The sequence below is a fragment of the Lysobacter enzymogenes genome, from assembly GCF_023617245.1.
GTDB lineage: Bacteria > Pseudomonadota > Gammaproteobacteria > Xanthomonadales > Xanthomonadaceae > Lysobacter > Lysobacter yananisis.
In genome coordinates this window covers 3,534,331-3,765,016 of record NZ_CP067396.1, presented here as the reverse complement: position 1 = coordinate 3,765,016, position 230,686 = coordinate 3,534,331, and the positions used below count along the sequence as shown (strand labels likewise).

The window sequence follows — 230,686 nt, the reverse complement described above, 5'->3', positions numbered from 1 at the left end:
GGAATATATCCAGCTAAGATGATTGGGAATGAGTTCTTGAAATTCATAGAGCTGTCTGCGCAGGTTAGGTGTGCGCAAACTGTCAGATTTATGGATGATTTCTATCTGTTTGATGATTCTGAGTCTGTATTGTTTCAGGATTTTATTAAGATTCAGCAGTTGCTGGGTGGGTTCTCGCTGAATGTAAATCCATCAAAAACGGGGCTGGATAACATGGGGGCTGATGTTTCTGGCGCTGTTTCCGAGATTAAGAAAAGTTTGATGGAGGTTGTTGAAATTGAAGAGTACTTGGATACGCCATCCGGAGTGGAAGTGGTGTCGGGACTTGTGGAGGTGGAGCGAAACCTCTCGGGCGATCAGGTTGAAACTTTGTTGACTTTTCTAAAAGATGATTCGTTAGAGGAGTCGGATGCGGATTTAATTTTGAGTATTTTGCGGGCTCATAGTGACAGTGTTGTTGCTTATCTCCCCTCTTTGCTGTCTAAGTTTCCGAATATATATAAGCATATTTATGCTATTAGTGGGCAGATCGGAGACAAGGAGGCGCTTGCGCGGATAATATTAGATTTCCTTGGGGGCGAAAGAAATTTGCTGGAATACCAGTTGTTCTGGCTTGGTGTAATTGTCGAGGAGAATCTAGAGGGTACGGCTATTTTTGGCGACGTGCTCAGCAGGTTGTTTGAGTTGACTGCTGATCATAAAGTGGCGAGGGCGAAAATCCTGGAGATTCCTGTTCAAAAATTTGGCTTTAAGGAGATTAGGGCGGAATATTTGAAGACCGGATCTTCGGATTGGCTCTCTTGGGCTTCTGCCGTGGGGTCGAGAACCCTTAAGCCGGCTGAGAGAAACTATGTCCTGGATTATTTCTCGAAGTGCTCTCGTTTGAATTACATAATCGCTTCGGCTGTGAAAAATGTTGCTGTTTAATAATGAATATAAATGAAGGTGGTTGCTTGGGGTAGTCCTTTCTGGTTGGTTGTGGATTTGTGAGAGTTTTGGCTCGTGTGGGTAGATATTCTAATTTTGAATACTTTTTATCTGGTTGTAGTGTTGCTCCAAGCTGAAATGGAGCAGGAATGAAATGAAAAATGGACACCGCCCGTCGGTCACCAAGCCCCATGCCTACCTAATACCCTCAGCCGCCTACGAGGCCCTAGCCGAGATCCGTGATCACCTTCGTATGCTCGCTCAGCTCACTGAGCCCCAAGCCGAGGCCGGGCCCGACGTGATCTATTTGTCGGCGCGAGCGCTGGCCCGCTGCTTCGACCGCTTCGCCGACGACTTGGATCAGGTCGCCGAGGTTATCGAACCAACTGGACCGTAGAGGGGCTGGGTCTTCGTTCTACTCTGATTGATACACGGCCTTACAGCGGGCGCGCAGCCACCGGCAGCGCTTTCGCCGTACGCGAGGCTATCGTGCTGCGCGCATGCGCCCTCTGTGATCCGCCGCGAACATACCGCGGATATGCACTCTCTGCACACGCAAACCGCATGTGCCTTTCCGCACACGTTTTAACCCAAGAAATCCCCGACCCCGCAACGCGGCGCTCACCGACTCCCCATCGCGCGCCCCCTCCACGACGATGCCGCTCGCCGTCAAACCGACGAGCGTCCAAATCGAAACGGAGATTCGCGATGAGTCAAAACCTGATCACCCTCGATGTCAGCGACGAGCAGCTCGCTGCGGCCCACGAAGCCTTGTCCCAGTTGGAGTCGGTGCTGTCCGGGCTGGTCTCGCTGTCGCCGGACGATCGCCGTCGGCTTGCCAAGATGGGCCCGAAGTCCGAGACGTTCTGCCGGCAGGCGGTGCGGGTGTTGGAGCAGAACCCGCAGGTGGTGCCGCCCAGCGTGGATTTGGCCGGGGCGTTGCTGGACCTGCGCACGCTCGACCGCCTGAGCCCGCTGCTCGACCGCCTGCAGCGCTTGGCCGAGCGCGGCGACGATACGGAGTTGGCGCTGGGCGCCGACATCATGGCGTTCTCGCTGGAGGCGTATGGGCTGCTCAAGGTGGCCGGTAAGAATCAAGGCCTGGACGGGCTGCGCAAGGAAATGTCGGCGCGCTGGGCGCGGGGCCGCCGGGAGTCGGCGACGCCGCCGGCGTGAGCCGGTATGTCGGGCGGCTAGGTCTGGGGCTTCGTGGTGTTTCTGCCGCCTTCGGGCGGCATTTTTTTGCCCAGCGGGCCCATGGCGCCGGTCGAGTGGCCGAACCGGTGGGGGCGGGTGGGGGAGGGGGAATGTTTGCTGCGGCGGGCTCTGCCGACCGAGCAAATTGCTTTATCGATAGAGCAATTTGCTCGGGCAGCCGAGCGAAAAGCTTGCCCGATGCCGCGGCATGCTCGGTCGCCCGAGCAGACGGCTTCATGGAGGCAGCATCGGGCTCGGTGGTTCAGGCAAAAGACTTTGCGGGCCAGGAACTTTGCTCGGTCGTCCGAGGGCGCAGCTCGGAGCAAGCGCTTTCGAGCTCCATGACGCGAGCAATCTGCTCGGCTGGGCGAGCATTCTGCCTGGCCCCGAGCGCATCGGGCCGGGCCGGCGGGCAAGTGGGTGGGAGTAGGGCGCGGCCAGAACCGCTGGGAGTCTTGGGCGCTTTTACGATGCCCGTTTAGTCGGTGAGATCCGGGGCCGGTGGCCTGGCTTTGCGCGTTGTCTCGTTTCTCTGAAGACGCGGCACGCGGTGGCACAGGGATTGCGTAATTGCCCTGGCAGGCCGATTCCTCGGTGCTAGCGTCGGCCGGCGCGATCAGCGCGCGAACCCGATAGGACAAAGGACTATGTCGAAGCGAGACATCCACGTCGTACCCCATATCGACGGCTGGGCCGTGAAGCGCGAAGGCGCCGAGCGGGCCAGTTCTGTGCACGAGCGCAAGGCCGATGCCGAAGAGGCCGGGCGCGATCTGGCCCGCAAGGACGAGGTCGAACTCGTCATCCATGGGCGCGATGGGAAGATTCAGGACAGCGATAGCTACGGGAACGATCCGCATCCGCCGAACGATCAGAAGCGCTGAGAATAGACAAGGGTGAGGGCGCTGCGGCGCCCTCGCTGTTTTATCGCGAGGCGAACGCCTCGGAACGGCCTGGGAGGGCTTGCATGTTCGCGACGTACTTGAAGGAGCTGGGTTCGTTCCTGTTGGTGCCGATGGCGATGATCATCGCCGGTCTTTACCTCACCAAGGGCGTTTACGGCCTGCACCGCTCGCGCAGTCAAGACCGCAAGGACTTCCTCGATCTTTGGGCCAAGGCCGACAAGGCCGACAGCTTGTGGGTGCAGGTTGCGGTGCGGCATCTGTTCGGCGAGAACCTGCCGGTGCCGTTGATTCGGCATTTGATCGCCCAGCCGCAGGCGACGCGCGCTTTGTCCGATGTGGCCTTCGCCTGGCGCTTGATCGATTTGGATGAGGCGACGGGTGAGTTGTTCTGGCGCTACCGCCGGCACTATTCGCCGCGTGTCCGCTTATGGGAGCGGCGCTTTTGGCTCGGGGGCTACTTCTTGATGGCGGCAGGGGCGTTGTTGTCGGTGTGGGTCGGGGTGAAGGTGGATGCGAAATCCACTGTCGGCGTAATGAGTTGGCTGTACGCGTTGCTTTTCGGAGTGGCGGCGTATGGCTCGCTGATGCGGGGCGAGCGATTGTCTGACGCGGATGTCGGTGTGCCGCGATGGACGAAGCAAATGCGATGGCGCGGCGGTAGCTGGAATTCGCCTGCGACGGGGGCGGCACGTCGCCAGGGGCGGAAGCGTCGCGCGGGTTGAGGGCTTGGAGATCACGCTTCGTCGGCCGAGCCTGGATCGCTCATTGGCCAACACGCTATCCGGCTGCCGACTGTAGGAGCGGCGCAAGCCGCGACCGCGGCAAGGCAACTGCGGCGGGGCTTTCGTCGCGAGCGGTTGCGGCGCGGTCGCGGCTTGCGCCGCTCCTACAGGGGCTTCGGGGCGGTGCGTCTTTGCTTGCAGTGCGCGGCAGTGGCGGCAAATAAAAAGCGCCCCGGTTTCCCGGGGCGCTCGGCGTTTCGTGGGTCTGTCCGCTTACGGGCTGGTCTTCAACGTCAACGAATACGCCGACAAGATCGAATTGATCGGCGTGAAGTAGCTGTTGCCGCCCCCCGTGCGCCCCTGCTTGCCCTTGCAGCTGCCGCTGCCGCCCGACAGCACGCCCTGCGCCTGGCCGGCGCTGGTGATGTACGAGCCGCCCGAGTCGCCGCCTTCGGCGCAGGCGGTGGTCTGGGTCAGGCCGGTCACGGTGCCGTCGGGTTGGTTGTTGTCGTCGACGTAGGACACGGTGACGTTCTTGGTGCGGATCGCGCCGCAGCGCCAGCCGCTGGTGCGGCCGGAGCGGCACAGGGCGGCGCCGACGGCGCCTTCGGTGCTGCCGCGCACGGCCACGTCGCCGTTGCCGTAGCCGTAGACGCTGGCGAGCAGGGTGTGGTTGCTGTCGACCTGCACCCAGCCGCGGTCGGGGCCGGTCTGGTTGCCGTCGGGCATGCTCGAGGCGGCGAACGCGCCCAGGCGAGCGCCCGGGGTCCATTGCGAGTCTTCGTTGTAGACCACTTCGCCGGTGTCGCCGCAGTGGCCCGCGGTGGCGAAGCCCGGGGTGGTGCCCTTGGTCACCGAGAAGCCGACCGAGCAGGCGTACAGGTAGCCGTCGCCCGGGTTGCGCAGGTAGCCGCGGCCGCCCTGGATGTTGTTGAGGCGGCGCGGGGCTTCGGCGAGGGTCTCGAAGCGCACGGCGGTGCTGTCGAGTCCGCTGAGGGCGACGAAGTCGACCGCGGCGTCTTCGCTGCCCGGAGCCACGCCGACGACGACGCTGTTGCTCGGCAGGTCGACGGCCCAGCTGTACACGCCCTTGGGCGCCTTGCCATTGCGCGCCAACTGGCTGTCGAGCTGGCCCTTGGCGGCGTTGAGCGCGGCCAGGCTGTGGCGCGCTTGGCGGGTTTCGACCCCGGCGGCAGCCTTGGCGGCCTTGCTCGAGGTGGTGGCGGCGACGAAGCCGAAGGAGCCGTCGGCCTTACGCTCCAGCCAGGCGCCGGCGAAGTTGCGGCCGAGTTGTTTTTCGACGGTCTTTTCCTGCGCGGCGGCGAGGCGCTCGGCCTTGAGGTACTGGGCCAGTTCGTTGCCGGACAGGCCGAGGTCGCGCTGCATGGCGGTCTTGAGGCCGGCGGGCAGGTCGTCGGCGGCGAGGGCGGCGCCGGAGGCGGTCAGGGCGACTGCAGCGGCGAGGACCGAAAGACGGATCTTGCGCATTCCGAAAGCTCCTTGAATAGGAAAGGGAACTGCAATGCGGCAGGCCGGGACGCGTCAGTCGGGTTGGCGTTCGATCGGCTGGCTGGGGGAGCGTTCTGGCTTGCCGTACTGGATAGAACGGCGGTGGATCGGGAGCCCCCTACCTGTGATGACCATGGTTTTTATGTCGATTTGAGACGGGAATAACAATTTTGATGTGTCGAAAGTTGGCTCCGCGGTGTGAGGCGGCGTCCCAGAAGCCTCCGAGGTGTGCCGGTGGCGTGGGAGGGGCGGGGGGCGGCATGGGGGCGCGGTCGCGGCTGAAGCGGGCCACCGCTTCCCAGGTGTTGCTTCCGTAATCTCCGTCGGGCTGGAGGGATCTGCCCCTTGCGTCCGCGGCCCCGACAAGCTGCAGGTTTTCCTGCAATGCTTTCACCGACAAGTTGGCGTCAGTTGCTCATTGCGGCACGCAACTTGGTCGTATCGACGTAGCCTGCGTCGGCCAGCCAAGTTGCGCCTGCCTGATAACGCCCGATGTAACCAGCGCCGTTGGTGATGGCCAGGTCGCCGCCATTGCTTTCTGTGAGCACGGTCGACGCGACAAGTCGCCGTGTTCCGTAGTCGCTGAGTCCTTCGATATCGCCTTGCGCGTACTGATTGGCTGTCAGCACGGCTCGTTCCTGTCTGCGTGTCCCTGCCACGACCTTGCTCCTTGCGTTTCGTTACTTGATCTGAATGCAGTTCATTGCAGCGATAGCCTCCGATGGCCGAGTGCGAGCCAAATCGAACACGGTGAAACCACCGGTGTACTTTCCGCCGTCCTGCTGGCTTGCTTGGATGAACACTTGGCGCTTGTCCGCAAGGACGGCTTCGAAGAACGCGCCATCTCCCGCGCCCTCTTGGTAGTCCGGAGCGGGGCATTTGGCCGCGATGATCGAAACGTTGGAGGCGCCGAACTGATTCTTGAGGATTTCAAGATAGTCGTCCGAATAGAGCGGTTTGCTGATCGAGACGGATTCGACGCCGCTTAGCGAGCCGCTGATGCTGATCGTCGATTCGCCCTCATTTTTCTTGGCGGTGGCGTATTCCGTTCCAGGCCTTCCATTGGGGATGTCTTTGATCGAGAAGCCCTTGAGCAGGATTCTTCCGCTGCGGGAGTAACGGCCTTTGATGGTTTCCTGAGGTGTAGGGTCGGTCCAGTTCACTTCGGACAGCGAGGAATACGCACCCCAGTCGCCGCCTTTTTCGCTGGCGAACAAGGCGGCTACGGCTTGCATGTCGCTCGTCGTAGCCTGAGCAATCTGTTCGGTACGGACAGGGGCGCTCAATGGCGGCTTGTCCGTTCCGACGGCATTCTCTTGCTGGCAAGCGGACAGCCCAAGCGCAGCAATGGCGGTCGCAGCGGTCAGATGTTTCAGTCTCACGTTGTCTGTCTCTTGGGGAAGCGGTTCGTCGATCGAGTGTTTTCGAGAGGCGGGCACGCTCGGCTTTCGCTTCTCTTGCCAGGAGAGTCCCCCGGGGAGCAGCGGACCAAGCTCGCTGCGCACTGCGTCATTGATGATTGCGAGGTCGCGATGCAATGAATCAGCGTACGCATTTCGAATCAGAGCGAAGCCAGGATGCGGGTGTAGGGGCGTGTCGGGCATGTGACGGTCCATGTCGAAAGCTTGCGAAGCGCTGTGAACCTATTGAAGCAGCAGCATCGGGCGCGTGAGCTGTTGAGCACAGCATCCAGACGGACTTTCGCTCGGTCAACAGGTAGAGGCAAGAGGATGGGCATTGCAGCGTGCAGTTTGCTGATTTAAGGCTTGGTTCGTGGTAATTCCGTAAGTAAAAAAAGCGCCCCGAGTGACCGGGGCGCTTTTCTTGTGCAGTTGTCGAGATCGAATTACGGATTGGTCTTCAACGTCAACCCATACGCACTCAAAATCGGCTTGATCGGCGTGTAGTAGCTATTGCCGCCCCCCGGATTGCCCTGGCTGCCCGAGCAGCTGCCGCTACCACCCGACAGCACGCCCTGGGCCTGGCCGACGCTGGTGATGAACGAGCCGCCCGAGTCGCCGCCTTCGGCGCACGCGCTGGTGCGGGTCAGGCCGGTGACGGTGCCGTCGGGGTTGCCGTTGTCGTCGACGTAGGAGACGGTCATGTTCTTGGTGCGGATGGCGCCGCAGTGCCAGCCGGAGGTGCGGCCGGAGCGGCACAGCGCGGCGCCGACGGCGGCTTCGGTGCTGCCCTTCACGGTGACGTCGCCGCTGCCGTAGCCGTAGACGCTGGCCGACAGGGTGTGGTTGCTGTCGACCTTCACCCAGCCGCGGTCCGGGCCGGTGCCGGTGCCGCTGGGCATCGACGAGGCGGCGAAGGTGCCGACGCGCACGCCCGGGTTCCACTGGCCGTTTTCCTGATAGACGATTTCGCCGACGTCGCCGCAGTGGCCGGCGGTGGCGTAGCCGAGGGTGCTGCCCTTGGTGACCGGGAAGCCGACCGAGCAGGCGTACAGGTAGCCGTCGCCCGGGTTGCGCAGCATGCCGCGGCCGCCCTGGATGGCGATGCGGCGCTGCGGCGCTTCGTTCATGGTCTCGAAGCGGACGACGCTGGCGTCGAGGCCGCTGCGGGCGACGAAGTCTTCGCCGGTGGCCTGCGCGCCCGGGGCGACGCCGACGACGACGCTGTTGCTCGGCAGGTCGACCGACCAGCTGTACACGCCCTTCGGCACCTTGGCGCTGCGCGCGAGCAGGTTGTCGAGCTGGCCCTTGGCGGTGTCGAGCGCCTTCAGGCTGTGACGCGCCTGGCGGGTCTCGATGCCGGTCAGGGTCTTGGCCTTGCTGACCGAGGTGCTGGCGGCGACGAAGCCGAACGAACCGTCGGCCTTGCGCTCCAGCCACGCGCCGGCGTAGTTGTCGCCGAGCTGCTTGGCCAGGCCCTTTTCTTGTTCGGTGGCGAGGCGTTCGGTGGTGAGGTACTGAGCCAGTTGCTTGTCGGTCAGGCCGAGATCGCGCTTCATCGCGCTCTTCAGCGCGGGAGCGAGGTCGTCGGCGGCGAGCGCCGAACCCGATACGACCATGGCGGCGGCGACGGCGAGGACCGACATACTGAACTTGCGCATATCCGATAACTCCTCAAACGGGAAGGGAAGGATGCGAACAGTGATCGCGGCAGGCCTGGTTGAGGTCTTTGGCTCGCGCTTGCATTCGGTGCGCGAAGTCGTGCCGCACTGTTTAGAACGGCACCCGGACAAAGCGCCCCTACCCATGAATTGAGACGTTTTCGTGGATTTTGGATATCCGCGAAATGGCAGGTGTGCACATGAAAAGAATGAACATCAAGCGCGAAAAGTGATGCGCATCGGGAGTCCTTCGACGCGTTGCTGCGAGGTCGCGTTGTGGGCTTAGCGCAAGCTGAAGCCGTGGGAAAAAACGTGATGCCTGCAATGCGCACGGGCGCCGCAGGTAGTGAAACGCAAAGGCCCGCCGATGTCCCGGCGGGCCTGTTTGCGCAGTCTGGCGGATGCGGCGCGCGTGCTTAGATCTTGACCTGGATCGTCTGCGTCCAGACCACGCCGACCGGGGCGCTCTGGTTGTTGTAGGTGTAGTCCTTGCCGCCGACGTTGACGCTGAACGCCGCCGGGCCGCCCCAGTTGATGCCGATCAGGGTCAGGTCGTAGCTGCCGGCCGGCAGGATCGAGTTGAGCTTCACCTGGTAGGCCACCGGATCGAAGTAGCCGGAGGTGATGTGGCAGATCTCCGAGGTGCCGGCGCCGGTGGTGGCGATGACGTACAGCTCGTTGTCGCACTTGGTGATGTTGACCGAGGTGGTCATGGGCTTCCTTTGTATGGGCGTGGTGACGGGACGATGCGGCGGCCGCGGTGCGCGGCCGTTACTCGCGTTGCGCGCGGCGGCGGTGTGGCTGGCCGCGCTGCATCGGCAGTATTCGCATCGTCCGCGCTGTGCGTGGGCTCAGTTCGGGCTCAGCGGGGTATCAGTTCGCGGACGCGTCGCGTGCGCGCGCTCACGACGCGGCGCGAAGCAGGCGCGCCACCGGCACGCCGAAGCAGCGGGCCAGTTCGTGGGCGATGCGGAAGCGCACCGCGCGGCCGGATTCGGCGCGTTTTATCGTAGCGATGGAGACGCGGATGTTGCGGCGCCAGCAATCGTCGGCAAGATCTTGCTGACTCAGCAAACGGTCTTGCCGTAGCCGTCGCAGTTCGGCGACGTCGAGCACGACCTGGCCGCGCGCCGCGGGGGCGGGCGCAGGCGCGGCGCCGGGCGTTTCGTCGTCCTCGGCCGTCGCGACGGTGTCGGCGATGGCGATGCTGCACTCGGAACTGCGGCTGCGGTCGGGCTCGATCGGCGATTCCATGACGGGCGATCCTCGGAGTGGATATTGCGCTGGGCACCGCAATCGCTAACGCGATTGCACCGCCGATCCGGCCGCGTTGCGGCGGATCGCGGTGCAAGGGCGGCGATGCGGCGACCGGCCCGGCGCGGCTGCGCGGCGCCGCTCGCAAACCCACCGATGCGAAGGCGAAGCCGGATGCGAAGACGGCCGCGCGATCCGCGCAGCGCGGCAGCGACAGGTTGCGCGGATGCGCGCCGATGCGCAGCGCGCGGCGGATTCGCCGGAAGGATCGTGCGCGGGCCGATGCGGTGAAGCGGCGGTGGTCCGCCGGGCAGGGCCGCGCGCGGCAAGGTCAATGACGGTGAGCGACCGTGATCGCTCGGCGCGGGGGCGGCTGCGACCGGGCCCGCGCGAACCGCGGGCGAAGGAATCGCTCCTTCGCCCGCGGACGAATCACAGCGTGCCCAACTGCGCGATCGCCGCGCGCAGGTTCGGCAGCGGACCGATGTTGCCGCCGCCGCCGGCCTGCGGCGTGCCGGTGTTCTTGAGCAGGTCGCGCATCTGCCGCGGGGTCAGGGTGATGCCGCGCTGCTTGGCGATGCCCGACAGCGCGACCACCGCCGCGGCGACGATCGGCGAGGCGCTGGAGGTGCCGGAGAAGGTCTTGGTGTAGTAGGCGTTGACGCCGCCGTTGTAGAGGTTGCCGTAGCCGGTGGTGGTGACGCAGCGGCCCCAGGCCTGGACGTTGACGCGCGAGCCGTAGCTGGAGAACGGTTGCTTGGCGCGCTCGGCGACGCTGTCGCTGCACCAGATGATCGAACGCGGCCCGCCGGCGCCGACGATGATCGCGCCGGAGTCGGCGCGGCCGCCGGGGAACGGCGAGCCGAAGCAGGCGGTGTTGTCGAGGTTCATGTTGCCGTTGCCGCCGGCCTGGACCACGTGGATGCCCTTGTTGGTCGCTGTGATGATGGCGGCATGCACCGACGGAATCCATTCGGTCGGCACGTAGCCGTTGCACGCGCTCGGGCCGGCGGCCTGCTGCTCGATCAGGATCACATCGCCCGCGCGCAGCGCGTTGGCGGCGGTGAGGATGGCGTTGGCCGGGTCGTAGCCGCGCTCGGTGTTCATCGCGTTGGTGACGTGCGCGCTGGCGCCGTCGACCAGGCCGGTGACGCCGATGCCGTTGTTGTCGGCTACCAGTTGGCCCATCACCGCGGTGCCGTGGTTGTTGTCGTTGAACGGATCGCTGGGCGTGCCGTTGTTGATGCGCGCGCCGGCCAGGCGCAGCTTGGACAGGTCTTCGTGGTTGGTGTTCCAGCTGTATTCGACATCGAGCACGCGGATGCCGGCGCCGTTGCCGCCGGCCACGGTGCGGGCGTAATCGCTGTCGATGCCGCTCTGCGCCGCCGGCAGCTTGTAGGTCTGGAAGTCGTGGTACGCGGGCGAGGCCGGCGGTGCGACCGGCAGCGGCGCGGCGTAGGCGGTTTCGACGATGCTCATGGCGTTGAGTTCGTCGATGACGCGGGCGATGTCCTGGCCGGGCTTGACCCGCAGGCGGAACCATTGGCTCAGGTCGGGTTGCGAGTCCGCGGTCTGCGCGCTCTTGGCCAGCGCTTGCAGCGTGGCGGCGTCGGCGCGGAACAGCGGCTCCAGCGCGGCGACCGGGCCGGCGCCGCCGGTGAGGCCTTCCAGCGCGGCCAGGCGGCCGAACTTGGCCGAGCTCAGGCGGCTGCCGTGCAGGCTGACGCGGCTGTCGTCGACGAATTTGACTTCGATGAATTCGCGCGAGTCGTAGCGGCCGAGCTGGGTCTTGATCGGCTTGGGCAGCAGCACCTGCGGCGCGGTCGGGTTCGACGGCGAGGCGGCCGCGGCGACGGCGGGGATCGCGGCGAGCGCCAGGCACGGCAGCAGGGCGCGGAGCAGGAGCGTGGGACGGGAGTGGGCGATGGAACGCATGAGAGGGTCCTGGGAAGGGAAGTGGCGTCCTGCGAAGCGGCGCGCTGAACGGGCTTCGCGGCGATGGGAGCGATGGGGCCGGCGCAACGGCCCGGGCCGAGAGTAGGCAGGCGCCGGCGGGCCCGGATGGCGGCCCATCACGGTTTCGCCGATGCGTGCGGCGGCGGTGTTTTTGTTGCGGAAACCTGGATCGCGCACACGCCTTGGCTGCGCCGTCGCTGCCTCGGCGCGTTCGCCGGCGCGGGGAAACATGGCAAGGTGGGTGGCTTTCCGGCGTCGGCGCTCGCGCTTTCGCGGCTCACGTCGGCCGCTGCCGGGCCTGAGTGCGCGAAGTGCGTCAGCCGAAGCCCGCGGCCGACGCCGCGGCGGTCACAAGCCGTCGGGCCTGCGCGACAGCCACGCGGCGAAGCGCGTCTTCATCCGCGCGGCCTGTTCGGGCGAGGCGAGAAAGTGATCGGCGCCGCCGTCGTAGGGCGCGAACGCGCCGCCGCCGGCGGGATCGAAGAACAGCGTGGAACCGGTGCCTTGCTCGGCGATGCCGGCCAGCAGCGGATCGAACGCGCCGCTGCGCCAGCGCACGGGCGCGGCGAACACCTGGATTGCGTCGTCGCCGCGGCCGTGGCCGAGCACGTGCACGGGCCGCGCTGCGCGCAGTTGCACGGCTTCGTCGTCGCGCAAGCGGGTGTCCGCGCCGAAGCGGGCGACGAACAGCAGGCAGTCGCGGTCCTCGCCAAGGACGTGCGCGGCGGTGGCGTTGTAGCGTTGCAGTGCTTGCGCCAGTTGCTGCGGCGTATCCGGATAGCGCTGGGCGTCGGCCAGGCTGTGGGTGCGCACCCAGCGCTCGGGCAGGGCGCGGCGGCAGAGGAAGCCCACCGGCGGGACGTCCGGGTAGGCGCGTTGCCAGCGTTCGAGGAGGTCGACGGGCGTCATGCCGGTGCCGCGCTCGTGTTGCGGCGGCGCTCGCCGTCGGTCGCGGGATTCTCGACAGCGCCCGGCGCAGCGTCAACCGCGTGGCGGGCAGGACTTATGGGACGGGACCGGCACCGGGCCGTGGCTATAGTGGCCGCACCATCCACGCCGCTGCATGAGGGAAGTGCCGTGTCCAAGTCCCGCCTGCCGTTCCTCGCTTTGTTCGTCCTGTCGGCCGCGACCACCGCCACCGCCGGCGGCTTGCACGGCATCCAGCCCGGCGATCTCAACCGCCAGGGCAATGCCTGCAACGATTTCTTCGACTACGCCAACGGCGCCTGGCGCCAGCAGAACCCGATTCCGGATTACATGGACCGCTGGAGCCGGCGCTGGCAGGCCGGCGAGCTCAACAAGGAGCGGGTGCGCGACATCCTGGGCGAACTGTCGGCGCGGCAGGACTGGGCCAAGGGCAGCGCCGGGCAGCTGGCCGGCGATTTCTACGCCGCATGCATGGACGAGTCGCGGGTGAACGCGCTCGGCGCCAAGCCGGTGCGGCCGTGGCTGGACGAGATCGGTGCGCTCAAGGATCGCGCGGGCGTCCAGCGCGAGATCGGCAAGCTGCACGATGCCGGCATCGCCGCGCCGTTCGCGCTGTCGGCCGGCGAAGACCTGCGCGAGCCGTCCAAGACCATCGCCCATATCTACGCCAGCGGGCTGGGCATGCCCGACCGCGACTACTACCTCAAGCCCGAGCCGCGCTTCGTCGAGGCGCGCGCCAAGTACCTCGCGCACGTGGCGAAGATGTTCGAACTGGCCGGCACGCCGGCCGAACAGGCCCAGCGCGACGCGCAGACCGTGTTCGACTTCGAGAAGCGCCTGGCCGAGGCCTCGCTCGACAACGTGCAACTGCGCGACCCCAAGCTGCAGGACAACCCGACCCCGTTCGCCGGCCTGGCCAAGCTCGCGCCGGGCTTCGACTGGGGCCGCTATTTCGACGCCGCGCAGCTGCCGCGCGATGCGGTCAACGTGACCCAGCCCAAGTTCCTGCGCCAGTTCGAGAAAGAACTGGCGACCGCGCCGGTGGCGCAGTGGAAGGCCTATCTGCAATGGCACGTGCTCAACGCCGCCGCCGATTCGCTGTCGCAGCCGTTCGTGGAGGAGAACTTCGCCTTCAACGGCAAGTTCCTCACCGGCGCGACCGAGATGAAGCCGCGCTGGAAGCGCTGCGCCGAGCTCACCGACGCCCAGCTCGGCGAAGCGCTGGGGCAGAAATACGTGGAGAAATACTTCCCGCCCGAAGCCAAGGCGCGCATGCAGGAGATGGTCAAGAACATCCTCGCGGCGATGGACGACACCATCCGCGAGCTGGACTGGATGGACGCGGCGACCAAGCAAAAGGCGCTGGAGAAGCGCTCCACCTTCGTCGCCAAGCTCGGCTATCCGGACAAGTTCAAGGATTACCAGGGCGTGGCGGTGTCGCGCGAGTCGGCCTGGGCCAATCTGGTGGCGACTTCGCGCTGGAACGTCGCCGACAACCGCGGCCAGGTCGGCAAACCGACCGACCGCAGCCGTTGGGGCATGACCCCGCCGACTTCGAACGCCTACTACAACCCGCTGCAGAACGAGATCGTGTTCCCGGCCGGCATCCTGCAGCCGCCGGCGTTCGACGTGAACGCGACCGACGCGGTCAACTACGGCGCCATCGGCGTGATCATCGGCCATGAGATCAGCCACGGCTTCGACGACCAGGGCGCGCAGTTCGACGCCCAGGGCCGCCTGGCGAACTGGTGGACGCCGGCCGACGGCAAGCAGTTCGCGGCCAAGGGCCAGTGCGTGGTCGACCAGTTCGAGGGCTATTTCATCGAGCCGGGCGTGCACCATAACGGCAAGCTGGTGCTGGGCGAATCCATCGGCGATCTGGCCGGCGCCAAGATCGCGTACCGCGCCTATCTGAAGTCGCGCGAGGGCAAGGGGCCGGAGCCGACCCTGGACGGCTTCACCCCGGAGCAGCAGTTCTTCATCGCCTGGGGCCAGTTCCGCGGCGACGAGACCCGGCTGGAGACCCAGCGCACGATGATCCAGGGCGACCCGCATCCGATCGCCAAGTACCGCGTCAACGGCCCGCTGTCGAACCTGCCGGCGTTCCAGCAGGCGTTCCAGTGCAAGGCCGGCGATGCGATGGTGCGGGCGGAGGAGCAGCGCTGCGAGGTGTGGTGAGCCGAGCGGATTCGTGGTCCGGCGCTTGGGCCGGCCGGGCCCCGCTTCGGAGGGGCCGCGCGAGAGCGGCCGATGCGCGGAATCTCTCGTATGATGCCGGCGGGGATTTCGTGAGTTTGTTCTTGTGGGCGGCGCGCCGACGAATGCCATCGTCGGTCGCGCTTGAGCCCGCGCGCGTCCCCCGAATGGCCTGGTTTTAGGCCGGCTCTAGTGAAACCAAGGACGACGATGAAGATCACTCCGAACGCACTCAGTCTCAATCAGCTTTTCAGCTCGATGAACGAGCAGTTCGTCATTCCTGCGTACCAGCGGCGTTATTCGTGGCGCGAACGCCAGATCGACGAACTCATCGAAGACATCTACCTGACCGAAAACGTCGATACGCATTTGCTGGGCAGCATCGTGTGCCTGACCGGGCAGCATACGGCGGGGGTGAATCAGCTCGAACTGGTGGACGGACAACAGCGCCTGACCACGATCACGATCCTGCTGGAATGCATCAGGCAGCGGGTGCAGCAAGAAGACGATGCCGACCTTGTGGCGGAACTGTCGCGCATGCTGACCGCGAAGGCGTTGGGCAAGGAGCCGATGCGCAAGGTGCAGCTGGACTCGCTGGATGCGGAGGAGTTCGAGCGGCTGCTGAAGGCCGCGGGGGCTGCGGAGGACGAGGGCTTTCGCAACAGGCAGTTGGTCAACGCATTCAAGTTCGTTCGTGGCTGGTTGGCGACGTTGACCGCCGACGAGGTCGCGGGCTTTCTGTACAAGCTGCAGAACCAGGCGCTGATCATTCGTCTGGACGTGGGCGAGGCTAAGGATGCGTTCAAGCTGTTCGAAACGATCAACAACCGCGGGCTGAAGCTGAGCCCGACCGACATCATCAAGAACTTCGTGCTCGGCAATGCGGCGAGATTCGGCGCGGCCGAGCTCCAGGAGGCGCGCGGCAGCTGGGCCAAGTTGGTGTCGCATCTGGACGGCGCGGATTCGGACGCGTTCTTTCGCTATTTCCTGATCGTGCAGTTGAAGCAGAGAGTGACCAAATCCGAGGTGGTCGGCGAGTTCAAATGGTTGTTCATGAATGAAGTGTTCGAGGCGGAAAAGCTGCCGGACCGGCATTTGTATTCCGACGACGAAGACGAGGACTCCGACGAAGGCGGTGCGGCCGCGAACGCCGACGGCAAGAGCGAGATCATCGAGCGCGAACACGCGGCCAGCATCAGTTTCAGCGACTTCTTGCTGCGCCTGGTCGGTTGCGCCAAGGCCTATGGCGAGATCGTGCGGACGCATACGGGCGACAAGCGCATCGACCGCCATCTGCGCAACCTGAAGATGATCAAGGCCGCCCAGACCCACGGATTGTTGATGCATTTGCGGGTGGGCGGAATCGATGCGAAGCGCTTCGTGGAGGTGCTCAAGCTTACCGAGAGCTTCGTGCTGCGCCGGCACGTGTACAAGGAGCGCGCCAACGAAACCGAGGCGCTGTTCGCCAAGTTGTGCTCGATCGATCCGAAGGATCCCCTGGGCGATATCCGCGAAGCCTATCGCGACGCATGCCCGGCCGACGACCGGTTTCGCGACGACTTCGCCGCGGCCACGTACACGTCCAACATCATCGATCGGGCGCGCTATTGCCTGGAGCGTATCGAGATGGACAGGCACGGCCAGCACGAGGAAATGCATGTGTTGGGGGCCGATGCGGTCGAGGTCGAGCACATCATTCCGCAGAAGATATCCAGCAAGAGCGCGAAGAAGGAATTCGGCGACTGGGTCGAGTATCTGGGCGAGCGGGCGGAGGCGAAGCATCCGAAGTACGTCTCCCGCATCGGAAACCTGACGATTTTCGCCGGCGTTTTGAACATCACCGCGTCGAACAATCCGTTCATCAAAAGCGGGCGGCGTACAAGGCTTCGTCCATCAAGCTGACCCAGGAACTGGGCGCCATGAGTTCGTTCAAGTTCTCCCATGTGGAAGCGCGTTCGGCGGAGTTGGCCAAGATCGCGGTGAAACTGTGGCCTGTGCCGTAGTGGTCCGGGCGGGTCGGGGATAAAGGCCGGCCCGTTCCCGGGGTGTTCCCGCGGCCGATCAGAGCGCGAGCAGCAGCGCGGTCGCGATCGGACGTGTTCCAGGCCGGGCGAAAACGCGAACGCGTCGGTCGCGCAAGCCGCTCCCGTCCCCGTTAAAGTTCGCAGGATGGGTGATTGCAGGCACGACGTTCGCCTTTTGTGAACGCTGCAGGCGACTCGGTTGGACCGCACCTTAACTGCGCAGACCGCAACGTGGGATATCCGACGCGCACCGCGCCGGCCCGCTACGGGAGGACCCAGCGATGGGCACGCACTCCGACGACCGCAAGGACGACCGCACGAGCGCGGCTTCGCCGCAGAACGGCAAGCCGCCGCACGGCCAGGGGCATCAGCCCTTGCCCGGGGAAGATCCGCCGAAAGGCGAGGGCGTGAAGCGCAAGCACGTGCAGAACGCGGATCTGCCGCCGGGCGTGGGGCATCAGCCGCTGCCGGGCGAGGATCCGCCGGGCGAGGGGAAGGATTGAAGCGGGCAGACAGGCCGGGATGATCGCCGTGGGTGCGTTTGGGAGGATCAGGCATCGCGCCGGTTGCCCGGATCTCGTCGTTTCAAACTTCAGCGCGCCGCCGTTGCTTGCGCAGGTTGCTCGGTAGTGCGCGCAGGCGCCTGCTGCGACTGTGCCTGTTCGGCCACGATATGCCCCTGCGCCGCGGCCAACTTAAGGTCCGATTGCGCGACCGGGGTCTGCATGGCATCGGCGACGTCGACCACGGCCCGCTTGTGCGATGGGTCGTCGAGGCGGCCTTCGACGGCGAACAGGTTCTGGCCGTCCTTGCTCAGCACCACGTGATCGATGCGGTTCAAAGCGTTGGATGCGTATGAGTAGTTTTGCGCGGTGGGATAGCGGTCGCGGCTGTCCTTGCACTCGGCAAGCAGCGCGTGGCCGAGCCGGTCCAGGCTCGCTTCATCGATGGGCCGGCCCGCGGCCTGCAGCGCCTTGCGGCTGCCGTCCTTGATCTGCTCCAGCATCGTGCGGTCTGCGGCATCCGGAGGGTGCGCCGGTGGCGAGTCGGGCCGGGTTTGCCTAGCGGCGGGCTCGGCTAGTTCGGGGCGCTGGCGGATCAACTGCTGGTAATCGCGCAGATAGGCGTCGCGGTGGGTGACGGCGCCGTTGCGGTCGAGGTCCGGCGGCGGGTTGCCTAAAGAGAATCGCGTATCCGGCACGCGGGCGGCGATGCGCGCAACGATCGCCTCCTCGCTTTGCTCGCCCGAGCGCCACTGCTTGTACATCGGCGCCAGTTCGATGCCGTTGAGGTAGCCGATGGAGTTGAACGGGAAATCTTTCTCGAACGCGGGATCGTTCTCCAGGTCCTTGAAGATCGGGAAAGCGGTGAAGATGGCCCGCGCTTCCAACTGTGCGCGATAGCCGACGTAGTCGTCGGCGGAGCCGCCTTTGAACAGCACGTTGCCGGTGTTGTAGCGATCGTGGCCGATCTCGTGGGCGAGGGTGCCGAAGAGGTGGCGTTGGGCGTATTCGGAGGCCCCGGGTTCCCTCAAACCATTCCACTGCGATTCGTCGACGACGATCGCTGGAGTCGTGGACGGCCTGTAGTACGGAAGGCCGGCGTTGTCGACTGGTTCGAATTTACCCCTGCGTTCGAAGAACTCGACGAAGGCCGTCGTGGCGTTCGGAGAAGCGGCTACCCAGTCCTGTATTCGTTGCGGCATCAACTGGAACTGGGAGTGGTCTGTCAATGACCCAGAGCGATTCTGTCCTTGGCCCGGGCTCATGTGATTCCTTAATCGGCGGGGTAGATATGCACCGCAGTGACGCAGCGATAGGTTACCGGGGTGGTGTTTATCCGCACGAACATGCCGTTGACGGTGACGTCGTATATCTGTCCGCGATCGACGCCGTGCGCGTCTTGGTAGACCGGGTCGAGTTCCGCACCCAGGATGCCGGCAGCCCAGGTCGGGGACACGCAAGTGGTTTCGGCGACGCCTATATCGATCTGTTTCGCTGAATGGCTGATCGAGGCGAAGCTCAGGGTCCGGTTATCGGATAACCGTCGCGGTCCCTTGCCGTACCGGCTGTTCGCCGGCAGGGGTTTGAGGTCGAACACTGCGGCGAGCCCCGCTGCGATCTGGTCCCAACCCTTCTCGCCTTGTTTCGCCCAATGCAGGATTTTTTCGAAAGTCGGTGGACGCGATGGCTGCGCAGGAAGCGCGGCGCTGGAGGACGTGGGGTCGTTCGGCTTGACGGCATGGGAGGCGCTGCAGGCCTGAAGCGCCATCGCCAAGCCCAGAACGAGTACGCGAGGTGACGGACGAAGTTTCAATCGGACGGCTCCCGTGCTCACGTCGTGGCCATGCTAGCAGACGGGTCGGGCGGCAATGGTGGCGCGGAATGATCGCGGGTATATCGACCTCAGTTGAGCGCCTATGTTGTGCCAACGAGTTTGATATGCGACTCGCGCTTGCGCTTTATGCTTTGCTCACCCGGTTTTCACGGCCGGCGCCTGCGGGTGAAGGTCGAATGCCCGGGCGATCAAACCAGGAGAGCGTTATGAAGTTCAAGTTCCATGCCGTCGCCCTGACCCTGTTGCTTCCCATCGCCGCCACCGCCGCCACCATCACCGTCAGCGGCCACGGCCAAAGCTACGATCCCGGCATCGCGATGGCGGACGCGCGCGCCGATGCGGCGAGCAAGTGCGCGGCGCAAGGCGGGACGCCGGTGAAGGAGGTCTACAGCCATGTCACCCGCGCCAATCTGTGGCTGGCCGATTCGATCTGGAGTTGCGAAGTGCCGTGAGCGGCCCTCGGGCCGGCGACGCAGCGGTTCGCTGACGACGCGCAGACGCTTGGCGTCGCTGTCTCGCAGGCAGCGGCGCCGTCCGTGCGCGTGCGGTCAGCGCTTCACGGCGAGCACGCCATCCAGCGCCAGCTCCGCCTTGAACCCGGACTTCTCCAGCCGCTTGGCGACTTCGCGCGGTACGTCGCGGCCGGTGGTCAGTTTGTTCGGGCTGCCGGTGTAGTGGAACAGCCGGCCGCCGCGGCGCAGCACGCGCGCGAGTTGGTCGTAGAAGGCCTGCGAGTACAACTCGCCGGCGATGCCGAAGCGCGGCGGGTCGTGCAGCAGGGCGTCGAATCCGGCCGCGGGCAGGGCGGCGATCGCTTGCGATACGTCGGCTTGGGTCAGTTGCAGGCGTCCGCCGCTGTCGGCCGCGTCCGGATCGGGCGACCACGGGTTGAGGGTGCGCAGCCACAGCACGCTGGCGTTCTTCTCGAACGATTCGATGCGCGCGGCGCCGGCTTCGAGGCAGCAGGCGGCGAAATAGCCCAGGCCGCCGCAGGTGTCGAGCACGGTCTTGCCGCGCGCTTCGATCAGCCCGACCTTGCGGCGGGCGTCGTCGATCGGCGAGGTCTTGGCGGTCGGCAGCATCTTGATGCCGTCGATTTCGAACGTCGGCGCGCCCCATTGCGTCGGCACCAACTTGATCAGCGAGCCGGCGAAGCGCGAGACCGCGGCGTAGTCCTCGCCGTCCCAGTAGTAGACGGTGCGGTCCTTGAGCGCGTCCGGGTAGCGGTAGCGCTGGCCGCGCCACTCCCAGCCGTCGGCCGCCAACCGCGCTTCGCCCTGGCTGCGGCCCAGGTCGAGCGAACCGCTCCAACTCGCCAGGCCGGCGTCGCGCGCGGCGCGCAGGGCCTCGGCGTCGGGACGGGTGAGCAAGGGGCCTGAGTAATGCGGCACGGGGCGGGTCCGGGGCGGGGGAGGCGGAAGCATAAAGGGGATGAGGGTGCATGGGGCGCGCGTCGCGGCTCGCCGCGCCGGTGCGGGCGATGAGCGCGAGCGCGCACTGCGTCGCTTCGCGGTTGCGATGGGTTTTGCGATTTCATGCATCTGAACCGTTTCGGCCCGCGCGCCGCGGCGCGCGGGGTAGGGAGTCGCCGGAGCGGACGCGTTTGCGTTTGTGTCCCGCGCATTTCGCACGTTCCCCCGGACCGGCGCCGGGACGCCCGGCCCGCCCACCCGCCTCCAGGAAGACGCTCACTCATGATCCGCAAGAATCTGCTTTCGCTGGCCCTGCTCGCCGGTCTGTCGGGTTTGGCCTTCGCCGCGGCCGCCGATGAAATGGGCGCCGAGCCGGTCACCGCCGCGCCGCTGGCCAAGGCCTTCGGCGCCGTCGATTTCGCCACCTCCGGCAAGGCCGGCACGGTGCGCAGCGTCGATCTCGGCTTGCCGAGCCAGGCCAGCGTCACCGCGCTGGGCCAGTTGCGCATCGAGCAAGGCCGCCACGGCCAGCCGCTGCAGGTCGGCCTGGCCCGCAACGTCGGCCGCAGCCGCATCGACCTGGGCGGCTTGAACTGGGAAACCCTTCCCGACGGTTCGCGCGGCGCGCGCTTCAGCCTGACCTCGACCCACGCGGTGGCGCTGCGCGCCGGCCTGCAACTGCGCGCGACCGGCAAGGCCGATGCGGGCGCGGTGACGCTGCGCTTCGCCGGCAACGACGGCCGGGTGTTCGCCGAGGACGGCCGCGCCTTCGCCCAGGCCGGCACCGGCTGGTCGCCGGTCGTGGCCGGCGACACCCTCACCGTGGAAATCGTGCTGGCGCCGGGCCAGCGCGCGGACGACTTCAGCCTCAAGGTGCCGCAGCTCTCGCACCTGGACGTGGATCCGGCCGCCAGCTCGCGCGACCTGGCCAAGGCCACCGGCGTCGGCGCCAGCCAGGCCTGCGAACAGGACATCGTCTGCCGGGTCAATCCGTCGGCCGGCTTCCTCGCCGCGAGCAAGGCGGTGGCGCGCATGGTCTACACCAGCGGCGGCAGCTCCTATCTGTGCAGCGGCACCTTGCTCAACAACAGCAACTCGCCCAAGCGCCAGCTGTTCTGGACCGCCGCGCACTGCATCAGCACCCAGGCCGAGGCCGACAGCCTGCAGACCTACTGGTTCTTCGACGCCACCGCCTGCAACAACGACACCGCCAGCGCTTCGGCGGTGACCCTGTCCGGCGGCGCCTACCTGCGCCACGCCAACACCACTCGCGATACCGCGCTGCTGGAGCTCAAGAGCGCGCCGCCGGCCGGCGCCTACTACGCCGCCTGGAACAGCGCCGCGCTGACCGCGACCGGGGCGTCGATCGAGGGCATCCACCATCCGGCCGGCGACCTCAAGAAGTACTCGCTGGGTTCGGTCACCAGCCTGTCGACCTCGCTCGACGGCCGCAGCCCGCTGACCCAGGTCAAGTGGAGCGCCGGCGTCACCGAAGGCGGTTCGTCGGGCTCGGGTCTGTTCACCGTCGCCGGCAACGGCGATTACCAGTTGCGCGGCGGTCTGTACGGCGGTTACTCGGCGTGCAAGAAGAAGGGCCAGCTGGGACCGAACCAACCCGATGCGTATTCGCGCCTCGACGGCGTGTGGTCGAGCGTGTCCTCGTACTTCTCGCCGTAAGGTCCGCGGCGCGATCCAACCCTGCGTGAAGTTGCGCCGCGCGTCCCGGACGGTACGCGCGGCGCTTTTTTTCGTGCTCGCGGGTGGCGCTTGGCGTCGTCGTCGTTGGCATCGTCGGCGCCCGGCCCAGGCCGCGCTCAGCCGCGCGCGGCGCCGAATACCTCCTCGATGCGCCGGGCGATATGCGCGCCATGGGTGGCCAGGGCGAAGTGGCCGGCATCGAGCAGCTCCACCTGCGCGTCGGGATTGTCGCGGCGATAGGCCTGCGCGCCCGGCGGGATGAAGAACGGATCGTGCCGGCCCCAAACCACCAGCGTCGGCACCCGGCGCTCGCGGAAGAACTGCTGGAATTGCGGATACAGGGTCAGGTTGTTGGCGTAGTCCAGGGTCAGGTCGAGCTGGATGTCGGCATTGCCGGGGCGCTGCATCAGCAGGTAATCCAGGTGATAGGCCTCCGGCGCGACCAGGGTCGGATCGGGCTCGCCGTTCTCGTACTGCCAGCGCGTGGCCTCCAGCGACAGGAACTGGCGCAGCGCTTCGCGATTGTCCGCGCTCGGGTCGGCCCAGTAGCGGCGCATCGGGTCCCAGGCCTCGCCGAGGCCTTCCAGGTAGGCGTTGCCGTTCTGCGAGATCAGCCCGCTCACGCGCTCGGGCTTGGCCAAGGCCAGGCGCAGGCCGGCCGGTGCGCCGTAATCGAACACGTACAGCGTGTAGCGCTGCAGGTCGAGCGCATCGACGAAGGCTTCCAGGGTGCGGCCGAGATGATCGAAGTCGTAGACGTAGCCGCGCGCGTCGGGGACCTCGGTGAAGCCGAAGCCCGGCAGGTCGGGGGCGACGAGATGGAAGCGGCCGGCGAGCCGCTGGATCAGCTCGCGGAACATCAGCGAACTGGTCGGGAAGCCGTGCAAAAGCAACAGAGTCGGGGCGTTCGGATCGCCGGCCTCGCGGTAGAAGACGCGCAGGCCGTCGGCTTCGACGTAACGGTGGTGGACCGGGAACAGGGACGAGGACATGGGGAGGTTTCCTGGAAAGTTGTAACCCTAATTCGAATTGAATGCGGGTTACAAAAGGCTAGCCATGCCCGATGTAACTTGTCAAATATTATTTTTAAGGTTACATTGCCGGCTCACAGGACTACGCCCGATGACGACGCCGACCCCCACCGACTGGCCCCCGCTGATCGCCGGCCAGCCCGCGCTCGACCTGCTCAACACGCTGACCCTCGAGGGCGGCGCCTTGGTCGAGCACCTGACCGACGATGCCGCCGCGGCCGCGTGGCTGAGCCGCGCGAGCGGCCACGCCCAGGCGCCGCAGCCGCATCTGGCCGAGCGCGCGCGCGCGCTGCGCGAGGCGATCCGCGCGGCGGTGGAAGCGCGCAAGCAGGAACAGCCGGTCGCGCTGGCGCCGCTCAACGCGCTGCTCGCGCACATGCACAGCCACTGGGTGCTGGAGCCGGGCGAGGACGGCGCCGCGGCGCGCCGCGCGGCCGTCGGCGATCCCGCCTGGCGCGCGCTGGCGCCGCTCGGCGAGGCCGCGGCGCAACTGCTGGCCGAACTCGACTTCGCCCTGGTGCGCCAGTGCGAACACAGCGACTGCGTGCTGTGGTTCCACGACACCACCAAATCGCACCGGCGCCGCTGGTGCGCCATGGCGTTGTGCGGGAACCGGCATAAGGTCAGCGAGTTCCGCAAGCGGCGCGGCGGGTGAGCGGCGAAGCGCCGAGTGCGTGCATGCGCGGGCGCGGCGATAGATAGGTTTTGCGAAGATTCCTCCACGACGTCATTCCCGCGAAGGCGGGAATCCGGAGACTCTGGAGTGGTGCCGCGGTGACGCCCTGGATGCCCGCGTTCGCGGGCATGACGGTGGGTGGGTTTCGCGATGACTCCCGCACGCCGCAGAGCGCAGCCGACGCCGCCGGCCCAAGTGCTCGCAATTCAGCCGAAAGTGCCGACCGCGCGCGCCGGCTTTGCCGGGCAGGGCCGTCGGCCCGCCCAAACCAACGGCCCACGACACCGCCCCGCGCCGTGCGCTAGTCTCGGCGGTTTCCATCGGGGACCGCACCGCCATGAATCTCTCCCGCCTGAGCCTGAGCCTGGCGCTCGCCGCCGCGCTGGCCGCGCCGTCCGCCTTCGCCGCCGGTGCCGCCGCGCCCGCCGCCAAGTCCGCGGCGGCCAAGGCCGCTGCCGCCAAGCCCGCGGCCGGCAAGCCCGTGCTCGGCGATTTCGGCGTCGACCTCACCGCGCGCGATACCGGCGTCAAGCCGGGCGACGACTTCAACCGCTACGTCAACGGCCATTGGCTGGCGACCTACCAGTTGAAGGACTACGAGACCTCCTACGGTTCGTTCAACAAGCTGCGCGACGATTCCGAAGCCGACGTGCATGCGATCATCGACGAACTGGTCAAGCGCAAGGACCTGGCGCCGGGCAGCGAGAAGCAGAAGCTGCGCGATTACTACGCCAGCTACATGGACCGCGCCGCGCGCGACGCCGCCGGCATCGCGCCGCTGCAGCCGGTGCTGGACAAGATCGCCAAGATCGATTCCACCGGCGCCTTGATCGCCGCGTTCGGCGATGTCGATCTCGACGGCACCAACGCGCCGCTGCGCTTCGGCGTCGACCTCGACCGCAAGGACCCGGACCGCTACCTGGTCGGCCTGCGCGTCGGCGGCCTGGGTCTGCCGGACCGCGATTACTACCTCAACCCGGACGCGCGCTTCGTCGGCATCCGCACCGCGTACCTGGCCCACATCGAGCGCATGCTCGGTTTCGCCGGGATCAAGGACGCCAAGGCGCGCGCGCAGGCGATCCTGGACCTGGAGACCGCGCTGGCCAAGCCGCAGTGGGAGCGCGCGCAACTGCGCAACCGCGACAAGACCTACAACGTCTCCAGCTTCGCCGAACTGGCCAAGCAGTACCCGGGCTACGACTGGGCCGCGCAGCTCAAGGCGCAGGGCATGCCGGCGATCGACAAGGTCAACGTCGCCACGCCGAGCGCGGTGCAGCCGGTGATCGAGGCCGTCGCCAAGACCCCGCTGCCGGTGTGGCGCGATTACCTGGCCTTTCACGCCGTGCGCAACAACGCTGCGCTGCTGAGCCGCGAAATCGACGACGCGGCCTTCGCCTTCAACGGCACCGTGCTGAGCGGCCAGAAGGCGCAGCGCGACGACTGGAAGCGCGCGGTCGCCACGGTCACCGGCAGCGACGCGCTCGGCGATGCGATGGGCAAGTTGTACGTGGAGCGCCACTTCTCGCCGCAGGCCAAGGCGGCCATGCAGCAGCTGGTGGAGAACCTGCGCAAGGCGCTGCGCGCCAACATCGAGAAGATCGACTGGATGGGCGCGGACACCAAGACCGAGGCCTACCGCAAGCTCGACAGCTTCCGGCCCAAGGTCGGCTATCCGGACAAGTGGCGCGACTACTCCAGCGTGAGCATCGTGCCGGGCGACCTGATGGCGAACACCTTGCAGATGCGTCGTTACCAGCGCGCCGACCAGGTGCGCCGGATCGGCACCCGCACCGATCGCGACGAGTGGTTCATGACTCCGCAGACGGTCAACGCCTACTACAACTCGACCTTCAACGAGATCGTGTTCCCGGCCGGCATCCTGCAGGCGCCGTTCTTCGACCTCAACGCCGACGCGGCGGTGAACTACGGCGGCATCGGCGCGGTGATCGGCCACGAGATGGGCCACGGCTTCGACGACCAGGGCAGCAAGTCGGACTTCGCCGGCATCCAGCGCAACTGGTGGACCGACCAGGACCGCAGCCGCTTCGAGCAGCGCACCAAGGCGCTGGGCGCGCAGTACGACGCGTTCTGCCCGCTGCCGGGCCAGTGCGTCAACGGCCAGCTGACCATGGGCGAGAACATCGGCGACCTCGGCGGCGTGTCGATGGCCTACACCGCCTACCAGCTGAGCCTGGGCGGCAAGCCGGCGGCGAAGATCGACGGCTATACCGGCGACCAGCGCTTCTTCCTGTCGTGGGGCCAGATCTGGAAGGGCAAGTACCGCGACGAAGCGCTGCTCAACCAGATCAAGACCAACCCGCATTCGCCGTCGCAGTACCGCGCCAACGGGCCGCTGCGCAATTTCGACCCGTGGTACCAGGCGTTCGAGGTGAAGCCGGGCGACGCGATGTACATCGCGCCGGAGCAGCGCGTGCGGATCTGGTGATGCGCTTGGGATGAGGCGCGCCGTTGCGGGCGCGCCGATGGATTGAAACGCACGGCCCGCGGTTGCGGCCGTGGCGAGCGAAAGGCGGGTGCGGCGGCCGATGCGGTCGCCGGCCCGCCTTTTTTTGCGGTCGCCTTGCTTGGTGGCGGTTGCGTCGCGGTTGTGGTGGCGCGGTCGCGGCTCGCGCCGCTCCTACATGGGCTGCCTGTAGGAGCGGCGCGAGCCGCGACCGCGAAAACGCAAGCGCCGCGCCGCTAAACTCGCGCGATGGTTTACCTCGGCCTGTTCCTGATCGCCTTCATCGCGGCCACGCTGCTGCCCGCGCAGTCGGAAGCCGCGCTGGCCGCGGCGATCGTCGAGGGCTATGCGCCGTGGTTGCTGGTCGCCGTCGCCACCGTCGGCAACGTGCTCGGCTCCGCCGTGAACTGGTGGCTCGGCCGCGAGTTGAACCGTTTCGGCGATCGCCGCTGGTTTCCGGTCAAGCCCGCGCAGCTGGCGCGGGCGCGCGGCTGGTACGGCCGTTATGGCCGCTGGAGCCTGCTGCTGAGCTGGGTGCCGGTGATCGGCGATCCGCTGACCCTGGTCGCGGGCGTGATGCGCGAGCCGTTGCGGACGTTCGTGCCGCTGGTGGCGTTCGCCAAGCTGGCGCGTTATCTGGTCGTGGCGGCGGTCGCTCTGCGCTGGGTGTGAGCGATCGCGCCGCGGCGCAGCGTCGCCGGTTGCGTGGCGGCATCCTCGCGACCCGCGGCGCCTGCCGTCATTGCGCGACGCGGCAGCTGACGTCCAGCGACACCGAGGCGCCGCCGGCCAACTCGCCCAGGGTCACGCCCGCGCCCATCAGGTCGGCCACGGCGACCGTGGCGGCGGGACAGGCGGCGCCGGCGCACGCCACCGGATCGGCGCACGCCAGCCCGGCCAGTGCGGCGTCGCGGACGATCGCGCCGGTCGCCGCATCGGGCCCGTGGTTGCTGACCTGGATGCGGTAGGTGGAGACGGTGCCCGCGAGCACGTTGTCGTCGGGCTGGTCGCCGGGACCTTGCGCTGGCGTGTTGGTCACGGCGATCGCCAGGTCCGAAGTGTTGGCCCGGGTGTTGGTGAAGGTGCAGCTCAGATCGTCTTCGTCGGCGAGCGCGAGCGCGAACGAGGCGCCGTCGCCGCGCGGCGCTTGGCCGCCGGCGCGCGCGTTGGTGCAGGCGTAGGCGCTGCGGTAGCGGCCGAGATCGGTTCCCGGCGCGCTGGCGGCCGCGGTCTCGCTGAGCACATACGTCCCGCCGCCGTTCGCCGCGACCAGCAGCGCGGGCGGCGAGGTCACCTGCGCGCCGCTGCCGGTGGTGGTCGCGCTGACCGTGCCGGCCGGCGCCGGCGGCGCGATGCTCAGCGCGAATTGGTCGCCGTCGCCGGCGCGGCCGCTGGGCGCGAAGGCCTTGTTCAAGCGGATGCGCGCGGCGGGCAGGGCGGTCACCGAGATTTCGTCGTGCAGGGCGATGCGAGTGATCGCGGAGCCGCGGCTGGAATCCGAATCGGGCCGGTACAAGCCCCACTTGGGATAGCCGAAGGCGCCGGTGGCGGTGGGGTCCAGGGTGACGATGCCGGCGACGGCGGCCCTGCGGGTGAAGCCGCTTTCGCCGGGCAGGCGCAGGTCGGCGGTGAAGTAGCCGGTCGGGGTATCGGCCCACAGCACGTCGAAGCGAAGATCGATCCAGGCGTTGTCGTAGGGACGTATGTCGTTGATCAGGACCGACTGGGTGTTGGCGTAGCGCAGCACCAACTGGTTGCGCCTGACGCCGACGAACATGTCGGCCCCTCCCTGGGTGTGCTTGAACTGCCAGACGATGTCGACCGACGCGATGCGGCCCGCCGTGTAGTCTTCCCAGTCCTTCAGCATCACGCTGAAGGCGTAGCGGCGATGGTCGCCGCTGCGGTATCTCGCCGGCAGCGTTCTCAATGCGGCGCTCTCGCTGCGCGGTTTGCCTTCGGAGACGTAGGCCGGATCGTCGAGCACGACCTTGTGGGCGATGGCGTAGCGGCCCGCGCGCGCGGTTTCGCTGACGAAGATGGCATCGGCCGCGCTGGCGTCGCTGGTGTTGAGGTCGGGAATGCCCGAGTCGATCGTCCCGGTCTCGTAATCGACCCGGAGCAGTGGCGTTTGCGCATGCGCGCTCGCGCAGGCGAGAGCGAGTGCGAACATCAGCGCGGCGACGACGCGGCGCGACGCGCTGCGTGCTGGCGTCGGCGGGGAGGCGGAAAGGGGATTCGACATGGCTCGGCTTCGCTCCGCAGGGACGGTGTGCGGCGGGCGCCATGCCGCTCGCGGTGCGCAGCTTAGCAAACCGGCCTGGCCGGACGAGCGCGGAAAACGCCGGGTTTTCGCGCGGTTTCCCGTTCCGCTGCGGCCTGTCTGCCGCGAGCGCAGGCGATAGGCATATCGAAAGCACATCGAGGCGTCGATGCCGCATGCGAATCGCGCTCGCCGGCGGCCTCCGGCTGCGCGGCCCCCACGCGGCCGGGCGCAGCGAACGATGCTAAAATCGTGCCCTTCGCTGCAACCACGAGCCGCCGTCATGAGCACCGCCACCGCCTTCTATCCCATCGGCACGCCCGGCCAGGCCTGGGGACCCGCGGAGGTCGCCGAATGGCGTTCGCGCCAGATCCGCCATCGCAGCTACTTCGATGAAGTGGCGAGCGTCATCGAGCGCCTCGGCGAACGCTACGAGAAGATCCAGTACGGCGAGCTCGACTACGGCGCCGACGGCCGCTTCCCGCTGTTCGCGCTGAAGAGCCGCAACTGGGACGAGTCGTTGCCGACGATGCTGGTCACCGGCGGCGTGCACGGGTACGAGACCAGCGGCGTGCACGGCGCGCTGCTGTTCCTGGACCAGGACGCGGGCGCCTATGCCGGCCGCATCAACCTGCTGGTGGCGCCGTGCGTGAGCCCATGGGCCTACGAGCGCATCCATCGCTGGAACCCGGACGCGATCGATCCGAACCGTTCGTTCCGCGACGACAGCCCGGCCGGCGAATCGGCCGCGCTGTGGGCGCTGGCGGCGCCGCTGCGCGCGAGCGCGCTGATGCACATCGATCTGCACGAAACCACCGACAGCGACGAATCCGAGTTCCGCCCGGCGTTGGCCGCGCGCGACGGCAAGCCCTACGAGCCCGGCGAAATTCCCGACGGCTTCTATCTGGTCGGCGACAGCGAAGATCCGCAGCCGCGGTTCCAGCAGGCGATCATCGCCGAAGTCGAAAAGGTCACCCACATCGCCCCGGCCGACGCGCGCGGCGAGATCATCGGTTCGCCGGTGGTCGCGCGCGGCGTCATCGACTATCCGGTGCGTAAGCTCGGCCTGTGCGCCGGCATCACCGACGCGCGTTATCGCACCACCACCGAGGTCTATCCCGACAGCCCGCGCGCCACGCCGGAGCAGTGCAACCAGGCGCAGGCGGCGGCGGTGCGCGCGGCGATCGACTTCGCCCTGGCGCAGGGCTGAGCGGCGATGAAGGCGCGCGCGTTGGTCGCGGCTTTGGCCTTGTCGGCGCTATCGATGTTGTTCGGCGCGGCCGGTTGCGCGCGCGCGCCGGACGGGACCGTCGATCCGTTGGCGGGCGCGCAGCCGGTGCGCGGCGACGTCGCCTTCTACCTGGTCGCCGAGGACGGCGCGGCCGACGCCAGGACGCTGCCGGTGCTGCGGCCGTTTCCCGGCCAGGAACCGCGCGTGGCGTTGAAGCCGATGCCGGCGATCGCGCGCGGCCAGATCGCCCAGGTCGCGCTGAGCACCGACGAAAACGGCCAGGCCTCGCTGGACCTGCGCTTGAACGAAGAAGGCGCGCGGCGCCTGGCCCAGATCACCCGCGACAACCTCGGCAAGCGCATGGCCGTGGTGGTCGGCGCGACGGCGGTCAGCGTGGCGACCATCCAGGGCGAGATTCCTGGCGGCCGCCTGCGCATCGGCGGGCTGGCGCAGGGCGATGCGCAGGCGCTGCATCGCGAGTTGACCGTGGCGAAGTGACCGGGCGCGCGGCGCTCAGTCCGCGGCGGCCGAAGTATCGACCGCCGCGACCCACTCCTCCAGCCATCGCGAATGCTCCAGGCCGTCGCCGAACCGCGGCTCGGCGTCCTCGCGGCGGCTCAGTTGCAGCGGCCAATGGCGATAATCCACCGCCTCGGCGATCGCGGCGAGTTCGTCGAGGTCCAGGTCGTCCTCGTACAGCGCGTCGAACAAACGCGCCCACAGGCCTTGCTCGGTGCGCGCCAGGCATTCGGGCGCGTCCGGCGCCTCGATGCTGAAACGCAGGAATTCCAGGCCATCGCGCCGTTCGCGCACGCCGAGCGCCCACGAATGCCAATCCCACAACGGGATCAGTTCCGCCGCATCGGGGACGCCGGCACCGCGATAGACGTAGAACGGATCGCCCGAACGGCACCGCCATAGCGCGGGATGCGGCAGGCGGCCCGCGGCCATCGCCAGCAGGGCCGGCGACAGCGGCAGGGCATGCAGGCGCGGCAGGCGCTCGGATTCGGCGACGACGGGCATGACGGCGCACGCGGGGATGGTGGCCGACTATAGACCGGCGGCTTTGGCGGGCGCCACGCGATCCGCGGCGTATTCACGAAGCGCCGGGCGCACCGGTAGCGGGCGCCGCCGTGGCGCGTCGCTGCGGTACGGCTGGCGGCTGCCATCGCCGGCCCGATATGATCCCGGCCGGACGAGGGCGGTCGCTGCCGCGCATACCGTGCGCGCAGGACGGGCGGCACCGATCCGACAGGATTTCAGGGGGAACACGGATGCGTTGGCTGAGTTGGAAGCTTTGGACCGGCGCGGGCTCGGCCGCGCTGGTGGCGACGCTGATCGTGACGGCATGGCGACAGGGGCCTGCGGCGGCGCAGCCGGTCGAACCGGCCGCGGCGGCGCCGGCTGTACAGGGTCCGGTCGGCGGCGCGCCGGCGTTCGCGTCCGCTTCGCCGGCGGCGCGCGCCGCGCCGTGGCCGGCCGCCGCGGCCGACAGCGGCGACGCCTATGCGCTGACCGAAGGTCCGCGTTACCGCCCGACCATCGCCGATCCGGCCCTCGGGTACATGGGTTACCAGCTCTTCGGCACGGTCCTAGCGGGCGACGTCACCGGCGACGGCCGCGACGATCTGGTCGCGACGACCGAGGACGGCACGATCCAGGTGTTCGTGCAGCAGCCCCAGGGCGGGCTCGCGTTCCCGCCGCAGATATGGGCCTTCCCCAACGGCGGCCGCCTTCAGCAGAGCTCGGCGATGCTGGTCGATCTCAACGGCGACGGCGCGCTCGACATCGTCAGCCAGCCGCCGTCCTTGCCGCAGATTCCGCCGCCGTCGGCGCTGAATCTGTTGCTGTCCGACGGCCGCGGCGGACTGGCGTTGCGGCAGGTGCCCGTGCCGCCGTCGGGTTCCGGCGAGACCGGGATCGGCTATGCCATGGACGTGGACCAGGATGGCCATGAGGACATCGTCGGAGCGGTCCATCGTCCCGGCGCGCCCGCCGATTGCGGACGCCCGGCCGGGGAGCTTTGCCGCTGGCTGCGCACGCTGTACGGCGACGGCCGCGGCGGCTTTCGCGAGAGCACCTTCGTGCCGCTGGGGCTGCCGCTGACCTCGGTGGTGGCCACGCTCGATTTCGACGGCGACGGCCGCCGCGACTTGATTTATCGCCCGCACGACGGGATGACGGTCGGTTCCAGCCGTTTGGCGTGGCGCCGGCAGCTGCCGCAGGGCGGGCTCGGCGCGGAAGCGGTGCTGGGCGCGTTCCCGCCCTGGCCGTCGATGACGGTGGCGCTGGGCGACTTCAACGGCGACCGCCGGCTCGACATCGCCACCGGCAGCCGCCAGGCCGGAACCTCGACCGTGGCGCTGCGCCTGGCCGACGGCAGCTTCGCCGCGCCGCAGCCGTATCCGGCGTTCGTGGTGGGATCGGAATTGCAGGTCGCCGATTTCGACGGCGACGGACGCACCGACGTGGTTTCGGTGCAGCATCCCGACAGCGTCGGCGAAGACGAGGACGTGCTGGCCTACCAGTTGCAGCGCAACGGCGGGTTGAGCGCGCCGCAATGGAATGGCGCCTCGCACGGCCTCACCCAGATCCGCGGCGCGGGCGTTCTGGCGCATGGGGATTTCAACGGCGACGGCTGCCGCGACGTGGCGGTGGGCGCCAATTACGAAGGGCTGATGGTCTATTACGGCAGCGGCTGCATGCAGGCCTCGATGAGTTCGCAGGATTGCCGGATCGAGCAGAGCGCGCCGCTGGCGGCCGCGGCGCCGGCGGCGCTGGCGAGCCCGATGCCGGCGGCGAGCCGTCCGGCCGGCCGCGCCGCGGCGCTGGCCGCGCCCGCCGGGCGCAGCGGTCACGCGCCGGCGCGCGCGCCCTGGCGCGCGCTCGCGCGACAGCGCGAACGCTGAGCCCGGCCGCAGCGAACTCAAGGAGAAACGAACGATGCGCGGATTGAGTTGGAAACTGTGGCTCGGTGCCGGCCCGCTGGCCGTGGCGAGCCTGTTGCTGTGGTGGCGCGCGCCGGACACGGCTGCGCCGCCGGCGCCGCGGGCAGAGGCCCCGGCGGACGCCGCATCCGCGGCCATCGGCGGCGCGCCGCGTCCGGCGAGCGCCGCGACGCCGGCGAACGCGCCGCTCGGCGGCGGCGCCGCGACGCAGTCCGGCGGCTACGCCCTGACCGAAGGGGCGCGTTACCGCCCGGCGGTCGCCGAGGGCGGCATCGGCTACCAGGGCTATCAGATCTTCGGCCAGGCGGTGGCCGGCGACGTCGACGGCGACGGCCGCGACGACGTGGTGGTGGCCGCCGCGGACAACAGCGTGCAGGTGTTCCTGCAGCAGCCGCAGGGCGGGTTGCCGTCGTCGCCGCAGGTCTGGCGTTTCCCGCACGACGGGCTCTACCGGCAGATGAAGCTGCAGCTGATCGATCTCAACGCCGACGGCGCCCTGGACATCCTCGCCTCGCGCGATCGCTCCGAGAGCACCGGCCTGGCCGCAGGGCTCAACGTGCTGCTGTCCGACGGCCACGGCGGCCTGAGCCTGCGCCAATGGGTCGGCGACGCCATGCTCGGCAGCACGATGGACGTCGACCAGGACGGGCTCGACGACCTCGTCACCATCGTCAACCGCGGCAGCGTGGCGGGCGACTGCGCCGACGTCGCCGACCTCTCCGGCGCGTACTGCACGCGCCTGCGCGTGCGCTACAGCGACGGCCAGGGCGGCATCCGCGAAACCGCCGAACTGCCGCTGGGCAAGCCGGTGGCGCAGGTGGTGGACGCGGTGGATTTCGACGGCGACGGCCGCCGCGATTTCGTCTACACCGACGCGGATGCCCCGTACGGCATGCGTCGGGCGATGTGGCGGCGGCAGTTGCCGCAAGGAGGCCTCGGCGAGGCCACGCTGCTCGGCTCGTGGCCGGCGTTCATACCGCCGGAGGCGACCGTCGGCGACTTCAACGGCGACGGCCGCCCGGACATCGCCACGGGCGGTTATCTCGACGGTTCGGCCAACGTGTACCTGCAACTGGCGGGCGGCGGCCTGTCCGCGGCGCAGCCGTATACCGCGCGATCGGCGAAGTCGCAGTTGCTGGCCGCCGATTTCGACGGCGACGGCCGCACCGACCTAGTCTCGGTGCAACGGGCGTCCGACGATCCGGAGCCCCAGGCCGTGCTGGCCTATCACCTGCAGCGCGACGGTGCGCTGTCCCCAGCGCAATGGAACGGCACCTCGCACGGGCCGACCCAGATCGGCGGACACCGCAACGAACTCGCGCACGGCGACTTCAACGGCGACGGCTGCCGCGACGTGGTGGTCGCGGCGGACTACGAGGGCGTGATGTTCTATTACGGCAGCGGCTGCGCCCAAGCCGCGATGAGCTCGGACGACTGCCGCATCGAGCAGACCTCGATGGCGCCGGCCGCGGCGTTGGCGTCGATGGCCGCGGCGGCCTCGGCGCCGGTCACGCCGCTGCCGCCGGTGCGGGTGCAGGCCCCGCCGCTGTGGTCCAAGCCGCAGGCCCGCGCGCAGCTGCGCGTGCCGGTGCGGATGCAGGGCGCGAGCCAGGCCCAGGCCCGCGGGCGGGTGACCTCGCGCCCCAAGCGCGTGTTCATCGCGCCGACGCGCACCCATTGGCGGATGCTGCGCAAACTGCGCAACCGCTGAGCGCGCGGTCGCGGCCGAATGCGCGGCGCGGCGTGTTGGCCGCGACGACGGTCGATCGCCCGCCGCGCGCCGGCTTTGCCGCGGCGCGTCTGGCGGCGGCCGTCCGCGGGCCGATATGATGCCGGCCGGCGGGACGGCCGGCGTTGCGATACCCACCGAATCGGGTGGGCAGGGGGCAGCCGGCGACGATCCCGCCCGATTCCTCAGGGGGAACACGGATGCATGGGCTGACTTGGAAGTGGTGGATCGGCGTGGGTTTCGGCGCGCTGGTCGCGGCGACGATCGAGATCGGGTCGTGGGCGCGCGGGCCGGCGGCGCTGGCGGTCGCGCCGCCGCGCGAAGCGCAGGCGCATGAGGCGGTCGCGATAGGCGCCGCTCCGGCGCCCGCGCGCAGCCAACCGACATCGACGCCGGCCGGGATAGGCAGCCAGGGCGCGGGCGCCTCGGCCAGCGGCGGCTACGCGTTGACCGAAGCCGCGCGCTATCGGCCGAACCTGCCCGGCAGCGCCACCCGCTACAGCGATTTCAGTGCGGTCGCGGTCGGCGACGTCAACGGCGACGGCCGCGCCGACGTGGTCGCCACGACCATGGATCACAGCCTGCAGGTGTTCCTGCAGCAGGCGCAGGGCGGGCTGGGTTTCCCGCCGCTGGTGTGGCGCTATCCGAACAGCCTGTCGCGGCCGACGCGCCTGTTGCTGGTCGATCTCAACGGCGACGGTGCGCTGGACATGGTCACCCAGCGCTGGGCGGCGGGGCAGGGCGGCAATACGCAGGACGAGGCCAATGCGCTGCTGTCCGACGGCCGCGGCGGCTTCAAGCCGCCGCAGCCGTTCCAGCCCGACAGCGGCGTGGACGGCTGGAGCGGGGTCGACGTGGATCACGACGGCCACCAGGACATCGTCGGGATCGACATGAGTCCGACCGCGCAATGCTCGGTTCCGCCGCAGGACGGATGCTGGCGCTTGCGCACGCTGTACGGCGACGGCCGCGGCGGGATCCGCGAAGTCGGCACGACGCCGTTGCCGCGGACCAACCCCCGCATCGAGAGCGTGCGCGACTACGACGGCGACGGCCGCAGCGACATCGTCTACACCGAGACCGCCTACGCGAGCGCCGCGATCCGCCTGCTGTGGATGCGGCACCTGCCGCAGGGCGGGTTCGCCGCGCCGGCGCTGCTGATCGACGCGATCCCGCTCGGGCCGACCAAGGAGCTGGCGCTCGGCGATTTCAACGGCGACCGCCGGCTGGACCTGGCCATCGTCAGCGCCCAGCAGGAGTACTCGGTGGTGTATTCGCAGCAGGCCGGCGGCGGCTTCGCCGCGGCGCAGCCGGTGCCTGCGCTGGAGCTGCCGAAGTCGCGCATGCTGGTGGACGACTTCGACGGCGACGGGCGCAGCGACCTGGTCGCGATCCGCCAGATCGATGCGTTCAACGATCCTTCGCTGGTCGCGCTGGGCTACAACCTGCAGCGCGACGGCGCCCTGTCCGCCACGCAATGGAACGGCAGCTCGCGCACGCTGCCGCAGTTCTCGTCGCCTTTGCGCCAGATCGATCACGGCGATTTCAACGGCGACGGTTGCCTCGACGTGGTCGCGGCGGCATCCGATCAAGGGCTGGCGTTCTTCTACGGCAGCGGCTGCGCGCAGGCGCAGGTCAGCTCGCTGGACTGCCGGATCGAGCAGAGCGCGCCTTGGGCCGCGGCGTTGCCGGGCATGGGCCGGTTCGCGGCGGCGGCCTCGCCGGTGGCCGCGGCACGGGTCGCTCCGGCGCAGGCCGGGCCGGCGCCGGCGGCGAACCGGCGCGCCCCGGCCGCGAGCCTGGGCACGTCCGCGCACGCGCTGCGTTTGCAGCAGCGTTAGCCCGGGCGCGGCGCCGTGTCGAAACCGACGCCGCAGGTTCGTCGTCATGGCAAGGGTCGGCCAGCCGGCCGGCCCATCGCCGCAACGACGGAGTCGCCCATGCGCTTTCTTTCCCTGATCCGAATCGACGAAACCACCGCCCGCCCGCCGAGCGAACAACTGCTGGCCGACATGGGCCGGCTGATGGAGCAGATGACCCGCGAGGGCGTGCTGATCCAGACCGCCGGCCTGCAGCCCAGCGCCCAGGGCGCGCGCCTGCGCCTGCGCGGCGGCCGCATCGCCGCCACCGACGGGCCGTTCGCCGAGAGCAAGGAAGTGATCGGCGGCTACGCCCTGTTGGAGGCCGCCGACCTCGACGAGGCGCTGGCCCACACCCGCCGCTTCCTGGCCGTGCACGGCGAGGGCTGGGACATCGAATGCGAAGTGCGGCCGCTGATGGCCGACGGCGCCTGCGGCTGATCCGCCCGGATCGGCAAAGAATCCCTGTAGGAGCGGCGCGAGCCGCGACCGCGACACTTCGCTTGCGATGAAAGCATCGCCGCGGTCGCGTTGTCGCGGCCGCGGCTTGCGCCGTCCCACAGGGCAAGTCGCGACATTCTGCGTGCGGACGCGGCGATGCTAGGCTTTCGCGCCGGCCGCTGCGGCCGGTTCCTTTCGCGATACGGAGATCCCGCACGATGAAGCGTCTCGTTCCCCTGGCCTGGCTGGCCTGCGCCCTGTTGCCCCTGGCCGCGTTCGCGGCCGACGACGCCGCGTTGGAGAAGGGCCTGACCGACGCGATGCGCTACGACCGCGCCAAGGGCGAGCGCGCCGCGCCGTCCGGCCCGGCGTTGCAGGCCTACATCCAGGCCGGCTACCTCGAACTCAAGCCCAGCGTGCGCGCCGACTACACCGATTACCGCCTGCTCAAGAAGCCGGCGCCGTTCATGGGCCAGACGTTGGTGATGGTGGAAGAGGAATACATGACCCAGTACATCGGCTGCTGCGTCGACGAAGGCGTCAGCGCGGTGGTGCGGGTCGCCGGCAGCACCGCGGCGATGGAGACGTTCGCCAAGGCCAACGCCTGCTCGTTCGAGCCCAAGTACGATCCCGCCGAAGCGCTGACCGCGAACCGCCTGGGCATCGGCCTGCCGCCGGGCAAGTACGCCAAGCTCAGCTGCCACGAGCGCGACGTCGATCGCTGAGCGATAGCCGGCAACCCTTGGTAGGAGCGGCGCGAGCCGCGACCGCGACAACGCAGCTACGTCGATGATTTCATCGTAGTTGCGTTGTCGCGGTCGCGGCTCGCGCCGCTCCTGCAGGGGCTTCGGCAACGATGCTCGGGTGCCGCAGATCCGCAGTGTGCCGCGGACGCGCGGCGCGTCCGCGCTCAGCGATTGACCGCCGGCCCGTTGACTCCGACGTAGCCGTTCGCGCAACCGGTGGTGCAGGTGGTCGCGAGCATGTTGTAGACGATGCGTCCGGCGTTGGTCTTGGAGCGGAAGTGGCCGACGCCGCTGCTGGTGTCGCCGCCGCCGATGTTGTACGGACTGCCGTCGCTCCAGTCCCAGTCGTAGGCGTAGGCGGCCGAGCCGAAGCCGATGTCGACCTGCGCCTTGAGGTTGCTTGCGGACGCGAACAGCGCGCTGTCGGCGCAGCCGGCCGAGTAGCTGGTGGTGAAGCACTGGATCTGGTCGTAGCGCCCGGCGGTGATGGTGTAGAAGGCGATGGACGAATACATCGCCGGCATCGCGCGCAGGCTGTTGCTGCCGCTGCCGGTCCAGCGGTTGTAGCCGTAGAAGGCCACGCCGGTGCTCGGATACAGGCCGAAGGTGTAGTAGTCGTACGGGAACACGTACGCCTCGGCGTTGCAGGTCGGCGCGTACGGCGACTGGTAGCCGGTGCTCAGGCAGGTCTGCAGTCCGCGCAGGCCGCCGCCGATGTTGACGAAGCGGCGCACGCTGGCCTGGTAGCCATGGTAGCGCAGCATCGCCAGCGCCATCGACGAGCCCAGCGAATGGGCGACGATGTCGACCTGGCCACGGCCGGTGTAGAGCTTCACCTTGTCGATGAAAGTCTTGAGGATCTGGTACTTGGCCGGCTGGTGGTAGTTGTACTGCGGCGCGCCGCGCTCGTCGGCGTCGAGGTAGGTGATGCCGAACAGTTCGCAGTCGTTATAGCCGCGCGCCTTGAGTTCGTCGTAGACCGACAGGGCCGGCGTCGCGTAACCCGACACCGCGGCCGGCGGCATGTCGAAGCTGATCGCGCTGTCGCCGTTGCCGGCGATGAACACCACCGGCGTGCGCGTGGCGACGCAGTCGCCGCCGCCGAAGCCGCCGCTGCCGACGCCCGGGTTGAAGCCGCCGGCGTATTGGCTGGCCGCGCCCTGGCAGGTGTAGCCGTTGTTGGCGCCGCAATCGAGCGCGTGCGCGGCGCCCGGCGCGAGCGCGGCGAGGCCGCCGGCGGCGGCCAGGGCCAGGCTCGCGGCGCTGGCGCCGATCCAGTTCAGTGTGCTGCGGAACATGCGCGTTTCCCTCCCCGGGGTGTGTGCGCGGCCGCGGCGGAGTCCGGGCCGGTCCGAACATCGCCGCCGATGCTGGACCCGCTCGGCGGGCTTGGGTATTGCACCAAAGGGCGGGGTGGCCGGGGCGCCCTCGCGCGTCCGCGCCGCGGCGGCAAATGCGCGGGCCGTCGCCGGCGCGCCGGCGGGGTAAGGCCAGCGTGCGCGAACGTTACGCGTGGCCCACGCGGGCCTGCATCGGCGCCTTGCGCATCGCCACTTTCCGGCCTTGGCGCCGTCCTCGATGCAGCGACCGAACTCGCCTTCGCGGAATTTCGGCGACATGTGCTCATCGATCGCCCGCTGGGCGATCGCGTCGGTCACCCGGCCGTCCATGCCCGCGCCGGTGTGGATGCGCACGCGGCCCAAGGCGTACCCTGTCGGCGGACGGACACGGAGCGGCGCAATGGCTACGAAGACGATGACGGCGGTGGCGTGCGCGGTGTTGGCGCTGACCGGCGCGGCGACGGCGGCGCAGGCGGCTGCGGCAGCGGCCGCCAAACCGGACCAGCCCGCGCCGCAGACCGCGGCGACGGCCTACGATCCCGCGTTGGCCGCGCGTACCGGCGCCGATGCGCAGGGCATGCGCAAGTACGTGCTGGTGATCCTCAAGACCGGACCGAATCCGATGCCCGACGGCGAACAGCGCAAGGCGATGTTCGCCGGCCACTTCGCCAACATGGAGCGGCTGGCCAAGGCCGGGAAGCTGGCCCTGGCCGGCCCCTTCGGCAAGGACCCCGACGGCTGGCGCGGCCTGTTCGTGCTGGCGGTGGACGACGTCGAGCAGGCGCGCGCGCTGGTCGCCAGCGATCCGGCGGTGGCGCACGGCGAGTTCGTCGCCGAGTACCACCGCTGGTACGGCTCCGCCGCGACGATGCTGATTCCGGAGTTGCACGAGAAGCTGCAGGCGCCCGCGGCGCCGGCCAAGTAGCCGCAAAGCTGCCGCCTGCCACGGCGTCGACCGGGCGCCGCCGCGGCGCGGGCATGCGTGTGGGTGGACGTGCGGGCGTGCCTGCGGCGAGCGCGGCCGACCGGGCCGCGCCGATGCATTCCAACGTTCGCGAAGCGACCCTTTGCCACGCGTCGCGGCGACCTCGCGCGCGCCGTTCGCGCAGTCGCAGTCGTTCTGCGTCGCGCGCGTCGCCGATCGGCAAGGTTTCGATGCGATGCGCATCTAGGATCGGTAAGAAAGCGGATCGATTGTTTCGATCGGAGCATTAGGCCGCGTCGATGACGATGCGCAAGCGGTACGTTCCGCACGGGTATCGAGCATGCGGGGCAGCCGCCGCGGCATGTATCGATTCGTGCATCGCAGCGCCGAGCCGGACGTTCGGACGAATTTCGTTCGTTTCCCGTTATGCGCGCCTCAAGGCGTTGTCTGCGTTGATCGGATTGTCGCGGCGCCGACGGCGACGCCTGAGATTCGAGTGGATCTTCTATGCGTTCGTAGCTGCCGAACGCTCACCGTTTTCGCAGGCCGTCGGTGCTGGGCGCCGCGTCGGCGAGAGCTTGCGCATCGAGCGCGCACGAAGCCGCGATTGCGACTTTGGTCGCGCCCCGCCGCGACGTTTTCCTGTGCTGGAATCCATCGCGCCCGATCGCGCCACTGTCGCCCGGGCACACACGCCGGCCTCGCCGGCTTCCGCATCCGTCACCTGCAATGGAGTAAAACCAATGCGCATTTCCCTCCGCACCGCCGTGTTCTCCGCGCTCGCCGCCGCTTCGCTGATCAGCGGCGCCGCCGTCGCCCAGGGCGGCGTGCGCTACACCGAGACCATCACCCTGTACCCGGACGAGAACGACGGCGACGGCAAGCTGTATGCCGCGCTGGCCGCGAAGTGCGAGGCGCAGGGCCTGAGCCCGAGCGGCTTCGTCGTCACCTCGCGCGTCCACGACGGTTACGGTTTGGTGTGGTGGCACACCGGCGAGATCACCTGCGTCGGCAACTGATGCGGGCGCGGCCGCCGGCGTGTCCGGCGGCCGCTTCGAACATGGCCGGCGGCGGCTCAGCGCTGTCGCGGCGCAGGCCTCGCGGCGGTCCGCGGTTGCGCATCCGCCGCCAACGGCCGCACGTACGTCAGCAGGCTGGTCAGCAGCTTGCCCGGCTCCTCCCACTGCATCATGTGCGAGGAGCGTTCGAACCAGACGCCGCGCTTGTACGGCGCCCGCACCCGCGCGAGCCAGGCCGCGGTCGGCTGCGACGGCGTGGTGTAGTCGTGGCGGCCCATGAACATCACCACCGGGATCGGGAATTCGCGCACGCCGCTCATGTCCACGGCGAGGAACTCCGGCAGGATCCGGCCGAGCGTGAACACATTGCCCGCGTCCACCGCGGCGCGTTCGCAATCGTCCACATAGTCCGGCGATAGCCGCGCGGCGCGATAGAAGTACGGCGATTCGTCGCGGTAGGCGGTCAGGCCGCCGTAGTGCTGCGACCACTTGCGCGCGGTGATGATGCGTTCGCGGGTCACCGGCTGGTCGCCGGGGTAGGGCGCGATGGTCTTCATCTCTTCGACCGCGGCGGTGTTGCCGCGGGCCAGCGCCTGCTGCATCCCGTAGTCGAAGCTGAGCTTCTCGTTCTCCATCACCTTGATCGCCTGGCCGATGCCGACATAGGCGTAGAACAGGTCCGGCCGCTTGAGCGCGGCTTGCATGCCGACGATGGTCCCCCAGCTGTGGCCGGCCAGCACGATCTTGCGCTTGCCGTAGCGCTGGCGCAGGTACTGCGCGACCTCGATGGCGTCGTCGACATAGGTCGCGATGTGGATGGTGTCGGCGTAGCCCTGCGGGTCCTGCAGCGTGTAGGTCTTGCCGGCGCCGCGCTGGTCGTAATTGACCACGGTGAAGTATTCCTCCAGCGGGCGCTGGAACTGCCACAGCGTCGGGATCAGCGGCGAGGCCGGGCCGCCGTGGACGAACAGCAGGATCGGGTTGTCGCGGTCCTGGCCGCGCACGTTGATCCATTGGCGGATGCCGCCGATCGATGCGGCATAGGCTTCCTGGATGCCGCCGGGCGCGTTGATGCGGTCGAGGTCCTCGATCACCGCGCGGGCGTCGGCGTACTCGGCGGTGTCCTGGCACTCGGCGGCGCCGGCGGGCGCGGCGCCGGCGGCGAGCAGCAGGGCGAGCAGGGCGGGAATGCGGGGCATGGCGTCGGTCCTGGCCGGGAGTCGTTATCTGAGATACCGGCGGCGCGGCGACGGTTGCACCGCGACGGCCGACGTCGCAGCGGCTACCGCCTGTAGGAGCGGCGCGAGCCGCGACCGCGACAATGCAATTGCATCGCAGCCTTCGCGATAGCTGCGTGGCCGCGGTCGCGGCTCGCGCCGCTCCTGCAGGGCTTATGGATGGATCGCGGGCGATACGCCCCCGCCTGTCCGTCGCCGCCGCAGGCCCGCGTTGTACTTCTTTGTCGCCGCGCCGCCGTCGCACTTCCGCGCCGCGCCCCCAGGAATCGACAGCGAAGGATTGCCTATGCACGAATCCGTCTTGCGCGCGGGCCCGGCCCGCGCCTGAAACGCGCTGGCGCAGGCTCGCGCCCGCCACCTTCGATCGCTTCGCGCTTCCCGTCTCGCGGGCCGCGCGCGGATGGCTGCGGCCGTGCGCGCGGCCTCCGGGGCCGGCGCGCCCGTCCCGCGGCGCGCCGGCTGTATCCGTGTGGTCCCACTCACTCAAGGAGCTGAACATGAATCGCCGCACTTTGCGTACCGCCCCGATCCGCTATGCGTTCGCCGCCGTGCTCGCCGCCGCCATGCCCGCGGCCCTGGCCGCGCCGCTGGATTGCGCCAACTACACCTCGGCCGTGACCCCCGCGCCGTACAACACCTGGACCGCGGTCGACGCCTACTGCCCGTCCGACCGCAGCGCCACCGGCGGCGGCTACTTCTTCCACGAGGGCAGCCTGGGCGTCCCCAACATCTGGGTCATGCACATCCCGCTGAGCAACGGCTGGCGCACCTGGGTCGACAACCAGAACGCCGGCCCGCGCAACGTGCAGACCTATGTGCGTTGCTGCAAGACGATCTGAACCGGCGCCCGGCGCGCCAACGAAAAAGGCGGCCGCGCGGCCGCCTTTTTCTTGGTCCGCGCGCCGCGCTCAGGGCAGCTTGGTGCCCTGATCGGCCACCGCCAGCCACTTGAAGCCGTCGTGGGTGTAGGTGACCCCGGTCAGCGCGCGCTGGCGATAGCCCACGCGCGGAATCTCATAGACGGTTTCGTAGAGGATGTAGGCCGAGCGGCAGCCGTCGACCACGCGATAGCGCTCGGTCCAGCTCCACTTGGCCTCGCGGTCGCGGAAATGGCTGGCCAGCGCGGTCATGACCGCGTCGATGCCGGTGCGCACCGCGCCGCTGTCGAACACGGTCACCGCGCGTTCGTCGTGGCCGGCGCGGAAGGTCTCGGCGTCGTAGTCGCGGAAGGATTCCATGTCCACGCGCTGGGCCACCTCGAACTGGCGCGCGCACAGGCGGTGCAGGATGTTCTGCGCCGCCAGCGCGGGCGAGGCGTTGGCGGCATCGACGTTGTCGGCCGGGCCGGCGGCCGCGGCGCTGCCGGCGGCGCCGAGCAGGGCGGCGCAGGCGAGGACGAGGGTGGTACGCAAGACGGTGCGGTGCGGGACGGACATGGCGCGCTCCTGATCGCGGCGGATGGTGGACACACGCTAGCGGCGCGTCCGCGCCGGCGTTGTCCCGCGATCGCGGCGCCGTGTGCCCGCGCCCGGCATTGCGCGGCTTGCGCAGTCGCGGGCAGGCGAATGCGCAAGCGCGGTCAAGCCGGCCCCGGCGACGCCGGCAGCGACGGGCGCGACGGCGATCACAACCCGCGCGCGAGGTGACAGCCTCCACTGGTGCCGCATGACACCGACCGCTGCAATGCGCGCACGCGGCCGCAGCGCCGCCGTCGGGGCCGCGGGCGGAGCAGGGGAGCGCTCGCCATCGCGCGTCCCCGGCCCTCGCCGCGGCGCCGCGCGCCGCCACGCACCACAGCAGGGGAATCGCGTCTTGAACATCTCATTGCATCGTCTGACCGTGCCGGGTCCGGCCTGGCTGGCCGCGCTCGCCGTCGCCGCCGCGCTGGCCGCGCCCTCGACCGCAGCGGCCGCCGCGCCGGTGCCGACGCCCGCGCGCATCGGCGCGCCGGGCCAGGCCCACGCCGGCTTGTTGTGGCCGGCCGATCCGACCGCGCGCTATTGCGAACCCGGCGCGCTCGCGTCCGGACCGGCGCAGGCACCGGATCAGGCATTCGTGGTCCCGGCCGGCGACAACAGCGATTTCGACTTCGCCCGCGACGGCACGTTCTGGTTCGCGCCGGGCGAGCACACCCTCGGCGACCATATCTACGACCAGATCATCGCCCGTCCCGGCAACCGCTACATCGGCGCGCCCGGCGCGATCCTGGACGGCAAGAACAAGAACCTCTACGCCTTCACCGGCGACGTCGCCGACGTCCAGATCCGCCACCTGACCATCCGCAACTTCGGCCGCGGCCGCGACAACTTCGACCAGGGCGTGGTCAACCACGACGCCGGCGCGAACTGGATCGTCGAGGACAACGCCATCGTCGACAACGACGGCGCCGGCGTGTTCCTCGGCAGCGGCAACCGGGTGCGGCGCAACTGCCTGAAGAACAACGGCCAATACGGTTTCAGCATGTACCGCCCGCCGCTGCAGAGCCTGCCGCCGGGCGCGCAGAACCCGGTGCCGGGCCGCTCGGCCATCGTCGACATCGTGCTCGAGGACAACGAGATCGCCGGCAACAACACCGACGACTGGGAAAGCTCGATGCGTTGCGGCTGCACCGGCGGCGGCAAGTTCTGGGACGTGCGCGGCGCGGTGGTGCGCGGCAACTACGTCCACCACAACCGCGGCACCGGCCTGTGGGCCGACACCAACAACATCGATTTCCTGTTCGAGAACAACTTCGTCCGCGACAACGACGGCGTCGGCCTGTGGTACGAGATCAGCTACAACGCCACCATCCGCGCCAACACCTTCATCAACAACGGCTGGGTGTCCGGCAACGCCGACCGCGGCTCGCCGGCGCCGGCGATCTACCTGTCCGAATCCGGCGGCGACGCGCGCCTGCCGTCGGCGGTCAGCGGCTCGGACAAGCTGCTGATCCACGACAACTACTTCGAGAACAACTTCTCCGGCGTGTCGATCTACGAGAACGCCAACCGCTTCTGCAACTCCAACGGCAACACCAGTTCGGTGTACTGCACCCCGTTCGTGCATCCGGCGCTGATCGCGCGGCCGGACCCGCAGCACCCCAGCGTCTATCCGGCGCCGGTCAGCGACCAGCACCCGTGCTACACCGGCATCGGCAGCGACGCCGCGCTGCAGCGCGATTGCCGCTGGCGCGCGCAGAACATCGAAGTGACCGGCAACGAGTTCTACTTCGATCCGGCCGTGGTGCCGTGCGGACTGTCGAGCTATTGCGGCGCGCAGGCGCTCTACGCCACCGGCGTGGACAACATCGCCTGGTCGCCGTACACGGTGAAGCAGGTGCAGGACGACGTGATGTTCCACAACGGCAACCGCTTCGCCAACAACCACTACTACGGCCCCTGGCGCTTCGCCAAGCGCTACGGCGAGGCGATCGGCTTCAGCGCCTGGCAGGCCGCGCCGTACCTGCAGGACGCCGGCAGCACCACCGACGGCGCGCCGTTCAACCTGATCGACGCGCCGACCGCGACCCTGGAAGAATCCATCGGCCTGTGGACGCCGTGGTACGGCAGCGCGGTGCAGCGCGCCGATGTCGGCCATTCCGGCGCGCACAGCCTGCAAGTGGTCGCCGAAGGCGGCTACTGGGGCGCGACCGTGGCCAACCATCCCGGTTACCTCGCCGACAACGGCGCCAAGCGCGTGAGCTTCTGGGTGCGCCACGTCGCCGGCACCGCGCCGCTGCCGGCCAATGCGCGCTTGCGCCTGCGCTGGCTCAAGGAGGACCGCACGCCGGCCACCGGCGATGAAGACACCTCTTTCAGCGATGTGTTCTTGAACGCGGGCAGCGACGAGTGGACCGCGGTGTCGGCGCTGGTGCAGCCGCCGGCGCTGACCGCGAGCGTGTGGGTGCAGCTGATCGGCTCGACCGATTCCAGCGGGCACGAGAACGCGAGCTTCCTGCTCGACGACCTCGTGCTGGAGGACGCGCCGCACTGAGCTTTCCCGGTCCTGTCGCCGACAGGCCAGCGGCCGCGCCACGCGCGGCCGCTTTTTTTTGCGCGCGTGGTTGCGGTCGCGGCCGCGGGCGTGTCCGCGGGCGTGTCCGCCGCCGCGGCCGTTTGGCGTACTTAGAAATGCCGCGCGGACAGCAAGCCCTCGCTGTTCCGCGAAATCCGTCACAAAGGACGTGATGCATCGCGCGCCGCCCGCCGGATTGCGGGGACGGCCGGCGCGCGTCACCGCCTTCAGCCGACCGGACGGAACGATTCCATGAACGCGAGCCTTGCCGCAGCAACCACGCTGCCCGACGCCGGCGCTTACGCCGGCAACCCGACCCTCGATACCGATCTCACCCTGGCGCTGGCGATCGCATCGCGCGCCGCGTACGACTACTACCAGAATCCCGATCAACCGGTGACCGCGCCGCCCGGCTACGTCATGGTCGACCACTGGACCGGCTGGGACGCGCTGCTGCTCAGCGGCTCGATCGAATCCTTCGGCGTGGTGTTCCAGTCCTCGGCGCAACCGGATACCTGCATCTTCGCCTTCCGCGGCACCGATTCGGATCTCGACGCCTGGGAGGACGTGCACTTCATTCCCACCACGTTCGTCCCGACCGCGGGCAGCGTCAGCCCGACGCCGTGGGTGTCGTCGGGGTTCTACGGCATCTACGACACCCAGGGCGAGGGCATGACCGCATCGATGCGCGCGCAGTTGTTCGCGCTGCTGCACAAATACCAGCCGACCCAGCTCTACGTCACCGGCCACAGCCTCGGCGCGGCGCTGAGCCAGCTGTTCTCGCTGGATGTGGCGGTCAGCCGGCCGATGGGCGAGCGGCCGTTTTCCGCGTCCAACCTCAATTTCGCCAGCCCGATGGTCGGCCTGGACAGCTGGGGCAGCGCGTACGCGAGCCAGATCGACGCCAGCCTCAGCATCCGCGTGTACAACTATTGGGACTACGTGCCGTCGCTGCCGCCGTCGACGTTCGACTATTGCGCGGTCGGTACCGGCTTCCGCACGTCGTTCTATGTCGACAAGGAGTGGTTCCCGCACCTGCTGGCGCGGCATGCGCTGTCGAACCTGACCGTGGTGCTGGACAACGCCTTGCCGCTGACGCCGCAGCAATGGCAGGGCAGTTTCCCCGATCAGGTCGCGGGCGAGACCTCGTGGACGATGGTGAGCACGTATCCGCCGGCCGGCGCCGACGTGCGCTGGGCCGATCAGGCGCAGACGCTGATGAAGGCGGAGGCGGCCGCGGCGGTGAAGGCGGGTTGAGCGTTCGGCGGTGCGCCGCGAGCGCAGCGCAACGCGTCGGGGCTGAAGGCCCTGCCACGACAGCGCGCGCTTGCCCAGGTTTTTGTGCGAGCGCCTTCATCCGACGCCGGGGCTTTTGTGGGAGGGCCTTCAGGCCCGACGCCTTCCGCTCGCATCGCCGCGCCGCCGCCCGCCGCAAACCTTCACCCAGGCATCAATCCACCCACCCGTATAGTGGCCGCCGTTTTCCGCCACCCAGGTATTCGCCATGAGCCTCCGCGCCGCCTCCGTCCTCCTGCCGCTGGCGCTGCTCGCGCTGGCCGCCTGCAGCACGCCCTCCGAACCGGTCGCGACCAAATCCGACCCGATGCCGGCCGCCGAAGCCAAGGGCGTGGGTATGGCCAATCCGGCCTCGGTGAACTGCCAGAAGCTCGGCGGCCGGCTGGAGATCCGCACCGGCAAGGACGGCGGCCAGTACGGCCTGTGCCACCTGCCCGACGGCCGCGTCTGCGAGGAATGGGCGCTGATGCGCGACAACAAGTGCGAGAAGCCGGCGGAGTGAGTGCGTACGCGGCCGGACGAACTTCGTCCGGCCGCGGGTTCTAGTTCCCGGGTCTCGACCTCTCGCCGGCGTTGCGCGCGGCGGGCGCGGGCGCCGCGCCGGGTCGAAGCCGCCGGTCGCGAGCGCCGTCGCGCCGGCGCTCAGTCGCGTCCCAACGCCGCGCGCAGGCCGGCGATTTCCAGCTTCAGCGCCTCGTTCTCTTCACTCAGTTCAGCCACGCGCTTGCGCAGCGCCTGCAGTTCCTCACTCTCGTCCGCGTTCGCGACGAACCGCGCCGGCGCCGCCTCTTCCTCGACCTCCACCTGCGGCTTGGCCTCGCGCGGCTTGCGCTTGGATTCGCGCACGCGCTTGGCGGCCTGCTTGAGTTCGGCGCCGCCGGCCAGGGCCGCGGCGCGCTGTTCGTCTTCCGGCAAGGTCGCGACCGCGGCGGCGGCGTTGATCGAGATCGCGCCGGACTTGACCGCGGCCACCACTTCCGGCGCGGCCTGCTTGTGGATGGTCTCGATCATGCCGACCTGGCTGTTGCTCAGGCGCGCGGCCTTGGCCAGCGCCTGGCGGCTGTCCAGCGCCGGCGCCTGGAACGCGGCGTCGTCGGCCCACGGCGGCGCATCGCCGGCCGCGTCCGCGTCCGCCGCCGGCGCGGCGGCGGCCTCGGCTTCGGCCGCACGCTCGGCTTCGGCGCGCGCGCGCCGTTCGCTCAGGATTTCGCGCTTGCGCAGCGCCAGCACGCCGCGCTGGAAGTCCGAGACGCTGCGCCGGCCCAGGTGCTGGTCGATCATCCACAGGTGGACGTCGTCGAGGGTCTTGAAGCGCTTGTTCTGCACGGTCTGGAACGGCAGGCCGTGCTGCTTGCAGATGCCGTAGCGGTTGTGGCCGTCGACCAGCACATCGCCCCACAGGATCAGCGCGTCGCGGCAGCCTTCGGCGAGCAGACTGGCTTCCAGCGCCTCGTGCTCGTCCGGAGTCAGCGGGTCGATGTAGGCCTTGAGCGATTCGTTGATGACGATATCCATGCGGCGTGCGGCGTTCGGAACGGTGGGGGCGGGCATTGTAGGCAGTCGCGGCCGCCGCGTCAGGCCGGCCGGCGCGGCGCGCGCGGACCGGCGCGCGGGCCGGGGACGCGAGACGGCCCGCGGATCGGCGATACTGGCGCGGCCGCGAGTCCGCGGCGCCACGCCGAGGGGACGGATGCGGCAAAGTGCGATCGCAGCGATGGCCTGCTTCGCGTTGGCCTGGCCGGCGCTGGGCGCCGCCGGCGCGCACGGCATCAGCCTCGGCGCGGGCGAGGTGCCCAAGGGCTGGGCGGCGATCGCCGCGCCCGAGGACGCCGCGCAATGGCAGTGCGCGATCGACGCGCTGCGTCCCTGGCAGGTGTCGGCCGACGACGGCGAGCGCGTGCGCATCGCGCCGCCGCAGCCGGCGCCGCCGTTGCAGGTGGCGCTGGCCGACGGGGTGATGCGCGCCGCCGGCGACGGCCGGATCGAATGGACGCCGCGCCAGGGCGCGGCGGCGAAGGCCGGCTTCGTGCTCAGCAACGCCGACCTGCGGCCCAAGGCCGCGACCGAGTTCGGCGGCGACGTGTTCCTGGCCGAGGGCCGCAGCCACGACGGCCGCCATGAGGGCGCGATCGTGCGCTTCGAGCGGCGCGACGCGCAGCGCTGGCGGATCCATCGCGCGCTCGAACTCGACGCGACGCCGGCCGCGGCGGCGCGCAGCGGCGAGCGCGACTGGGTGGTGTTGACCCAGACCGGCTTGGTCGCCATCGACCTGGCCGCGCAGCGGCAGCGGCCGCTGCACCGCAATCCGCGCTGGGCGCGGCTGCAGCCGCAGTCGCTGCAGGCCTCCGGCGCGGGTTGGCTGATCGGCACCGCGCACGGTCTGATCCGGCTGCAGCCGTTCGGCGAGCATTACAGCGAACAGTGGCTAGTGCCGGAGAATTGCCGGCGCCTGGCCGCGCCGCAGTGCGGGTGCCGGCCGCAGCGGCTGGAGCGCTAGCGAAGACGACTTCACGATGCAGGCAGGCAACGGACGATGACGGCGACGACATGGATGCTGGCGGCTGCGGCCGCCGCGGTGGTGGCGACCGGCGGCGACGCGCCGCCGTCGGGCTGGGTGGCGATCGACCCGCCGCGCTCCGAAGCGGCATTGCGCTGCGCCAACTATTCGCAGCAGGAATGGTCGGTGCGGCGCGCGGCCGACGGCACGCCGGAGTTGGTCCAGGTCCGCCATGAGCATCGCTACCTGACGGTGCGGGAGCTGTTCGACGACGGCGCCTTGCTCGGTTACAACCGCGGCGAGTTCGGCGGCTGGATTGAATGGCTGCCGCGCGACGGCGGCGCGCGCTTCGAGCAGACGCAGGTCGATCCGGTCGCGGCGACGCGCTACCGCGGCGAGGCGGTGATCGCCGAGGGTCTCGCCCACTTGGACGCCAACCGCGGCTCGGTCCTGCGCTTCGAGCGCCGCGACGGACGCAGCTGGCGCATCCACCGCCTCGCCGAGCTTGACGCCGCGCCGGTGGCGGCGGTGCGGCGCGGCGACAAGGAATGGGTGCTGCTGTTGGTCGACGGGGTGGCGTCGGTGCAACTGGACAGCGGCCAGGTCCGGCGCCTGCATCGCTCGCGCGATTGGCTGGGCAGCTATGTCGGCTCGATCCAGCCGCTCGGCGACGGCTGGCTGATCGGCGGGCGACGCGGGGCGATCCGGCTGGAAGCGACGGCCGACGGCGGTTATCGCGAACGCTGGTGGACGCCGGCGCGATGCGCGGTGCTGGAGCCCGTGTGCAGTTGCGCCGATTCGATTCCTTGAGCGCGGACGGCGGGACGTCGGCTTGGCGATCGCCTCAGCCGACGCGCCGATAGCGCGAGACCCAGTTGGTTTCCCAACTCGCGCCGCCGTCGGCCGAATACGCCTGTTCCCATTGCACGCGGTCGGCGCCGATCCCGGTCCACAGCCCGCGCACCTTGACCGTCGCGCCGCGCAGTTGGCTCTCGCCGAAGAACCGGCCTTCGCCGTCGGCGAAGCCGCCGATCATCGGCGGGCCGATGCGCTGCGGGTTGCGCGTGTCCAGCCACCAGTCGGCCCAACTGCGCGTGGCCGGGTCGAAGCTGCGCAGGGCCAGGCCGCGATAGGGCAGGCCGGGTCGGTTCACCACGCTTTCGTCGAACTGGGCGAGGCCGCCGAACAGCGACTGGGTCTGGCAGCGGCCGTCGAATTCTTCCCAGTCGCGGCTGTCCATCAGCCGTTCGCGCAGGCGGCGGTAGCGCACCTGCCAGGTGCCGAGGAAGAAATCGAAGGCGCGCGCGGGATCGGCGGCGTCGGCGGAGTCGGAGACCGCGGGCGCGGCGGCCGTGGCCGCGGCGGGCAGCGCGGCCGCGACGGCGGCGAGCAACGGCGCGCGCAGCAGCAGGCGGCGGGACGGGTCGTGGGTGTCGGGCATGCGCGGTCCTGTCGGTGTGTGCGGATCGGCGGCTTGCCGATGCGCGGCTCGTCGGTGTGCGGCTCGTCGAAGCGCGGCTCGTCGGAGCGCGGCTCTTCAGAACGTGGCTCTTCAGCGTTTAGCTCAGCCCGCGCTTTCGCCCAAGCGGGTGTCGGTGGCGAGCCAGTTGACTTGCCACTGGTGGCCGCCGTCGACGGAGACGGCTTGTTCGAACAGGCAGCGGTCCGGGCGCGGGCAGTGGATGCGAAAGCGCACCCGGACCGGTCGGCCGTCGATGCGGTCGTCGCCGAAGAATTCGCCGCGGCCGTTGACGAAGCGGCCGGCCAGCGGCGCGGTCAGGGCGCCGTCGCCCAGGTTGGCGTAGTGGATCCGCCATTGCCGCGTGGCCGGTTCGTACAACCGCAGGGCGACGCCGTCGATGCGCCCGGCCGGGCCGGCCACGGCCAGTTCGGCGAGATTGGCGCGGCCGCCGTGCACGGCGACGACGCGGGTGGTGCCGGCGTACTCCAGCCATCGCGGCGCGGCGCCTGGGGACTGCGCCAGGCGCCGCACGTGGGTGCGCCACAGTCCGGTTTCGAAATCGAAATCGCGTTGGCCGTCGCGTTGGGAAGCGGCCGGCGTCGCCGCGGCCTGGGCGAGGCAGGCAGGCGGCCAGGCCAGCGCGAGCAGCGCGGCGAGGGCGCCGGCGTACAGCGCCGAGGTCGGGCGGCGGGCAACTTGCAACGGCGGCATCGGCGCGGCTCCCGGGGCGGTCGCCGCCACTGTGCGGCGCGCCGCCGAGCCGCCTCAAGGGCCACTTACGGACTCGGCGCGCAGGCCATTTCGCTTCGGCCGCCGCGCGCGCTAGGCTGGCGGCTGGACGCAAGGAGATGCGCATGCGCATGAAACGGATCGTCGTCGCCTGCTGCCTGGCCGCGGCCTGCGCGGCGTGTTCGGACCGCGGCACCGGCCCGGGCCGCAGCGCGACCGCCGCGCCGCCGCCCGCCGCCGCCGCGGCCACGCCGTTGCCGCCGCAAGCGCGCGAGTACCGCAGCGACCACTACGCCATCTTCAGCGCCGCCACGCCGGCGCAGACCGTGCGCGTGGCGACCGCGGTGGAGGCCTTGTACCGCGCCTACGGCGAGTTCTTCGCCTTGCCGCCGATGGCGGCCGACACCCGCCTGCGCCTGATCCTGTACCGCGACCGCGCCCAGTTCTCCGCGTTCAACACCTCGATGCCGTGGGCCGAGGCCTACTACCGCACGCCGTACTGCCACGCCTATTTCGACCAGAACTCGGACAGCCCCTATCACTGGATGCTGCACGAGGCCACTCACCAGCTGCACGCCGAGCGCGCCGGCTACGCGCGGGCGAAGTGGATCAACGAAGGCGTCGCCAGCTATTTCGGCGCGAGCCGGCTCGACGGCGCGCGGCTGCGGCCGGGCACGATCGACCCCGGCGCGTATCCGATCTGGTGGCTGCCGGATCTGGCGCTGTCGGGCTCGCTCGAACGCGACCTGCGCTCGGGCCTGTTGATCCCGCTACGGCAGTTGATCGACAACAGCGGGCCGCCGATCGGCGGGCGCCATCTCAACGTCTACTACATCGAGTATTGGAGCCTGTCGCACTTCCTGTTCCACTACGACGGCGGCCGCTACGCCGCGGCCTATCGCCGGCTGCTGCGCGGCCGCGGCACGCTGGCCGAGTTCGAGCGCGAACTCGGGCCGGTGCACGCGATCCAGGCGCAGTGGTACGCCTATCTGCTGGAAAAGCGCGCCGAGGTGGCCAACGGCGGCGCGCTGGCGGAGGCGACGCCGGTGCGGCGCTGAACGCGACGTCGACGAACGCGCGCGCCGATGCCGCTGCGCACGCGCGATAGCTTGCGGCGTGCGGCTTGCATGAACGCCCGCATTCGCGTTCGCGCCGGGCGTGGCGGATGCGGCAGCGATGGATTCGGCGGCGGCAGCGCCGGAAAACAATCCGCGGCCGTCGTTGACAGTGCGCGCGGCGCAGCTTTGAATTCCCCCGGCCCGGCCGATGCGCGAATCACAACGATTTCTTTTGGCCGGCCCCATTATTTCTTGCATCGGCCGCGCGGCCGCATGCGCGGCGCGGCGGCTGCTGCCGCCCGTCTTCACCGGACCGGCCTCGGCCGTTCTCATCGATTGGAACCGCCATGGCCCACACCCGCATCAACCTCGGCGCGCTCAAGGCTTTCGAGGCCGCCGCGCGCGCGCTCAGCCTGACCCGCGCGGCCGACGAACTCAACGTCACCCAGGCCGCGGTCAGCCATCAGGTGCGCTTGCTGGAAAACCAACTCGGGGTCGAGTTGTTCCGCCGCCTGCCGCGCGGACTGGCGCTGACCGACGAGGGCCTGGGCCTGCTGCCGGCGATCCAGGAAGCGTTCGACCGCATCGACAGCGCGCTCGACCGGGTCGGCGACGGCCTGGCGCGCGAAGTGGTGCACGTCGGCGCGGTCGGCACCTTCGCCAGCGGTTGGCTGCTGCCGCGGCTGGCCGAATTCGCGCGCCTGCATCCGTCGGTGGACGTGCGCGTCAGCACCCACAACAACCGGGTCGATCCGGCCGCCGAAGGCCTCGACTACGCGGTGCGCTTCGGCCGCGGCACCTGGCCCGGGATGGAAAGCAAGTTCCTGCGGGCCGCGCCGCTGACCCCGCTGTGCACCCCGGCGATCGCCCAGCAACTGCGCGACCCGGCCGAACTGGCGCGCTTCCCGTTGCTGCGCTCGTACTTCGTCGACGACTGGCGGCTGTGGTTCGAAGCCGCGCACGCGGTGCCGTGCGGCCCGATCAACGGCGCGATCTTCGACTCCTCGGTGACCATGGTGCAATGCGCGTTGCAGGGCCTGGGCGTGGCCCTGGCGCCGCCGTCGATGTTCGCGCGCGAGATCGCCCAGGGCCTGCTGGTGCAGCCCTTCGACACCGCCCTGGACACCGGCGGCTACTGGCTGACCCGGCTGGCGTTGAAGCCGGCCGGCGACGGCGCGTCGGCGTTCGCGGGGTGGCTGGAGCGGGCTTGCGGGGAGTGAAGTACGGCGCTAGCGGAGCGATGCGGCGCGAATGCGTGCGACGCGGCGGCGTTGGGCGCGCTCGCCGTTGGCGATGAAGCCGCGGCTTCACTAAGACAATCGCGCGAGACCACTGCTGTGGTCATCGCGGCGAACGCAGGAATGCGCGCCGCTGCGGCGACCGTCGGAGTGCGCGTCGCTCGCGCGCGGACCGGCCGAACCCGCCCTCGGGCCATTCGCCGGCGTCGTCTTCTCAGGCCAGCGTCTTCGCCAGCAGCCACAGCATCGCGTTTCGCGTGCGCCGCGCATCCGCGCCCGCATCGATCTCCAGCGCCGCGCGGTCGAAACTCGCCGAGAGCAGACGGGCGAGGGTGGCGATGTCGACGTTCGCATCGCCCAGCGCCTCGGCCAATCCTTCCTGCAGGGCGCTGCCGGCGTTGGCCTCGTCGATCGCCAGCGCCTGCTCCGCGCCGAGCACCGCCGGCGCGTCGATCAACAACAGCCGGGTCCGGCCGGGCACGGTCATGCTGTCCAGGTAGGCCTCGGCGCCGCGCAGCAGGGCCGCTCGCGCGGGCAGGCCGGCGGGGGCGGCGGCGAGGATGGCCTCGCGCACGGCTTCGGCCTCCGCCTCCAGCACCTGCCGGAACAACTCGCGTTTGTCGGCGAAGTGGTGGTACAGCGCGCCGCGGGTCACGCCGGCCGCGGCGACGACGTCGGGGGTGGAGGTGTCGGCGTAGCCGCGGGCGACGAACAGGGTGCGGGCGGCGTCGAGCAGGGCGCGACGGGTGCCTTCGGTGCGTTCGCGATTGCTGCGCCCCGCGCGGGCGGGCGTGCGGCGTCGGTCGGTGGTTTCCATACATGCAGCCTGTATGTTAATTTGAACTTACATGCAGACTGTATGTAAAAGCCTCCGGCACCGACAAGCCCATCCCGCCAGGAACCGACGCCCATGAAGATCGCCAGCTTCTACCCCGTGCTCATGACCGCCGACGTCGCCGCCACCGCGGCCTTCTACCGGACCCATTTCGGCTTCGTCGCGCTGTTCGAGGCCGACTGGTACGTGCACCTGCAATCGGCCGACGACCCGTCGGTGAATCTGGCCGTGCTCGACGGCGACCACGCCACCATCCCCGAGTCCGGCCGCGGCCGGGTCGGCGGCCTGTTGCTGAACTTCGAAGTCGAGGACGTCGACGCGGTCCACGCGCGCCTGGTCGCCGCCGGCCTGCCGGTGCTGCTGAGCCTGCGCGACGAAGCCTTCGGCCAGCGCCACTTCATCACCGCCGATCCCAACGGCGTGCTGCTCGACATCATCACTCCGATCGCGCCGAGCGCGGAGTTCGCCGCGCAGTACGCGGACGGCGCGCTGCCGACTTGAACGAGGTCGCGGGTCGAAGCCTGGCGGCCGCTCAGCCGGCGTCGGCCTGCGCACGCATCAACTCGCGGCGACCACGCCCGTCGCCAGCGCCGCCGCTTCGTCGGCGAACATCGCCATCGCGGTGTTCATGCGCTTGAAGCCCAGGCGCAGGTAGAAGCCCTCCTTGCCGGGGTTGGCGTACAGCAGGATCTTGCGATGGCCGTGCGCGCGCCGCACCAGCGATTCGACGATGGCCTTGCCCAGGCCGGTTCCCTGTTGCTGCGGATGCACGGCGATGTCGCTGAGGTAGGCGCAGTCCACGCCGTCGGCGAGCGCGCGGCCGGCGCCGACCAGGCGCCCGTCGGCGTAGACCAGGGCCACATAGCGGCTGTTGCCGAACGCGGTGCGCAGGTAATCCGGGCTCTTTTCGCCGAGCGGCGCGATCCGGTACAGCGCGGACAGTTCGTCCCAGTCGACGTCGCGAAGATGGTCGATCCATTGCATGCCGCACGCTCCCGTTCGTTGGGTTTCGAAGGCGGCGCGGGCGCCGCCGGACATTCACTGCGCTTCGCGCCGCGCCAGCCATACGCCGGCCAGGATCAACGCGCCGGCCGCCGCCATCGGCGCGGTCACCGGTTCGTCCAGCAGCAGCCAGGCCCAGGCCACGCCGAACAGCGGAATCAGGTACGTGACCAGCGAGGTGCGGGCCGCGCCGATGCGCGCCACCAGCCGGTAGAACAGCGCGTAGGCCAGGCCGGTGCAGAGCAGCCCCAACAGCAGCGCCGCGCCCCAGGCGCGCGCGCCGATCGCTTGCGCCGGCCATTGCGCCAGCGCCGCCGGCAGCATCAGCAGCGCCGCGCTGAGCAAGGTCGCGCTGGCCACCGCCGCCGGCGGCAGGCCGCCGAGATGGCGGCGCACCAGGTGCAGGCCGACGCCGTACAGGAAGGCCGCCGCGCACCCCGCCGCGACCGCCCAGCCGATCGCCGCGCCGGCGCCGCCGCTCTTGCCCGCGGCCAGCACGCCGACGCCGGCGAAACCGCCGAGCAGCGCCAGCGCGCGGCGCGTGCCGATCTTCTCGCCGAAGCACGCGAAGCCGACCAGCGCGGCGAACAGCACGGTCATGGCGCTGGTGATCGCGCCGATCCCGGCCGGCGCGCGTTCGGCGCCCCAGGCGAACAGCACGAACGGCACCGCCGAGTTGATCGCGCCGATCAGCGCCAGCTTCGGCCACAGCCGCAGCGGGAACTGCGCCCGCGCGCGCCACAACAGCGGCGCCAGCACCAGCCCGCCCAGCGCCAGCCGCAGTTCGACCAGCGCCAGCGGCCCGAACGCCGGCGCGGCCACGCGCATGAACAGGAACGAGATGCCCCAGATCGCGGCCAGCGCGGGCAGTTCCAGCGCATCCAGGCGCAGGCGGGCGGCGAATCCGGTGGGGGCGAGGATGGCGTTCATGGCGGCTCGGCTGCGCGGTGGTGGGGCCACTGTAGGCAGTCGCTGGATCTATATGTGGTCCAGATATTTGTAATTCGATGGAGCCAGATTGGCGGGAACGTTTCCCCACGGCGGAGTCCGCTTGGGTGCGGCGGTGTCGTTTCCCGGCAGTGGATGCTGGCGAGGTACACCGCAGCTGCACGTCGCCCCGGCCGCGCGAAAGCGTGGCTGCGCTGCGACGAACTTGTCGCTACATGGCACGTCAAGAACTTCTCTAGCGCACGAAGCCGGTGCACTGACACAATGCCCCGGCGCTGCGCAGGGGGCGGCGCGCGGGGCGGCAGGGGACGTTGCGGCCGCTCTCCGGCGATGCGCGGCGCAGGCCGCTCGCGAGCGCGGCCTCTTGCGATGCGAATCCGCGCGCCACGACGGCGCTGCCGCCGCCTGCCATCACAAGGATCGTTCGATGTCGCCCTCCGCCCGTTCCACCCGTCGCGCCCTGCTGGCGCTCGCCTGTTCCCTGGCCTGCCTGTCGGCCGCGCACGCGCAGCCCGCGCCGGCGGCCGCGTCCCAGCCCGCCGCCAAGGCCGGGCCCGCGGCCGCCAAGCCCACCGCCAAGCCGTCCGCGGGCAAGCCATCCGAAGGCCGGCCGTCCGAAGGCAAGCCGTCCGAAGGCAAGCCGTCTGCATCGCCGCTGTCGCCGGCCGATCGCGCCTACATCGAGCGGATCGGCGAGGTCGAAGCGCTGGTCGACGACGAAGCCCGCTGCAAGGGCTATCCGGACCTGCCCGACAACCAATGGCTGGCCGGCGCCGCGCAGGGGCGTTGCAGCCTGCTGCGCAAGCCGGCGTGGTCGCTGGAGCAGATCGATCGGTTGCTCGGCGAGAAGGACGGCGCGGCCGAACTCGACCGGCGCTTCGCCGAACTGCTGGACCAGCACTACCGCGTGCAGGCCCAGCGCGAGCAGATCTTCCGCGCGTTCAAGGCCTTCGACGCCAGCGCGCGCGCCGGCGAAACCGCGCAGCGCTGGTTGCGCGCTTCGCCGCGCAGCGCCTACGCGCGCGTCGCCGTGGCCAGCCACTACCAGACCATCGGCGAGGACGCGCGCGGTATTTCTGCGTACAGCCAGGTCGGCGACGCGCAGCGGCAGGACATGCAGTCGCAGTTCGCCAAGGCGCTGCCGCTGTACGACCAGGCGCTGGAACTGGAACCGCGGCTCAGCGTCGCCTGCGTGCAGCAGATGGCGATCGGCCGGCATGTGTCGCAGGAGCTGTGGCAGCGCGCGAGCGAGCGTTGCCGCGCGATCGATCCGGATTCCTACTACGTGGTCTACGGCCGCATCCTCGCCTCGCAGCCCAACTGGGGCGGCTCGATGCAGGCGCTGCGCGAGGCGGTCGAGGACGCGCGCCAGCGCGCGTCGCGCAATCCGATCCTGGGCGCGGTGGTCGGCGAAGCCGAGGGCTTCCCGGTCTCGCCGATCTCCGGCGCGCCGATGGTGGCGGCGGAGTTGGCGCGGGTGTCGAAGCTGGCGCCCAGCGGCACCTTGATGAGCTATGCCGCGCGCGCCTACGGCCAGGACGGCGACCACTGGCGCACCTTCGTCTACGCCTCGCAGGCGGTGCGTTTCTGGCCGCACAACGCCGAGTTCCGCAACCTGCGCGCGACCGCGCTGATGATGTTGAACATCCCCGGCTGGGCGGCGATCGACCTGGAACAGGCGGTGCGCGACGCGCCCCGCGACCCCGACGTGCGCGCGCAACTGATCAAGGTGCTGACCCTGGCCGGCCGTGCCGACGACGCCATCGCGCAGCTGCAGCCGCTGCGGGCCTTGTCGCCGCAGGAGGCCGCGCGCACCCGGTTCTTCGTCTGCGGGCAACTGGCGCAGGGGCCGCAGTACGGCGCGACCGCGGTGCGCTGCGTCAACGAACTCGTCGCCGAGGCGCCGGAGATCTACGAGGCGACCCAGATGCGCGCGTTCGTGCTGTTGCAGGCGCGCGATCCCGGCGCCGCGGCGGCGATCGACGCGGTGCTGGATTGGCCCGATCCGGACGGCAGCGCGCACGTGCGCGCGGCCAAGGAGCGCGCGCGGATGTGGAAGGCCGATCTGGAGACGAACAAGGCCGCGTTGCCGGTGCGCTAGGCGCGCGCGGGCGGGTCGCCGCGGCGGCCCGCCGGCTCAACGCGCCATGTCGCCGCGCTATGTCGCCGCGCCGCGAACCGGGCGCGGCGCCGGCTCAACCGCCCGGCGGGTACTTCTCGCCGAATTCCAGCGCCACCGGCACGTAGGTGGTCAGGTTGACCGGACAGTTGTAGTAGTCCGAATGCGCGCACAGGAAGCTGTAGAGCGTGTTGAGGTTGAGGTTCAGCGTCTGCGGCGGCTGGCCGGCGGGGAAGTGCGCTTCCAGCACCCGGCCGCCGCCGTAGCTGGTCTTCTTCGAGGTCTTGTCGGTGAAGAACAGCAGCAGGTGGTCGATGCCGCTCCAGTCGCCGCTCTTGTTGAACGCGCGCAGGGTGTAGGTCTTGCCCTGCAGCGGCACGGCGACATCGCCGATCCAGTACATCGTGCCGGTGTGGTTGCGCGAATCCAGGTGGCTCACCGCCTTGGCCGGGCGGCGCGCGAACCGCGCCTGGACCACGCCCTTGGGATCGTAGGGAAAGAACGACAGGCCCTTGAAGGTCTGGCCGACCCGCGCGGGGTTGTACAGCCAGGCCTTGAGCGCATCGTCGTAGACGGTGGCGCGCACGCTCAGGCCGCCGGCCAGCGCCTGGGTCTGGTCGGGCGCCTTGAGCAGATCGACCGGCTTCAGGCCCGGGCCTTCGAGCATCGCGGCGCCGTCGCGGAAGCGCAGGCGCACGTCCTTGGCGCCGCCGGCGCCGTCGGCCCAGCGCAGCGCCGCCGCGGGGGCGCCGGCCGGCAGGTGCGCGCCGGCGCCGGCGGCGATCACCCGCACGTCCTGGATCGCGTACATGCCGGTGGCGCCGCTGGCCTGTCGGGTGAGGCCGGCGCGGAACTCGTCGTAGTCCTTGCGCGGATCGGCCTGGGCGGCGAGCGGCAGGGTCAGCAGCAGCGCCAGCGCCAGCCGCGTACGGATCGAGGGGGACGGCGGGCGCATCGCGAACTCCGCGGGCATTGGGGAGCCCCCATGCTAGCCAAGCCGTGCGCGCCGCGCGTCCGCCGCAAGGCCGGTGACGTTTGTCAGCCCGCGGCCCTGCGCCGCGGAGCCTGATCGCTCGGGTCGATCTGCCGCGCCGCGCAAGCGGCGCGACGCGCGCGTTCGCGGCCGCCGACAGGCAACGACGGCCACGCGCCCGTGGCGAGGCTCGCGCCCGGATGCCGCCGGCTCAGTCCGCCGCGTCGGCGCCGCCCGCCGCCGGCCCGCGCAGGCGTTCGATCGCCTCGATCGCCGCCCGCATCCGCAGCCGCGCCGCCGGATTGGCCGAATGCACCCGCAGCCGCGGCGCGACGAAGCCGCGCTCGGCCACCGCGCGCTCGATCCACAGCAGCACGTCGTAACCGGTGCCGCGCGCGTCGTCGCCGAGGTCGTGGTCCAGGCTCAGTTCGGTCACCGCGCCGGTCGCGAGCAGGGCGATGGTCTGGTCCGGCCAGTACGTGCGCACCCAGCCGGGCGGGGCGTCGCGTTCGTCGTCGAGGTAGACGCGCATCGCTGTTCTCAAGGGTTCGCGCGGCGGCCGATGCTGCCAGCGGGCGCCGCGCGCGGCAAGCGCGCGACCGCGCCGGGCGCCCGCTCGCGCCGGCGACGATCGTGCCGCGCGAGCAGGATGCGCGCGCGGTCGCAGCGGAATGAGTCGGCCGCCACGGATCGCGATATTGGCCTTCCTGCGCTGTCCTCCCGCGCGCGCCGCCGAGCGTTAGAGCTAGCGAATGCCGCCGCGGCGGCATCGCCCGCGCGGCGCCTGCCCGCCGTCGCCTCAGGATCCAAGCGCCGTTTCAAACGCCGGACGTTTCCGTCACCGAACATTCGCAGGTTCTTCATGCGTGCAGTCTCGTTTCCCGTCGAACACGTCCGCTGCGCCGGCGGACGCGCGCGTCGGCGCGTCGTGGCGTTTCCGCAGTGCGACGGCGCTCGGGGTTTGCGCCGCTGCGGCGGCTGTAGTGCGTACTTCGCGTGCGCGACGCGCATCCGCCGGCACGCGCGTGCGTACTTCTCCTTGACGGGCCGGCGAACGCATCCGCGACCTGCGTCGCATCGAACGAGTTGCAATTTGAAATTGCATGAAAAGACAATCCAAAATGACCTCGCGCCAGGCCGGCCGTCGCAAAGCATTACGCGCGCGATCACGCCGCCGGCGCCGCGCCGTTGCCCCGCATGAGCGCGCACGTGGACGAAGGAGGCAGGCGATGACCCGTTACTGGATCCAGGCCGGCGACACCACCAGCGGCGGCGGCAGCGTGCTGGCGCAGGGCGCCGGCGGCGACGGCCGGCCGCGTTGGGCGCGGATCGGCGACGCCGTGCACTGTGGCATGCACGGCATGACCACGATCGTCACCGGCGACGCCGAGCAGCGCATCGACGGCCGCGCGGTCGCGCGCCACGGCGATTTCTGCGCCTGCGGTTGCATCCTGATTTCGTTGAGCCAGATCCGCTCGATCGTCGAGCTGGGCACCGACCTGATCGCGCCGCCGCACGCGCGGCGCGGCTGAGCCGGCCGGCGCCGCGCGGCTACACTGCGCGCGGGCCGTCCGGGCTCGCGATCCAGGACGCGCGGCCGCATGGATCTGGCCGTGTTCGATTTCGACGGCACCATCGCCACCCGCGAAACCTTCGCCGGCTTCGTCCGCGCCAGCGTGAGCCGGCGCCGCCGCGCTCAGTACGGCGGCGGCGCGGCGGGCGCCCAACCCTGCGCCTGGAACGAGGCCGCGCCGGGCACGGCGAACAGCCAGCCCTGCGCATCGCCGCGCCGGCGCTGCAGGTCGGCGGCGAACGCGCCCAGCGCGAAGCGGATGGTTTGGGTGCCGTGGATCGGGCAGGCGACCGCGTGCACCTGGTCGAAGTCGGCGAGGTCGATGCGCTGTTCGAGCGCGGCGCGGTAGCTGTCCCAATCGGCGTGGCCGCTGAGCCTGTCGTCGTCGGCGCTGCCGACCAGCACCAGCACCGAGTGCGCGGCGGGCGACAGGTCGAGCAGCGCCAGCTGGCCCGGCTGGATCGGCCCGCAATGCTCGCTCGGTGCCGGCAGGAGACTGGCGCCGGCGAGGATCATCTCGATGGCGCGCAGCACGGTGGGGTGGTGCGGTTCCAGGGTAAGGACGGCGTACATGGCGGTCTGGCGCGGACGGGACCCATGCCAACGCGCGGCGGCCGCGGACGTGAAGGCCGCGCGCGGCGCCGTGGCTGCGATACCCGCGAGCCGCGCAGGGCCGTGCGCGCCGGCGCAGCCGAAAAGCCCCCCTCCCGCTAGCAGGAGAGGGGCCGCAGGCGACGCGGCCGGCGCGGGACGAGGTTGGGATGGGAACCTGCGGTCCCGGCCGGCGCAGCGCCGCCGTGCATTCGTGCAGAACGGCGCGCGGGCGCGGCTGTGAACGCCCGCTTCGACGGGCGCGCGTCGTCGGGCTCGCGCGCTCGCGAACGCGCGATGGGCGCGGCGGCCCGCACGCGTCGGCGGGGCACGCGCCGTCTCAGCGCTCAGCGCCGATAGCGGCTGCTGCGTCCGTCGCTGCGCAGCGTTTCCAGCGCCGCGACCCGGCCGTCGGCGCCGCGTTCGAAACGCAGGCGCACCGCCGGATCGTCGCTGAGGCAGAACAGATCGCGCTGCAGCGCGGTCAGCGGCTGCGGCGGACGCCGGCCGTCGCGCAGCAGCAAGCGCCCGTTGTCGTCCTCGATGCGCAGGCGTTCGTACTCGCCCAGGTAGTCGGCGGCGGCGAACGCCGCCGGCGCGGCCTGCGCGCGCAGCGCTTCCAGGGTCCAGCGCGCGTCCAGCGCGGCGGGGCCGTCCTGGCGCGCGGCCACGATCCGCTCCAGCGCGCGCAGGCGCGCGGTGTCGAGCGCCTGCGCGGCGCCGCTGGCGATATCGGGCTGCACGCCGCGGCCTTCCCAGTTGCCGCCGGTGATCGGATTGGTCGGCGAACCGGTGGACACGAACACGCGGTAGCCGTCCGCCAGCGGAAATTCGCCGCCGGGATTGGCCGCGCCGGCGCTGGCTTCGCCGACCACCGTGGCGCGCCGCGCCGCCTGCAGGGTGTAGGCCAGCGCTTCGGCGGCCGAACCGGTGCGCGCGCTGGTCAGCACATACAGCGGCACGTCCAGGCGCGGCTGCGGATACCACCGCTGCGGCGCTTCGTCGAAGCTGCGCGTGTGTCCGTCCAGGCGCGCGCGGAAGCGGTTGTAGATCGGCGCGCCGCGCGGGGTGAAGGCGCTGGTCAGATAGCCCACCGAGGCCGGCGAGCCGCCGCCGTTGTGGCGCAGGTCGACGATCACCGCGTCGCGCTCGGCCAGCAGCGCCAGTGCGGCGTCGAGCGCGCGCCGGGCCGGATCGGCCGGATCGTCGAAATCCAGGTCCGGCAGTTCGCGCAGGTCCAGATAGCCGACATTGCCCGCCAGGGTTTCCACCGCGCGCAGGCCGTAGTTGCGCCGGCGCGAGGCGTCGGCGGCGTCCGCGGACGGTCGCGGGCCGGGGCCGCGCGGCGCGGCCGCGGCGAGCGCCGGATCGCGCCATTCGACCCGGAAGTGGTTGTCTTCCGGGCGCAGGCGCCGGCTCAGCGCGGTGGCGAGATCGCGCGGGTCGGTGTCGGCGTCGTAGCGGCCGGCGCCGGCTTCCTCGCGCAGTTGCGCCGCCAGGCGCGCGGCGCGTTGCGGATCGTAGAAGTTGCGGTCGATGGCGTCGGCGACCTGCGCCACGATCGCGCGCGGCCCCGCCGGCGCCGCGGGCGGGGCGGCGACGGCGGGCGCGCACAGCGCGATCAGGCACAGCGTTGCGGCGCGACGGCGCCAGGCGCCGAGGCGGGGCGGGCGGGACGACTGGCGCATGGGCAGCTCCGGTTCGACAGGGACAGGTGTTCCCCGTAGATGCAGGCAAGCCGCGCCGCGTTGCAGCCGGTGCGCGCAGGCGCCCGCGCCCGCGCCTGCGTGCCCCTGCCTAAGCGTCCGTGTCTGCGCGCCCATGCCCGCGCGCTCAGACCGGCGCGCTCAGAACTGCGCGCTGAGGTCGTTGTACCAGGGGCCCGGCGCCGGCATCACCTGCACCGAGGCCAGCTCGCCGGCGCTGACGCTGCCGCCGCCGAAGTCGAGCTGGCTCAGGTCGACCCGCTGCACCGTGGCGTTGAACGCGCTGTTGAAGTAGTACACCGCGTTGGTGTGGTCGCGCGCGACCTGCCACATCGTCCAGTCGCCCTGCTGCGGCAAGGGATGCTTGTCGCTGTTGACCAGCGCGGTGCCGTAGGGCGTGGCCTGGACGATCTGCACCAGTTGCAGGGCGACGTTGACGACGGTCTGGGTGCTGTCGGTGGCGCCGTCGAGCTTGGCCGTGGGCAGCCAGCCCTTGCCGTCGCGCGGCAGCAGGCCCAGGCCCTTGCGCAGGAACCAGGCCTTGATGAAGCGCGAGGGCGAAGTGATGTCGCCGGGCAGGCCGACCGTGCCGGCGCCGACCGGCGGGCCGGAATCGGCCTTGCGCGAGGTGCCCGAGCCGACGACGCTGAGCTTCTCGTAGATCTCCAGGTTGCTGCGGTGCCAGTCGTAGGTCGGCGCGTTGGTCAGCACCGCGTCGTTGGTGGCGCCGTTGCGGTAGTCCGGGCCGTAGACGATGGTCTGCCCGTCGATGCATTCGATCACCGCGCTCAGGCCCTGGCTGTCGGTGGCGATGAAATGCACCGGCAGATAGGTCGGCGCGTCGGGCTGCGGGCCGACGATGCGCACCTTGGCCAGCGCGCTGACCAGGGTCGGCACCGAGTCGAACTGGCTCATCACCCAGGCGACGAAATCGTGGAAGGCGACGGGCTGTTCGCCGCTGTCGGCCTGGGTCGCGTACTGCGTGCCCGGCAACCACAGCGCCGCGCAGGACAGGCCGGCCTGGTTGATGCCGTCGATGAAGGTGGTGAACTCCGGCATCGTCTCCGGATCGGCGAGGGCGACGAAGCCGTATTGGCCGGTCCACGGCTGCGAGTGGTCGCGGAAGATCGGGAACTTCTGCTGCGCCGGCACGCGGTACAGGCGGGTGGCGAGGGTGCCGGTGAGTTCCATGCAGCGCGCGGTGATGTGCTGGAGCGCGCCTGGCGAGCCCGAGGGAACGTTGGGGACGGACAGCAGGAAGTTGGTGCACATGCGGAAGGCTCCTTTGCGCTGGTGGCGTTGAGCGGACGCGCGCGGACGGGCCGCGCGCGTTCGCGTGTCGGCGATGGATGCGTCGGTGCGGGAGTGCTGCGGAAGGATCGATGCTCCGCACGCGGCGTCGGCCGCGTGTGCGAAGGCGATGTCCGAAAGTAACAACGCGCGGCGGGCGGTCGGACAGGTCACCGGTTCTGTGACGGGTCGCGCGCTACGGGATTTTGCCGGGCGGCCGTGTCGCGATGTGCGTTGGCGCACGCCGCGGCGATGAACGAAATCGAATCGGCGCGCGAAGGTGTTGTGACGAACGGAATTTGCGCGGTGTGTCGGTTCGGGTGGGCGCGGGCCGGTGCGCGGTGCGTGTTGCGTTGCGATTGCGGCTGCGTTCGTCGTGGCTGCGTTGTCGCGGTCGCGGCTCGCGCCGCTCCTACAGTCGGATACGAAGCCGCCGAAGCTCCTGTAGAGCGGCGCAAGCCGCAACCGCGACAACGCAACGGCGACAAACCCGACCGCCGCCGCCGACGCCGCGACCGCCTGCGTTTATCCTTGCCTTTCGCCCACCAGGACCGTCCGCGCATGAAGCCGCCGCGTTTCGCCCGTTACGTCTCGACCCTGGCCTGCGTCGCCGCGCTCGCCGCCTGCGCCAGCTTGCACGCCGCCGCGCCCGCCGCGCAGCGCGCGCCGACGGCCGATTTCGGACAGGCCTGGCCCGATTACCGCCAGCGCCAATCGCGCCTGCCGCTGCGCTACGAGGCGATCGAGCGTGTGCGCCTGGACGGCGCGGAGCGGCGCAGCTATCGCCTGTATTCGCAATCGTGGCCGGAAAGCGGCGGCGCCGATCCGGCGCAGTGGAGCCATCGCGTCGATCTCTACGTGCCGGATGCGGCGCGGCCGAAATCGGCCCTGCTGGTGATCAACAACGGCACCAACCGCGGCAACGGCAGCGATCCGCAGCGCCCGCCGAGCGACTTCAGCGAGGAGCTCGCGCGCGAGACCGCGGTGGCCACCCAGACCATCGTGGTGTCGGTGTCCGACGCGCCGAACCAGTACCTCGCGCTGCCGGGCGAGCCGCCGCGCAAGGAGGACGCGCTGGTCGCCGCGACCTGGCGCCGCTTCCTCGACGAGCCGGTCGCGAGCAACGCCACCTTGCCGCTGCACGTGCCGATGGCCGAGGCCGCGGTCAAGGCGATGGACCTGGCCCAGCGCGAGCTTGCGCCGTACCGGTTGCGCTCGTTCGTGGTCACCGGCGCGTCCAAGCGCGCCTGGGCGGCGTGGCTGACCGCGATCGGCGACGCGCGCGTCGGCGCCATCGTGTCCTACGTGATCGACATGCGCATCGCGCCGCTGATCGGCCATATCGGCCGGGTCTACGGCGGCGGCTGGCCGATCGCGTTGCAGCCGTACTACCAGGAAGGCATCACCCGCCGCTACCAAGAACCGGCCTTCGCCCGGCTGATGCAGGTCGACGATCCCTACAGCTATCTGTCCGGCCGCCATCGCGCGCGGCTGGGCATTCCCAAGTATCTGGTCAGCGCCAGCGGCGACGATTTCTTCCCGCCCGACGCGCAACGCCTGTACGTGGACGACCTGCCCGGCGCGACCGCGCTGCGCGCGGCGCCGAACTCCAACCACGGCGGCATCCGCGACCACATCCGCACCACGCTGATTCCGGCGTTGCAGCGCTGGAACCGCCACCAGGCGCTGCCTCAGGTGCGCGCGCGGCTCGGCGAGCGCGACGGCGCGCTGCGCCTGAGCGCGCGCGCGTCCGAGCGGCCGGTGTCGGCGCGGCTGTGGCTGGCGGAGAATCCGGATTCGCGCGATTTCCGCTACGCCTGCGGCGTGCGTTATCGCGAGCAGCCGCTGGAACTGCGGCGCAACGCGGTCGAGGCGGCGCTGGCCAAGCCGGCGCGCGGCTGGGGCGCGGCCTTCGTCGAGTTCGCCTTCGCCGACGGCTTCGTCGCGACCTCGCCGGTGTTCGTCTACCCGGACGCGCAGTTCCCGAACCAGCCGCCGCCGAACGGCAGCGGCGCTTGCCTGGTGCTGCCGCCGCACGCGCCCACGCACGCGCCCGCGGCTGCGCCGGCGGCGGCGAACGGGTAGGCTGTCGCCACTTTCAGGGAGAGGTGATCGCATGAACGCGTGTTCGTCCATGGCTATCCGCGCTCGCGGCTGGGTGCCCGGCGCGCTCGCCGGCGCCTTGCTGGCCGCGGGCTTGAGCGCTTGCGGCGAGCGCGGCGACGCGTCGTCGCCGCCTGTGGCGGCGGCGCCTGCGACGCCGGCGGCGTCCGCGCCGGCATTCGATTTCGCCGCCTGGGTGGCGAGCAACGCCGCCTGCGCCGGCGGCTTCATTTCCGACGTGCAGGAAGCCGGGTTCGACAAGACTTTGCGCGATGCCGGCGTCGGCATCAGCGACGACGCCAGCGTCGGCGAGGTCGGGGTCGGTTCGGGCACGCTGACGCCGGGCAAGCCGATCCGCCTGCACGGGTTCCCGGTGCGCCGGATCGAGTTCGACTTCGGCAGCGGCGCGACCTTCGCGGTCGTGGTCGAGGCCACGCCGGAACAGGCGCGCGCGGCGATCGGCGCCAAGCCGTTGCCGCAGGTCTATCGCGACGTCTACAGCGAGGGCGTACCGATGGCGGAGGCGACCGAGGACGTGCCGATGCCGGACATCCGCTTCGTGCGCAAGGGCGACGAACCCGGCACGCAGGAAATCGGCTGCGCCGCGTTCGACGGCTGAGCAGTGGGAGGGCCTTCAGGCCCGATGCTCTTCTTTCAGATTCCCGCGATGCGGGACAAGAGCATCGGGCCTGAAAGCCCTCCCACCTCACAACGCCGTCAGCACTCCAGGTTGTTGCCCGCGGGCACGCCGAGCGTCGCGCTGAAGCCGCGATAGATCTGCACCCGGTTGAGCATCTGCTGGTGGCCGATGCCGCCGGCGTTGCATTCGATGCCGCCGTTGATCGCGCGGATGGTCTCGCCGAACGCGCGCAGGTTCACCATCGCCTGGTGCGGAGTGTTGCTGGCGGCGCCGCGCTGGGTCATCCAGTACCACAAGGCGGTCTGCCACGAGATCGCCGAGTTGGTGGCGACCCAGTCGGGGTTGTTGATCAGGTCCAGCCCCAGCGCATTGCCGGCGGCGGAATAGTTGTAGTTCCAGCTCAGCTGGATCGGCCCGCGCCCGTAATACTGCTTGCCGCCGCAGGTGCCGGCCGGCTGGCAGTAATGGTCCCAGTTGGCCTGGTTCTGCTCGCGGATGTGCACCAGCCCGCCGGTCTCGTGGTGGACGTTGGCCAGGAACGCCGCCGCTTCCTGGCGCGCGATGGTGTCGCCGCCTTCCTTGGCGAAGTTAGGATACGAACGCAGCGCCGCGATCAGCCCTGAGTAGGTGTAGAAGCCGTTGCGGTTGGGGAACATCTGGTTGAACTGCGCCTCGCTGACCACGAAGCCGCCCGGCGAGGGGCCGCCGCCGTCGCAGGTGGTCGGCTGCCAATACCAGGTGCTGATGGTCGGGTCGGTGCCGTCGCTGCCGTTGGTGCCGACGTTGACCAGCTTGTAGAACTGGCCGTTCGGCGGGAAGCGCACGATGGTGCCCAGGGTGTAGTTCACCCCGCGCGTCCATTCGACGTAGTTGCAGGCGGCCGGCGCGACCGCGGCCGGGGCGAGGGCATCGTCGGCGAATGGCGCTTGCGGCGCGGCGAAGGCCGAATGCGCGCACAACAGGCCGAACAGGCCGGCGGCGCGGGCGAGGGCGGTGCGGAGGCGGAGCGGGGACGTGGCGGGCTTGGACATGAGGATTCCTCAGGGTTCGGGTTCTCGGTCCCCCCGAGGCGCATCGCGGCGCGAGGCCACGGTGCGGCGACAGCATCGGCGATGGCGTCGTTATCGTTATCTGTACCGCTATTGGAACGGCGCGCGCCGTGCCCGCCGCGGCCGGTGCGATTTCCGGCCGTCGCCGCGCGAGGCGGCGCAAGCGGGCGCGGGTCTTGCGCCTGGGCGCGAATGTAGCGGCGGCTCGAAGCTGAATTTGGGCCGCGGTCGCGGAATCCGCCGCGGCGCGGTTCCGGGTGCGCGAGTTGCGGCATCGATACGGCCCGCGCGCGACCGGGTTCGCATTTGCGTTGCGATGCGGCAACCGTTTTGCGCCGCGGCGCGGTATAAGGCCGCTGTGGTCCGCGCCGGCGAGCGCGCGGCCCGTTCCCAAGCCAGGCCGCGCGGCGGCGAGGTGCAGCGATGAAGCGCAAGGCGATCCCGAAATCCCCGGTGTGGGCGGCGTTGGCGGCGTCCGCGGCGTTGCTGGCCGGCGGCTGCGGCGGCGCCGACAGCGGCGGCCGCGCGCAGGCCGAGGCCGCGCCGCCGCGCGCCGGACAGATGCTGGACCCGGGCGAGACCGCGCAGCGGCTGGTCAAGATGCGCGCGCAAGCGCTCGGCGGCGACCAGCAGGGTTTGCAGCAGAACCTGCAGGAGCTCAACCGCGACTTCAACCGCTCGATCAAGCTCGCCGACCCGAGCAAGCGCGTGGACCGCGAGAACGCCCGCATCGCCGCGCGCGGCGTCGAGGGCGTGCGCTCGGTGGTGTGGATCGACGGCGAGAATCTGTTCGCCATCGTCGACCGCAACGCAGACCGCAGCTACGGCACGGTCGATGCGATCTGCCGCCAGCTCGAACCGCTGGGCGACACCCTCGGCGTGGTGGTCAACCTGCAAAGCGGCGCGGCGCGCAACGGCGACGAACTGGAAATCCTCAGCCGCAACTGCCAACTGCCGCCGGGCGAGCGGGCGATGTCGCAGCCCAACCGCCAGGTCGATGCGCTGCCGCCGCAGGTGCGCGCCCAGCACCGCGCCAACGCCGACGCGGCCCTGCGCGCCGAACGCGCGGGCGAGCGCGCCGAAAGCGACCGGATCATCGAGGCGAACACGCAGGAGATGTAGTTCCGCGCGGACCCGGAGCCGGCCCGGACACGGCCGGCAAGGCGGGTGGGCGCCTTCGCAGGCGGCTGCGGCCGCCCGCGCGTCGAGCCTGCGCCCGGTCGGCCGCGCGCGGCCCGCGAGCGCCGGCTTCTCCCAAGGGCTGTCGGCGCCGCCGCGATGCGGGACAATGCCGTCCCCACAGCAGCGAGGTGACACATGATCCAGCGATTCGACGTAGGCGCGCGCCTGTCGGAAATGGCGATCCACAACGGCGTGGCCTACCTGGCCGGGCAAGTGCCCGACAGCGAGGACCTGGACATCGCCGGCCAGACCCGCGAGACCCTGGCCTCGATCGACGCGCTGCTGGCGCGCGCCGGCAGCGACAAGACCCGCATCCTGATGGCGCAGATCTTCCTCGCCGACATCGCCGACTTCGACGGCATGAACGCGGTCTGGGACGCCTGGGTCGAACCCGGCCACACCCCGCCGCGCGCGACCGTGCAGGCGCCGTTGGCCAATCCGAAGTATCGGGTCGAGATCGTGGTGACCGCGGCGGTGTCGGGGGGCTGAGGGATCGCGTAGCGGCTTGGGCAATTGCGCAACGGTCCGAGCTCACGCGAATTCCCTCGATACACGCAGCGTCCGCCAAGGCGGCCGCTTCGCTGTGGGAGGGACTTCAGTCCCGACGCTGTTCGATCCGCTTGCCGTGTATTTGCGGTGATTGAAAGAACAGCGTCGGGACTGAAGTCCCTCCCACAAAAGCAACCGGGTCGGGCCTGCATCGAAGGGCCGGGATTGAATTGCATGCCGCCAAAAGCGCTGCGCTCAGGCCTGCATCGGCGCGGTAGGCTGCGGCGCGACGGGTTGCGGCCGCGGCGCGGGTGCCGGCGCATCCTGCTCCAGCGCCCGTGTCGTCTGCGCTATCGGCTGCGCGCTCGCCTGGGCCTTGTCGGCGACCGCGCGCTGATGCGAGGGATCGCGCGGATCGCCTTCGATCGCGAACAGGCGCTGTCCGTCGGCGCTCTGGACGATGCGGTCGATGCGCTGCAGGCCGCCGATGCGCGCTTCGTAGGCCATGACCGCGGCCGCGCGTTCGAGTCGTTCGCGCGTGTCGAAGCCGGCTGCGGCGTCGAGTTTCTCCAGCCCGGCCACGGCTTGCAGGTACAGGCGGTGGTCGCGATGGCCGGGCTGGTCCAATTGCGGCGGGTGTTGCGGCGGCGCCGCTTGCTTCGCCAAAGCGGCGTCCAGCGCCGCCAGCGTCGCCGCGTTCAAGCGGCCGTCGCCGTCGAGTCCGTGCTCGCGCTGGAACGCCGCCAGCGCCTCGCGGCTGCGCGGACCGAGCCGGCCGTCGACGTCGAGCGGGCGAGCGTCGCCATCGCCGATGCCGAGCGCGTTGAGCGCGGCCTGGGCGCGTTCGACCTCGGCGCGGCGCGCCGGCGCCGCCTGCGCGCCGCGCGCCGGCTCGCGGCCTTCGGCCAGCGCGACCAGATCCTCTTTCTCGCGCCGCGCGCGGTTCAGCAGCCCCTCCCACGCATCCGGCGAACTGCGGAACAACCGGCGGGTGTGCTGGATCTTGTAGTCCTGGATCGCCTCGACGATGTCGCGGTCGGACAACTGGTCGAGCTGGTAGTGCGGGCCGAACTTTTCCTTGAGTCCCTTCTCGACGATGCCGGGCGTGAGCGTGCGTAACTGCACCGATGTGCTCCATAGCGCATCCTGCACCGCCGGCCCACGGTCGCTGAGGTCGATGCCGCGCGCCTTGAGCCGGTCGCGTTCGGCTTGGTAGTGGCTGGCGTGGATGAAGTCGTGCTGATCGGCGGCGAAGCCGGGATCGGTGCGCGCCAGTTCCTTCCATCGCGCGTTGAATTCGGGCGTGGCCGGCGCGAGTCCGGCGAAATGTTCGGCGTAGCGCGATTGCGCCAGATACTCGCGCAAGGTGCCGGCGCGCGAGGACAGCTGATACGCGCCGTAGGACACGCCGCCGTGGTCGCCGCGGCCGGTCGAGATCGTGCCGGCGCCGCGGCCGCCGGTCTCGTAGCGCACCGAGGTGCTGCCGAGGGTCCAGTCCTTGGTCATGGGGTTCGCTCCTGCTGGGAAATCGGAAGGGCGCGCGTTCAGCGCGTGGATGCGAGCTGCGCCTGCAACTGCGCCGCGCGCTCGGCGGTCTTGCGCAGGCGGCAATTGTCGGCATCGAACAACTGACCCTGGCCCGGCCGGGCGCCGGGATCGCACGCGTGATCACGTTGGCCGATCCAAGCGCGCTGGCGCTCGCGCAAGCGCGCGGCCTCGGGTTTGGACAGCCGCTGGATGAGGCGCCGATAGACCCGATTGAGGCGGCCGTCCTGATACGCGTACTCGGCGTCGAGGCAGTCCTGCATCGCCGGCGTAACGCCGCCGCTGTCGGCGAGGCAGCGCTGGTAGCTGGCGCGCAGCGCTTCGGGTTTCGGCGCTGGAGCGGCCGCGTGTGTCGCGGCGGCAAAGCAGGCCGTCAGCGCGATGGCGCAGGACAGGGCGGGGCGGATGTGCATGGCGGTCGGGGTCCTTGGGGCAAGCCGGGGTCGTCGCCGCTTGGCGAGCGACGTTGGGGAGGACGCGTGGTTGGTTGGGGGCATGACGCGGACGTTGTCCGTCGCTTCAAAACAGGAGCGCGGGATGGGGCGCGGTTAGATTCCCTTTCTGGGCAGGCTGCAGCCGACGTAGAAAACCTTGCAGTCGCTGTCGTCCTTTTGGCATCGGCGCAGCCCATGCGATATGGCGGCCTGGTCGGAGACGCTGCTTCGGAAGTAGTTCATCCGGGCTCCGGTAATCACGCTCACGCATTCGTTTGTGTATGTGAACTTGATCGCGCAATCGATGCCGCGATTCTTCCGGCATTCCTTTAGCGCTTTTCTTTCGGCATTGTCCTTGCGCGCGAACCATTCGGCCGCGCCGAAGGCGCCGTTGGATTCGTCGGTCGCGATAGCGCCCCAGCGGTCGTAGTAAACCGTGGCCGCCTCTGGGCGTTCGGCGCAACCCTGCCAGCCGTTTCCACGTTGCATGTCGCAAGACGCCTGGGCGCGATGGAGCGGAGCCGAAGACAGCGCGATGAGCGCAGCCGCGAGCAGTCGCGATGCCCTCGTGTGCATTCGTCCGGCGGGTGCATCGCGACCGCCGGGTCGGATGCGCGGCTCAAGGCTTTTTGACTTCGTCATACTTCTTGGTCCTGTTGCCGACGTCGGACGAGGAGTCCAACGGCAGCTGATAGGGATGTCGCGCCGGACTGGATGGAGCGTCGGTGACGACAGGCGGCTGTTGCTGCGTTTGGTTCGCGCCTTGCTGGCTGCCCCGATCTTTGGCGGAAGAGCCGAATGCGGTGTTGTAATTGAAGTTGGCCGCGGTTCCCTGGAAGAACATCGCTGCGGCCGGCGGTACGGTGACGATCACCGTCGTCATCAACAGCCCGATCCCGCCTTGCTGCATGGCCTGCGTGGTCAGGCCTTCGGTGGCCGTGCCCATGATCCGGGTCGCCTTGGCCACCCAGAGCACCACCGCGACCTTGGCCATCAGCTCCATCGTCATGGAGACGACGACGCTGAGCATGGCCATCGAGAAGAGATTTCCTATGCCATACATCAGCCATTTCCTGAACAGATCCTTGGTCTGGTCGAACATCAGGCACAGGATGAAGATCGGTCCAAGGCCGATGAACAAGGCGAGCGTGAATTTGTAGAGCAGCAGCATCGCGCCGGCGACCATCGGCGGCGCGGCGGTGCCGACGCCGGCGAACACAAGCGCGCGTTCTTTTTCTTTCTGGAGCTTGGGGTTGTCGTCCGGGACCTGGACCACATCGATCGCGCCCATGGCGATTTGCATGTAGGCGAGGTTCTTGTCGATCGCATCGGCGCTGGAGCTGTCGTCGTCGGTAAACAGTTCGTGGATCTCGCGGTCCAGATCCTTGGTGAAGAAGCGGTGCAGGCTGGCGCCGCCGAACGACATGGTGGTCGCTAGCGCGACGATGAAGGCGATGCGGGCGGCATTGACGACCAATCCCATCATCGGTTCGCGCGACTGGCCGGTAACGATGCGATAGCCGGACAGCATGATCCACAGCGTCGTCAGGATCAGGGCGATCTGGCTGGTCCACGCCATCGTCCGCTTCATCAGGCCGAGCCCGAATTGGCCTATCTTGTGGTCGAAATAGGCGCTTATCAGCTTGAAGTAGGCGTAATCGCCGATGCCTTGGGCCAGAGGGGCGAGCCAATCCGCGAGAACGGCAAACAACTGCATTGTTCGATCCTTGAATACAGCAACGAGGTCCGGGCAGGCGTCCGGCTTAGAACGAGAAGGCACTCTTGATGGCTTCGGTCTGAATGATCTTGCCGACGCCGCCAGGGCGCTTGCCCTCCAGCGCCCGCCGCGCGAGCCGCGCCTGGTCCTTCTGCAAGGCGACGATGTAGTCGTCGTAGGCCTTCATCCGCGCCTGCCAGTAGTCGAGGTCCATGCGGGTGCGGACCATGAAACGCTGGGTTTCGTTGTCGTTGGCGGCGAGGCTGCCCTGGCTGTCGCCGACCTGGCCGCGCTGGCCCTCGACCTGGGAGAACTCGCGGTTGCGCTGGAGCAGTTGCTTGAGCATGCGCACCGATTCGTTGTACTTGGCGTTGTCGGCTAGGACCATGCGCTGGCAGAGGCGGCGTTGCTCCGCGACCAAGTCGGAATCGAGCCGCGGGTTGAACGCGCTCATCGCGCCGCTGAGCCCTTCGCTGCGCGGGCCGGGGCAGATGTCGTCCATGCCATAGGACGGATCGCGCTCGGGGAAGTCGTCGCGCATCGCCGATTGCTGCATCTGCAGTTGCTGCAGCTTGATCAATTGCTGGCGGTAGTGGCTGTACTGCGACGTCCAGCGCTTGGCCTGTTCGCCGTACTGGAAGGCCTTGTCGATGAAGTCCTTGATCGCGACGCCGAGGTTGCCCGGGTCGGTGACGACGAGTTGCGCTTGCGCGAGCGGCGCGGCGGCCAGCAGCGCCGCGCACAGCGCGATGCGGTGCCAGCGACGATGCGGTGGGCGAGAAACGGCGGCGCGGCGGGAGGACGTCATGGCGTGCGGTCTCGTCGGGAGCGGTTGGGGGTGGAGTCGCGGCCGGCCGCTGTGCGACCTGCGCACCGCCATAAAAACCAATCGAAACGTGGAAATCAACGCCAACTTTTATTTGCGCATTTCGTGGGCGTACAAGGAACGAGAAAAATGCGCGCGCAGTGCGAATCCGAAATGTCGTGGCGGCACATCGTCGCGTGCGCTGAATGAGCGCGGCGCGCGCGCCGCAAGGCGCGCATGCCCGCACGATCGTGCGGATCGCACGGCCTCTGTAGCAATGATCGCGAAGCGCGCACTGCGTTCAGGCGCGCTATTTCGAAGTTCTGTGATCGCCCGCAACAGCCGCATCTGCGCGCCGTTCGTCTGGGCGTGGACGCGGCCACTCGCAGGCGCGCAGTGTCTTCGCAGCGTCCCGCGACGCAGGCAGCAGGGACGTTGCTGTCCGGTGCATAGCTCTTCGGTGCCGACCCACGATCGTTTCCCCTCCAACGCCGTCCGCTGGGACGGCGACGGCCGAACTTTTTCTGGAGAAAACCGCATGAACCGTCGCATCACGATCACCGCGCTGGCCGTATCGCTGGCGCTGGCTTCCCCGCTGGCCGCCGCGCAGGCGCAGGCCGACTATCGACTGGATCTGGGCGGCATGCGCTTCGATCCGCTCAAGCAGCAACCGGTGCAGGCCGCCAGCGTGTGGGGCCGCGCGCGCGCCGACGGCGAGGATTGGCGCCTGGTGCAGTTCAAGGGCCCGGTGCGCCAGGCCTGGCTCGACGAGTTGCGCAGCAGGGGGCTGGAGCCGGTGCAGTACCTGCATCCGTACACCTACATCGTGTGGGGCAAGCGCGATGCGCTGGGGCGTGCGGCAGGGCTCAACGAAGTGCGTTGGAGCGGCGATTTCCTGCCCGCGTACAAGGTCCTGCCGCAGCTGCGCCAGGCCGCCGCGGCCAAGAGCGCCGGCGCGCTCGACGTGCGCGTGATCAGCCGCCGCGACAGCGCCGGCGTCGCCGCGACCCTGGGCAAGATCGGCGCGGCCGATGCCGGGCAGGGCGCGCAGATCGTCGATCGCGCGCTGCAGAGCCAGACCGTGCGCGTGGCGGCCGACCAAATCGCGCTGCTGGCGCAGGCGCCGGGCGTGTACAGCGTGCAGAGCGTGCCGACCGACGGCGGCCTGCGCGGCGAGATCAGCAGCCAGATCAACGCCGGCAACGTCAACGCCGGCAACCTCGCGGTGCCGGGCTACCTGAGCTACCTCAGCGGCGCCGGCGTCAACGGCACCGGGGTGATCATGGCCAACGTCGACGGCGGCATCCACCAGACCCATCCGGATCTCGCCGCGCGCATGACCGCCTGCACCGGCACCACCTGCGGCGGCTCGGCCAGCAGCGCGCACGGCACCCACACCGCGGCGATCATGGCCGGCGACGGCGCGTCCAACGTGCGCGCCAGCGCCTCCACCGGCAGCTTCCTGCGCGGCCTCGGCGTGGCGCCGGGGGCGAAGCTGGTCGAGCAGGTGTATTCGCCGTTCTTCACCCAGCCCGGCGGCATGCTGTTGCTGATGACCCAGTCGGTGCGCAACAAGGCGACGATCTCCGGCAACAGCTGGGGCCCGGCCGGTTCGCCGCGCGGCTACGACGGCGACACCCGCCAGGTCGACGTCGGCGTGCGCGACGCCGATCCGAACGCGCCGGGCGACCAGCCGCTGAACTACGTGCTGTCGTTCATGAACGGCAACGGCGGCACCCAGAGCCAGGGCTCGCCGGACGAAGCCAAGAACACCTTCACCGTCGGCTCGACCAAGGGCCAGAGCTCGGCCACGGTGCAAATCGCCGCGATCAACGACCTGTCCAGCAACACCGCGCACGGGCCGGCGTTGGACGGCCGCCGCATTCCCGGCATCGTCGCGCCGGGCTGCTCGATCGATTCGGCCAACAGCGCCACCGGCCATGGCCTGATGTGCGGCACCAGCATGGCCTCGCCGCAGGTCGCCGGCGCCAGCGCCTTGTTCACCCAGTACTACCGCAACAAGTTCGCCGGGGCCACGCCGAGCCCGGCGCTGACCCGCGCGGCGTTCACCGCGGTGGCGCAGAACCTGGTCGGCAAGCTCGACGCCGACGGCGGCACCCTGGCGACCGCGCCCGACGCCAAGCAGGGCTGGGGCCGGATGCTGATCGATCCGGTGATCAAGCCGGCGCAGACCGTGCAGTACGTCGACCAGAGCCACGTGTTCAACAACAGCGGCGAGAACTGGACCCGCAGCTTCCGCCCCGCCGATGCGAGCAAGCCGGTGCGGATCATGCTGGTGTGGACCGACGCGCCGGGCCACGGGCTGGGCGGCACCACGCCGGCCTGGAACAACAATCTCGACCTGCGCGTGAGCTCGGGCGCGAGCACCTTCCTGGGCAATGTGTTCAACGCCAGCGGCTGGTCGGCGACCGGCGGCGCGGCGGACGCGCGCAACAACAACGAAGGCGTGTTCCTGCAGGCCGCGCAGCACGGCGGCGGCGCGTTCACCATCGAGGTGCGGGCGACCGACATCAACTCGAACGGCTTGCCGAACTCGGGCGACGATACCGACCAGGATTTCGCCCTGGTCTGTTACAACTGCGTGGCGAGCTGATCGTCGAGTGTCGATGCGTGTCGGCGTCGTCAAGGCGGCGCCGGCACGAGGGCGGGGCGGCTTCAGCCGCCTCGTTTTCGTTTCGTTCGATGGATGCTTGCGTGGTTGCCGAGGTGGCGCGGTCGCGGCTTGCGCCGCTCCTACAGGTAGCCCAGGCGGATGCGTGCACAGCCCCTGTAGGAGCGGCGCAAGCCGCGACCGCGATTACGTCGCAATCACAGGCAACGCTGCGCCGTCGCGGCTACTTCGCCCCCGGCAACGCGTAGACCTGCCGGACCGGATCGAACTCGACCACCTGTTCGGTCTGCGCGCTCTTGCCGTCGGGCTGCTGGGTGCGCTTGGTCACCCGCAGCGGGAAGAACGGCTTGCCGGTGTCGCTGTCGTCGATGGCGAAGCTGTACTCGCTGTCCTGCTCGTCCTCGGCGATCTGCGGCAGCGCGCTGAGGTCGCGGACCTTGTCGCCGATCGGCGCGATCAGATGGTAGCGGGATACGGTGATGCCCTGGCCGGTGCCGCCGCTGGCGAATTTCCAGGCCATGGTGTCGGCGCCGATGCGCACCAGCTGCGCGTCGTCGCAGCTGCAGTAGCCGGAACTGCCGGCGGGAATCTGCTTGTCGCCGGCCAGCAGCGTCCAGCCGCCGCGTCCGTCCGGGCCCAGCACGAACGCGCCCATCAGGCCGGAGGAGACGTGGCCGTAGACGTAGCCCTGGGCATCGGCGAGGTTGTGCGCGGCGACGTAGAGCCGCGGCTGGCCCTGCAGGTCGACCAGTTGCGGCGCGCCGGCGCGCATGCAGTAGTCGTCGTCGACGCCACCCTCGACCTTGGCGTGGAATTTCCAGCAGCGCTGCTTCGCGTCGAAGGCGTCGCCGTATTGCTGCGCCATCAGCGTCTCGACGGCGCGTTGCAGCGCGGCCGGATCGGTTGCGGCGGGTGTCGACGCCGGCTTCGCGGCGGCGGGAGCGGCCGCCGCGGGCGCGGACGGCGCGGGGTCGCGCTGGCAGGCGGCGAGCAAGGCGGAGGCGGCGACGACGGCGAGCAGCGGGGCGGAACGCGAAACGCTCATGCGGCGGATCCTGGTGCGGATGAGGTGGCCCGACCATACCCGGCGCCTTGTGAAGGCCGCCGCGCGCCGCGCCGCCGTCGGCCGCGTGCTGCGGCCGCACAAACGCCCGATAAGTGCACGATTCAGCGCCTGCGCGGCCCAGGCCGGTCGCGATTCAGCCCGCCAGCGCCCGCGCGCGTTCGCGCGCGGCTTCGATGAACGCCATCAGCAGCGGCCGCCCGGGCAGCAGTTCGGGGAAGCGGTGGTCGTGGAACTCCGGATGCCATTGCACGCCGACCACGAAGCCCTCGCCCTGGCCGCGCACGCATTCGGGAATGCCGTCCTCGGACCAGGCTTCGACCTCCAGGCCCTCGCCGAGCTGCTTGATGCCCTGGTGATGGATCGAATTGACCTGCGGCTGCGGCACCTGCGGATACAGCGCGGCCAGCCAGCCGTCCTCGCGCATGCGCAGGGCGTGCTTGTGTTCGTCGTACTGGGCCGGGATGTAGTGCTCGGCGCGGGTCGCGCCGCCGCCGACCAGATCCTGGTACAGGCTGCCGCCGTGGGCGACGTTGATCAGCTGCATGCCGCGACACACGCCCAGCACCGGCTTGCCGACTTCGACGAAGGCGCGCAGCAGGTTCAGTTCGAAGCGGTCGCGGTCCGGATCGGTGGTCATCAGCAGTTCGCTGGGGCGCTCGCCGTAGGCGACCGGGTCGATGTCGGCGCCGCCCTGCAGGATCAGGCCGTCGAGCGCGCCGGCGTAGTCGCGCACCGACAGGTCGCTGGCCTGCACCGCGCCTTCGGCGTCGACGGTGGGGATCATCACCACCAGCGCGCCGCTGCCCATCACCCAATGCGCCATCGACTGTTCGAGGTATTGCAGGGTCTTGTTGCGGAAGCCGTACTCCGGCGGCAGGTTGCGCATCATGCGCGGCGACAGGCCGATCAACAGTTTGCGGGCGGGCTGGGTCATGGCGAATCCGGTGCGGACGGTGTGGGCGCGGCGTCGGCCGCGGCGGGGACGGTGGCGTGCAGCAGCCAGTCGACCACCGCCTTCAGCGCGCCGTTGCGGCTGGCGCCGCGCTGGCGGTGTTCGCGGTAGATCGCCAACTGCGCGTGCGCGCTGGTGCCGCGTTCGGCGATGGTGTCCAGGCGCCGCAGCGCCTGGGTGCAGTCGAGCGCGGCGGCGTCTTCGGCGACCAGTTCGCGCAGCCGCCGCAGCTGTTCCAGCGCGGGTTCGCTGCGGCCGCGCGCGTCGATGAATTCGGCCTGCAGGCCCGAACGCTTGGCCCGCCAGCGGTTCTCGTCGATGAGCCGGCGCGTGGCCGCGTCGCACGGCGGCGGTTCGGCGCGGTGGCGGGCGATGTGGCGCATCAGGCAGCGGAACAGCGCGGCGATGGCGAGGCTGTCGTCGAGGTGGGTGCAGGCGTCGGCGATGCGCAGCTCGACGGTGGGGAAGTTCGGCGACGGCCGGATCGCCCACCACAGCGAGCCGGCGTCGGCGATCGCGCCGGCGCGCTTGAGCAGGTCGGCGAAGGCGTCGTATTCGGCTTCGCCGGCGAAGAAGTCGGGGATGCCGGTGCGCGGCCATTCGTCGTACATGGCCTGGCGGTAGCTCATCAACCCGCTGTTCAAGCGGTCCCAGAACGGCGAGGAGGTCGACAGCGCCAGCAGCAGCGGCAGCCACGGCATCGCCCGGTTCATCGCCTGGACCCGGTCGACGCCGTCGGGCAGTTGCACGTGCACGTGCAGGCCGCAGACCTGGCTGCGCCGGGCGACGATCTGGAAATCCTCGACCAGTTGCCGGTAGCGCGGCTTGTCGGTCGGGCTCTGCTCGCGCCATTGGCCGAGCGGATGGGTGCCGGCGGCGAGCAGGGCCAGGCCGTGCTCGTGCGCCAGTTCGGCCAGGCCGCGGCGCAGCTCGCCGAGCTGGCGGCGGGCCTGGCCGATGTCGCATTGCACCGGCGAAGCGATCTCGATCTGCGTCTGCAACAGTTCGCTTTCGATGCATTCGCCGAGTTCGGCGCGCGCGCGCTTGAGCAGGCGCGCGGGCACCTGGGTCGCGAGCAGGCGGCTGTGGGGGCGCACCAGGAAGAACTCTTCCTCGATGCCGAAGCTGTAATCGCACTGCGCGCTCATCGCAGGCGATCCCGGGATTGCGAACGGGTCGAACGGGTCGGGTTCGTCATGCGGGAAACTTAACGCGCTGAACGCTAAGAATCCGTTGAAGCGGCGCGACGGCGCACGGCGAATCCGTGAGCGCGGTGCGAGCGCGCAGGCGCCCTGTAGGAGCGGCGCGAGCCGCGACCGCGCAAACGCAACTGCGGCGAGAGGTTCATCGCAGTTGCGTTGCCGCGGTCGCGGCTCGCGCCGCTCCTACAGGGGGCTTCGGGTGGTTGCTTCAGCGCCGGGTCGCGGAAACCCCGGCGCTTGCGGTGTTGCGCCGCTTGGCCGCTATCTACCAACAAAAAAGCCCCGCGCCGGTCCGGGCGCGGGGCGTGGTGTGCAACGGCGGCGACGAAGCTCAGTCCACCTGGATCGCGGTGAACGGCGAGCGGCCGCGCACGTTGATGGTCGCGGGCGTGGCGGCGGCTTCGACCTGCACGCCGATCAGGCCCAGGCCGCCGACCGAGACGCTGCCGCCCAGGGTCAGCTGCACCGGCTTGTGCACCACGCTGACGTTGGCGCTGCCGACGCCGGCGGTGTCGACGCGGTTGAGGGTCAGCGCGCCGCCGACCGGCACTTCCACCGGGATGCCGAGCACGACCAGGCGCAGGCTGCCGCCGACCGGCACGGCGAAGTTCTTCGGCAGCGGCGAGGGCACGGTGATGACGTCGCCGCCGGCGATGCGCACGTTGGCGACGTCGGCGCTGGCCTGGCACTGCAGCACGGTGCTGCCGGTCAGCGAGTCGCACGACAGCGCGCCGGTGGCGCCTTCCAACGCGACCAGGTTCTGCACCAGGCTCAGGCCGCCGACGCTGGAGCGGCCGTCCAGCGCGGTGGCGCCGCTGGCGTTGGTGTAGTCGGCGCGCTGGCGGGCGACGTCGAGCTTGACCACGCTGACCAGGCCGAGCAGGCCGACGTCGAGGCCGAGCGCGCTGTTCTCCTTGCTGCCGGGCGCGACGACCTGGGCCTGGCCGGTGCACGGCAGCGGCAGGGTGGTGTTGAGGCCCAGCACGGTGACGGTGACGCCGCCGCTGAGCGCGCAGGCCTTGACCCCGGCCGAGACGACTTCCGCGCTCTGCGCGCTGGCGTGGGTGGCGACGAAGGACAGGCCCAGGGCGCAGGCGAGGGCGCCCAGGCGGACGGAGCGGGAGATGCGCTGATTCATGGTGAGTACCTGCTCGGTGGAGAGGGAGGGACGGTTGGTTGTGGCCGCGACGCCGCGCGCACGCGCCGCCGTCGGCGCGGGCGCGCCGAAGCGTTGGCGAGGGACGAGGCCGCCGAGGGCTCCCCGGTAACGCGGCGCGGCCGGGGCCGCGCCGCAACTGCAGTCATGGCTCGGATCCGGCCGCGGCCGGACCTGGCGCAACTAAGCAACGGCCCGCGGATCGAGCGGGACCGGTGAAGTGCAAGAACGCATCCGTTGCGCCGCGGCGCCGCGTCGGGGAGTGGCGGCGCCGCTCGGTTGCAGCGCGCACAGAGTAGGAAAGCGCGCGCCGGCGAAACCTTGATGTTTCGCGCAATAGCCGCCGGGCTTAGGTCCGCTTTGCCGATCTGCGATGGATTGATCGCTGCGCGTGTGCGCGCAGCGCGCTTGCGGGTTTCGCCGCGCTTGCAATTCTTCGCGCGCGTGCGGGGCCGGCGTGCGCGCGGTCCAGCCGCGAACGTGATCGGCGGCGGCGCGGTTCAGGCGCGCGCGGATTGCGCGCGCGCGAAGATTTTTTCGTTGCGGCGCGCTCGATTCGCTTCGCGCGCAAAAGCCGGCGCCGCGCGCGGCCCGCCGGCGCTCAGCGCTGCGCGAGCGAGGACGCGCGCAGTTCGGCCCGCCACAGCCGCATTTCGTCGGCGGCGGCGCGTTCGGCTTCGCTCAGGTCCGGCGCGATCGCGCGTCCCTGCGCGGCCGACTCGGCCGCCGCTTCGAGCACCGCCATCAGCGCGACCGCCTGCTCCGGCGGCACCGGGTTGAGGCCCTGGCCGCGGATCGCGTCGCGCACGGCGGCGTAATAGCCGCGTTGGTCGCCGGCCGGGGTCGGCCAGTGTTCGGCGCGGGCCGGGCCGAACCAGTGCAGCGGATCGGGGTCCTCGCCCCAGCCCGGCGCGCCCGGGGTCAGGCCGGCGAGCAACTGCGCTTCCTGGCGGTCGGCGTGCGCCTTGAGCAGGCTGCCGCTGCTGCCGTGGACCAGGAAGCGCGGGCTGCCGCCGGCGGCGAGCATGCCGGCGTGCAGGATCGCGCGCAGGCGCGGGTATTCCAGCACCACGTGCGCCCAATCGGCGACCACCGCGCCTTCGCGCTGCAGCGCCAGGCTGGCGAACACCCGCTCGGGCGGGCCGAACAACTGCAGCGCCTGGTCGGCCAGATGCGGGCCGAGGTCCCACCACACCCCGGTGCCGGGACCGGCTTGTTCGCGCCAGCGCTCGCGCACCTGCGGACGGAAGCGGTCGATGTGCGATTCGAAATGCGCGATCGCGCCGAGCCGGCCGGATTCGACCGCCTGCTTGATCCCCAGGTAGTCGCTGTCCCAGCGCCGGTTCTGGAACACCGACAGCAGCCTGTCGTGACGCTGCGCCAGCGCGGCCAGTTCGCGCGCTTCGGCCAGGTTTAGGGTGAAGGGCTTGTCGACCACCACGTGCTTGCCGGCGGCCATCGCCGCGCGCGCGAGCGGCGCATGGCTGTGGTTGGGCGTGGCGATCACCACCAGCTCGGCGCGCGCGTCGGTGGCGGCCTGCAGCGGGTCGGCGACGACCGCGACCGCGGGCAGGTCGGCGCCGACCTTGGCCGCGTCGCTGGAGCCGACCACGGCCAGCTCCAGTCCCGGCGTGGCCGCGATCAGGGGCGCGTGGAAAGTCTTGCCGGCGAAGCCATAACCGATCAGGGCGACGCGGAGGGGCGTGGGTTCGCTCATGTGCGTGGCGATCGAGGGGGGAGGGTGCCACCTTGCCGGATCGCGCCGCGCGCGGCCAGCGGCGACGACCGTGCCGATGCGACGTCCGCTTCGGCGAAGAACTGCGACGAAGGGCCGCGGCGACGGTTACGGCGACCGCTACGACCATTGGGCCTTTGCCGAACCGGGCCGGGATCGGGTATCAATGCAGCACCTCCCCCCACAATCCGGACACCCGATGAGCGCAGCCGCGCCGGCCACGGTCAATTCCCCCTCGCGCGTGCTGTTCGCGAGCCTGATCGGCACCACCATCGAGTTCTTCGACTTCTACATCTACGCCACCGCCGCGGTGCTGGTGTTCCCGCAGCTGTTCTTTCCCTCGGCCGATCCCAACACCGCGCAGTTGCAGTCGCTGGCCGCGTTCGCGCTGGCGTTCTTCGCCCGCCCGATCGGCGCGGCGCTGTTCGGCCACTTCGGCGACCGCATCGGGCGCAAGGCCACGCTGGTGGCGGCGCTGCTGACCATGGGCCTGTCGACGGTGATCATCGGCCTGCTGCCGACCTACCAGAGCATCGGCATCGTGGCGCCGATCGCGCTGGCGCTGTGCCGCTTCGGCCAGGGCCTGGGCCTGGGCGGCGAGTGGGGCGGCGCGGTGCTGCTGGCGACCGAGAACGCGCCGCCGGGCAAGCGCGCCTGGTACGGCATGTTTCCGCAGTTGGGCGCGCCGATCGGTTTCTTCCTGTCGACCGGCATCTTCCTGCTGCTGACCGACCTGATGGGCGACGAGGCGTTCTTCGCCTGGGGCTGGCGGGTGCCGTTCTGGTCCAGCGCGGCGCTGGTGTTCGTCGGCCTGTGGGTGCGCCTGAGCATCAGCGAGACGCCGGCGTTCCGCAAGGCGATGGACCATCACGAGCGGGTCAAGGTGCCGATGCTCAACGTGCTGCTGAAGCACCCCGGCGCCCTCGTCGCCGGCACCTTCGCCGCGCTGGCGACGTTCGTGCTGTTCTACCTGATGACGGTGTTCGCGCTGGGCTGGGGCACCTCGCACCTGGGCTACACCCGCCACCAGTTCCTGCTGCTGCAACTGGGCAGCGTGCTGTGTTTCGCCGCCACGATCCCGCTGTCGGCGGTGTTCGCCGACCGCAAGGGACGGCGCCTTGCGATGATCGTCTCGACCCTGGCGGTGATGCTGTTCGGGGTGTTGTTCGAGCGCCTGTTCGTGGCCGGCAACCCCTGGGGCGTGTTCGCGTTCCTGAGCCTGGGCCTGGGGGTGATGGGCCTGACCTACGGGCCGCTGGGCACGATCCTGGCGGAGATGTTCCCGACCGCGGTGCGCTACACCGGCGCCTCGCTGGCGTTCAACTTCGCCGGCATCCTCGGCGCCTCGCTGGCGCCGTCGATCGCGATGTTCCTGGCCGAGCGCTACAGCCTGGCCTATGTCGGCTATTACCTCGCCGCCGCCGGCGCGCTGACCTTGATCGCGTTGCTGATGATGCGCGAGGACGAACCGGCGCGCTGAGCCGCGGCGCATCGTCGGGCTTCGCCGACGGCCGCGGCAGGACACGTTGCCACGCTGGGGCCGCGGTGCGCCTCAGCGATCGCGGCGGTAGACGTGCCGCGTCGCCCGTAGTCCCTTCGGGAACAGCTTGCGCACCCAGCCGCGCAGCGACGCGTCGGCGCGCAGCGCCAGGTCGCGCACGCGCTGCTCGGGGCGTCCGCGGAACGAGGTCGGGTGGAAGTAGTCGGCGTCGCCGACGGGGTGGTCGGAGAAGTAGTAGTTCGACACGCAGCAACGCGCGCGCTCGCTGCGGTTGGGCGACACCGAATGCCAGGAGCTTTGGTCGGTCACCATCAGCGCGAGGCGGTTGAAGCGGCTGACCACGGTGATCGGTTCGCCCTGCGGGCCCTGCGGCCACAGCTCCAGGTTGGCGCCGTCGGCCTGGCTCCAGTCCGGCGACACGTAGTACAGCAGGTTCAGCACGCGGTAGCGTTCGCGGTCCTTGTCGTGCGAATTGTCCAGGTGCGGGTTGAGGAAGTGGCCCTGGCCCATGACCGAGATGCCGCCGGCGTACAGGTGCTCGTCCGGATACAGCGAGCGCAGCCCGGTGATGACGCGCACCTGTTCGAGCACGCCCGGCTGCTGGAACGCGAACACGATTTCCTCCAGCAGGCGGTCGTGCTGGTCCATCTGCGCCGACACGTACTTCAGCTCGCGCAGGTTCTTGCGCAGCATCATGCTCGACGGAGGCGGGAACGCGGCGTGGATGCGCTGCGCCAGCGCCGGCGGCAGCAGGTCGTCGACGAAGCAGTGGCGGATCGCGCCGTGTTCGCGCCACTGGGCCTGCAGGCTCGCGGCCTCGGCGGTCAGGCGTTGTTCGATCAGGCGGCCGATCTCGATGCGGTCCATGGCGGGAGCTGGGTTGTGCGGTGGAAGCCGCCGATTCTAACCGCACTGGGGTGGAGGGTCCCCGGTGGCGTGCGTGGGGCGGTGCGACGGTTGTGCATCCGGGCTGTATTTCGTACGACTGGGCTTGTCGAACGTCTTCGACCGGCGGGATTGAACGGCCGCCTTTGGCCTCGCCGCGCGCCGTTTCCATGGCGTTCGCCCGCGCGCGGAGCGGCGGCGGGTCCGTCGGCAGGGCGACTTTGCCGGAATTGGCGCCGCCGCGCGTCCACGGTGGCGCGCTCGGCGGCGCGACAGTCGCGCCTCTCGCGTCGCCGCAAGGGTCGGGGGCATGGCAGCGCAGGCCGCGAAGGCGTCAGCGCGCGCCGGCGGACTCGGTTTCCTGCGCGGTCAGGTACAGGCGCAGGTCGAATTCGAGCTGGTGGTAGTCGCGGCTCATGTGCGCGCACAACTGGTAGAAGCCCTTGTCGTGTTCGCGGTGCTTGAGGTGAGCCAGCTCGTGCACGGCGATCATCTCCAGGAACGGCTCGGGCGCGTCGCGGAACACGGTGGCGATGCGGATCTCGCGCGCGGCCTTGAGCCTGCCGCCTTGCACGCGCGAGATCGCGGTGTGGGTGCCCAGCGCCTGGCTCACCACATGCAGCTTATTGTCGTAGATCACCTTGTTGAGCGGATCGGCCTTGCGCATGTAGCGGTCCTTGATCGCCACCACGTAGGCGAACAGGGCCTTGTCGTCGCGCACCGCGTGGCCGGCGTGGTCGTAGCGCTTGCGCAGCGTCTCGCCGAGCTTGCCGGCGTCGATCAGCGCTTGCACTTGGGTCAGCACGTGCGGCGGGTAGCCGCGCAGGTAGCGGAGCGGGTCCATGCGCGCACGATACGGCATCGTCGCCGGTCGCGTCGCGAGTTCGCGCGACATGGCGCCCGCGCCCGGTAGCGGCGGAGTCCGACGGTAGGAGCGGCGCGAGCCGCGACCGCGACAACGCAGCTGCGACGACAGTGCCGGCGTAGTTGCGTTGTCGCGGTCGCGGCTCGCGTCGCTCCTACAGGGGCTTCCGGTCAGAAACTCGACAGGCCGCTGGCTTCGGCGATCCGGTACCAGACCTTGCGCAGGGCCGAATCGTCGGCGTACTTGGCGTAGTCCGCGCTGAAGATACGCCCGTCGCTGTTGCTCCAGCTGCGCTCGAAGTAGGTCCGCGCCTGCCGCGCGACCGGCGCGTCGTCGAGCGCGACCACGCGCGCGCTGGATTCCAGGTTGTAGTCGTCGAGGTTGCGGCGGGTGTAGTTGGCCGAGCCGGCGATCAGCTCGATCTTGCCGTCGGCGCCGTGGCGCAGCAGCAGCTTGGCGTGGCATTGCTCGCCGTGGGTGTCGCACCAGCGCAGCGGCACGCCGGCGGCGACCAGTTCGGCGGCGACCTGGCGGTTCGGAACGCCGTTCTTCTTGCGCCCGAACGCGTCCTCGTTCGGGTCCAGCAGCACCCGCACCGCCACCCCGCGCTTGTGCGCGGCGGTCACCGCGTCGACCAGGCGGCGGTGGGAGAAATAGAACACGGCGATGTCCAGGCGGTCGCCGCCGCGCGCGCCGTCGACCGCGGCGAGCAGGGCGTCGCGGATGCGGCCCTCGGTGAGCACCTGCACGCGCGGCGCGCTGGTGCTGTCGACGATGCTTTCGCGCGGCACCGAGGCCGGCAGCGCGCGCGGCCACGCCGCGCCCGACAGCGCCGCCACCGCGCGCTCGCTGGCCAGCAGGTCGAGCGCGGCGGCGCCGCTGAAGCGCAGGGCGACGTTGCCGTGCAGGCTGCTGGCGTCGTGCGGATTGGCCGAGGCGACCAGCGCGGTCCAGTCCTCGCCCTGGTCGACGATCAGGGTTTTGCGGTGGTTGGCGTTGAGGTTCAACAGCGCCAGCCAGCTGCGCAGGCCGACCTTGCCGGGGCCGAGCGGATTGGGCAGCCAGCCGCCGTCGCTGTCGTTGCCGGCCCAGCGGCAGCACAGCTGCCACAGGCCCGACCACGCCGGGTTGGGCGTGCGCAGGCGGGCGAGGTCGGTGATCACGACCTCGACGCCGGCGTCGCGCAACTGCTGCAACTGCGGCGAGACCCGGCCGCCGTAGACGGTGTTGATCGGGTCGGTGATCAGCACCACGGTGAGGCCGGGCACGGCGCGCTTGCGCGCGACCAGCGCCTCGGTGAGCTCCTGGCTGAGCCGGCGATAGCGCGCTTCGCCCGGGTTCTCAGCACCGAAATCGTTGAACAGGAACTGGTCGGCGACGATCGCGCGGCGGGCCTGGCCGATCAGGCGCAGGGCTTCGTCGAACACCTGCTGCTCGCTGTGGCGCGCGCCCTGGGCGTCGGTCCAGGTCAGGTCGGTCAGCAGGGCGACCTCGCGCGCGCTGCGCAGCGGGCCGGCGACGCCGACGCCGGGCGGCAGCGGCTTGTAGACGTGGTAGACGGCGCTGGCGATCCAGGCCAGCAGGAACAGCGCGAGCGCCAGACGCAGGCGGCGCGGGCGACGGACCGGGGCGGCGCCTGGATCGGTGTCGTTGTCGAGGGAGGGGGCGTGGTGCATCGGCGTGGTGGGCGGGACGGTGGGCCATGGTCGGGACCGCCGGCCGCTTGCGCAAGCTCGGCGGTGCGGGCGGCGCGCTCGCGCAGCGCTTCATGCCTTTTGTGGGATGGCCTGCATAGCCTATGTGGGAGGGGCCTCATGTCTCTGTGGGAGGGCCTTCAGGCCCGACGCTTTTCGATCAGGCCCGACGCTTTCGATCAGGCCCGACGCTTTCGATCAGGCCTGATACGAAAGCGTCGGGCCTGAAGGCCCTCCCACAAAGGCACAGGGGCCTTCCGCTCAGGCACAGGGCCTTTCCTTGAGGCTAGGCCACCGCCGGCCCGCCCACCCTACGCCGCAGCAGGGTCGCGGCGCGCCGGCCGGGGACACAAATCGGTCATCGGCCCGGCCTAGGCTGGGCGGGATGAACATCCTGATGCTCTCGGACGTGTACTTCCCGCGGGTCAACGGGGTGTCGACCTCGATCCGCACCTTCGCCCAGTCGCTGGCGCGCATGGGCCACGCGGTGACCCTGGTGGCGCCGGACTACGGTCCCGGCAGCGGCCAGGAACTGCACGACAGCGACGAGTTCGAAATCGTGCGGCTGCCGGCTCGGGTGATCTTCTTCGACCCCGAGGACCGGCTGATCCGCGCGCCGGAGCTGCGCCGGGTGCTGCCGGAACTGGCGCAGCGGCACTGGGACGTGATCCACATCCACACCCCGTTCCAGGCCCACCGCCTGGGCGTGCGCCTGGCCGAGCGCACCGGCCGGCCGACGGTGGAGACCTACCACACCTATTTCGAGGAATACATCGGCCACTACCTGCCGTGGGCGCCGGTGGCGCTGCTGCGGCTGGTCGCGCGCCGGCTCTCGCGCATGCTCTGCCACGGCGTGGATCACCTGATCGTGCCTACCGCGCAGATGGTCGAGGTGCTGGACCGCTACGGCATCGCCACACCGTCGACGGTGCTGCCGACCGGGATCGACCTGGACGAATTTTCGCGCGGCGACGGCGCGCATTTCCGCGTCGAGCACGGCATCGAGGCGACGCGCCCGACCCTGGTGACGGTGAGCCGGCTGGCGGTGGAGAAGAACATCGCCTTCCTGCTGCAGGTGGCGCGCCGGCTGGTCGCGGATTTCCCCGAGCTGATGTTCATCATCGCCGGCGAAGGTCCCGACGCGGAGCGGCTGAAGCGGCTGTCGAAAGAGTACGGGCTCGACGCCAACGTGCGCTTCTTCGGCAACCTCGACCGCCGCACGACCTTGCTCGACGCCTACCGCGCCGGCGATGCGTTCGTGTTCGCCTCGCCGACCGAGACCCAGGGCCTGGTGCTGATCGAGGCGATGGCGCTGGGCGTGCCGATCGTCTCCACCGCGGTGATGGGCACCGCGACGGTGCTGCGCGACGCGCGCAGCGCGGTCGTCAGCGAGGAGAACGTCGAGGACTTCGCCGCGCACGTGAGCCGGGTGCTGCGTTCGCCGGAACTGCGCGCGCAGCTGTCGGCGGCAGGGCCGGTGGACGCGCGCGGCTGGAGCACGCAGGGGCTGATGGAGCAGGTGGTGGCGCTGTACCAGCGCCTGGCGCAGGCCGCGCCGCGCAAGCTCGCGGCGTCGAAGCCGCAGGCGCAGGCCGCGCGCTGAGCGCCGCCGCGGCCCAAGGTCCAGGCTGTTGTGGGAGGGCCTTCAGGCCCGACGCTTTCGGTTCCGATCACGGCGATCTGAAACAAGCGCATCGGGCCTGAAGGCCCTCTCACAGTCCGGGCCCATCCGCGTCACCGCGCGACCCGCACTCGCGCCGCCAGCGCCAGGCCCAGCAACGCCAGCGCCAGCGCGATCGCGAACCCGCACACATAGGCCAGCGTGTGCGAGCGCGCCAGCAGCGCGGCGAACAGCGAGCCGCCCGCGGCCAGCGCGGCGGCGGTGTAGATCGCATCGCCCAGGTGCAGCGCCGAGGAGTTGCGGCCCTGTTCCTGCGGCGGCGACAGCTCCAGCATCAGCACCGACAGGGTCGGGTAGATCAGGCCCATGCCCAGTCCCGCGACGATCCAGCCGGCGATGCCGAGCGCGACCGGCGCGCGCAGCAGCGCCATCGCCGCGATCGTCGCCACGCCGAGCGCGATCATCGCCATGCCCGCCTGCAGGTAGCGCCACGGCCGCCGCGGCTGGGCATCGCGGCCGCGCAGCCACGAGCCGCTCGACCAGCCGATCGCGCCGAGGGTCAGCGCCGCGCCGGCCCAGGTCGGCGACAGGCCGCGCTCGGACGACAGCAGCAGCGGAATGTAGGCCTCGGTGAGGAAGTAGGCGCCGGCGGCGATGCCGCGCAACGAGACCACGGTCGGCAGGCCGCGCGCGGCGCGCAGCGCGCCGCGCGGCAGCAGCTGCGAGGCCGCGAGCATCAGCGCGGCGGCGGCCGGCAGCAGCCACGCCAGCGCGCTCCAGCCGCGTTGCTGGCCGCCGTAGTGCAGGGCCAGCAGGCTGGCGGTGGCCAGCAGCGCCCACGGCAGCCGCAGCGCGTCGCCGCGGCGTGCCGGTTCGGCCTGCGCCACCGGGCCCAGCCCGCGCAGCGCCGGCAGCACCCAGCACGCGGCCAGCGCCGCGACCGCCGGCACCGCCAGGAACACCCAGCGCCAGCCGAAGTGTTCGACGATGGCGCCGCTGATCGCCGGACCGACGATCGCCGGCAGCACCCAGGCCGCGGCGAAGGCGGCGAAGATCTTGACCCGCAGCGCCGGCGGATAGACCCGGCCGACCACCACGTACAGCGCCACCGAGATCAGCCCGCCGCCGAAGCCCTGGATCACCCGTCCGGCGACCAGCCAGCCCATCGCCGGCGCCAGCCCGGCCACGACCAGGCCCAGCGCGAACCAGGCGATGCCGTGGCGCAGCGGCGCGGCCGGCCCGCGCGCGTCGGCCCAGCGTCCGGCCGCGACCATGCCGACCACGCTGGCGGCCAGCGTCCCGGCGAAGGCCAGCGCGTACAGCGGCAGGCCGTCGAGCGCGCGCGCCACGGTCGGCATCGCCGTGGTCACCGCCAGCGCCTCGAACCCGACCAGGGACACCAGCGCGACCGCGCCGGCGGTGAGCCCGCGATAACGCGGCGCGAACAGGCCCTGCGCGGCGGTGTCTTCAGTCCCGACGCCCGCGCTCGTTTCGTCTGCGCCCGCATCGACAGCGACGGCAGCGCGTGTGGGAGGGACTTCAGTCCCGACGCCTTCCGCTCCGCTCGCCGCGTCCTCGCCCGCACCGAAGGTGACCGCAACTCTTGTGGGAGGGACTTCAGTCCCGATGCCTTCCGTTCCGCTCGCCGCGTCCCGCCGCGCACCGCCTCGCACGGACGCTCCCACCCCGGCCGGTCCGCTCCGCTGCGCCAGCATGGGTTCGTCGGGGACCGGGGTGGAAACGTCCGCGCCAGACGGCGCGCCGCGGACGCTGTCGGGAGAGCCTGCGGCCCCGCTGCCCTGCGACCCGATCACATGGCCCATCGGCTCCGCAGGCTCTCCCGACAACGTCCGCTCGCGCGCATCCGGGGCATCGCCGCCGCGCTCGCTCATGCGCTCAGCCTCAGCAGCGACAACGGCATGGCCTCGTACACCATCAGCACCACCTTGCCGCGCGCGGGGCCGCGCTCGACCGCGCGGTGGGCCTCGGCGGCGCGGGTCAGCGGGAACATCTCGCGCACCGGCACCAGCAGGCCGTGGCGCTGGTGCACGGCGACCAGCTCGGCCAGACGTTCGCGGCTGCGCTGGCTGCGCAGCGCCGGCAAGCCGTGGCGCGGCGACAGGCTCAGCGCGCGCGCCGCGGCGATGCGCTGCAGCCATTGCGCGAAACCGTCGTCGCCGCTGGCGTCGAACAGTGCGTCGACGTCGCCGGGGGCGAGCGCGCGCACGCGCTCGATGCCGCCGTCGTCGTCGGCCACCGGCTGCGCGCCGAGCGTGCGCAGGTAGTCGTGGTCGGCCGGGGCGGCGGTGCCGATCACGCGCGCGCCCCAGGCCACCGCCAACTGCACCGCGACGCAGCCCAGCGCCCCGGCGGCGCCGTGGATGAGCAGGGTGTGGCCGGCGCCGACCTCGAGCTGGCGCAGCGCCGCGTGCGCGGTCTGGCCGGTCGAGGGCAGGGCGCCGGCGACCGCCCAGGTCATGGTGTGCGGCTTGTGCACCAACTGGTCGACCGGCACCGTCAGCGCTTCGGCGTAACTCATCGCCGCGGCCCAGCCCATCACTTCGTCGCCGGGCTGGAAGCCGCTCACGCCGGCGCCGACCTGATCGACCACGCCGGCGAACTCGTTGCCGAGCCGGCGCGGGAAGCGCGCGCCGCCGCGGCCGCCGGCGCGCGCGCCCAGGCCGCTGCGCAGGGCGATGTCGCTGGGCCGCACGCCGGCCGCGCGCACCCGCACCCGGACTTCGCCGGCGGCGGCCTGCGGCATCGGCAGTTCGATCGCGCGCAGCACCTCCGGCGCGCCGTAGCGGTCGAACACCACGGCCTTGACCCGGGGGGAAGGAAGCGGATCGTGCGCGGGCGCGCGCTTGCGCTGGAAGGCCATGACTTGACGCCTGATTGGGACGGGGAGCAGCATAGAACCTGGACTTAAGTTGAGGTCAAGGGCCTGCGTGCGGTTTTTTGCCGCAGTTCCGGCCCGGGCCGCGCGGACCGACCGAGGCGGTGCATGAGCATGGCGATGGAATTGAGCGTGGGGCAGGTGGCCGAGCGCTCCGGCGTGGCGGTGTCGGCGCTGCACTTCTACGAGGCCAAGGGCCTGATCCACAGCGTGCGCACCGGCGGCAACCAGCGCCGCTACAGCCGCGACACGCTGCGCCGGATCGCGGTGATCCGGGTCGCGCAGCGCGTCGGCATGCCGCTGGCGACGATCCGCGAGGCGCTGGACACGCTGCCGGATTCGCGCGTGCCCAACCGCGCCGACTGGAGCCGGCTGTCGGCGGCGTGGAAGGACGAGCTGGAGCAGCGCATCGCCCACCTGAGCCTGATGCGCGACACCCTGGACCAATGCATCGGCTGCGGCTGCCTGTCGCTGGACCGCTGCCGTCTGGCCAATCCCGACGACGCCTGGGGCGAGGCGGGCTCCGGCGCGCAGCGCTGGGCGGCGGCGTTGAAGGAGAGCCGGCCGAAGCGGCGGGGCAAGAAGGCGCAGGAATGAGTTCGCAGGAGCGAGCCAAAGCTTTCGCTCACTCCTCACTCCTCCACGCTCGCTCCTCGTATCATGGTCGGCCTTCCCCCCACTTCGGTTCCGCCATGACCGTATCGATGTACTCCGCCAGCGTCCCGGTGCTGCAGCAACTGCTCGGCAGCCTGTCCACGATCCTCGAACGCACCCAGGCCCACGCCGCCGAGCGCAAGATCGACGCCGACGCCTACCTGCAGGCGCGCCTGTTCCCCGACATGTTCCCGCTGCTGCGCCAGGTCCAGATCGCCTGCGACTTCGCCAAGGGCATCGGCGCGCGCCTGGCCGACGTCGCGGTGCCGGTGTACGACGACAGCGAGCGCGGCTTCGACGAACTGCAGGCGTTGATCGCCAAGACCCGCGCCTTCCTCGACGGCCTGGAGCCGGCGCTGTTCGAAGGCGCGGACGACCGCGAGATCGTGCTGCGTCCCGGCACGCCGAAGGAGCGCCGCTTCACCGGCCGCGACTATCTTGTGCACTATGGCCTGCCGCAGTTCTTCTTCCATGCGACCACCGCTTACGCGATCCTGCGCAGCAACGGCGTGGAGATCGGCAAGCGCGATTTCATGGGGCAGTACTGAGTCCGCCGATCGAATCCGGATTCGAGTTCGAATGAAAAGGCCCGCTTCGGCGGGCCTTTTTCGTTGCGGTTGTACGCGCGCTTTTGCCGGGATTTCATGGCGACCTGAGCGCAAAGCGTCGGGCCTGAAGGCCCTCCCACGACAGCGCTGGACTTGCGGCCGCTGCGGCTCTTGTGGGAGGGCCTTCAGGCCCGACGCTTTCCGCTCCGGTCGCAGCGAAAACACAGCCCGGTCCCAGCGCGAAAACGACCGCGCGGCGAACCGCGCGCACGCGGATTTCCATCGCTTTTTTCGACCGCGTTCGCACCGGGTCTCGGCCCCTGCGACGCCCGCTTGCGATGATGTTTTCCCGTTGGCGGCAAGCGCTTGCGAACGGGTCCGGACCCAGGCCATGGACGCGATCGCGCAAGCGGCGCGCGCACGGATGCGCGGTCCGGAATCTTCGGATCATCCGATCCCCGAGATCCCACCAGAAGGAGTTGGCATGCCGTACAAGAGTATCCAGGGGCCCCTCGTGCTGAGCCTGGCGCTGATCGCGCTGGGGGCGGGCGCGATCGGCGCCCCGCAGTCGAAGGATGGACTTCTCGACCTTTCCCTCAGCCAGGTCGTCTCCGCCGCATCGCAGCAGGCGCGCGCGCACGACGCCGAGCAGCGGCGCGCGGACCGCGAACGTTTCCAGCGCGCGTTGCAGCCGCGCGGCGACGCGGCGCTGGCACCGATCGCGCGCGAGCTGGCGCAGCTGCGCCGCTTCGAACCGCTGCGCGCGGGCGACCTGGTCACCCACAGCGTCGACGGCGCCGATTCGACCGTGGCGCTGCGCGGTTTCGTCGGCAACGGCGCGCCGCTGCGCTACAGCCTGGTCCAGGCGCCGCGCCACGGCCGGGTCACGATCGAGCGCGACCGCGCGACCTATCGTCCCGATCCCGGCTTCGCCGGCGTGGACAGCTACACCTATCGCGTGCAGGCCGGCGGCGCGAGCGCGGAAGCGATGGTCGCGGTGACCGCGATCCGCGACCGCGCGCTGCCGGCGACGGCCGCGGCGGCCTTGTAGCCGCCGTGCGAAACGGGCGCCGCCGCGCAAGGCGGCGGCGCCGGCAAGACCCCGCAATGGGGTAGGGGACGGCTCCCGGCGCCAGGCGCGCGAGCCGATGCCGCCACCGCCCGCGCCTGTTGCGCTGGCGCGCACGCTGCGCCGGTCGTCTCGTCGTGGTGACGGCCGAAGCGAGCGCGCGGTCGCGCGCAGGGCGCGGCGGTGGCGGCGGTTCCCCGGTGTCGGCCGGTCGCGGCGTGCGCAGGCAGATCGATCTGCGCCGCCGCGGCCGGTACGGGCCGAAACGCGATGCTAGGCCGGCGCATGCAGCGGTTCTCGCTTGCATGCGGCGACGGATCGGCGCGGCGATCGCGCCGGCTTGGGTTGTTCGCGCGATCGCCGGCGAATACGTAACGCCGGGCGTGGTCTCGCGCGGGGCGTGGCCGGGCGCGAAACCGCGCACGCGGCGACGCATCCGCAGGAACAGGACGTCTTTCATCCTCGTCAGTGATGGAAGTCGAGCGGGCAGGATGCCCGCGACGTCGGCGGCTCCGGCCGTCGCGCCGCTCTGGGCGCGGCGTGGCGGCCGGGGCCGGGCGATGCGGGAGGCGCGTAGCCGCGGATCGCAAGGCGTCGGGCCTGAAGGCCCTCCCACACAAGCCTGGACGCTTCGAATGCCATCGTGGCAGGGCCTTCAGGCCCGACGCTTTGCGCTCGGATGCGCTCGGATGCACTCGAATGCGCGCAGCGCGCCCAGGCCGACGCAGTCCCGCGCGCGCCGCTGCGTCGCGCGCCGCCGCCGGTCGGCCGACTTCGCACGCCGCGCAACGGGGGCTTGCATCCGAACGCCGTCGCAGGGACGATGCGGCCTCGGCTTTGGGGAGGCCCGCATCGATGGAACTGCTGACGCTCGATCATTTTTCTTCGCACGTGAACGAGACCTACGCCGCGCGCATCAACGACGGCGAAGTCCCGTTCGTGTTGGTCGAGGCGCGCGCGCTGAGCACCCAGCCGCAGCCGATGGCGGGACGGGTGCCGTTCTCGCTGCTGTTCCGCAACGCCTCTGCGTTCCTGTTCCCGCAGCAGATCTATCCGATGCGCCACGCCTCGATCGGCGAGGTCGGCATCTTCCTGGTCCCGGTCGCGCGCGAGCGCGAGGGCTTCCTCTACCAGGCCGTATTCAACTAAGCCGGCAAGCGCCCGCGCGGGTCGGCGCGGGCTCGGTTCGGCGTCGCGTCCGCGCGCCGTGGGATCGCGCGCCGCACGCTTCGAATCGTTTCCGCGCGGCCGAAATCCGCCGCGGCGCCGACGGCGCACGCAGCGAGTCGCCCGCCGTCGCGACGGGACTCAGCGCAGGTCCGACTCCCAGCGCATCGCCGCGTGGGTCGGCAGGTTCTCGGTCAACACGAATCCCAGGCGCTCGTACAGCCGGCGCGCGCCGTGGTTGCCGTGTTCCACGTGCAGGCGCATGCCGCGTCCGCGCGCGTGCGCTTCGTGCTGGGCCCAGCGCACCAGGCCGCCGCCGATGCCGCTGCCGTGCGCGCGCGCGTCCAGGCTGATGTCCACCAGCAGATGCTCCGGCGCGGCGCGCTGCAGGTAGATCCGGCCGATCGGCGCGCCTTCGCGCTCCACCACCAGGAAGTCGGCGCGTTCGTAGTAGCGCACGTAGTGCAGGTGCTGCATCGCGAACTGCTGGTCGAGGAACGCGGCCAACGCCTGCGGCGGCCAGCCCATCGGCGCGAACTCGCCCGCGCGCAGTTGGCGGTACAGCGCGCGCAGCCAGCCGATGTCGTCGGCGCGCGCCGGGCGCAGGCCGATCCCGCGTTCGCTCAGCGATGCGGGCAGGTCGAAGCCGTCCCCGCGCCCCTCCGGGGGCGCGGGGAGGTCCGTGCGTTCGGCGCGCGGCGGGAACGCCAGCGCCGGCGCGGCGGAGGCCATGGACTGCATCAGCCGAACGCCGGGAACACGCCCTGCAGCGCGATGCAGAAGTTCATCGCCAGGTACGGCTGCCGGTTCTCGTGCGGCTGGCCGCCGCCGGCGGGCTGCAGCACCGTCGGCGCCAACGGCGCGTTGGCGGCGTTGGAGGCGACGAACGCGTTCATGCTCGGCGAGCCCAGCGAGTTGCCGTTGGACGGCGAGGGCGCTTTCTTGGTGTCGGTGGGCTGGTTGTAGATGTTCAGCGAATGCGAGTGCGTCGGCATCTCGTTGGTGGTCAGGGTGACCGCATTGACCCCGAACGGCTCGCCGATGTCGTGCGGGGTCAAGCCGGGTCCGCGGCCCTGATTGGTAGCGGCGCGGTTGATGAAGTTGGGCAACTGGAACGTGGTCTGGCCGTTGCCGCCGTACTGGGTGCCCAACAGCGCGAACAGCGCGGTGTTCTGCTGGATCGCCATGGTGGCGCCGTTGCACGCGGCCCAGCCGCGCGGCGCGAAATTGAAGCCGAATTGCTGGATTTGGGCGATGAAGGGTTCGGTCATGGGTAGGTCCTCGATCTGCGGCCCGTCGCGGCGGCGTCGCCCGCGCGGGCCGGTAAGTGCGGAAAGTCAGCTCTGCGACGGGAACACGCCGTAAGCGGCGATGCAGTACTGCACGGTCAGGGTCGGCATCTGGTTCTCGTGCGGCTGGTTGCCGCCGACCGCGCTGACCGACAAGGGGCTGGCGGGGAACGCGCTCGCGCCGCTGGTGTCGGTGACGTACAGCACGTCGCCGTTGAGCGCGCCCAGCTCCAGGTTCGCCGCCGGCGTTTTCGCGGTGGCGGTCAGCGTGGTCGCGACCATGGTGTGGGTGTGCTGCGGCATCTGCTGGCCGATCAGGGTGATGCTTTCGCTGCCGGCGCGCTGGCCGATGACGTACGTGCTCAAGCCGGGGGCGGTGCCGAAATGGACCGGCACGCGGCCTTGCATGTCGGGCACGGCGAAGGTGTTGATGCCGTCGCCGCCGTAAATGGTGCCGAGCAGCATGAACAGCGCTTCGTTTTCGGCGATGGAAACCATTTGGCCGTTGCAGGCGTACCAGCCTTGCGGGACGCGCGTGAATCCGAACAGGCGGATCTCGCCCAGGTATGGCTCGCTCATGAGAGATGCTCCAGGAATGTCGTACTGCGGATAGGAGGGGCCGCGGCGCGGCCTCAGGCTCGTTCGCGAGTCAGTTGCGCGAGGGGTAGATGCCGTTCAGGGCGATGCAGAAGTTGATCGCCAGGTAGGGCTGCACGTTGCTGTGCGGCTGGGTGCTGCCGGCGGTGCCGATGGTGGCCGCGCTGAGCGCGACCTGGGGGCCGCCGGTGGCGGAGTAGATCTCTTTGTCGGTGGTGCCCAGGAACAGGCCGTTCGGATTGCGGCTGGTGGCCGCCCCGGTATTGCAACCCAGGGTGTGATTGTGATTGGGCATCTGCGTCGGCAGCAGGGTCACGTTCTCGACGCCGCCGGACTGGCCCTGAGGGTAGGGCGCCGGGTTCCAGCCCGGGTCGACCGAGTTGCCGGCCCCCACCGGCGTGCGGCCGCGCAGGTCGGGCAGGGCGAAATTGGTGGTGCCGTTGCCGCCGTACATGGTGCCCAGCAACGAGAACAGCGCCTGGTTCTGCGCGATCGCCAGCAGCTGGCCGTTGCAAAAAGCGAAATTCTTCGGCGCGAAATTGAAGCCGAAGGTCGTGATCTGCCCCAAGAATACTTCTGTCATCTCTTCCCCCAGAGGTGTTTCCGGGCGCCGTGCGCGCGCCGGGACTGCGTGCCCGGAGCCTCGGCCGCAGGCCCCGTCCGCACAAGGCGAAACGGGCCGTTCCGGCCGGGTCCGGGTATGGCGCAGCAGCGCCATGCCCTTGCTTAACGCGAATCGGCGCCGAAGGCGGCCGCTTTCGCATCCGTTTTGCGTATCAGGTCAATGAAAGGGATGCGCCAGGGGCAGTCGGCGCACGGAAACCAGATCGCTCACGGGCAAAAGACCGTCGAATCCGCGCATGAAGCGCGCAGCGCCGGCGTCAGGGGATGAACAACATGCAACAGCAGTCGGCGCAGTCTGCGGGCGTTTCGCACGCCTCGTACTGGGGACACTCGACCGCAGCCAGGACCTGGCGGCGCGGTCTGGCGGCGATCCTTATCGTCCTGGCGGGTCTCTGGTCGTTCGCCGCGGTCGCGGCGCCGTCGATCCGCTGCCCGGTCATGACCCTGGCGGTGGCCAACGGCGGCACCAGCATCCTCGACGCCGACATGTGCGACGGCGGCCCGCCGCCGGGGGGCTTCGGCATCGGCGTGCTGATGACCCCGCCGCAGCACGGCACCGTCACCGTCAACCAGAGCACCGACAAGGTCACCTACACCCATAACGGCGGCGCGACCCTCACCGACAGCTTCAGCTTCGGCGACGGCGTCGGCGGCGAGGTCACCGTCAACGTGACCATCGCTGCGGGCACCAGCCCGATCACGGTCAGCCCGGCCTCGATCTCGCCCCAGCTCGGCGTCGCCTACAGCCAATCGATGAGCGCCACGGGCGGGGTCGCGCCGTACACCTATGTGCTCAACGGCGGCGCCGCCGTGCTGCCGACCGGGCTGAGCTTCGCTTCCGGGACGTTCTCCGGCACGGTCCGCCAGCGCGGCAATTTCCCGGTGCAGGTCACGGTCACCGACTCGACCGCGCCGACGCCGCTGACCACGGTCAAGTCGTACACCATCGCGATCCCCAACACCCAGCACGATTTCGCCCCGGCCACCCTGCCGACCCTGTACCGCACCGCCAGCTACAACATCGCCCTGACCGGCAGCGGCGGCGTCGGCCCGTACAACTACGCGATCGAGACCGGCTCGCTGCCGGCCGGCCTGAGCATCAGCGGCGGCGCCATCGTCGGCACCCCGACCGCGTCGGGCGCGTATTCGGTCACGATCAAGTCCACCGACAGCAGCCTGCCCGGACCGGGCGTGCCGGCGGTGGCGTTCCGCATCCGCACCTACACCGGCACCGTGCTGGAGCCGCCGACCATCGCGGTCAATCCGGCCACGGCTGCCAACGGCACCGTCGCCGTCGCCTACAGCCAGGCCTTCAGCGCCACCGGCGGCACCGCGCCGTACACCTTCCAGATCGTGCCCGGCGGCCAGTTGCCGGCCGGCGTGACCTTGACCGGCGGCACCCTCAGCGGCACCCCGACCCAGGCCGGCACCTTCAACTTCAGCGTGCGCGCGACCGACGCCAACGGCTTCTTCAACAGCCGCGCCTACACCATCGTGGTGGCGCCGCCGTCGATCGCGGTCGATCCCAATACGCTGCCCGACGCCACCGTCGGCGCGGGCTACAGCCAGACCTTCAGCGCCACCGGCGGCATCGGCGGCTACAGCTTCGTCCGCACCGGCACGCTGCCGCCGGGGATGAACCTGACCGGCGCGGTCCTGTCCGGCACGCCGACCGCGGGCGGCAGCTTCACCTTCACCATCACCGCGACCGACAACGGCAGCACCGGCACCGGCGCACCGTTCAGCGGCGCGCGCACCTACACCCTGGTGGTGCACCCGCCGACCATCAACCTGCCGGCGACCTCCCTGGCCAACGCCACCCAGGGCCTGGCGTACACCGCCACGCTCAATTCGGCCACCCAAGGCACCGCGCCGTACAAGTACGCGGTGACCGCCGGCGGGCTGCCGCCGGGCCTCGGACTCGACCTCAATACCGGCGTGATCAGCGGTACCCCGAGCGCGGCCGGCAGCTTCAACTTCGCCGTTACCGCCACCGACAGCAGCACCGGCACCGGGCCGTACAACTCGGCGGCGCGCGGCTACGTGCTGCAGGTGATCAATATTCCGCCGGTCGCCAATGCGGTCTCGGCGGCGGTCGCCTACAACAGCGGCGCCAATCCGATCACGCTGAACATCACCGGCGGCGTGGCGACCTCGGTCGCGATCGGCACCGCGCCGTTGCATGGCACCGCCATCGCTTCGGGCCTGAACGTCACTTACCAGCCGACCCCGGGGTATGCCGGCAGCGACAGCTTCACCTACACCGCGACCAACAGCGCCGGCACCTCGGCGCCGGCGACGGTGACCATCGCGGTCGGCAACCCGACCATCACCGTGACCGCCTCGGGTCCGTTGACCGCGCAGATCGGCGTGGCGTACACCCAGACCTTCACCTGGAACGGCGGCGCCCAGCCCTTCAGCCAGTACCAGGTCACCAACCTGCCGGCCGGCATCATCGTCACCGGCAACACCGCCAACAGCGTGACCGTGGCCGGCACGCCGACCCAGGCCGGCGCGCTGACGCTGACCGCCTCGGCGCGCGATTCGAGCACCGGCAACGGACCGTTCACCATCGCCCAGAGCTTCAACCTGAGCGTGTCGGCGCCGACCCTGACCCTGACCCCGGCGGCGGGCACCCTGAGCGCGACCTACGGTGCGGCCTACAGCCAGACCTATGTCGCCGGCGGCGGCACCGCGCCGTACAAGTACCGGATCAGCGCGGGCGGGCTGCCGACCGGCCTGGAGCTGGATGAGGACACCGGCGTGCTCTCGGGCACCCCGAGCGTGACCGGCCTGTACACCTTCTCGGTGCGCGCCACCGACAACTCCACCGGCACCGGCGGACCGTTCTCGCGCACCCAGAACTACGTGATGCAAGTCGCCGCGCCGAGCATCAACCTCGCGCCGACGACCTTGCCGGCCGGCGCCCAGGTCGGCGCCGCCTACACCGCCAGCGTCAGCGCCACCGGCGGCATCGGGCCGTACACCTACGCGATTCCGCCCGGCAGCGCGCCGCCCGGCCTGAGCATGTCCAGCGATGGCACCCTCAGCGGTACGCCGACCGCGGGCGGACTGTTCAACTTCATGGTCATCGCCACCGACGCGCACGGGCAGACCGGCAACCGTCCCTACATCTTCAACGTGGCCGTGCCGACGATCACCGTGTCGCCGGCGACGCTGGCGGACGGCAACGTCGCCCAGCTCTACAGCCAGACGATCACCGCCAGCGGCGGCACGGTCGGCAGCGGCTACCAGTTCTCGGCGCCGCCGGGCGACCTGCCGCCGGGCCTGAGCCTGAGCACGGGCGGCGTGCTCAGCGGCACGCCGACCGCGGGCGGCAGCTTCACTTTCACCGTCACCGCGACCGATTCCAGCACCGGCAGCGGGCCGTACAGCGGCACGCGCACCTACACCGTCGCGATCGGCGCCTCGACCATCCTGTTGCCGACGACCTCGCTCGCCAACGCGACGGTCACCTCGCCGTACACCGCCACGCTCAATCCCGCGACCGGCGGCACGGCGCCGTACACCTACGCGGTGACCGGCGGCAACCTGCCGGCCAGCGTGCTGTTGAACGCCAACGGCACGCTCAGCGGCACGCCGACCGCGCCGGGCACGTTCATCTTCAGCGTCGTCGCCACCGATTCCAGCGGCGGCACCGGCCCCTACAGCTCGGCGCCGCAGAGCTACACGCTGGTGGTGAACGACATCGTGCCGGTGGCCCATCCGGTCTCGGTCACGGTCGGCTACGGCAGCAGCGCCAATCCGGTGACGCTCAACATCACCGGCGGCATCCCGGCCTCGGTCGCGATCGGCGCCGCGGCGACGCACGGCACCGCGGTCGCCACCGGTACCTCGATCACCTACCAGCCGGTCGCGGGCTATTCCGGTCCGGACAGCTTCACCTACACCGCGACCAACAGCGCCGGTACGTCGACGCCCGCGACGGTGACGGTGAGCGTCTCCGATCCGACCATCACCATCGCCACCTCCGGGCCGCTGACCGGCCAGGTCGGCGTGGCCTACACCCAGACCTTCACCTGGTCCGGCGGCGCCGCGCCGTACGGCAACTTCAACGCCAGCAACCTGCCGACGGGCTTGACGGTGACCGCCACCGGCACCGACAGCCTGACCGTGTCGGGCACGCCGACCGCGGCCGGCACCTTCAACGCGAGCGTCAGCGCGCGCGATTCGGGCACCGGCAACGGGCCGTTCACCGTCGGCCAGCTGTTCGCGTTCGCGATCGGCGCGCCGACCCTGTCGATGACCCCGGCGCCGGGCAGCCTGCCAATGAATTACGGCGTCGCCAGCAGCATCAACTTCGCCGCCAGCGGCGGCACCGCGCCGTACACCTTCAGCCTCGCCGCCGGCTCGTTGCCGGTCGGCGTGAGCCTGAGCTCGGCCGGCGTGCTCAGCGGTACGCCGACGGTGCCGGGCAACTACAACGTCACCGTGCGCGCGACCGATTCCAGCACCGGCACCGGCGCGCCGTTCCGCATCGACCAGAGCTACACCGTCGTGGTCGCCACGCCGAGCATCGCGATCGATCCGGCGTCGATTCCGAACGGCACCGCCGCGGTCGCCTACAACCAGACCTTCAGCGCCAGCGGCGGCGTCGCGCCGTACACGTTCTCGTTGACCGCCGGCGCGTTGCCGGTCGGTATGGCCGTGAGTTCGGCCGGCGTGCTGTCGGGCACCCCGCGCAGCGACGGCAACTTCAGCCTGACCCTGCAGGCGACCGATGCCAACGGCCAGACCGCGTCGAAGGTCTACACCTTCGCCATCGCTCCGGCGACGCTGACCATTTCGCCGGCGACCCTGCCGGGCGGCGTGGTCGGCACCGCCTACAGCCAGGGCCTGAGCAGCAGCGGCGGCATCGCGCCGTACACCTATGCGCTGGCCTCCGGGGCGTTGCCGTCGGGCATCGCGCTGAGTTCGGCCGGCGCGATCAGCGGCACGCCGACGCTGGCGGGCAACTACAGCTTCGCGATCCGCTCCACCGACGACGCCGGCTACAACACCACGGTCAACTACAGCATCGCCGTCGCCGACGCGGTGCCGGTCGCGGTCGACGACAGCGCCAGCACCCAGTCGAACCAGGCCGTCACCGTCAACGTGATCGCCAACGACACCGGCATCATCACCTCGGTGGCGGTGGTCTCGGCGCCGACGCACGGCACCGCGACGCCGAGCGGCACCAGCATCGTCTACACCCCGGCCAGCAACTACTTCGGCAGCGACAGCTTCACCTACACCGCGACCGGTCCGGGCGGCACCTCGGCCCCGGCCACGGTGACGATGACGGTCAACGCGCTGCCGGTGCCGGTGGGCCAGCCGCAGAACGTCACCACGCTGTCGACCCAGCCGGTCGCCATCGACGCCGCCACCGGCGCCACCGGCGCGCCGTTCACCGGCGTGACCTTGCTGGCGCCGCCGAGCTCGGGCACGGCGACGGTGCAGGGCACCCAGATCCTGTACACGCCCGCGGCCGACACCGCCGGCGCGATCGCCCTGAACTACACCCTCAACAACCCGTTCGGCGCCTCCGCCCCGATCACCTCGACCATCACCGTCAACCCGGTGCCGGTGGCCACGCCCAAGCGCGTGCGCACCATCGCCGGCGCCACGGTCAAGGTCGAGCTGACCCAGGACGCGCGCGGCGGTCCGTTCACCGGCGCGGCCCTGGTCTCGCTGACCCCGGCCAGCTCGGGCACAGCCACGGTCAGCGCGTCCAACGGCGGCTACACGCTCAGCTACACCCCGCAGATCGGCTACTCCGGCTTGACCGTGGCGACCTTCACCTTGAGCAACGCCTACGCCACCTCGGCGCCGGCGACGGTCGAGATCGACGTCGCCCCGCGCAGCGATCCGTCCAAGGACGCCGAAGTGCTGGGCATCCTCAACGCCCAGGCCGAGGCCGCGCGCCGCTTCGCCAACGCCCAGATCGGCAACTTCCAAAAGCGCATGGAAGGCCTGCACGACGGCGGCACCGGCGGCTCGCGCTTCGACAACGGCCTGAGCTTCTCGGTCGACCCGCGTTGCCGCGATGGCGCGCGCCGCACTCCGAGCAGCGACTGCCGCGATCCGGATCTCGGCGACGAGCAGGCCGGCGTGGACGGCAAGCCGCGCGTGGAAGGCACCGGCCCGCAGTACGGCATCTGGACCGGCGGCACCATCGAAAGCGGCAACCGCGACGGTCGCGGCGGCGGCTCCGGCGGGTTGGACTTCAAGACCAGCGGCGTGAGCCTGGGCGCCGACTACCGCGTGCGCCGCGACTTCGCCTTCGGCGGCGGCGTCGGCTACGGCCGCGACGACACCGACGTCGGCACCCGCGGCAGCCGCAGCAAGGGCGAGAGCTACAGCGCGGTGCTGTACGCCAGCTACCACCCCGGTGAGAGCTTCTTCCTCGACGGCCTGCTCGGCTACCAGTGGTTGTCGTTCGACTCACGCCGCTATGTCACCGACACCGGCGGCATGGTCCGCGGCAGCCGCGACGGCAGCCAGTGGTTCGCCTCGGTCTCGACCGGCCTGGAGTACCAGCGCGACAAGCTGCGGATCTCGCCGTACGCCCGCCTGGACGTGGCCCGCGCCACCCTCGACGGCTACACCGAGAGCGGCGACGCGCAGTACGCGCTGAACTACCGCGACCTGGACGTGGACACCACCACCACCAGCCTCGGCCTGCGCCTGGACTACCGCCACCCGGTGCGTTGGGGCACGTTCTCGCCGCAGCTGCGCTTGGAGTACCAGCACGACTTCCAGGATGCGAGCTACGCGATCATGAGCTACGCCGACATGGTCGGCGGCCCGTTCTATCGCGCCCGCCTGCAGGGCCTGGACCGCAACCGCTTCGTGTTCGGCCTCGGCGCGGTGCTGCAGACCGAGCGCGACTGGGCGCTGCGGCTGGAATACCGCGGCCTGTTCGGCAGCGGCAACGACGACGACAACAGCTTCATGATCAATATCGAAAAGAAGTACTGATCGAAGCGCGATGACAGCGGCGGCGGGCGCCTTCGGGCGCCCGCCGTTTTTTTGCGCGCGGGTTGGCCTGGCCTTCGCGCGCGGCCGCCTCGGCGCGGGTGGGGCTCGGGTCGCGGACGGCTTGGTTTGATTTGGTTTGGTTCGGCTTCGCTTGGCTTGGTTCGGTTCGAGGCGGGGAAGCGAGCGAAGCGAGTCCGACTCGCGCCGTGGGAGGGGCTTCAGCCCCGATGCTTTCGGCGCAGATCGCCGGCGCCTGCATGTTTGTCCGACACAACAGCGTCGGGGCTGAAGCCCCTCCCACAACAGCCGCTACCAGCGGCGCACCGCGCCGCGACGGCGAAAATGCCAAGATGCGCGCAGTCCCCACGACTCCGCCGCCATGTCCGATTCCGCCACGCCCGCGTTCGCCAGCGCCGCCAGGGACCGCCTCGGCGAGGACGCGCTGGCGCTGCTGCCGCTGCCGTTGCCGGCCGAACAGCTCGACGCGCTGCACGCCGCCTACGCCGCGCCGCCGCGCGCGTACCACAACATCGGCCACGTCGCCGAAGTGCTGCGCCATTACGCCGACGTCGCCGCCGGCCCGGGCTGGACGCAGCCGCGCGAAACCGCGCTGGCGGTGCTGTACCACGACGCCATCTACGAAGCCGGCCGCCGCGACAACGAAGCGCGTTCGGCGCAACTGGCGCGCGAGCACCTCGCGCGCTGGCTGCCGCAGGCGGACATCGACGCCGACCGCGTCGCCGAACTGATCGAACTGACCGCGCGCCACGGCGCCATCGCCCGCGACGACGTCGACGAGCAGACCCGCCTGTTCCTCGACGGCGACATGGCCATCCTCGGCGCCGAACCGGCGGTGTTCGACGCCTACGACCGCGGCATCGCCTCGGAGTACCGCGGCCACGTTCCCGGCCCGCTGTTCCGGCTCAACCGCCGGCGGTTCTTAAAGGCGCTGCTCAAGCGCGAGCGGATCTTCCTCAGCGACTTCTTCCACGAGCGCTACGACGCGGCCGCGCGCAGCAACCTGCGGCGCGCGATCACCACCAAGCGCTGAGCGCGCCCGTGCCGGCGCGTTCCTGCAGCAGGAGCGCGCCGGCGACACCGGCGTCGTGGGAGGGGCTTCAGCCCCGATGCTTTCCGATCCGGTCGCGATGGGTTCTCGGGCGGTCTGCACCGAAAGCGTCGGGGCCGAAGCCCTCCCGCAACAGCCGGGCGATCCGGCGCTTCGGCGTTTTCGCTCTTGTGGGAGGGGCTTCAGCCCCGACGCTTTCGGCTCCGATCGCTGGAACCCTCATCGCGACCGGATCGAAAGGCATCGGGGCTGAAGCCCCTCCCACAAAAAACGGCGGCCGCTGCGCGCGGCCGCCGGTGCGGTGGGGAAGGACGGCGGCGCGAGGCCGCCGCTGCCGTCGAGCGTGCGACGCGGGTGCGTCGTTGACCGATGAAGCAGGCGCCTCCGGGTCGCCATCGCGGGGGAGAGGGAAGGGCGTCGCGGCCGTGCCGCGGTCGCCGTGGATCGGGGCGGCCTGGCCGCCGCGTGGAGGGAAGGGCGGCGCCGCGGCGCCGCCCGCGAAGCTCACGCCGACAACCGGCCCAGCGAACTGTCGAGCACGCGCTGCAGCTTGCGCGCCGCGCCGCTGATGGCCGCGCGCATGGTCGCCGCGTCCTCGGTCGCGGCCATCGGCGGCCGGCCTTCCAGCCGCGCCTCGATGGTGCAGTGCTTGTCGTGGCCGCCGCTCTTCTCGCCGTTGAGGTCGCGCAGGTGGACCTCGATGCGGGTGATCTGTTCGCGGAAACGGCCCAGGTTCTGGTCGATCACGCCTTCCACGTGGTGCTCGAGCGAATCGTCGCCGCGGACATGGTGGTCGGTGTTGAGCTGGATCTTCATGCAAACGCCTCCTTGTGGCGCAGATATCGGGTCGACGCGCGGGCCCTTGCCCGGCGTCTGCGCGGTCCGCCGTCGTTCGGTCGGCTTGTCGGCCACGCAGGAATTCCGACCGGCGCCCGCGCGGAAGGTTCTCGCTGCGTTCAGCTTCGGCCCAGCGGCGACATGTCAGGGTGTGGGATCGCCGCCGCGGCCGGGCGGTACAATGGCGCCATGGTCGTCAACATCGCCGCCTATCATTTCGCCGTCATCGACGATCCGCCGCAGCTGGCCCAGCGCCTGCGCGAGCAGGCCGAACGCCTGCAACTGCGCGGCACCGCGCTGGTCGCTCCCGAAGGCATCAACCTGTTCCTGGCCGGCGACGGCGAGGCGATCGAGTCGCTGCTCGCCGACCTGCGCGCCGACCCGCGCTTCGACACGCTCGCGGCCAAGTACAGCTGCAGCCGCGCGCAGCCGTTCGCCCGGCTCAAGGTCAAGCTCAAGCGCGAGATCATCGCGTTCCGCCGAGAACGCTGTTCGCCGCTGCGCGGCCGCGCACCGAGTGTGACGCCCGACACGTTGGCGCGCTGGCTCGACCAGGGCCACGACGACGCCGGCAAGCGCGTGGTCCTGCTGGACACGCGCAACCGCGAGGAAGTCGGCTACGGCAGTTTCGACAACGCGCTGACCCTGCCGATCGACAACTTCACCGAGCTGCCCGAAGCGCTGGCGCCGCACCGCGAAGCGCTGCGCGAGGCCACCGTGGTCAGCTTCTGCACCGGCGGCATCCGCTGCGAAAAAGCCGCGCTGTGGCTGCGCGAGGACGGCATGGACAACCTGCTGCAGCTCGACGGCGGCATCCTGGGCTACTTCGAGCGGGTCGGCGGCCGTCATTACGACGGCGGCTGCTTCGTGTTCGACGAACGCGTGGCGCTGGACCCGCAGCTGCGGCCTTTGCGCGATGCCGCCGCCTGACTGGCTTTTTTTGCCATTCATTACAAATCGTTAACCCGTCCAAACGCGGCCTGCGGTTAGGCTGCGCGTTCGCGATGGACCGGCCCCGCGCCGTCCCCCGCCATCGCCAACGGACGCCGGCCCGCGCCCCGCGCCGCCGCCGGCACTGAATCGCCATGAGGATCACGATGAACCGACGCCTGTTCCCCGCCGTAGGCCTGCTCGCGGCCGCCGTCCTGGCGATGGCCGCTTGCAGCCAGAGCGCGCCGGTCAACACTGCCGCCCCGCAGGAGACCACCGCCGCGCCGCCGGCCCCGCCCAAGGCCGTGCCCGATCCGGACGCCGATCCGGTCTCGCGCGCCTCGCCGCCGATGCTGACGCCGGTCGCGCTGGGCACCTTCGACCCCGGCAACCCGGTCGCCCAGGCCACCACCGGCAAGCTGACCATCGACGATCTAGAGATGAAGGGCGAGAACGGTTCGCTGTACAAGACCGAGCGGGTCGCGATCGTGCGCGGCGGCGACCAGTACAGCGCCGGCCAGACCTATGGCGCGACCATGCAGGTCGAGGCCAGCCAGGCGGTGGAACTGCGCCGGGTGATCGAGCAGACCCCGCCCAAGGAAACCCCCGCCAACGCCTTTTGCGGCACCCACCCGACCGGCTTCATCGCCCTGGCCAAGGTCAGCGAGGCCACCGGCGACGTGATCAAGCTGATCGCGCTGCAGGGCAGCGACCTGCCGGCGGCGAGCGCGCAGGGCGTGGGCCTGTGCGCGTCGATGTTCTACATGGGCAAGGCGTTGCCGGACAAGGCGACCTCGTAAGCCGGCGGGGGGCGGTCGCGCCCGCGTCGTAGCGGTACCGCGCGCAGGCGCGGGCGCGACGGCTCGCTAAAGGTCGCGAGGTCACTCTCAGGCTCGCGGCATCGCCCTCAATACCGTCATTCCGGCGAAAGCCGGAACCCATTTTGATCTTGCTCGCGCTCTGCTCGACCGGGAGCGGATGAAGCAACGGCAAAATGGGTTCCTGCTTTCGCCGGAATGACGAGTCGGGGAGCCGGTCTTCGGGCGCAGCGGCAGTGCAGCGTCGCTGCGGTTGGTTCCGGCTTTCGCCGGAATGACAAGTTGGGGGAGCTGGTCTTCGGACGCAGCGGCAGTGCAGCGTCGCTGCGGTTGGTTCCGGCTTTCGCCGGAATGACGAGTTGGGGGAGCCGGTCTTCGGGCGCAGCGGCAGTGCAGCGTCGCTGCGGTTGGTTCCGGCTTTCGCCGGAATGACGAGTTGGGGGAGCCGGTCTTCGGACGCAGCGGCAGTGCAGCGTCGCTGCGGTTGGTTCCGGCTTTCGCCGGAATGACGAGTTGGGGAAGCCGGTCTTCGGGCGCAGCGGCAGTGCAGCGTCGCTGCGGTTGGTTCCGGCTTTCGCCGGAATGACGAGTTGGGGGAGCCGGTCTTCGGACGCAGCGGCAGTGCAGCGTCGCTGCGGTTGCAGCGACGGCCTTCGACTCAATCCGACGCGTTTTCCAGCACCGCCCGCGCCGCCGCTTCGCCCGCGATCAAGCCGCTGGCGAAGCACGCGGTCAGCAGGTAGCCGCCGGTCGGCGCTTCCCAGTCGAGCATTTCGCCGGCGCAGAACAGCGCCGGCGCGAGTTCGCGCACGCGCAGCGAGTCGTCCAGCGCTTGCAGCCGCACGCCGCCGGCGCTGCTGATCGCTTCGGCGATCGGCCGCGCGCGCAACAGGCGCAGCGGCAGACGCTTGATCGCGCGCGCGACCGTGGCGGCGTCGTTCAAGCCGTCCTTGCCGAGGACTTCGAACACCAGCGCGGCCTTGACCGCGTCCAGCCCGGTCTGCCGGCGCAAGTGCTCGCCGACGCTGCGGCCGCCGCGCGGACGGGCGAAGTCGCGCTGCAGGCGCTCGAGTTCGCGGCCCGGCGCCAGGTCCAGTTCCAGCGTCGCCTCGCCGTGCGTGGCGATGCGCTCGCGCAGCATCGCCGACAGTGCGTAGACCAGGCTGCCCTCGATCCCGCTCGCGGTGGCGACGCATTCGCCCTGCAGCGAACGTTCCTCGCCGTCTTCGCGCCAGTGCGCGACCACCGGCTTGAGCGGCGCGCCGGCGTGGCGCTGGGCGAAGTGTTCGCTCCAGCCGACGTCGAAGCCGCAGTTGGACGGCTGCAACGGGGCAATGTCGAGACCGCGTTCGCGCAGCCACTCGACCCAGGCGCCGTCGGAACCCAGCTGCGGCCAGCTGCCGCCGCCGAGCGCGAGCACGCAGGCGCGCGCGCGGGTGCGCGCTTCGCCGTCGGGCGTGTGGAAACGCAGCGTGCCGTCGGCGTCGAGCCCGGTGCAGCGGTGCTGGACGTGGAAACGCACGCCGTCCTCGCGCAGCCGCCGCACCCAGCCGCGCAGCAGCGGCGCGGCCTTGCGGTCGGTCGGGAACACCCGCCCGGAACTGCCGACATAGGTCTGCACGCCGAAACCGCGCGCCCATTCGCGCAAGGCGTCGGCGTCGAAACGGTCGAGCCAGCGCGCGACCTCGCCGGCGCGTTCGCGGTAGCGCGCGTCGAAGCCCGGGCGCGGTTCGCCGTGGGTGAGGTTGAGCCCGCCCTTGCCGGCGATCAGGAACTTGCGCCCGACCGAGCCCTTGGCCTCGAACAGGTCGACCTCCACGCCGAGCGCGCGCGCGGCATGCGCGGCCATCAGGCCGGCGGGGCCGCCGCCGACGACGGCCAGGGCGGGTAGGGTTTCGGGCAGGGACGGGGCGGGGCCGGGTGCGGACACGGAGCGAGGGGCGAAGCGGTCGGGCGCGCATTATGCCCGCTGCCCCGTCCAGGCCGGGTGCGGCCGCGGCCTTGCCGGATCGGCCGGCCTCGGCGCGCGTCCGGCCCGGCCCTGGCGTCGCGCGTTGGCTTGGGCCACAGTCGCCGATTCCCAGAATCGCCAGGAACCCCGATGCGAGCCACCGACTGGAAGGCGCAAGGCGCCGGACTGCTGATCTGCATGAGCGCCGCCGCCGGCGCCGCCGCGCAGGCGCCCGCCGCCGAAGCGTCCTCCACCGAAGCATCCTCCGCCGCCGCGCCGCCGCTGCCGGAGCAACTGCGGGACTTCGACGCCTACGTCGATGCGGTACGCAAGCAGTTCGAGGTGCCCGGCATCGCCGTGGCCATCGTCAAGGACGGACGCGTGGTGCTCGAACGCGGCTTCGGCGTGCGCGAGGCCGGCAAGCCCGAGCCGGTCGACGCCCACACCCTGTTCGCGATCGCCTCCAACACCAAGGCCTTCACCGCCGCCTCGCTGTCGATCCTGGCCGACGAGGGCAAGCTGAGCCTGGACGACCGGGTGATCGACCATCTGCCGTGGTTCCGCATGGCCGATCCCTACGTGACCCGGGAGATGCGCCTGCGCGACCTGCTCGTCCACCGCAGCGGCCTCGGCCTGGGCGCGGGCGACCTGCTGTACTGGCCCGGCACCGACTACAGCAACGAGGACGTGGCGCGGCGCCTGGCCCACGTCCCGCTGACCGGCGGCTTCCGCGGCCAGTACGCCTACGACAACATCCTCTACGGCGTGGCCCAGCTGGTGGTCGAAAAGGCCAGCGGCCAGAGCTATCGCGACTTCCTCGCCGAGCGCATCTTCCGGCCGCTGGGCATGGACGAGACCCGCTACAACGCCGATGCGTTGCGCGGCGCGGACAAGGTCGCCAGCGGCCACGCCAAGGCCGACTTCAAGGACCTGCAGGTCGCCCCGCGCATGACCTGGTCGAACGTGGCCGGCGCCGGCGGGCTGTATTCGTCGGTGCACGACATGGGCAAGTGGATGCGCGCCCAGCTCGACGGCGGCGTGTACGGGCGCGACGGCGACAAGGAGCTGCGCTTGTTCAGCGCCAAGCGCCAGCGCGAGATGTGGTCGGTGGTGACGCCGATGCCGATCGCCGAGCCGCTGGTGCCGGAACTGGCGCCGGTCAAGCCGAACTTCGCCGGCTACGGCGAGGGCTGGCAGCTGACCGATTACCGCGGCGAGAAACTGGTCTGGCACACCGGCGGCTGGCCGGGCATGGTCTCGCGGGTGACCCTGGTGCCGGCGCACAAGCTCGGCGTGGTGGTGCTGACCAACGCCGAACTCGGCGGCGCGTTCCAGGCGGTGACGATGCGCGCGCTCGACGCTTATCTGGGCGCGCCGAAGACCGACTGGAACGCGGCCTACGCGGCGGCGCTGGCCAAGAGCCGCGGCAAGGCCGACGAGGACTGGGCCAAGCACCTCAAGGCGCGCGACGCCAGGTCGAAGCCTTCGCTGCCGCTGTCGGGCTACGCCGGCGCCTACCGCGACCCGTGGTACGGCGATGTCTTCATCGAACAGGCCGGGTCCAAGCTGCGGCTGCGCTTCGGCCGCACCAAGGACCTCACCGGCGAACTGAGCCACTGGCAGCACGACACCTTCATCGTGCGCTGGGACCAGCGCTGGCTCAACGCCGACGCCTTCCTCAACTTCGCCCTGACTCCGGACGGCAAGGTGCGCGAGCTGCGCATGGAGGCGGTCTCGCCGCTGACCGACTTCAGCTTCGACTTCCAGGACCTGCGCCTGGCGCCGGTGGCGGCGAGCGAGGCCAAGGCGGGGAGCTGAGCGGGCGCGGACGCAGCGACGCAGCACGGCGGCGAACGCGCCCGCGCCCGCCGCCGGCGACGCTTCGCCGGTTCCGCCGCCGGCGAGGGTAGGGTGATCCGCCATCGCCGGCGTTCTTGCCTATGACGACTGTACCCAGTCGACACGCCGGCATTTTCTCCAGGTGCCGGCGCCTGCTTGTGGCGAGGCGGTACCGTGACCGCCGAGCCACTTCCGGCCCCGTACCGCGGCGCTACGCGGTGCGGGGCCCTCTTCCTCGTTCGCTTTTCCGTTCGCCGGCCCGGACGTGCGCTGCTGCGCGCGCGGCGGCTTGGCGTGCCCGCCTGCGGCGCGCGCCGGCGCTATCGCGCGGGCCATCGCGCGGGCCGTCGCGGCGCGCTTATTCCCAGGCCGCGGCCTCGCCGTCCGGCGCCAGCCGGCGGACCAGGAAATCCAGGAAGCAGGCGATGCGCGAGGCCAGCTGGGTGTTGCGGTAATAGACCGCGTTGATCGGTTGGCGCACGTCGAGGGTGCGGTCGGCGAACAACTGCGCCAGCGCGCCGCTGCGGCGGTCCTGGCGGGTCATGAAGTCCGACAGGCAGACGATGCCTTCGCCGGCCAGGGCGAGCTGGCGCAGGGTCTCGCCGCTGGAGGCGTGCAGGTCGGCGGCGATGTCGAGCTCGTTGCCGTGCGCGTCGCGCAGCGGCCAGCGGTTGAGCACCTGGGTCGGGGCGAAGCCGAGCAGGGTGTGGCCGGCCAAGTCCGACACCTCGCGCGGCGTGCCGCGCGCGGCCAGGTAGGCGGGGCTGGCGAGCACGCGCAGGCGGCTGCCCGGCAGCGGCCGCGCGTGCAGGGTCGAGTCGGTGAGCTGGCCGATGCGGATCGCCACGTCGGTGCGTTGTTCCAGCAGGTCGATGATCTGGTCGTTGCTGTTGAGCTCCAGCTCGATCTGCGGGAACGCGCGGCGGAAATCGCCGACCAGGGGCACGATCGCATGCAGCATGAAAGGCGAGGCCGCGTTGATCCGCAGCCGTCCGGCCGGCTGCTGGCGGCGCAGCGCCAGCGATTCCTCGGCGTCTTCGACGCTGGCCAGGATCGCCCGCGCCCGCGTCAGCATCGCCTCGCCTTCCTCGGTCAGTTCCAGCCGGCGGGTGGTCCGCCGCAGCAGGGTGGTGCCGAGCTTGTCCTCCAGCCGCGCCAGCGCCCGGCTCACGCCGGAGACGGTCTGGTCCAGCGTTTGCGCCGCCGCGGTGATCGAGCCGGTGTCGACCACGCTGACGAAGGCGAGCAGTTCGTCGAGGGTGAGTTTCATCGCAGGCGCATTATCGTTGCATTCGCGGGCGCGCGCGCCGTCGCCGCGCTCAGTCGCAGCCGTCGCGGACGCCGGCGAACACGGCCAGCGGCGCGCCGGTGCCGGTGTCGGCGCCGCCGACTGTGATGCTCAAGCGTTCCTCGGCGGCGTTCACGCGCAGGCGCAGCGGCGGACCGGCCTCGGCGCGGTAGTCGATCTCGGCCGAGCGGCCGGCGGCGCCGCCGACCGCGGTGAGCCTGCGCGGGCTGCGGCCGAATGCGATCCGGTCGTCGCCGCCGAGCAGCAGCCGGGCGAGGCCGTCCGGGTCGAGATCGGGCACGGGATGGACCGCACCGGGCGGCGTCCACATCGGGATGGAGCCGGGTTCGGCGTCGACCCGCGCCGCGGGCGCGTCGGGATCGCGCACCGACGCGGCGCTCAGCAGCGCGCGGCGGCCGTCGCGCGCCAGCCACAGTTGCAGGCGGCGGCCGGGATCGTCGCCGACCCGCGCGATCTCGCCGCGCAGCCAGTCGCGGCGCTCGGGATCGGGCAGCAGGCGCAGCAGCACGGTGTCGCGGCCGTCGGGCCGCGCGGGCGCGTGGCGGATCCAGCAACCGCGGGCGAGATCGACCGCGGCGGCGTCGGCGGTTTGCTGCGCGGCCGCCGGCGGCGCATCGGCGGCCGCGCAGGCGAATGCCGCGGCGAGCATGCACAGCGCGGCGGCGGCGGAGCGTGGAACGGGCAGGCGCGGCATGAAGACCTCGTGGCGGCGGTGCGGTGACAGCGCGGCGCGGCGATGGCGCGCCGCGAGGAGAACGGATACGAACGCGCGCGGCCACGGCGCGGGGTCGCGGCGAAACTGCGATGCCGTCGTTACGCCTGCGCCAACGCCGGTCTGCGACGGCCTTCTCGCCAGTTTAATCGCCGCGCCGGCATGCTCGTGCGTCCGCACCGACGAGGCAGGATCGCATGGCCGCTGCGCTGGATCGAGGCTGTCGCTGGATCGCCGCGGCGACATTAGCGCTGGCCTGCGCCGGCTGCGGCGAGCGCGCCGCGCTGCAGGTCGCCGACGGCACCGGCCCGGCGCCGCAACTGCCCAAGCCGAACCCGACCCTGATTCCGACCGTCGACGTCGCGCCCGCCGTCGGTTGGCGCGATGGCGCCCGGCCCACGCCCGCGCCGGGGCTGGCGGTCAACGCGTTCGCCCAGGGCCTGGACCATCCACGTTGGCTGTACGTGCTGCCCAACGGCGATGTGCTGGTGGCCGAAAGCAACGCGCCGCGCAGCGAGCACAAACCGTCCGGGATCAAGGCCTGGTTCGCCGCGCGCCTGATGAAGAAAGCCGGCGCCGGGGTGGCGAGCGCCGACCGCATCAGCCTGCTGCGCGACGCCGACGGCGACGGCACCGCCGAGACCCGCACAGTGTTCCTGCAAGGCCTGCATTCGCCGTTCGGCATGGCCCTGATCGGCGACCGGCTGTATGTGGCCAACGCCGATGCGGTGTGGCGATTCCCGTACCGCGACGGCGAAACCGCGATCGCCGCGGCCGGCGAGAAGGTGACCGACCTGCCGGCCGGCATCAACCATCACTGGACCAAGAACCTGATCGCCAACGCCGCCGGCGACCGCCTCTACGTCACCGTCGGCTCCAACAGCAACGTCGGCGAGAACGGACTGGCCGCCGAGGAAGGCCGCGCGGCGATCTGGGAGCTCGACCCGGCCAGCGGCGGGAAACGCCTGTTCGCCACCGGCCTGCGCAATCCCAACGGCCTGGCCTGGGAACCGCAGACCGGCGCGTTGTGGACCGCGGTCAACGAGCGCGACGAGATCGGCAGCGACCTGGTGCCGGACTACATCACCTCGGTCGAAGACGGCGCGTTCTACGGCTGGCCGTACAGCTACTACGGACAACACGTCGACGCGCGGGTGCAGCCGCCGCGGCCGGATCTGGTCGCCAAGGCCAAGGCGCCCGACTACGCGCTGGGACCGCATACCGCCTCGCTCGGCATCGCCTTTTCGGAAAAGGCCAAGCTGCCGGCGGTCTACGCGCAAGGCCTGTTCGTCGGCCAGCACGGCTCGTGGAACCGCAAACCCAAGAGCGGCTACAAGGTGATCTTCGTACCGTTCGCCAACGGCACGCCGGCGGGCCCGCCGCGCGATGTGCTCGGCGGCTTCCTCGACGCGAGCGAACAGGCGCAGGGCCGGCCGGTGGACGTGCGCATCGATGCGCGCGGCGCGCTGCTGGTCAGCGACGACGTCGGCAACACGGTGTGGCGGGTGACCGCCGCGGGCGGCTGAGCGCGGCGCTCAGTCGCAGCCGTCGCGGCGGCCGTCGAACAGCGGCGTGTCGCGGCCGGCGCCGGTGCCGCGCGCGGACACCAGGATCAGCGCCAGGCGTTCTTCGGATGCTTGCACCCGCAAGCGCCGGCTCGGCCCGGTGCCGGCGCCGGCGAGGAATTCGGCGGACAAGGTGGCCTGCGGCCAATCGCCGGCCGGCAACGGCCGCTCGGGGACGCGCGCGAATTCGATCCGCGCTTGCGGGAACAGCACCAGCGTCTGGGTCGAGCCCGGCGCGCGACCGGGCGCATGCGTCGGCGCGAGCGGGCGCAGCTGCGGTTCGTCGGCGGCGGCCGGCGCCGGCGCGCGCGGATCGGCGAGCGGACGGCTGGCGAGCACGGCGCTGCGGCCGTCGCGCGCGAGCCACAGCTGCACGCGCCGGTCGGGATCGTCGCCTTCGGGCCGCGACAGCTGGCCGCTGAGCCATTCGGGGTGATCGCGATCCGGCAACAACCGCAGCAGCGCGCTGGCGCGGCCGTCGGGCGCGTCGCGCTGGATCCAGCAGCCGCGCGCGGCATCGACGGCGCGGTCGGGCGGCGATGCGGCAGCGGCCGGCGGAGCGGACGGCGGCGTCGGCGCGGCGGCATAAGCGACGCCAGTGCAGGCGAAGGCGCCGGCGAACGTGGCGGCGAGCAGGGCGGTGGCGCGAAGCAGGGAAGGGCGCGACATGGCGGCGGCGCTCGATGGGGTGCGGTCACCGTAGTCGCGCGGTCTTGAGGGCGGGGTGAATGCGCGGTCAGTACGGTGCCAGACGCGGGCGACCGTCGTTTTCACCGGATGCTTCCGATAAAGGAAGCGCGTCTTCGCCGCTCGCGCGCAGCAGGCGCAGAGCGATGGGCGTTTCGTAGCGCAGCGGCGAGCAAGCGATGGCCTGGATTCGCGCCGGCGCGGCGCCGGGGCGATGCTGCGCGCACAAAGCCAGCAGTTGGTCCTCGCCGTCGAGGAACTGCCACAGGCGCCAGCGCTCGGGCGCATCGTCGAAGCCCGGCGCCATCCACAAGCGCAAGCGCGCGTCGTCCACACGCACGCCGAACCGGTCCAGCGGCAGCGACAGGCCGATGCCGCGCGCCTTGGCATAGGCCTCTTTGAGCGTCCAGTGCTCGATCGTGCGCCGCGCCCGCGCCGCCGCCGGCAGCGCGCGCAGCTCGGCGATCTCGTCGGCGGCGAAGTTGCGCTCGACCGCGCCCAGCGACAACGCGCGCGCGCGCAGCGATTCGGTGTCGATGCCGAGCGCGCGGCCGCGTGCGACCGCCAGCGCCACCACGCCCGCGGCGTGGGACAGGTTGAAGCGATGGTCGCCGGGATTGTCGCCGGCCAGTTCCGGCTTGCCGTGGCGGCCGCGGACGAAACGCAGCCGCTGCGGCGCGATGCCGGTATGGCGCGCCAACGCGGTGCGCGCCAGCGCGCGCGCGAGCAGATGGCGGCGGCGGTCGTCGGCTAGGCGATAGCGCAGTTCGCGCGCGCGTTCGGACCCGTCCAGCAGGGCGCGCCATCGCGCCGCGAGCGCGCCGTCGTCGGCCTCGTCCAGGCGCGCGATCCAGATCGCGATGTCGTCGGCGTGCAGGTGCATTCGGCGATCCGTGGCGGCGCCGGCGCGGCGCGCCGGAGCGAAAGCGTTCGTGGTTCGAAATTGTTCGCGATGTCGCGCAAGTCCGGGACCTGATCGCGATCATGCGCACGATAAGCCAAGCGATCCGCATCGGGTCTGTCCTCGCGGACAGGTGTCCGGGACAGGTGCGGACGGACAGGTGGGCAAGGACAGGTGGGTGTGTTCGCGGCCACGGATACTGGTTCGTTGAGACAGGTGGCGCGCGCTTTTCGATGCGCTCGCGCAACCGTTGCGGCCCTTTTGGACAGGGCCGGCAGGACAGTAGTTGCGCGTGTTGGCGTGCAGTTAAATACGCTTCGTGCGGATTCGGTACGGCGTATTGAGCGTTTGCGCCTTGCCCGGTGTCACGCAGGAACCGGGGAATCGAACGGCCATGCGCGTGCGAACGCGCTTGCAGCGACTGGATCAGCGAAGTCGACCTCGACGGCTTGCATGCGGCCGATAGCGCCGCCTGCGACGCCGTCTTCCGTGTTGGGGCGTGGTTCGTGTTGAGGGCAAGGGAATGGATATCGCTGTAATCGGCATCGCCTGTCGTTTTCCCGGAGCGGACGACCATCACGCCTATTGGCGCAACCTGGCCGCGCGCGAAGCCAGCATCCGCGTGGTCCCCGGCGATCGCTGGGACTGGACCGCGTACTGGGGCGATCCGCGGGTCGAGGCGAACAAGAGCCTGAGCAAGTGGGGCGGCTTCATCGAGCGCGTGGACGCGTTCGATCACCGTTTCTTCGGCTTGCTGCCCAAGGTCGTGCAGACCATGGACCCGCAGCAGCGGATCATGCTCGAGCTGAGCTGGGCCTGCCTGGAGGATGCCGGCATCGCGCCCTCGTCGCTGCGCGGGCGCAAGGTCGGGGTGATCGTGGGCGTGTTCAACCACGACTACAAAGAGCTGCAGGAACGCGGCGAATCCGAGATCGAAGCGCACCATTCCACCGGCACCGCGACCGCGGTGATCGCCAACCGGGTCTCGCACTACTTCGACTTGCGCGGCCCCAGCATTCCGGTCGATACCGCTTGCTCGAGCTCGCTCAACGCGATCCACAGCGCGATCCAGGCGATCGAGTACGGCGATTGCGAAATGGCCCTGGCCGGCGGCATCAATCTGTTGCTGACGCCGACCCGGCACATCTCGTTCTCGAAGATGGGCATGCTGTCGCCGACCGGCACCTGCAAGACCTTCGACGAGCGCGCCGACGGCTACGTGCGCGGCGAAGGCGCGGCGCTGCTGCTGCTCAAGCCGCTGGACAAGGCGCTGGCCGACGGCGACAGCGTCTACGGCGTGATCAAGGGCAGCGCGGTCAACCACTGCGGCGACACCTACACCCTGACCTATCCGAGCCCGCGCGCGCAGGCCGAGGTGATCGTGGCCGCGCACGAGCGCGCCGGCATCCCGGTCAACAGCGTCGGCTACGTCGAAGCGCACGGCACCGGCACGCCCAAGGGCGATCCGATCGAATTCGAAGGACTGGCCACCGCGTTCCGCACCCTGGCCGAGCGCCAGCAGGTCGAACTCGACGTGGGCTACTGCGGCCTGGGCTCGGTCAAGACCAATATCGGCCACCTGGAAGCGTCCGCCGGCGTCGCCGGCGCGATCAAGGTGATGATGGCGTTCCGCCACCGCCAGTTGCCCGGGCTGCACGATTTCGCCACGCTCAACCCGCGCATCAGCATCGACGGCACGCCGTTCTACATGCTCGACGCCACCCGCGAGTGGCCGCGGCTGGGCGATGCGCCGCTGCGCGCGGGCGTAAGCTCGTTCGGTTTCGGCGGCACCAACGCGCACCTGGTACTGGAAGAACCGCCGCAAGCGCCGGCGCGCAAGCCGTCGAAGGCGAAGCCGCTGGCGTGGCCGATGGGCCTGTCGGCGAAGACCCCGCAGGCGCTGCTGCAACGCCAGCGCGACCTGCTGGCCTGGCTCGACGATGCCGGCGCGACGGCCGAGGCGGCCGACATCAGTGCGACCCTGCTGGCCGGGCGCGATCATTTCGACTATCGCTATGCCTGCGTCGCGGCGAACGCGGCGCAACTGCGCCAGGCGCTGGTCGCGGCGGTGGACGCCGGCGAACGCGCCGAACGCGAGCGCGCGCAGGCCGGCGACGCCGCCGAGCCGGCGCCGGCGCAGATCGACGCCGCGCTCGCCGAGGCCGCGGCGGCGCTGTTGCTGCGCATGAGCGGCAAGTCGGCGCCGAAGGGCGCGCAGTGGGATGCGGCCGCGCGCGAACTGGCGGCCGCGTACGCGCAAGGCGCCCAATTGGAGTGGGCCGTCCTGTTCCGCGGCCGCGACCTGCGCCCGGCCAAGCTGCCGACCTATCCGTTCGCGCGCGAACGCTTCTGGATTCCGCAGCGCACGCAGGCCGCGGCCGTTCGCGCCGACGGCAAACTGCATCCAGCGCTGCACGCGCGGGTGCCGTCGCTGGGTGCGCCGCGCTTTTCGGCACGTTTCGACGGCCGCGAGTTCTTCCTCGCCGACCACGTCATCGGCGGCCAGCCGGTGCTGCCGGCGGTGGTGTATCTGGAGATGGTGCGCGCGGCGATCGTCGAGGCGCTGGGCGAGCCGCTGCGCGGCGCGCGCCTGCAGCTGCGCGACGTGCTGTGGCTGCGTCCGCTGGAACAGCGCGACGCGCCGGTGAGCGTGCACGTCGATCTGGCCGCGGACGCCGACGGCGACGCGCTGGCCGGCCAGCGCTTGTCGTTCCAGATCGTCGCCGAGGACGGCAGTGCGCTGTACTGCCGCGGCCAGGCCGCGTGGGGCGAGGATGCGGCCGCCGAGGCATGGCCGGCGGCGCCGGCCGATGCGGGCGCGCTCGAACTCGCCGCGCAGGCCTGCTACGAGCGCTTCGACGAAGCCGGCATGCGTTACGGCGCCGCGCATCGTGCGCTGCGTTCGCTGCGCCTGGGCGAGCAGGAATGCGTCGCCGAATTGGAACTGCCCGAGGGACTGGACGCGCAGTTCGGCCAGTACGTGCTGCATCCGAGCCTGGCCGATGCGGCGCTGCAGGCCGCGGTGGCCTGGAGCGCCGGCTTCGGGCCCGAACCGGCCGCCGCGCCGAGCGCGCGGGTGCCGTTCGCGCTCGATCGCCTGGACCTGCGCGCCGCGTGCACGCCGCGCATGCGCGCGCGCCTGCGCCGCGCCGACGGCAAGATCGACATCGAACTCAGCGACGCCGACAGCGGCCGCGTATGCGCGCTGCTGGGCGGCTTGAGCGTGCGTCCGCTGCAGGCCGAGCCCGTCAACGCGGCGGCGCCCGCGGCCGAGCTGCCGGCGTTGTCGCCAGCGCTGGCGGCGAGCGTGTACCGCCCGCATTGGAGCGCGCTGCCGTTGCCCGCTGCCGATGCGGTGCCCGAGCAGTTGCTGCTGATCGGTGCCGGTGCCGACGTCGATTGGCTGCAGGCGCGGCTGCGCGTCGACGCGCGCTACGCCGCCACCCGGATCGAGCGCCTGTGCTTCGGCGCATCGCTCGATACCGATGGCGACACCGTGCGCATGCGCGCCGGCGACTGGGACGACGCCCAGGCCGCCGTCGCCGCGCTGGCCGCGCGCGGCGCGTCGCTGGCCAAGGTGCTGTGGATCGCGCCGCGCGACGGCGCGCAGGAACCCGACCTCGGCGCTTACGTGGACGCCGGCGCGCGCAGCGCCTTCGTCCTGGCCAAGGCGATGCTGCGCGGGACCAAGAACGCGCGCTTCGTGCACTTGATCGCCGACCCGGCGCCGCGCCCGGATGCGCAGGGACTGAGCGGTTTCTACAAGACCTTGCGGATCGAGAAGCCGAGTTACTCCGGCCGCGCGGTCCAGTTCGATCCGAACGAATGGCACGGCGCCGACCTGGGCGCGCTGATCGCGGCCGAATTCGCCGGCGACGACAGCCACGCCGACGTGCGCTATCGCGACGGCCGGCGCGAGGTCCGCGACTTCGTGGTCGCCGACGGCCGCGCCGACGCCGGCGTCGCCGCCGGCGCGGGCGCCGCGCTGCGCGAAGACGGCACCTACCTGATCACCGGCGGCCTCGGCGCGCTCGGCCTGATCTTCGCCCGCCACCTGTGCGGGCGCTACCGCGCGACCGTCTATTTGACCGGCCGCAAGCCGCCCAACGAAGCGCAGCAGCTCGAACTCGATGCGCTCAACGCGCTCGGCGGGCAGGCGCTGTATTTGGCCTGCGACGTGTCGCGGCGCGAGGACGTGCGCGCGGCCGTCGCCCGCATCCATGCCGACGGCCGCCGCCTCAACGGCGTGCTGCATTCGGCCGGCGTGATCGAGGACGGCTTCATCCTGCGCAAGGACGCCGAGTCGTTCGGTCGGGTGATCGCGCCCAAGGCGCTGGGCACCTGGCACCTGGACGAGGAAACCCGCGCCGAGCCGCTGGAGGTGTTCGCGCTGTTCTCGTCGGTGACCGGCGTGCTCGGCAACGTCGGCCAGTGCGACTACGGTTTCGGCAACGCCTTCGAGGACTATTTCGCCCACGCCCGCGAAGCCCTGCGCGGCCGCGGCGAACGCAGCGGCAAGACCCTGTCGGTCAACTGGCCGTACTGGAAAGACGGCGGCATGCGCCTGGGCGAGAAAGAAGAGCAGATGCTGCGCAACAGCTTCGGCATCGTGCCGCTGCTCAACGACGAAGGGCTGGCGATCTTCGAATACGGCCTGGCCCAGGCCTCGCCGCAGCTGGCGACCATGCCCGGCGACGCCGCGCGCGTGGCGCAGGTATTGGGCGTGGTCGCGGCCGCGCCGGTCGCCGCCGCCGCCGCGGACAGCACCGCGGACGGCGCGAGCGGCGACGATGTCGAGCGCCTGCGCCCGGCGATCGCGCGCCATCTCTCGCAGCTGTTCGCCGCTCACCTGCAGATCGCCGCGCACTTCGACCCCGACCGCGCCTTCCGCGATTACGGCTTCGATTCGGTGGTGATGATCGACCTAGTCAACCTGCTGGAGAAGGACTTCGGCAGCCTGCCCAAGACCCTGTTCTTCGAGCAGCAGACCCTGGCCGAGATGACGGCCTATTTCATCGAACAGCACCCGCAGGCCAGCCGCCGCGTCGCCGGACTCGACGCGCCGGCCGCGGCGCCGGCGGCGCCGGTCGCCGCCGTTTCCGCCGTCGCGGCGCCGGTCGCCGCGCTGCCCGCGCGCGCCTCGGCGCCGGTGCGCCGCGCCGCGCCCGAGGGCCGCGACGACATCGCCATCGTCGGCATCTCCGGCCGCTATCCCAAGGCCGAAGACCTGGAACAGTTCTGGGACAACCTGACCCGCGGCCTGGATTGCGTGGTCGAGATCCCGTCGGACCGCTGGGACATCGAAAGCACCTGGCAGCCCGGCCCGGTGACCATCGGCAAGAGCTACAGCAAGTGGGGCGGTTTCCTCGACCGCGTCGACCAGTTCGATCCGCTGTTCTTCAACATCTCGCCCAAAGAGGCCGAGATCATGGACCCCAGCGAACGCCTGTTCCTGGAGACCGCGGCGCTGGCGATCGAGGACGCCGGCTACACGCCGGACAAGCTGGCCGCGCCGCAGGGCGTGCGCGAGAACCCGGTCGGCGTCTACGCCGGGGTGATGTGGGGCGATTACCAGCTCTACGGCATCGAGGGCGCGCCCGACACCTGGACCACGCCGCACAGCCTGTACTGGGCCATCGCCAACCGCGTCTCGCACTGCTTCAATTTCTCCGGCCCCAGCATCACCATCGACACCGCGTGTTCGTCGTCGCTGACCGCGATCCACCTGGCCTGCGCGGCGATCCGCAACGGCGAGGTCGCGGTCGCGCTGGCCGGCGCGGTCAACCTGTCGCTGCATTTCAACAAGTACCACTTGCTGGCGGACATGCGTTTCCTGTCCAGCGACGGCCGCTGCCGCAGCTTCGGCGAGGGCGGCGACGGCTACGTGCCGGGCGAGGGCGTGGGCGCGGTGCTGCTCAAGCCGCTGGCGCAGGCGCAGGCCGACGGCGACCACATCTACGGCGTGATCCGCGGCACCTCGGTCAACCACGGCGGCAAGACCTCCGGTTTCACCGTGCCCAATTCCAAGCGCCAGGCGGCGTTGGTGCAGGAGGCGCTGGACCACGCCGGCGTCGATCCGCGCCACATCAGCTACCTGGAAGCGCACGGCACCGGCACCAGCCTGGGCGATCCGATCGAGATCGCCGGCCTCAACCGCGCGTTCGCGGCGCCGGCCGGCGCCGCGCAGGAGCTGCAGTACTGCGCGATCGGCTCGGTCAAGTCGAACATCGGCCACCTGGAAGCCGCGGCCGGCGTCGCCGGCCTGAGCAAGGTGCTGCTGCAGATGAAGCACCAGACCCTGGTGCCGTCGATCCATTCCGACACGCTCAATCCCTACATCGAATTCCAGCGCAGCCCGTTCTACGTGCAGCGCGCGCTGGAGCCGTGGAAGCGGCCGAAGCTCGAGGTGACCGGCGCCGACGGCGTCGCGCGCAAGGTCGAGTTGCCGCGTCTGGCCGGCATCAGCTCGTTCGGCGCCGGCGGCAGCAACGCGCATGTGATCGTCGAGGAATACATCGAGCCGCTGCGTCCCGAACATCCGGCCGAGCGCGGCCAGCCGGCGCTGATCGTGCTGTCGGCGCGCAAGGAGACCGCGTTGCAGGCGATGGCCGGCAATCTGGCCGATCACCTGGAGCGCAATCCGCAGCTGTCGCTGCACGACGCCGCCTACACGCTGCAGATCGGCCGGGTGGCGATGGAGCACCGCTTGGCGGTGCGCGCGACGCGGGTCGAGGACGTCGTCGAGGCGCTGCGCGCGCATGCGCAGCAGCGCGCGCACGCCGCGTTGCGCCTGGGCCATCGCGACAACGCCAAGCGCGCCGCGCAAACGCCGGCGCTGGCCGAGTGGCTGGCGCGGCGCGATCTCGACGCGCTGGCCGGCGCCTGGGTCGACGGCCACGCGGTCGAATGGGAACGCCTGCACGCGCCCGGCGCGCGCCGGCGCCTGCCGCTGCCGACCTACGTCTACCAGCGCCAGCGCTACTGGGTCGCGCACTCCGGCGCCAACGCCCAGCCGGCTTCGGGCGCGGGTGCCGGCGCGGCGGCTCTGCATCCGCTGCTCGACGCCAACGTCTCCACCCTGGACGAGCAGACCTTCCGCAAGACCTTCCGTCCCGACGAGCCGTTCCTGCGCGATCACCAGCTCGGCAGCAACCGCATCCTGCCGGGCGTGGCGTACCTGGAAATGGCCCTGGCCGCGGGCCGCCTGGCCGGCGGCGGCGCGGCGGTGCGCGCGCTGCGCGAGGTGCGCTGGCTCAAGCCGATCTTGATCGGTCCCGATCAGGTCAACGCCGCGCCGGAAAGCTACGACATCGGCCTGTTGCCCGATGAAGACGGCGTGCAGTTCGAGCTGTACCAGGCCCGCGGCGAATCGCGCACGGTCTATGCGCAGGGCGTGCTCGAATACGAAGACGGCGAAGCCGAGCAGGCGGCGACGCCGGCCGCGTTCGACCTCGACGCCATCGCCGCGCGCTGCCAGCGCCTGGAACGCGACGCCATCGATGCCGCATTCGCGCGCATGGGCTTCAACTTCGGCCCCGGCTTCCGGGTGTTCGAACTGCTGCATTTCAACGGCGAAGAAGCGCTGGCCCGGCTCGGCGTGCCGGCCCAGGGCGAGACCCAGGCGCTGGCCGGCTACACCCTGCCGCCGTCGCTGCTCGACGGCGCCGTGCGCACCGCGCTGGGCATCGACCACGGCCTGGTCGCGACCGCGACGACGATCAAGGTGCCGGTGCGGCTGCGCCGGATCCAGGCGCTGCATCCGGTCGGCGGGCAGTGCTACGCCTATGCGCGCAAGGTGCAGGCGCCGGGCGCGCCGGCCGAGCAGAGCCATTACGACATCGACGTGCTCGACGGTTCCGGCCGGGTGCTGGTGCGGCTGGAGCGGCTGAGCATCCAGGCCGCGCCGCAGTTGGGCCTGGGCCGTAGCGCAGCGCCCAGGAGCGAGGCGGTCGTCGCCAGCGCCGCGCCGGTCGCGGCCAAGGCCGCGGCGCCGGCGGCGGTCGTCGCCGCCGCGCCCGCGGGCGCGGGCGCGGCCAGCGACGAAGCCATGTACGCGGCGATCATCGCCCACCTGGTCGACCTGCTGTCCAAGGTCACCAAGGTGCCGGCCGACCAGATCGAGCCCAAGAGCGCGCTGGAGAACTACGGCATCGACTCGGTGATGATCCTCACCCTGACCGAGCGCCTGCAGGTGACCTTCGGCGAAGTGCCGAAGACGCTGTTCTTCGAATACCAGGACCTGCACAGCCTGTCGGAGTACTTCCTCGACAGCCATGCCGACACGGTGCGCGGACTGGCGGCGGCGAACGTGCCGGCGTCCGCGCCGGCCGCGGCGGCGCAACCCGCCGCGCAGTCGGCGCTGGCGCAGTTGGCCGTGGTCGAAGCAGCGCCGGCCGAAGCCGCGTCGGGCGCCGATGCCGCGCGCCTGCACCTGTTGCTGCAACACCTGCTCGGCGAGGCCGCGCACGACTGCGGCATCGACACGCCGCTGGCGCAGTGGCCGCTGGACCCGGTCAACCTGATCGAGGCCTTGCACGGCCTGCGCCAGCTCTACGACGGCGTCGAGGACAGCGCGGTCTATCGCCACGACAGCCTCGCCGAGTGGGCCGCGCAGCTGCGCGAGAAGCCGGCCGGCAGCGCCCGCGCCAGCCGCGCGCTGGCCGCGATCGCCGGCGCCAGCCTGGAGAGCGCCGGCGCCGAAGACGCGCAGCCGCATCCGGCCGAAGCCGCCGCGCCGCGCCCGCGCGTGCCCGGCGCCTCGCGCCTGATGGCGCGCAGCGCCGCGCTGGAGCGCCAGGACATCGCCATCGTCGGCCTCAGCGGCCGCTACCCCGGCGCGCGCACGGTCGAGGACTTCTGGAACAACCTCAGCGCCGGCCGCGACGGCATCAGCGAGATCCCGCTGTCGCGCTGGGACCACGCGCCGCACTTCCATCCCGACCGCAACGCGCGCGGCATGGTCTACAGCAAGTGGGGCGGCTTCATCGACGACGTCGACCAGTTCGACGCCGAGTTCTTCCACATCTCGCCGCGCGAGGCCGAGATCCTGGACCCGCAGGAGCGGCTGTTCCTGCAGACCGCGTGGGAATGCATCGAGGACGGCTGCTACACCCGCCAGTCGCTGCGCGAGCGCGAGGTCGGCGTGTTCGTCGGGGTGATGTGGGACCACTACCAATACCTCGACGTCACCGACGAACAGCGCCGCTACGGCCGGCCGATGGCGCTGCATTCCTCCATCGCCAACCGCGTGTCGTATTTCCTCAACCTCAGCGGCCCGAGCCTGGCGCTGGACACCATGTGCTCGTCGTCGCTGACCGCGATCCACCTGGCCTGCCAGGCGATCCGCAACGGCGACTGCCAGATGGCCATCGCCGGCGGCGTCAACCTGATCGTGCATCCGGTCAAGTACCACCAGCTCGCCCAGGGCCAGTTCCTGTCCACCGACGGCCGCTGCCGCGCGTTCGGCGACGGCGGCGACGGCTACGTGCCGGGCGAGGGCATGGGCGCGGTACTGCTCAAGCCGCTCAAGCAGGCGATCGAGGACGGCGACCAGATCCACGGCGTGATCAAGGCCTCGGCGGTCAACCACGGCGGCAAGACCAACGGCTACACCGTGCCGAACCAGGTCGCGCAGAGCCAGGTGATCGGCAAGGCGCTGCGCCGCGCCGGCTGGCATCCGGGCAGCGTCGATTACATCGAGGCCCACGGCACCGGCACCTCGCTCGGCGATCCGATCGAGATCGCCGGCCTGTCCAAGGCCTTCGCCAGCGCCGCCCAGGACGCGCTCAAGCAAGCGCGCGGCCGCGACGGCGAAGGCGCGGTGGCGCCGCAGTCGTGCCGGATCGGTTCGGTCAAGACCAACATCGGCCATCTCGAATCGGCCGCCGGCATCGCCGGGCTGACCAAGATCCTGCTGCAGATGCGCCACCGCAGCATCGCGCCGTCGCTGCATTCCACTCCGCTCAACAGCAACATCGACTTCGCCAAGACGCCGTTCCGCGTGGTCCAGGCGCTGGAGCCGTGGGACGCGCCGGGCCGTCCGGGCGTCGCCGGCCTGCCGGCCGCGCGCCGCGCCGGCTTGAGTTCGTTCGGCGCCGGCGGCGCCAACGCCCACCTGCTGATCGAAGAGCACGTCGCGCCGCTGCGCGCCGCCGCCGCGGCGCAGCCCGCGCTGTTCGTGCTCTCGGCCGACAGCGAGGAACGCCTGGGGTTGTACATCGACCGCGTGGTCGCCTTCCTCGACCGCGCCCGCACTCACGGCCGCACGCCCGACCTGCGCAGCCTGGCGTATTCCTCGCAGATCGGCCGCGAGGCGATGCACGAGCGCGTCGCCGTGGTCGCGTCCAGCGTGGCCGAACTGATCCAGGCGCTGGCGCAGTACCGCAAGGGCGAATTGCCTGCCGGCGTGCACCGCGGCAGCCTGCGCAAGCACAACGAAAAGCTCGAAGGCATCCTCGACGAAGCCCAGCGCGACGCGCTGCTGCGCAGCCTGGTCCAGGCCGGGCGCCTGCCGCAGCTGGCCAAGGCCTGGGTGTCGATGCTCGACGTCGACTGGGAGCGCTACGCCGACCTGCTGTACGCCGATGCCGGCGGCGCGCGCCGCGCGCCGTCGGTGCGGCGCCTGTCGTTCCCGGGTCTGCCGTTCCTGACCCGCCGCCACTGGGTGCAGCAACGCGCCGCGGCGGGCGAGGGCGAGGCGGTGGAACGCCTGCACCCGCTGCTCGACCGCAACCTCTCGACCCTGACCGAACAACGCTACGCCAAGCGCCTCACCGGCAAGGAGTTCTACCTGCGCGACCACGTGGTCGCCACCGGCGAGCCGCGCCTGATCCTGCCCGGCGTCGCCTATCTGGAAATGGCCCGCGTCGCCGGCGAACTGGCGATGGGCGGCGAGTGGACGGTCGACGCGATCCGCAACCTGATCTGGGTGCAGCCGGTCGAGGTCAAGGACGCGCCCGAGGACGTGCACGTCGAACTGCGCCAGAACGGCGAAACGGTCGAGTTCGAGATCGTGCGCGCCGCTTCGCGCGACGCCAATGTCGAAGGCGAGCTGGTCTACCGCCGCCGCGACGAAGTCCCGGCCGACGAATGGCTGGACCTGGACGCGCTGCGCGCCGCCGCGGTGTCGACCGAGTCGCTGGAACCGGTCTACGCCGGTTTCCATCGCATGGGCTTCCACTACGGCCCGGCGTTCCGCGTCACCCAGACCCGCTACCGCCTCGCCGACGGCGCGCTGTGCAAGCTGTCGCTGCCGCAGCCGCTGCGCGAGGACGCGGGCGAGTTCGTCCTGCATCCCTCGCTGTTCGACGGCGCGCTGCGCGCGTGCCTGGCGATCGGCGTCGACCGCCGCGAAGCGACCGTGCCGATCGTGCCGTTCGCGCTCGGCGAACTGGAACTGCGCCATCCGCTGACCGAAGAGTGCTACGCCTACGCGGTGGAGACCGGCGACGGCGCCGAAGCGACCGGCCTGCGCAAGTACCGGATCGTGGTGACCGACGCCGACGGCCGCGTGCTGATCAAGCTGCACGACTTCTCGGCGCGGCCGCTGGTCAAGGCCGAACCGGCGCCGGCGCGCAGCCTGCAGTACTACCGTTACGAATGGCTGGACGCGCCGGCCGCTGCGGCCGGTGCCGCACTCGATGGCCGCAACGTGCTGGTGCTGGCGCCGCGCGTCGGATCGATGCAGTCCCTGGCGCAAGCCTTGGCGCAGTCGCTGCCGACCGCGCGGGTGCTGTTGGCGCAGCCGGGCGAGAGCTTCGAAGCGCTCGCCGACGATACGTTCCGCTACGACCCGGACAGCGCCGCCGGCGCCGATGCGCTGATCGCGCACCTCGCCGCGCAGGATCTAGCGCCCGCGGCGATCGTGCAGGTGCTGGACGAGGCGCCGGACTTCGCCGCCGCCGCCGACAGCGGCGACTACGCCGCCGTGCAGCGCAGCGCGCAATCGCTGCGGCACCTGTTCGTGGCGCTGGAGCGCAGCCTGCCGGGCCGCGCGCTGCGCTGCGCTTGCGTGCACCGTTGCGATGAGGACGCGGTGCAGCCGCAGCACGATGCGGTGTCCGGTTACGCCAAGTCGCTGCTGACGATCAATCACCGCTTCGAACTGTTCACCCTGCGCAGCGACCTCGACGACGCCGCGGCGCTGGCCGCCGTGGTCGCCGCCGAATTGCAGGCCGGCGGTTCCCAGACCGGGCACGAGATCGCCCACTGGAACGGCCGCCGCCTGCTGCGCGCGCTGTTGCCGCACCAGCCCGCCGGCGCCGACGGCGCCGACGCGGCGCTGCCGTTCAAGCCGCGCGGCCGCTATCTGATCAGCGGCGGCGCCGGCAAGCTCGGTCTGGTCGTGGCCCGTTACCTGGCCGCGCGCTTCCAGGCGCGGCTGTTGCTGACCGGCCGCTCGGCCCAGCCGAACGAAGACACCCAGCGCCAGATCCAGGCGCTGCGCGCGGCCGGCGCCGAAGTGCAGTACTTCGCCGCCGACGCGGCGCGGCCGGGCCAGGCCGAGGCCGCGGTGGCGCAGGCGCGCACGGCCTGGGGCGGGCTCGACGGCGTGATCCACTGCGCCGGCGTGGCCAGCGACCGCGCCATCGTCGAACTCGACGACGCCGGTTTCGCCGAAGTGCTGGCGCCCAAACTCGACGGCACCCTGGCGCTGGACCGCGCCAGCGCCGGCGAGGCGCTGGACGTGTTCGTGACGTTCTCCTCGGTGTCGGCGCAACTGGGTGACCTGGGCTCGGGCGCGTACGCGGTCGGCAACCGCTTCCTCGACAGCCATGCGTTGTGGCGCGAAGCGCAGCGCCGACAGGGCAAGCGCTCGGGCAAGACCGTGGCGATCGGCTGGCCGCTGTGGGCCAGCGGCGGCATGGAGATTTCCGGCGAGGACGCCTCGCTGTTCGGCTTCTCCGGCATGTCGGCGCTGAGCGAGGCCGAAGGCCTGGACGCGTTCGGCCGGTTGCTGCGCGGCGATCAGGCGCAGGTGCTGGTCGCGGTGGGCGATGCGGCCAAGATCGCGCGGACCTTGCGCGTGCACGCGGCGGCGTCGCAGCCGGCGTCGTCGGAGCCGGCGGCGCCGGCGCAGACCGCCGCGCGCACCGTCGCCGCGCCCGCCGCGCTGCCGCTGAAGGCCGCGCCGGCGACGGTGCGCGACGCGGCGCCCGCGCCGGTCGCCGCCGCGCCCGCGGCGGGCGACGACTTCGCCCGTCGCGCCGAAGCCTTGCTCAAGCAGCGCCTGTCGGTGGTGGTCAAGGCCGGCGCCGACGACATCGGTTCCAACGTCAGCTTCGAGCAACTGGGCATGGACTCGGTGATGCTGATGGAGCTGCGCGACAGCCTCAGCCGCGATTTCGCCGGGCTGCCCAAGACGGTGCTGTTCGAACACGACACCCCGGCGCGGCTGACCCAATACCTGATCCAGCAGCACGGCCCGGCGTTGCGCGCGCTGGTCGGCGAACCCGCGGCGACGGCCGCCGCGCCCGCCGCAACGACGCCTGCCGCGGCGCCGGCGCCCGTCGCGCCGCGCGCCGAACGCAGCGCCTTGCCGATCTCGGCCAAGCGCCGCCCGGCGATGCCGTCGGCGCAGCCGCAGACCGACGACGCGGTGGCCATCGTCGGCTTCGCCGGACAGTTCCCGCAGGCGGCCGACCTGGCCGAGTTCTGGGACAACCTGCAACACGGCCGCGACTGCCTCGGCGCGATTCCCGACGAGCGCTGGCCGGCGGCCGCCGCCGACGGCGCGCGCCGCGGCTATGCGCGCCGCGGCGGCTTCCTGCCCGACGTGGACCGTTTCGATCCCGGCCTGTTCCGCATGAGCCTGGAGGAAGCCTCCAAGCTCGACCCGCAGCTGCGCGTGCTGCTGCGCGCGGCCTGGCACGCGGTCGAGGATGCGGCCTACACGCCGCAGGCGCTGGCCGAGCAGCGCGTCGGCGTCTACGTCGGCGCGATGAACGAGGACTTCACCTGGATCATGGCCGAACTGCAGGCGCGGATCGGGCGCTATCCCGGCCCGGGCTCGGTGATCAGCGAACTGGCCAACCGGCTGTCGTTCCTGATGAACTTCCGCGGCCCCAGCCTGACCGTGTCGACCGCGTGCTCGTCTTCGCTGACCGCGGTGCATCTGGCGCGGCGCGCGATCCTCGACGGCGAATGCGAGCTGGCCCTGGCCGGCGGCGTCAACCTCAGCCTGCATCCGAGCAAGTACCTGATGCTCAACGACATGAAGGTGCTCTCGCCGGACGGCGTGGAACGCACCTTCGACGATGCCGCCAACGGCCTGGTGCCGAGCGAGGGCGTCGGCGTGGTGATGCTCAAGCGCCTGAGCCGCGCCCAGGCCGACGGCGACCGCATCCACGCGGTGATCCGCGGCTCCAGCATCAGCCATGCCGGCACCGGCGCGGGCCAGTACCTGCCCAACATCCGCGTGCTGGAAGAGACTGCGTCGCGCGCGCTGGCCGAAGCCGGCGTGGCCACGGAGGAACTGGGCTACCTGGAAAGCCACGGCACCGGCACCGAACTGGGCGATCCGATCGAACTCAAGGCGCTGGCCAACGCACTGCGCCGCGGCAGCGATGCCGACGGCTTCTGCGCCATCGGCAGCAAGGCCAACCTCGGCCACATGGAGGCGGCCTCGGGCGTGTGCTCGCTGATCAAGGTGCTGCTGAGCATGCGCCACGCGCGGCTGTCGCCATGCGCGCGGCTCAAGACCGTCAACGCCTCGTTCGACCACGAGCGCTCGCCGTTCCGGTTCCCGCGCGAAGCGCAGGCGTGGCCGGCCAATGCGCGCGGCACCCGGCTGGCGGCGATCAACTCCTTCGGCATGGGGGGCTCGAACGCGTTCGTGGTGCTGGAGTCGGTGCCGCAGCCGCCGCCGTCGGCGGCCGCCGACGCGTCGGTGGTGCTGCTGTCGGCGCGCAGCGAGGAGCGCTTGCGCGCTTATGCCGAGCGCCTGCTGCGCGAGTTGCGCGAGGAGCGCATCGACGCGGCGGCGTTGGCGGACCTGGCCTATTCCAGCCAAGTCGGCCGCGTCGCCTTCGATCACCGTTTGGCCATCGTCGCCGCCGACCGCGCGCAACTGGCGGCGCGGCTGGTCGCCTATCTGGAAACCGGCGCCGCCGCCGCGCGCGGCATCCACGCCGGCGATGCGCGCCAGTCCGGCGGTTTGGCCGAGCTGCTCGACGGCGAGGCCGGGCGCGAGTTCGTCGAAGCGCTGATGCAGTCGCGCCAGTGGGACAAGCTCGGCTCGATCTGGACCCGCGGCGGCGAGATCGACTGGGCCGGCCTGCACGCGGGCGCCGCGCGCCGGCGCCTGTCGTTCCCGGGCTATCCGTTCGAAACCCAGGTCTGCGACCTGTACGCCGCGGTCGGCGCGCAGCGGCCGCAGCCGCAGCCGCTCGCGCCGATGGCGGCGCCGGAAAGCGCGGAGGCCGAAGCCGATGCGCTGCCGCAGCAGTGGTTCCAGCGCGACGGCGCGACCGCCGTCGCGGCGTCGGCCGATGATGAAACCGAGGGCGAGGATGGCGACGCCGGCGAAGAGCTGGCCCGCCGTTACTGGCTGGACTACCTGCGCGATCTCGCCGACACCAGCTTCGCCCTGGCGCCGTCGGTATTGAGCGCGCGCGGCGATACCGACGAGGACGAAGGCGAGCGCGCCGCCGCGCCGCTGCGCAGCGTCAGCGGCCGCCTCGACGAGGAACTGGTGCGCAGCCTGCAGCGCTGCACCCAGGCGCACCGGATCGAGGTCGAGACCCTGGTCGCCGCGGCCTGGGCGATCCTGGTCAACCGCTACACCAAGGCGCGCTGCTCGCAGTTCGGCGTGTTGCGCTCGTTCGCCGCGCCGCGCGCCGGCGAGGGCGAGGCCGACGCGCAACCGCTGCGCAACCTGGTGCCGGTGCGGGTGTGCACGGTCGGCCGCGACAAGGTCGGCGGCTGGCTGGCGGCGCTGCAGCGCACGCTCGACCGCAAGCACGCCTACGCCCACGTGCCGATCGACCGGATCGAGCAGTGGACCGGGCAGGAACACCTGTTCGACAGCGTGATCGTGTTCGACCGCGGCGGGCCCGATGGCGAGCGGGCCGAGCCGCTGGCCTCGGCGCTGTTCGCCGCGCAGAGCCGGGTGGCGATGGAGCTGGCGGTGACGGTGGATGCCGACGCGATCGGACTGAGCCTGCTGTATCCGTCCGGCAGCGACGACGACGCGGCCGCGGCCGTGTTGCTGGAGCACTTCCAGGCGCTGCTGGAGGCGCTGGCGGAGAACCCGGACAAGAACCCCGCGGCCCTGGCCATGCGCAGCAAGCGCGAAGGCCGCGAAACCTTCTGGAAAACCCTGGACAAGGTGAACCAATGAGCGCACCCGCGACTTCGCCGACCGGCATGAAAGTGCTGGTCACCGGCGCCAACGGCTTCGTCGGCCTCAACATCGTCGAACAGGCGATCCGCGCCGGCCATCGCCCGGTGGCTTACGTGCGCGAAGGCTCCAACGTCGCCCACCTGGCGCCGATGGGGGTCGAGATCGTGCGCGGCGAACTCTCCGACGAGGCCGCGCTGACCGCGGCGCTGCGCGGCGCCGGCGGCGTCGTCCACACCGCCGGCAACACCAGCTGCAACCGTCGCGACTGGCCGGCGCTGGAAGCGGTCAACGTGCACGGCACCCGCACCGTGGTGCGCGCCGCGCTGGCGGCGGGGGTTCCGCGGCTGGTCTACACCAGCACCACCTCCACCGTCGGCGCGGTCGACGATCCCGCGCGCCGCAGCGACGAGGACCGGCCGCTGCGCGGCTTCCGTTCGCGCAGCCCGTACGCGCAGAGCAAGTTCCTCGGCGAGGAAGCGGTGCTCGACGGCGCGCGCCAGGGCCTGCACTGCGTGATTCTCAATCCGGCCGAAGTGATCGGCGCCTACGACCACAACCTGCAATGGGGCCGGATGCTGCTGGCCGTGCAGCACAACCAGGTGCCGTTCCTGCCGCCGGGCGGCGGCAGCTTCTGCCACGCCGCCGACGTCGGCCGCGCCCACGTCGCCGCGCTGAGCCAGGGCCGCTCGGGCGAGCGTTACCTGCTGGCCGGCCACGACGTGCGTTACGTCGATTTCCTCGACGCCATCGGCGAGGTCCTCGGCAAGGACTTCGACCGCCCCGGCGGCGACTACCAGCGCCTGTACTACAAGACCCTGCTGCAGGAAAAACACCCGCATCTGCTGCCCGGCGAACCCATCGTCGAGGCCTACCGCATGCGCGTGTTCGCCGGCAGCTACTACTTCGACAGCGCGAAGGCCGAGCGCGAGCTGTCCTACCGTTCCGCCCCGCTCGCACACATGTTGCGCGACTGCGCGGACTGGTACCGCCGCAACGGCTATTTCGGCCCGCAGGCGCAGGCCGAGGCCGAGGCGCAAGCCCCGGCCGAAGACGCCGCGCTCGCATAAGCGCACACCCATTACATCTGACCAGAGGACGCATCCATGGACTCCCGCGCGCTGATCGAACTCGAACGCCAGCCCTTCAAACAACGGCTCGCCTTCCAGTATTCGCTTTACCTCAACGAGGTCGAGCAGGGCTTCATGACCGGGCGCGAGGGCTTCGGCCCGGTCGACCGGCGCATGAAGTACAAAGACCTCAACAGCGACCAGTTCAACGACGTGCTGGTGTTCGGCTCCAACAGCTACCTGGGGCTGTCGAACGATCCCTACGTCAAGGCCAAGGTCATCGAGGCGGTGGAGAAGTACGGCATCGGCTCGGGCGGCTCGCCTGCGTTCTCCGGCTACACCCGCCAGCACAAGGAGCTGGAACAGCGCCTGGCGGCGCTGGCCGGCCATGAGGACGCGGTGCTGCTGCCCGGCGGCTACATGGCCAACCTGTGCTGGGTCAACGGCCTGATGAACCGCAACGACATCATCGTCTACGACAAGAACAGCCACGCCAGCGTCATCAACGCGATCAAGATGACCAACGTGCCGTTCTACACCTTCGATCCGGAGCGGCTGGAGGAGTTCGAAAAGCTGATCGTGCGGATCAAGCAGAAAGCCAAGCCCGGCGTGCAGATCTTCTCCACCGTCGAGGGCGTGCGCTCGATCGACGGCACCATCATCGAGCTCAAGCAGTACCTGGAGATCTGCCGCGCCCACGACATCATCGTCATCCTCGACGACGCCCACGGCCTGGGCACGGTCGGCAAGCACGGCCGCGGCACGCTCGAACACCTGGACCTGATGGGCCAGGTCGACCTGCGCATGTCCACCTGCTCCAAGGCCATCGGCGCGCAGGGCGCGTTCGTGTCCGGCAGCAAGGAGCACATCTTCCTGCTGCGCAATTTCTCGTATCCCTACCTGTTCACCTCGGGTCTGGCCCAGCCGACCATCGCCGCGATTTCCGCCGCGCTGGACGTGATCGAGCGCGAGCCGGAGCGGATCGAGCGCCTGCACGCGAACGTGCGCTACATGCAGGACCAGCTCGAAGCGCAGGGCATGCGCATCATCCGCGGCGACTCGGGAATCATCCCGGTGTTCTTCAGCGAGGACGGCGTGGTGCGCAAGATCAACCGCGCGCTTTATCGCCGCGGCCTGTTCGCCAACATCATGGAATACCCGATGGTGCCGCCGGGCCTGGAGCGCCTGCGCCTGTCGGTGATGGCCACCCACACCCACGAAGAAATCGATACCGCGGTCGAGATGATCGCCCAGGTCGCGCGCGAGCACGGCGCGCTGTAAGCGCCGCGCGCGCCAGCGCGGTCCCGCACCAGCAACGAGTCGAAAAGGAGAGCAGCCATGAGCAAGCAAGACGAGGCGACGAACGCGGTTCTGGACGTCATCAACGACATCAAGAAAACCGGTTTCACCCGCGATACGGTCGATCACGATTCCTACCTGGGCGGCGACCTGGGCGTGGATTCGCGCGAGATGCTGGAGATCTGGTACGAGCTGGAACAGCGCCTGGGCGTGGCCGTGGGCGACGCCGAGAAGCGCGACCTGTACACCCTGGGCGATGTGGTCGCGCTGTTGCAGCGCAAGCTCGAAGGCGCCGACGCGGGCCGCGAAGCCGTCGCCGCCGCCTGAGCCGTCCCGCCACGCGGCCGGCCCGCGCCGGCCGCGCGCGCACGCACACCATTGCGCACGCAGCGCAACGCCAGAGAGATGCACGCATGACATCGGTTTGGGTGTTCCCGGGACAGGGGTCCCAGCACAAGGGCATGGGCGCGGCCGGTTTCGAGCGCTATCCGCACCTGGTCCGCGAAGCGGACGAGGTGCTGGGCTATTCGATCCGCGAGCTGTGCCTTGAGGACGCACTGGACGGCAAGGGCGACCTGCTGCGCCAGACCCAGTACACCCAGCCGGCGCTGTTCGCCGTGTCGGCGCTGGCGTTCCTGGAACGGCGCGACCGCGGCGATGCGCTGCCGGCGGTCTACGCCGGCCACAGCCTGGGCGAGTTCGCCGCGCTGTTCGCCGCCGACGCGTTCGACTTCCGCACCGGCCTGGCCCTGGTCGCCGAGCGCGGCCGGCTGATGGCGCAGGCGCCGCGCGGGGCGATGGCGGCGGTGATCGGCATCGACCAGGCGCGGGTCGCGCGGTTGCTGGCGGAATCGGAATTCGACCGGATCGACCTGGCCAACGTCAATTCGGCCATGCAGACGGTGATCTCCGGCGACTTCGACCAGATCCAACGATGCGAGACCTTGTTCGCCGACGCCGGCGCGCGTTTCGTCCGCCTCAACGTCAGCGCCGCGTTCCACTCGCGCTTCATGCAGGACGTGCAGGCGCGCTTCGCCGACTTCGCCGCCGGTTTCGAGTTGCGCCCGCTGCGCGCGCAGGTGATCGCCAACGTCAGCGCGCGGCCGTATCCGGCGCAGGACTACCGCGACCTGCTGGTGCGCCAGATCACCCATCCGGTGAAGTGGTACGAATCGATGTCGTGGCTGCTGGCGCAGGGCCCGGTCGAGCTGGAAGAGATCGGTCCGGGCGACGTGCTGACCAACCTCCAATTCAAGATCAAGCAGGCGCCGCTGGCGTTGAGCGAAGCGCCCGCGGCCGCCGCGGCGCCGGCGCGGGCCGCCGCGCGCGACGGCCGCCCGCGCACGGTGTTCATGTACTCCGGCCAGGGCTCGCAGTACTACCTGATGGGCCAGGAGCTGTACCGCCACAACGACGCGTTCCGCGCGGCGATGGACGCCTGCGATGCGCTGCACCGCGCCCACACCGGCCGCGGCATGGTCGCCGAGCTCTACGACGACAGCCGCAAGCATCACGACATGACCGACGTGCGGCTGTCGCATCCGGCCTTGTTCAGCCTCGGCTACAGCCTGACCCAGGTGCTGATCGACGCCGGCATCGAGCCCGACGGCGTGCTCGGCTACAGCCTCGGCGAATACGTGGCCGCGGTCGTCGCCGGCGCGATCTCGCTGGAAGACGCCATGGCGCTGGTGGTGCGCCAGGCCGGCCTGCTCGACCAGCAGACCCGCGGCGGCGGCATGCTGACCGTGCTGACCTCGGTCGATCACTTCCAGCGCCATCCGCAGCTGTACGCCGGCGCGGCCCTGGCCAGCGTCAACTTCGGCCGCAATTTCGTGGTCAGCGCCGCGCAGGATGTCTTGCAGGCGATCAAGCAGCGGCTCGACGAAGTCGACGTGGCGTCGCTGCTGCTGCCGGTGGATCACGCTTTCCATTCGGCCGGGGTCGATCCGATCGAGGCCGAATTCCGCCGCCACGCCCAGGCCGTGCGCAGCCAGGCGCCGCGCCTGCCGATGTACTCGGCGATGCGCGGGCGCGAGGTCGAGGCCTTCGACGCGCAGTACTTCTGGGACGTGATCCGCCAGCCGGTGGACTTCCACCAGCTGATCGGCTCGCTCAGCCAGGGCGAGCCGATCCGCTTCGTCGACCTCGGCCCGACCGGCACCTTGTCGGGCTTCATCAAGCACGGCTACGGCGACCGCGTCGCCCACGCGGTGTCGATCAACCAGTTCGGCCGCAACCTGGAAACGGTGCAGCGCCTGCTCGGCCAGTTGGCCGCGTAGCCGCGGCCGCGCCGGCGCAGCCGTCCCCACATCCGCAACCCGCAGACCGCAGCACGCAACGGTGGAGAGCAAGGAATGTCCGTCGAGCACGAGTCAACGAATACCGTGAGCCTGCCTTACGCCGACCACGGCCTGGATCTTTCGAGCTCGCTCAACGACGGCAACGCCTGCGCGCAGGATCACGGCCAGCGCCGCGCGCTGGAATGCGCGGCGCCGGCGACCGCCGACCTGGCCACCTGCGTGGCGGCCTGGCATGCGGCGCTGCATTGGCTGCGCTACAACGACGAGCCGGTGATCACCTGCCTGCTCGGCCGGCGCGAAGGCAAGTGCTGGCCGCTGACCAGCGCGGTCGATGCCACCACCTCGCTGGGCGAACTGCGCGAGCAGGTGCAGCGGCAATGGCGCGAGGACGAAGCCGGCTGGCTCGATCGCGACGACGCCACCCACGTCGGCCTGGCCGACCAGCTGCGCTGCCACGCGGTGCTGCTGCACGGCGCCAGCGATCCGGGCCAGACCGAATTCGCGCTGATCCACGAGCGCGGCCGCTGGGTCGTGGATTGCGACGCCAGCCGTTTCAGCGAGTCCTACCAGCGTTTCGCCATCGGCCTGTGGACGCGCTTGCTGGCGGCCATGGCCGATCAGCCCGAGACCTTGCTGTCGGCCCTGGACGCGCTGTCCGACGGGACCCATCACGATGGCGCGGTGCGCGCGCACATGGCCGGCCCCGACGCGCCCATCGCCGGCAATCTGGTCGAGCGTTTCGCCGCGCGCGTGGCCGAGCACCCGCACAAGGTCGCGGTGATCGACGGCGAGGGCCGGATCGGTTTCGCCGAACTCGACGCGCTGGCCGAGCGTTGGGCCCAGGCCCTGCACGAAGCCGGCGCCGGGGTCGGCGACTTCGTCGGCGTGTGCTTCGGCCGCAACCGGCGCATGGTCGCCGCGCAGCTGGCGGTGCTGAAGATCGGCGCGGCGTTCGTGCCGATGGACGCGCAGCAGCCGGCCGCGCGCCTGCAGGCGATGGCCGACGACGCCGACATGCGCTTCGTCCTGGCCGAAGCCGACTGCGTCGCGCCGATCCGCGCCGCGCTGGCGCAGGCGCACTGCCTGGACATCGACGCGCTGCCGGCCGAGCGCGGCCCGTCGCGGCCGCGCCAGGAGCAGACGCTGGCCAGCGACGACCTGGCCTATGCGATCTTCACGTCCGGCTCGACCGGCCGCCCCAAGGGGGTCAAGGTCGGCCACGGCAACCTGCTGAACTTCGTCGGCCACATCGCCGAGCTGGTCGATGCCGACGACGTGGTCTCGCAGTTCGCGCCGTTCACCTTCGACGCCTCGGTCGCCGAGATCCATTCGACCCTGCTCAACGGCCTGAGCCTGGTGATCCTGCCGGCCGCGCTGATCGACGATCCCGAGCGCCTGCAGGCGTACATGAGCGAGCACCGGGTCAGCTTCTCGGCGTTCCCGCCGCAGTACGCCAAGCATCTTTCGCCCGAACGCCTGCCGTACCAGCGCACCCTGCTGACCGCGGGCTCGGCGCCCGACCACGAGCTGATCCGGCGCTGGCAGCCGCACCTGCAGTACGTCAACGCCTACGGCCCGACCGAGACCACGATCCTCTCGACCGCGTGGCACGCGCGCCATCTGCCCGATCCGCACGAACCCATCGCCATCGGCGAGCCGATCGCCAACACCGCCGTGCGCGTGGTCAACCGCTTCAACCACGCGCTGCCGCGCGGCGCCATCGGCGAGCTGCTGATCGGCGGCGCGGGCGTGACCCACGGTTATCTCAAGCGCGAGGACATGACCCGCGACAAGTTCCTCAGCTTCGAGCGCATGCGCTGGTACCGCAGCGGCGACCTGTCGTGCCTGGACGAACGCAACCGGCTGATCTTCGCCGGGCGCGTGGACGATCAGATCAAGCTGCGCGGCCATCGCCTGGAACCGGGCGAAGTCGAAGCCGCGCTGCGCCAGTTGCCGGGCGTCGGCGCCGCGGCGGTGGTCGCGGTGGACCTGGACGCCGGCAAGCAGCTGGTCGGGTTCTGCGCCGGCGCCGCCCAGCCCGAGGACGCGGTGCGCGCCGCGCTCGGCCAGGCGCTGCCGGCCTGGGCGCTGCCCAACCGGCTGGTGTGGCTCGACGCGCTGCCGCTGACCGTCAACGGCAAGACCGACTACCGCGCGCTGCGCGAGCGCCTGGCCCAGGCCGCGGCGCCGCAGCCGGAGCAGGGCGGCGAGGATCACGCCGACGAACTGGAACAGCAGATCGCGCGGATCTGGAGCGGCGTGTTGCAGCAGCCGCAGGTCTCGCGCGAGGACAATTTCGTCCACCTCGGCGGCGACTCGCTGACCTCGCTGGTGGTGATGTCGGCGCTCAAGCGCCTGGGCTACCACGCGACCTCGGCGCAGTTGCTGGCGCGCCCGCGCCTGGCCGACTTCGCCGAACTGCTGCGCCGCGGCGGCCGTCACGCCCAGCGCGACTACGCCAGCGTGCACGGCAGCGCGCCGCTGAGCCCGATCCAGGGCTGGTTCTTCGACCTCGACCTGGGCAACCCCGGCGACTTCTGCCAGACGCTCGCGTTCGAAAGCGCGCAGCCGCTGGACCTGGAGCGCCTGCGCCGCGCCTTCGCCCAACTGGCGGACTATCACGACCAACTGCGCGCGCGCTTCGTGCGCCTGGGCGCGCGCGGCCGCGAGGCCGCCTCGTGGCGCCAGGACATCCAGCCGGACGCGGGCGCCGCCGAAGGGTTCGAGCTGCCGCCGCTGATCGTGCGCGATCTTGCCGAGGCCGAGCTCGACGCCGCCGCCGCGCGCTGCCGCGACGAACTCGCCGGCGAACTCGATCTGGCCCAGGCGCCGCTGTTCCGCATCGCGGTGCTGCGCACCGCCCAGCGCACGCGCGTGGTGTGGGTGTTGCATCACCTGCTGGTGGATACGGTCAGCCACGGCATCCTGCTCGACGACCTGCGTCATCTCTACGACGCCGACGCGGCCTCGGCCCAGGACGTGCTGCCGGGCAAGAGCCTGGCCTATCTGGATTGGTCGCAGCGCCTCAACGCCGACGCCGGCCGCGAGCCGGCGCGCCAACTGGCGCAGTGGAGCCCGCTGCTGGAGGCGGTCGCGGCGACGCCGCCGCTGCCGATCGCCTCCGCGCGCGGCGCGGCCGGCGAAGCCATCGTCGGCGAGGTTGTCGTTGCAGAGCATCGGCTCTCGCGCGAGGACAGCCGCCGCTTGCTCGAACAGGCGCCGGACTGCTACCGCCAGAGCGCCGAGGAACTGGTGCTGGCCGCGACCTATCTCGCGCTGGCGCGCACGCTCGGCGCGCAGCGCGTCGCCATCGATGTGGAATGGCACGGCCGCGACGAGGAGTACGCCGGCGCTCAGGGCCTGGACCGCACTGTCGGCTGGTTCACCAGCGTGCATCCGCTGGCGCTGGCGGTGCCGGCGCAGACCGGCGCCGACGCGCTCGGCGACTGGCTGGTCGAACTCAAGGAAACCCGCGCCGCGGTGCCGGCGCGCGGCCGCGATTTCTACGCGTTGCGCTATCTGGCCCAGGACCCGGCGCTGCGCGCGGCGTTCGCCGCGTATCGCGCGCCGCAGGTGCTGTTCAATTTCTCCGGCGTGATCCAGCGCCAGCAGCAGGGCTGGCGCACCGTGCCGATGGCGGCGATCGAACTCGGCGCGGGCAACGCCAGCCCGTACGCGCTGTCGGTGGAAGGCGAGATCCGCGACGGCGAGCTGATCCTGAGCCTGTACCACGATCCGGCCGGCTGGCCCGGCGACAGCGCCGGACGCTTCGGCCCGGCGCTGATCCAGGCGCTGCGCGAGATCGTCGCGCATTGCTGCGACCCGGCGCAGCGGCGCTGGACGCCGGCGGATTTCCCGCTCGCCGGGCTCGACCGCGCGCAGGCCGCGGCGGTACCCGCCGACGCGCAGCCGCAAGGTCTGTATCCGCTGACCGACATGCAGCGGACCATGCACCGCCATCCCGACACCTACCAGGTGCAGATGGTCTATCGCATGCCGCGCGCGTTCGACGGCGAGGCCTGGAGCCGCGCGGCCGCCGATTGGATCGCGCGCCACGATTGCCTGCGCACCGTGGTGCGCGAGGTCGATGGCCTGGAGCCGCAACAGCTGGTGTTGGCGCATTTGGCGTTCGAGCCGCGCGTGCATCGCGCCGCGACGGGCGAGGGCGCGGCGCTGGCGCAGCGCCTGCAGCAGCAGGCGCGGCTGCAGCCGGTGCGGCTGGAGCGCGCGCCGTTGTTCGAACTGCAGGCCATCGACGACGGCGGCGAGCACTTCCATGCCTTGCTGTCGATCCATCACCTGATCCACGACGGCTGGTCGATCGACCTGCTGCTGGCCGACCTGCTGCAGAGCTACCGCCACCACCTCGGCGAAGCGGTGCCGCTGCCGGCCGCGCCGCTGGCCGGCATGGCCGACGTCGTCGCCCAGCAGCGCCGCCTGCAGGCCGATCCGGCGTGGCTGGCGCACTGGACCGGGCTGCCGTGGGCGCCGCTGTCGGCGCAGCTGCCGAGCGCGTTGCCGGTCGAGACCGCGGCGCAGGACACGCGCCTGTTCACCGCGTCCATCGACCGCGAACTCGGCGGCCGCGTGCGCGCGCGCGCCTCGCAGTCGGGCGTCACCGCCAACAGCCTGTGGCTGGCCGGCTACGCCTGCCTGCTGCGCTGCCTCGGCGGCCAGGCGCAGGTGCGCTGCGGCGTGATCCAGAGCGGGCGCATGGAAGACATCGCCGGGGTCGAGACGATCACCGGCTGCTGCGTCAACACCTTGCCGCTGGTACTGGACATCGACGGCGAACGCGCGCTCGACGCGGTCGTCGCCAGCGTCGACCGCCAGCTCGCGCGCATGCGCGAAGGCGCGGCGTTCCCGCTGTCGCAGATCCACGAAGCGGTCAAGCCGCGCCTGGACGACGAGCTGTTCGCGACCTTGTTCAACATCGAAAGCCACCGCTACGGCGAGCGCCAGGACGCGCCGCGGCCGCAGCTGGTCGGCGGCTACGAATCCACCAATTACCGCTTCATCTTCGGCCTGATCGAACGCCAGGACGGCGACGGCGAACTCGAATACGGCGTGCGCATCGGCTACGACGCCGGCCTGTTCGACGAGGCCTCCATCGCGATGTGGCTGGACCTGTACCAGCATCTGGTCGGCCTGCTGCTCGACGGCGAGGGCGTGCGCTGGAGCGAAGCCGAGTTGCTGCCGCAGGCCTGGCGCCAGCGCCTGCTGCACGAATGGAACGCCACCGACCACGCCTACAGCGACGACCGTTGCCTGCACGAGCTGTTCGCCGAGCAGGCCGCGCGCACGCCGCAGGCGACCGCGCTGGTGTTCGACGGCCAGCGCTTGGGCTACGCCGAACTCGACGCGCGCGCCAACCGGCTGGCGCAGCACCTGCGCACGCTCGGCGTCGGCCCGGACCGTGTGGTCGGCCTGTGCGCCGAACGTTCGCTGGAGATGATCGTCGGCGTGCTCGGCATCCTCAAGGCCGGTGGCGCCTGGGTGCCGCTGGACCCGGAACTGCCGGCGCAGCGGCTGGCGGCGATGGTCGCCGACATCGGCGTCGATCTGGTCCTGACCCAGCATCATCTGCGCGAGCAGGCGCTGGCCCAGCTCGACGCCGCGGTGCGCACGCTGGAACTCGACGCCGATTGGGCGCGGATCGCCGCGCACGACGCGGTCGCGCCCGACAGCGGCGTCGGCCCGGACGACCTGATCTATGTGATCTTCACCTCCGGCTCGACCGGCAAGCCCAAGGCGTCGATGAACCAGCACCGCTCGCTGGTCAATCTGATGCAGTGGCTGCAGGCCAGCTACGGCATGGACGCCAGCGACGTGGTGCTGCAGAAGACGCCGCTGTCGTTCGACGTATCGGTGATGGAGATCTTCTGGCCGCTGCTCAACGGCGCGACCCTGGTGATCGCCAAGCCCGGCGGCCACCGCGACCCGGCCTACCTCGGCGCGATGGTGCGCGAGCACGGCGTGACCACGCTCAACTTCGTGCCGTCGATGCTGCAGGTGTTCCTCGACGAGGACGAACTGCGCGGCTGCGCCTCGCTGCGGCGCCTGTTCGCCAGCGGCGAGGCGCTGCCCGGGGCGATGGCGGCGCGTTTCCTGGCGACGTCCGACGCGGCGCTGTACAACCTGTTCGGGCCGACCGAGACCGCGATCGAAGCCAGCGGTTGCGCGGTCGAGCGCGCCGACAGCGCGATCGTGCCGATCGGCCGGCCGCTGTGGAACACCCGCCTGTACGTGCTCGACGAACGCCTGCGGCCGTTGCCGGTCGGCGTCGGCGGCGAGCTGTTCATCGGCGGCGTCGCGGTCGGCCGCGGTTATCTCGGCCAGCCGCAGCTCACCGCCGAACGTTTCCTCGACAGCCCGTTCGTCGCCGGCGAACGCCTGTACCGCACCGGCGACCTGGCGCGCTGGCGCGCCGACGGCACGGTCGAATATCTCGGCCGCCTCGACCATCAGGTCAAGGTGCGCGGCTTCCGCATCGAACTGGGCGAGATCGAACACGCCCTGGCCGCGCACGAGCAGGTGCGCCAGGCGCTGGTGGCCGCGCGCGACGACGGCGCGCGCAAGCAACTGGTGGCCTACGTGGTGCCGCGCCAGTGGCCGGCCGACGACGCCGCGCGCAGCCGCCTGATCGGTTCGTTCGCGGCCAAGCTCAAGGCCGAATTGCCCGAGTACATGGTGCCGGCCGCGTTCGTGCTGATCGAGGCGATCCCGCGCAACGCCAACGGCAAGGCCGACCGCGCGCGGCTGCCCGAACCCGATCATTCGGCCTACGCCCACAGCGCGTTCGTCGAACCGCAGGGCGAGCTGGAAACCGCGCTGTGGGAGGTGTGGAAACAGGTGCTGGGCAGCGACCGCTTCGGCGTCGACGACAGCTTCTACGCCATCGGCGGCGATTCGATCCTGGCGATCCAGGTCGTGTCGCGCGCCGGCAAGCGCGGCATCGCGCTGACTCCGCGTCTGTTGACCGAGGAAAAGACCATCCGCCAGATCGCCTCGCGTCTGGGCGCCGCCGCGGCGCCGGCCGCCGCGCCCGCCGTCGCTGTCGTCGTCGATGCGAACGCCGAGGAGGCGAGCAAGGGCGAGCAGCGCTTGCTGCCGATCCAGGCGCGCTTCCTGCAAGCCGACCGCGCCGAACACGGCCGCTACGTGCAATACGCCGACGTGGCGCTGGCCGACGGCATCGGCCGCGCGCAATTGCAGGCGGCGTTGCTGGCCCTCGTCTCGCGTCACGACGCGCTGCGCTTGAAGTTCCGCGAAAGCGCCGGCGGCTGGATGGCGCAGTACCGCGCCGAGGCCTTGTCGGCCGAGGCCTGGGACGACGCCATCGTCGAGATCGACGGCGACGCCGCGCAGGCGCCGGCGACCGCGCGCGAGCACATCCACGCCCAGGTCGACGCGGCGATGGCCGAGCTCGACGTCAAGCAAGGCCGGCTGCTGCGCTGGCTGTGGTTGCGCGACGCCAACGGCTCGCGGCTGCTGTGGGTGATGCATCACTTGGTGGTGGACGTGGTGTCGTGGCAGGTGTTGGCCGAAGACCTCGCCACTGCGCTCGACCAGCTCGGCCGCGGCGAAGCGGTACGGCTGGCGCGCAAGGGCGCGACCGGGTATCAGGACTGGGCCGCGCGCCTGCACGATTACGCTTACAGCGGTGAGCTCGACGCCGAGAAGCGCTATTGGCTGGAACAGCTGCGCGCGCCTGCGGCGGCGTTGGCCTTCGACGGCGACGACGAAGCGTCCGCGCAGTCGAGCAGCCGCCAGCACGAGCTGCGCCTGCCGTCGGCATTGACCCGGCGCCTGCTCGACCAGGCCACGTCGCGCCACGGCCTGCGCATCCACGAGCTGCTGACCGCCGCGCTCGGCCGCGCGCTGGGTCAGTGGCAATCGGTGGATGCGATCCGCATCGATCTGGAAAGCCACGGTCGTCCGGATCTGAGCGACGTGCCGGGCTTCGACGGCGTCGACCTGAGCCAGACCGTGGGCTGGTTCACCGCGCTGTATCCGCTGCGCCTGGCGCGTCTGCGCGACGACCTGCGCAGCCAGCTGCGCGCCGCCGGCGCGGCGCTGGCGGCGGTGCCGCACGCCGGCATCGGCTTCGGGGTGCTCAACGAACTGGCCCGCGACGAGGACCTGGAACAGGCGCGCGACGGCCGCGAATCGCAGGTGCTGTTCAACTACCTCGGCGCGTTCGATCCGGATCGCGGCGGCAGCCGCATCGGCGCGCGTCGCCGCCGCAGCCACGCCTTGAACGTGGAAGGCGGCGTCGAACACGGCGCGCTGACCTTGCGCATCGACTACAGCGAACGCCAGTTCCAGGCCGCGAGCATCGCCGCTCTGGCCGCGCAGTTGGAGCGCGCGCTGGCCGAGATCGCCGACGACGACGGCGGCCCGGGCGCCGGTGTGGGCGTGGGCACGCAGGACGACGGCGCGTCCGAATCGGCGTGGTCGCTGGCCGACTGCACCCCGGCCGAGTTGCAGGACCTGCGCCGCCACTACCCGACGCTGCAGGACCTGTACCCGTGCACCGGCATGCAGCAGGGCCTGCTGCTGATGAGCGACGGCGCCAACCCCGACGGCGTGTACCTGACCCAGCTGCGGCTGACGCTCGACGGCGCCGATCCGCAGCGCCTGCGCGCGGCCTGGGTCGAGCTGGTGCGGCGCCATCCGGTGCTGCGCACGGCCTTCCTCGACCGCGGCGGCGAACGCCTGCTGCAGGCGGTGATGCGCGAGGTCGCGCTACCGTGGCGCGAGATCGATCTGAGCGCACTGGCCGAAGACCAGCGCGACGCCGAACTCGAACGCGCGCTCGACGACGAACGCCGCCGCGCGTTCGCGCTCGGCGAGGCGCCGCCGATGCGGGTACTGCTGGCGCGGCTGGACGCGCGCCGCCATTGCCTGGCCTGGACCCACCACCACGCGCTGATCGACGGCTGGTCGATGGGGTTGTTGGCGCAGGAGCTGTTCCAGGTCTACGCCGGCCAGAGCGAAGACGCAGCGCCGCCGCCGTACCGCGACTACATCGCGTGGCTGGAATCGCGCGACCATCAGGCTGCCGCCGATTACTGGCAACGCTACCTCGACGGCCTGCCGCTGGCCGCCAGCGCCGCGCTGAGCGCGCGCCTGGACGACGAGGCCGACACCGACGCCACCGGCCCAAGCGAGCAGCGCGCGCACGTGCTGGAGCTGCCGGTCGCGCTGACCGCGCAGCTCGACCGCGCGCTCAAGCACGAAGGCGTCAGCCTGGGCACCGCGATCCTGGCCGCGTGGGGCCTGCTGCAAAGCAAATACAGCGCCGAAGAGGAGGTGCTGTTCGGCTACACCACCAGCGGCCGTCCGCCCGAGCTCGACGGGATCGAGCGCATGGTCGGCTTGTTCATCAACTCGCTGCCGCTGCGCCTGCGCATCGATCCGGCGCAAACGCTGTCGGCGTGGCTGCGCCAAGTGCAGTCGATGCAGCTCGACCACGGCGACCACGGCTTCCTGCCGCTGGCGGCGATCCAGCGCGCCTGCGGCGCGCGCGCCGGCCAGGCGCTGTTCAACGCGCTGGTGGTGGTGGAGAACTTCCCGCTCGACCGCAGCCTGCCGAGCATGGACGGCGAGCAGCTGCGCGTGCTCGACGCTCGCGGGGTGGAGCGCAGCGATTTCCCGCTGAACCTGATCGCCTACCCAGGCCCGCGCCTGACCTTGAAGCTGGCCTACCAGCGCCGCCAGTTCGGCGACGCGGCTGCGCGCGCCATGCTCGACCGCCTCGGCCACCTGCTGGCCGGCTTCGCCCAGGGCTTCGACCAGCGCGTGGGACAGCTGTCGCCGCTGAGCGCGGACGAGCGCGAGCGCGCGGTGCGCGAATGGAACCGCAGCGAGGTCGATTACCCGTTGGATCGGTGCGCGCACGAACTGTTCCAGCAGCAGGCCGATGCGCTGGGCGACAGCGATGCGATCGTCTGCGGCGACCAGCGCTGGAGCTGGAACCGGCTGTCGGCGCGGGTCGCCGAGGTCGCGGCGTGGCTGCGCCGCGGCGGCGTGCGTCCGGGCGACCGGATCGCGCTGGCGCTGCCGAAGGAACCGGAGCTGATCGCCGCGATTCTGGCGATCATGCGCGCCGGCGCGGCGTACGTGCCGGTGGCGCTGGATTGTCCGCCCGAGCGCCTGGCGTTCATCGCCGGCGATGCGGGTATCGGCCGCCTGCTGACCGTGCGCGCGCACGCGGCGCTGGCCGACGGCAGCGGCTTGAGCGCGCTGTGTCTGGACGAGATCGATGCGGAGGCGACGGACAGCAGCGCCGACGTCGAAGCGCTGCAAGACGCCGAACCGCAAAGCAGCGACACCACCGCCTATCTGATCTACACCTCCGGCACCACCGGCACGCCGAAGGGCGTGGCGCTGAGCCATCGCAACCTGGTCAACTTCAGCCTGTGGCTCGGCGGCGCCGGACTGTACGGCCGCGGCCAGGGCTTCACCCAGTTCGCCCCGCACACCTTCGACGCGTCCATCGGCGAAATCTTCGGCGCGCTGCTGGCCGGCGCGACCTTGCACCTGCTGTCGGACGCACTGATCCAGGAACCGCGCGCGCTGGCCGCGTACCTGGGCGAACACGCCATCGCGTTCGCCGCGTTCCCGCCGCCGTACCTGCAGCAGATCGACCCAGCGCAGGTGCCGGCGAACCTGAGCATCCTCACCGCCGGTTCGGCGCCGACCGTCGAGCTGGCGCGCGCGTGGAGCGCGCGCTGCCGCTACGTCAACGCCTACGGCCCGACCGAAACCACGGTGCTGTCCTCGGCCTGGATGCCCGCGGCCGACGACGCCGAACTGGCGGCCGGGCGGCTGTCGATCGGCCGGCCGATATCGAACACCACGATGTACGTCGTCGACGCCGCCGGCCAGCTGTGCGCGCCGGGCCTGCTCGGCGAAATCTGGATCGGCGGCGCCGGCGTGGCCCAGGGCTACGTCAACCGGCCCGAGCTGACGTCGCAGCAGTTCCTGGACGATCCCTGGCGCGTGGGCGAGCGGGTCTACCGCACCGGCGACCACGGCCGCTGGCTGGACGACGGCCGGATCGAATTCATCGGCCGCCGCGACCGCCAGATCAAGCTGCGCGGCTTCCGCATCGAACTGGGCGAGATCGAGAACCGCCTGCGCGAACACGCCGGCGTGCGCGACGCCGCGGTGCTGGCGCACGGCGACGGCGCCGAGCGCCGCCTGCTGGCCTGGGTGGTGCGCCACGAGGACGCGCGCGCGCAGCCGCAGGCCGAGTTCCTGGCCGAACTGCGCGAAGGACTGCGTCGTGCGCTGCCCGAGTACATGCTGCCGCAAGCGACGATGGAGCTGGCGCAGCTGCCGCTGACGGGCAACGGCAAGCTTGATGCCAAGGCGCTGCCGGTGCCGCAGATCGAAGCGGGCGGGGAGGGCGAGTACATCGCCCCGCGCGACGCGATCGAAACCGCCATCGCCGAAGTCTGGGGCGCAGTGCTGAAGCTGCCGGCGCAGCGCATCGGCATCGACGCCGATTTCTTCGCCCTCGGCGGCCAGTCGCTGCTGGCGATGCGCGCCACCGCGCAGCTGCGCGAGCGCCTGGGCCTGGACGTCGGCGTCGCCGACCTGCTGCAGCGGCCGGTGCTGGCCGAACTGGCCGCGCAACTGCGCGGCGCCGCCCGCGACACGCTGCCGCCGATCGGCGCGCAGCCGCGCGCGGCCGACGCCGCGCTGCCGCTGTCGTTCGCCCAGCAGCGGCTGTGGTTCCTGTCGCAGATGCAGGGCGTGAGCCAGAGCTACCACGTGCCGGGCGTGCTGCGCCTGCGCGGCGCGCTCGACCGCGCCGCGCTGAAGCGCGCGCTGGATCGGATCGTCGCCCGCCACGAAGCTTTGCGTACCCGCTTCGAGCTGCTCGGCGACGATCCGGTGCAGCGCATCGATCCGCCGCACGTCGGCTTCGCCCTGAGCGAACACGACCTGCGCGGCCGCGACGACCGCGAAGCGCGCTTGCAGGCGCTGATCGAACGCGAAACCGGCGCGCCGTTCGACCTGGAAACCGGCCCGCTCGCGCGCGGCGCCCTGGTCGCGCTGGAGGCCGACGAGCACGCGCTGATCATCTGCATGCACCACATCGTCACCGATGCGTGGTCGCTGGAGCTCACCATCCGCGAGCTGGTCGCGCTGTACAACGCGTTCAGCGCCGGCCAGGACGATCCGCTGCCGCCGCTGGCGGTGCAGTACGCCGATTACGTCGACTGGCAGCGCCGCCACCTCGGCGGCGAGTGGCTGCAACGCCAGGGCGACTACTGGCGCGGCGCGCTGGCCGGCGCGCCGGCGCTGCTGGAGCTGCCGACCGACCGGCCGCGTCCGGCCGAGCAACGCTACGACGGCGAACTGGTCGGCGTGCGCCTGGACCGCGAGCTCAGCGGCGCGCTCAAGCGGCTCAGCCAGGACCACGGCACCACCTTGTACACCACGCTGCTCAGCGCCTGGGCGCTGGTGCTCGGGCGCCTGTCCGGGCAGCACGACGTGGTGATCGGCAGCCCGGTCGCCAACCGCCTGCAGGCGCAGGTCGAGCCGCTGATCGGCTTCTTCGTCAACACCCTGGCCCTGCGCGTGGACCTGTCGGGCGAACCGAGCCTGGCGCAGGTGATCGAACGGGTGAAGCAGCGCGCGCTGGACGCGCAGGCGCACCAGCAGATGCCGTTCGAGCAGGTGGTCGAGGCGCTGCAGCCGCCGCGCAGCCTGGCCCACACGCCGCTGTTCCAGGTCATGTTCAACTGGCTCGGCGAGCAGGCCCAGACCGTGTCGGCGCGCGATTTGCGCATCGAACTGCAGGCGCCGGATCAGGTCGCCGCCAAGTTCGACCTGTCGCTGGACCTGGGCGAAAGCGACGGCTGCATCGGCGGCGGCGTGGAATTCGCCACCGCCTTGTTCGACCGCGCCAGCGTGCAGCGCTGGCTGGGCTACTTCGAACGCGTGTTGCGGGCGATGGTGGCCGACGCGGCGCAACCGGCGCGGCGCGTGCCGCTGCTCGACACGGCCGAGCGCGCGTTGATCGCGCAGTGCAACGACACCCATCGGCCCGAGCTGTACGCGCAGACCTGGGTCGAACTGTTCGACGCCCAGGCCGCGCGCGCGCCCGAACGCATCGTCGCCGAGTGCGGCGAGCAGACCCTGACCCACGGCGAACTGCAGCGCCGCGCCGGCCGCTTGGCCGCGGCGCTGCGCGAGGCCGGCGCCGGGCCGGAACACGTGATCGCGGTGCTCGACAAGCGCGGGCTCGACCTGTTGGTGGCGATCGCCGCGGTGCTCAAGTCCGGCGCCGCCTATCTGCCGCTGGACCCGGCCCATCCGCCGCTGCGCTGGCGCGAGATCCTCGACGAGGCCCAGCCGCAGTTGCTGCTGCTCGGCGATTCGCTGGGCCACCTGCACGAACAACTCGACACCGGCGCCACCACCGGCCGCGTGCGCAGCCTGGCCGAACTGAGCGAAGCCGCGCCGGTCGATGCGCCGGCGCTGCCCGCGCCGGGGCTGGACGATCTGGCCTACGTGATCTTCACCTCGGGTTCGACCGGCAAGCCCAAGGGCGTGATGATCGAACACCGCGGCATGGTCAACAACATGCGCTCGAAGTTCGCGCCGCTGTCGCTGTCGAGCGAGGACGCGATCGCGCAGACCGCTTCGCAGTGTTTCGACATTTCGGTGTGGCAGCTGTTGACCGCGCCGCTGCTGGGCGCGCGCACCTGCATCCTCGACAGCGACACCGTGCGCGATCCCGAATCGCTGCTCGACGCGCTGGAGCGCCATGGCGTGACCGTGTGGGAACCGGTTCCGTCGGTGATGCAGGCCGCGCTGCCGTACGCCAAGCCGTTGCCGGCGCTGCGCTGGGTGCTGCCGACCGGCGAGGCGCTGTCGCGCGAACTGGTGGCGCGTTGGTTCGAGCAATACCCCGACGTGCCGCTGATGAACGCCTACGGCCCGGCCGAATGCTCCGACGACGTCGCCTTCGAACCGATCCTGGCGCCGGTGGCGCGGGTCGCGATCGGCGCGCCGGTCGCCAACGCCGCGCTGCACGTGCTCGACGACGCGCTGGAACCGGCGCCGCTGGGCGCGGTCGGCGAGATCGCGGTGTCCGGCCCGGTGGTCGGCCGCGGCTACTTCCATCGTCCCGACGAGACCCGCGCCGCGTTCGTCGCCAATCCGCACGCCGCGCACGAGCGCGACGGCCGCCTGTACTTGACCGGCGATCTCGGCCGGCGCCTGGGCGACGGCCGCATCGAATACGTCGGACGCAAGGACTTCCAGGTCAAGATCCGCGGCTTCCGGGTCGAGCTGGGCGAGATCGAAAGCGCGCTGGCCCGGCATCCGGCGGTGCGCGAGGCGGCGGTGGTGGCCGCCGCGGGCGCGCAGGAAGGCAAGCAACTGGTGGCCTTCGTGGTCGCCGCCGCGCCGGTCTCGCCGGACACGCTCAAGCTGCACCTGCAGGCGCTGCTGCCCGACTACATGGTGCCGGCGGCGATCGTGCTGGCGCAGGCGCTGCCGCTGAGCGCTAACGGCAAGGTCGATCGCGCCGAACTGGCGGCGCAGACGGTGCGCGCGCAGGCGCGCGGCGAACGTGCGCCCAACGGCCGCATCGAGGTCGCGCTGGCGCGGATGTGGCAGGACCTGCTGCAACTCGAACGCGTGCACCGCGACGATCATTTCTTCGAACTCGGCGGCCAGTGGCTGCAGGCGATGGGTGTGCTCGCGCGCCTGCGTCGCGAGCTCAAGGCCGAACTGACCCTGGCCGCGCTGCGCGAGGCGCCGGTGCTCAAGGACCTGGCGCGCACGGTCGGCGAGGCGCTGGCCGGACGCGGCCCGGCGCGGACCAAACGCGCACCGGGCTGGACGCCGCTGGCGTTGCCGGCGCTGCGCCGCTGGCAGTTGCAGCGCGAAGCCGCGCGCACCCGCCACGCCACCTGCGTGCTGCGCCTGGACGGCGGTTTCGACCGCGCCGCGCTGGAGCGCGCGCTGCAATTGTGGGCCGCGCGCTTCGACGCGCTGCGTCTGCGCGTGGCCGAATTCGACGAAGAACCGCTGCGCGCGCCGGCCGCGGCGCCGATGGCGGCGCTGCAGTTCGCCGATCTCGGCGGGGCGGACGACCGCGAAGCGGCGCTGGCCGCGTACATCGACCAAGCCGCGTACGCCGAGTTCGATCTCGCCGACGCCGCGCCGCTGCGCGCGAACCTGTTGCGCCTGGGCGAGCGCGAGCATGCCTTGGTGCTGACGGTGCACGCGCTGGCGGCCGACGGCTGGCAGCCCGAGCGCGCGCTGGCCGAACTGGCCCGGCTGTATCACCAGGCCGTCGAAGGCGAGGGCGATGCGGCCGGACCGGCGGCGCCGGCCGCGGCCGAGGCGCCGGCGTTGGCCGATGAACACGCCGGTTACTGGCGCGAACGCCTGGCCGCGGCGCCGGCGCTGATCGAGCTTCCGTTCGACCGCGCCCGCCCGCTGCGCCAGGACGACGAAGGCGCGGTGGTGCCGTTGCGCCTGGACGCCGAACTGACCGCGGCCGCGCGCGCGCTCGGTGCGGCCCACGGCGCGAGTCTCGACACCGTGCTGCTGGCGGCCTGGAGCGCGGCGCTGGCGCGCCTGTCCGGGCAATCCGACTTCGTCCTCGGCCGCACCCGCGCCGATGCCGCGCGCGGCGACGCGCCGGCCGGCGCCGTCGATCTGCACGCGCTGCGGATCGAGTTGCCGGAGACGGCCGACGTCGCGACCTGGGTTGCCACTTTGCAGACCCGCATCGACGTCGACGCGCTGGCGCCGGCGAGCCTGGGCCAGGTCGTCGAAGCGGCGCAGCCCGCGCCGGCGCTGGCACACACGCCGTTGTTCCAGGCGGTGTTCGACTGGCGCGGCGCGCGCGCCGACGCGGTCGCGCTCGGCGACTGCGCCGCGCGCCTGCAACGCCTGCCGCGCGCGCGCGCCGGCTTCGAGCTGAGCCTGGAACTGGGCGAAGGCGAGGGCGGCCTCAGCGGCGCGCTGACCTACGCCCGCGCGCTGCTGGATGCGGCCACCGCCGAACGTTGGGCCGGTTACCTCGAACACACCTTGCGGGCGATGATCGCCGACCCGGCCGCCGCGGTCGCGCGCCTGGACGTGATCGGCGCGGGCGAACGCGAACGCCTGCTGGTCGAACGCGCCGGCGCGCGCCGCGACTATCCGCGGCAGCTGCGCCTGCACGACCTGTTCGAGGCGCAGGCGCGCGAGACGCCGTACCGGATCGCGGTCACCGCCGACGACGGCGTGCTGACCTATGCCCAGCTCGACGCCCGCGCCAACGCGCTGGCGCGCTGGCTGCGCGAGCGCGGCGTGTGCGCCGGCACCCGCGTGGCGCTGTGCCTGGAACGCGGCGTGGACATGGTGGTGGCGCTGTACGCCACGCTCAAGGCCGGCGGCTGCTACGTGCCGCTGGACCCGGACTATCCGCGCGACCGCGTCGCCTGGATCCTGGAAAACAGCGCGCCGCCGGTGGTGCTGACCCACGCCGCGCTGGTGCCGACGGCTCTCGAAGGCCTGCCGCTGGACGGCATCGAGCTGCTGTGCATGGACCGCGAGCGCGAGTGGATGGACTACCCGCAGCACGCATTGGCGGCCGAGGACAACGACGCCCGGCCGGACGACGCCTGCTACGTGATCTACACCTCCGGCTCCACCGGCCGGCCCAAGGGCGTGGTCAACGAGCACCGCGGCGTGGTCAACCGCCTGCTGTGGATGCAGGAGGAATACGGCCTGGGCGAGCGCGACGCGGTGCTGCAGAAGACGCCGTACAGCTTCGACGTCTCGGTGTGGGAATTCTTCTGGCCGCTGATGGTCGGCGCCAAGCTGGTGATGGCGCGGCCGAACGGGCACAAGGACCCGGCCTACCTCGGCCAGGTCGTGCGCGACGCCGGGGTGACCACGCTGCACTTCGTGCCCTCGATGCTGCAGGTGTTCCTGGCCATTCCCGAGGCGGTCGCCGGCTGCGGCCGCGTCGCCCGGGTGATCTGCAGCGGCGAAGCGCTGCCGCTGGCGCTGGCGCGCAGCTTCCACGATTACCTGCCCAACGCCGAACTGCACAACCTCTACGGCCCGACCGAGGCCGCGGTGGACGTGACCGCGTGGCCGTGCCGGCCGGGCGACGCGCGCGCCAGCGTGCCGATCGGCCGGCCGATCGCCAACACCCGCATGTACGTGCTCGACCGGCTCGGCCAACTCGCGCCGACCGGCGCCACCGGCGAGCTGTACATCGCCGGCGTGCAGGTCGCGCGCGGCTACCTGGGCCAGCCCGAACTGACCGCCGAGCGTTTCCTCGACGATCCGTTCGTGCCCGGCGAACGCATGTACCGCACCGGCGACCTCGGCCGCTGGGCCGCCGACGGCGCCATCGAATACCTCGGCCGCACCGACTTCCAGGTCAAGATCCGCGGCTTCCGCATCGAGCTGGGCGAGATCGAGAACGCGCTGCTTCAGCACGCCGAGGTGCGCGAGGCGGTGGTGCTGGCGCGCGAAGGCGCCGGCGGCGACAAGCAGCTGTTCGCCTATGTCGCGCTGGCGCAGCTGCTGCCGGCCGAGGCGCTGAAGGAACACCTGCGCGCGCGGTTGCCCGATTACATGGTGCCGGCGCAGTTCGTGATCCTCGACGCGCTGCCGCTCAGCGCCAACGGCAAGGCCGACCGCAAGGCGCTGCTGGCGCTGGAGGTACAGGCCGAGGGCGCCGCTTATCGCGCGCCGGTCGGCCGGATCGAGCTGGCGCTTGCGCGGATCTGGCAGGAACTGCTGCAGGTCGAGCGGGTCGGCCGCGACGATGCCTTCTTCGACCTGGGCGGGCATTCGCTGCTGGCCGCGCGGGTGATCGCGCGCCTGCGCCGCGAGCTCAAGGTCGAGGTCAACATCGCCGAGCTGTTCGCGTTCCCGGTGTTCGAGGACTTCGCCCGCGCGGTCGCCCAGGCGATCGACAGCGAGCTGCCGCCGATCGTGCCGGTCAAGCGCGACGGCGCGCCGATGCCGCTGTCGTTCGCCCAGCAGCGGCTGTGGTTCCTGGCGCAGATGGAGGGCGTGGCCGAGACCTACCACGTGCCGGCGGTGCTGCGCCTGCGCGGCGCACTCGACCGCGCCGCGTTGCGGCGCGCGCTGGACCGCATCGTCGACCGCCACGAGACCCTGCGCACCCGCTTCGTGCTGGTCGACGGCGAGCCGATGCAGCGGATCGACCCGCCCGGCGGCGGTTTCGCCCTGGACGAATGCGATCTGCGCGGCGTCGCCGAGGCCGAGGCGCGCCTGCGCGAACTGATGGACGCGGAAGCCTGCGCGCCGTTCGACCTCGCCGCCGGCCCGATGGTGCGCGGCCGCCTGGTCGCGCTGGCCGACGACGACCACGCTGTGCTGATCACCCAACACCACATCGTCACCGACGAGTGGTCGCTGGACGTGACCCTGCGCGAGTTCGGCGCGCTCTACAACGCCTACCGCGGCGGCGGCGAAGACCCGCTGCCGGCGCTGCCGGTGCAGTACGCCGACTACGCCGCCTGGCAGCACGCCTGGCTCTCGGGCGAGCGCCTGCAGTCGCAGGTCGACTACTGGGCGCAGGCGCTGGCCGGCGCGCCGGCGCTGCTGGAACTGCCGACCGACCGGCCGCGTCCGGCGCAACAGGCGTACGACGGCGCGGTCTACGAGTTCGAGCTCGACCGCGAACTGACCGACGCGCTGAAGGCGCTGAGCCGGCGCTGCGACGCGACCTTGTTCATGACCTTGCTGGCGGCGTGGTCGGTGGTGCTCGGGCGCCTGTCCGGGCAGCGCGACCTGGTGGTCGGCAGCCCGATCGCCAACCGCATGCAGGTCGAGATCGAGCCGTTGATCGGCTTGTTCATCAACACCCTGGCGCTGCGCGTGGATCTGTCCGCCGACCCCAGCGGCGAGCAACTGCTGGAGCAGGTGCGCCAGCGCACCCTCAGCGCCCAGCGCCACCAGCAGATGCCGTTCGAGCAGGTGGTCGAGGTGGTGCAGCCGCCGCGCAGCCTGGCCTACAGCTCGATCTTCCAGGTGATGATCAACTGGAAGCCCGAGGCGACCCAGGCGCTGCAGCTCGACGGCCTGGCCCTGGCGCCGCAGCGCGCGCCGTACGTGCTGTCCAAGTTCGACCTGACCCTGGATCTGGCCGAGGCCGACGGTCGCATCGTCGGCAGCATGGAGTACGCGACCGCGCTGTTCGACCGCGACACCATCGCCCGCCACGTCGGTTACCTGACCCGCGTGCTGCAGGCGCTGGCCGCCGACGCCTCGCGCCCGGTGCGCGCGATCGAATTGCTCGGCGACGACGAAAAGGCGCTGCTGCACGGCTTCAACGACACCTACCGGCCGGAACTGATCGACCGCACCTGGCCGCGCATGTTCCTCGATCAGGTCGCGCTGACGCCCGAGCGCATCGCGGTGGAGTGCGAACAGCACCGACTCACCTACGCCGAACTGGAAGCGCGTTCGGCCGCGCTGGCGCAGACCCTGCGCGCGCAGGGCGCCGGCCCCGGCAGCATCGTCGCGCTGCTGGACCAGCGCGGCACCGATCTGCTGACGATGATCGTCGCCACCTTGCGCGCGGGCGCGGCCTACCTGCCGCTGGACCCGACCCATCCGCCGCAGCGCTGGCTGGAGATCCTCGACGAGGCCCAGCCGGGCCTGCTGTGGGTCGGCGAGGCGCTGGCGATGGAGCGGCGCTGGCTCAAGCGCAAGTGGAAGGGCGAGCGCGTGCGCAGCCTGGCCGAGCTCGACGCGGCCGCCGTCGCCGATCCGGCGCCGCTGCCGCTGCCGGCGCTGGACGATCTGGCCTACGTGATCTTCACCTCGGGTTCGACCGGCAAGCCCAAGGGCGTGATGATCGAACACCGAGGCATGATCAACAACATGCGCTCGAAGTTCGCGCCGCTGTCGCTGTCGGGCGAGGACGTGATCGCGCAGACCGCCTCGCAGTGCTTCGACATCTCGGTGTGGCAGTTCCTGACCGCGCCGCTGCTGGGCGCGCGGGTGTCGATCATCGGCAGCGAGACCACCCGCGACCCGGGCGCGCTGCTCGACCGGCTCGATGCGCAGGGCGTGACCGTGTGGGAACCGGTGCCGTCGGTGATGCAGGCGGTGCTGCCGTACCGCAAGCCGCTGCCGGCGCTGCGCTGGGTGCTGCCGACCGGCGAAGCGCTGCCGCGCGAACTGGTGACGCGCTGGTTCGAGCAATACCCCGACGTGCCGCTGATGAACGCCTACGGCCCGGCCGAGTGTTCCGACGACGTGTCGTTCCAGCCGATCCTCGGGCCGGTGGAGCGGGTGCTGATCGGTACGCCGGTGGCCAATGCGCACCTGCACATCGTCGACGAGCAACTGCGCCTGGTGCCGCTGGGCGCGGTCGGCGAGATCGGCGTGTCCGGCCCGGTGGTCGGGCGCGGCTACCTCAACCGGCCGGACGAGACCGAAAGCAAGTTCCGTCCCAATCCGTACGCGCGCCACGAGGCCGACCGGCGCCTGTACCTCACCGGCGATCTCGGCCGGCGCCTGCCCGACGGCGGCATCGAATACGTCGGGCGCAAGGACTTCCAGGTCAAGATCCGCGGCTTCCGCATCGAGCTGGGCGAGATCGAAAGCTGCCTGGCCCAGCACCCGGCGGTGACCGAGGCGATCGTCACCGCGCGCGAGCTTGGCCACGGCGACAAGCAACTGGTGGCCTACGTGGTCCAGGACGGCGGCGTCGGCGTGGAAGCGCTCAAGGCCCACCTGCGCAACGCCTTGCCGGACTACATGGTGCCGGCGGCGATCGTGATGCTGGAGGCGATGCCGCTCAACGCCAACGGCAAGGTCGACCGCAACGCGCTGCCGGCGCCGTCGATGGCGGCGCTGCAGCAGGCTGAGTACGAAGCGCCGGCCAGCGCGGCCGAGCGCGCCATCGCCGAGACCTGGCAGGAACTGCTGGAGCTGCCGCAGGTCGGCCGCGACGACAGTTTCTTCGAGCTCGGCGGCAACTCGATCCTGCTGATCCGCATGCTCGGCCGCCTGCGCGAGCGCGACCTGGACTTCAGCGTCACCGACGTCTACCAGCTGCGTACGGTCAAGGCGCTGGCCGAAGCCGCGGCGCCGCGCGCGGTCGGCGTGGACGAATGGCTGCGCGCGCAGGGCTGGGCGCACCGACGCGTGGCGTTGGACCCGACCGGGCAGGCGCGCAGCGCGCTGCTGCTGGCGCGCGAAGGCGACGAACCGGCGCGGCGCGGCGAATTGCAGCGGGTGCTGGCGGCGGCCGAGGACGCGCCAGATTTCGTCCGCATCGAGGACGATCCGGACGCGGTCGCGGCGACGCTCGAATCCGCGGGGCTGGCGGCATCGGCCTTGCCGGCGCCGGCACTGCCGGCGGTGGCGCGGTTCGATGCGCAACGCGCGCAGTGGCGCGAAGCCCTGCGCGCCGCGCCGGCGGCCGAAGCCTTCGGCTTCGGCGCGATGCAGCGCAGCCTGCTGGCCTGGAACCGCCGCGACAGCGTCGAGGTGTTCGAGATCGCCGGCTGGTATGGCGCCGAGGAACTGCGCGCAGGTTTCGCCGCGCTGTGCGCCGAACAGGAACTGCTGCGGGCGATGCCGGACGTGCAGGACGCGCAGTGGCGCCTGCTCGCGCCGCAGGCGCTGGCGGCCGCGCCGCTGCCGCACCTGGACCTGCGCGGCGCCGACCGCCTGCGCCAGGATCTGGAGCTGGCCGAACTGGTCGAATCGCTGCACCGCGACGGCAGCGGCGCGCCGCTGGCGTACAGCGCCGGCTGGGTGTCGTTGTCGGATACCCGCCATTGCCTGGTGTTCGCGGTCGATCACCTGATCTGGGACGGCGTGTCGGCGCGGGTGCTGCGCGAACGCCTGCTGCAACACCTGTGGCGACAGGCGCAGGCGCCCAAGCACGGCTATCGCGATTACTTGCAGGCGGTGCAGGCCGCGTGCACGGCGCAAGCGCGCGACGCCGCCGATCAAGTGCTCGGACACGCCGCGTTGGCGCAGGCGCTGGAAGCGACCGCGCGGCGTCTGCAAGCCCGCGCCGCACAGCCGCTGCGCGTGTTCACGGCCAGCGTGCCGGTGGCCGCGAAGTCCACCGCCGCCGAGCAGGCGTTCGAGACCTTCAAGCGCTGGGCGTTGGGGCTGACCGGGCTGGAACGGGTCAGCATCGTGCTCAACCACCACGGCCGCGAACTGGGCGAGCGCGCTTACTTCGACGTGTTCGGCCTGTTCCTGGACAAGATCCCGTTCGCGGTCGCCGCCGACACCAGCCTGGTGGAGCTGTCCGACCGCACCGCGTTCCTGCAGAGCCAGGGCTTGCACTACGCGACCCTGGAAGCCGCCGGCGCGGGCCCGACGCGCGCGCCGACCCTACCGGCGCTGGCCGAGGAAGTGCAGTTCAACTTCCAGACCGAGGCCGCGTCCGCGCTCGCCGCCGGCCTGGATGAGGACTACCTGCTGGCCAAGCTCGGCGATTTCCGCGGCCTGCTGTTCGAGGCCGCGGTCGCCGACGGACGTTTGATCGTGCACTGCGCCTGCCGCAGCGACGACCCCGAGGCGGCGCAGGCCGCGCTCGAAGCCGCCTGCCGCGGCGAAATCCTCGCCGCGGCGGCCGAACCCGAATCGCTGGAGGCTCCATGATCCACTCGCTCGAAGTGCACGATGTCCGCAAGAGCTACGGCGATTTCCAGGCCGTCAAAGGCATGAGCTTCAAGGTCCGCCAGGGCAGTTGCTTCGGCATCCTCGGTCCCAACGGCGCCGGCAAGACCACCTTGCTGGGCATGATCGAGGGGATCGTGCCGATCACCTCCGGCTCGATAAACCTGCTCGGCATGGACGTGGCCACGCAGATCCGCAAGATCCAGCCGCGCATCGGCGTGCAGCTGCAGCAGAACAACTACTTCCAGTTCCTCAGCGTGGCCCAGCTGCTGAAGTTCTACCAGCAGCTGCGCCGCGCCGGCGGGCCGCCGCGCAAGGGCCAGTCGATCGAGTGGCTGCTGCAGCGGCTGGGGCTCAGCGACAAGCTCAAGTTCAAGGTCGACGAGCTGTCGGGCGGGCAGAAGCAGCGCCTGTCGATCGCCATCGCCCTGCTCGAGGATCCGGACGTGATCTTCCTCGACGAGCCGACCTCGGCGCTGGACCCGCACAGCCGCCACCTGACCTGGGAGTTCATCGAGCAGCTCAAGCAGGACCCGAACAAGACCGTGATCCTGACCACGCACTACATGGAAGAGGCCGAGCGCCTGTGCGACGAGATCATGATCATGAACGACGGTCGGGTCATCGCCCAGGGCAACCCGGCCGAGCTGGTCAGCGGCATGCAGGCGCGCCAGGCGATCCAGTTCCAGTTCGCCAAGGGCCAGTTCAAGCTCGAATACGTGCAGGACCTGGCCGACGCCACCGACCTGCACTGGGACGATCAGACCGATCGCCTGCGCGTGACCACGCGCGAGGTGGCGCAGACCATGCGCAGCATCCTGGAACGGAGCCAGAGCCAGCGCATCGACGTCATCAACTTCGACATCGACCGTCCCAGCCTCGAGGACGTGTTCCTTTCGCACACCGTCAAGGACCCGCGCGAATGATCGGCAAGACCTGGGTGTTCTTCAAACTGCGCATGCTGCAGATCTCCTACGACAAGAGCGCGCTGTTCTTCTGCTACGTGCTGCCGGTGCTGCTGCTGCTGGGCGTGGGTTACGCCGGCGATTCGCGCATCGCCCTGGCCTACGGCGGCGACGTCGCCACGGCCGAGGCCAAGGCGCTGGTGGCCTACCTGGACAAGCACGAGTTGGTGAAGCTGGAGCGCTACGCGGACGCCGCCACGCCGGCGCGCGAGGCGCTGCAGAACAACCAGCTCAAGCACTACCTGGAGTTCGCCGCGCCCGGCGCCGGCGCGCCGGCGCGCCTGTACGCCAACTCGCTGGCCGAGAACCGGGTCGAGAACACCGCGCTGCAGAGCGTGCTCGACGGCTACTACCGCAAGGGCGCGGCGCCGGCCGGGCCGCAGCAGGAGACCGTGGCGATCGGCAAGTTCGGTTCCAAGATCATCAGCCTGCTGCCGGGCCTGATCGGCATGACCTTGCTGATCGTCGGCCTCAACGGCTTCGGCGCGCTGCTGATCGAGGAAGAGCACCACGGTCTGTACAAGAACATCAAGACCATCGACGTCTCGCCGGTGCCGTTCCTGGCCGGGCTGTTCATGTCGCGGATGATGATCGCCTACAGCGTCGCGGCCTCGCTGTACCTGCTGGGCATCTTCGTGTTCGGGGTGCCGTTCGACATCAACTATTTGCTGCTGCTGTTCGTGCTGACCCTCGGCGCGGTGTCGTTCCTGGCCATGGGCCTGGCCTTCGCCACGATCAGCCCGTCGGTGACCGCCTTCACCGGCATCACCAACTTCGTGCAGATGCCGCTGATCCTGCTGGGCGGGGTGTTCTTCTCGGTCAAGGCGCTGCCCGAATGGGTGCAGTGGATCGCGGTCGGCACGCCGCTGGCGCAGTTCAACACCGCGCTGCAGGCGATCCTGTTCGATTCGGTGGGCTTCGCCGACCTGGGCAAGGTGCTGCCGCAGGTCGCCGGCCTGATGGGCTGGTCGGCGCTGGCGCTGCTGGTGGCGCGCTTTCGCTTTCGCTGGTAAGCCGCGCCGCGCGCGGCGGACGTTTTTCGGTATCGATGATCGGCAACGGGGACCGCCGCAACGGCGGCCGATAACAATCCAATGGGGATCCACATGAACGCCAACGCACTGGAAGCCTTCGAGAAATACGAATCGCAAGCCCGCTCGTACTGCCGCGAGTTCCCGGTGGTGTTCGCGCGCGCCAAGAGCAGCTACCTCTACGACGAACGCGGGGAGGCGTTCATCGACTTCCTGTGCGGCGCCGGCGCGCTCAACTACGGCCACAACAACGACGCGATCAAGCAGGCGGTGCTGGACTACATCGGCGGCGACAACATCATGATGAGCCTGGACCTGCACTCGCAGGCCAAGCGCGACTTCATCGAGACCTTCCAGCGCCTGATCCTGCAGCCGCGCGGACTCGACTACCGCCTGCAGTTCACCAGCCCGACCGGCACCAGCGTGGTCGAGTCGGCGATCAAGCTGGCGCGCAAGGTCACCGGCCGCCAGAACGTGGTCGCCTTCACCAACGCCTTCCACGGCATGACCGGGGTGTCGCTGAACCTCACCGCCAATCGCTACCACCGCCAGGCGGTCGGCTACGGTTCGGTCTCGCGGCTGCCCTACGACGGCTACCTGGGCGAGATCGACACGGTCGATTTCCTGCGCAAGCTGCTGGAGGACCACAGCTCGGGCCTGGACCTGCCGGCGGCTGTGATCCTGGAATCGGTGCAGGGCGAGGGCGGCCTCAACGTCGCTTCGGTGCAGTGGCTGCGCAAGCTGCGCGAGCTGACCGCCGAGTTCGGCATCCTGCTGATCGTCGACGACATCCAGGCCGGCTGCGGCCGCACCGGCCGCTTCTTCAGCTTCGAGCGCGCGCAGATCGAGCCGGATCTGGTGTGCCTGTCCAAGTCGATCGGCGGCATGGGCTTCCCGATGGCGCTGCTGCTGGTGCGCCCGGGCATCGACGCCTGGTCGCCGGGCGAGGACAACGGCACCTTCCGCGGCAACAACCTGGCCTTCGTCGCCGCCGCCGAGGCGCTGCGCCGCTACTGGGACGGCCACGCGTTCGAACGCGAGCTGGCCGACAAGGAAGCCGGCATCCGCCGCGCGCTGGAGGCCATCGCCCAGGCGCACCCGGCGATGGTCCGCCAGGTCCGCGGCCTGGGCCTGATGCAGGGCCTGGAATTCCACGCCGAGCAGGACACCGCGGCGGTGATCCAGGCCTGTTTCGAGCGCGGGCTGGTGGTGGAATGCTGCGGCCCGCGCGGGCAGGTGCTCAAGCTGATGCCGGCGCTGACCATCGAGCCGGAGGTGCTGGCGCGCGCGCTGGAGATCATCGCCATCGCGGTGGACCTGCGCGCCGCGCACCGGCCCGAACTGGCCGAGCTGCTGGCGCCGCTGGCGGCGGCGCAGGGCGCGCCGGCATGAAACCGCTGACCGCGCTCGATTCGCTCGACGAAGCGACCTTCGTCGCCGACTACGTGCAACGCAACCGCCCGGTGGTGGTGCGCGAGCTCGACTTCGATCCGGCGCGCTGGACCCCGGCGGCGTTCCGCGCCGACCTCGGCGACCTGCCGGTGCAGGTCTACGACGCGCTGTTCGACCTGCAGGAAGTGGCGACCCTGGCCGACTACCTCGACCGCCAGTTCGGCCACGCCGGCGACTACCGCGAGGGCGTGCCGTACGTGCGCTGGTACAACCAGCTCAAGGGCGTCGACCACGCCTGGGGCGACGAAGCCTTCGCGCGCCTGGCGCTGCGCTGGCGCATGCCCGCGTTCCTGCCCCGGCAGGGCCTGCTGGTGCCGGCGCGGCCGCAGTCCGATGCCACCGTCGATGCGTTTCCGTACCGCGGCATCCTGGTGTCCGCGCGCGGCGCGCGCACCCGCATGCACCGCGATCCGTTCTGCAGCGACGCGGTGGTGGCGCAGTTCCACGGGGTCAAGGAAGTGGCGATGTACCACCCCTCGCGCGCGGACGAACTGGCCGCGCGGCGCCAGGACGGCAGCTCGTTCGGCGGTTTCCTCGACGTGCGCGGGGCCGAGCTGGGCCGGCTCGCGGTCGAGCCCGACTACCACGGCTTCATCCGCCCGGGCGAGGTGATCTACATCCCGCACGGCTGGCTGCACGACGTGATCGTGGTCGAGGACTCGATCTCGGTGACCTGGAACTTCGTCCACGAACGCGGCTCGATGGAGTTCATCGATTACCTGATGAGCGGCTCGGAAAGCGACAGCGAGTTCGAAGTGCTGCGCTACTTCTATCGCCAGTCGGGCTACGAGTTCGGTTCCTCGCGCGACATCGTCAAGGCCTTCAACCAGAAGTTCTGCGAACTGCAGGAACTGCTCGAAGCGCAAGCCGCCTGATCCGGGCCTCGTCCGCCGCGCCGCGCCCCGCGGGACGCAGCGCGGCGGCGCGCGCGCAACGCACCATCCTCCAAGAGAATCGATGCAATGAGCGCCACTCGCAGCTACCTGGGAATCGGCATCGGCTTGGCCGTCGTCGGCGCGGTCGTCTGGTTCGGCCTGGCCGGACGGCCGCAGCCGGCCGCGGCCGCGACGATCGCCGCGCCGGTGCTCACCGTCAGCGTGGTCGCCGCGCACAAGCGCGCGGTCGACGACGCCATCGCCGTGGTCGGCGCGACCGTGCCGCGCGAGAACGTGATGGTGGTGCCGGAACTGGCCGGCCAGCAGGTGCGCGAGATCCACGCCGACGTCGGCGACTACGTCAGGAAGGGCCAGCTGCTGGCGGTGCTGGACAGTTCCAACCTCAGCATCCAGAGCGCCGGCCTGCGCTCGGAGTACGAGCGCACCCGCGGCGAGTACGAGCGGGTCCAGTCGCTGCAGCCTTCCGGCGCGGTCAGCCGCGAGTTCGTCGCGCAGAAGAACGCGGCCTATCAAGTGGCGCTGGCCAACCTGCGCAACGCCGAGCTGAGCGTGCGCCGCGCGCGCATCGTCGCGCCGACCGACGGGCTGATCTACGAGCGCAGCGCCGCCATCGGCGGGCTGACCAGCTTCAGCGAACCCTTGTTCAAGCTGGCCAAGGACGGGCTGGTGGAAATGGAGGCCAACGTGCCCGAGCGCCAGGTCGCGCGCTTGCGCGTGGGGCTGCCGGCGAGCCTGCGCCTGGCCGGCGAGAGCGCGCCGATCCAGGGCGAGATCCGCCTGATCGCCCCGCGCGTGGACAGCGCCAGCCGCTCGGCCAGCGTGCGCATCGCCTTGCAGCGTCCGGGCGAGAGCGCGCACCGCGCCGCGGTCGGGATGTTCTGCGAGGCCGGCATCACCGTGGCCCAGGTCGAAGGTTGGGTACTGCCCGGCAGCGCGCTGCAGCAGGATGCCGCCGGCGCGTTCGTGTGGTCGGTGCGCGGCGGCAACGCGGTGCGGCGGCTGCCGGTGGAGGTGGTCGCGCGCACGCCCGAGCACGTGGTGGTCGCGGCGATCGACGCCGGCGAGCGCATCGTCGCCAAGGCCGGCCCGTTCCTGCGCGACGGCGACATCGTCGCGCTGACCCAGGCGCGCCGCTGACATGCGCAAGAGCCTGTCCGCCTGGTCGATCGGCAACCCGATCCCGTCGATCCTGTTGTTCGCGCTGCTGACCATCGCCGGCATGTTGGCGTTCCTGGAGCTGCCGATCACCAACATGCCCAACGTGGCCATGCCGGTGGTGACCGTGCAGCTGGTGCAGCCCGGCGCGCCGCCGTCGGAGATCGAGAACCAGATCACCCGCAAGGTCGAGGGCTCGCTGGCTTCGTTGCAGGGCGTGCGCCACGTCAGTTCGAAGATCGTCGAGGGCGTGTCGCTGACCACCATCGAGTTCGCCCTGGAGACCGACATCGACCGCGCGGTCAACGACACCCGCGACGCGGTCGCCAAGGTGCGCAACCAGCTGCCGACGACGATGGAAGAGCCGGTGGTGCAGCGCTCGGAGGACAACGGCGAGGCGATCCTGGTCTACAGCGTCGAGGCGCCGGAGATGAGCGCCGAGGAACTGAGCTGGTTCATCGACGACAGCCTGCACCGCGAGCTGTTGTCGATCGTGGGCGTGGCGCGGGTGCAGCGCGGCGGCGGCATCGACCGCGAGATCGGCGTGACCCTGGACCCGGCCACGCTGTCCGCGCTCGGCGTCACCGCCGCTGAAGTCAGCCGCCAGCTCGCCCAGACCCAGACCGACGTGCCCGGCGGACGGGTGTTGCTGCAGGGCACCGAGTACGCGCTGCGCACGGTCGGCCGCGCCGCCACGGTCGAGCAATTGCGCGAGCTGCGCATCGCCGTGCCGGGCGGGCGCGAGGTCAAGCTCGGCGACCTGGGCACGGTCGCCAACGGCGGCGCCGAGGCGCGCTCGGTCACCCGTCTGGACGGGCGCCCGGCGGTGACCTTCTCGGTGTATAAGAGCCGCGCCGCGAGCGAGGTCTCGGTCGCGCGTGCGGTGCAGCAGCGCCTGGACGAACTGCAACAGCGCCGCGGCGACCTCAAGTTCCGCCGGATCTTCTCGCTGGTCGAGCTGACCGAGACCGGCTTCCGCTCGACCATGTACACCTTCCTGGAAGGCACCCTGCTGACCGTGCTGGTGGTGTTCGCGTTCCTGCGCGACCGCCGCGCCACCGTGATCGCGGCGCTGACCATCCCGCTGTCGATCATCCCGACCTTCCTGTGCATGCAGTGGTTGGGCTTCACCCTCAACTTCGTCAGCCTGGTGGCGGTGTCGCTGGTCACCGGCGTGCTGGTCGACGACGCCATCGTCGAGATCGAGAACATCCACCGCCACATGCGCGAAGGCCGCGGCCCGCGCGAGGCGGCGCTGGTGGCCAGCGACGAGATCGGCCTGGCGGTGGTCGCCACGACCCTGGTGATCTGCGCGGTGTTCCTGCCGGTCGGGCTGATGGACGGCCTGCCGGGCCAGTACTTCAAGCAGTTCGGCCTGACCGTGGCGATCGCCGCGTTCTTCTCGCTGGCGGTGGCGCGGCTGATCACGCCGATGCTGGCGTCGCGCCTGCTGCGCATGCCCCGGCACGGGCACGAGGAAGGCGACGGGCCGTGGACGCGGCGCTATCTGGCGGCGGTGGAGTGGACCCTGCGCCATCGCCTGAAGACGGTGGCGATCGCGGTGGCCACGCTGGTCGCCTCGTTCGCGCTGGTGCCGCTGCTGCCGAGCGGCTTCATGCCGTACCAGGACTTCGGCCAGGCCAGCGTCAGCGTCGAGCTGCCGCGCGGCAGCAGCCTGGCCGACACCGACGCGGCCGCGCAGCAGGTCGCGCGCATCCTCAAGTCGCGGCCGGAAGTGGCCTATGCGCTGACCACCGCCGGCACCGGCGACGGCGGGGTCAACCGCGCCACGGTGCTGGCCAAGCTGGTGCCGGCGCGCGAGCGCGCGCTCGACGAGCGCGCCTTCGGCAACGCCATGCTGCCGCAGCTGGAAGCGCTGCCGGACCTGCGCGCGCGCTTCGACAACGCCACCGGCAGCAAGGATCTGACTTTGTCGCTGGTCAGCGAGGACCCGGCCGAGCTGGCCCGCGCCGCCGAGGCGCTGGAGCGGCAGATGCGCGGGCTGAAGGGATTGAGCAGCGTCGCCAGCGACAGCGGCCAGCAGCAGCCGGAGATCACCGTCAACGTCGATTCGGCCAAGGCCGCGCAGCTGGGCATCACCGCGCAGCAGATCGGCGATGCGATCAACATCTCCACCATCGGCGACAACGACAACCGCCTGGCCAAGTTCGACTACGACCACCGCCAGGTGCCGATCCGGGTGCGCCTGCCGCGCGAATTCGGCCGCGACCTGGGCGTGCTGGAGAACCTCAAGCTGGCCACCGCCGACGGCGGCAGCGTGCCGCTGGCGGCGGTGGCGACGCTGCGCTTCGGCGTCGGCCCGACCACGATCGAACGCTACGACCGCCAGCGCCGCATCGACCTGAGCGCCAACCTCGACGGCATCGCCCTGGGCACCGCGCTGGAGAGGATCCGCGCTCTGCCGGCGATGCGCGAGCTGCCGCGCTCGGTCAGCGTGCTCGACACCGGCGACGCCGAATTCATGGGCGAGCTGATGGCCAGCTTCCTCAAGGCCATCGGCGCGGGCCTGTTGCTGGTGTATTCGGTGCAGGTGTTGCTGTATCGCGACTGGCTGCAACCGCTGACCCGCATGGCCGCGCTGCCGTTGTCGATCGGCGGCGCGTTCGCGCTGATGTTCCTGACCGGGACCGAGTTCGGCCTGCCGGCGATGATCGGCGTGCTGATGTTGATGGGGATCGCAGACAAGAACTCGATCCTGCTGGTTGACTACATGCTCGAGCGCATGCGCGCCGGCGCGCCGCGGCGCGAGGCCATCGTCGAGGCGTGCCGGGTGCGCGCGCGGCCGATCGTGATGACGTCGCTGGCGATGGCCGCGGGCATGCTGCCGACCGCGATCGGCGCCGGCCTCGATGCCGCGTTCCGCGCGCCGATGGCGATCGCGGTGATCGGCGGGCTGGTGTCCTCGACCGCGCTGAGCCTGGTGTTCATGCCGGTGTTGTTCAGTTGCATGCGCGATGTCGAGGAATGGCTGTGGGCGCGCTGGCGTACGCACGACGCGCCGCCGCAGCCGCAGCCGCAGCCGCAGCCGGCGGCATCCTGACCGCGGCCGTCCTCCGCCCCGACCGATTGCGTTGCCAGAGCCGTCCCCGATGCCGACTTCGTATCCGCTGTCTTCCCCGTCGCACTTGCCGTCCGACCCGCCGCGCCTGCCGTGGCTGCTGCGCCGGCCCGGCGCGCCGCGCGCGCTGCGCCTGTACGGGTTCGCCTACGCCGGCGGCGACGCCGGCATGTACCTGTCGTGGCAGCCCGCGCTGGGCGCGCAGATCGAGGTCTGCGGCGTGCAGTTGCCGGGCCGCGGCGTGCGCCTGCGCGAGCCGCCGGCGGACGCGATGGAACCGTTGGTGGAGCGCCTGGCCGCGGACATCGCCGCGCAGCCGCGGCAGCCGTTCGCGCTGTTCGGCCACAGCCTCGGCGCGTTGCTCGCGTTCGAGGTCGCGCGCCGCCTGCAGCGGCTCGGCGCGCCGGCGCCGCTGCACCTGTTCGTATCCGCGTGCGAGGCGCCGGGTTACCGGCGCGAGGGCCGCAACCTGCACACGCTGCCGGACGAAGCGCTGATCGAGGTGCTGCGCGACTACAACGGCACGCCGGCGGAAGTGCTGCGCGACCGCGAGTTCATGGCCCTGGTGCTGCCGACCCTGCGCGCGGATTTCGCCCTGGCCTGCGAGTACGCCTATCGCCCCGGGCCGAAGCTGCGGGTGCCGATGAGCGTGCTGGTCGGCGAACGCGAGCGCGAAGGGCGCTGGAGCGAAGTCGGGCGCTGGGCCGAGCAGACCGAGGCCGGCTGCGAACTGCACCGCTTCGACGGCGGCCACCTGTTCGTCGACAGCCACCGCGCGGCGGTGGTCGACTGCGTGCGCGAAACCTTGTCGCGGGCGATGCCTGCGCCCAGGACCCAACTGGGCTGACCCGTCGCGGCCTCGCTCTCGTCCACGGTCGAGCGATTCGGCCGGGACGGACGCGGAAGACCGCGCGGCGCCGTCGCCGCGCGGTCCGCGCTCAACCCAGGTTCATGCGGTTGGCGATGCTGACCGCCTGGGTGCGGTTGAGCACGTTCAACTTCGCGTAGATGTTGCGCAGATGAAACTTCACCGTGCGCTCGGCGATCGACAGGATCAGGCCGACCTCGCGCGAGGTGCGGCCCTCGGCGATCCACTGCAGCACTTCCTTCTCGCGTTCGGTCAGCTCGTTGGCGCGCTCGAACAGCGCCGGGACGGGCAGGGGACGCAGCGGTTGCAGCGGATGCGGGCGCGGCGTATGCGCCGCCGGCTCGGGATAGGCGGCCGCGTGGCGCGTCGACGCATCCAGCGCCGAGGCGGGGTAGGCCGGCGCGATCGCGCGCGAGGTCTCGGCCGGCTTCGGCGCGGCGGCGACTTCGCTCAGGTACCAGGGACGCTCGTGCGGCGTGCGTTCCTTGGCCGCGCGCGGGTCCGGCGCGGCGGGTTCGGGCCAGGGCGGCGCGGCGAGCAGGCCGGTGCCGCCGCCGTGCAGGAAATACATCTGCAGGCAGCCGGAAATGAAATCGGCGAACAACGCCCGGGTCGCGGCCTGTTGTTCCTCGGCCAGGTCGTGCCCGGGGGCGACCAGGGCCTGCAGTTTATGCAGGACGTCTTCCAGGTACTGCTTGCACCCGGGGGCCTGCGGCGATTGCGTACGTGCGCCGCCGGGCCGTTCTCGCGAGACAGCTCCTTCCACGAATCCCTCCGATCAAGAAAATCAAATGCGGCCCGTGCCGGCGCCAACCGTCATGATTAATCGCCGAAGAACTGTGGCGGCCGAATGTTTCTCCGCCATTACTGAATTATATTAATGATTAATCGCCGCCGCCCCAATCGCGGTCCGCCCGGAAAGGCGTCCGGGTGATAATCGCTAGCGGCTTCGCGATTGAATATCGGATGCCGGACGGACCGAGGTCTAGAATAAATGACCACGCCTGCGGTGACTAGCGCGTCATGCGCACTTTGTGTGCCAGTACGCAAACCCGAAGCGTGTTTCGCGTCGAGATTCTCGACATTCAGCATAGTCATTTGGTTTGTCGCATTAATAAATCTTTCGCAAGAATCGTATACGCGCGCAATATCCGCCCAGCGGAGGAAAATGAGACGGCGGTTGGCGGTTACTTCACTACCGCCACTTCGATCTCGCGCTCGTCGCTGCGGCCGTGGTCGTCGACCGCGGTCAGGCGGAACTGGCCGGTGCGGTCGGGCGTCCACGCCAGCGCCTTGCCGGCTTCGGCGCTGCCGATGAAGGTGTTGCCGACGAACCAGTACAGGCGCGATACGTCGGCGTCGACGGTCGCCGCCAGACTCAGCGACAACTGCTCCGGGTGCGAGAGCCGCATCGTGTAGCGGGTGGCGCGGAACGGCGAGGTGATGCTCGGCGCGCTGCCGAGCCAGTCCTGCGCGCCGCCGCAGTCGTGCCCGGCCGGCGGGCGCCGGCGCGGGATGCCGGCCTGGACGAACACCTGGGCCAGGTCGGAGGGCCAGAATTCGTACACCTCCTGGCGCATCGTCGCCGGATCGAAGCGCCCGCACACCGGCTTGCCGGTGGCGTTGTCGACGATCACCGCGCGGTGCACGGTGCTGATCCGGATCGGCGACTTGCCGGGGATGAACCAGGTCGTGCCGCGCTGCGGGCACCAGGCGTTGGGCAGGTCGCCGCTGGCGCGGCACACCTCGACCCGCTTTAGGTTCAGCGGCCATTGCCGCGCCGGTTCGGCCAGATCCACGCGCGCGGCCTGCAGGCCGTCGACGATGTCGAAGAACAACGGCGCCGCCGCTTCCACCCCGATCAGCGCCGGATTGCTGGCGCCGTCGAAGTTGCCCAACCACACCACCAGCACGTACGGGCCGACCAGGCCCGCGCTCCAGGCGTCGCGGAACGCCCACGAGGTGCCCGTCTTCCACGCCACCGGCAGCGGCCGCGAGGCCGATTGCGAACCGGCGTCGGGGCGCGGGTTGTGGCGCAGCATGTCGCGGGTCACGAAGGCGGCCTCGGCGCTGAGCAGGCGCGCGCCGTCGTCTTCGGGATCGCTCTGGCGCCAGCGCAGCGCGCGCAGGCGGCCATCGTTGCCGAGCATGGCGTACATGCGCGCCAGCTCCTCCATCGTCACCTCGCCGCCGCCGAGCACCAGGGCCAGGCCGTAATGGTCGCGGCTGGCCATGCGGCTGACCCCGGCCTGGCGCAGGAAGTCGTAGAAGCTCGGCTGCTTGAGCTGGGCGGCGACGTAGACCGCGGGGATGTTGCGGCTGCGCACCAGCGCCTCGGTCGCGGTCACCGGGCCCATGAAGCGCCCGTCGAAGTTCTCCGGCGTGTACGGGCCGAACGCGCTGGGCACGTCGCGCAGCACGGTCTGCGGGTGCAGCACGCCTTGGTCGAGCGCGAGCGCGTAGATGAAGGGCTTCAGGGTCGAGCCGGGCGAGCGCTTGGCGGCGGCGCCGTTGACCTGGCCGTGGATGGACGCGTCGAAGTAGTCGGCCGAGCCGACCAGCGCGCGCACGCCCATGTCGCGGGTGTCGATCAGCATCGCGCTGGCGTTGCGCAGGCCGCGGCTGCGGCCCTGGCGCAGGTAGTTGCGCACGCGTTCTTCGAGCAGGCGCTGCAGGCGCAGATCGAGAGTGGTGGTCAGCTCCGGGCCGGACTGCGGATGCCAGGCGCGTTCGGCCAGCACCCGGTCGGCCAGGTGCGGCGCGCGGTAGGGCAGTTCGCGCGCGCTGCGCAGGCGCAGCGGCAGGCGCAGCAGCGCGTCCTGGGCGGGATCGCTGGGATGCGATTCGCGCCAGCGCGCGTACAGGCGCGCGCGCGCCGCTTCCAGGCCGGCGCCGATGTAGTAGGCGTCGTCCTCGCGCGCGGCCAGCCGGCCGCGCCGCGACGGCGCCTGCGGCAGCACCGCCAGCGCCAGCGATTCGGGCAGGGTCAGCTCGCTCGCCGGCTTGCGGTAATAGATCAGGCTGGCCGCGCCGACGCCTTCGATGTTGCCGCCGTACGGCGCGAGGTTGAGGTAGGCCTCGAGGATCTCGCGCTTGGAATAGCACAGCTCCAACTGCACCGCGCGCGCGATCTGCACCAGCTTGCCGCGGATGTCGCGGGTCTGCAGCCGCCAGCGCAGCCGCGCCAGCTGCATGGTCAGGGTCGAGCCGCCGACGCGCGCCTCGCCGCTGCCGTAGGTCGACCACGCGCCGCGCACCAGGCTGACCGGATTGAAGCCCGGATGCCAATAGAACCAGGCGTCCTCCTGCAGCATCACCGACTCGACCAACTGCGGCGAGATCTGCTCCAGCGGCACCCACAGGCGATAGCGCTGGTCGCTGGCCAGGGCCAGCCGCAACAGCCGGCCCTCGCGGTCGCGCACCACGGTCGACAGCGGGATCGCGTCGGCCAGGCCGGGGCGCGGATAGAACCTCACGACGCTCAGCGCCGCGGCGAGGGCGATGAGCGCCACGAGCAGTCTCACTGCCGGCGCCCACCGCCATCGCTTCAGTCCCCGGCGCAGGGACGGCAACACCTTCATGGCATCGGGCTCACGGCGTCGGCGCGGTCACCTGCAAGGTCCCGGCCGGGCCGCCCTGCGCGTACACCGAGCGTTCGTACATCGACTCGGCATAGGCCGGCGGCACCACGAAGTTGCCGGCGTTGTTGGCCCGCACCTTGTAGCGGAACTCGCTGGCCTCGCCGCCGATGCGGCCGTACAGGATCACCCGGTCCTCGCGCTGTTCGACGTGCTGCGGCTGGAAGCTCGAACCCGGCAGGGCCAGGGTCTGCGCCGGCGCCGCGTTCGGGTCGGGGCCGTCGCGCGAGGGCTGGCCTTCGCCGTCCTCGCCTTCGCCGCACTCGTCGCCGCACTCGTCTTCCGACTCGCTGCCTTCGCTCGCGTCCGCGGCCGGCGCGGCGTACTGCATGACCGTCTCGAAGCCGCCCGGCAGCAGGTCGACCACCGCGATGTTGTCGCGCATCGGCGCGCCGAGCGCGCGCAGGCGCAGGCGCACGGTCACTTCCTGGCCCTGCTTGATCGCGGCGACCGGCTTGCCGGCGTCGTCGAGGTAGTCGCGCACCACTTCCAGGCCCTTGTCCTGCACCGCCTTCGGCAGCGCGCGGTCGTAGCCGGTCTGGTTGACCAGGTACCACGCCGGCGCGTCGCCGCCCGGCGCCACCCACAGGCGCAGGTCGCCGCCGGCGAAGTCGCCGCGGCTGATCACGCCCGCGGCCGCGCCGATGCGCCGCGACTTGCCGTCCTTGCCGGCCGCTTCCAGCACCGGCAGCGGCTGCTGCGGTTGGGCCGAGGCGTAGGCATCCAGGGCCAGCACGGTCAGTGCCGAGGACAGGGTGTTGTAGCTGTTGTGGCGCAACGGATCAAGCAGGCGTTCCAGCGCCGTGCGCTTGAGCAGGTCGCGGCTGAGCGCGCCGAAGTGGCGGTTCAGCAGGTACACCGTCCAGGCCTGGTCGATGCCGCCGTCGTAGTAGGACGCATACGGCGTGCTCGACGTGGCCGAGGCCGCGTTGGCCCGGCGCAGCGCCACCGTGGCCAGCGCGCGCGCCGGCTTGTCCTGCTGCAGCAGTTGGTAGCTCGCGCCGATCAGCAGGCCGGCGACGTCGTTCTCCCAGGTCTTGGGCTGGTCGCGCTTGATCTGCTCGTGCACCGCGCTCAACAGATTGCTCGCGGTGCGGCCCTGGCGCACCAGCAGGTACACGGCGAGCGCGCGGTTGCGCAGCGCCGGCAGGTCGTTGCCGGAGCGGTCGGAGGCGCGCTGCTCGAGGTAGCCGTTGAGCGACTTGAGCAGATCGTCGGGCACGGCCTGGCCGCGCTCGCGCGCTTCGATCAGGTACAGCGCGGCGTAGCCGGTGACGAAGTCGTCGGCGTCGGGCGTGGCGGTCCACAGGCCGATGCCGCCTTCGCTGTTCTGGCGCGCGCGCAGCAGGTCGATCACGTTCTGGCGCGGATCGCCCTTGCCGGTCGCGACCACCTTGCCCAGTTCCGGATGCGCGCCCAGCACCAGCGCCGGGAACGCGCCGCTGAGCACCTGCTCGCTGCACTGGTACGGGTAATCGGCGAGATACGCGCTGAGCCCGTCCACCGCCACCAGCGGCGACACCGAGGCCGAGATCCGGCGCGTGGCCTGCTGGTCGAACATCGCCCGCAGCGGCTGGATTACGCTGCGCTTGTCGGCGCGGCCGGCGATCAGGTCCTGTCGCGCGACGATGGCCGGACGCAGCGACAGCTCGATCCGGCGCTTGGCGTTGTAGTTGCCCGACACCGCCTGGATCGCGACCGGCAGCGCGCCCAGCGCGTTGCCGGCGCGGACCCGGAAGCGCACCGTGGTTTCGTTGCGCGGGGCGATGCTGACCGGCGCCGGCGCGGCGCCGACCAGGCTCAGGCCCGGCGGCAGCTGCAGGTTCACCGTCACCTTGACCGCCTGCTTGGCGCCCTCGATGGTGTTGGCGACGCCGACCGGCAGGTCGAACTCGTCGCCCGGCGCCACGTGCGTGGGCAGGGTCGGCGTGAGCACGAAGTCGCCGCGGACGATGGCCTCGTCCTGGACGATGCCGATGCGCTGCGGCGTCACCGCCACCGCGACCACCCGCACGTTGCCGTTGAAGTGGTCGGGCAGCACGAACGGGAACTCGCGATGGCCGTCGACATCGACGATGCCCGACCACCACACCGCCGGCTTCTCGGATTTGCGCTTGAACGGATTGAGGTGCTTGGCCATGCCGCCTTCGCCGTCGCCGCCGGGCGCGGCCGCGTTGGCGAGGCGGCTGAACTCCGGCAGCAACAGGTCGAGGATCTGCGCGGTGTCGACCTGCAGCATCTTCTTGCGGAAGAAATGATCCAGCGGTTCGCCGACGCGGTAGCGCGCGACCTGCAGGATGCCCTCGTCGACCGCGAACAGCACCACCCGCGCCTTGCCTTCGGTGACGATCGAGGCGTTGAGCGTCTGCCCCGGCTTGGTCACCTTCGGCAAGCTCACGCTCAGCGGCTGGGTGCGCGCGCCGCGGTCGACCGCGAACGGGGTCACGCCGAACGACAGCGGGCTCATGTAGATCTCGTCGGAGTTCGGGTCGCGCAGGAACTGCACGTTGACGTAGCCGTTGCCCTCGAAATCGGCCGGCAGCACGATCTTCTGCACGCTGGCGGTGCTGTCGGCGCGGAACCAGGCGTGGGCGTAGACCTTGTCGCGCTCGATGGTGATCAGGCCGGCGCCGGGGTAGGGCGCGCGGATGCTGACCTCGATGGTCTCGCCGGGCTTGTAGCTGGGCTTGGACAGGGTCAGGCCGAGCTCGGCGTTGCGCTCCAGCGAACGCGACAGGTTGGCGGCGCCGGCGACACGGTAGCCGATCTGGTTGAGCACCTTGCCGTCGGCCGCGCGCACTTCGATCACGAAGTCGCCCGGCTGGTCGGTCTGCAGGGCCATGTTCTGGCGGCCGCCGGCCAGCGCCAGCGGCTGCTCGCGCAGGTCGTAGCGGCGCTCGTGCGAGACGTAGCGGTACAGGCCCGAATCCTGCTTGGTCAGGACCGAGACGTAGCGCTTCTCCACCACCACCGCGCGCAGCCCCGCGACCGGCTTGGGCGCGCCGTCCTGGCCGATGCTGAGCAGTTGCAGCGAACGCTTGGCGCCGCGCTGGATGTAGTCGAGCGCGTCGACCGCCTTGATGCCGACCAGGAAGTCGTTGTTCGACACCAGCGCGCTGGTCTGCGCGGCGACGTTGCGGCCGCTGCCGGGTTCGAACGCGCGCGCCAGGAAGCTCAGCTGGTAGGTCGCGCGCTCGTACTTGGTCAGGTCGAGCTTGAAGGTGGCCTGGCCCTGGGCGTCGGTGGCCTGGTCGCTGAGCGACTCGTCGTAGCCTTCCTTGGCCCGTTGCGGGTCGAAGAACTGGTAGCCCGGGTACTGGGCGAAGCTGGGGAAGTACGGCCGCAGCACCATCGTGCCTTCGACCTTGCGCTGCTGCGCCGGGGTGCCGAACAGGTTTTCGGCGCTGACCACGGCCGAGAGCTGCTCGGGCTTGATCCAGCCCTTGGGATTGTCGGCCGACAGCTTGACCGCGACCTTCATCGTGTCCGGCGCGAACTCGCGCACCTGCACCGAGGTCGAGCCGATGCTGGTGCGCTCGTTGTCGCGGCCGAGCAGGAACAGCTGGACCTGCCAGGTGCCGCTGGGCGCGCTGTCGCTCGGCGCGAAGCTCGCGCTTTCGAAGCCTTGTTCGCTGAGCTTGAGCTTCTGCCGCTGGGCGACGTTGCCGCGCGGGTCGGTGAACTCCCATTCCAGCGGCAGGCCGGCGAGCGGGCGCTTCCAGTCGGCGGCGCGCACGATCATGCCGATGTTGATGGTGTCGCCGGGGCGGTACAGGCCGCGGTCGGAGAACAGGAACGCGTTGAGCGCGCCGGCCTCGATGTCGTTGGGCTCGCCGCCGATATCGAAGCGCGAGTAGTCGAGCTTGCGCCGGTAGTCGTCGATCGGCAGGAACGAATAGTCCTCGCCCTGGCTGACGGTCAGCATGGTCGGGGTCTTTTCGCGCTTGAAGCCCTTCAGCGACGGCAGCTGGGCGCGACCGGACGCGTCGGTGTCGGCCTCCACCAGGGTCTCGCCGTTGCGCGCCACCGCGCGCACCCGCGCGCCGGCCACCGGCGCGCCGTTGGACAGCGACTGCACGAACACGTCGCGGCGGCCGTCCAGGCCCTGCTTGACCGCGATGCCGAGGTCGGTCAGCACGACCAGGCGGCTGTCCTCCTCGCTGCCGGCGTCGTCGGCGATGGTCTCCTCGCTCGGGCGCTCGGCGTCGCTGTCGCTCATCGTGCGCAGGCTCAGCAGGAACACGCCGCGGCGGTTGGGCTTGAGGTAGGCGCCCAGGTCCACGCCTTCGTAATGGGCCTTGGCCGGATTCTCGGCCGGCAGGGTCAGGCGGCGCTCCTCGCGCTCGACCAGGCTGTCGGCGTCGAGGTTGTACATGCGCGGCTTGGCGTAGCTGCCTTCGTTGTTGAACACCAGATGCTGGATCTGTTCGGGCAGGACCCGGGCGATCTCCAGCCGCGCGCGCGGCACGTTGCGCGAGACCACGCTGACCCGGCGCTCGCCGCGCAGCGACAGCAGCGCGCCTTCGCCGACGAAGCGCAGCAGCTTCGGGTATTCGGGCACGCGCAGGGCGACGGCGTGGTCGCGGCCGAGCAGGAAGCCGCCGAACGCCTTCAGGCCCTTGTTGACGCGCACATAGATGTAGCGGTCCGGCGGCGCCTGGAACTTGAAGCTGTGCACCGGGGTGTATTCGCGCTCGGCGGCGATCGGGCTCAGCGGCAGCGGCGTGGCGGCCTTGAGCACGGCCTCGTCGACATCGCCGGTGGACCAGGAGCGGTTGCCGCTCTGTTCCTTGGCCGGGCGGCGCGGGTCCTTGGCCGGCAGCAGCCAGGCGCGGGTCGCGCCGGCGACCTCGGTGTCGCGCATGGCGTTGTTGAAGCCCAGCACCAGCGCCTGCTCGGGTTCGAAGCGTTCGTTTTCGACCAGGGTGGTGCTGACGTCGTCGACGTTGACGCTGTACAGCGACGGCAGTTTGACCTGCGCGGACAGTTTTTCCGGGCTGCCTTCGCCGCCCAGCGCGCTGACCACGCCGGCGGCGACCTCCAGGCTCAGGGTGCCGCCGTTCTCCGGCAGCTTCAGCGGTTCGGAATGGACCCAGGCCTTGAGCCGGGCGTCGTCGTAGGTGAGGGTGTACTTGGGCGCGGCCTGGGCGCTGCCGCCGCCGTCGACCAGCGACAGGGCGATGCGGCGCTGCAACTGCGCCTCGTCGACCGGGTGCGAGAACTTCAGCTCGAACACGCCCTTCTTGAGCGCCGGGTCCTGCGGGTCCTGGTAGAACTCGCTGGTGGACAGCTCGGCCTTGAACGGCGCGGTCTCGAATTCGAATTCGTGTTCCTGCAGCGCCACCTCGGGCGCGACGCTGGTCTTGGGATCGACCTCGACCGTGTACTTGGTCTTGACCGGCCAGTCGGTGGCCGGCACGAACACCAGGGTCTTGTCGTCTTCCCAGGTCCACGCGCCCTTGAGTTCGGGCTTCAGGCTCACGCCGACCGGCGCGCTGCCGATCTGCTTGAGCGGCGCGGCCGAGTCGGAGAAGGTCAGGCTCAGCCGGCTCACGGTCGGCGGCTTGCGTTCGTAGTCGGTGAGTTCGGGCGCGTGCAGTTCGACGCTGAGCGCGCCGGGGATCACCGGCTTGGGCCGGGTGATCAGCCAGTGCGCGAGCCAGGCCGCGGCGAGCAGGCCGAGCAGGCTGCCCAGGTACAGGCCGGGGCGTTGGCGGATGCGCGCGGCGAGCGCGGCGAGCCACGGCGGCGGCGTCCAGGCCATTTGGCCGAACACGGCCTGGCTGGCGCGGCGCCAGAGGCCGACGCGGCCGGTCGCGCCGGCCTCCGTGGAAGGAGCCGGTTGCGACGGCGAGGGCGTGGTGTCCATTGCGATGTTCCGATCCGTGGTGCGGTGGCCGTTGCCGGGCCGGGCGTCCATGGCCCGGCCGGTCCCCAATCCAGTGTCTCAGGTCTGCGCGTGGCGCCGGCCTGGGCGTCGCGGCCTCGCGGCTTGCGCTTGGCGGCGATGTCGGAAGCACTAGACCCAAATGTTAGGAAATTGTTCCTGCCGTTTGTCGGCTTGTCGAGATTTTTTTATCGACGAGGCAACAGCGCCACGGCGCAGTGGAAGGCGTCGGGCTCGAAAGCCCTCCCGCATCGGTTCGCGGCAGGAAGGATGGCAGGGGCGGGCGCGGCGCGCGGCGCGGTAAGCTCGGGGCCGTTTTGCGCGGGAGCCCGCATGGACATCGTTGCCCTGTTCGTCGTCGTCGTGGCCTTGTGGCTGGCCTTCAAGCTGGTCGGGTTCGTGCTGCGCACGGCGATGTGGGCGCTGGTGCTGGGCGGGCTGTACTGGCTGATCGCGCCGCTAGCGGGTTGGCCTATGCCTTTTTGAGGAGTGAGCGGAGAGGAGCGAGGAGTGAGCGGGAGGGAACGCCCGATCGCCCGCCATGCTCCCGCGCCGCGCTCCGCTGGTGCCGTCTCTCGCTTCTCGCTCCTCTCCGCTCACTCCTGAGAGCCTCCATGACCGACACGCCAGCCCCCATCCCCGCCCACTGGGTCGCCGACACCCAGGACATCGGCCGCCTGGTGCGGGCGGTGTACGAATGCATTTCCGGCCCGGCTGGGGCGCCGCGCGACTGGGCGCGGTTCCGCTACCTGATGCATCCGCGCGCGCTGAGCCTGCGCACCGTGGTCGAGGCCGACGGTTCGACCCGGGCGGTGGTGTTCGATGTCGAGCAGTACATCGCCGATGTCGCGCCCTTGTTCGCCGACAACGATTTCTTCGAGGTCGAGACCGACCAGCGGATCGAGCGCTTCGGCCAGATCGCGCACGTGTGGAGCAAGTACGACGCGCGCCCGGCGCCGGGTTCGCCGGTGCTGCTCAAGCGCGGCGCCAACAGCATCCAGGTCTGCCACGAGCACGGGCGTTGGTGGGTGGTCTGCACGGTGTGGGACAACGAGCGCGAGGGGCTGGCGTTCGATCTGTTCTGAGGGCGGGAGAGAGGCTCGAAGCGCCGCGGCAGTGCGCCGTTCCTTCTCCCGCTTGCGGGAGAAGGTGCCCCGAAGAGCCCGCCCCTGCGAAAGCAGGGGGGCGGAGGAGGGCGCGCCAACCTAGCGCATCCGGCAACACATAAGCGCCGATTCCTCCCCAATCGCGCGCTGGATTCCGCCGTCGCCCGGCCCCAGATCGGAACCATCCCTTCCGGAGCGCCGACCCCCGCATGCTGCCGTATTCCGTCCTCGATCTCGCGCCCGTCTGCCAGGGCAGCGACACCCGCCAGGCCTTCGCCAACAGCCTCGACCTCGCCCGCCACGCCGAAGCGCTGGGCTACACCCGCTACTGGCTGGCCGAACACCACAACATGCCCGGCATCGCCAGCGCCGCGACCGCGGTGCTGATCGGACATATCGCCGGCGGCACGTCCCGCATCCGCGTCGGCGCCGGCGGGATCATGCTGCCCAACCACGCGCCGCTGCAGGTGGCCGAGCAGTTCGGCACGCTGGCCTCGCTGTATCCCGGCCGCATCGATCTCGGCCTGGGCCGCGCGCCCGGCACCGATCACGCCACCGCGCGCGCGCTGCGCCGCTACTACGACGGCGCCGACAGCTTCCCGCAGGACGTGGCCGAGCTGCTGCATTACTTCGAACCGGCGCAGCCGCAGCAGGCGGTGCGCGCGGTGCCCGGCGCCGGGCTGGACGTGCCGGTATGGCTGCTGGGATCGAGCCTGTTCAGCGCGCGCCTGTCGGCGGCGATGGGCCTGCCGTTCGCGTTCGCCTCGCATTTCGCCCCGGACGCGATGGACGAGGCGCTGACCCTCTACCGCCGCGACTTCCAGCCGTCCGCACGGCTGCAGGCGCCGCACGCGATGCTGGCCTTGAACGTGGTCGCCGCGGCGGATAGCGCGCAGGCCCGGCGCCTGTTCACCACCCAGCAGCAGGCCTTCGTCAACCTGCGCCGCGGCCGGCCGGGGCTGATCCCGCCGCCGATCGACGACATCGAAAGCTTCTGGACGCCGTTGGAGAAAGCCGGCGTGGCCCAGGCCCTGGCCTGCGCGGTGGTCGGCGATCCGGGCGAAGTCGCCGAGGGCATCGCCGCCTTCGTCGCCCGCCACCGGCCGGACGAATTGATGGTGACGGCGAACATCTTCGAGCACGCCGCGCGGCTGCGCTCGTTCGAACTGGCGGCGCAGGCGCTCGAGTCGCTGCGCTGAGGCGTCGCGCGCCGAGGCCCGGCGCGGGCCCGGCGCGCGTTCGCGCCGGACCGCGCGCGCTCAGCGCGCTTCCAGGCCGAGCAGTTCCACTTCGAACACGAGCGAGGCGTCCGGCGGGATCGCGCCGCCGCCGGCGCCGTCCTTGCCGTAGGCCAGGTCCGGCGGAACCATCAGCACCCGCTTGCCGCCCACGCGCATGCCGGCGACGCCGTCGTCCCAGCCGCGGATCACCCGGCCCGCGCCGAGCAGGAAACTGAAAGGCCGGCCGTTGCGGTCGTAGGAACTGTCGAACTTGCTGCCGCGCTTGTTCGGCGCGGTCTCGTCGTAGAACCAGCCGGTGTACTGCACGATCGCTTCCTGGCCCGGCTGCGCGACCGCGCCGGTGCCGACGCGCTGGTCGATCATTTCGAACTGGGCGATGCGGCCGTGCATCACCTTCGGCGCGGCCGCGGCCTGCTCCTGCTCGGCCGGGCGCTGGCAGCCGGCCAGCATCGGCGCGGCGGCCGCCAGCAGCAGCGCCAGCGGCAACGCGCGCAGGGCGGCGGACGCGGCGGAGCGGGACGCGACAGGGCGGGACACGGCGGAGCGGGACGCTGCGGGCACGGACGACCTCGGACGGGTAGGCGAAAGGGCCCACAGCTTACCGTCCGCGCCGCGCGCCCGCCTTGCGCCGCGCTCAGGCCTGCGGGATGCGCCGCTCGTACTCCGCGTCCAGGCGGCTGTGGCTGCGCCAGAAACCTTCGGGTTCGCGCTGCGACAGCACGTCGATCAGCAGGCCCAGGTGCGCGTGCCAGCCGCCGCTGACGCTGACCAGGCCGCTGCGGTTGGACAGGTGGCGGTGGTGCACGACCAGCCGCACCTGTTCGCCTTGCTCGCTCAGTTCGAAGCTCACCTCGGATTTGCTGCCGGCGTCTTCGTTCCAGGTGTAGCGCAGCAGGCGCGGCGGCTCGATCGCGGTGATGCGGCCGCGCAAGGTGTTGACGCAGTCGCTGGCGTACTTGGCCGGCGGCGGATCGTCGTTGCGGGTGAGGCGGGCGTTGTCGAAGTTCAGCTCGACCGCGCCGCCGACGCGCAGGTCCATCTCGCCGGCGGCGAGCCAGTGCCGGCGCTTGTCGGATTCGGTGAGATAGGCCCAGACGCGCTCGATCGGGCCGGGCAGGACGCGTTCGATGCGGACGGAATCGGCGGCGGTGAGGACGCCGTAGGCGTCGTTGGCGGGCAGGTTCATGGCGGTCTCCGGGGAGGCGTGGCGGGTCAGGGACGCGGCTTGCGCCGCGATGGGCGGGGCGGTTCGGCGGACGCGGCGGATGTCGGCGCTGCCGGCGCGGGTGCACGGCGGCTGGCGTCGTCTTCGGCGCGCAGCAGCGCTTCCAGGTCGTCCAGGCGCTGGTTCCAGAAGCGTTCGTAATGGCGCAGCCACTCGAAGCCGCCGTACAGCGGCTGCGCGTCGAGGCGGCAGACGTGGATGCGCCCGCGCACCTCGCGCCGCACCAGCCCGGCGCGTTCCAGCGCCTTGATGTGCTTGGAGGCGGCGGCGAGGGTCATGGCGTAGGGCTCGGCGAGTTCGCCGACCTTGCGTTCGCCGTCGGCGAGCTGGCGCAGCATCGCCCGGCGGGTGGGGTCGGCGAGGGCCTGGAAGACGGCGTCGAGCCGTTGGGAGTCATGTTCAACCATGTGGTTGAATATCCGCCCGGGGCGGGCGACTGTCAACCGATTGGTAAAATATTCGGGTGCGGGCCGACGGACGGTATCGGGCGATGCCGGGGCGTGGCGTCGCAGGCGCGGTGTCGCGGTCGCGGCTCGCGCCGCTCCTACAGGGGCTCATGCGGGTTCGCTTCCGACGGTAGGAGCGGCGCGAGCCGCGACCGCGGCAATGGCGCTACGACGCCACCTGCTGTCCCGGCGGGCGCTGCGCGCCGACGAATGAAGCCACCCAACTTGTCATTTCGGAGGACGCCGGAATGACGGGGTATGGACGTGCGGGGTGATGGGGGCGGCCTGCGAGGCGAGGTGCTAGGCGTACGAAGCCTGGGCGCGCGCAGCCTTGGGGCCGGCGCGCCTCGCCGCCGGCGCTACGAAGACGCCACCAGGCTCGCGCCGAACTCGCGCATCGCCTTCGCGGTGGCCGCATCGGCCGGAAAGAACGATTCGATCGCCAGTTCCGCCAGGGTCACGTCCATCGGCGTGCCGAACACCGTGGTGGTGCTGATGAAGGACAGTTCGCCGAACGGCGTGCGCATGCGGCACGGCACCGCGACGTGGGCGGCGCCGGTGAGTTCGGCCGGGTCGTACTCGGCGGAATCGTGGCCGGGCGGCGGCGGATACGCCTGCAGTTCGGCGTACAGCGCTTCCAGCACCGGGTCGCCGCTGGTTTCGATCTGGTGGCGCAGCCGGTGCAGGATGTGCGCGCGCCATTCGCCGAAGTTGAGGATGTCCGGCGCCATGCCTTCGGGGTGCAGCGCCGCGCGCAGCACGTTGGCCGGGCGCGCGAGCAGGTGGTCGGCGACGCCGGCCAGCATCGGGGCCAGCGCGCGGTTGTGCTGGATCAGGTTCCAGTGCCGGTCCACCGCCAGCGCCGGGTGCGGTTCGTGCGCGTACAACACCAGTTCGACCGCGGCGTAGGCCTCGCGCATCGCCGGATGGTCGAGCGGGCGTTCGGCGTACATCGGCGCCAGTCCGGCCGCGGTCATCAAGGCATTGCGCTCGCGCAGCGGCACGTCCAGGCGGTCGGCCAGGCGCAGCAGCATGGCCCGGCTCGGCAGCGAGCGCCCGGTCTCGATGAAGCTGACGTGGCGGGTGGAGATCTCGGCCATCTCGGCCAGATCGAATTGGGTCAGGCGGCGGCGCTGGCGCCATTGGCGCAGCAGCTCGCCCACGGGGCGCGAGTCGTTCATGCGGCCACCTTAGCCCAGCGCCGCCGGCGCCGGCATTACCTGGCGGGTAATCGACCCGCCGCGCGCGCAGCGGTGTGATGGCGGCGAACGAAGACGAACCCACACCACAGGAGAACGACCATGGCCATCGCCGCCCATCCCCGACCCGCCCAGTTCCTGCGCCGCGTGGTGCAGGCCGATCTGCTCGTCTCCGGCGCCGCCGGCGTGTTGCAGCTGGCGGCCGCCGAACCGCTGGCGCGCGCGACCGCGATCGACGCCGACTGGCTGCGCGGCGCCGGCCTGGTGCTGATGGGCTGGATCGCCTTCCTCGGCTGGACCCTGACCCGGCGCGCGATCGCCGCGCCGCTGGCGTGGACGCTGATCGGCTTCAACGTCGCCTGGGTCGCCGCGTCGTTGCTGGTGTGGTTGCAGGGCGCGATCGCGCCGAACCCGCTCGGCGTGGCCTTCGTGCTCGCGCAGGCGGCGGTGGTGGCGGTGTTCGCCGAACTGCAGTATTTCGGCCTGCGCCGGCAGCAGCGCGGCTGAGGCGGCGATGCGCTCGATCCGGACGAGCCCGGGCGCGCGCGCCGCTTCGCCGGTCGCGGCGCCGGTCGCGCCGCGCAACCTGCCGGCGCGCTGCGCCTGGTGTCCGGATCTGATCGGCTGCCGGGTGCCGGCGCCCGTCGCGGGGGTGGTCGGGACGCCGCGCTGCGATACGCGCGGCGGGCCTCGGATCGTCGCGGTGTAAGCCGTTCCCGCTGCGGTGAACGCGGCCGAAGCCCCTGTAGGAGCGGCGCGAGCCGCGACCGCGACAACGCAACCGCGCCGAAGCTTGCGTCGTAGCCGTGTTGTCGCGGCTCGCGCCGCTCCTACCGTCGTGCCGCGCGACTGCGCGGGCGATGACGCGAACCGGGCGCCTTTCAGCCGGCAGGCGGGGCGTACGAGACCTCGACGATGGCGAAACGCGCCGGCCCCGCCGGCAGCACCGCCTCGAACTCGTCGTCGACGCGACGCTTGAGCATGGCCCGCGCCAGGGGCGAATCGATGCTGATATGGCCGAGCCTGGCATCGGTCTCGTCCGGCCCGACGATGCGGTAGCGCGCCAGCTCGCCGCTGGCGACGTCCTCGACCTCGACCCAGGCGCCGAAGAACACCGATTGCGGATCGCTCGGCGTGGATTCGATCACCCGCAACAGCGGCAGGCGCTTGCTCAGGTAGCGCACGCGCCGGTCGATCTCGGCCAACTGCTTCTTGCGGTAGGTGTATTCCGCGTTCTCGGAGCGGTCGCCCTCGGCAGCGGCGGCGGCCAGCGCCTTGACCACCTCGGGGCGGCGCACCCGCCACAGTTCGTCGAGCTCATGTTTCAGGCGCGCGTGGCCCTCGCGGGTGATCAGCGCGGTGCTGTGTTCGGCGGGCGGGCGCCAACGGCCCATGATGGCGGTACTCGCGACAGCGGGGCCGACGTTATCGCAGAGGCCGCGGCGCGGTTCAAGCAAATCGAGGTGAAGATCGGTTTACCCCCTGTAGGAGCGGCGCGAGCCGCGACTGCGATAACCCAACTGCGGCGCAAGTTTCGGCGCAGTCGAGGCGTCGCGGTCGCGGCTCGCGCCGCTCCTACAGGGAGATGCGACGCCGCGCGGTTACGGCGCGCGCTTGAGGCTGTAGTTGAGCTGCGACTCGATCGGCTTGCCCTCGGTGTCGAGCATGCGTATCTCGTCCTTGGACGCGATTTCGAACAGACGGTCGTCGTCGCTCTTGCTGTTCGGGTCCAGGCGCACGCGCTTGCCGTTCTCTTCCGCGGTCCAGGTGCCGTCGCCCTTGAAGTTGCCGTCCTTCTTGCCCTGGTAGCTCTCGCTGAGGGCGTAGCTGCCGTCGGCCTTGAGTTCGAGCTTGGTGTCGATACCGCTGCAGTCGGCGCAGGGCAGGGTGCCGCTGAAAGTGCCGGCGAAGGCGGCGGCGTCGAACGCGGCCGGGGCGGCGTCGGCGGCGGGGGCCGGCGCGGGTTCGGCGGGCGCGGCCGGTTCGGCGGCCTTGGGCGTTTCGGCCGGCGCGGCGGCGGGCGTCTCGCCGGGTTTGTTGCAGGCGCTCAACGCGAGCGCGGCGAGGCAGGCGAGGGCGAGCAGTTTGCGATTCACATGAAGCTCCTGTGCTGGGTACGGGTTTGAAAGCGAGGAGTGAGCGTAGAGGAGCGAGGAGCGAGCGAAAGCGAGCCTTTTCTCACTCCTCGCTCCTCCACGCTCACTCCTGGCTCGTGCTCGTCAGCGCTTGCCGCCGAAAATGCCGCCGAGCAGGCCGCGCAGGATCTGCCGGCCGACTTGGGTGCCGACGGTGCGCGCGGTCTGCTTGGCCATGGTCTCGACCATGCCCTGGCGGCGCTTGGTGCCGAACACCGCGTCCTTGACCGCCTGGCCGAAGCCGCCTTCCTCTTGGTCGTCCTGCTCGCGGGTCTTGGCCGGCGGCGCCTTGGCCTGCTCGGCCGCGGTTTCGGCGCGCTTGGCCAGCATCTCGGCGGCCGATTCGCGGTTGACCTGGGTGTCGTACTTGCCGCCGATCGGGCTGCCGGCGCGGACCTGGGCGCGCTCGGCCTCGGTGATCGCGCCCATGCGGCAGCGCGGCGGCGCCACCAGGGTGCGTTCGACCGGCATCGGCACGCCCTTGTCCTGCAGTGTCGAGACCAGGGCCTCGCCCGTGCCGAGCTTGGAAATGGCCTCGGCCACGTTCAGCGCCGGATTCGGCACGAAGGTTTCCGCGGCGGTGCGCACGGCTTTCTGATCGCGCGGCGTGAACGCGCGCAGCGCGTGCTGCACGCGGTTGCCGAGTTGGCCGAGGATGTTGTCGGGGATGTCGTCGGGGAACTGCGAGCAGAAGTACACGCCCACGCCCTTGGAGCGGATGATCCGCACCACCTGCTCGACGCGTTGCTGCAGCGCCGCGGGGGCGTCGTCGAACAGCAGGTGGGCCTCGTCGAACACGAACACCAGCTTGGGCCGGTCCAGGTCGCCGACTTCGGGCAGTTGCTCGAACAGCTCCGACAGCAGCCACAGCAGGAAGCTCGAATACAGGCGCGGCTTGAGGATCAGCGAATCGGCGGCGAGCACGTTGACCACGCCGTGGCCGTTGGGGGTGGTGCGCATCAGGTCGGCCAGCTCCAGCGCCGGCTCGCCGAAGAAATGATCGCCGCCGTCCTGCTCCAGGCGCAGCAGCGAGCGCTGGATCGCGCCGACCGACTGCGCGCTGACCAGGCCGTAGCTGGTGGAGATGTCCTTGCGCTCGTCGGCGACCAGGCCGAGCAGGGCGCGCAGGTCGGCCAGGTCGAGCAGCAGCAGGCCGCGGTCGTCGGCGAGCTTGAACACGATGTCGAGCACGCCGGACTGGGTGTCGTTGAGTTCGAGGATGCGCGCCAGCAGGGTCGGGCCCATCTCGCTGACGGTGGTGCGCACCGGGTGGCCGAGCTTGCCGAACAGGTCCCAGAACACCACCGGATTGGCCTGCGGGGCCCAGTCGGCGACGCCGATCTCGCCCAGCCGCGCCTGCAGCTTGTCGTTGCCGGCACCGGCGACCGCGAGGCCGGCGACGTCGCCCTTCACGTCGGCCAGGAACACCGGCACGCCTTGGCGCGAGAAGCCTTCGGCCAGGGTCATCAGGGTCACCGTCTTGCCGGTGCCGGTAGCGCCGGCGACCAGCCCGTGGCGGTTGCCGAGCTTGGTGTGCAGGAACACCTGCCCGCTGTCGGGCGTGGTCACGGCCTTGCCGATCAGGATGTCGTTCTGGGTATCGCCGGGGGTCGGGGCCATGTCCGTTTCCGTGGTTCGGGGGAATGCTTGGGGAAAACGCGAAGGCCGATTCTAGCGGCTGGCGTGTGGGGTTCGTGAAGCGGGGCGGGGAGGCATGCCGCGCGCGTTGTCGCTCGCGCAGTTTTTGATTGGGCCGGTTTCGGATCCGGATCCGGCGACGGAAACGGCGCGGGCTGCAGCGAATCAACGCAGTCGCGTCGTAATCCCAGATACCCCGTCGTTCCGGCGAAAGCCGGAATCCATTTTGATCTTGCCTGTGCCGTTGCCTGTGCTCGCCCCAAGCCCGAAGCCGTAGTTCCGCAGCCCCGGAGGGCGTGCGCATGGATGCGCACGAGCGGCGCAAGCCGCGACCGCGCCATCGCGGCGATTGCGAAAGTTTCATCGTAGTTGAGTCGGCGCGGTCGCGGCTCGCGCCGCTCCTACAGTCGGATACGCACCCTCATAACCGTCATTCCGGCGAAAGCCGGAACCCATGTTGACGTTGCTGCTGCTTCCGCCGTTACCGATGCGTCGCGCGACGACAAGCCACCATCCAAAGCTTTCGTCCGCAAGCGGCCGAGCTACTTTCTTTTGTCAGCGCGACAAAAGAAAGTAGCCAAAGAAAAACGCTTGTTTAAGGTCACAAGCCACTAAGTCCAGCACCTTGCGCGGGGATGCGCCGTAAGGGGCATCCTGCCCCTACGGCGCACGCGCGCATCCATGCGCGCGCCCTCCGGGTCTGCGGGGCGGGGGCTTCGCGTGGGGTTGCGTCAAAGCGCAAGGGCAACGGCGGTATCAACGGCAACGGCTGCGACGGAATGGATTCGGCTTTGATTGCGATGACGGGGCAACGGGCGCCAACGCCCGCGAAGCGCGGCAGCCGGGATTTCGGCGAAGCATGGCCGGATGAGACGCCGCGGTCGCGCGCGTGCCCGATTCGTATGAACTTCGGCCTGCCGGCCCAGTCCAATCCGCTTCATCCCGCGGCCCGCGGCGCAAGCGCCGCCCGCCGCCGGCCCGGTCGGGAAAACCCGCTTGTGGTCACGGTCCTTGCCGGGCCCGGACCCGCGCCGTTACCCTGACCCCCCGCAAAAAGGACCTGCTGCACGCCTCATGCCCGCATATTCACGTTCCGCCCGCGCCATGCGCGTCCCGGCAGGCTTCCGTGCGGCGGTCGCGCCGCTGGCCGCCGCGCTCGCGCTGTGCAGTCTCTCGCCGCAGGCCGCGGCGCTGTCCAAGCGCGACCAGGCCGCGGTCGACGCGCTGACCCAGCGCATGCAGTCGGCCGAAACCCGCTACCAGTCGGCCTTGGTCAAGATCCGCAACGCCGACCCGACCGGCCGCCAGGACAGCGACGCCGCGCTGGAGGACATGGAGGACGTGATCGCCGCCTGCCTCAAGCAGAAGGGCTGCGCGCCGACCACCATGCTGGCCGGCTACAAGCGCCTGCTCAAGGCCAACGCCGACTCGGTCGCCAACACCGACGAGGACGCCGAGGACGCCGGCCAGCTCGACAGCGACGGCCTCGCCGCCGACGTGCCCGAGGCCGCGCGCGCCGCGGCGCTGCTCAGCGACGACGGCCAGCGCTTCGTCAAGATGGTGCAGTACAACCCGGCGGTGCAGGCCGGCATCCGCCGCTGGCTGACCGACCTGCGCGGCCCGCTGATGCAGAGCTACGACAACTATCAGTACATGCGCCAGCTGATGTGGCCGGAGTTCCAGCGCGCGGGCCTGCCCGAGGCGCTGCTGTTCGGGATCATGGCCAAGGAATCCAACGGCCGCGTGCACTCGACCTCGCGCGTCGGCGCCGCCGGCCCGCTGCAGTTCATGTTCGCCACCGGCAAGCGCTTCGGCCTCGGCGACGACGGCTCGGGCTTCGACACCCGCTACGACCCCAAGCAGTCCGCGCAGGCCGCGGCCGAGTACTTGAACGAGCGCCTGGGCCAGCTCAACAACTCCATCGAGATGTCGCTGGCCGCCTACAACGGCGGCGAGGGCCGCGCGCTGCGGATCAACAACGCCTCCGGCGGGCGCAACTTCTGGGACGAGTCGGTCTACAACCAGTTCCCGGCCGAGACCCGCGACTACGTGCCGATGGTGGTCGCCGCCGCGTGGCTGTTCCTGCACCCGCGCGAGTACGGGCTGAACTTCGCCAAGGTCGACAACAAGCTGGCCCAGCTGCGCCTGAGCAAGTCCAGCTCGATCTACGAGCTGACCATCTGCATGGGCGGCGCCGGCAGCCGCGACGGTTACATGCGCGCGCTGCGCAACCTCAATCCGCGCTACCAGGCCGACAGCTACCTGTCCGCCGGCACCACGCTCAACGCCACCACCCGCATGGTGAGCCTGTACAACCGCTGGTGCACCCAGGGCAAGCGCGCCGAACTCGCCCGTACCTTGGTCGCCAGCGATGCCAGCAGCGCGATCGTGCGCACCGGCCCGCTGACCGTGCTGCCGGCGCAGAGCGCGGGCGAGGACGGAACGCTCGCGTTCGCCGGAACCAGCGCCGCCGGCGTGCCGGTCACCGTCGCCACCGGCCGTCCCGCGCCGGCGCCGAAGGCCGAGCCGAAGAAGAAGGCGACGCCGAAGGACTACAAGATCCAGCGCGGCGACACCCTGACCGAGGTGGCCAAGAAGTTCTCCTGCGACACCCGCGCGCTGGCCAAGGCCAACGGGCTGAAGGCGCCGCGCTATGCGGTCAAGCCGGGCCAGCGGATCAAGCTGAGCGGTTGCGGCGACTGAGCGCAGCGAGGGCATGGACGCAGCGCAGCCCCACGACGAGGCGCCGCCGGCGGACGCTGCGGCGCCGGCGATGCGCGACCTGTCGCCGCGCGCGCAGCGCAATTGGGGGCGCGTCGCCCTGGCCTGGCAAACGCTGGGCTGGGTGCTGCTGGTACTGATCTTGCTGATGGTGGCGTCGCAGCTGAGCCATGGCATGGCGGCGGCGATCGTATTGGTGCTGGTGCCGGCCTATCTGAGCGCGATACTGGTGCATGAAAGCGGGCACTGGATCGCCGCGCGCCGCTGCGCGATGGCGGTGGCCAATGTCGGCATCGGCCCGTTGGAGTTGCAACCGCGCCGGCGCGGGTTGCGCGTACGCCTGCGCTCGCGGCGCGGGCAGCAACGCGATTACGGCGGTTGGGTGCTGGCCTATCCCGACCCGCGCCGCGATTTGCGCGGCGACGCGATCGCCTTGGCGTGGGGCGGCTGCGCCGCCAACCTGGCCGTCGCAGCCGTCTGCGCAGCGGTCGCGCTGCTGTGGCAGGACGCTTTCGGCCGGACGGTCGCGCTGTTGCTGGCGACGATGCACGGCCTCGTCGGCGCGCTGAACCTGTTGCCATATCCGGTCGGCGGACATTCGCCCAGCGACGGCCTGACCTTGTGGCGGCTGCGCCGCAACCGCTACGAAGATTTGCCCGGCGCCAGCGTCAAGCGGTTTTTCGGGCATCTGTCGATGGGGCTGGACCCGAACGACTTGCCGCCGGAACTGTTGCGGCGCATGGCCGCCGAGGACGAGCCGATGCCGTTGCTGCTGGATTGGCTGGCATTCGCCATCGCCCTGGACCGCAACGACGAAGCCGCCGCGGGCGCGCTGCGCCAGCGCTTGCGCGAGCGGGTGGAGGCGTGCCCGCAACCGCTGCGCGAGTCGCTGGCCGACCTGCTGGCCTTGTGCGAACTGCATTGGGCGTTCCACCGCGCCCTGTGGCATCGCGGCGGGGCGGCCGCGGCCGAACTGGAATTGCTCAACCCGCGCGCGCGCTGGCTGTGGCCGCTGCCGCACCTGGCTCCGCGCGTGCGCGCCTTGGCCGCCGCCCTGCGCGGCGATGCCGCTCGCGCGCGTCACTGGCTGGAGCGCTCGCGGCGTTATGCCGAGAACGACCCGACCCCGGGCCTGGCCGCGTACGAAGCGGGGTTGCGCGAGCGCGTCGCGGCCTTGATCGATACGCCGCCAAGGACAGGGAGCCAGGCCGCATGAGCGAACGCGGAATCGAGCAGGCGCGCGGCTGGGGCGCGGCCGTGGCGGTATCGGCTGCGCTGGCCATCGTCGGCGCCTATGCCGGCGGCGCGGCGATCTGGTTGCACTACGCGTTCAAGCCCGCGACCACTTTGCTGATCGCTGCGATGGTCTGGCGCCTGGGCGCCGCGGCCGACACGCGCTACCGCCGCGCGATCTTCGCCGGCCTGTTGCTGTCCACCGCCGGCGACGTCTTCCTGATGCTGCCCGGCGACTGGTTCGTGTTCGGCCTGGCCTCGTTCCTGTGCGCGCATGTGGCCTATCTGGTCGGCCTGTGCAAGCGCGCGCGGCCGTTCGCGGCGGCGTGGCCGTTCCTGGCCTACGCGATCCTGGCCGGCGCGGTGCTGGCGGTGCTGTGGCCGGACTTGCCGGGCGCGTTGCGCATTCCCGTGGTGGTCTACGTCGCGGTGCTTGCGGCGATGGCCGCGCAGGCCGCGGCGGTGTGGCGACGGCGCGCGGACGCGGCCGGCGTCGCGGCGGCGATCGGCGGCGCCTGTTTCGTGTTCTCGGATGCGACCCTCGCCATCGACCGCTTCGCCGCGCCGTTCGCCGCGGCGCAGGCGCTGGTGCTGGCGAGCTACTGGGCCGCGCAGTGGTGGATCGGGCGTTCGGCGACGCTGGCGCGGAGCTGATCGCGAGCGCGCGCTGGCGCAAAGCGTCAGTACGGCAGCGACCAGCGACAGGCGGCGCAACCTAACCTACCGTCATTCCCGCGAATGCGGGAATCCAGGGCCTCGCCGCGACATGACGCTGAAGTCTCTGGATTCCCGCCTTCGCGGGAATGACGATAGGTAGCCTGCGCGGAGCGCTCGCTCGGCGCGAGTGACGAATCGAATCTGCGCGAAGCGTGCTCGACGCGACCCGCGCCGAGCACGCTTCGCGGCTGGCATACTTGCCGCCCGCTTCCGCACAGGATGTGCGCCCCGACAAGGATCGTCGCAAGCCGCCTATCGCACCTCTCCTTTTTTCGCACCCGCACTGCAGGCCGCGCCAGCGCCGCGGCTGCGCGCCCTGTTTTTTCCATCGCGTCCCAAGGACCTCACGGATGACCGACACCCCCGCCTACGAAGTGCTCACCGCCGCCGCCGTCGAAACCGAATTCAAGGTCTCCGGCGGCATCGAATACCCCTACCGCGAGTTCGCCGGCGAGCAGGAGCAGCGCGTCTATCGCGGCGGCCTCAAGCTCGCCGGCGACTGGCGCAGCGAGCCGGGCGTGGACTGGAATCCCTACAACGTGATCGTCGACGGCGACCTGGAGATCGACGGGCAATTGCTCTGGAACGATTTCGGCGGCGGCTGCTACCTGCTGGTCACCGGCGACCTCAAGGCGCGCAACGTGGTGCTGCAGGGCTGCCCGAACGTGACCGTCCTGGGCCAACTGATCGTCGAAGGCGCGGTCGCCGGCCGCTACGGCGACGACGGCGGCGTGCTCAACGTCGGCGGCCGCACCCGCGCGGCGCTGGTGTTGGCGACCAGCTATTTCCGCATGTCGTTCGGGCCGGCGGTCGAGGCGGTGCTGATCGCCGCGCCGCTGGATGTCGATATGGACGTGGACTTCGAACCCGAGGACCTGCCGCGCCTGGTGCGGCCGGAGTTCCTCGACGAGGACGGCGAAGCCGACGAGGGCGCGATGTTCAAGGCGCTGGCGCAGGGCCTGCCGGTGTTGCGCGAGGATCTGCCGGCGGGCGCGCGCGCGGCCGCGGCCTGAGCGCGCGCGGCCGACGGACCCGGCCCGCGCCGTCTTCGGCGGCGGGTCCGGTCCGACCTCGTCGGTTGCTTACGCCGGGACGGCCGGCGGCGCCTTCAGGCGGCCGGCCTTTCAGACGGCAGAGCTTTCAGGCGGCGGGTCCGGCCGGCGTTTCGCCGGTCTTCTCCGCCGGAGCGGCCGGCTCGGGCGACGACAGCGCCTCGCGCGCCTTGCGCCACCAGCCGCCGGCGGCCTCGCCGGCCTGGCCGACGCCTTTTTGCAGCGATTCGCCCATCGGCTTGAGCGCCTGTTCGTCGGCGAGGCGGGTGGCCGCGCGCATCGCCTCGGGGCCGTGCGCCTTGACCGCGTCCCAGGCCAGGGTGGTCACCAGCCGCGGCATGAAGGCGAAGGAGTCGACGTCGCCGCCCTTGGCTTCGGCCTGGGCGATGAATCCGGCCAGTTCCTTGCGCACGCCGCCGGGCACGCTCGGGTCCTCGCTCAGGCGCTTGAGCGCGATCAGCGCGTCGCGGGTGCGGCCTTCCTGCACCGCCACGCCGGCGCCGGCGATCTTGCCCAGCCACGGCGCGCGCAGCATCTGGCCGAGCGCGTCGGCGTGGATCTGGACGCGGTCCCAGCGCTTCTCGCTGACCGCCAGGTAGCCCAGGCCCAGGTGCAGGGCCATCATCTGCCCGGCCGGGCCCTTGCTGAATTCGCCGTCGGTCTGGTTCTGCGCGGCCCAGACCCGTTCGCTCTCGGCCTGCGCCAGTTGCGGCCATTCCAGCCGCTGGAACGCGACCGAGCGCAGCGAGGCCGCGGCGAGGTCGTCGAAGGCGGCGCAGTCCTGCGCTTCGACGATGTCGGTTTCGGCCACCGCGATCGTGGTCTTGTCGGCGCCGAGCGCGGCATAGGCCAGCAGCAGGTGGGCGATGCACAGGTCGGCGGGGCCGAACTGCGGCAGTTCGGACGGCGCCACGCCGGCCTTGTCGCTGAACTGCGCGCCGAAACGATAGGCCTGCAGCGCCGCCGGCAGGCCGCTCTCGGAGACGCGGCGGTACTGGGTGTAGGCGAGGCCGTCGCGCAGGCCGGCGAGTTGTTCGGCTTCGGTCTTGGCGCCGCAGGCGGCCACGAGGAGGGCGAGTGCGGCAACAGCGAAGCAGCGTCCGGTGCGGGTCATGCGTATCCCCTCCGTGGGGCTTGATGGTCTAGCTGTAGGAGCGGCGCAAGCCGCGACCGCGAAACCACGCTTGCGTCGTATCTGCGCTATCGCGGTCGCGGCTTGCGCCGCTCCTACAGGGGCTTTCAGCGGGTACGACGGGCCAGCGGCTGGCCCAGGCGCACGGCGGTCTCGGCCTGCAGCGCGGCGTCCAGCGTCGCTACGCCGGGCGGCAGCAGCACGATCACGGTCGAGCCGTAATTGAACCGGGCCATTTCCTCGAAGCGCTTGAGGACGATGCCCTTGCCGCGGTAGTCCTTGGTGGTGACGCGGTCGCCGTAGGCGGGAATCTCGATCCCGCTCCACACCGTTTCCACGCCCGACACCAGCAGCGCGCCGACCATCACCAGCGCCATCGGCCCGAAGTCGGCATCGAAATGGCAGACCAGGCGCTCGTTGCGCGCGAACAGCCGCGGCACGTTGCGCACCGCGTCGGGGCCGACGCTGAAAAGCCGGCCGGGCACGTGCACGGTCTCGCGCAGGGTGCCGGTCCAGGGCATGTGCACGCGGTGGTAGTCGCGCGGCGACAGGTACACGGTGGCGTAGTCGCCGTCGCGGAACGGCGCGGCCGCGGCTTCGTCGCCGCCGAGCAGTTCCAACGCGGTGAACGAGCGGCCCTTGGCCTGGAAGATCTCGCCGGCGCGGATCGGCCCGCACTGGCTGATGCGGCCGTCGGCCGGCATCAGCAGGGTGCGCGCGTCGCCTTGCGCGCGGCGCGCGCCCGGCTTGAGCGCGCGGGTGAAGAAGGCGTTGAAGGTCGGATAGGCGCGCGGATCGGGATTGGCCGCCTCGCTGAGGTCGACGCCGAACTTCTCGGTCACCGTGTCGATCAGCCAGCGGCTCACCCGCGGGTCGGGCGAGTAGGCCAGGGTCCGCGCCAGGCCCGACAGGAAGCGGTGCGGCAGCGCATAGGTCAGGGTGGTGACGAGGCTCACGGCGAGGCCTCCGTCAGCGCGGCCATGTCGCGCGCGATCGCGTTGGGATCGAACGGCGGCCGCACCAGCCCGGCCATGCGCCCCTGCGGGTCGAGCACGGCCATGCTGGCGCTGTGGTCCATCGAATACTGGTTGGCCGGCGCGCCGGGCGGGGCCGGGACCTTGGCGAACACCATGCTCAGCGACTTGGCGAAGTTCTCCAGCGCCGGCACGTCGGCGGTCGCGGCCAGGGTGTCCTTGTGGAAGCCGTGGGCGTACTCGCCGATCTTGTCGGGACTGTCGCGCTCGGGATCGACCGAGACGAACAGCACCCGCGGGCGGGTCGATTCGGGGATCGCTTCCCAGGCCTTCTGCGCCACCGACATCTGCGCCAGGGTGGTCGGGCACACGTCCGGGCAGTGGGTGAAGCCGAGGAAGACCAGGGTCCAGTGGCCCTTGAGCTCGCCCGGGATCAGCGGGGTGCCGTCGGACTGGCGCAGCGAGAACGCGGGCAGGGTGCGCGGCGGGTCGAACAGGCGCACCGCCTGGGTCTGCGGCAGGTGCGAGCGCTTGGCGCTGCCGAAGTATTTCTGCGAGGCCCACAGGCCCAGCGCGGCGGCCAGCGCGGCCACCAGGACGATGGCGGTAGTGCGGTTGAACATGGCGGTTCCAGCGTGAATGCCCGGCCATGATACCGGGACCGGGGACCGGGGACCGGGGACCGGGGACCAGGAGCCAGCGTCGACTTCTTCGGCATCGGTTCCATCAACGTGCGCCTTTGCGCCGACGCCCGCTCCGGGTCCCCGGTCCCCGGTCCCGAACAAAAGCTATACTGCGCCCCTTGTTACGCCCTGGACCCGCCGTGCCCGCTTCCGTTTCCTTCGAACAGCTGACCCTCGTCGACCTGATCCGCTACGGGGCCAGCCGCTTCAACGCGGCCGGGCTGAGTTTCGGCCACAGCTACGACAACGCCCTGGACGAAGCCACCCAGTTGGTCCTGCACGCGCTGCACCTGCCGCACGACCTGAGCCCGGTCTACGGCCAGGGCCGGGTCACCACGGACGAGAAGGACGCGGTGCTGGCGCTGTTCCAGCGCCGCATCGACGAGCGCATCCCGGCCGCCTATCTGACCGGTGAGGCCTGGTTCGCCGGCCTGAGCTTCAAGAGCGACGCGCGCGCGCTGGTGCCGCGCTCGCCGATCGCCGAGCTGATCGAGGCCGGTTTCGAGCCCTGGCTCGGCGGCCGCGACGTGCGCCGCGCCCTGGATCTGTGCACCGGTTCGGGCTGCATCGCCATCGCCACCGGCCATTACCACCCCGAGTGGGAGGTGATCGGCGCCGACATCAACGACAAGGCGCTGTCGCTGGCGGCCGAGAACAAGCAGCGCCTGCTCGCCGACAACGTCGAGTTGCGCCAGTCCGACCTGTTCCAGGGCCTGCAGGGCGAGGTGTTCGATCTGATCGTCACCAATCCGCCGTACGTGACCGACGACGAGACCGACGCGCTGCCGCGCGAGTACTCGTTCGAGCCGGAGCTGGGTCTGCGCGCCGGCTTTGATGGCCTAGACCTGGCGCTGAAGATCCTGCGCGACGCTCCGCAGCACCTGAGCGAGCACGGCCTGCTGATCTGCGAAGTCGGCGAAGCCGAGCGCGCGCTGTGCGAGCTGCTGCCGCAGCTGCCGCTGGCCTGGGTCGAGTTCAAGGTCGGCCAGATGGGCATCTTCGTGGCCGAGCGCCACGATCTGGTCGAGCATCACGACGAGATCAAACGGCTCGCCGACGCGCGAGCCTGATCGAGTCGTAAGGATCACGCGCGTCGGCGGCTGGTGGCGCGGGGCTCGGGCCTCGCGCGGTGCCGCAAGCGACGCTGACCGAACAGCATCGCCGGCGCGGACCGGCCGTAACTCGTAAGCGCCCCGCGGCGTTTGCGCTTGTTCATCGCATCCGCCTGCGGACTCCCTGGAGATCGCCGCAGGCTCGCGCCTGCCTTCGTTGCAGCGGAAACCGGACGGGTCGGCTATGGTGGCCGGGTCGGTATGCGCGCGGAGCTGGGCTGGACGCTTCGGGTCCTGAAACCTTTGCGCAGGCTGGGCTGGACGCATCGGGGCCTGAAACCTTTGCTCAAGCTGGGCTGGACGCATCGGGTCCGAGGACGCTTGCGCGGGCCGGGCCTGGCGGCAAGTCCCGCGCAAGCGTCCTCGGACCCGATGCTTCGTCGCGGTTGCGGGTTGCAGCGATTCGAGTCCCGACCCAAGTACGTCGCTCATGCAGGGCGGGGGCGACGCTTGCGAATCGATCATTTCCGCCCGTCACGGCCGCGCCTTACCATCGATCCGCCCTTGTAGGAGCGGCGCAAGCCGCGACCGCAAACCAGCAAGCACGCCCCGCATCGACGACGAATCCGCTTCATCCACAACACACCAACCCCCGCGATCATCGCCAACGCACCACCGGCACCCACCAGGATCCCGCGCAGTGGCCAGCAACAGCTTCGGAACCCTCCTCACCGTCACCACCTTCGGCGAAAGCCACGGCCCGGCCATCGGCTGCGTCGTCGACGGCTGCCCGCCGGGCCTGGAACTGGCGCCGGAGGAGTTCCGCCACGATCTCGAACGCCGCGCCACCGGCCGCAGCCGCCACACCTCGCAGCGGCGCGAGGCCGACGAGATCGAGATCCTCAGCGGCGTCTACCAGGGCCGAACCACCGGCACTCCGATCGCCCTGCTGATCCGCAACACCGACGCGCGCAGCAAGGACTACGGCAACATCGCCGAGCAGTTCCGTCCCGGCCACGCCGATTACAGCTATTGGCAGAAGTACGGGCATCGCGATCCGCGCGGCGGCGGCCGCTCCTCGGCGCGCGAGACCACCATGCGCGTGGCCGCCGGCGTCATCGCCAAGAAGTGGCTGGCGCAGCGCTTCGGCGTGGTCGTACGCGGCTATGTGTCGCAGATCGGCACGATCGTGCCGGCCGGCTTCGATCTCGACGCGGTCGAAACCAATCCGTTCTTCTGGCCGCACGCGGCCCAGCTCGACGAGTTGGAGCGGTACATGGACGCGCTGCGCAAGTCCGGCGACTCGGTCGGCGCGCGCGTGGAGGTGATCGCCGACGGCGTGCCGCCGGGCTGGGGCGAGCCGATCTACGGCAAGCTCGACGGCGAGCTGACCGCGGCGCTGATGAGCATCAACGCGGTCAAGGGCGTGGAGATCGGCGACGGCTTCGCCAGCGTGGCGTCGAAGGGCACCGAGCATCGCGACGAACTGTTGCCCGACGGCTTCGCCAGCAACCACGCCGGCGGCATTCTCGGCGGCATCAGCACCGGCCAGCGCCTGCGCTGTTCGGCCGCGTTCAAGCCGACTTCGAGCCTGCGCCTGCCGGGGCGCAGCCTGGACATCCGCGGCAACGAGATCGAAGTGGTCACCACCGGCCGCCACGACCCGTGCGTGGGCATCCGCGCCGCGCCGATCTGCGAGGCGATGGTCGCGCTGGTGCTGATGGACCAGGCGCTGCGCCACCGCGCCCAGTGCGGCGACGTCGGCGAGGTGACGCCGCGGGTGCCGGCGCAGGCGGGGCAGGGCGATGTCTGAGCGTCCGCGCGTGTGGGTCTCGCAGCCGCTGTTCGCCGATGTGCTGGCGCGGCTGGGCGAGCATTTCGAGGTCGAGGCCACCCGCGAGGTGACCCGGCACGAACCGGCCGCGGTCAACGCGATCCTGCGCCGCATGGACGGCGCGCTGGTCACCCTCAACGATCCGATCGGCGCCGGGCAGATCGCCGGCGCGCAGCGCCTGCGCGCGATCGCCAACGTCGGCGTGGGCTACAACAACCTCGACATCGCCGCGCTCAGCGCCGCCGGCATCCTCGCCAGCAACACTCCCGACGTGCTGACCGAGACCACCGCCGATTTCGGCTTCGCCCTGATGATGGCGGCCGCGCGGCGCATGAGCGAGGCCGAGCGCTGGCTGCGCGACGGCCAATGGCAGCGTTGGAGCTTCGACAGCCTGCTCGGCGCCGATGTGCACGGCGCGACCCTGGCGATCCTCGGCATGGGCCGGATCGGCCAGGCCATCGCCCGCCGCGCGACCGGTTTCGGCATGCGCACGCTGTACCACAACCGCAGCCGCCTGCCCGCGGCGGTGGAAGCCGAATGCAAGGCGCAGTACGTCGGTTTCGACGAACTGCTGGCGCGCGCCGATCACCTGGTGCTGGTGCTGCCGTATTCGCCGCAGTCGCACCACCTCATCGACGCGGCCGCGCTGGCCAAGCTGCGGCCGCACGCGACCCTGACCAACATCGCCCGCGGCGGCATCGTCGACGAGGACGCGCTGTGCGACGCGCTGGAGCACGACCGCCTCGGCGCGGCCGGCCTGGACGTGTACGAAGGCGAGCCGCGGCTCAACCCGCGCCTGCTGCAACAGCGCCGGGTCGTGCTGACCCCGCACATCGCCAGCGGCAGCCTGGCCACGCGCCGGGCGATGGTGGCGCTGGCGGTCGACAACCTGATCGCCGCGCTCGGCTTCGGCCCGCGCGCGGGCGATCCGCCGAGCCCGATCAACGGCGGGACCCGGGACCGAGGACCAGGGACCCGGATTTAGAAGCCGACCGCAACAGCCGCTTTTCGGTCCCGGGTCCCCGGTCCCCGGTCCCGCCTCCAAAGCTCCACCCGCCGGAAATGGGTCCGGCGGTCCCCACACTCAGGTAACTCAGATCAGATGAACGCCAAGACGTCCTGCAATGTCGCCGTCGTCGGTGCCACCGGCGCGGTCGGTGAAACCATGTTGAAGGTGCTGGCCGAGCGCAAGTTCCCGATCGGCAAACTGCACGTGCTGGCGAGCGAGCGTTCGGCGGGCGAGAAAATCGAGTTCGAGGGCCAGACCCTGGTCGTGGAAGACCTGGCCGCGTTCGACCCCAAGGGCGTCGACATCGCCCTGTTCTCGGCCGGCGGCTCGGTGTCGAAGGAATACGCGCCCAAGTTCGCCGCCGCCGGCGCGGTGGTGATCGACAACTCCTCGGCCTTCCGCTACCAGGACGACGTGCCGCTGGTGGTCAGCGAGGTCAATCCCGAGGCGCTCAAGAACCGTCCGCTGGGCATCGTCGCCAATCCCAACTGCTCGACCATGCAGCTGATGGTCGCGCTGGCGCCGATCCACCGCCAGGCCAAGCTCGAGCGCATCAACATCGCCACCTACCAGTCGGTGTCCGGCACCGGCAAGCGGGCGATGGAGGAACTGGGCCGGCAGACCGCGGCGCTGCTGAGCTTCCAGGAGGCGCAGCCGGAGATCTATCCGGTGCAGATCGCCTTCAACGTGATCCCGCACGGCGGCGACTTCACCGACAACGGCTACACCACCGAGGAAATGAAGCTGGTCTGGGAGACCCGCAAGATCCTCGGCGACGACAGCATCGGCGTGAACGCGACCGTGGTGCGGGTGCCGGTGTTCTACGGCCATTCCGAGGCGGTGCACATCGAGACCCGCGACAAGCTCTCCGCGGCCGACGCGCGCGCGCTGCTGGAAAAGGCGCCGGGCCTGGTGGTGGTGGACGAGGCCAAGGGCGGCGGCTACCCGACCCCGGTGACCCACGCCTCCGGCGAGGACCCGGTGTTCGTCGGCCGCATCCGCGACGACATCTCGCACCCGCGCGGGCTGTCGCTGTGGGTGGTGGCCGACAACATCCGCAAGGGCGCGGCGACCAACGCGGTGCAGCTGGCCGAACTGGTGTGGGCCGAGCGCTGAGGTAGAGCGTCGAGGCATGAACCGGGAAATCGGGCCCCGCGGGGCCCGATTTTTTTGCGCTCGGGCAGCAGGCCCTGGGCTTTTGTGGGAGGGCCTTCAGGCCCGATGCCTTTGTTTCAGATCGCCGCGACCGGATCGAAAAGCATCGGGCCTGAAGGCCCTCCCACAAAAGCCAGCGCCTGCACCCAAGAGGATAGAGCGGCCACGCCGGCTTCCCCTCAGCCAGTCAACGGCTTAGGATGAAAACTTAACGAATGCGTTGCGCATTCAGGCCGTACCCCTTTAGAGTCGCCGCCTGACTTCGGAATGGGACCGCTCGTGAGATCAGGTTTCGCACGCACCGCCCTGGGCCTGGCGCTGGCATTGGCCAGCTCGGCGGCCTGTGCGCTGGGTCTGGGCCAGATCGAGGTCAAGTCGCGCGCCGGCCAGCCGTTGCTGGCCGAGATCCCGGTCATCGCCAGCGGCCCGGAGGAACTGGCCCAGCTGCGCGCCGGCCTGGCCTCGCCGGAAACCTTCCAGCGCATCGGCCTGGAGCCGCCGCAGGGCATCGTCACCGACCTGCGCTTCACCCTGGCGGTCGACCGCAACGGCAAGCCGATCATCCGCGTCACCAGCACCCAGCCGGTGCAGCAGCCGCTGCTGACCTTCCTGATCGAAGTCGATTGGGGCCAGGGCCGGCTGACCCGCGAATACTCGGCGTTGCTCGACGCGCCGCGCACCGCGTCCGCGCCGATGCAGCCGCCGATCCAGGCCGCCGCCGGCGCGAATCCGAACACCATCGAACGTCCGCTGGAGGCGCCGCTGCCGTTCGGCGCGCAGCCGCAGCAGACCGATCCGCTGGCGGTGGAGAACCCGGTGCCCGGCTACGATCCGGGCAACGCGATGCAGCCGTTGCCGCCGGACGCGCTGGCCGCCCAGCCCGAAGCGCCGCCGCAGGCGATCCCGGACGCCGCGCCGCCGGCCGCGCCGCCGGCGCCCGCCGAGCGGCCCAACGCCGGCCGCATCGCGCGCGAGCCGCGCCCGCAGCCGGCCGCGCCGGCCGCCATTCCCGCCGAGGGCGAAATCACCGTCGCGCGCGGCCAGACCCTGTCCGGCATCGCCGCGCAGGTCGGCGGCGCGCAGAGCCTCAACCAGACCATGATCGCGCTGCTGCGGGCCAATCCCGAGGCCTTTGTCGGCGGCAACATCAACCGCCTGCGCGCCGGCGCGGTGCTGCGCCGTCCGCCCGGCGGCGAGATGGCGGCGATCGACCCGCGCGAGGCCAACGAACTGGTCCGCGCGCAGATCCAGCAATGGCGGCAGGCGCCGCAGCAGGCGGTGCCGCAGCCGCTGACCGTCGGCGCCGACCGCGTCGCCAAGGCGCCGGTGGCGCCGGCCGCGCGCGAGCCCGGCCGGGCCAGCGATGCGCGCCTGGAAATCGTCCCGCCCGGCGCCGAGCGCGCGAAGGCCGGGGCTCAGTCCGGCATCAGCGCCGCAGGCGAGGGCCACATGATGCGAGAACAAGTGCAACAGGCCAACGAAACCATCGCGGTGCGCGAGCAGGAGCTGGCGGACCTCAAGAGCAAGGTCGCCGAGCTGGAGAAGCTCAGCACCGACCAGCAGAAGCTGATCGCGATGAAGGACAGCGAGCTGGCCGCGACCCAGCAGCGCCTGGCCGAGAACCAGGCCCGCGCCGACAGCGGCTCGCCGTTGCCGTGGATCTTCGGCGGCCTCGGCCTGCTGGCGCTGTTGGCCGGCGGCTGGGTGCTGAGCCGGCGCGAACCCAAGCGCCCGAACTTCCGCGCCGCCGCGCCGACGCCCGCGCCGTTCGTGCCGGCGCCCGCAGCCGCCGAGCCGGCTCCGGACCCGGTCGAAACGCTGCGGCGCAAGCCCGAACCGGCGCCGCTGGTCGACCCGGTCGCGCAGCTGCTCGGCCGCGACCGCGCCGAACCCGAATCGCGCGCCGTCGCCATCGCCGATAGCGACGCCGACGCCGATGCGGCGGACGCGTCCGAACAGACCGACGCGCCGCAGGCCCACGCCTTGCAGGATTTCCCTGGCGAACAGGAACCCGCGACCGTCCAGCCCGCCGCCGACCCCGTCGCGCCGCCGTCGCCGCCGCACTGGACCGCCCCGGTCAGCGAACCCAAGAGCCAGCCGCGCGTGCCGACCTGGCATTCGACCAGCGCCGGCAGCCAGCCGCGCCGCGAGGCCGGACCGGCGCCGCTGCAGCCGGTGCCGGTGGCCCCGGCCGTCGCCCCGCAGGTCGCCGCGACCCAGGCGCCGAGCGTGGAGCCGCGCGCGGATGCCGGAACCGTCGCGCCGCGCCCCGCGGCCGAACCGGCCCGGCTCGCGCCAGCTCCCATCGCGCCCGATCCCATCGCGCCCGCTCCCATCGCGCCCGATCCCAAGCCGGCCGCCGCGGTCGCGGCCTCGCCGGGCCTGGAGCGGATCGAGCTGGCCCGCGCCTACCTCGACCTCGGCGACGAAGGCAGCGCCCGCCAGTTGCTCGGCGAAGTGTTGATCAACGGCGACCACGCCGCCCGCCAGCAGGCCGCGCGCCTGCTGCGCGAACTGGAAGGCGCCGGCGGAGGCCGGACCGGCTCCTGAGGCACAGGCAAGGGCAGGGCATGAACGATTCCGACACCGCCTCCGCCGCCGCGCCGCTGCGGCGCTACGCCCTGGGCGTGGAGTACGACGGCAGCGAATTCTCCGGTTGGCAGCGGCTGGTGCGTCCGGGCGAGCCGAGCCGCCCCGAGCACGCCCCGCGCGGCGAAGCCACCGTGCAGACCACCCTGGAGCAGGCGCTCAGCTTCGTCGCCGGCACCGGCATCGAGGTGGTCTGCGCCGGCCGCACCGACGCCGGCGTGCACGCCTCGTGCCAGGTCGTGCATTTCGACAGCCCGGTCGAGCGCGACCCGCGCGGCTGGACGCTGGGCGCGACCTCGCGCCTGCCGCCATCCGTATGCGTGCGCTGGTGCATTCCCGTGGCGCCGGACTTCCACGCGCGGTTCTCGGCGCGGGCGCGCCGTTACCGCTACCGCATCCTCAACCGCCCGGTGCGGCCGGCGCTGCAGCGCCAGTACCTGAGCTGGGAACGGCGCCCGCTCGACGCCGACGCCATGCACCGCGCGGCCCAGGCGCTGCTGGGCGAGAACGATTTCTCGGCGTTCCGCACCGTGCACTGCCAGGCCCCGCACGCGCGCCGCGACCTGCAGTCCATCGCGGTCCGCCGCGACGGCGATATCGTGGAAATGGAAGTACAGGCCAACGCCTTTCTTCACCATATGGTGCGCAACATTGTCGGAAGCTTGCTGCCGGTCGGCCGCGGCGACCGGCCCGAGGGCTGGATCGCCGAACTGCTGGCCGGGCGCGACCGCACGGTCGCCGGTCCGACCGCTCCGTCGGCGGGACTGGTGTTCGTCGGGCCGCGCTATCCCGCCGAATGCCAGTTGCCCGCCGAGGTCTGCCTTTGAATCCGTCCCGCACGCTGTACCGCACCCGCATCAAGTTCTGTGGTTTCACCCGTCCCGGCGATGTGCGCCTGGCCTGCGAACTCGGCGCCGACGCGATCGGTTTCGTGTTCGCCGCCGGCAGCAAGCGCCGGGTCGCGCCCGAGGAGGCGCGGGCCATGCGCCAGGCGCTGGCGCCGCTGGTCGACGCGGTCGCGCTGTTCGCCGACAACCCGGTCGATGAAGTGCGCGAGGTCGTGCGCCAGGTCCGGCCGAGCCTGCTGCAGTTCCACGGCAACGAAGACGACGCCTACTGCCGCGGCTTCGGCGTGCCTTATCTGAAGGCCATCGCGATGGGCGGCGAACTGGCCGGCCAGCACCCGTCCGCGCTGCTGATGCGCTATCCCGGCGCGGCCGGCTTCCTGTTCGACAGCCATGCCGAGGGCGGCAGCGGCGGCAGCGGCAAGACCTTCGACTGGAAACGCATCCCGGTCGGGGTGCAGAAGCCCTTCATCCTGGCCGGCGGCATCACCCCGGACAACGTGTTCGAGGCGATCCTGGCGACCCTGCCGTGGGGCGTGGACGTCTCCAGCGGCATCGAGAGCGCGCCCGGGCTCAAGGACGGCGACAGGATGCGCCAGTTCGTCGAGGAAGTGCGGCGGGCCGACTGCCACGTCGAGTAACGGCCGCGCGACCGCGGCGATGGGGAAGGGCGGGGACGCGGACGCGCCGGCCGGCGCGCATGCGCGGCGCCCCGACGGTGCGCCGTTCCCGCTGTCGCCCGGGCGCGCGTCGCGCTTGCGCTTTGCCCATCGCGTCACCCCGCAACCGGACCGCCATTCCGAGGCAAGCGAAACGGTACGGTCGGCGCGCCGATGCCCTAAACTCTGGGGTTCCGCCGCGCCAGGCGCGGCGCTCCCCGTTTGATGGCCGCCGATGTCCGCCGATCCGATCGCCCAACCGATTGATTTCCATCAGTACCCCGACGCCAACGGCCATTTCGGCCGGTTCGGCGGCCGGTTCGTCGCCGAAACCCTGATCGCGCCGATCGAGGAACTGGCCCGCGCCTACGACGCCGCCCGGGTCGACCCGGCCTTCGTCCAGGCCTTCGACAACGACCTGGCCCACTACGTCGGCCGGCCGAGCCCGATCTACCACGCGCAGCGCCTCAGCGACGAAGTCGGCGGCGCGCGGATCCTGCTCAAGCGCGAAGACCTCAACCACACCGGCGCGCACAAGATCAACAACACCATCGGCCAGGCGCTGCTCGCCAGCCGCATGGGCAAGACCCGGATCATCGCCGAGACCGGCGCCGGCCAGCACGGCGTCGCCAGCGCCACCGTGGCCGCGCGCCTGGGCCTGGAATGCGTGGTCTACATGGGCGCCACCGACATCGAGCGGCAGAAGATCAACGTCTACCGGATGAAGCTGCTCGGCGCGACCGTGGTGCCGGTGACCAGCGGCTCGCAGACGCTCAAGGACGCGCTCAACGAAGCCATGCGCGACTGGGTCACCAACGTGCGCGACACCTTCTACATCATCGGCACCGTGGCCGGCCCGGATCCGTATCCGCGCATGGTCCGCGACTTCAACGCCGTGGTCGGGCGCGAGGCGAGGGCGCAGATGCTGGCCGAGTACGGCCGCCTGCCCGATGCGATCACCGCCTGCGTCGGCGGCGGCAGCAACGCCATCGGCCTGTTCCACGCTTTCCTCAACGACCGCGAGGTGCGCATCGTCGGCGCCGAGGCCGCCGGCGACGGCATCGACACCGGCCGCCACGCCGCATCGCTCGCCGCCGGCCGACCCGGCGTGCTGCACGGCAACCGTACCTACGTGCTGTGCGACGACGACGGCCAGATCGTGGAGACGCATTCGGTCTCCGCCGGCCTGGACTATCCCGGCGTCGGCCCCGAGCACGCCTTCCTCAAGGACACCGGCCGCGCCGAGTACGTCGGCGTCACCGACGACGAAGCGCTCGACGCCTTCCGCACCCTGGCGCGCACCGAGGGCATCCTGGCCGCGCTGGAATCCAGCCACGCCATCGCCCAGGCGATCAAGCTGGCCCGCGCGATGCCGAAGGACCAGGTCGTGCTGTGCAATCTGTCCGGGCGCGGCGACAAGGACGTGCATACGATCGCCGGCCGCGAAGGGCTGCACTTTTGAGCTAGGAGTGAGCGTGGAGGAGTGAGGAGTGAGCGAAAGCATCGTTTCGCCGCTCCCCGCTTCTGCACGCCGCTTTTGATTGCGCTCGCTTCTCACTCCTCCACGCTCACTCCTCATCCCCCCATGAATCGCATCGACGCCAAGTTCCAACAGCTGCAAGCCGCCGGCCGCAAGGCGCTGATCCCGTTCCTGACCGCCGGCGATCCCTCGCTGGAGGCGACCGTGCCGGCGATGCACGCGCTGGTCGCGGCCGGCGCCGATGTGGTCGAGCTCGGCGTGCCGTTCTCCGATCCGATGGCCGACGGCCCGACCATCCAGCGCAGCTCCGAGCGCGCGATCGCGCGCGGCGCCGGCCTGGGCTGGGTGCTGCAGGCGGTAGCGCAGTTCCGCCAGGGCGACGCCGATACGCCGGTGGTGCTGATGGGTTACCTCAACCCGATCGAGATCCGCGGCGCGCAGCGTTTCGCCCACGACGCGGTCGCCGCCGGCGTCGACGGCGTGCTGCTGGTCGACCTGCCGCCGGAAGAGGCCGCCGAACTGCGCGCGGCCTTCGCCCAGGCCGGGTTGGCGCTGATCCTGCTGGCCTCGCCGACCACCACCGACGAGCGCCTGGCGCTGCTGTGCGACGGCGCCCAGGGCTATCTCTACTACGTCAGCTTCGCCGGCGTGACCGGCGCCGACCGGCTCGACGCCGGCGCCGCCAACGACCGCCTGCACCGCATCCGCCAGCAGTCGCGGGTGCCGGTGGTGGCCGGCTTCGGCATCAAGGACGCGGCCAGCGCCGCGGCCATGGCGCGCGAAGCCGAAGGCGTGGTGGTCGGCAGCGCGCTGGTCGCGGTGCTGGCCGAAGCGGCGTCGGCGCAGGCCGCGGCGCAGGCCGCGCGCGACTTCCTTGCGCCGCTGCGCGCGGCGCTCGACGCCGCCTGACCCGAGCGGCTGAACAGCGGCGGCCGGGGCGTCCGGCCCGCTGCGCTAAACTGGCGCGTCGGGACGGCACCGGCGCGGCGCATCCGATCCACTGCCGATCCGTCCTCCGCCCGCTACAACAGGAAGATCCCAACGCATGTCGTGGCTCAAGAAACTCATGCCGTCCGGCATCCGCACCGAGACCGGCGCGGCCAAGCGCCGCAGCGTCCCGGAGGGCCTGTGGGAGAAGTGCGAACGCTGCGGCGCCGTGCTCTACCGTCCCGAACTCGAGGAAAACCTCGAGGTGTGCCCCAAGTGCAGCTTCCACATGCCGATCCGCGCGCGTGCGCGGCTGAGCGCGTTCCTCGACGCCGGCAGCGGCCAGGAAATCGCCGCCGAACTGAGCCCGGTCGACGTGCTCAAGTTCAAGGACCAGAAGAAGTATTCCGAGCGTCTCAAGGCCGCGCAGAAGGCGACCGGCGAGCGCGACTCTTTGATCGCGATGGCCGGCACGCTCAAGCAGCGCCCGCTGGTCGCCGCCGCGATGGACTTCGCCTTCATGGGCGGCTCGATGGGTTCGGTCAGCGGCGAGCGCTTCGCCCGCGGCGCCGAGCGCGCCGTGGCCGACGGCGTGCCGATGGTCTGCTTCGCCGCCAGCGGCGGCATGCGCATGCAGGAAAGCCTGTTCTCGCTGATGCAGATGGCCAAGGCCTCGGCCGCGTTGGGGCGCATGCGCGACGCCGGCCTGCCGTTCATTTCGGTCATGACCCATCCGACCTTCGGCGGTACCACCGCCTCGTTCGCGATGCTCGGCGACCTCAACCTGGCCGAGCCCGGCGCGCTGATCGGCTTCGCCGGCCCGCGCGTGATCGAACAGACCGTGCGCGAAAAACTGCCGGAAGGTTTCCAGCGCAGCGAGTTCCTGCTCGAACACGGCACCGTCGACCAGATCTGCGACCGCCGCGAAATGCGCGACCGCATCTCGCACCTGCTGGCGATGATGATGAAGCAGCCGCAGCCCGAGGACGATGTCGAGGCGGCCTGAGCCGCTTCGACACGGGATCGCGGATTTGGGATCGGGCATGCGCGAGGGCGGTGCGGTCGGCGCGGGCGCGCCGGTCGCGTCGCTTTTGCCGTTCTTGCCGCTCCCACAATCCGAATCCGCGAGCGCGGCCGCGGGAACTGTGAGCGCGGCAGCGCAACGCGCCGGCGTTCAGCCGCGCGCCGCCGAAGCGCGCGCGGCTTGCGGCACACTCGCCGCGCGGCGATCCCCCGAAAGCGCTGAGCCAGCGCCGAGCCGCGACGCACCAATCCCCACTTCCCCATTCCGAATCCCACACCCATGACCCGCAAATACTTCGGCACCGACGGCATCCGCGGCCGCGTCGGCGAGGGCGCCATCTCGGCCGACTTCGTCCTGCGCCTGGGCAACGCCTACGGCCACGCGCTGCAGCGCCGCGACTGGCGCAACCCGATGGTCATCATCGGCAAGGACACCCGCATCTCGAACTACATGTTCGAGGCCGCGCTCGAGGCCGGCCTGGTCGCCGCCGGCGTGGACGTGCAGCTGATGGGCCCGATGCCGACCCCGGCGGTCGCGCACCTGACCCGCTCGCTGCGCGCCGACGGCGGCATCGTCATCTCCGCCTCGCACAACCCGCACTACGACAACGGCATCAAGTTCTTCTCCGCCGACGGCGAAAAGCTCGACGACGACACCGAACTGGCGATCGAGGCGGCGCTGGAGCAGCCGTTCCGCACGGTCGAGTCCGAACGCCTGGGCCGCGCCGTGCGCACCCGCGACGCCATCGGCCGCTACCTGGAAGCCTGCAAGGGCTCGGTCTCGCGCGGCTTCGACCTCAGCGGCCTGCGCATCGCCCTGGACTGCGCCAACGGCGCCACCTACCAGGTCGGCCCGCTGGTGCTGCGCGAACTCGGCGCGCGCGTGGACGCGATCGGCGTCGACCCGAGCGGCCTGAACATCAACGACGGGGTCGGCTCGACCCATCCGCAGACCCTGGTGGCGAAGGTCCAGTCCAGCGGCGCGGATCTGGGCATCGCCTTCGACGGCGACGGAGACCGGGTCATGTTCGTCGACAGCGAAGGCCGCATCTGCGACGGCGACGACCTGCTCTACATCCTCGCCACCGACTGGCAGGACAGCGGCCGCCTGCGCGGCCCGGTGGTCGGCACGCTGATGACCAACTACGGCCTGGAGCGCGCGCTGGAACAGCGCGGCATCGGCTTCATCCGCGCCAAGGTCGGCGACCGCTACGTCCACCAACAGCTGATCGCCCACGGCGGCATGCTCGGCGGCGAAGCCTCCGGCCACTTGCTGTGCCTGGACCGCACCAGCACCGGCGACGGCATCGTCAGCGCGCTGCAGGTGCTGGAAGTGCTGGCGCGGCGCAAGCTGTCGCTGCGCGAGGCGCTGGCCGGGCTGCAGCGGGTGCCGCAGAAGACCGTCAACGTGCGTTTCGAGGGCGCGAGCAAGCCAACCGAAGCCGCGTCGGTGAAGGAGGCGTTGAAGCTAGCCGAAGCCGCCGTGGCCGGCCGCGGCCGCGCGTTCCTGCGCCCCTCGGGCACCGAGCCGGTGGTGCGGGTGACGGTCGAAGCCGACGACGCGAAGCTGATGCAGGACACGCTCGACGCGCTGTCGGCGGCGGTGAAGGCGGCCGTCTGAGTCTCGCGCTCATGCCGTAACCGACGAAGGCCGCGCAAGCGGCCTTCGTCGTCTCTGCCCGAAGCTACCTGTAGGAGCGGCGCAAGCCGCGACCGCGCCAACCAAACAACGACGCAGGCCGCAACGCCATGCGGCATTCGGCCGGCGCCGGATCGAAACCCAAGACCTCCATCGCGCGCCGGCGTTTCGTTGCCGCAGTCGCGGCTCGCGCCGCTCCTACAAGAAACGACCCGCCGCTCAACGCTGCTGGAACCGCGTCAGCATCTCCCACGACTGGCTCACCGCCGCCGGGTCCACCTTCGCGCCGGGGATCGGCCGGTAGCGGCGGTCCACCACGGTCGCCGCGCCGTAATTGTCGAACAGGTAGATCCGGTCGCCCTGGCGGATGCCGCGCTGCGACCAGCTCTCCACCAGCAGCGGCCGGTTCGGCTGCGCCGGCCCGAAAAGGTCGCGCCCGGTGCTGTAGTCGGCGCTGTCGTTGCGGCAGCCCAGCGCGTGCTTCATCAATGTCGGCACCAGGTCCTCGTGCGAGGTCACGTGGCCGGTCTTGCGCGCCGCCATGCCCGGCCAATACAGCACGAACGGCGTGCGCAGCTGGTAGTCGGAGAAGTTGCCGTTGTGGCCCCAGTAGTTCTGCTTGAGGTCGTTGAACTCTTCGCCGTGATCGCCGGTGACCACGACCACCGTGTTGTGCGCGAACGGTCCGGCCTGCAGCGCGTCCAGGAACGGCCCGATCAGCGAGTCGGCGTAATGCGCGGCGGTGCGGTAGCGGTTGAAGTCCGGCAGCGGATCGTGGTCGGGGCCGAAGTCGATCGGGTTGATCGACTTCGCCATCGGCTGGAACAGCGGCGGGTAGCCCTCGGACATGTAATAGGGCTGGTGGGTCGAGTCCAGGAACACGAAGCCGAAGAAGCGCTGCTGCGCCGGGGTCGCGGCGATGTCGCGCTGCAGGTCGCGCAGGATCGACAGGTCGCGCTCGGCGCTGTGGCGCTCGCGCGGGCCGTTGACCAGGCGCTCGCGCACCTCGGAGAACACGGTGCGGTCGAATTCGGGGTTGTACAGCGGCGCGCTGCCGTAGATGTGCATCGCATAGCCGTCTTTCTTCATCTGGCCGATGAAGGCCGAGCCGCGCTGCTCGGCCAGCATCGGGTGCCAGTAGCCGCCGGGCAGGCCGTAGAGCAGGCCGAACAGGCCGAAGCGGGTGGCGTTGCCGGAGCTGTAGTGGTCGTCGTACCACTGCGAACGCTGGGCCAGGCGCCAGGTGTTGGGCATCACCTGCGGGTTGAGCGCGTCGTGGCGCAGCGATTCGAGCAGGATCACCACGACGTTGAGCTTGGGCGCCTTGTCGCATTCCAGCGGCTTGCGCGGGTATTGCAGCAGGCCTTCGCCGGCGCTGGGCATGCGCGCGTCGGGATCGCTCTTCACCCCGAAGCGCTGCAGCGAGTCCTTCAGCGTGATCGGCTGCGCCCACGGGATGTAGGGCAGCTGCGACAGCACCGCGCGATCGCCGCGCGCGTCGTAGTAGGCGACCATCGCCTGGCCGAACAGCATCACCGCCGCGGCCAGCCACCACGCGCGCACGATCGCGGTCAGGCCCGGACGCCGGCGCAGCGCGCGCCACCACAGCCACGCCGCGGCGATTTCCAGCGCCAGCACCAGCGCCACCGCCAGCGCGATCAGCGCCCAGGTGCCGGCGGAGAACACCACCTGGTCCTGCATCGCGCCGCCGAACACCATGTTGGCGACCATCGCGTTGAGGTGGAACCGGTACAGCGCGAACACCTTGGCGTCGGTGACCAGCAGGCAGATCCACGCCGCCTGCAGGATCACCGCCGCCGCGGTCAGGGCGCCGTTGCGCCGGGTCAGCCAGCCCAGCAGCAGCGGCGGCAGGCCGAGCAGGGCGCCGAAGAAGAGGAAGTGGCCGGGCAGGGCCAGGGTCAGGAACAGCGCCGCCTTCCAGTGCTCGGCGAGGTGGCCGAAAGGGATGTTGAGCGCGGCGATGGCGATCGCGGCGACCGCGTTGGTCAGGGTGAACCCGGTCAGCCAGGCCAGGGCGCGGCGCGCCTGGAAGGCGGGGCGGGCGGCGGGTACGTCCATTCGCGGGGGCGTTCTCGAGGTGGGGCGGACCGGGGCGGGCCGGGCCGAAAGCGAGCCGGGCGGGCGGCGACTTTAGCGTGTAACAAAGCCCTGGAACACCGCCGGAGGGCGGGCGCGCGGCGCCGAGCTGAAGCGCGCTGGCGGCCGTTCAGCCTGGGCGCGCGCGGGCGTGCCGGGGCGGTCTGCCGGAGGTGCCGCCGCGGTCGTCCGGAGGCGTCGAACGCGCGTGCGGGCCGGCTTTGAGCGAAGATAGCCGCCTATCCGAAAAGACAGACCAGACAGGAACGCCCAGTGAGTCAGATTCCCACCCTCGACATCCGCCGTTTCGACACCGACCGCGAGGCCTTCGTCGCCGAGCTCGGCGCGGCCTACCGCGAATGGGGTTTCGCCGGCATCCGCGGCCACGGCATCAGCGACGCGCAGATCGACCGCGCCTACGACGTGTTCAAGCGCTTCTTCGCGCTGCCCGACGAGGTCAAGCGCCAGTACCACGTGCCCGGCGGCGGCGGCGCCCGCGGCTACACCCCGTTCGGCGTGGAGACCGCCAAGGACTCCAAGCACTTCGACCTCAAGGAGTTCTGGCACGTCGGCCGCGAGATCCCGCGCGACTCCAAGTACGCCGCGGACATGCCGGCCAACCTTTGGCCGAGCGAGATCGCCGAGTTCAAGGAGGTCGCCTACGGCCTGTTCACCACCCTCGACGAGCTCGGCTCGCGCGTGCTCAGCGCGCTGGCCCTGCACATCGGCCTGCCGGAGAACTATTTCGCCGACAAGACCGACTCGGGCAATTCGATCCTGCGCCCGATCCACTACCCGCCGATCACCGCCGACGACATCCCCAACGTGCGCGCCGGCGCGCACGAGGACATCAACCTGATCACCCTGCTGGTCGGCGCCAGCGCCGCCGGCCTGGAAGTGAAGTCGCGCCAGGGCGAGTGGGTGCCGTTCACCGCCGACGCCGACACCATCGTGGTCAACATCGGCGACATGCTGCAGCGCCTGACCAACCACGTGTACCCGTCGACGACCCATCGCGTGGTCAACCCGCCGGGCGAACAGGCGCGCCAGCCGCGCTACTCGACCCCGTTCTTCCTGCACCCGAACCCGGACTTCGTGATCGACGTGCTGCCCTCGACGATCACCGCGGACAACCCCAAGCGCTATCCCGAGCCGATCACCGCGCAGGGCTATCTGGAAGAGCGCTTGCGCGAGATCAAGCTCAAGTGAGTCGGCAGTAGCGGATCGGGAGTGGAGCATCGGGCGGCGCGGTCGCCGTGGCACGCGGGCGCGACGCCCGCGGTGGAGCCGGATCGCGACATCGCCGATCGCTCAAAAGGAAAAAGCCGGCTTGCGCCGGCTTTTTCTTTGGCCTGGAACTGCGCTCCGGGCGGAGCGTCCGGGCGCCGCGGAACGGGCCGCGGCACCCGTGGACGTCCTTGTCCGCTGCGGCGACTTACCCAAGGCTGCGTCGCCTGGCGGGCTGGCCGCCAAACCGGGGCGGGCTCAGCAGCCGATCGCCGTGCACAACGCCACGATGTTGTCGTCGTTGAACCGCGCGCCGACCCACGCCGTGCCGAACGCGCCGATGTGCGGGCCGCTGACGACGCTGTTGACCTGGTTGCCGGCGTTGGAATTGGGCGTGTAGTTGATCAGCCACGCGCCGCCGCTGGCGCCGTAGGTCATGTCGCAGCCCTGCACGACGACGTTGGTGCCTTCCGACGGCGAGTCGTAGGTCTGGCCGGCGCAGATGTTGGTGTACTGCGTGCTCAGGTTGCTGGCGTAGCCGTGCGAGTAGGTGTACAGCGAGTACGGCTGGTTCCAGGCGCGGCCGAGCCAGCCGACGTAGTTGATCACCGGAATGCCGGTGGTCTGCTCGCCGGTGAGCTTGATCACCGCCACGTCCCAGCGCCGGGTGCCCTGGCTGATCCAGTTGGTCGGCACGCGCGCGGTGCTCCAGCCGAACTTGCCGTACGGCGCTTCGCCGTAGCGCTCGGCCGGCACGAACACGAAGTTGGAGTTCCAGCCCGAACCGAAGGTGTAGACGCAGTGCGCGGCGGTGGTCAGCACGTTGGTGCCGCTGGAGACCTGCGCGGTGCAGTACGAACTGGCGCCGCCGGGCTTGGTGAAGTACAGCTTGCCGATCTTGTTCCACGGCGAAGCCTTCCACTGGCTGGTGTAGTAGTTGCCGGGGAAGCGGGTGTAGGCGTAGTGCGCGCCGTCCTTCTCGCCGGCCAGCGCCGCCGCCGGCGCGGCGCCCTTCTGCGCGTCCAGCGCGTCGAGCTTGTTCCACACCTGCGGGAAGTGCTGGCGGGCGAGGTAGTTGTTGAACGCCGGGGCGCTGCCGCCGGGCGCGCTGGCGGCCGGGCCGGTCGGCGCGTCCAGCGCCTTGAGCGCGGCCGGCGACGCGGCTTCGCCGCGGGTTTCCCAGACCAGCGGCTTGACTGCGGCGCGCTGGCGCGCGGTCGCGAACGGCGCGGCCTGGGCGGCCTTGGCCGCGGCGGCGCTGCCGGGCTTGGGCGCATCCAGCGCGGCGACGTCGCCGTGGGCGGTGCGGATCACGGTTTCGCCGGCGCTGGCGGCGCCGGCCAGGGTCAGCAGGGCCAGGCCGGCGACAGCGGCGAGGCGGCGGGGGAGGCGGTGCGAGGCAGTGCGATGCGACTTCATGTCGAAAACTCCTTGAGGTATCGCTCCATGGGCGACGGATGGATCGTCGGCGCAACGCCGTCGCGCGCCTCGATCCGTGGCGGCGCGGACGGCTTCCGGGCGAACGCCGGGCCGACTCGTACAGGCGAGTGCGGACCGGTGGCATCCCGCGGATGGCGGGCGGTTCGGCGGTGGGCGCCCTTGGCGGGCGGCCACCCCAGGAAACGCCGGGGTCGGGGAGGGCAGGACAGGCCGGGACCATGGACCGGTGCGGCGCCGATGCAGTCGCAGCAAGGACTGGGACGGCTGCGGCGCAGGCGGGGCAAGGGTTTCGGGCGGAAAGCCGCGGTGGACGCGGGAGAGAAATGTTGCGCAGGCGCAACGGCCGCGGAGGGCGAATGGGCGGCGCGGGCCGGGTTCTTGGGGCGATTTGCGCCGCAGTAACGCGGGTATCGGCGGTTTCGTCGTGGCGGAATTGGCGCGGTCGCGGCTTGCGCCGATCCTATTGAGGCTTCGGCGGCCGCTCGATCCGCGGTGGGGCCGCGACCGCGCTCGCGCCGGACGTCGCTTGCGCCCGCCTCAGCCCTCGCGCAGGCGCACCCCGGCCGCGCGCAGCGCCTGGCGCCAGGCCTCCAGCTTCATCGCCGCGCCCTGCGAGGCGTTGGCCGGGCTGGTCGACGGCAACCGAACCAGGGTCAGGTCCGGCCGCGCCAGGCCGGGCGCGATGAAGCGACGGAAGCTCTGCTCGGCCTTGGCGCCGTTGAACAGCACCGTGCCGACCCGCGGATGCCGGGCCAGGAAACCGGCGATGTCGTTGGGCACCGCGGTGTCGTCGCGGATCGCCGAATCCAGGCTGCCTTCGCGCTCGCATTGCGCCAGCACGTCCCACAGCGCGATCCCGGCCGCGGCCAGCGCCGCGACCCGCTGCGGGAAGTCCAGCGCCGGCCCCGCGCCGACCAGTTCGCCCATGATCGGCCAGAACCGGTTGTGCGGATGCGCGTAATAGCGCCCGGCCGCGAGCGAGGCGGCGCCCGGCATGCTACCGAGCACCAGCGCGCGGGCGTCGGGGACTTCGAGTGGCGGGAAGCTGTGGATGAGCATTCAGCCAGAAGTGAGCGAAGAGAAGTGAGGAATGAGTGTAATCCGCTCACTCCTCACTTCTCTTCGCTCACTTCTGGCTTCAAGTACCGTTGGTCGCGCCCAGCCGTTAGACTGCGCCCCGTCTACGCACCGAGGGAGAAGCCATGCGCCGCAGGATCGTCGCCGGAAACTGGAAGCTGCACGGCAGCCGCGAATTCGCCTTCGCCCTGCTCGACGAAATCGCCGCGCAGACCCCGCCGCCGGGCGTGGAGCGGGTGATCCTGCCGCCGCTGCCGTACCTGGGCGAGTTGGTCGAACACTACGGCGAACGCGGCCTGGGCTTCGGCGCGCAGGACGTCAGCAGCAACGTCAAGGGCGCCTACACCGGCGAAGTCTCCGCGGCGATGCTCAAGGAGGTCGGCGCGGTCTACGGCCTGGTCGGCCACTCCGAGCGCCGCCAGTACCACCGCGAGAGCAGCGAGCTGGTCGCGCGCAAGTTCGCGGCCGCCCGCGACGCCGGCCTGGTGCCGATCCTGTGCGTCGGCGAGACCCTGGAAGAGCGCGAGGACGGCAAGACCCAGTGGCGCCTGCAGGAACAGCTGGCGCCGGTGCTGGAACTGCTGGGCGTCGCCGCCCTCGACGGCGCCGTGGTCGCCTACGAGCCGGTCTGGGCGATCGGCACCGGCCGCACCGCCACGCCGGAGCAGGCGCAGGAGGTCCACGCATTCATCCGTAGCGAAATCGCCGCGCAGGATGCTAGAATCGCTGGCTCGCTTCCGATCCTTTACGGCGGAAGCGTGAAAGCCGACAACGCCGCCGCGCTGTTTTCCCAGCCCGACGTCGATGGCGGACTGGTCGGCGGGGCCTCCCTGGTCGCGTCCGACTTCAACGCCATCGCTGCCGCGGCGGCGCCCTGATCGCGTCGAACGGCGAACTCCGCCGCCCGGCAACGGTCGTAACGAGCTGTCACTGAGCGAAGAATCCGAACGATGCTGTTGTTCCTCAACGTCATCTATGTGTTGATCGCGATCGCCATGATCGCCCTGATCCTGATGCAGCGCGGCGCGGGTGCGCAGGCCGGCTCGGGTTTCGGCGGCGGCGCCTCGGCGACCGTGTTCGGTGCCCGCGGTTCGTCGAACTTCCTGTCCAAGTCGACCAAGTGGCTGGCGGTCGCGTTCTTCGCGATCAGCCTGTTCATGGCCTGGCAGGCCAGCCGCACCGCCCCGGCCCAGTTGGGCAAGCCCGACCTGGGCGTGATGGGCCGCGTCAGCGAGCAACCGGCTCCGGTCGCGCCCGCCGCCGCCCCGGCCGCCGCGCCCAGCGCGATCCCGCAGGCTCCGGCCAGCGGCGTGCCGCAGGCCCCCGCGGCGGCTCCGTCGACGGCGCCGGCCAATGCCGCGCCCGCCGGCGCGGTGCCTTCGGCGCCGGCTCCGGCCGCCGCTCCGGCATCGCAGCCGCAAGCGCAGCCGGCAGCCCCGGCAAAACAGCCGGCTAACGGCGGCTGAGATAAACAGGTTAAAATAGAGTTTCAGCCCCGCCCGGACGGCAGGGCAGGTCAGCGATGACCTAGGGCGGCGCGGGTTCCCCGCAACGCCGGGCCAGGATGGCGGAAGTAGGTTGGCAGTGCCCAGATGGCGGAATTGGTAGACGCACTACCTTGAGGTGGTAGCGACTTAGGTCGTGGGGGTTCGAGTCCCCCTTTGGGCACCACATCCAACCCAGCAGCATCCAAGTCCGATGTCGATGCTCTAGACAGCAGTAGACAAGCAAGACAGCAATTCGCACCACGGTACGCAGGTGCGGCACGCACGGCGGGCCGCTCCGCGCGTCCGAACGACTGGGCGCCGCGGCGCCAAGCCAAGGGATCGCGCAACCATGCGCGCCCATGTAGCCGAACAAGTAGCCGAGAGAACACCGCGTGCTGGCCGAATACCTGCCGACTCTGTTGTTCCTGATCGTCGCCAGCGGTATCGGCGTCGCCCTGTTGGTAGTAGGCAATGTGCTCGGGCCCAAGCGCCCGACCGCGGAGAAACTGTCTCCGTACGAATGCGGCTTCGAGGCCTTCGAAGACGCGCGCATGCAGTTCGACGTGCGCTACTACCTGATCGCCATCCAGTTCATCATCTTCGATCTGGAAATCATCTTCATCGTGCCCTGGGCCACCGTGTTCCGAGATCTCGGCGTGGTCGGCCTGATCGAGATGGGCATTTTCGCCAGCATGCTCCTGCTCGGCTTCGTTTACGTCTGGAAGAAGGGAGCGCTCGAATGGGAGTGATCCAAACCGTGTCCGGGTTGATGCACAACCCGTTGCCGGAAGGCCGCCTGGACGACATCCTGCGCCCCGAGGGCGAGAACCCGCTGCTGCAGCAGGGTTTCGTCACCACCAACCTCGACACCCTGTGGAACTGGGCGCGCACCGGCTCGATGTGGCCGATGACCTTCGGCCTGGCCTGCTGCGCGGTCGAGATGATGCACGCCGGCGCCGCGCGCCTGGACCTGGACCGCTACGGCGTGGTGTTCCGCCCGTCGCCGCGCCAGTCCGACGTGATGATCGTGGCCGGCACCCTGGTCAACAAGATGGCCCCGGCGCTGCGCAAGGTCTACGACCAGATGCCCGACCCGAAGTGGGTCATCTCGATGGGCAGCTGCGCCAACGGCGGCGGCTACTACCACTATTCCTATGCGGTGGTGCGCGGTTGCGACCGCGTGGTGCCGGTCGACGTCTACGTCCCGGGCTGCCCGCCGACCGCCGAGGCGCTGGTCTACGGCATCCTGCAGCTGCAGCGCAAGATCCGCCGCGGCACCAACTTCGGCGACGCCAAGCAGGGTGTGCGCGAATGAGCCCCGCCGATCTCGCCCAGCGCCTGGACGCGCGCTTCCCGCAGGCCACCATCGTCGTCGCGCAACCGCGCGGCGAAATTACTTTGGAGGTCGCCCACGACCAGTGGCTCGACGCCGCGCGCGCATTGCGCGACGAACTCGGCTTCGAGCAGTGCGTCGACGTCAGCGGCGTGGACTACCTGACCTACGGCAGCGACGAGTGGGACACCGACGTGTCCTCGGAAGGCTTCTCGCGCGGCGTGGAAGGCAAGAGCGCCGGCCGTTTCCGTTGGGGCGAAGAACCCAACGGCGCCGAGGACGCCAAGCCCGCGCGCCGCTTCGCCGCGGTCGCGCACCTGCTGTCGTACCAGCACAACGCGCGCGTGCGCCTGAAGACGTTCGCGCCGAACGACGACCTGCCGGTGGTGCCCTCGCTGACCTCGGTGCACCCGGGCGTCAACTGGTTCGAGCGCGAGGCCTTCGACCTGTACGGCATCGTCTTCGAAGGCCACCCGGACCTGCGCCGCATCCTCACCGACTACGGTTTCGTCGGCCATCCGTTCCGCAAGGACTTCCCGCTGATCGGCAACGTCGAAGTGCGCTACGACGCCGACAAGCGCCGGGTGGTGTACGAGCCGGTGTCGATCGAGCCGCGCGTCGGCGTGCCGCGCGTGATCCGCGAGGACGCGCGCTACCAGACCGCGCAGGGCGAGCAGTCGCAGCGCGAGGTGAAGTGAGATGAGCAATCCCGCCAGCGACATGCCCTTGGTGAACCTCAACACCTCCGGCCTCAACAACGCCGAGATCCGCAATTACACCTTCAACTTCGGTCCCCAGCATCCGGCCGCGCACGGCGTGCTGCGCCTGATCCTGGAGATGGACGGCGAAGTCGTGCAGCGCGCCGATCCGCACATCGGCCTGCTCCACCGCGGCACCGAGAAGCTCGCCGAGTCCAAGCCGTTCAACCAGTCGATCGGCTACATGGACCGGCTCGACTACGTGTCGATGATGTGCAACGAGCACGCGTACGTGCGCGCGATCGAGACCCTGCTGGGGATCGAGGCGCCGGTGCGCGCGCAGTACATCCGCACGATGTTCGACGAGATCACCCGCATCCTGAACCACTTGATGTGGATCGGTTCCAACGCGCTCGACCTGGGCGCGATGGCGGTGTTCCTGTACGCCTTCCGCGAGCGCGAAGAGCTGATGGACTGCTACGAGGCGGTCTCCGGCGCGCGCATGCACGCGGCCTACTACCGTCCCGGCGGCGTCTATCGCGACCTGCCGGACCGGATGCCGAAGTACAAGGAATCGCCCTGGAAGAAGGGCGCCGGCCTCAAGCGCTTCAACGAGTGGCGCGAAGGCTCGATGCTCGATTACCTGGACGCGTTCGCCGACGACTTCCCCAAGCGCGTCGACGAATACGAAACCCTGCTGACCGAAAACCGCATCTGGAAGCAGCGCACCGTCGGCATCGGCGTGGTCTCGCCCGAACAGGCCCTGGCCTGGGGCATGACCGGCCCGATGATCCGCGGCTCCGGCATCGCCTGGGACCTGCGCAAGAAGCAGCCCTACGCCAAGTACGCGGAGGTCGATTTCGACATTCCGGTCGGCGTCAACGGCGACTGCTACGACCGCTACCTGGTGCGCGTGGCCGAGATGCGCGAATCCACCCGCATCATCAAGCAGTGCGTGAAGTGGCTGCGCGCCAACCCCGGCCCCGTGATCGTCGACAACTTCAAGGTCGCCCCGCCCAAGCGCGAGGAGATGAAGGACGACATGGAAGCGCTGATCCACCACTTCAAGCTGTTCTCGGAAGGCTATTGCGTGCCGGCCGGCGAGACCTACTGCGCCGTGGAAGCCCCCAAGGGCGAATTCGGCTGCTACCTGGTCTCCGACGGCGCCAACAAGCCGTTCCGGGTGAAGCTGCGCGCGCCGGGCTTCGCCCACCTCTCGTCGATGGACGAGGTCGTCAAGGGCCACATGCTGGCCGACGTGGTGGCGATGATCGGCACCTACGACATCGTGTTCGGCGAGATCGATCGCTGATCTCGCCGCACTGAAGGTTTGTCCCAGACCGGGCGCCGGGGGCGCGCGGTCGCAGAGGAAAGAAGAAATGAAGGCGACAGGCAATTTCGAGGCCGCACAGCACGTCGATCCGATGGTGGCGTTGTCCGATGCGACGCGCGCGCACATCGATCACTGGCTGACCAAGTTCCCGCCGGAGCGCAAGCGTTCGGCGGTGCTGCAGGGCCTGCACGCGGCGCAGGAGCAGAACGGCGGTTGGCTGACCGACGAGCTGATCGCCGCGGTGGCCAAGTACCTGAGCCTGCCGCCGGTGTGGGCGTACGAGGTGGCGAGCTTCTATTCGATGTTCGAGACCGAGAAGGTCGGCCGCAACAACGTCGCCTTCTGCACCAACATCAGCTGCTGGCTCAACGGCGCGCAGGACCTGGTCGCGCACGCCGAGAAGAAGCTGGGCTGCAAGCTCGGCGAATCCACCGCCGACGGCCGGGTCTTCCTCAAGCGCGAGGAAGAATGCCTGGCCGCGTGCTGCGGCGCGCCGGTGGTCGTCGTCAACGGTCATTACCACGAGAAGCTCGACGCGGCGAAAGTCGACGAGCTGCTCGACGGTCTGAAGTGAGGTCGGGCGAGATGGCGCACGGTCACCACGATTATTCCAAGGGCTACGGCCCGGTCGGCCCGGCTCCGCAGGAGCACCAGGTCGTCTACACGACGCTGCACTACGACACTCCGTGGTCGTACGAAAACTATTTGAAGACCGGCGGCTATAGCGCGCTGCGCAAGATCCTCAGCGAGAAGACCCCGCCGGACGAGATCATCAACGCGGTCAAGGCTTCGGGCCTGCGCGGCCGCGGCGGCGCGGGCTTCCCGACCGGCCTGAAGTGGAGCTTCATGCCCAAGGGCAGCGGCACCCAGAAGTACATCCTGTGCAACTCGGACGAATCCGAGCCGGGCACGGCCAAGGACCGCGACATCCTGCGCTTCAACCCGCACTCGGTGGTGGAGGGCATGGCGATCGCCTGCTACGCCACCGGTTCGACCGTGGCCTACAACTACCTGCGCGGCGAGTTCCACCACGAACCGTTCGAGCATTTCGAGCAGGCGCTGAAGGAAGCCTACGAGAACGGCTGGCTCGGCAAGAACGTGCTCGGCAGCGGCGTGGACATCGACATCTACGGCGCGCTCGGCGCCGGCGCCTACATCTGCGGCGAAGAGACCGCGCTGATGGAGTCGCTGGAAGGCAAGAAGGGCCAGCCGCGCTTCAAGCCGCCGTTCCCGGCCAACTTCGGCCTGTTCGGCAAGCCGACCACGATCAACAACACCGAGACCTACGCCTCGGTGCCGGCGATCCTGCGCAACGGCGCGGAATGGTTCGCCGGCCTGGGCAAGCCGAACAACGGCGGGCCGAAGATCTTCTCGGTGTCCGGCCACGTCGCCAACCCGGGCAACTTCGAGATCCGCCTGGGCACGCCGTTCTCCGAGCTGCTGCAGCTCGCCGGCGGCATCCGCGGCGGGCGCAAGCTCAAGGCGGTGATCCCCGGCGGCTCCTCGATGAAGGTGCTGCCGGCGGCGACGATCATGGAATGCACGATGGACTACGACTCGCTGCAGAAGGCCGGTTCCGGCCTCGGCTCGGGCGCGGTCATCGTGATGGACGAGACCACCTGCATGGTCCGCGCCTGCCAGCGCATCGCCCGGTTCTATTTCAAGGAAAGCTGCGGCCAGTGCACGCCGTGCCGCGAAGGCACCGGCTGGATGTACCGCATGCTGACGAGAATCGCCGAGCAGCAGGCGACCTTGGAAGATTTGCAGATGCTGCGCGCCGCCGCGGGCCAGATCGAAGGCCACACCATCTGCGCGTTCGGCGAAGCCGCCGCGTGGCCGGTGCAGGGCTTCCTGCACCACTTCTGGGACGAGTTCGAGTACGCGATCGTCAACAAGCGTTTCCTGGTCGACGACCAAGCGGCCGGCACTGTGGTCGAAAAGAAGGTGGCCGCATGAGCGCGTTGTCCTTCCACATCCCCCATTGTTCCCGCGCCGCGCGCCGGAACAATGCGCCCCTTGACTCAAGGGGCTTGTCCGACGCTTCGATGAGGGGCTCGCTGTGAGCGCTCAACCCGTAAATCCGAATCTGCCGCCCGACCACGTCACCGTCTTCATCGACGGCGTCGAGATGGCCGCGCCGAAGAATTCGATGATCATCCATGCCGCCGACAAGGCCGGCATTCCGATCCCGCGTTTCTGCTACCACGACAAGCTGGCGATCGCCGCCAACTGCCGCATGTGCCTGGTCGACACCGAGGTCGGCGGCCGCGCCGCACCGAAGCCGTCGCCGGCCTGCGCCACGCCGGTGATGGACGGGCTGAAGGTGTTCACCCGCAACGAGCGCGCGCTGAAGTCGCAGCGCAACGTGATGGAGTTCCTGCTCGCCAACCACCCGCTGGATTGCCCGATCTGCGACCAGGGCGGCGAGTGCGAGCTGCAGGACGTGTCGATGGGCTACGGCCGTTCGGTCAGCCGTTACGCCGAACGCAAGCGCGTGGTGCCGGACGAGGACATCGGTCCGCTGGTCGCCACAGAGATGACCCGCTGCATCCAGTGCACCCGCTGCGTGCGCTTCACCGCGGAAATCGCCGGCACCTACGAGCTCGGCGGCATGTACCGCGGCGAGAACCTGCAGATCGGCACCTTCGACGGCAAGCCGCTGACCACCGAGCTGTCGGGCAACGTCATCGACGTGTGCCCGGTCGGCGCGCTGACCAACAAGGTGTTCCAGTTCAAGGCGCGTCCGTGGGAACTGACCGCGCGCGAGTCGCTGGGTTACCACGACGCGCTCGGCAGCAACCTGTTCCTGCACGTGCGCCGCGGCGACGTGCTGCGCACCGTGCCGCGCGACAACGAAGCGGTCAACGAGTGCTGGCTGTCGGACCGCGACCGCTATTCGCACCAGGGCCTGTACGCGGAAGACCGCGCCCAGCGTCCGCTGCTGAAGGACAACGGCGAGTGGCGCGAAGCCTCCTGGGAAGAGGCGCTGAGCCGTGCCGCCAAGATCCTGCGCGACAACGGCGGCGACAACCTCGGCGTGCTCGCGCACCCGGCGACGTCGAACGAAGAGGGCGCGCTGCTGGCGCGTCTGGCCGAAGCGCTGGGCACCGGCAATATCGATCACCGCATCTCGCAGCACGACCTGTCCGACGCCGCCGTGGCCGAAACCTTCGCCATGCCGGTCGCCGAGATCGAGCAGGCCGACGTGGTGATCGTGGTCGGCAGCAACCTGCGCCACGAACTGCCGCTGGTGCAGCAGCGCGTGCGCAAGGCCTACACCCGCGGCGCCAAGGTGCACGCGGTCAATCCGGTCGACTTCGATTTCACCTTCGACCTGACCAGCAAGCGCATCGTCGCGCCGTCGCAGCTCGCCGCCGCGCTCGGCGACGACGCGCTGCGCGAGATCGCCAAGGCCGGCAACCATGTCGCGCTGATCGTCGGCGGCGTGGCCGAGAACGGCCCGTACGCGGCCGCGATCCGCGCCGCGGCCCAGGCCTTCGCCGAGGCCACCGGCGCCAAGCTGTGCCGCATCCCGCAGGGCGCCAACGCGGTCGGTCTGGCCCGCCACGGCGTGCTGCCGACGGCGCGCGACGCCGGCGCGATGCTCAGCGACGCGCGCGGCGCCTACATCGTCTACGGCATCGAGCCGGGCCTGGATTTCGCCGACACCGAAAGCGCGCTGCGCGCGCTCGGCGCGGCCCAGGTGGTGGCCTTCAGCCATTACGCCTGCCGCTCGACCAAGGCCGTGGCCGACGTGATCCTGCCGATCGCGCTGCTGCCGGAAATCGACGCGACCCTGACCAACCTCGACGGCCGCGACCAGCAGGCCATCGCCGGCGGCAAGTTGCCGGGCCTGGCCCGCGCCGGTTGGCGCGTGTTGCGCGCGCTCGGCGGCGAACTCGGCGCCAGCGGCTTCGAGTTCACCGACTTCGCCGGCCTGCGCGCGAGCATCGCGCCGCGCGCGGTGACGCCGGCCGCCGGCCGCGCGCCGAGCGTGGCGGGCGAGGGCGGTCTTGAGCTCGCGGTCTCCACCGCGATCTACCGCAGCGACGCCACCGTGCGCCGCGCGCCCGCGCTGCAGTCGCACCCGCTCAATCTCGAACCGCGCGCCGTGCTCAATCCGGCCGACGCCGCCGCGCTGGGTTTCGGCGACGGCATGGTCGGCAAGTTCGGCGCCGGCGCCGGCACCGCGACCCTGCCGGTCGCGATCAGCGCCAAGGTCGCGCCGGGCACGGTATGGATCGAAAGCGGCCACGGCGCCACCGCGCCGCTCGGCGCGGGCCGCGTGCAGGCGGGGAGGGCCTAAGCCATGACGGACGGAATGTTCATGACCCAGCTGGTCGACCCGCTGCACAACTGGTTCCTGTCGCTGGGCATGGTCGGCGCGGTGCTGTGGATCGTGCTGAAGATCCTGCTGATCGCGATGCCGGTGATCATCACCGTGGCCTTCTACGTGGTCTGGGAGCGCAAGCTGATCGGCTGGATGCACGTGCGCCACGGGCCGATGTACGTCGGCATGGGCATCCTGCAGGCCTTCGCCGACGTGTTCAAACTGCTGTTCAAGGAAGTGATCCAGCCGGCCAAGGCCGAGTCCTTCCTGTACAAGCTGGCGCCGTTGCTGACCCTGGCGCCGGCGTTCGCGGCCTGGGCGGTGGTGCCGTTCGATGCCAAGCTGGTGCTGTCCAACGCCAACGCCGGCCTGCTGTACCTGCTGGCGATGACCTCGCTGGGCGTGTACGGCATCATCCTCGCCGGTTGGGCCTCGAACTCGAAGTACGCCTTCCTCGGCGCGATGCGCGCCGCCGCGCAGGTGGTGTCGTACGAGATCGCGATGGGTTTCGCCATGGTCGGCGTGATGGTCGGCGCCGGCAGCCTCAACCTCACCGACATCGTCATGGCCCAGTCGGGCAACGCCGGCGCGCTGGAGTGGTTCGCGCTGCCGATGCTGCCGCTGTTCGTCGTCTACTTCATTTCCGGCGTGGCCGAGACCAACCGCGCGCCGTTCGACGTGGTCGAGGGCGAGTCGGAGATCGTGGCCGGCCACATGGTCGAGTATTCGGGTTCGGCGTTCGCGCTGTTCTTCCTCGCCGAATACGCGAACATGATCCTGATCAGCTTCCTGACCGCGATCTTCTTCCTCGGCGGCTGGCTGAGCCCGTTCCAGGGCCTCGGCATTCCGTTCCTGTCGGTCGACGGCTGGTGGTGGCTGCTCGCGAAGGTGTTCTTCTTCGCCAGCTGCTTCATCTGGTTCCGCGCCTCCTTCCCGCGCTATCGCTACGACCAGATCATGCGTCTGGGCTGGAAGGTGTTCATCCCCCTGACCATCGCCTGGATCGTCGTGGTCGCGTTGATGTCGTATTACGGCGTCTTCCTGCCGGGACAGTGAGGCGGAGCAACTCATGAATCGCATCGTTTCCTATTTCAAGAGCCTGCTCCTGATCGAGCTCGCGCAGGGCCTTGGGCTGACGCTCAAGTACCTGTTCAAGCCCAAGTACACGCTGATGTACCCGATGGAGAAGACGCCGCAGTCGCCGCGCTTCCGCGGCGTGCACGCGCTGCGCCGCTATCCCAACGGCGAAGAGCGCTGCATCGCCTGCAAGCTGTGCGAGGCGGTGTGCCCGGCGCTGGCGATCACCATCGATTCGGAGAAGCGCGCCGACGGCACCCGCCGCACGACCCGCTACGACATCGACCTGTTCAAGTGCATCTTCTGCGGGTTCTGCGAGGAATCCTGCCCGGTCGACTCGATCGTGGAGACCCACATCCACGAGTACCACTTCGACCAGCGCGGACAGAACATCGTCACCAAGCCGCAGCTGTTGGCGATCGGCGACCGTCTCGAGACCGAGATCGCCGAGCGCCGCGCCGCCGACGCCGCCTTCCGCTGAGTACACGACATGGATCTCGCCCAGATCGCCTTCTTCGTCTTCGCCGCCATGGCCACGCTTTCGGCCGTGGCCGTGATCAGCGTCAAGAACCCGGTCCATGCCGCGCTCAGCCTGGTGCTGACCTTCTTCTCGGTTGCCTGCGTGTGGATCATCGCCGGCGCCGAGTTCCTCGGCGTGGCCCTGATCCTGGTCTACGTCGGCGCGGTGATGGTCTTGTTCCTGTTCGTGGTGATGATGCTCGACATCGACGTCGCCCCGCTGCGCGAGGGCTACGTGCGCTACCTGCCGGTCGGCCTGCTGGTCGCGGTGGTGATGCTGGTGGAGATGATCACCCTGATCGGGGTCAAGGCGTCGCTCGCCGCGCCGCTGACCGCCGACGCGTCCGGCGGCTCCAACACCAAGTGGCTGGCGACCGCGCTGTTCACCGACTTCCTGCTGCCGTTCGAGATCGCCGCGGTGATCCTGACCGTGGCGGTGATCGCCGCGGTCATGCTGACCCTGCGCCGCCGCCCGGGCGCCAAGCACCAGAACCCGAGCGAGCAGGCGCGCGTGCGCGCCAGCGACCGCATCCGCATGATCAAGATGGACGCCGTGAAGCCCGTCGCCGCCGAACCGGCGCCGGCCGACGCAGCGCAGGAGGCCAAGCCGTGAGCGAATTCTTCGGGTCGGGCCTCGCCCTCGGCCACTTCC

Annotated in this window: 174 protein-coding genes, 1 tRNA gene and 2 pseudogenes (2 of these 177 running past the window's edge); 101 read left to right on the top strand and 76 right to left on the bottom strand. The window is 70.6% G+C overall.

Annotated features, from left to right (window positions below):
* From drt5 to JHW41_RS15310, 5 genes are all read left to right on the top strand, one after another.
* Positions 1–927 carry the 3' portion of an antiviral reverse transcriptase Drt5 gene (gene drt5, locus JHW41_RS15325; protein WP_250443142.1) on the top strand. 600 nt of this gene lie to the left of the window's left edge, so 927 of the gene's 1,527 nt are visible here — the last part of the coding sequence; the start codon falls outside the window, past its left edge; its stop codon occupies positions 925–927.
* Between the two features lie 154 nt (positions 928–1,081).
* Positions 1,082–1,324 carry an XAC0095 family protein gene (locus tag JHW41_RS27125; protein WP_428995378.1) on the top strand — a complete coding sequence of 81 codons (243 nt, stop codon included), beginning with the start codon at positions 1,082–1,084 and terminating at the stop codon, positions 1,322–1,324.
* Between the two features lie 311 nt (positions 1,325–1,635).
* The gene (locus tag JHW41_RS15320) at positions 1,636–2,103 is read left to right on the top strand and encodes a hypothetical protein (RefSeq protein ID WP_250443140.1); all 468 of its coding nucleotides are present in this window, start codon (positions 1,636–1,638) and stop codon (positions 2,101–2,103) included.
* Positions 2,104–2,771: 668 nt separating this feature from the next.
* Positions 2,772–3,005, top strand: a complete 234-nt coding sequence (locus JHW41_RS15315) for a DUF2188 domain-containing protein (RefSeq protein WP_250443137.1) — start codon at positions 2,772–2,774, stop codon at positions 3,003–3,005.
* 83 nt (positions 3,006–3,088) lie between these two features.
* On the top strand, positions 3,089–3,748 hold the full coding sequence (locus JHW41_RS15310) for a hypothetical protein (RefSeq protein WP_250443134.1): 660 nt from the start codon (positions 3,089–3,091) through the stop codon (positions 3,746–3,748).
* Positions 3,749–4,021: 273 nt separating this feature from the next.
* Here the strand turns inward: JHW41_RS15310 and JHW41_RS15305 are convergent, their stop codons facing one another.
* The 6 genes from JHW41_RS15305 to JHW41_RS15280 all read right to left on the bottom strand — a co-directional run bounded on the left by JHW41_RS15305 (position 4,022) and on the right by JHW41_RS15280 (position 9,572).
* Positions 4,022–5,236, bottom strand: a complete 1,215-nt coding sequence (locus tag JHW41_RS15305) for a S1 family peptidase (RefSeq protein WP_250443131.1) — start codon at positions 5,234–5,236, stop codon at positions 4,022–4,024.
* A 428-nt stretch (positions 5,237–5,664) separates the two neighbouring features.
* Positions 5,665–5,886: a hypothetical protein gene (locus JHW41_RS15300; protein WP_250443127.1), complete on the bottom strand. Its 222-nt coding sequence runs from the start codon at positions 5,884–5,886 to the stop codon at positions 5,665–5,667.
* A gap of 51 nt (positions 5,887–5,937) precedes the next feature.
* The gene (locus tag JHW41_RS15295) at positions 5,938–6,861 is read right to left on the bottom strand and encodes a hypothetical protein (RefSeq protein WP_250443124.1); all 924 of its coding nucleotides are present in this window, start codon (positions 6,859–6,861) and stop codon (positions 5,938–5,940) included.
* A 242-nt stretch (positions 6,862–7,103) separates the two neighbouring features.
* Positions 7,104–8,318 (bottom strand): S1 family peptidase, encoded by a 1,215-nt coding sequence (locus tag JHW41_RS15290; protein ID WP_057947194.1) that lies wholly within the window; start codon positions 8,316–8,318, stop codon positions 7,104–7,106.
* A 416-nt stretch (positions 8,319–8,734) separates the two neighbouring features.
* The gene (locus JHW41_RS15285; protein WP_250443121.1) at positions 8,735–9,031 is read right to left on the bottom strand and encodes a hypothetical protein; all 297 of its coding nucleotides are present in this window, start codon (positions 9,029–9,031) and stop codon (positions 8,735–8,737) included.
* 190 nt (positions 9,032–9,221) lie between these two features.
* The gene (locus JHW41_RS15280) at positions 9,222–9,572 is read right to left on the bottom strand and encodes a helix-turn-helix domain-containing protein (RefSeq protein WP_250443118.1); all 351 of its coding nucleotides are present in this window, start codon (positions 9,570–9,572) and stop codon (positions 9,222–9,224) included.
* A 17-nt stretch (positions 9,573–9,589) separates the two neighbouring features.
* Here JHW41_RS15280 and JHW41_RS15275 point away from each other — a divergent pair, with 17 nt between their 5' ends.
* A complete protein-coding gene (locus JHW41_RS15275) occupies positions 9,590–9,910 on the top strand; it encodes a hypothetical protein (RefSeq protein WP_250443115.1) in 321 nt (106 codons plus the stop codon).
* A 94-nt stretch (positions 9,911–10,004) separates the two neighbouring features.
* Here the strand turns inward: JHW41_RS15275 and JHW41_RS15270 are convergent, their stop codons facing one another.
* Positions 10,005–11,507 (bottom strand): S8 family serine peptidase, encoded by a 1,503-nt coding sequence (locus tag JHW41_RS15270; protein ID WP_250443113.1) that lies wholly within the window; start codon positions 11,505–11,507, stop codon positions 10,005–10,007.
* Positions 11,508–11,876: 369 nt separating this feature from the next.
* Positions 11,877–12,437 carry a DUF3885 domain-containing protein gene (locus JHW41_RS15265; RefSeq protein ID WP_250443110.1) on the bottom strand — a complete coding sequence of 187 codons (561 nt, stop codon included), beginning with the start codon at positions 12,435–12,437 and terminating at the stop codon, positions 11,877–11,879.
* A gap of 168 nt (positions 12,438–12,605) precedes the next feature.
* Here JHW41_RS15265 and JHW41_RS15260 point away from each other — a divergent pair, with 168 nt between their 5' ends.
* The 3 genes from JHW41_RS15260 (at position 12,606) to JHW41_RS15250 (ending at position 17,178) form a co-directional block, all read left to right on the top strand.
* Positions 12,606–14,633: a M13 family metallopeptidase gene (locus JHW41_RS15260; protein WP_250443108.1), complete on the top strand. Its 2,028-nt coding sequence runs from the start codon at positions 12,606–12,608 to the stop codon at positions 14,631–14,633.
* Between the two features lie 228 nt (positions 14,634–14,861).
* On the top strand, positions 14,862–16,553 hold the full coding sequence (locus tag JHW41_RS15255) for a DUF262 domain-containing protein (RefSeq protein ID WP_250443105.1): 1,692 nt from the start codon (positions 14,862–14,864) through the stop codon (positions 16,551–16,553).
* Between the two features lie 403 nt (positions 16,554–16,956).
* Entirely contained in the window at positions 16,957–17,178 is a 222-nt protein-coding gene (locus JHW41_RS15250; protein ID WP_250443102.1) for a hypothetical protein, read from the top strand.
* Between the two features lie 89 nt (positions 17,179–17,267).
* Here JHW41_RS15250 and JHW41_RS15245 read toward each other — a convergent pair whose 3' ends face one another.
* Entirely contained in the window at positions 17,268–18,443 is a 1,176-nt protein-coding gene (locus JHW41_RS15245) for an XVIPCD domain-containing protein (protein WP_250443099.1), read from the bottom strand.
* An 8-nt stretch (positions 18,444–18,451) separates the two neighbouring features.
* A complete protein-coding gene (locus JHW41_RS15240; RefSeq protein WP_250443097.1) occupies positions 18,452–18,991 on the bottom strand; it encodes a hypothetical protein in 540 nt (179 codons plus the stop codon).
* A 227-nt stretch (positions 18,992–19,218) separates the two neighbouring features.
* Here JHW41_RS15240 and JHW41_RS15235 point away from each other — a divergent pair, with 227 nt between their 5' ends.
* Positions 19,219–19,464, top strand: coding sequence for a hypothetical protein (locus JHW41_RS15235; protein WP_078997005.1), 246 nt, complete (start codon positions 19,219–19,221; stop codon positions 19,462–19,464).
* A 96-nt stretch (positions 19,465–19,560) separates the two neighbouring features.
* Here JHW41_RS15235 and JHW41_RS15230 read toward each other — a convergent pair whose 3' ends face one another.
* Complete coding sequence (locus JHW41_RS15230; protein ID WP_250443095.1) at positions 19,561–20,403, bottom strand: class I SAM-dependent methyltransferase; 843 nt, start codon at positions 20,401–20,403, stop codon at positions 19,561–19,563.
* 303 nt (positions 20,404–20,706) lie between these two features.
* Here JHW41_RS15230 and JHW41_RS15225 point away from each other — a divergent pair, with 303 nt between their 5' ends.
* On the top strand, positions 20,707–22,101 hold the full coding sequence (locus JHW41_RS15225; protein WP_250443093.1) for a trypsin-like peptidase domain-containing protein: 1,395 nt from the start codon (positions 20,707–20,709) through the stop codon (positions 22,099–22,101).
* Between the two features lie 137 nt (positions 22,102–22,238).
* On the opposite strand, the gene JHW41_RS15220 is transcribed toward JHW41_RS15225, so the two are convergent.
* Positions 22,239–23,114 (bottom strand): alpha/beta fold hydrolase, encoded by an 876-nt coding sequence (locus tag JHW41_RS15220; RefSeq protein ID WP_250443091.1) that lies wholly within the window; start codon positions 23,112–23,114, stop codon positions 22,239–22,241.
* Between the two features lie 130 nt (positions 23,115–23,244).
* On the opposite strand from JHW41_RS15220, the gene JHW41_RS15215 reads away from it, so the two are divergent.
* The 3 genes from JHW41_RS15215 (at position 23,245) to JHW41_RS15205 (ending at position 26,965) form a co-directional block, all read left to right on the top strand.
* Positions 23,245–23,808, top strand: a complete 564-nt coding sequence (locus JHW41_RS15215; protein ID WP_250443088.1) for a CGNR zinc finger domain-containing protein — start codon at positions 23,245–23,247, stop codon at positions 23,806–23,808.
* 358 nt (positions 23,809–24,166) lie between these two features.
* Positions 24,167–26,275 carry a M13 family metallopeptidase gene (locus JHW41_RS15210; protein WP_250443085.1) on the top strand — a complete coding sequence of 703 codons (2,109 nt, stop codon included), beginning with the start codon at positions 24,167–24,169 and terminating at the stop codon, positions 26,273–26,275.
* Between the two features lie 267 nt (positions 26,276–26,542).
* Positions 26,543–26,965 (top strand): YqaA family protein, encoded by a 423-nt coding sequence (locus JHW41_RS15205; RefSeq protein ID WP_057947207.1) that lies wholly within the window; start codon positions 26,543–26,545, stop codon positions 26,963–26,965.
* A gap of 67 nt (positions 26,966–27,032) precedes the next feature.
* On the opposite strand, the gene JHW41_RS15200 is transcribed toward JHW41_RS15205, so the two are convergent.
* Entirely contained in the window at positions 27,033–28,463 is a 1,431-nt protein-coding gene (locus JHW41_RS15200; protein ID WP_250443082.1) for a heparin lyase I family protein, read from the bottom strand.
* A 373-nt stretch (positions 28,464–28,836) separates the two neighbouring features.
* Here JHW41_RS15200 and JHW41_RS15195 point away from each other — a divergent pair, with 373 nt between their 5' ends.
* On the top strand, positions 28,837–29,763 hold the full coding sequence (locus tag JHW41_RS15195) for a M14 family metallopeptidase (protein ID WP_250443079.1): 927 nt from the start codon (positions 28,837–28,839) through the stop codon (positions 29,761–29,763).
* 54 nt (positions 29,764–29,817) lie between these two features.
* Positions 29,818–30,282 carry a SecDF P1 head subdomain-containing protein gene (locus JHW41_RS15190; protein ID WP_250443077.1) on the top strand — a complete coding sequence of 155 codons (465 nt, stop codon included), beginning with the start codon at positions 29,818–29,820 and terminating at the stop codon, positions 30,280–30,282.
* A 15-nt stretch (positions 30,283–30,297) separates the two neighbouring features.
* Here the strand turns inward: JHW41_RS15190 and JHW41_RS15185 are convergent, their stop codons facing one another.
* The gene (locus JHW41_RS15185) at positions 30,298–30,807 is read right to left on the bottom strand and encodes a hypothetical protein (protein WP_250443075.1); all 510 of its coding nucleotides are present in this window, start codon (positions 30,805–30,807) and stop codon (positions 30,298–30,300) included.
* A gap of 251 nt (positions 30,808–31,058) precedes the next feature.
* Here JHW41_RS15185 and JHW41_RS15180 point away from each other — a divergent pair, with 251 nt between their 5' ends.
* The 5 genes from JHW41_RS15180 to JHW41_RS15160 all read left to right on the top strand — a co-directional run bounded on the left by JHW41_RS15180 (position 31,059) and on the right by JHW41_RS15160 (position 37,486).
* On the top strand, positions 31,059–32,693 hold the full coding sequence (locus JHW41_RS15180; RefSeq protein WP_250443072.1) for an FG-GAP repeat domain-containing protein: 1,635 nt from the start codon (positions 31,059–31,061) through the stop codon (positions 32,691–32,693).
* Between the two features lie 34 nt (positions 32,694–32,727).
* The gene (locus JHW41_RS15175; protein WP_250443069.1) at positions 32,728–34,443 is read left to right on the top strand and encodes an FG-GAP repeat domain-containing protein; all 1,716 of its coding nucleotides are present in this window, start codon (positions 32,728–32,730) and stop codon (positions 34,441–34,443) included.
* Positions 34,444–34,661: 218 nt separating this feature from the next.
* Positions 34,662–36,302 (top strand): FG-GAP repeat domain-containing protein, encoded by a 1,641-nt coding sequence (locus JHW41_RS15170; RefSeq protein ID WP_250443067.1) that lies wholly within the window; start codon positions 34,662–34,664, stop codon positions 36,300–36,302.
* 99 nt (positions 36,303–36,401) lie between these two features.
* On the top strand, positions 36,402–36,761 hold the full coding sequence (locus tag JHW41_RS15165; RefSeq protein ID WP_123647736.1) for a YciI family protein: 360 nt from the start codon (positions 36,402–36,404) through the stop codon (positions 36,759–36,761).
* 218 nt (positions 36,762–36,979) lie between these two features.
* Positions 36,980–37,486, top strand: a complete 507-nt coding sequence (locus JHW41_RS15160; protein ID WP_250443064.1) for a hypothetical protein — start codon at positions 36,980–36,982, stop codon at positions 37,484–37,486.
* Between the two features lie 185 nt (positions 37,487–37,671).
* On the opposite strand, the gene phaZ7 is transcribed toward JHW41_RS15160, so the two are convergent.
* Together phaZ7 and JHW41_RS27120 are read right to left on the bottom strand one after the other, a co-directional pair.
* Positions 37,672–38,805, bottom strand: coding sequence for an extracellular native short-chain-length polyhydroxyalkanoate depolymerase PhaZ7 (gene phaZ7 / locus JHW41_RS15155; RefSeq protein WP_078998308.1), 1,134 nt, complete (start codon positions 38,803–38,805; stop codon positions 37,672–37,674).
* A gap of 321 nt (positions 38,806–39,126) precedes the next feature.
* A pseudogene (locus tag JHW41_RS27120) lies at positions 39,127–39,177 on the bottom strand (hypothetical protein); the annotation flags it as partial.
* A 70-nt stretch (positions 39,178–39,247) separates the two neighbouring features.
* On the opposite strand from JHW41_RS27120, the gene JHW41_RS15150 reads away from it, so the two are divergent.
* Both JHW41_RS15150 and JHW41_RS15145 read left to right on the top strand, forming a co-directional pair.
* On the top strand, positions 39,248–39,772 hold the full coding sequence (locus JHW41_RS15150) for a YciI family protein (RefSeq protein WP_250443061.1): 525 nt from the start codon (positions 39,248–39,250) through the stop codon (positions 39,770–39,772).
* A gap of 743 nt (positions 39,773–40,515) precedes the next feature.
* Entirely contained in the window at positions 40,516–40,791 is a 276-nt protein-coding gene (locus tag JHW41_RS15145) for a hypothetical protein (RefSeq protein WP_250443059.1), read from the top strand.
* Positions 40,792–40,847: 56 nt separating this feature from the next.
* On the opposite strand, the gene JHW41_RS15140 is transcribed toward JHW41_RS15145, so the two are convergent.
* Positions 40,848–41,990 (bottom strand): alpha/beta fold hydrolase, encoded by a 1,143-nt coding sequence (locus tag JHW41_RS15140; RefSeq protein WP_250443057.1) that lies wholly within the window; start codon positions 41,988–41,990, stop codon positions 40,848–40,850.
* Positions 41,991–42,526: 536 nt separating this feature from the next.
* Here JHW41_RS15140 and JHW41_RS15135 point away from each other — a divergent pair.
* Positions 42,527–42,868, top strand: a complete 342-nt coding sequence (locus JHW41_RS15135; RefSeq protein WP_057947221.1) for a hypothetical protein — start codon at positions 42,527–42,529, stop codon at positions 42,866–42,868.
* A gap of 69 nt (positions 42,869–42,937) precedes the next feature.
* Here JHW41_RS15135 and JHW41_RS15130 read toward each other — a convergent pair whose 3' ends face one another.
* On the bottom strand, positions 42,938–43,465 hold the full coding sequence (locus JHW41_RS15130; RefSeq protein ID WP_250443054.1) for a hypothetical protein: 528 nt from the start codon (positions 43,463–43,465) through the stop codon (positions 42,938–42,940).
* A gap of 376 nt (positions 43,466–43,841) precedes the next feature.
* On the opposite strand from JHW41_RS15130, the gene JHW41_RS15125 reads away from it, so the two are divergent.
* The 3 genes from JHW41_RS15125 (at position 43,842) to JHW41_RS15115 (ending at position 47,820) form a co-directional block, all read left to right on the top strand.
* On the top strand, positions 43,842–46,001 hold the full coding sequence (locus tag JHW41_RS15125) for a right-handed parallel beta-helix repeat-containing protein (protein ID WP_250443051.1): 2,160 nt from the start codon (positions 43,842–43,844) through the stop codon (positions 45,999–46,001).
* Positions 46,002–46,274: 273 nt separating this feature from the next.
* Positions 46,275–47,279: a lipase family protein gene (locus JHW41_RS15120; protein ID WP_250443049.1), complete on the top strand. Its 1,005-nt coding sequence runs from the start codon at positions 46,275–46,277 to the stop codon at positions 47,277–47,279.
* A gap of 247 nt (positions 47,280–47,526) precedes the next feature.
* Positions 47,527–47,820 carry a putative hemolysin gene (locus JHW41_RS15115; protein ID WP_057947225.1) on the top strand — a complete coding sequence of 98 codons (294 nt, stop codon included), beginning with the start codon at positions 47,527–47,529 and terminating at the stop codon, positions 47,818–47,820.
* Positions 47,821–47,960: 140 nt separating this feature from the next.
* On the opposite strand, the gene JHW41_RS15110 is transcribed toward JHW41_RS15115, so the two are convergent.
* Positions 47,961–48,833, bottom strand: coding sequence for a hypothetical protein (locus JHW41_RS15110; protein ID WP_057947226.1), 873 nt, complete (start codon positions 48,831–48,833; stop codon positions 47,961–47,963).
* A 199-nt stretch (positions 48,834–49,032) separates the two neighbouring features.
* Here JHW41_RS15110 and JHW41_RS15105 point away from each other — a divergent pair, with 199 nt between their 5' ends.
* Both JHW41_RS15105 and JHW41_RS15100 read left to right on the top strand, forming a co-directional pair.
* Positions 49,033–49,815, top strand: a complete 783-nt coding sequence (locus JHW41_RS15105; RefSeq protein ID WP_250443046.1) for a hypothetical protein — start codon at positions 49,033–49,035, stop codon at positions 49,813–49,815.
* 36 nt (positions 49,816–49,851) lie between these two features.
* On the top strand, positions 49,852–50,625 hold the full coding sequence (locus JHW41_RS15100; protein WP_139382031.1) for a hypothetical protein: 774 nt from the start codon (positions 49,852–49,854) through the stop codon (positions 50,623–50,625).
* Positions 50,626–50,659: 34 nt separating this feature from the next.
* Here JHW41_RS15100 and JHW41_RS15095 read toward each other — a convergent pair whose 3' ends face one another.
* Positions 50,660–51,256, bottom strand: a complete 597-nt coding sequence (locus JHW41_RS15095; protein ID WP_250443044.1) for a hypothetical protein — start codon at positions 51,254–51,256, stop codon at positions 50,660–50,662.
* Between the two features lie 123 nt (positions 51,257–51,379).
* Positions 51,380–51,988: a hypothetical protein gene (locus tag JHW41_RS15090; RefSeq protein WP_250443042.1), complete on the bottom strand. Its 609-nt coding sequence runs from the start codon at positions 51,986–51,988 to the stop codon at positions 51,380–51,382.
* 149 nt (positions 51,989–52,137) lie between these two features.
* Between JHW41_RS15090 and JHW41_RS15085 the strand changes: the two genes are divergently transcribed.
* Entirely contained in the window at positions 52,138–53,064 is a 927-nt protein-coding gene (locus JHW41_RS15085; RefSeq protein ID WP_250443040.1) for a hypothetical protein, read from the top strand.
* 347 nt (positions 53,065–53,411) lie between these two features.
* Positions 53,412–54,284 carry a LysR family transcriptional regulator gene (locus JHW41_RS15080; protein ID WP_250443037.1) on the top strand — a complete coding sequence of 291 codons (873 nt, stop codon included), beginning with the start codon at positions 53,412–53,414 and terminating at the stop codon, positions 54,282–54,284.
* Positions 54,285–54,516: 232 nt separating this feature from the next.
* On the opposite strand, the gene JHW41_RS15075 is transcribed toward JHW41_RS15080, so the two are convergent.
* The gene (locus JHW41_RS15075) at positions 54,517–55,119 is read right to left on the bottom strand and encodes a TetR/AcrR family transcriptional regulator (protein ID WP_250443034.1); all 603 of its coding nucleotides are present in this window, start codon (positions 55,117–55,119) and stop codon (positions 54,517–54,519) included.
* Positions 55,120–55,212: 93 nt separating this feature from the next.
* Between JHW41_RS15075 and JHW41_RS15070 the strand changes: the two genes are divergently transcribed.
* A complete protein-coding gene (locus tag JHW41_RS15070) occupies positions 55,213–55,638 on the top strand; it encodes a VOC family protein (RefSeq protein WP_057947235.1) in 426 nt (141 codons plus the stop codon).
* 57 nt (positions 55,639–55,695) lie between these two features.
* Here JHW41_RS15070 and JHW41_RS15065 read toward each other — a convergent pair whose 3' ends face one another.
* Together JHW41_RS15065 and JHW41_RS15060 are read right to left on the bottom strand one after the other, a co-directional pair.
* Positions 55,696–56,121 (bottom strand): GNAT family N-acetyltransferase, encoded by a 426-nt coding sequence (locus JHW41_RS15065; protein ID WP_057947236.1) that lies wholly within the window; start codon positions 56,119–56,121, stop codon positions 55,696–55,698.
* 54 nt (positions 56,122–56,175) lie between these two features.
* Positions 56,176–57,069 carry a DMT family transporter gene (locus JHW41_RS15060; protein ID WP_057947237.1) on the bottom strand — a complete coding sequence of 298 codons (894 nt, stop codon included), beginning with the start codon at positions 57,067–57,069 and terminating at the stop codon, positions 56,176–56,178.
* Positions 57,070–57,514: 445 nt separating this feature from the next.
* Here JHW41_RS15060 and JHW41_RS15055 point away from each other — a divergent pair, with 445 nt between their 5' ends.
* Positions 57,515–59,188, top strand: coding sequence for a tetratricopeptide repeat protein (locus tag JHW41_RS15055; RefSeq protein ID WP_250443032.1), 1,674 nt, complete (start codon positions 57,515–57,517; stop codon positions 59,186–59,188).
* 94 nt (positions 59,189–59,282) lie between these two features.
* On the opposite strand, the gene JHW41_RS15050 is transcribed toward JHW41_RS15055, so the two are convergent.
* The 3 genes from JHW41_RS15050 to JHW41_RS15040 all read right to left on the bottom strand — a co-directional run bounded on the left by JHW41_RS15050 (position 59,283) and on the right by JHW41_RS15040 (position 61,043).
* Entirely contained in the window at positions 59,283–60,161 is an 879-nt protein-coding gene (locus JHW41_RS15050; protein WP_250443030.1) for a DUF1684 domain-containing protein, read from the bottom strand.
* Positions 60,162–60,390: 229 nt separating this feature from the next.
* The gene (locus JHW41_RS15045) at positions 60,391–60,711 is read right to left on the bottom strand and encodes a cyclic-phosphate processing receiver domain-containing protein (RefSeq protein WP_250443028.1); all 321 of its coding nucleotides are present in this window, start codon (positions 60,709–60,711) and stop codon (positions 60,391–60,393) included.
* Positions 60,712–60,719: 8 nt separating this feature from the next.
* Complete coding sequence (locus JHW41_RS15040) at positions 60,720–61,043, bottom strand: hypothetical protein (protein WP_250443025.1); 324 nt, start codon at positions 61,041–61,043, stop codon at positions 60,720–60,722.
* 365 nt (positions 61,044–61,408) lie between these two features.
* Between JHW41_RS15040 and JHW41_RS15035 the strand changes: the two genes are divergently transcribed.
* The gene (locus JHW41_RS15035) at positions 61,409–61,711 is read left to right on the top strand and encodes a PAAR domain-containing protein (RefSeq protein WP_078998353.1); all 303 of its coding nucleotides are present in this window, start codon (positions 61,409–61,411) and stop codon (positions 61,709–61,711) included.
* A 164-nt stretch (positions 61,712–61,875) separates the two neighbouring features.
* Here JHW41_RS15035 and JHW41_RS15030 read toward each other — a convergent pair whose 3' ends face one another.
* The 3 genes from JHW41_RS15030 to JHW41_RS15020 all read right to left on the bottom strand — a co-directional run bounded on the left by JHW41_RS15030 (position 61,876) and on the right by JHW41_RS15020 (position 65,321).
* A complete protein-coding gene (locus JHW41_RS15030) occupies positions 61,876–62,325 on the bottom strand; it encodes a hypothetical protein (protein WP_250443023.1) in 450 nt (149 codons plus the stop codon).
* A gap of 365 nt (positions 62,326–62,690) precedes the next feature.
* Positions 62,691–64,031 (bottom strand): S41 family peptidase, encoded by a 1,341-nt coding sequence (locus JHW41_RS15025; protein WP_250443020.1) that lies wholly within the window; start codon positions 64,029–64,031, stop codon positions 62,691–62,693.
* 159 nt (positions 64,032–64,190) lie between these two features.
* Positions 64,191–65,321 carry a linear amide C-N hydrolase gene (locus JHW41_RS15020; protein WP_250443017.1) on the bottom strand — a complete coding sequence of 377 codons (1,131 nt, stop codon included), beginning with the start codon at positions 65,319–65,321 and terminating at the stop codon, positions 64,191–64,193.
* Positions 65,322–65,900: 579 nt separating this feature from the next.
* Between JHW41_RS15020 and JHW41_RS15015 the strand changes: the two genes are divergently transcribed.
* The 3 genes from JHW41_RS15015 to JHW41_RS27115 are packed head-to-tail and all read left to right on the top strand — an operon-like array spanning position 65,901 to position 68,217.
* Positions 65,901–67,424: a PhoPQ-activated pathogenicity-related family protein gene (locus JHW41_RS15015; RefSeq protein WP_250443014.1), complete on the top strand. Its 1,524-nt coding sequence runs from the start codon at positions 65,901–65,903 to the stop codon at positions 67,422–67,424.
* A 49-nt stretch (positions 67,425–67,473) separates the two neighbouring features.
* Positions 67,474–68,061, top strand: a complete 588-nt coding sequence (locus JHW41_RS15010; protein ID WP_250443011.1) for a hypothetical protein — start codon at positions 67,474–67,476, stop codon at positions 68,059–68,061.
* 24 nt (positions 68,062–68,085) lie between these two features.
* A complete protein-coding gene (locus JHW41_RS27115) occupies positions 68,086–68,217 on the top strand; it encodes a DUF6053 domain-containing protein (RefSeq protein ID WP_428995377.1) in 132 nt (43 codons plus the stop codon).
* Here the strand turns inward: JHW41_RS27115 and JHW41_RS15005 are convergent.
* Complete coding sequence (locus JHW41_RS15005) at positions 68,160–69,113, bottom strand: glycoside hydrolase family 19 protein (RefSeq protein WP_250443008.1); 954 nt, start codon at positions 69,111–69,113, stop codon at positions 68,160–68,162. The two genes, JHW41_RS27115 and JHW41_RS15005, sit on opposite strands and share 58 nt — an antisense overlap.
* 441 nt (positions 69,114–69,554) lie before the next feature.
* Between JHW41_RS15005 and JHW41_RS15000 the strand changes: the two genes are divergently transcribed.
* A complete protein-coding gene (locus tag JHW41_RS15000) occupies positions 69,555–70,253 on the top strand; it encodes a hypothetical protein (RefSeq protein WP_250443006.1) in 699 nt (232 codons plus the stop codon).
* Between the two features lie 195 nt (positions 70,254–70,448).
* Complete coding sequence (locus JHW41_RS14995; protein ID WP_123647773.1) at positions 70,449–70,802, top strand: RidA family protein; 354 nt, start codon at positions 70,449–70,451, stop codon at positions 70,800–70,802.
* A 255-nt stretch (positions 70,803–71,057) separates the two neighbouring features.
* Here JHW41_RS14995 and JHW41_RS14990 read toward each other — a convergent pair whose 3' ends face one another.
* From JHW41_RS14990 to JHW41_RS14970, 5 genes are all read right to left on the bottom strand, one after another.
* On the bottom strand, positions 71,058–72,308 hold the full coding sequence (locus JHW41_RS14990; RefSeq protein WP_250443003.1) for a peptidoglycan-binding domain-containing protein: 1,251 nt from the start codon (positions 72,306–72,308) through the stop codon (positions 71,058–71,060).
* A gap of 38 nt (positions 72,309–72,346) precedes the next feature.
* Positions 72,347–72,844 carry a lysozyme inhibitor LprI family protein gene (locus JHW41_RS14985; RefSeq protein ID WP_250443001.1) on the bottom strand — a complete coding sequence of 166 codons (498 nt, stop codon included), beginning with the start codon at positions 72,842–72,844 and terminating at the stop codon, positions 72,347–72,349.
* Positions 72,845–72,895: 51 nt separating this feature from the next.
* On the bottom strand, positions 72,896–73,270 hold the full coding sequence (locus tag JHW41_RS14980) for a DUF4189 domain-containing protein (protein WP_250442998.1): 375 nt from the start codon (positions 73,268–73,270) through the stop codon (positions 72,896–72,898).
* 130 nt (positions 73,271–73,400) lie between these two features.
* On the bottom strand, positions 73,401–74,498 hold the full coding sequence (locus JHW41_RS14975) for a type IV secretion system protein (protein WP_057947249.1): 1,098 nt from the start codon (positions 74,496–74,498) through the stop codon (positions 73,401–73,403).
* A gap of 46 nt (positions 74,499–74,544) precedes the next feature.
* A complete protein-coding gene (locus JHW41_RS14970; protein WP_231783978.1) occupies positions 74,545–75,306 on the bottom strand; it encodes a hypothetical protein in 762 nt (253 codons plus the stop codon).
* Positions 75,307–75,841: 535 nt separating this feature from the next.
* On the opposite strand from JHW41_RS14970, the gene JHW41_RS14965 reads away from it, so the two are divergent.
* Positions 75,842–77,917, top strand: a complete 2,076-nt coding sequence (locus JHW41_RS14965; RefSeq protein WP_250442995.1) for a S8 family serine peptidase — start codon at positions 75,842–75,844, stop codon at positions 77,915–77,917.
* Between the two features lie 241 nt (positions 77,918–78,158).
* Here JHW41_RS14965 and JHW41_RS14960 read toward each other — a convergent pair whose 3' ends face one another.
* The 5 genes from JHW41_RS14960 to JHW41_RS14940 all read right to left on the bottom strand — a co-directional run bounded on the left by JHW41_RS14960 (position 78,159) and on the right by JHW41_RS14940 (position 84,028).
* Positions 78,159–78,980: a hypothetical protein gene (locus tag JHW41_RS14960; RefSeq protein ID WP_250442994.1), complete on the bottom strand. Its 822-nt coding sequence runs from the start codon at positions 78,978–78,980 to the stop codon at positions 78,159–78,161.
* A gap of 154 nt (positions 78,981–79,134) precedes the next feature.
* Positions 79,135–79,935, bottom strand: coding sequence for a gamma-glutamyl-gamma-aminobutyrate hydrolase family protein (locus tag JHW41_RS14955; protein WP_250442991.1), 801 nt, complete (start codon positions 79,933–79,935; stop codon positions 79,135–79,137).
* Positions 79,932–81,101 (bottom strand): carboxylate-amine ligase, encoded by a 1,170-nt coding sequence (locus JHW41_RS14950; RefSeq protein ID WP_250442988.1) that lies wholly within the window; start codon positions 81,099–81,101, stop codon positions 79,932–79,934. Before JHW41_RS14950 ends, JHW41_RS14955 begins: the two co-directional genes overlap by 4 nt.
* 385 nt (positions 81,102–81,486) lie before the next feature.
* Positions 81,487–82,293, bottom strand: a complete 807-nt coding sequence (locus tag JHW41_RS14945; protein WP_078996946.1) for a hypothetical protein — start codon at positions 82,291–82,293, stop codon at positions 81,487–81,489.
* A gap of 619 nt (positions 82,294–82,912) precedes the next feature.
* Positions 82,913–84,028, bottom strand: a complete 1,116-nt coding sequence (locus tag JHW41_RS14940; RefSeq protein WP_250442985.1) for an oxidoreductase — start codon at positions 84,026–84,028, stop codon at positions 82,913–82,915.
* A 217-nt stretch (positions 84,029–84,245) separates the two neighbouring features.
* On the opposite strand from JHW41_RS14940, the gene JHW41_RS14935 reads away from it, so the two are divergent.
* Positions 84,246–85,526, top strand: a complete 1,281-nt coding sequence (locus tag JHW41_RS14935; protein ID WP_057947255.1) for an MFS transporter — start codon at positions 84,246–84,248, stop codon at positions 85,524–85,526.
* 72 nt (positions 85,527–85,598) lie between these two features.
* Here the strand turns inward: JHW41_RS14935 and JHW41_RS14930 are convergent, their stop codons facing one another.
* The 3 genes from JHW41_RS14930 to JHW41_RS14920 form a co-directional block, all read right to left on the bottom strand.
* Positions 85,599–86,414 (bottom strand): 2OG-Fe(II) oxygenase, encoded by an 816-nt coding sequence (locus JHW41_RS14930; protein WP_250442983.1) that lies wholly within the window; start codon positions 86,412–86,414, stop codon positions 85,599–85,601.
* A gap of 352 nt (positions 86,415–86,766) precedes the next feature.
* Positions 86,767–87,327, bottom strand: a complete 561-nt coding sequence (locus tag JHW41_RS14925; protein WP_428995376.1) for a YgjP-like metallopeptidase domain-containing protein — start codon at positions 87,325–87,327, stop codon at positions 86,767–86,769.
* A 140-nt stretch (positions 87,328–87,467) separates the two neighbouring features.
* Entirely contained in the window at positions 87,468–88,973 is a 1,506-nt protein-coding gene (locus JHW41_RS14920; RefSeq protein ID WP_250442976.1) for a phospholipase D family protein, read from the bottom strand.
* A gap of 403 nt (positions 88,974–89,376) precedes the next feature.
* Between JHW41_RS14920 and JHW41_RS14915 the strand changes: the two genes are divergently transcribed.
* Complete coding sequence (locus tag JHW41_RS14915; RefSeq protein ID WP_250442973.1) at positions 89,377–90,594, top strand: glycosyltransferase; 1,218 nt, start codon at positions 89,377–89,379, stop codon at positions 90,592–90,594.
* 131 nt (positions 90,595–90,725) lie between these two features.
* Here JHW41_RS14915 and JHW41_RS14910 read toward each other — a convergent pair whose 3' ends face one another.
* The gene (locus JHW41_RS14910; protein WP_250442971.1) at positions 90,726–92,012 is read right to left on the bottom strand and encodes an MFS transporter; all 1,287 of its coding nucleotides are present in this window, start codon (positions 92,010–92,012) and stop codon (positions 90,726–90,728) included.
* A gap of 488 nt (positions 92,013–92,500) precedes the next feature.
* Positions 92,501–93,493 carry an NADP-dependent oxidoreductase gene (locus JHW41_RS14905; protein WP_250442968.1) on the bottom strand — a complete coding sequence of 331 codons (993 nt, stop codon included), beginning with the start codon at positions 93,491–93,493 and terminating at the stop codon, positions 92,501–92,503.
* Between the two features lie 129 nt (positions 93,494–93,622).
* On the opposite strand from JHW41_RS14905, the gene soxR reads away from it, so the two are divergent.
* Positions 93,623–94,105, top strand: a complete 483-nt coding sequence (gene soxR / locus JHW41_RS14900; protein WP_057950066.1) for a redox-sensitive transcriptional activator SoxR — start codon at positions 93,623–93,625, stop codon at positions 94,103–94,105.
* A gap of 95 nt (positions 94,106–94,200) precedes the next feature.
* On the top strand, positions 94,201–94,710 hold the full coding sequence (locus JHW41_RS14895; protein ID WP_057947261.1) for a DUF1993 domain-containing protein: 510 nt from the start codon (positions 94,201–94,203) through the stop codon (positions 94,708–94,710).
* A 94-nt stretch (positions 94,711–94,804) separates the two neighbouring features.
* Here JHW41_RS14895 and JHW41_RS27110 read toward each other — a convergent pair whose 3' ends face one another.
* Positions 94,805–94,993: a DUF6053 domain-containing protein gene (locus JHW41_RS27110; RefSeq protein ID WP_428995375.1), complete on the bottom strand. Its 189-nt coding sequence runs from the start codon at positions 94,991–94,993 to the stop codon at positions 94,805–94,807.
* A gap of 201 nt (positions 94,994–95,194) precedes the next feature.
* Here JHW41_RS27110 and JHW41_RS14890 point away from each other — a divergent pair, with 201 nt between their 5' ends.
* On the top strand, positions 95,195–95,761 hold the full coding sequence (locus JHW41_RS14890; RefSeq protein WP_057947262.1) for an Ig-like domain-containing protein: 567 nt from the start codon (positions 95,195–95,197) through the stop codon (positions 95,759–95,761).
* A gap of 873 nt (positions 95,762–96,634) precedes the next feature.
* Positions 96,635–96,928 (top strand): DUF6916 family protein, encoded by a 294-nt coding sequence (locus JHW41_RS14885; protein ID WP_057947263.1) that lies wholly within the window; start codon positions 96,635–96,637, stop codon positions 96,926–96,928.
* A 159-nt stretch (positions 96,929–97,087) separates the two neighbouring features.
* Here JHW41_RS14885 and JHW41_RS14880 read toward each other — a convergent pair whose 3' ends face one another.
* The 4 genes from JHW41_RS14880 to JHW41_RS14865 all read right to left on the bottom strand — a co-directional run bounded on the left by JHW41_RS14880 (position 97,088) and on the right by JHW41_RS14865 (position 99,415).
* A complete protein-coding gene (locus JHW41_RS14880; protein WP_250442964.1) occupies positions 97,088–97,678 on the bottom strand; it encodes a GNAT family N-acetyltransferase in 591 nt (196 codons plus the stop codon).
* 8 nt (positions 97,679–97,686) lie between these two features.
* On the bottom strand, positions 97,687–98,217 hold the full coding sequence (locus JHW41_RS14875; RefSeq protein ID WP_057947264.1) for a phage tail protein: 531 nt from the start codon (positions 98,215–98,217) through the stop codon (positions 97,687–97,689).
* A 66-nt stretch (positions 98,218–98,283) separates the two neighbouring features.
* The gene (locus JHW41_RS14870; RefSeq protein WP_250442962.1) at positions 98,284–98,814 is read right to left on the bottom strand and encodes a phage tail protein; all 531 of its coding nucleotides are present in this window, start codon (positions 98,812–98,814) and stop codon (positions 98,284–98,286) included.
* Between the two features lie 70 nt (positions 98,815–98,884).
* Complete coding sequence (locus tag JHW41_RS14865) at positions 98,885–99,415, bottom strand: phage tail protein (protein ID WP_057947266.1); 531 nt, start codon at positions 99,413–99,415, stop codon at positions 98,885–98,887.
* Between the two features lie 305 nt (positions 99,416–99,720).
* On the opposite strand from JHW41_RS14865, the gene JHW41_RS14860 reads away from it, so the two are divergent.
* A complete protein-coding gene (locus tag JHW41_RS14860) occupies positions 99,721–106,437 on the top strand; it encodes a putative Ig domain-containing protein (RefSeq protein WP_250442959.1) in 6,717 nt (2,238 codons plus the stop codon).
* Here the strand turns inward: JHW41_RS14860 and JHW41_RS27105 are convergent.
* The gene (locus JHW41_RS27105) at positions 106,415–106,738 is read right to left on the bottom strand and encodes a DUF6053 domain-containing protein (RefSeq protein WP_428995553.1); all 324 of its coding nucleotides are present in this window, start codon (positions 106,736–106,738) and stop codon (positions 106,415–106,417) included. The genes JHW41_RS14860 and JHW41_RS27105 overlap by 23 nt on opposite strands.
* Between JHW41_RS27105 and JHW41_RS27100 the strand changes: the two genes are divergently transcribed.
* Positions 106,665–107,186: a hypothetical protein gene (locus JHW41_RS27100; protein WP_428995552.1), complete on the top strand. Its 522-nt coding sequence runs from the start codon at positions 106,665–106,667 to the stop codon at positions 107,184–107,186. The two genes, JHW41_RS27105 and JHW41_RS27100, sit on opposite strands and share 74 nt — an antisense overlap.
* A 191-nt stretch (positions 107,187–107,377) precedes the next feature.
* Here JHW41_RS27100 and JHW41_RS27095 read toward each other — a convergent pair.
* Positions 107,378–107,623: pseudogene (locus JHW41_RS27095) on the bottom strand (hypothetical protein); the annotation flags it as partial.
* The gene (locus tag JHW41_RS27090) at positions 107,556–107,729 is read right to left on the bottom strand and encodes a DUF6053 domain-containing protein (RefSeq protein ID WP_428995374.1); all 174 of its coding nucleotides are present in this window, start codon (positions 107,727–107,729) and stop codon (positions 107,556–107,558) included. The pseudogene JHW41_RS27095 and the gene JHW41_RS27090, both read right to left, overlap by 68 nt.
* Between JHW41_RS27090 and JHW41_RS27085 the strand changes: the two genes are divergently transcribed.
* The gene (locus JHW41_RS27085; protein ID WP_425606357.1) at positions 107,677–108,075 is read left to right on the top strand and encodes a DUF6053 domain-containing protein; all 399 of its coding nucleotides are present in this window, start codon (positions 107,677–107,679) and stop codon (positions 108,073–108,075) included. The genes JHW41_RS27090 and JHW41_RS27085 overlap by 53 nt on opposite strands.
* Here JHW41_RS27085 and JHW41_RS14850 read toward each other — a convergent pair.
* Positions 108,011–108,322, bottom strand: coding sequence for an HPF/RaiA family ribosome-associated protein (locus JHW41_RS14850; protein WP_057947269.1), 312 nt, complete (start codon positions 108,320–108,322; stop codon positions 108,011–108,013). The genes JHW41_RS27085 and JHW41_RS14850 overlap by 65 nt on opposite strands.
* Positions 108,323–108,532: 210 nt before the next feature.
* Here JHW41_RS14850 and JHW41_RS14845 point away from each other — a divergent pair, with 210 nt between their 5' ends.
* Together JHW41_RS14845 and JHW41_RS14840 are read left to right on the top strand one after the other, a co-directional pair.
* Positions 108,533–109,273, top strand: coding sequence for a sulfurtransferase (locus JHW41_RS14845; protein WP_250442956.1), 741 nt, complete (start codon positions 108,533–108,535; stop codon positions 109,271–109,273).
* Between the two features lie 167 nt (positions 109,274–109,440).
* Complete coding sequence (locus JHW41_RS14840) at positions 109,441–110,073, top strand: hypothetical protein (protein ID WP_057947271.1); 633 nt, start codon at positions 109,441–109,443, stop codon at positions 110,071–110,073.
* Between the two features lie 676 nt (positions 110,074–110,749).
* On the opposite strand, the gene JHW41_RS14835 is transcribed toward JHW41_RS14840, so the two are convergent.
* Positions 110,750–112,021: a TIGR03862 family flavoprotein gene (locus tag JHW41_RS14835; protein WP_284499500.1), complete on the bottom strand. Its 1,272-nt coding sequence runs from the start codon at positions 112,019–112,021 to the stop codon at positions 110,750–110,752.
* Between the two features lie 171 nt (positions 112,022–112,192).
* On the opposite strand from JHW41_RS14835, the gene JHW41_RS14830 reads away from it, so the two are divergent.
* The gene (locus tag JHW41_RS14830) at positions 112,193–113,860 is read left to right on the top strand and encodes a serine hydrolase (protein WP_250442953.1); all 1,668 of its coding nucleotides are present in this window, start codon (positions 112,193–112,195) and stop codon (positions 113,858–113,860) included.
* 379 nt (positions 113,861–114,239) lie between these two features.
* On the opposite strand, the gene JHW41_RS14825 is transcribed toward JHW41_RS14830, so the two are convergent.
* Positions 114,240–115,151 carry a LysR family transcriptional regulator gene (locus JHW41_RS14825; protein WP_250442951.1) on the bottom strand — a complete coding sequence of 304 codons (912 nt, stop codon included), beginning with the start codon at positions 115,149–115,151 and terminating at the stop codon, positions 114,240–114,242.
* 49 nt (positions 115,152–115,200) lie between these two features.
* Positions 115,201–116,082 (bottom strand): hypothetical protein, encoded by an 882-nt coding sequence (locus JHW41_RS14820; RefSeq protein ID WP_250442948.1) that lies wholly within the window; start codon positions 116,080–116,082, stop codon positions 115,201–115,203.
* 17 nt (positions 116,083–116,099) lie between these two features.
* Between JHW41_RS14820 and JHW41_RS14815 the strand changes: the two genes are divergently transcribed.
* Positions 116,100–117,428 (top strand): PQQ-dependent sugar dehydrogenase, encoded by a 1,329-nt coding sequence (locus JHW41_RS14815; protein ID WP_250442946.1) that lies wholly within the window; start codon positions 116,100–116,102, stop codon positions 117,426–117,428.
* Positions 117,429–117,437: 9 nt separating this feature from the next.
* Here JHW41_RS14815 and JHW41_RS14810 read toward each other — a convergent pair whose 3' ends face one another.
* The gene (locus JHW41_RS14810; protein ID WP_250442943.1) at positions 117,438–118,241 is read right to left on the bottom strand and encodes a hypothetical protein; all 804 of its coding nucleotides are present in this window, start codon (positions 118,239–118,241) and stop codon (positions 117,438–117,440) included.
* Entirely contained in the window at positions 118,204–119,037 is an 834-nt protein-coding gene (locus JHW41_RS14805; RefSeq protein ID WP_250442940.1) for a 4'-phosphopantetheinyl transferase family protein, read from the bottom strand. Before JHW41_RS14805 ends, JHW41_RS14810 begins: the two co-directional genes overlap by 38 nt.
* A gap of 541 nt (positions 119,038–119,578) precedes the next feature.
* On the opposite strand from JHW41_RS14805, the gene JHW41_RS14800 reads away from it, so the two are divergent.
* The 13 genes from JHW41_RS14800 (at position 119,579) to JHW41_RS14740 (ending at position 172,156) form a co-directional block, all read left to right on the top strand.
* Complete coding sequence (locus JHW41_RS14800) at positions 119,579–135,394, top strand: SDR family NAD(P)-dependent oxidoreductase (protein WP_250442936.1); 15,816 nt, start codon at positions 119,579–119,581, stop codon at positions 135,392–135,394.
* Complete coding sequence (locus JHW41_RS14795) at positions 135,391–136,464, top strand: NAD-dependent epimerase/dehydratase family protein (RefSeq protein WP_250442933.1); 1,074 nt, start codon at positions 135,391–135,393, stop codon at positions 136,462–136,464. Before JHW41_RS14800 ends, JHW41_RS14795 begins: the two co-directional genes overlap by 4 nt.
* 36 nt (positions 136,465–136,500) lie before the next feature.
* The gene (locus JHW41_RS14790) at positions 136,501–137,745 is read left to right on the top strand and encodes an aminotransferase class I/II-fold pyridoxal phosphate-dependent enzyme (protein WP_250442931.1); all 1,245 of its coding nucleotides are present in this window, start codon (positions 136,501–136,503) and stop codon (positions 137,743–137,745) included.
* 57 nt (positions 137,746–137,802) lie between these two features.
* Complete coding sequence (locus JHW41_RS14785; protein WP_057947281.1) at positions 137,803–138,090, top strand: acyl carrier protein; 288 nt, start codon at positions 137,803–137,805, stop codon at positions 138,088–138,090.
* An 86-nt stretch (positions 138,091–138,176) separates the two neighbouring features.
* Complete coding sequence (fabD, locus tag JHW41_RS14780) at positions 138,177–140,042, top strand: ACP S-malonyltransferase (RefSeq protein ID WP_250442928.1); 1,866 nt, start codon at positions 138,177–138,179, stop codon at positions 140,040–140,042.
* A gap of 105 nt (positions 140,043–140,147) precedes the next feature.
* Positions 140,148–162,713: a non-ribosomal peptide synthase/polyketide synthase gene (locus JHW41_RS14775; RefSeq protein WP_250442927.1), complete on the top strand. Its 22,566-nt coding sequence runs from the start codon at positions 140,148–140,150 to the stop codon at positions 162,711–162,713.
* Entirely contained in the window at positions 162,710–163,657 is a 948-nt protein-coding gene (locus tag JHW41_RS14770) for an ABC transporter ATP-binding protein (RefSeq protein WP_250442924.1), read from the top strand. The genes JHW41_RS14775 and JHW41_RS14770 overlap by 4 nt, the downstream gene beginning before the upstream one ends.
* Complete coding sequence (locus JHW41_RS14765; RefSeq protein ID WP_250442922.1) at positions 163,654–164,709, top strand: ABC transporter permease; 1,056 nt, start codon at positions 163,654–163,656, stop codon at positions 164,707–164,709. Before JHW41_RS14770 ends, JHW41_RS14765 begins: the two co-directional genes overlap by 4 nt.
* A gap of 93 nt (positions 164,710–164,802) precedes the next feature.
* Complete coding sequence (gene ectB, locus JHW41_RS14760) at positions 164,803–166,119, top strand: diaminobutyrate--2-oxoglutarate transaminase (protein WP_250442921.1); 1,317 nt, start codon at positions 164,803–164,805, stop codon at positions 166,117–166,119.
* On the top strand, positions 166,116–167,054 hold the full coding sequence (locus JHW41_RS14755; RefSeq protein ID WP_250442918.1) for a cupin-like domain-containing protein: 939 nt from the start codon (positions 166,116–166,118) through the stop codon (positions 167,052–167,054). The genes ectB and JHW41_RS14755 overlap by 4 nt, the downstream gene beginning before the upstream one ends.
* 87 nt (positions 167,055–167,141) lie before the next feature.
* Entirely contained in the window at positions 167,142–168,212 is a 1,071-nt protein-coding gene (locus tag JHW41_RS14750; protein ID WP_250442915.1) for an efflux RND transporter periplasmic adaptor subunit, read from the top strand.
* Between the two features lies 1 nt (position 168,213).
* Complete coding sequence (locus JHW41_RS14745; protein ID WP_250442913.1) at positions 168,214–171,291, top strand: efflux RND transporter permease subunit; 3,078 nt, start codon at positions 168,214–168,216, stop codon at positions 171,289–171,291.
* A gap of 49 nt (positions 171,292–171,340) precedes the next feature.
* Positions 171,341–172,156, top strand: a complete 816-nt coding sequence (locus JHW41_RS14740; protein ID WP_250442910.1) for a thioesterase II family protein — start codon at positions 171,341–171,343, stop codon at positions 172,154–172,156.
* A gap of 91 nt (positions 172,157–172,247) precedes the next feature.
* Here the strand turns inward: JHW41_RS14740 and JHW41_RS25980 are convergent, their stop codons facing one another.
* The 3 genes from JHW41_RS25980 to JHW41_RS14725 all read right to left on the bottom strand — a co-directional run bounded on the left by JHW41_RS25980 (position 172,248) and on the right by JHW41_RS14725 (position 181,684).
* Positions 172,248–172,943, bottom strand: coding sequence for a helix-turn-helix transcriptional regulator (locus tag JHW41_RS25980; RefSeq protein WP_284499499.1), 696 nt, complete (start codon positions 172,941–172,943; stop codon positions 172,248–172,250).
* Positions 172,944–173,364: 421 nt separating this feature from the next.
* The gene (gene pbpC / locus JHW41_RS14730; RefSeq protein ID WP_241833818.1) at positions 173,365–175,689 is read right to left on the bottom strand and encodes a penicillin-binding protein 1C; all 2,325 of its coding nucleotides are present in this window, start codon (positions 175,687–175,689) and stop codon (positions 173,365–173,367) included.
* Between the two features lie 79 nt (positions 175,690–175,768).
* A complete protein-coding gene (locus JHW41_RS14725) occupies positions 175,769–181,684 on the bottom strand; it encodes an alpha-2-macroglobulin family protein (protein ID WP_250442908.1) in 5,916 nt (1,971 codons plus the stop codon).
* A 351-nt stretch (positions 181,685–182,035) separates the two neighbouring features.
* On the opposite strand from JHW41_RS14725, the gene JHW41_RS14720 reads away from it, so the two are divergent.
* The 3 genes from JHW41_RS14720 (at position 182,036) to JHW41_RS14710 (ending at position 184,007) form a co-directional block, all read left to right on the top strand.
* Positions 182,036–182,188 carry a hypothetical protein gene (locus tag JHW41_RS14720; protein WP_157490365.1) on the top strand — a complete coding sequence of 51 codons (153 nt, stop codon included), beginning with the start codon at positions 182,036–182,038 and terminating at the stop codon, positions 182,186–182,188.
* 128 nt (positions 182,189–182,316) lie between these two features.
* Positions 182,317–182,787 (top strand): hypothetical protein, encoded by a 471-nt coding sequence (locus JHW41_RS14715; protein WP_250442905.1) that lies wholly within the window; start codon positions 182,317–182,319, stop codon positions 182,785–182,787.
* A 230-nt stretch (positions 182,788–183,017) separates the two neighbouring features.
* Positions 183,018–184,007 (top strand): LLM class flavin-dependent oxidoreductase, encoded by a 990-nt coding sequence (locus JHW41_RS14710; protein WP_250442903.1) that lies wholly within the window; start codon positions 183,018–183,020, stop codon positions 184,005–184,007.
* 60 nt (positions 184,008–184,067) lie between these two features.
* Here JHW41_RS14710 and JHW41_RS14705 read toward each other — a convergent pair whose 3' ends face one another.
* The 4 genes from JHW41_RS14705 to JHW41_RS14690 all read right to left on the bottom strand — a co-directional run bounded on the left by JHW41_RS14705 (position 184,068) and on the right by JHW41_RS14690 (position 186,901).
* The gene (locus tag JHW41_RS14705; protein WP_078999544.1) at positions 184,068–184,499 is read right to left on the bottom strand and encodes an FKBP-type peptidyl-prolyl cis-trans isomerase; all 432 of its coding nucleotides are present in this window, start codon (positions 184,497–184,499) and stop codon (positions 184,068–184,070) included.
* Positions 184,500–184,683: 184 nt separating this feature from the next.
* Positions 184,684–185,235 (bottom strand): SRPBCC family protein, encoded by a 552-nt coding sequence (locus tag JHW41_RS14700; RefSeq protein WP_078999530.1) that lies wholly within the window; start codon positions 185,233–185,235, stop codon positions 184,684–184,686.
* A gap of 26 nt (positions 185,236–185,261) precedes the next feature.
* Positions 185,262–185,681: an ArsR/SmtB family transcription factor gene (locus JHW41_RS14695; RefSeq protein WP_250442901.1), complete on the bottom strand. Its 420-nt coding sequence runs from the start codon at positions 185,679–185,681 to the stop codon at positions 185,262–185,264.
* Between the two features lie 398 nt (positions 185,682–186,079).
* A complete protein-coding gene (locus JHW41_RS14690; protein WP_057947296.1) occupies positions 186,080–186,901 on the bottom strand; it encodes a helix-turn-helix domain-containing protein in 822 nt (273 codons plus the stop codon).
* 120 nt (positions 186,902–187,021) lie between these two features.
* On the opposite strand from JHW41_RS14690, the gene JHW41_RS14685 reads away from it, so the two are divergent.
* Positions 187,022–187,426 (top strand): hypothetical protein, encoded by a 405-nt coding sequence (locus JHW41_RS14685; protein WP_250442898.1) that lies wholly within the window; start codon positions 187,022–187,024, stop codon positions 187,424–187,426.
* A gap of 374 nt (positions 187,427–187,800) precedes the next feature.
* Here JHW41_RS14685 and greB read toward each other — a convergent pair whose 3' ends face one another.
* From greB to JHW41_RS14670, 3 genes are all read right to left on the bottom strand, one after another.
* Positions 187,801–188,313, bottom strand: a complete 513-nt coding sequence (gene greB, locus JHW41_RS14680) for a transcription elongation factor GreB (protein WP_078999996.1) — start codon at positions 188,311–188,313, stop codon at positions 187,801–187,803.
* Positions 188,314–188,520: 207 nt separating this feature from the next.
* Entirely contained in the window at positions 188,521–189,015 is a 495-nt protein-coding gene (locus JHW41_RS14675) for a copper resistance protein NlpE (protein ID WP_078999997.1), read from the bottom strand.
* A 123-nt stretch (positions 189,016–189,138) separates the two neighbouring features.
* The gene (locus JHW41_RS14670) at positions 189,139–190,674 is read right to left on the bottom strand and encodes a helicase HerA-like domain-containing protein (protein WP_250442896.1); all 1,536 of its coding nucleotides are present in this window, start codon (positions 190,672–190,674) and stop codon (positions 189,139–189,141) included.
* Positions 190,675–191,796: 1,122 nt separating this feature from the next.
* Between JHW41_RS14670 and JHW41_RS14665 the strand changes: the two genes are divergently transcribed.
* From JHW41_RS14665 to JHW41_RS14650, 4 genes are all read left to right on the top strand, one after another.
* Positions 191,797–193,395, top strand: coding sequence for a transglycosylase SLT domain-containing protein (locus JHW41_RS14665; protein ID WP_250442893.1), 1,599 nt, complete (start codon positions 191,797–191,799; stop codon positions 193,393–193,395).
* Positions 193,396–193,408: 13 nt separating this feature from the next.
* Entirely contained in the window at positions 193,409–194,629 is a 1,221-nt protein-coding gene (locus JHW41_RS14660) for a M50 family metallopeptidase (RefSeq protein ID WP_250442891.1), read from the top strand.
* Complete coding sequence (locus JHW41_RS14655; RefSeq protein ID WP_250442888.1) at positions 194,626–195,300, top strand: lysoplasmalogenase; 675 nt, start codon at positions 194,626–194,628, stop codon at positions 195,298–195,300. The genes JHW41_RS14660 and JHW41_RS14655 overlap by 4 nt, the downstream gene beginning before the upstream one ends.
* Positions 195,301–195,713: 413 nt before the next feature.
* The gene (locus tag JHW41_RS14650; protein ID WP_057947305.1) at positions 195,714–196,376 is read left to right on the top strand and encodes a hypothetical protein; all 663 of its coding nucleotides are present in this window, start codon (positions 195,714–195,716) and stop codon (positions 196,374–196,376) included.
* A gap of 127 nt (positions 196,377–196,503) precedes the next feature.
* Here JHW41_RS14650 and JHW41_RS14645 read toward each other — a convergent pair whose 3' ends face one another.
* From JHW41_RS14645 to JHW41_RS14635, 3 genes are all read right to left on the bottom strand, one after another.
* Positions 196,504–197,529 carry a hypothetical protein gene (locus tag JHW41_RS14645; RefSeq protein ID WP_250442885.1) on the bottom strand — a complete coding sequence of 342 codons (1,026 nt, stop codon included), beginning with the start codon at positions 197,527–197,529 and terminating at the stop codon, positions 196,504–196,506.
* A 125-nt stretch (positions 197,530–197,654) separates the two neighbouring features.
* Positions 197,655–198,503 (bottom strand): archaetidylserine decarboxylase, encoded by an 849-nt coding sequence (gene asd / locus JHW41_RS14640; protein ID WP_250442882.1) that lies wholly within the window; start codon positions 198,501–198,503, stop codon positions 197,655–197,657.
* Positions 198,500–199,144, bottom strand: a complete 645-nt coding sequence (locus JHW41_RS14635; protein WP_057947308.1) for an SCO family protein — start codon at positions 199,142–199,144, stop codon at positions 198,500–198,502. Before JHW41_RS14635 ends, asd begins: the two co-directional genes overlap by 4 nt.
* A 200-nt stretch (positions 199,145–199,344) precedes the next feature.
* On the opposite strand from JHW41_RS14635, the gene prmB reads away from it, so the two are divergent.
* From prmB to glmM, 12 genes are all read left to right on the top strand, one after another.
* Positions 199,345–200,274, top strand: coding sequence for a 50S ribosomal protein L3 N(5)-glutamine methyltransferase (gene prmB / locus JHW41_RS14630; RefSeq protein WP_250442880.1), 930 nt, complete (start codon positions 199,345–199,347; stop codon positions 200,272–200,274).
* 682 nt (positions 200,275–200,956) lie between these two features.
* Positions 200,957–202,069, top strand: a complete 1,113-nt coding sequence (gene aroC / locus JHW41_RS14625) for a chorismate synthase (protein WP_250442877.1) — start codon at positions 200,957–200,959, stop codon at positions 202,067–202,069.
* On the top strand, positions 202,062–203,075 hold the full coding sequence (locus tag JHW41_RS14620) for a 2-hydroxyacid dehydrogenase (RefSeq protein WP_250442874.1): 1,014 nt from the start codon (positions 202,062–202,064) through the stop codon (positions 203,073–203,075). The genes aroC and JHW41_RS14620 overlap by 8 nt, the downstream gene beginning before the upstream one ends.
* A 117-nt stretch (positions 203,076–203,192) precedes the next feature.
* Entirely contained in the window at positions 203,193–204,215 is a 1,023-nt protein-coding gene (locus tag JHW41_RS14615; protein WP_250442871.1) for an aspartate-semialdehyde dehydrogenase, read from the top strand.
* Between the two features lie 105 nt (positions 204,216–204,320).
* Positions 204,321–204,458 (top strand): DUF6053 domain-containing protein, encoded by a 138-nt coding sequence (locus tag JHW41_RS27080; RefSeq protein ID WP_428995373.1) that lies wholly within the window; start codon positions 204,321–204,323, stop codon positions 204,456–204,458.
* Between the two features lie 75 nt (positions 204,459–204,533).
* Positions 204,534–206,804 carry a FimV/HubP family polar landmark protein gene (locus tag JHW41_RS14610; protein ID WP_250442867.1) on the top strand — a complete coding sequence of 757 codons (2,271 nt, stop codon included), beginning with the start codon at positions 204,534–204,536 and terminating at the stop codon, positions 206,802–206,804.
* Positions 206,805–206,824: 20 nt separating this feature from the next.
* Positions 206,825–207,670 (top strand): tRNA pseudouridine(38-40) synthase TruA, encoded by an 846-nt coding sequence (gene truA / locus JHW41_RS14605; RefSeq protein WP_250442865.1) that lies wholly within the window; start codon positions 206,825–206,827, stop codon positions 207,668–207,670.
* Positions 207,667–208,329: a phosphoribosylanthranilate isomerase gene (locus tag JHW41_RS14600; RefSeq protein ID WP_231783982.1), complete on the top strand. Its 663-nt coding sequence runs from the start codon at positions 207,667–207,669 to the stop codon at positions 208,327–208,329. Before truA ends, JHW41_RS14600 begins: the two co-directional genes overlap by 4 nt.
* Positions 208,330–208,582: 253 nt before the next feature.
* Positions 208,583–209,809 (top strand): tryptophan synthase subunit beta, encoded by a 1,227-nt coding sequence (trpB, locus tag JHW41_RS14595; protein WP_078996643.1) that lies wholly within the window; start codon positions 208,583–208,585, stop codon positions 209,807–209,809.
* A gap of 123 nt (positions 209,810–209,932) precedes the next feature.
* Positions 209,933–210,736 carry a tryptophan synthase subunit alpha gene (gene trpA / locus JHW41_RS14590; protein WP_250442862.1) on the top strand — a complete coding sequence of 268 codons (804 nt, stop codon included), beginning with the start codon at positions 209,933–209,935 and terminating at the stop codon, positions 210,734–210,736.
* Between the two features lie 136 nt (positions 210,737–210,872).
* Positions 210,873–211,760 (top strand): acetyl-CoA carboxylase, carboxyltransferase subunit beta, encoded by an 888-nt coding sequence (accD, locus tag JHW41_RS14585; protein WP_057947318.1) that lies wholly within the window; start codon positions 210,873–210,875, stop codon positions 211,758–211,760.
* 297 nt (positions 211,761–212,057) lie between these two features.
* Entirely contained in the window at positions 212,058–213,398 is a 1,341-nt protein-coding gene (gene glmM / locus JHW41_RS14580; protein WP_057947319.1) for a phosphoglucosamine mutase, read from the top strand.
* Positions 213,399–213,635: 237 nt separating this feature from the next.
* On the opposite strand, the gene JHW41_RS14575 is transcribed toward glmM, so the two are convergent.
* Complete coding sequence (locus JHW41_RS14575) at positions 213,636–215,495, bottom strand: DUF3413 domain-containing protein (protein ID WP_057947320.1); 1,860 nt, start codon at positions 215,493–215,495, stop codon at positions 213,636–213,638.
* Between the two features lie 291 nt (positions 215,496–215,786).
* Here JHW41_RS14575 and JHW41_RS14570 point away from each other — a divergent pair, with 291 nt between their 5' ends.
* Positions 215,787–216,722 carry an isopenicillin N synthase family dioxygenase gene (locus JHW41_RS14570; RefSeq protein ID WP_057947321.1) on the top strand — a complete coding sequence of 312 codons (936 nt, stop codon included), beginning with the start codon at positions 215,787–215,789 and terminating at the stop codon, positions 216,720–216,722.
* Between the two features lie 276 nt (positions 216,723–216,998).
* On the opposite strand, the gene JHW41_RS14565 is transcribed toward JHW41_RS14570, so the two are convergent.
* Positions 216,999–218,159: a trypsin-like serine peptidase gene (locus JHW41_RS14565; protein ID WP_250442859.1), complete on the bottom strand. Its 1,161-nt coding sequence runs from the start codon at positions 218,157–218,159 to the stop codon at positions 216,999–217,001.
* Between the two features lie 558 nt (positions 218,160–218,717).
* Positions 218,718–219,239 (bottom strand): DNA-deoxyinosine glycosylase, encoded by a 522-nt coding sequence (locus JHW41_RS14560; RefSeq protein WP_078996648.1) that lies wholly within the window; start codon positions 219,237–219,239, stop codon positions 218,718–218,720.
* A gap of 143 nt (positions 219,240–219,382) precedes the next feature.
* Here JHW41_RS14560 and tpiA point away from each other — a divergent pair, with 143 nt between their 5' ends.
* The 14 genes from tpiA to nuoK all read left to right on the top strand — a co-directional run.
* The gene (gene tpiA / locus JHW41_RS14555) at positions 219,383–220,135 is read left to right on the top strand and encodes a triose-phosphate isomerase (protein ID WP_057947324.1); all 753 of its coding nucleotides are present in this window, start codon (positions 219,383–219,385) and stop codon (positions 220,133–220,135) included.
* Between the two features lie 72 nt (positions 220,136–220,207).
* On the top strand, positions 220,208–220,723 hold the full coding sequence (secG, locus tag JHW41_RS14550; RefSeq protein WP_250442856.1) for a preprotein translocase subunit SecG: 516 nt from the start codon (positions 220,208–220,210) through the stop codon (positions 220,721–220,723).
* A gap of 120 nt (positions 220,724–220,843) precedes the next feature.
* A tRNA-Leu gene (locus tag JHW41_RS14545) sits at positions 220,844–220,928 on the top strand.
* Positions 220,929–221,136: 208 nt separating this feature from the next.
* Positions 221,137–221,493 carry an NADH-quinone oxidoreductase subunit A gene (locus tag JHW41_RS14540; protein WP_057947326.1) on the top strand — a complete coding sequence of 119 codons (357 nt, stop codon included), beginning with the start codon at positions 221,137–221,139 and terminating at the stop codon, positions 221,491–221,493.
* On the top strand, positions 221,484–222,059 hold the full coding sequence (locus JHW41_RS14535) for a NuoB/complex I 20 kDa subunit family protein (RefSeq protein ID WP_057947327.1): 576 nt from the start codon (positions 221,484–221,486) through the stop codon (positions 222,057–222,059). Before JHW41_RS14540 ends, JHW41_RS14535 begins: the two co-directional genes overlap by 10 nt.
* The gene (locus tag JHW41_RS14530; protein WP_250442855.1) at positions 222,056–222,775 is read left to right on the top strand and encodes an NADH-quinone oxidoreductase subunit C; all 720 of its coding nucleotides are present in this window, start codon (positions 222,056–222,058) and stop codon (positions 222,773–222,775) included. Before JHW41_RS14535 ends, JHW41_RS14530 begins: the two co-directional genes overlap by 4 nt.
* Positions 222,776–222,797: 22 nt before the next feature.
* Positions 222,798–224,087 carry an NADH-quinone oxidoreductase subunit D gene (locus JHW41_RS14525; protein ID WP_250451042.1) on the top strand — a complete coding sequence of 430 codons (1,290 nt, stop codon included), beginning with the start codon at positions 222,798–222,800 and terminating at the stop codon, positions 224,085–224,087.
* A 67-nt stretch (positions 224,088–224,154) separates the two neighbouring features.
* Positions 224,155–224,682 (top strand): NADH-quinone oxidoreductase subunit NuoE, encoded by a 528-nt coding sequence (gene nuoE / locus JHW41_RS14520; protein WP_057947329.1) that lies wholly within the window; start codon positions 224,155–224,157, stop codon positions 224,680–224,682.
* A gap of 11 nt (positions 224,683–224,693) precedes the next feature.
* On the top strand, positions 224,694–226,064 hold the full coding sequence (gene nuoF, locus JHW41_RS14515) for an NADH-quinone oxidoreductase subunit NuoF (protein WP_078996651.1): 1,371 nt from the start codon (positions 224,694–224,696) through the stop codon (positions 226,062–226,064).
* A 103-nt stretch (positions 226,065–226,167) separates the two neighbouring features.
* Positions 226,168–228,414 carry an NADH-quinone oxidoreductase subunit NuoG gene (nuoG, locus tag JHW41_RS14510; RefSeq protein ID WP_250442852.1) on the top strand — a complete coding sequence of 749 codons (2,247 nt, stop codon included), beginning with the start codon at positions 226,168–226,170 and terminating at the stop codon, positions 228,412–228,414.
* A gap of 21 nt (positions 228,415–228,435) precedes the next feature.
* Positions 228,436–229,494: an NADH-quinone oxidoreductase subunit NuoH gene (gene nuoH, locus JHW41_RS14505; RefSeq protein WP_250442850.1), complete on the top strand. Its 1,059-nt coding sequence runs from the start codon at positions 228,436–228,438 to the stop codon at positions 229,492–229,494.
* A gap of 13 nt (positions 229,495–229,507) precedes the next feature.
* The gene (gene nuoI / locus JHW41_RS14500; protein ID WP_057947332.1) at positions 229,508–229,996 is read left to right on the top strand and encodes an NADH-quinone oxidoreductase subunit NuoI; all 489 of its coding nucleotides are present in this window, start codon (positions 229,508–229,510) and stop codon (positions 229,994–229,996) included.
* Between the two features lie 9 nt (positions 229,997–230,005).
* Entirely contained in the window at positions 230,006–230,647 is a 642-nt protein-coding gene (locus tag JHW41_RS14495) for an NADH-quinone oxidoreductase subunit J (protein ID WP_057947333.1), read from the top strand.
* Positions 230,644–230,686: the 5' portion of an NADH-quinone oxidoreductase subunit NuoK gene (gene nuoK / locus JHW41_RS14490; RefSeq protein ID WP_057947334.1), read on the top strand. It continues 284 nt past the right edge of the window; the window shows 43 of its 327 coding nt (coding positions 1–43); its start codon is at positions 230,644–230,646; its stop codon lies beyond the right edge, outside the window. Before JHW41_RS14495 ends, nuoK begins: the two co-directional genes overlap by 4 nt.

Coding starts and splice junctions, on each gene's coding strand:
- JHW41_RS27125 (WP_428995378.1), top strand. CDS start 1,082: ATGAAAAATGGACACCGCCCGTCGGTCACCAAGCCCCATGCCTACCTA.
- JHW41_RS15320 (WP_250443140.1), top strand. CDS start 1,636: ATGAGTCAAAACCTGATCACCCTCGATGTCAGCGACGAGCAGCTCGCT.
- JHW41_RS15315 (WP_250443137.1), top strand. CDS start 2,772: ATGTCGAAGCGAGACATCCACGTCGTACCCCATATCGACGGCTGGGCC.
- JHW41_RS15310 (WP_250443134.1), top strand. CDS start 3,089: ATGTTCGCGACGTACTTGAAGGAGCTGGGTTCGTTCCTGTTGGTGCCG.
- JHW41_RS15305 (WP_250443131.1), bottom strand. CDS start 5,236: ATGCGCAAGATCCGTCTTTCGGTCCTCGCCGCTGCAGTCGCCCTGACC.
- JHW41_RS15295 (WP_250443124.1), bottom strand. CDS start 6,861: ATGCCCGACACGCCCCTACACCCGCATCCTGGCTTCGCTCTGATTCGA.
- JHW41_RS15290 (WP_057947194.1), bottom strand. CDS start 8,318: ATGCGCAAGTTCAGTATGTCGGTCCTCGCCGTCGCCGCCGCCATGGTC.
- JHW41_RS15285 (WP_250443121.1), bottom strand. CDS start 9,031: ATGACCACCTCGGTCAACATCACCAAGTGCGACAACGAGCTGTACGTC.
- JHW41_RS15280 (WP_250443118.1), bottom strand. CDS start 9,572: ATGGAATCGCCGATCGAGCCCGACCGCAGCCGCAGTTCCGAGTGCAGC.
- JHW41_RS15270 (WP_250443113.1), bottom strand. CDS start 11,507: ATGCGTTCCATCGCCCACTCCCGTCCCACGCTCCTGCTCCGCGCCCTG.
- JHW41_RS15265 (WP_250443110.1), bottom strand. CDS start 12,437: ATGACGCCCGTCGACCTCCTCGAACGCTGGCAACGCGCCTACCCGGAC.
- JHW41_RS15255 (WP_250443105.1), top strand. CDS start 14,862: ATGAAGATCACTCCGAACGCACTCAGTCTCAATCAGCTTTTCAGCTCG.
- JHW41_RS15250 (WP_250443102.1), top strand. CDS start 16,957: ATGGGCACGCACTCCGACGACCGCAAGGACGACCGCACGAGCGCGGCT.
- JHW41_RS15245 (WP_250443099.1), bottom strand. CDS start 18,443: ATGAGCCCGGGCCAAGGACAGAATCGCTCTGGGTCATTGACAGACCAC.
- JHW41_RS15235 (WP_078997005.1), top strand. CDS start 19,219: ATGAAGTTCAAGTTCCATGCCGTCGCCCTGACCCTGTTGCTTCCCATC.
- JHW41_RS15225 (WP_250443093.1), top strand. CDS start 20,707: ATGATCCGCAAGAATCTGCTTTCGCTGGCCCTGCTCGCCGGTCTGTCG.
- JHW41_RS15220 (WP_250443091.1), bottom strand. CDS start 23,114: ATGTCCTCGTCCCTGTTCCCGGTCCACCACCGTTACGTCGAAGCCGAC.
- JHW41_RS15215 (WP_250443088.1), top strand. CDS start 23,245: ATGACGACGCCGACCCCCACCGACTGGCCCCCGCTGATCGCCGGCCAG.
- JHW41_RS15210 (WP_250443085.1), top strand. CDS start 24,167: ATGAATCTCTCCCGCCTGAGCCTGAGCCTGGCGCTCGCCGCCGCGCTG.
- JHW41_RS15205 (WP_057947207.1), top strand. CDS start 26,543: ATGGTTTACCTCGGCCTGTTCCTGATCGCCTTCATCGCGGCCACGCTG.
- JHW41_RS15200 (WP_250443082.1), bottom strand. CDS start 28,463: ATGTTCGCACTCGCTCTCGCCTGCGCGAGCGCGCATGCGCAAACGCCA.
- JHW41_RS15195 (WP_250443079.1), top strand. CDS start 28,837: ATGAGCACCGCCACCGCCTTCTATCCCATCGGCACGCCCGGCCAGGCC.
- JHW41_RS15190 (WP_250443077.1), top strand. CDS start 29,818: ATGTTGTTCGGCGCGGCCGGTTGCGCGCGCGCGCCGGACGGGACCGTC.
- JHW41_RS15185 (WP_250443075.1), bottom strand. CDS start 30,807: ATGCCCGTCGTCGCCGAATCCGAGCGCCTGCCGCGCCTGCATGCCCTG.
- JHW41_RS15180 (WP_250443072.1), top strand. CDS start 31,059: ATGCGTTGGCTGAGTTGGAAGCTTTGGACCGGCGCGGGCTCGGCCGCG.
- JHW41_RS15175 (WP_250443069.1), top strand. CDS start 32,728: ATGCGCGGATTGAGTTGGAAACTGTGGCTCGGTGCCGGCCCGCTGGCC.
- JHW41_RS15170 (WP_250443067.1), top strand. CDS start 34,662: ATGCATGGGCTGACTTGGAAGTGGTGGATCGGCGTGGGTTTCGGCGCG.
- JHW41_RS15165 (WP_123647736.1), top strand. CDS start 36,402: ATGCGCTTTCTTTCCCTGATCCGAATCGACGAAACCACCGCCCGCCCG.
- JHW41_RS15160 (WP_250443064.1), top strand. CDS start 36,980: ATGAAGCGTCTCGTTCCCCTGGCCTGGCTGGCCTGCGCCCTGTTGCCC.
- phaZ7 (WP_078998308.1), bottom strand. CDS start 38,805: ATGTTCCGCAGCACACTGAACTGGATCGGCGCCAGCGCCGCGAGCCTG.
- JHW41_RS15150 (WP_250443061.1), top strand. CDS start 39,248: ATGGCTACGAAGACGATGACGGCGGTGGCGTGCGCGGTGTTGGCGCTG.
- JHW41_RS15145 (WP_250443059.1), top strand. CDS start 40,516: ATGCGCATTTCCCTCCGCACCGCCGTGTTCTCCGCGCTCGCCGCCGCT.
- JHW41_RS15140 (WP_250443057.1), bottom strand. CDS start 41,990: ATGCCCCGCATTCCCGCCCTGCTCGCCCTGCTGCTCGCCGCCGGCGCC.
- JHW41_RS15135 (WP_057947221.1), top strand. CDS start 42,527: ATGAATCGCCGCACTTTGCGTACCGCCCCGATCCGCTATGCGTTCGCC.
- JHW41_RS15130 (WP_250443054.1), bottom strand. CDS start 43,465: ATGTCCGTCCCGCACCGCACCGTCTTGCGTACCACCCTCGTCCTCGCC.
- JHW41_RS15120 (WP_250443049.1), top strand. CDS start 46,275: ATGAACGCGAGCCTTGCCGCAGCAACCACGCTGCCCGACGCCGGCGCT.
- JHW41_RS15115 (WP_057947225.1), top strand. CDS start 47,527: ATGAGCCTCCGCGCCGCCTCCGTCCTCCTGCCGCTGGCGCTGCTCGCG.
- JHW41_RS15110 (WP_057947226.1), bottom strand. CDS start 48,833: ATGGATATCGTCATCAACGAATCGCTCAAGGCCTACATCGACCCGCTG.
- JHW41_RS15105 (WP_250443046.1), top strand. CDS start 49,033: ATGGCCTGCTTCGCGTTGGCCTGGCCGGCGCTGGGCGCCGCCGGCGCG.
- JHW41_RS15100 (WP_139382031.1), top strand. CDS start 49,852: ATGACGGCGACGACATGGATGCTGGCGGCTGCGGCCGCCGCGGTGGTG.
- JHW41_RS15095 (WP_250443044.1), bottom strand. CDS start 51,256: ATGCCCGACACCCACGACCCGTCCCGCCGCCTGCTGCTGCGCGCGCCG.
- JHW41_RS15090 (WP_250443042.1), bottom strand. CDS start 51,988: ATGCCGCCGTTGCAAGTTGCCCGCCGCCCGACCTCGGCGCTGTACGCC.
- JHW41_RS15085 (WP_250443040.1), top strand. CDS start 52,138: ATGAAACGGATCGTCGTCGCCTGCTGCCTGGCCGCGGCCTGCGCGGCG.
- JHW41_RS15080 (WP_250443037.1), top strand. CDS start 53,412: ATGGCCCACACCCGCATCAACCTCGGCGCGCTCAAGGCTTTCGAGGCC.
- JHW41_RS15075 (WP_250443034.1), bottom strand. CDS start 55,119: ATGGAAACCACCGACCGACGCCGCACGCCCGCCCGCGCGGGGCGCAGC.
- JHW41_RS15070 (WP_057947235.1), top strand. CDS start 55,213: ATGAAGATCGCCAGCTTCTACCCCGTGCTCATGACCGCCGACGTCGCC.
- JHW41_RS15065 (WP_057947236.1), bottom strand. CDS start 56,121: ATGCAATGGATCGACCATCTTCGCGACGTCGACTGGGACGAACTGTCC.
- JHW41_RS15060 (WP_057947237.1), bottom strand. CDS start 57,069: ATGAACGCCATCCTCGCCCCCACCGGATTCGCCGCCCGCCTGCGCCTG.
- JHW41_RS15055 (WP_250443032.1), top strand. CDS start 57,515: ATGTCGCCCTCCGCCCGTTCCACCCGTCGCGCCCTGCTGGCGCTCGCC.
- JHW41_RS15050 (WP_250443030.1), bottom strand. CDS start 60,161: ATGCGCCCGCCGTCCCCCTCGATCCGTACGCGGCTGGCGCTGGCGCTG.
- JHW41_RS15045 (WP_250443028.1), bottom strand. CDS start 60,711: ATGCGCGTCTACCTCGACGACGAACGCGACGCCCCGCCCGGCTGGGTG.
- JHW41_RS15040 (WP_250443025.1), bottom strand. CDS start 61,043: ATGAAGAACCTGCGAATGTTCGGTGACGGAAACGTCCGGCGTTTGAAA.
- JHW41_RS15035 (WP_078998353.1), top strand. CDS start 61,409: ATGACCCGTTACTGGATCCAGGCCGGCGACACCACCAGCGGCGGCGGC.
- JHW41_RS15030 (WP_250443023.1), bottom strand. CDS start 62,325: ATGTACGCCGTCCTTACCCTGGAACCGCACCACCCCACCGTGCTGCGC.
- JHW41_RS15025 (WP_250443020.1), bottom strand. CDS start 64,031: ATGCGCCAGTCGTCCCGCCCGCCCCGCCTCGGCGCCTGGCGCCGTCGC.
- JHW41_RS15020 (WP_250443017.1), bottom strand. CDS start 65,321: ATGTGCACCAACTTCCTGCTGTCCGTCCCCAACGTTCCCTCGGGCTCG.
- JHW41_RS15015 (WP_250443014.1), top strand. CDS start 65,901: ATGAAGCCGCCGCGTTTCGCCCGTTACGTCTCGACCCTGGCCTGCGTC.
- JHW41_RS15010 (WP_250443011.1), top strand. CDS start 67,474: ATGGCTATCCGCGCTCGCGGCTGGGTGCCCGGCGCGCTCGCCGGCGCC.
- JHW41_RS27115 (WP_428995377.1), top strand. CDS start 68,086: ATGCTCTTCTTTCAGATTCCCGCGATGCGGGACAAGAGCATCGGGCCT.
- JHW41_RS15005 (WP_250443008.1), bottom strand. CDS start 69,113: ATGTCCAAGCCCGCCACGTCCCCGCTCCGCCTCCGCACCGCCCTCGCC.
- JHW41_RS15000 (WP_250443006.1), top strand. CDS start 69,555: ATGAAGCGCAAGGCGATCCCGAAATCCCCGGTGTGGGCGGCGTTGGCG.
- JHW41_RS14995 (WP_123647773.1), top strand. CDS start 70,449: ATGATCCAGCGATTCGACGTAGGCGCGCGCCTGTCGGAAATGGCGATC.
- JHW41_RS14990 (WP_250443003.1), bottom strand. CDS start 72,308: ATGACCAAGGACTGGACCCTCGGCAGCACCTCGGTGCGCTACGAGACC.
- JHW41_RS14985 (WP_250443001.1), bottom strand. CDS start 72,844: ATGCCCCCAACCAACCACGCGTCCTCCCCAACGTCGCTCGCCAAGCGG.
- JHW41_RS14980 (WP_250442998.1), bottom strand. CDS start 73,270: ATGCAACGTGGAAACGGCTGGCAGGGTTGCGCCGAACGCCCAGAGGCG.
- JHW41_RS14975 (WP_057947249.1), bottom strand. CDS start 74,498: ATGCAGTTGTTTGCCGTTCTCGCGGATTGGCTCGCCCCTCTGGCCCAA.
- JHW41_RS14970 (WP_231783978.1), bottom strand. CDS start 75,306: ATGACGTCCTCCCGCCGCGCCGCCGTTTCTCGCCCACCGCATCGTCGC.
- JHW41_RS14965 (WP_250442995.1), top strand. CDS start 75,842: ATGAACCGTCGCATCACGATCACCGCGCTGGCCGTATCGCTGGCGCTG.
- JHW41_RS14960 (WP_250442994.1), bottom strand. CDS start 78,980: ATGAGCGTTTCGCGTTCCGCCCCGCTGCTCGCCGTCGTCGCCGCCTCC.
- JHW41_RS14955 (WP_250442991.1), bottom strand. CDS start 79,935: ATGACCCAGCCCGCCCGCAAACTGTTGATCGGCCTGTCGCCGCGCATG.
- JHW41_RS14950 (WP_250442988.1), bottom strand. CDS start 81,101: ATGAGCGCGCAGTGCGATTACAGCTTCGGCATCGAGGAAGAGTTCTTC.
- JHW41_RS14945 (WP_078996946.1), bottom strand. CDS start 82,293: ATGAATCAGCGCATCTCCCGCTCCGTCCGCCTGGGCGCCCTCGCCTGC.
- JHW41_RS14940 (WP_250442985.1), bottom strand. CDS start 84,028: ATGAGCGAACCCACGCCCCTCCGCGTCGCCCTGATCGGTTATGGCTTC.
- JHW41_RS14935 (WP_057947255.1), top strand. CDS start 84,246: ATGAGCGCAGCCGCGCCGGCCACGGTCAATTCCCCCTCGCGCGTGCTG.
- JHW41_RS14930 (WP_250442983.1), bottom strand. CDS start 86,414: ATGGACCGCATCGAGATCGGCCGCCTGATCGAACAACGCCTGACCGCC.
- JHW41_RS14925 (WP_428995376.1), bottom strand. CDS start 87,327: ATGTCGCGCGAACTCGCGACGCGACCGGCGACGATGCCGTATCGTGCG.
- JHW41_RS14920 (WP_250442976.1), bottom strand. CDS start 88,973: ATGCACCACGCCCCCTCCCTCGACAACGACACCGATCCAGGCGCCGCC.
- JHW41_RS14915 (WP_250442973.1), top strand. CDS start 89,377: ATGAACATCCTGATGCTCTCGGACGTGTACTTCCCGCGGGTCAACGGG.
- JHW41_RS14905 (WP_250442968.1), bottom strand. CDS start 93,493: ATGGCCTTCCAGCGCAAGCGCGCGCCCGCGCACGATCCGCTTCCTTCC.
- soxR (WP_057950066.1), top strand. CDS start 93,623: ATGGCGATGGAATTGAGCGTGGGGCAGGTGGCCGAGCGCTCCGGCGTG.
- JHW41_RS14895 (WP_057947261.1), top strand. CDS start 94,201: ATGACCGTATCGATGTACTCCGCCAGCGTCCCGGTGCTGCAGCAACTG.
- JHW41_RS27110 (WP_428995375.1), bottom strand. CDS start 94,993: ATGGAAATCCGCGTGCGCGCGGTTCGCCGCGCGGTCGTTTTCGCGCTG.
- JHW41_RS14890 (WP_057947262.1), top strand. CDS start 95,195: ATGCCGTACAAGAGTATCCAGGGGCCCCTCGTGCTGAGCCTGGCGCTG.
- JHW41_RS14885 (WP_057947263.1), top strand. CDS start 96,635: ATGGAACTGCTGACGCTCGATCATTTTTCTTCGCACGTGAACGAGACC.
- JHW41_RS14880 (WP_250442964.1), bottom strand. CDS start 97,678: ATGGCCTCCGCCGCGCCGGCGCTGGCGTTCCCGCCGCGCGCCGAACGC.
- JHW41_RS14875 (WP_057947264.1), bottom strand. CDS start 98,217: ATGACCGAACCCTTCATCGCCCAAATCCAGCAATTCGGCTTCAATTTC.
- JHW41_RS14870 (WP_250442962.1), bottom strand. CDS start 98,814: ATGAGCGAGCCATACCTGGGCGAGATCCGCCTGTTCGGATTCACGCGC.
- JHW41_RS14865 (WP_057947266.1), bottom strand. CDS start 99,415: ATGACAGAAGTATTCTTGGGGCAGATCACGACCTTCGGCTTCAATTTC.
- JHW41_RS14860 (WP_250442959.1), top strand. CDS start 99,721: ATGAACAACATGCAACAGCAGTCGGCGCAGTCTGCGGGCGTTTCGCAC.
- JHW41_RS27100 (WP_428995552.1), top strand. CDS start 106,665: ATGCTTTCGGCGCAGATCGCCGGCGCCTGCATGTTTGTCCGACACAAC.
- JHW41_RS27090 (WP_428995374.1), bottom strand. CDS start 107,729: ATGAGGGTTCCAGCGATCGGAGCCGAAAGCGTCGGGGCTGAAGCCCCT.
- JHW41_RS14850 (WP_057947269.1), bottom strand. CDS start 108,322: ATGAAGATCCAGCTCAACACCGACCACCATGTCCGCGGCGACGATTCG.
- JHW41_RS14845 (WP_250442956.1), top strand. CDS start 108,533: ATGGTCGTCAACATCGCCGCCTATCATTTCGCCGTCATCGACGATCCG.
- JHW41_RS14840 (WP_057947271.1), top strand. CDS start 109,441: ATGAACCGACGCCTGTTCCCCGCCGTAGGCCTGCTCGCGGCCGCCGTC.
- JHW41_RS14830 (WP_250442953.1), top strand. CDS start 112,193: ATGCGAGCCACCGACTGGAAGGCGCAAGGCGCCGGACTGCTGATCTGC.
- JHW41_RS14825 (WP_250442951.1), bottom strand. CDS start 115,151: ATGAAACTCACCCTCGACGAACTGCTCGCCTTCGTCAGCGTGGTCGAC.
- JHW41_RS14815 (WP_250442946.1), top strand. CDS start 116,100: ATGGCCGCTGCGCTGGATCGAGGCTGTCGCTGGATCGCCGCGGCGACA.
- JHW41_RS14805 (WP_250442940.1), bottom strand. CDS start 119,037: ATGCACCTGCACGCCGACGACATCGCGATCTGGATCGCGCGCCTGGAC.
- JHW41_RS14800 (WP_250442936.1), top strand. CDS start 119,579: ATGGATATCGCTGTAATCGGCATCGCCTGTCGTTTTCCCGGAGCGGAC.
- JHW41_RS14795 (WP_250442933.1), top strand. CDS start 135,391: ATGAGCGCACCCGCGACTTCGCCGACCGGCATGAAAGTGCTGGTCACC.
- JHW41_RS14790 (WP_250442931.1), top strand. CDS start 136,501: ATGGACTCCCGCGCGCTGATCGAACTCGAACGCCAGCCCTTCAAACAA.
- JHW41_RS14785 (WP_057947281.1), top strand. CDS start 137,803: ATGAGCAAGCAAGACGAGGCGACGAACGCGGTTCTGGACGTCATCAAC.
- fabD (WP_250442928.1), top strand. CDS start 138,177: ATGACATCGGTTTGGGTGTTCCCGGGACAGGGGTCCCAGCACAAGGGC.
- JHW41_RS14770 (WP_250442924.1), top strand. CDS start 162,710: ATGATCCACTCGCTCGAAGTGCACGATGTCCGCAAGAGCTACGGCGAT.
- JHW41_RS14765 (WP_250442922.1), top strand. CDS start 163,654: ATGATCGGCAAGACCTGGGTGTTCTTCAAACTGCGCATGCTGCAGATC.
- ectB (WP_250442921.1), top strand. CDS start 164,803: ATGAACGCCAACGCACTGGAAGCCTTCGAGAAATACGAATCGCAAGCC.
- JHW41_RS14755 (WP_250442918.1), top strand. CDS start 166,116: ATGAAACCGCTGACCGCGCTCGATTCGCTCGACGAAGCGACCTTCGTC.
- JHW41_RS14750 (WP_250442915.1), top strand. CDS start 167,142: ATGAGCGCCACTCGCAGCTACCTGGGAATCGGCATCGGCTTGGCCGTC.
- JHW41_RS14745 (WP_250442913.1), top strand. CDS start 168,214: ATGCGCAAGAGCCTGTCCGCCTGGTCGATCGGCAACCCGATCCCGTCG.
- JHW41_RS14740 (WP_250442910.1), top strand. CDS start 171,341: ATGCCGACTTCGTATCCGCTGTCTTCCCCGTCGCACTTGCCGTCCGAC.
- JHW41_RS14725 (WP_250442908.1), bottom strand. CDS start 181,684: ATGGACACCACGCCCTCGCCGTCGCAACCGGCTCCTTCCACGGAGGCC.
- JHW41_RS14720 (WP_157490365.1), top strand. CDS start 182,036: ATGGACATCGTTGCCCTGTTCGTCGTCGTCGTGGCCTTGTGGCTGGCC.
- JHW41_RS14715 (WP_250442905.1), top strand. CDS start 182,317: ATGACCGACACGCCAGCCCCCATCCCCGCCCACTGGGTCGCCGACACC.
- JHW41_RS14710 (WP_250442903.1), top strand. CDS start 183,018: ATGCTGCCGTATTCCGTCCTCGATCTCGCGCCCGTCTGCCAGGGCAGC.
- JHW41_RS14705 (WP_078999544.1), bottom strand. CDS start 184,499: ATGCTGGCCGGCTGCCAGCGCCCGGCCGAGCAGGAGCAGGCCGCGGCC.
- JHW41_RS14700 (WP_078999530.1), bottom strand. CDS start 185,235: ATGAACCTGCCCGCCAACGACGCCTACGGCGTCCTCACCGCCGCCGAT.
- JHW41_RS14695 (WP_250442901.1), bottom strand. CDS start 185,681: ATGGTTGAACATGACTCCCAACGGCTCGACGCCGTCTTCCAGGCCCTC.
- JHW41_RS14690 (WP_057947296.1), bottom strand. CDS start 186,901: ATGAACGACTCGCGCCCCGTGGGCGAGCTGCTGCGCCAATGGCGCCAG.
- JHW41_RS14685 (WP_250442898.1), top strand. CDS start 187,022: ATGGCCATCGCCGCCCATCCCCGACCCGCCCAGTTCCTGCGCCGCGTG.
- greB (WP_078999996.1), bottom strand. CDS start 188,313: ATGGGCCGTTGGCGCCCGCCCGCCGAACACAGCACCGCGCTGATCACC.
- JHW41_RS14670 (WP_250442896.1), bottom strand. CDS start 190,674: ATGGCCCCGACCCCCGGCGATACCCAGAACGACATCCTGATCGGCAAG.
- JHW41_RS14665 (WP_250442893.1), top strand. CDS start 191,797: ATGCGCGTCCCGGCAGGCTTCCGTGCGGCGGTCGCGCCGCTGGCCGCC.
- JHW41_RS14660 (WP_250442891.1), top strand. CDS start 193,409: ATGGACGCAGCGCAGCCCCACGACGAGGCGCCGCCGGCGGACGCTGCG.
- JHW41_RS14655 (WP_250442888.1), top strand. CDS start 194,626: ATGAGCGAACGCGGAATCGAGCAGGCGCGCGGCTGGGGCGCGGCCGTG.
- JHW41_RS14650 (WP_057947305.1), top strand. CDS start 195,714: ATGACCGACACCCCCGCCTACGAAGTGCTCACCGCCGCCGCCGTCGAA.
- JHW41_RS14645 (WP_250442885.1), bottom strand. CDS start 197,529: ATGACCCGCACCGGACGCTGCTTCGCTGTTGCCGCACTCGCCCTCCTC.
- JHW41_RS14635 (WP_057947308.1), bottom strand. CDS start 199,144: ATGTTCAACCGCACTACCGCCATCGTCCTGGTGGCCGCGCTGGCCGCC.
- JHW41_RS14620 (WP_250442874.1), top strand. CDS start 202,062: ATGTCTGAGCGTCCGCGCGTGTGGGTCTCGCAGCCGCTGTTCGCCGAT.
- JHW41_RS14615 (WP_250442871.1), top strand. CDS start 203,193: ATGAACGCCAAGACGTCCTGCAATGTCGCCGTCGTCGGTGCCACCGGC.
- JHW41_RS27080 (WP_428995373.1), top strand. CDS start 204,321: ATGCCTTTGTTTCAGATCGCCGCGACCGGATCGAAAAGCATCGGGCCT.
- truA (WP_250442865.1), top strand. CDS start 206,825: ATGAACGATTCCGACACCGCCTCCGCCGCCGCGCCGCTGCGGCGCTAC.
- trpB (WP_078996643.1), top strand. CDS start 208,583: ATGTCCGCCGATCCGATCGCCCAACCGATTGATTTCCATCAGTACCCC.
- trpA (WP_250442862.1), top strand. CDS start 209,933: ATGAATCGCATCGACGCCAAGTTCCAACAGCTGCAAGCCGCCGGCCGC.
- accD (WP_057947318.1), top strand. CDS start 210,873: ATGTCGTGGCTCAAGAAACTCATGCCGTCCGGCATCCGCACCGAGACC.
- glmM (WP_057947319.1), top strand. CDS start 212,058: ATGACCCGCAAATACTTCGGCACCGACGGCATCCGCGGCCGCGTCGGC.
- JHW41_RS14575 (WP_057947320.1), bottom strand. CDS start 215,495: ATGGACGTACCCGCCGCCCGCCCCGCCTTCCAGGCGCGCCGCGCCCTG.
- JHW41_RS14565 (WP_250442859.1), bottom strand. CDS start 218,159: ATGAAGTCGCATCGCACTGCCTCGCACCGCCTCCCCCGCCGCCTCGCC.
- JHW41_RS14560 (WP_078996648.1), bottom strand. CDS start 219,239: ATGCTCATCCACAGCTTCCCGCCACTCGAAGTCCCCGACGCCCGCGCG.
- tpiA (WP_057947324.1), top strand. CDS start 219,383: ATGCGCCGCAGGATCGTCGCCGGAAACTGGAAGCTGCACGGCAGCCGC.
- secG (WP_250442856.1), top strand. CDS start 220,208: ATGCTGTTGTTCCTCAACGTCATCTATGTGTTGATCGCGATCGCCATG.
- JHW41_RS14535 (WP_057947327.1), top strand. CDS start 221,484: ATGGGAGTGATCCAAACCGTGTCCGGGTTGATGCACAACCCGTTGCCG.
- JHW41_RS14530 (WP_250442855.1), top strand. CDS start 222,056: ATGAGCCCCGCCGATCTCGCCCAGCGCCTGGACGCGCGCTTCCCGCAG.
- JHW41_RS14525 (WP_250451042.1), top strand. CDS start 222,798: ATGCCCTTGGTGAACCTCAACACCTCCGGCCTCAACAACGCCGAGATC.
- nuoE (WP_057947329.1), top strand. CDS start 224,155: ATGAAGGCGACAGGCAATTTCGAGGCCGCACAGCACGTCGATCCGATG.
- nuoF (WP_078996651.1), top strand. CDS start 224,694: ATGGCGCACGGTCACCACGATTATTCCAAGGGCTACGGCCCGGTCGGC.
- nuoH (WP_250442850.1), top strand. CDS start 228,436: ATGACCCAGCTGGTCGACCCGCTGCACAACTGGTTCCTGTCGCTGGGC.
- nuoI (WP_057947332.1), top strand. CDS start 229,508: ATGAATCGCATCGTTTCCTATTTCAAGAGCCTGCTCCTGATCGAGCTC.
- JHW41_RS14495 (WP_057947333.1), top strand. CDS start 230,006: ATGGATCTCGCCCAGATCGCCTTCTTCGTCTTCGCCGCCATGGCCACG.